This window comes from Rhodospirillum sp. A1_3_36, assembly GCF_047263945.1.
GTDB lineage: Bacteria > Pseudomonadota > Alphaproteobacteria > Rhodospirillales > Rhodospirillaceae > Rhodospirillum.
Map to the genome: position 1 here is coordinate 173,015 of NZ_JBLAVB010000001.1, position 230,686 is coordinate 403,700.

Genomic DNA, 230,686 nt, shown 5'->3' on the forward strand with positions numbered 1-230,686 from the left:
GGCGCTCCATGCAGGGGGGAGGACGGGTCATCGGGGACGAAACCAGTGTGCTGGGGCTTCCTGCCCGACTGATGACACCCCGAATCCAGGAAGCCATAAGCGCTCTCATGGCGGAACTGGATGGGCTGCGGACCCGGATCGGAGCCGGGGAGGAGCGAGTCCACGAATTGGAAGATCTGTCCGAAGGGGATGGTGTCCTTCCAGTGCTCAATCGCTGGGCCTTGTTGCGTGAACTGGAAATGCGTCTGGAGGATCCGGAGCACCGTTTGGTGGCCTGCTTTTTTTATGTAACGAATTTCGAGGAGTTGCGCCGAATCGGTGGTTTGGACGCTGCCCTATCGGCATTGTCGGGCGTTTCGGTCAGCCTGCTGGCTGCCGGTGGCCTGGGGGCTTTGGTGGGAACGCCGGGTGGTGCAGCCCTGGTTGTCGCCCGGACCGGTGCCGTTGGCGAAACCGCCGCCTTGTCCGAAACAATGGGGTCTTGGGGCCTTGGCCGCCGCCGGGCCCTTGAGGCCTCAGGCCACCACTGGGGTGGTTTGACCCTGCCTCTGAGAGTGGCGGTGTCCGTAGCCTTCTCCCGTCCGGGCGAGAGCGCCACTGCCTTTCTTGCTCGGTTGGAGCAGGGGACCCGAGACTAGAGCACCGGGCGGAAAACAGGGAACAGGACACGACAGTGTCTCGTCTTTTTTGGGCGATAGCCCAAGCCCATTTGGAGGCGATGCCCCCAAACCCCCGTTTCTCTTTTATAAATATGAGCCCGGGTTCTGGCGCCTTTCGGCCCCAGTCTCGCCAAAGAGGGGGGGGGACGGGGCAAAGCCCCGTGACGGGAAAGGACCGACTGTCGTGTACCGTGAAAACCAGGACCCGATTTGCCCCCCGGTGCCCAATCTTTTGCAGAGGGCTCTGCTCTCAAAGTGGGTTCGGTCAGGCGATGATATCGGGAATAAGGCCGTTTTCCAGTCGGGTGATCTGATCCTTCAGGTTTAGCTTGCGCTTTTTCAACCGCTGCATCTGGATCATGTCGAAGGGCGCTGCCTCCGTGATTCTGGCGATGACAGCATCCAGATCCCGGTGTTCGATCCGTAATTCCTCGAGTTTGGCCAGAAGGCCCACGCGTTCATGGTCATCCACGCCTTGGTATCCTCATCGGCGAGGGGAGGGGAAGAGCGTCCCGCCCCCTGGAAGGAAGGAGCCTCGGCCAACACAGTTTTGGTCCGAGGTCATTTTATTAACACTGGCCTGACCCCACCTGGAAGGGTTAAGGCTATGTTTATGGGGCCTGTCCATGCGCGGGGCAAGGCCTCAACCCTTCTTATAACTTCCATGTTTATACCATTTTCGGCGCGCGAAACGAATGGTGGCGAGGGGACATTTTTCATGGCCGAAATACGACGCATCGGAGTCTTGACCAGCGGTGGTGATTGCGCCGGATTGAACGCGGTAATTCGCGCGGTGACACATCGGGCCCGGGGGGCCTACGGCTGGAAGGTTCTGGGCATTCTCGATGGAACCATGGGGCTGATGGACCGGCCCTTGCGGTATCTGGAGTTGGACCTGGACATGTTTGCCGGGCATGACATTCTGCGGGCGGGTGGAACCTTCCTGGGGACGGTGAACAAGGGCGATCCCTTCGCCTTTCCCATGCCCGATGGGACCAAGCTCGACCGCTCCCTAGACTTTGTTGATGGGTTCCATCGGATGGAACTGGATGCGTTGATTGTGGTGGGCGGTGATGGCTCCATGAGGATCCTCAAGCAGCTTTGCGACAAAGGGTCTATCGGCATGGTGGGTGTGCCCAAGACCATTGACAATGACGTCCATGAAACAGAATACGCCGTTGGCTTTTCCACGGCTGTCAATGTGGTAACCGAGGCGCTGGACCGTCTGCAGGCCACTGCGGCGAGTCACCACCGGGTGATGATCTTGGAAGTCATGGGTCGGGACGCCGGGCATATCGCCATCAGTGCGGGCATTGCTGGGGGCGCGGACATCATTCTGATTCCCGAGGTTCCCTACAGCATGGAAGGGATTGCCAGGCGAATCCGCGAAGTGCAGAAACAAGGCCGCAGTCATGCTCTGGTTGTCGTCGCTGAGGGGTGCAGGACCCCCGATGGCACCGTGCCCTGTGTGGAATATGCCGGGGGTGAGAAGCGCTATGGCGGCATCGGACAATATTTGAGTGACAAAATTGCTGAGGAAATCGGCACGGAAACCCGGGTGACCATTCTGGGTCATGTGCAGCGGGGGGGGATCCCGTCCATGCGGGATCGCCTTTTGGCCTCGGCCTTTGGCGTGCATGCCGTTGATCTGGTCGCCCAGGGGAAGTTCGGGCGCATGGTTGCTTGGCAGGATCGGGGTGTCGTTGATGTCTCCCTTGATGCCGTTTGCATCGGTCCCCGCAGTCTGAACCCCGATGGAACTTTGGTGCATTCGGCCCGGGGCCTGGGTATCTATGTGGGCGATTGATTTCTTAGAGTGCTCCGAGATCAAGTTGGGCTAAGTCTTGGCCCAACTTGATCTCGAAGGCACTCTAAAATCTATATATACTCTGTGTCCTTGAAAATCCGGAAACCCTGCTTCGCAGGTGCTGGGCTCTGCCCAGACCCGCAAAGGGTCACGGACCCTTTGATCCCATTAGTAAAAAACGAATGGGGGTCCGGGGCCTCAGGCCCCGGTGGGGGGCGGGGCAAAGCCCCGCGTTTTTCGGTTTTTCAAAGAAACGGGATCAGCTTCAGTCAAGCTGGCCCCGTTTCACTCTCGTTATATTGAGTTTGGAGCGCCTTTGACAGGACGCTTTATTTAACAGTTTTCGAACCCTGCTAGACATCTGGCGCGCTGTCCCCTCATGTACCGAGTGTTCCGTGATTGATCCCACATCTTCCGATTTTCTGGTTTTTATTGTGACTCTCATTGGTTCGGGGGCCATTGCTGGCGTTCTGGCTGGCCTGTTTGGCATTGGGGGCGGTGCGGTGCTTGTACCCGTGCTCTTCCAGTTTCAAAGTCTGGTGGGGGTAGACGAAGCCGTGCGTATGCATATGGCCGTTGGCACCTCCCTTGGAGTCATCGTGCCCACCTCGCTGCGGTCGGTGTTTGCCCATTATAAGCGGGGTGCAGTCGATATGGAGCTATTGCGGAGCCTCGCGGGTCCCGTGGTTATTGGCGTGATTCTGGGCTCTTTGGTGGCCGCTTGGGTGCCTGCAGATGGATTAAAGGGGATTTTTTCCGGAATTGCTTTCCTTGTCGCCCTGAAGCTGTTGTTTGGCCGCAAAGAGTGGCGGTTGGGTGCAGAGTTGCCCGGCCCGGTGGGGCGGGGTGCCATCGGAGTGATTATCGGCTTTCTCTCGGTTCTGATGGGGATCGGGGGTGGCGTCATGAACAACACCTTCATGACCCTTTATGGGCGCCCCTTGCGTCAGGCGGTGGCGACCTCTGCGGGGGTTGGAGTGCTGATCTCCATCCCTGGCATGTTGGGCTTTGTGTGGGCCGGCTGGGGGGCTGCCGATTTGCCTCCCCTGTCCCTGGGCTTTGTCAATCTTCTGGCCGTTGCCATGATTATCCCGTTGACCCTGCTTTGCGCTCCCCTGGGGGTTCGGCTCGCCCATGTTCTGCCTCCCCGGATGCTGGAGGTCAGCTTCGGCTTGTTTATGATGATCGTCGCCGTTCGTTTCGCCATCGGTTTGTTGTGAGAAACGCAGAGCTTTGTCCCGCCCCCCAACCGGGGCCTGAGGCCCCGGACTCCCATTTGGGATCAAAGGGTCCGCGACTCCTTGCGGGTGTCTGGGCAGAGCCCAGAAACTGCGAAGCGCATTTTCCGGATTTTCGAGGAAACGGTGTATCGAATGAAATTGGGTCAGCTTGACTCAAGTGAGGCGCCCTTGGGGGGGAAGTCTGTTGGGTCAATCGGATCGTCACTCCATGTGGGCATGGCGGAGCGGGGAATGATTGCTCCCCTGTGGCCGATGACGCAGGCCGCAAGATGGCTTGCCACGTTCGCTGCGGCCACGGGGCCGAGTGTCGCGCGCCGGGACAGGTAGCCCGCAGCGAAGCTGTCTCCGGCGGCGGTGGTATCGATGACCGTGACATCCGCCAGGGCAGGGACGGGGACCGTTTGGCCACCGGAGATCACCAGACATCCCGGGGTTTCCTGTTTCAGGATGACCTCGCGGGCCCCATAGGCCGTCATCCGGGCGAGTACGGCAGACTGATCGGCATCCCCGTGGAGCTGGCGGATATCCTCCACCCCCGGCAGCAGAATGTCGGATCGGGCATAGATGGCCTCATAGGCTGCCTGTGCCGTGTCGAGGTCCGGCCAAAGGCGGGGACGCCAGTTGGTATCGAAGGCCACAAGTCCCCCCTCCGCCCGGAAGCGGTCAAGGAAGGGCAGCAGCACAGCCCGGCCCGTCTTGCCCCAGATGGCGAGGCTGATCCCGGACAGGTAGAGCATGCCGAACCCCATCAGCCGCTCCATCATGTCCTTGGCGGTGGGGAGGGTGAACAACTCCCGGGCGGGGGCTTGATCCCGCCAGTAAAGGAAGCGCCGCTCGCCCTTGTCATCCGTTTCAATCATGTAAAGCCCAGGGACCCGGCCGGCAATCCGCGCCACGAGGTCGCATCCCACGCCTTCGTCTTTCCAGGCGGAAACCATGCGGTCGCTATGGGGATCGTCGCCCAAGGCCGTTACATAGTCCACAGAGCTGCCCAGGCGGGCCATGTAGACGGCGGTGTTCAGAGTGTCGCCGCCAAACCCCATGGTGAACGCCCGGTCGATGCCTTCGTTGGAGGTGTCGTGGACGAGTTCGAGCATGCATTCGCCCAGCAGGGCGACGCGGTCCGGTGACCGGTTCATAGACAGCTCTCCCCGATCATGCCACTGGGGCCGCAGCCGCAACGGCGGCTTGGGCCAGGGCTTCGATCTCGTTCCAACGGCCCTCTTTGACCGCCGCCGCAGGGGTCAGCCAGCTTCCGCCGAGGGCGAAGACATTGGGCAGGGCCAGGACTTCGGGAACGGAGGCCGCCGTCAAACCCCCGGTGGGGCAGAAACGCACATCCTGGAGCAGGGGCGCCATGCCCTTCAGCGCCGGGACACCCCCGTTCAGGACGGCGGGAAAGAACTTCAGCTCGTGGAAACCGAATTCGCGGGCGGCCATGGCCTCGCTCACCGTGGCGATGGCGGGCAGGTAGGGCAGACCGCAGTCGAGCGCCGCCTCTGCCACCCGGGGGGTGAGGCCGGGGCTGACCAGGAAGCGGGCTCCCACATCCCGCGCCCGGGCGAAATCCTCGGGCCGGGTCAGGGTGCCGAGGCCGACCAGGGCATCCGGATAGCGCTTGGCGATGGCCTCGGCGCAGGCCAGCGCGGCCGGGGTGCGCAGGGTGATCTCCAGCACGCTCAATCCTCCGGCCAGCAGGGCTCCGGCTACGGAAACGGCCGTGTCGGGGTCTTCAAGGACCAGAACGGGGATCACCCGGGTAGCGGGAAGGAGGGGTTCGATCAGGGGAAGGGACATGACAGTATATTCCTTGTGGGCGCTACGAGCGGTGTGTGGACAGCAGGTTGCCGGTTTTCCAGCCTGTCCGATGCTCAATATAAAAACGTTAGATCAAAGTCTTGGCGGGAAAGCGATGCCAATTTGCACGGTACACAACAGTCGGTGCTCTCCCGTCACGGGGCTTTGCCCCGTCCCCCACCGGGGCCGTAAGGCCCCAGATCCCAGGCAGTTTCTGGCCGTAAGGCCCCAGACCCCAGACCCAAAAAAGACGAGACATTGTCGTGTAGCTTGGCCGATTTGAGGGCAAGACCTTGATCTAGAGGGTGACTCCTGTCTTGAAGAGGACCACATCGTGAACGCCGTTGCGTTCATTGCGGGCTTGGGCTCCTCCGGCGACCGCCAGGATGGCGTCGATGAATGGTGGCAGCAGTTCTTCCACTCCGGCCTCTCCTGTGGCGATGGGGCCCGCGTTGAAATCCATCCAATGGGGTTTTTTCTCGTACAAAGGGGTATTCGTCGAGATTTTCATGGTCGGCACGATTCCACCCAAGGGGGTGCCGCGCCCTGTGGTGAACAGTTCCAGGTGGCACCCGGCCGCAGCCAAAGCGGTCACGGCGACTCCGTCGTTCCCGGGAGCCTCCAACAGGGTCAGGCCCGGTTTGCGGATACGCTCGGCGTAGCGGATGACGTCCCGTACGGGAGAGCGTCCGGCCTTCTGGGTGCAGCCCAAGGATTTCTCTTCCAGGGTGGTGATGCCGCCTGCCTTGTTGCCTGGCGAGGGGTTTTCGTAGATGGGTTGATTATGGCGCTGGTAGTAGGCCTTGAAGTCATTGATGAGGCCAACTGTCGCTTCAAAGACCTCCCGGCTTTCCGCCCGAGCCATCAGCAGGCGTTCGGCTCCGAACATCTCTGGCACTTCGGTTAGGACCGTCGCCCCCCCGCGGGCGCAAAGCCAGTCAGAGAAGGCGCCGAGCAGGGGGTTGGCGGTGAGTCCCGAAAAGCCATCGGATCCGCCGCACTTCAGACCCACGCGCAGGCGATCGACGCCGACGGCCTCGCGGACATCACCGCGCATGACCTGGGCCAGGGCGGCCATCTCGTCCAGGGCTGCCTTGGTCTCGTCGGACACATCCTGGGTGACCAAATAGCGCAATCGGCTTGGGTCGGGGTGGTGGAATCCGGCCTCGAACAGGGCACGGCTGTTGTTCTCGCACCCCAAGCCCATGACGAGGACGCCCCCGGCGTTGGGATGGACGGCCAGCGCACGCAGGATGGCCCGGGTCTGGTTCAGGTCGTCGCCCAATTGCGAGCACCCGTAGGGGTGTTCCAACACCAGGACCCGGCTTCCCTCGGGAAGGTGGCCCATGGCCTCGAATTGGCGGGCGGTATTGCGGGCTAAACCGTTGACACATCCGACCAGGGGGATGATCCACAGGTCGTTCCGGATACCGATTTCTCCCCCGATACGGACGAATGCCGGGAAGGTTGGCCCGGTTGGCCCGTTTGGTCTGGGGTCAGGGGGGGTGGGGGAGGCGGGTGCAGCAGGGGCGGTGTAGGTGTAGTCCTCCACTCCCCCCAAGGCGGTGGTGAGATTGTGGACATGGACATGGTCACCCGGGGCAAGGGGGGCTGTGGCCCGGCCAATTACGGCGCCGTATTTGATCACCCTGTCCCCAACCGCATGGCTCCGTAGGGCGACCTTATGCCCCCGGGGGATCTCGCTGGTCGTTTCAGGCCCATCTTCACCCAGGACTGTCCCTTCGGGCAGGGTCTCCAGGGCGACGACCACAGTATCGTCGGGATGGATCTGTACGAAACGAGCCATGATTTCGCTCCAAAGGAAAAGGGGGCGCGCGACATGTTGAGGCCAAGTTGGTCTGCGAATGCGGCCCAACGTGATGCTTTCGCCATATGATTTTAGATCAAATTAACCGCCCTAAATCGATTCCGATTTAGGGCGGTTTGATCTAGTCCTCGTCGTCGAAGTACTCCGTATTTTCGGCCCGAATACGGGGGAAATGCTCCAGGATGGTCGATAAATGCCGCCGCATCTGTTCTACGGCCTCTTCGCCGTTGCGATTTTTAAGCGCCTCGAACAAATGCCGATGGTCGTCATAGGCGCGCTGACTGGCAAAGGAAAGCGACAGGAAGCGCACCCGGTCCATATGCGCCTTGTGCTCCTGAATCAGACGCCAGACGTAACCGACCCCGGCACGCTCGCAAATTTGCCGGTGGAACAAGTCATCCAGATCATGGAATCCCATCTTATCCCCCTGGAGCACCGCGCGGTCCTGCTGTGCGAGAATGTCTTCCAGGGCGCCCAGGTCGTCGTCCGTCAACTGTTGGCAGGCGACCCGAGTCGTTTCCACTTCCAGGGCCGTGCGGATAAACCGAGCCTGCCGGACAGCGGTCTCGGAAATCTTACTGACCGTGGTCGCTCGCTGGGGGCGAATGACCAGGAAACCGGCCTTTGAGAGACGATAAAAGGCGTCCCGCACCGGTTGCCGTGACACGCCAAGGACTGTCGCCACCTCGGTCTCGGAGGTTTTGGCACCCGGCGGCATCTCCAGCGAGACCACGCGATGGTAAAGCTCTTCGAACACTTGATCGGTGACCGAAGAGGGACGCTCGATGAGACCGGGGCTCAATTGCCCCCTGTTTCGATCCATGGACACGCTGCCTCCTTGACTTCCGAACCCAATGCCTACTAGCATACTAGTTGACTAGGGGCGACTGGCAAAGCCGCTTTCATAATAAAACCGAAAATACATCGGCTTCCTAGGCCGAGGGGAGTGATTATGGACCTGCGACCGGACCGTTTGCTGCCTTTGAGTGACCCTGCCCGATCCCTCGGCCTGTCGTTGTACGATACCGTCAAGGATCTGCCCATCATTAGTCCGCACGGCCATACTGACCCCCGCTGGTTCGCTGAGAACGAGGCCTTCCCGGATCCTGCCCGTCTGTTCGTTACGCCGGATCACTATGTGTTCCGCATGCTGTACTCCCAAGGCGTTCCCCTGGAAGGTCTGGGCGTGCCGCGCGCCGATGGCGGGCCGGTTGAAACGGACGGTCGGACCATCTGGCGGCTTTTCGCCAAGAACGTTCATTTGCTGCGGGGGACGCCCTCGCGCCTGTGGCTGGACCATTCTTTTCATCATGTTTTCGGCCTGACCGAGCGGCTTTCCGAAGCCACCGCTGACGCGGCCTATGACCAGATCGCCGATTGCCTGGCCCGCCCCGAATTCCGCCCCCGGGCCCTGTTCGAGCGCTTCGGGATCGAGGTGCTGGCCACCACCGAAAGCCCGCTGGATGATCTGCGGTGGCATCGCGTGATCCGGGAAAGCGGTTGGACCGGTCGGGTTATCACCGCCTACCGCCCCGATCCCGTGGTCGATCCGGAATTCGAGGGGTTCGCCGCCAATGTGGTCCGCCTGGGCGAATTGACCGGCGAGGATACGGCGACCTGGGACGGATATCTGGCCGCCCACCGGGTCCGCCGGGCCTATTTCAAGGAATTCGGGGCCACCTCCACCGACCATGGGCATCCTTCGGCCCGCACGGAAAATCTGCCCAAGGAGGAGGCCGCCCGTCTGTTCGCCAAGGCTTTGGCGGGGAGCTGCTCAGCGGAGGAAGCCGATGCCTTCCGGGGTCAGATGCTCACGGAAATGGCGCGGATGAGCATTGAGGACGGGATGGTCCTGCAAATCCATCCGGGCAGTCTGCGCAATCACTCCGGTGACATCTTCGCCCGATTTGGTCGGGACAAGGGGTTCGATATTCCCACAAGGACCGATTACGTGCGCGCCCTGCGGCCCCTGTTGGAGGCCCATGGCACGGACCCACGCCTGACCGTTATTGTGTTCACGTTGGACGAAACCACGGTATCGCGGGAGCTGGCCCCCTTGGCGGGCGCCTATCCGGTGCTGCGGCTCGGTCCAGCCTGGTGGTTCTTTGATAGTCCGGAAGGCATGCGCCGGTTCCGGGAAGCGGCCACCGAAACGGCGGGGTTCTATAATACCGTCGGCTTCAACGACGACACCCGCGCCTTCTGCTCAATCCCCGCCCGCCATGATGTGGCGCGCCGCGTGGATTGTGCATTTCTCGCCACGCTTGTCGCTTCCGGGCGTCTGGCGGAGGACGAGGCCTTTGAGGTCATCCAAGACCTCAGCTATGGGCTGGTCAAACGGGCCTACCGCCTCTGACCACCCAAAAAAACAATGGGAGGAACTAAAAACATGTCCGTCTACAAGACCCTGTCCCTTGCCCTCCTTGCTGGCGCCGCGATGGTGACCGCCGCGCAGGCCTGCGAAACCACCCTTCGATCGTCCGACACCCACCCTGAAGGCTATCCCACCGTTGCCGCCGTTGAGGCGATGGGCAAGATGCTTGAGGAGCGTACCAACGGTCGCCTTTGCATCGAAGTGTTCCACTCCGCCCAGTTGGGGGAGGAAAAGGATAGCATCGAGCAGACCCAGTTCGGGGTGATCGATATGGACCGTGTCAGTCTCGGTCCCTTCAACAACATCATCGAGGAAACCAAGATTCCCTCGCTGCCCTATATCTTCCGGTCCGTTGACCATATGCACCATGTCATGGATGGTCCCATCGGCGATGAGATCCTCGCCGCTTTCGAGCCCCATGACCTGATTGGTCTCGCGTTCTACGATGGGGGATCGCGCAGTTTCTACAACAGCGACCACCCGATCAAGTCCATGGCCGACCTCAAGGGCATGAAGTTCCGGGTCATGCAGTCGGATGTATTCGTCGACATGGTCTCCGCCGTTGGCGCCAATGCCACGCCCATGCCCTATGGCGAGGTCTATTCCTCGATCCAGACCGGTGTCATCGACGGCGCCGAGAACAATTGGCCCTCCTATGAAAGCTCCGGTCACTATGAAGTGGCCAAGTACTATACCCTCGATCAGCATTTGATCGTGCCCGAGGTCCTGGTCATGTCAAAAATGACCTGGGACAAGCTGAGCCCCGAGGATCAGGCTGCGGTCAGAAAGGCCGCCAAGGATTCCGTGCCTGTGATGCGCAAGCTTTGGGAAGAGCGTGAGGCGGCTTCGGAGGCCAAGGTTCGCGCTGCGGGTGCCCAGGTGATCACGGACATCGACAAGACCCCCTTCATTGAAGCCATGAAGCCGGTCTATGCGAAGTATGTGACCTCCGACAAGCTTAAGGACATGGTCGCTCGGATCCAAGCAACCCAATAGGGACCCTGTCGATGGCGCGGGGATCTGGCTGATGCCCGGTCCCGCGCCATTCTTGCTCGTGGAGGGTTCCAATGCGGGACATTATGGTGAAGGTGGCGCGGATCATGAAAATGCTCTCTCGCGTTGCTCTGTGGATATCAGTTGGCGGGCTTTTTTTCATGACCGCCGCCATCGCCGCCCAGGTTTTTTTCCGATACGTCCTGAACGACAGCTTGGTTTGGTCTGAACCGGCCGCAGTCATGACCATGGGCTGGTTCATCTTCCTGGGAGCTGCCGTGGGCATTCGCGAGGGCTACCACTTGTCCTTCGATGTCCTGCTTTACTTCCTGAACGACAGATACAAGCCGGTTCTCTACACCATATCGGATGCTGTGGTCGTTTTCTTCGGCGGATGCATGATGTGGTTTGGCTGGTCCCTTGCGGCCAAGACTGCGGGAAACAAGCTGCCGTCCCTGGGCATTTCCGGGGCCTTTGACTTCATTCCCCTGATTGGCGGTGGCGCTTTGCTTGCCGTCTTCGCCATCGAACGGATTGCCCGACGCGCCGCAGGCCTGCCCACGGCCCGGTTTGGCGAAACGGAACTGGAGGACTAAAGCCATGGAACTCTGGATCCTTTTCGGGACGTTCTCGTTCCTGCTGCTCATCGGCACACCCGTTGCCTTCTGCTTGGGGATGTCCAGCCTCGCGACGGTTCTTTATCTGGGGCTGCCGCCGGTGATCGTGTTTCAGCGGCTGAATTCCGGCGTATCGGTCTTTGCCCTGATGGCGATCCCCTTTTTCATCTTCGCAGGTGAATTGATGGTCCGCGGCGATATCGCCCGCCGTCTGGTGGCGCTGGCCGGATCTTTGGTCGGGCACTTCCGGGGCGGTTTGGGGCAGGTGAATATCACTGCCTCTCTGTTGTTCGGCGGCATTTCCGGATCCGCTGCGGCCGATGCCTCGGCCATTGGCGGGTTGATGATCCCGCAAATGAAGGAGCGGGGGTATGATGTCGACTATGGGGTGAACATTACCGTGATCTCGGCCATCATCGCCCTGATGATTCCGCCCTCCCACAACATGATCATCTATTCCATCGCGGCGGGCGGGAAGATCTCCATCGCAGATCTGTTCACGGCGGGAATCCTGCCGGGAATCATCCTGGCGATTGCCCTGATGTCGGCTGCCTGGTACGTGGCCAAAAAGCGGAATTATCCCATTGAGACTTTCAAGGGATGGGGGAACGTCCGTCGTCTGGCGATCGGCGCCATTCCCGGGATCATGTTGATCGGGATCATTTTCGGTGGTGTCCGGTCCGGTGTGTTTACCGCCTCGGAAAGCTCCTGTATCGCGGCTGTCTATGCCCTGCTGGTGACGACGCTGGCCTACAAGACGTTGAATTTGGACGGCTTCATTGCTGCGGGGATGGCTGCGGTGCGGACCACGGCCATGGTGTTGATGGTCATCGGCTGCGCGGCGTCCTTCGGTTGGCTCCTGGCGTTCCTGAAGGTGCCTGCGGAACTGGTCGCCTTCATGCGGCATATTTCTGACAACCCCTATGTGATCCTGATCCTGATCAACGTTGTTCTGTTGATCCTGGGTACTTTTATGGACATGTCGCCCCTGATCGTGATCACGACACCGATCTTCCTGCCTGTAGCCGAGGCCTTTGGCATCGATCCAGTGCATTTCGGGGTGATTCTGATCCTGAATCTGGGCATTGGCCTGTGCACACCGCCGGTGGGAGCAGTTCTGTTTGTCGGTTGCGCGGTGGGCAAAATCACCGTTTGGCAGACCGTTCGGACCATCGGTCCCTTCTATCTGGCGGCTTTCGCCACCTTGATGCTGGTGACCTATATCCCGGCCCTGTCCCTTGCTGTCCCAGCCTTGTTCCACTGACCTTGTTCCACCGACCCTGGCCCAATGGAAATGGCCCAATGGAAATGGAGTGCCCAATGCCCTCATCTTACCCTGTCGTTTCGACCGATCCCGGTGTCACCCGTCAGGTCCTCAGCCAAAGGGAGGAACTGATGGTCGTCGCCTTCGACTTCCAGAAAGACGCCGTGGGGGCATTGCACCGGCACCCACACGTCCAATCCACCTTTGTCCAGTCCGGGCGGTTCCTGTTCACGGTCGATGGGGAAACCCTGGAGCTCGGCCCCGGTGACAGTCTCGTTATGCCCCCCAGTGGAGAACATGGCTGTACCTGCCTGGAGGCCGGGACTCTGATCGATACCTTCACGCCCAGGCGTGACGATTTCCTTTGAAAGGGGATGACATGTTGAACGTCCAAACCCGCTATGCCGTTCACGCTGACCACGCCCGTGGCATGGATACCGAGGCCCTCCGGGAGAATTTCCTGGCCACGGACCTGTTCATCGAAGGGCAGATCAATCTGCTCTACACCCACTATGAGCGGTTTGTTTTGGGCGGCGCTGTCCCCGCCGGTGGTCGTCTGGTTCTGGACCATGTGGAGCAGGCGGGAACGCCTTGCTTCCTGGATCGCCGGGAAATGGGCATCGTCAATATCGGTGACACGGGAACCGTGGCTGCGGGCGGTGAAACATGGACCCTGGAGAAAGGCGATGTCTTGTACCTGGGCAAGGGCGCCGGTGCGGTGACCCTGGGTGGGCAGGGGCGATTTTACATCACTTCCTGTCCGGCCCATGCCACCTTCCCCAACCGTCTGCTGCGCAAGGCCGATTGCAAGGAAGTCAAGTTGGGCTCGGTGGAGACATCCAACAAGCGGACCATCTATCAGGCCATCCATCCCCAGGTGATGGAAAGCTGTCAGTTGGTTCTGGGGTACACTTCGCTGGAGGACGGATCCGTCTGGAACACCATGCCGGCCCATACCCACGACCGGCGGATCGAGATGTACCTCTATTTCAACCTGTCCCCCGAGGGGCGCGTGGTCCATTTGATGGGCGAACCCAAGCAAACCCGTCACCTGATGGTTGCCAATGAGGAGGCCACCCTGTCGCCGCCCTGGTCCCTGCACAGCGGTGCAGGAACAGAGAGCTACACTTTCGTCTGGGCCATGGCTGGCGACAATGTTGACTACACGGATATGGACTTTGTGCAGCCGGGCGATTTGCGATGAGCGGCTTGTTTGATCTGAGTGGTCGGCTGGCCTTGGTCACTGGTGCCAATACGGGCATCGGCCAAGCCTGCGCTGTCTCCCTGGCGAGCCAGGGGGCCGAGGTGGTCTGCGCCGGTCGTCGGAGCTGTGAGGAAACCGTGGCGCAGATCCAGGCCACTGGCGGTAAGGCCCGCTCGCTGACCCTGGACTTCGCCGACCCCATGGCGGCCAACGACCTCTTCAAGGATGCGGGTTATACGATCCTGGTGAACAATGCGGGCATTATCCGCCGCAATGAGAGCGTGGACTTTACCGAAGAGGATTGGGACGCGGTCCTGAATGTCAATCTGAAGGCGGTTTTCTTCACCACCCAGGCCTTTGCCCGGGAGGTGATGGCCTGCGGGAGCCAGGGCGCGGTGGTCAATATCGCCTCGCTCCTGAGCTTCCAAGGGGGGATTCGGGTGCCGTCTTACACCGCCTCCAAACATGGGGTGGCGGGCATCACCAAGACGCTGGCCAACGAATGGGCCGCCAAGGGTGTCAACGTCAACGCCATCGCACCCGGCTATATCGTGACCAACAATACCGAGGCCCTCCGCGCCGATGCCAAACGCCATGACGCCATTCTGAGCCGGATCCCCGCGGGCAGATGGGGCGAGGCGGAGGATATCGGTGGGGCCGTGGCCTTCCTGTGTTCACCCGCAGCCCGCTACGTGCATGGAGCGGTGCTCAACGTCGATGGGGGCTGGCTTGCCAACTGATTTGAACCCGAACATGAAACCGGTCCCGCCCCGCCTGACCCGCTCTCCGGGCCAGCGACCGGGCGTGGCTATCGTCCATTTGGGGTTGGGGGCCTTTTTCCGGGCCCATGGCGCCCTGTACATCGCCGAGGCCATGACCGCCTCCGGCGGGGATTGGGGGATCGTTGGGGTCTCCCTGAAGTCCCCCTCGACCCGGGACAAACTGGCTCCCCAAGATTTCGCCTATACGGCCTTGGAGTTGGCCCCTGAGGGGGCCCATGTCCAAACCGTCGAGGTTATTCAGGACGTCCTGGTGGCTCCGGAGGATCCCCATCGGGTGCTTGCGCGCATGGCCGATCCGGAGACGCGGATTGTGACACTGACGGTGACAGAGAAAGGGTATTGCCACGAACCGGCCACCGGTCGCTTGAACATGGCGCACCCGGACATCGTTCATGACCTGGCCGATGTCCCGCCGATGTCCGCTCCGGGCTTCCTTGTTCGCGCGCTTCAGGCCCGGCGGGCCGCCGGGTTGCGCCCCTTCACCGTGCTGACTTGCGATAATCTGCCCGAAAACGGGCGCTTGGTACGCGGACTGGTCCTGGACATGGCCCGGGCCATCGACCCGGCCCTGGCCGAGTGGATCGCTGTGGAAGGTCGCTTCCCCAGCACCATGGTGGACCGTATTGTTCCGGCCACCAAGCCCGAAGACATCGAGACCGTCACCCGGTTGACCGGCAGGCTGGACGCCGCACCGGTGGTGCACGAGCCCTTCCGGCAATGGGTGGTGGAAGATGATTTCGTCGACGGAATCCGACCGGACCTGGAGGCCTCTGGTGCCACCCTGGTGGGACATGTCCTCCCCTATGAACATATGAAGCTGCGGTGCCTGAACGGGACCCATTCCTCATTGGCCTATTTGGGCTATCTGGCAGGCTACGAAACCATCGCTGATACCGTGGCCGATCCGCTCCTTGCCCGTTATGTCAAACGGCTCTGGGCGGAGGAGATCCTGCCGGTCCTGACACCACCACCCGGGGAGGATTTGGCGGCTTATGTCGATGCCCTGTTCCTTCGCTACGCCAACCCCGGGATCCGCCACCGCACCTGGCAGATCGCCATGGATGGCAGCCAGAAACTGCCCCAGCGGATCCTTGGCACCCTGCGCGAGAACCTTGCGGCTGGGCGGGCCACGCCGGGTTTGAACCTGGCCGTGGCGGGGTGGATGCGGTACGTCGGCGGTGTGGACGAGAAAGGCCAGGAGATTGATGTCAAGGATCCCTTGGCCAGCCAATTACGCGAGCTGTCCGATGGTGCAGAGGGAACCGATAAGGCCAAGGCCCTGCTTGGTGTCCGGACCATCTTCCCCGCAGATTTGGCCGATGCCATGGAGGCCGGTGTTGTGGCTGCCTATGAGCGCCTTTTGACCCTGGGAGTCAGAGGTGCCTTGGAAGAATTAGAGGGGTCCTGAGCCCTGTAACACGTTAAGACGCGTCCCGCGTTGTGGAGACTATACCATGAAAGAAAGCTGGCGCTGGTACGGCGACCTTGACCGCATTACCCTGCCGGAAGTGGCCCAGACCGGGGCGTCCGGCATCGTCACAGCCCTTCACGAAATCCCCTATGGTGAGGTGTGGGAACGGTCGGTTATTGCCGAGCGAAACCAGCGGATCAAAGGGGCCGGATTCGACTGGGTGATGGTGGAAAGCCTGCCTGTTCACGAAAACATCAAACGGGGTGAAGGCGATCTGGAACGCCTTTACGCCAACTACCGTCAATCCATGGCCAATCTGGCCGCCGAGGGCGTGAAAACCATCTGCTATAATTTCATGCCGCTGATCGATTGGACCCGCACGGATTTGACCGCCCCTGTGGCCCGAGGCGGCGCCTGTCTGCGGTTTGACGCACCGCGCATGGCTGCCTTTGAAATCCACATGCTGGACCGCAAAGCGGCCCTTGATGACTATCCCGAGGCCGTCATTGAACAGGCCGGGGCGTGGTATAAGGCCTCCACGGAACAAGATCGGGCGGATCTGCTGCACGCCATCATGTCGGGATTACCCGGGGCCTATGACCGCTATGACGTGGAGGGGTTAAAGACTGCCCTGAAGACCTATGAGGGTATCGATCGGGCCGAGATCCGGGCGAACTTCAAGCGCTTCCTAGAAGCCATCGTTCCCACGGCCGAGGAATTGGGGATGCGGCTTTGCGTCCATCCGGACGATCCTCCCCGGGATATCCTGGGGCTGCCCCGGGTGGTGTCGTCTGAGGAGGATATCGCCTGGGTCATGGATGCGGTGGAGGCACGGTCCAATGGGCTGACGCTTTGTGCAGGATCCCTGGGCGCGGGCATCCATAACGACATCCCCCATATCGCCGAGCGCTTTTCCGATCGGATCCACTTCGCCCATCTGCGCAACGTGCGGCACGATCCGGACCAGTCTGGCAGCTTCGAAGAAGCCGATCACCTGGGCGGCGGGACAGATATGGTTGCGCTGATCTCCGTCCTGTTGGGTGAGGAAGCCCGCCGCCGCGAGGAAGGCCGAGAGGACGCGGAAATACCCTTCCGCCCTGACCATGGCCACGACCTGCTCAGTGACCGGGAGCGGGGCGCCCATCCCGGCTATGCCCTCATCGGTCGCATGAAGGGCCTTGCCGAGCTCCGCGGTGTCATTGCCGGTCTGAGTTGGCGGGCGGCGAAAGCATAGGTGCTCCGCAATCAGGTTGGGCCAGGTCTTGGCCCAACTTGGCCTCGAAGACAGGCTCGGGAGCGCTCGCTCTCTTTTTGGTTGTGCCGATAGGGGGCAGATCGAAACGGGTTATGCCTCCCGGTGCAGCGTATCGATCCGTTCGTGAATCATGGTCAGCAGGGTTTGGGCTGCCGGCGTGGGTTTGATGTCCCGGGAGTGGATCAGGGAATAGGGCGTGACCCGCATGTCCTCGGCCAAGGGGAGGGTAACGATACCCATCCCCATGCCCATTCCCTCACGGTCGGCGTAGAACCGGGCTGCGGCTCGGGCCAGGGCGCCAATCCCGTTCGAACTGGCGATCAGGGCCAGGGTCAGCAGAATCGAGGAGGTGCCGAGGACCCGGTCGGGCAGACTGTGCCCCTTGCCTAACAGGTAGGATTCCACGGTGGTCCGCAACAGGCCACCCTGGGGTTGCAGAATCCAGTCATAGCCGACACAGTCCTCCACCGTGGGATTGGCCTTTCGCGTGAGCGGATGGCTTTCCCGGACCACCAGACTCAAGGGCTCCTCGCCAATGGTATGGGTGATGAAGGGGCGGGGATCCATATCTGCCGGCAGGCGACCGATGTAGAAGTCCACGTCCCCCGCCAGAAGGTTCGTAACCAGTTTGTCCGATAGGTCAACGGTCACATTGACGCGGATGTTGGGGTGGGTCACGCGGGCCTGTCGGATCACCGGCAGGACGATTTCCAAGGCCGGACCCGTCACCGAGCCGATATTCACGGTCCCCCGCGTCCCCTGATCCAGTTCCGAGATCTCCCGGTCGGTTTGATCCAGATCCCTCAGAAGGCGTCGGGCCCGCTCCGCCAGGGTCTGTCCCATGATCGTGAAGCGGATCCCTCGGGGATGACGCTCGTAGAGGGGAACGCCCACGATGGTTTCGGCCTCCGCAAGAAGGCGAGAGGCCGTGGGCTGGGTCATGTTCAACCGGGCCGCCGCCGCGCTGACCTGATGGGTTTCCAGAAGTTCCGCCAGGATCCGCAAGTGGCGAAACTTCATGCCGCGTCCGATCAAACGATCCTTTCGCGCCCCCCGATCCAGGTCGATGTCCATGGTGTCTCTCCCTTTGTGTGCCGATAATGATATTTCAAAAATGGTATATCAAAAATGATTTTGTCGATTTGACTGGAATATCCAATCCTCATACCAATGGTCCCACAGGCCGTTGTCCGGTTGGCTGTTCCACCGGACGGAACGGGAACAAATGAAATGGTCGTTCCACTGGAGTCCGAACAACCGGGACCAGCGCCAAAGAACGGACCGATGGGAGGAAAACATGACGGGATTGAAGAGGGTCGCCCTGGCGGCTGGAGTGTCCGTGCTCGCCTTGGGGGCAGCTGGTTTGGCCCAGGCCGGTGAGGGGTATGTGGGGATCTCCATGCCCACCAAATCCTCCGCCCGGTGGATTTCGGACGGCAACTCGATGGTCAAGCAGTTTGAGGAAGCCGGGTACAAGACCGACCTGCAGTACGCCGAAGACGATATCCCCAACCAGCTCGCCCAAATCGAGAACATGGTGACCAAGGGCGTCAATGTGCTGGTGATCGCCGCCATTGACGGAACCACCCTCTCCAATGCCCTGGCCAATGCCGATGCGGCGGGCATCAAGGTGATTGCCTATGACCGTTTGATCCGCGACACCGAGCATGTGAACTATTACGCCACCTTTGATAACTTCAAGGTGGGTGTCCAGCAGGCCACCAATCTGGTCAATGGGCTGAAGGAACGGTTTCCCGACCAGAAGCCCTGGAACGTGGAGCTGTTTGGCGGCTCTCCCGACGACAACAACGCCTATTTCTTCTACAACGGCGCAATGTCCGTCCTCGATCCACTGATCAAGGACGGCTCGGTGGTGATCCCCTCGGGTCAGATGGGCATGGATACGGTCGGGACCCTGCGCTGGGACGGTGCCGTGGCCCAGGCCCGCATGGACAACCTGCTGTCCGCCAACTACACCGATAAGAAGATCAACGGGGTTCTGTCTCCCTATGACGGCCTGTCCATCGGGATCATCTCCTCGTTGAAGGGGATCGGCTATGGCTCCGGCGACATGGCCATGCCCATTGTCACCGGCCAGGACGCGGAAATTCCCTCGGTCAAGGCGATCCTGCGGGGCGACCAGTATTCCACTATCTTCAAGGATACCCGGGAGTTGGCCCGCGTGACCGTGGGTATGGTTGATGCCGTCATGGGCGGTGGTGAGCCCGAGATCAACGACACCTCCACCTACAACAACGGCAAGAAGGTTGTTCCCTCCTACCTTCTGGAGCCCGTTCCCGTGACCATAGGCAATTGGGAATCCGTCCTGATCGATAGCGGCTACTACAAGAAGTCGGACATCGAATAAACGGATTGGGGCCTCCGGTGTCGGGCAGGGTTCGTCCTGTCCGGCACGCAGGAGACTCCTGTAAGGAGAAACGGATGGACGCCATCCTGGAGATGCGCGGCATCACCAAGGAATTTCCTGGTGTGAAGGCGCTCGACGACGTCAACATCGCTGTGCTGCGTGGAGAAATTCGAGCGCTGGTGGGCGAGAACGGGGCGGGCAAGTCGACCCTGATGAAGGTGCTCAGCGGGGTCTATCCCGCAGGCTCCTATGAGGGGGAGATCCTCTATGAGGGTCGGCCCATGGCCTTCAAGGGGATCGCCGACAGCGAGGCTTTGGGCATCATCATCATTCACCAGGAATTGGCGCTGGTGCCCGAATTGTCCATCGCCGAGAACATTTTCCTGGGCAACGAGATCGCCCGGCGGGGTGTCATCGACTGGCCGGAAACCAAACGCCGGACGGTGAGCCTGCTGGAAAAAGTAGGGCTGTGTGAAAACCCGGACACCAAGGTCGACGATTTGGGGTTGGGCAAGCAGCAATTGGTGGAAATCGCCAAGGCCCTGTCCAAGGAGGTCAAGCTCCTGATCCTGGACGAGCCGACTTCTTCCCTCAACGAACGGGACAGCGACGCCCTTCTGGATTTGTTGATCGACCTGCGGGACCGCGAGGGCCTGACGGCCATCATGATCTCCCACAAGCTGAATGAAGTCTCCAAGGTTGCCGATAGCCTCACCGTCTTGCGCGACGGCATGACCGTGGCCAGCCGCGATATGTCCGATACCTCCTATGGGGAGGGGGAGATCATCCGCGACATGGTGGGGCGATCCATGTCCGACCGCTATCCGCCCCGGACTCCGCGTATCGGAGAAACGGTGATGGAGGTCCGCAATTGGCAGGTCCACCATCCCGCCCACGTGGGACGGTTGATGGTAAAGGACGTGAATTTTCACCTGCACCGGGGCGAGGTCCTGGGGATCGCCGGTCTGATGGGAGCGGGACGGACGGAACTGGCCATGAGCCTGTTCGGTCGCAGCTACGGGCAGGGTATTTCCGGCGAGGTCCGGATCCACGGACGCCATGCGGACCTGACGACCATCCCCCGGGCCATCAAGGCCGGGCTGGCCTATGTCACCGAGGACCGCAAGGGACTGGGGCTGGTGTTGGACGAGACCATCCGTCGGAACGTTCCCTTGGCCAATTTGAAGGCGGTGGCCAATGGTGGGGTCGTGGACGACCGCCGGGAAGCCGCCGTGGCGGAGGACTATCGGACGCGGGTCAACATCAAATGCTCCTCCATCGAGCAGGAGGCCGTCAATCTGTCCGGTGGCAACCAGCAGAAAGTCGTCCTGTCCAAATGGCTCTTTGCCGATCCGGAAATCCTGATCCTGGACGAACCCACCCGCGGCATCGACGTGGGCGCCAAATTCGAGATTTACACCATCATCGCCGAGCTGGCCGCCCAGGGGAAATCGATCATCGTGATTTCCTCAGAAATGCCCGAGCTGCTTGGCATCACCGACCGTCTGTACGTCATGAACGAAGGGCGCTTCGTGGGGGAACTCCCCACCGCCGAAGCCACCCAAGAAAAGATCATGGCCATGATCGTTAATTCCGGAGAGTAAGTTATGGACCTGTCGGAAACCTCGCGACGCGGCCCCGACCCGGCCCCCAAAAGCACCACGACGGCCTATTTGCGCAAGCACATGCGGGAATACGGGATCCTGCTGGCGCTGATTGTTATCATGGTGTTTTTCCAGGTCGCAACAGACGGCATTCTGTTGAAGCCGGTGAACCTGACCAATCTGATTTTGCAGAACAGCTATATCGTCATCATGGCGGTGGGCATGTTGCTGGTGATTGTGTCGGGGAATATCGACCTGTCGGTGGGCTCGGTTCTGGGCTTCGTCGGCGCCCTCGCTGCCGTGATGATCGTCCATTGGCATGTGCCCTACCTTTTGGCGGGGGTCATTTGTCTGGCTGTCGGCGCGGTGATCGGGATGGCTCAAGGGTTCTGGGTGGCCTTCTACAAAATCCCGTCTTTCATCGTGACCCTGGCGGGGATGCTGGTCTTCAAGGGGCTGACCCTGTGGTTGCTGGAAGGCCAGTCCGTCGGCCCCTTTCCGGCGAACTTCCAGCTCATCGCCTCGGGCTTTGTTCCGGATCTCTTTGGGTCGGGGCGTTTCAATGTTCTCTCCCTGGTGGTCGGTGTGGTCGTGGCTGCGGGGATTCTGGCCCTGGCCGCAAGAAGCCGTCTGGACCAAGCCCGGACCGGTTTGGTGGAAGAGCCGTTTCCCTTTTTCGTGGGTAAATACGCCCTGATCTCCATCGCCCTCGTCTATATGAGCTACCTGCTGGCCACCTTCCGTGGCTTGCCCAATGTGTTCATCGTCATGGCCCTGCTGATCGCGATCTATTCCTTCATCGCCAATCGCACGACCATCGGGCGGCGCATCTACGCCATCGGCGGCAATGAAAAGGCCGCCAAGCTGTCGGGCATTCCCGCAGAGAAGTTGGTTTTTCTGACCTTCGCCAATATGGGCATGCTTGCCGCGCTGGCGGGGCTGGTCTTTGCCGCCCGCCTTAATACGGCCACCCCCAAGGCGGGCGTCTCCTTCGAATTGGATGTCATCGCCGCAGTGTTCATCGGCGGGGCCTCCATGTCCGGTGGCGTGGGGACCGTCGTTGGGGCGATCGTTGGCGCCTTCATCATGGGGGTAATGAACAACGGGATGTCTATCCTCGGTATCGGGATCGACTGGCAGCAGGTCATCAAGGGGTTGGTGCTGTTGGCTGCGGTGGTCTTCGACGTCTACAACAAAAAGAAAGGCTGAGGCCATGTTGCTTTCCCAGATCCTGCGCGCCGATGGCACCCAAGCGGTGGTGGTGCGCGATGGTACCGAGGCCCATGAGGTCGCCGGCTTCGACAGCACCTATGCCTTGGCCATGCATTGCCTCGAGCAAGGCCGGACCCTGGCCGAGACCCTGGGGCAGACCACGCCTGGACGGGCGGTCGACCTGGAGCTGGCCTACCGCGAGGGCCGGATTCTGCCGCCGCTCACCCATCCTGATCCGGCCCATCTGTTCGTAACCGGTACCGGCCTGACCCACCTGGGCTCGGCGTCGACCCGGAACAGCATGCATGGTGGGACCGAGGACGAGTCCACCATGACGGACTCCATGAAGATGTTCCGGATGGGGTTGGAGGGGGGCAAACCCGCCGACGGGGCGGTGGGCGTCCAGCCGGAGTGGTTTTACAAGGGCAACGGTGACATCGTGACCGCTCCAGGGGCGGATTTGCTGTCCCCCTCCTTCGCGCTTGATGGGGGCGAGGAACCGGAGATCGCGGGCCTATACGTGATTGGTCCTGACGGAACCCCCTGGCGTCTGGGCTTCGCTGTGGCCAACGAGTTTTCCGATCATGTGACGGAGCGGATGAACTACCTGTTCCTGGCCCATTCCAAGCTGCGGCGTTGCGCCTTCGGGCCGGAACTGCGGGTGGGGCCGCTGCCGGAGGATATCGAGGGGCGCTCTCGCGTGCTGCGGGGGGAGGAGGTGCTGTTCGACGCGCCCTTCCTGTCGGGCGAGGCGAATATGTCCCATACCTTCGCCAATCTGGAGCACCACCACTTCAAATATGACCTCTTTCGCAAGCCGGGGGATGTGCATGTGCATATGTTCGGCACCGCCACCCTGTCCTTCGCCAAAGGCGTGAAGGCCCAGGAAGGGGATGTCTTCGAACTGGAGCTGCCTGGTTTTGGCTTGCCCCTGCGCAACCGACTGTCCATCGCGCCCGACGCGGTGGCCGGTGGTGGTGCGGTGCGCGTGAACACCCTCTGATCGGGAAAGGAAACGGACTCATGGCTTTCAAAAAAGCACCGTGGCCGCGCCGCTTGCGCTCCCAGGAGTGGTACGGCGGGACCAGCCGGGACAACATCTACCATCGGGGATGGATGCGGAATCAGGGCTTACCTTACGATCTTTTCGATGGGCGGCCGGTGATCGGCATCTGTAATACCTGGTCGGAACTGACCCCCTGCAACGCCCATCTGCGGGACTTGGCCGAGCGGGTCAAGCGCGGGGTCTACGAGGCCGGTGGTTTGCCCGTGGAGTTCCCGGTTTTCTCTGCGGCAGAAAGCAGCCTGCGGCCCACGGCCATGCTCTATCGCAATTTGGCGGCCATGGATGTGGAGGAGGCCCTACGCGCCCAACCCATCGACGGCGTGGTGCTGATGGTGGGCTGTGACAAGACGACCCCCTCCCTGCTTATGGGTGCTTGCAGCGTCGATCTTCCGGCGATCATGGTCAGCGGCGGACCCATGCTGAACGGTTGGTTCCGGGGGGAACGCGTGGGCTCGGGAACGGCGCTTTGGCAGATGTCCGAGGATGTGAAGGCGGGCAAGCTGACCCAGGAGGACTTTCTGGAGGCCGAACAGGCCATGTCCCGCAGTGCCGGATCCTGCAACACCATGGGCACGGCCAGTTCCATGGCCAGCATGGTTGAGGCCCTGGGCATGGCGCTGTCGGGCAATGCCGCCATTCCTGCGGTGGACGCCCGCCGCCGGGTGATGGCCCATCTGACCGGGCGGCGCATCGTCGATATGGTCAAGGACGACCTCAAGCCTTCGGATATCCTGACCCGCGAAGCCTTTGAAAACGCCATCCGTGTCAACGGAGCCATCGGCGGCTCCACCAATGCGGTGGTGCATTTGCTGGCCATCGCCGGGCGGGTCGGCATTGATCTGACCTTGGACGATTGGGATCGCCTGGGCCGGGACATCCCCACCATCGTGAACCTGATGCCCTCGGGCAAGTATTTGATGGAGGAGTTCTTCTACGCCGGGGGACTGCCCGTGGTAATCAAGCACCTCTGCGAGACTGGAAAGCTCCACAAGGACGCCCTGACGGTCTCCGGCCAGGGTGTTTGGGACGAGGTCAAGGAGGCCCGGAACTGGAACGAGGATGTGATCCTGCCGGTGGAAAAGGCCCTGACCTCCCAAGGCGGCATTGCTGTGTTGCGCGGCAATCTGGCGCCCAAAGGGGCGGTGCTCAAGCCCTCTGCGGCGAGCCCGCATTTGATGAAACACCGGGGGCGGGCCGTGGTCTTCGAGGACATCGACGACTACAAGGCCAAGATCAATGACGAGTCCCTGGACATCGACGAGAGCTGCGTCATGGTCCTGAAAAACTGCGGTCCCCGCGGCTATCCGGGCATGTCGGAGGTGGGCAATATGGGCCTGCCGCCCAAGGTCCTGCGCAAGGGGATCACGGATATGGTGCGCATCTCCGACGCGCGCATGTCGGGGACCGCCTATGGCACGGTGGTCTTGCATACCTCGCCGGAAGCGGCGGTTGGCGGCCCGTTGGCCATTGTCCGGGACGGGGACATGATCGAGCTCGACGTGGAGGCCCGGCGGATCCATCTGGATGTGCCCGAGGACGAAATCGCCCAGCGTCTCGCCGCCTGGACCTGCCCCATCACCCCCCCCAAAGGGGGCTATGCTCAGCTGTTCCACGACCATGTGATGGGCGCGGATACGGGTGTGGATTTTGATTTTCTCCGCGGATGTCGCGGAAAGGAGGTGCCCCGTGACAGTCATTAATATCGCCCTGGTGGGCTTCGGCAAGATCGCCAAGGACCAGCATGTGCCTTCCATCGGGAAGTCAGAGGCTTTCCACCTGGCCGCGACGGTCAGTCGCCATGGCACCATGGAGGGGGTTCCGGCCCATAGGGATTTGGCATCGCTGATTGCTGATCAGCCTGAGGTTACAGCGGTAGCCCTGTGCACACCGCCCCAGGTGCGCTACGCCCTGGCGCGGGAGGCCCTGGAGGCCGGGCTGGATGTGTTGCTGGAGAAGCCGCCCGGAGCCACCCTGGCGGAGGTGGAAGACCTGATCGCCCTGGCCCGGGACCGGGGACGGGTGCTCTTCGCCACTTGGCATTCGCGTTTTGCTGCGGGCGTGCCCGCCACCAAGGCCTGGCTTGCCGAACGGGAGATCCAGCGCGGCTCCATTACCTGGCGGGAGGATGTGCGCCGGTGGCATCCGGGGCAGACCTGGATTTGGCAGGCGGGGGGACTGGGTGTTTTTGATCCGGGGATCAATGCCCTCTCCATTCTGACGGAAATCCTGCCCCAGTCGGCCCATTTGACCGGGGCGGATTTGGAGTTTCCCTCGAATCAGGAGACGCCCATCGCCGCCCGTCTGTCCTTCCTCTCGGGTGGTGCGCCGATTGAGGTTGATTTCGATTTCCGCCAGGAAGGACCGCAAACCTGGGCCATGAACTTCGAAACCAACGATGGGGTGTTGACCCTGGCCGACGGTGGGGCCACGGTCTCGGCGGCTGGGCAGTCCCTTTCCGAAGGGGATGCCCTTGCTTCCGAATATGATGGGATCTATGCCCGCTTTGCCCGTCTGCTGGCGGGCAGGGAAAGTGAGGTTGACCTCTCTCCGCTGATCCATGTGGCCGATGCCTTCATGTTGGGCCGCCGCCTGATCACGGATCCCTTCGTCGAATGAACTGCAGACCCCAGATAAAGGACCGATCACCGTGACTCAATCCGCGTTCAAGCCCCAGGGAAAACATCTGATCGACGGCCAATGGGTGGCCAGCGACCGGACGTTCACGTCGGAGCCAACGGAGGGCGAGGCCCATTCCGTCTTCATCGGTGGCGCGATCGAGGTCGATCAGGCTGCCGCCGCTGCAGAACGGGCCTTTGAAACCTATGGCGCCACCAGCCGGGAGGCACGAGCCCTCTTCCTGGAAGCCATTGCCGACGCCATCGAGGCCCGGGGCCCGGCCATCACTGCCATTGGCACCCGGGAAACGGGCCTCCCCGCTGCTCGGCTGGAGGGAGAGCGGGGTCGGACCACGGGCCAGCTTCGCCTGTTCGCCAAGCATATCCGCGCCGGGGACTATTTGGATCGTCGCCATGACGCGGCCTTGCCGGATCGGGCGCCCCTGCCGCGTCCCGAACTGATCATGGTTCAGCGTCCCCTGGGGCCTGTGGCCGTCTTCGGCGCCTCGAACTTCCCCCTGGCCTTTTCTACGGCGGGCGGGGACACGGCCTCGGCCCTTGCCGCAGGTTGCCCGGTTATCGTCAAGGGGCATCCGGCCCATCCCGGCACCGGGGAGATCATCGCCGAGGCCATCCTGGATGCCATTCACATCCGTGAACTGGATCCCGGTGTCTTCTCTCTGATCCAAGGCAATACCAATGCCCTGGGAACGGAGCTGGTCACCCATTCGACCATCCGGGCCGTTGGCTTCACGGGGTCTTTGGGTGGAGGACGGGCGTTGTTCGACCTCTGCGCCACCCGGGCCGAACCGATTCCGTTCTTCGGGGAGTTGGGAGCCATCAATCCGGTGTTCCTGCTTCCCAAGGCGCTGGCTGCCCGGGGAGAGGCGATCGCCAAGGGATGGGCCGCCTCACTGACCATGGGCGCGGGCCAGTTCTGTACCAATCCGGGCGTGGTCGTGGCCCTTGACGGCCCGGATGCAGACGCCTTTGTCGCCACTGCGAAGGAGGCCCTGTCCGCCGTGGGCGGGCAAACCACCCTGACCAGTGGTATCTGCGCTGCCTTTGACCGGGGACGGGATCGCATCGCCGCGACCCCGGGTGTGACGACCCATGTGCTTGGCGAAGGGGCAGACCGACTGGCCGCGCCCGCCTTCTTCGAAGTGACCGGCGACGTTTGGTTCGCCCATGCGGATCTGGCCGAGGAGGTCTTTGGTCCCTCGGGCATTCTGGTGCGGGTGAAGACCGAAGCAGAAATGCTGCGTCTGGCCCGCTCCCTGGCGGGGCAACTGACCTGCACCCTGCAGATGGAGGAGGGGGACGCCGCCCAGGCAGCAACCCTGATGCCCATTCTGGAGCGCAAGGCAGGGCGGGTTCTCGCCAATGGCTTCCCCACGGGCGTGGAAGTGGCCGACGCCATGGTTCACGGTGGTCCCTATCCGGCCAGCACAAACTTTGGCGCCACTTCTGTGGGCACTTTGGCCATCCGGCGCTTCCTGCGGCCTGTCTGCTATCAGAACCTGCCGCTGGATCTCTTGCCTCCGGATGCGCGGGCATAAGTTTAGGGAGACGATCATGGTCATGGCCGCTCAGGTATACGATCTGCGGGCCTGCCAGTTGGGGGAGGGTCCCCTCTGGCACCCCATTCGCAGTGAGTTGTTTTGGTTCGACATTCTGGGCGGCCAGCTCCTCTCCCGTAGCGTTGAGGGGAGCCTCCTCTCCTGGACCTTCCCGGAGACGGTTTCCGCTGCGGGATGGGTGGACGAAGACCACCTTCTCATCGCTTCGGAGGTGGGCCTGTTCACCTTCGACCTTCGGGATGGGACGCAGACCGCCCTGGTGGGGTTGGAGGAAGCCAACCCCAAGACCCGCTCGAACGATGGACGGGCCGATCCCTGGGGCGGGTTCTGGATCGGCACCATGGGCAAGAAGGCCGAGCCGGAGGCGGGCGCCCTTTACCGGTGGTACAAAGGCCGCCTGGTCCGTCTACGGGATCGCATGGGCATCCCCAATGCCCTCTGTTTCGCTCCGGACCGGTCCGTGGCCTATTACGCCGATACCCAAGAAGACAGGATCTACCGTCAACCCCTGGACGGGGAGGGCTGGCCCATGGGCGCACCTGATGTCTTTTTGGACCTGGGCGCCGAAGGGGTCCATCCGGACGGTGCCGTGGTGGATGCCGAGGGCTGTCTGTGGAACGCCCAATGGGGGGCGGGTCGGGTGGCCCGCTATTCTCCGGAGGGCCAGTTCCTCGAGGCGCTGTCCCTTCCTGCTCTGTTGACCACCTGTCCGGCCTTCGGTGGGCCAGATTTGCAGACTCTCTATGTGACCAGTGCCGCTAAGGGGGATGCCAAAAAAGGCGCGGGATGCACGTGGGTTGTGGAGGGGGTCTCCGTGCCGGGTTTGGCCGAGCCCCCTGTCCGTCTGGGTGAGGGGGAATGATGAACCGCTTTGGAACGCTTCCCACCGGCGAATTTGTGGAACGGGTCGAGATCTGCGCCCATGGCTTGACCGCCCGCTTTCTGACTCTGGGGGCCATTCTGCAGGATTTGCGCCTGGAGGGAGTCTCCCATCCTCTGACCCTGGGGTTTGAGCGGCTGGAGGATTATCTGCTCCATCCGGACCTGTATTTCGGGGCCATGGTGGGGCGGTATGCCAATCGCATCGGCGGGGCGCGGGCTGCTGTCGGAGGGCAGGTGGTTGCTCTCGACGCTAATTTTCGCGGGCGCCACCTGCTGCATGGCGGGGCCGAGGGATCGTCCCGCAGGATGTGGCGTATTCTGTCCCTGGCGGAGGACAGGGTCACCTTCGGTGACCGCCTTCCCGATGGTCACATGGGCTTTCCGGGCAACCTGGATGTTCAGGTGACCTTTCAGATCACCTCTGATTCCATCATGGGGGAGGCAATCCCACCAAGCCCAAGGCTTCATATCCATGTTCGGGCTGAGACCGACGGGGAGACCCTCTGCAACTTCGCCCATCACTCCTATTTCAATCTGTCGGGGCGGCCGTCGATTGCCGGGCATCGTCTGCGGATTGCGGCAGACAGCTACCTTCCGGTGGACAGGGACCTGATCCCGACGGGGGAGCGGCGGGCGGTGGAGGGGACACCCTTCGATTTGCGCGGAGGCTTGACCTTGACTTCGGAGGGGCGGGCCCAGGGGTTTGACCACAATTTTTGCTTGTCGGGTGGTCGCTGCCCCATTCGGCCCGTGGCTTGGCTTGAGGCGCCGGACGATGATCCCGCGATGGTCGTCGAAACGACGGAACCGGGCCTGCAATTCTATGACGGGGCCATGATCGCGGCGACGGCCTTAGGGTTGGAGGGACGGTCTCTCGGTGCCCATGCGGGATTGGCGCTGGAGCCTCAGCTTTGGCCAGACGCGCCCAATCACCCAGCCTTTCCCTCGGCCCTTCTGCGGCCCGGTGAGGTCTATGAACAGCATACGGCCCTGGTTCTGTCTCGCCGGGGTCCGACTGAGGGGCCTCTGTGAGAGCCCCTGGAGTGCTCCAAGATCCACCCTAATAAAGACCGAGCCCGGAGTTTGGAGCGTCATCCTTAAACAAAGCACTCGTGCACTATTCGCTTAAAAATACTGCCCCAAAAGAATGGGCGGTTCCACAGGGAGATCATGACCATGACGTTTAAAAAACTGTTGTTGGCGACCGTGTTGGCCTCGGGTGTGGCGATGCCCGCCCTGGCTGCGGATATGACCGTCGGCTTTTCGCAGATCGGGTCGGAATCCGGTTGGCGCGCCGCTGAGACGTCCGTGTCCAAGGCGGAGGCGGAGAAGCGCGGCATCACCTTGAAGATCGCCGATGCCCAGCAGAAGCAGGAAAACCAGATCAAGGCGATCCGGTCTTTCATTGCCCAGGGGGTGGACGCCATTTTCCTGGCCCCGGTGGTGGCCACGGGTTGGGAGGCGGTGCTGGAAGAGGCAAAGGACGCCGAGATTCCTGTGATCCTTCTTGACCGGGATATCGAAACCAAAGATCCCTCTCTTTACCTGACGGCGGTGACTTCGGACAGTGTCCATGAAGGGGAAGTCGCTGGGAAATGGCTGGTCGACACCGTCGCGGGCAAGAGCTGCGATGTTGTCGAGCTTCAAGGGACCGTCGGTGCGTCTGTGGCCACCAACCGGAAGGAGGGCTTCGAGAAGGGCATCGCCGGGGCGGACAACGTGAAGATCATCCGCAGCCAGACCGGTGAGTTCACCCGGGCCAAAGGCAAGGAAGTGATGGAAAGCTTCATCAAGGCCGAAAACGGGGGCAAGGGGATTTGCGCGCTCTATGCCCATAATGATGACATGGCCCTGGGCGCCATTCAGGCTATCAAGGAGGCAGGCCTGAAGCCGGGCCAGGATATCCTTGTGGTTTCCATCGATTCCGTTCCCGACATCTTCAAGGCCATCGCCGATGGCGAAGCCAATGCCACGGTGGAATTGACCCCGAACATGGCTGGTCCGGCCTTCGATGCTCTGGTGGCCTATAAGGATGGGACCGAACCGCCCAAGTGGATCCAGACGGAATCCAAGCTGTATACCAAGGACAGCAACCCAATGGCCGAGTACGAAGCGCGCAAATCTCTCGGATATTAATCTGGGGAAGCCGGGAGCGGGGGGACTCTCCCCCCTTCCGGTGCCTTCGTGATGGGATCGCGGGAAGGAGGCGACCATGAACCACGCGTCAGCGCGCGGGCCGGAGCTGTTGCGCATTTGCGGGCTGTCCAAGACGTTTCCCGGAGGTTTCCGGGCTCTGAAATCCGTGGACGTGACCCTGCGCGCCGGGGAAGTTCACGCCCTGCTGGGGGAGAACGGCGCTGGAAAGTCCACCCTGATCAAAACGGTGACCGGCATCACGCCCCGGGACGAGGGCGAGGTTCGGTTGGAAGGCGAGGATATCCATCCCCGGTCCGGTAGCGAGGCTTTGGCCGTCGGCATCGCCACCGTTTATCAGGAAGTCGCTCTGCTGCCCAATCTGACGGTGGCAGAGAATCTCTTCCTTGGCCGCCAACCCACTCGCTTTGGTCTGGTGCGTGACGGCGAGATGCGCCGCCGCTCCCGCGATCTGCTGGAGGGGTTTGGCCTGTCGATCGATGTTGGCGCCCCCCTGGGCGACTATTCTGTGGCGGTTCAACATATCATTGCCATTGCCCGGGCCGTCGACATGTCGGCCAAGGTCCTGATCCTCGACGAGCCCACTGCCAGCCTGGACACCCGGGAGGTGGAGGTGCTGTTCGGCGTGATGCGCCAATTGAGGGACAAGGGCATGGCGATCCTGTTCGTCACCCATTTCCTTGATCAGGTTTACGAGATCTGTGATCGCCTGACCGTCCTGCGGAACGGGCGTCTGGTTGGCGAGCGGATTGTGGCGGGGCTGCCCCGCATGGAACTGGTCGGCATGATGCTGGGCCGGGAGCTGGAAACCGTGGAAACCGACCGGGTGCGCGGACTGCAGGGAGAGGAGGAACAAGATGCCTCCGAACCCCTGGTGCGGGCCCTTGGCCTGGGAAAGACAGGGTCGGTGGAGCCCTTCGACCTGACCCTGCGGCGGGGGGAGGTGCTTGGCCTGTCGGGGCTCTTGGGGTCGGGACGAACGGAGACGGCGCGGCTGATCTTCGGCGTGGACCGGCCCGATACGGGGGCGTTGCAGGTTGAGGGCAAGCCCACGCGGATCCAGGGGCCCCGGGATGCCCTGCGTCTGGGCTTCGGCTTCTGCCCGGAGGAACGCAAGACCGAAGGCATCGTTGCCGACCTGTCAGTGCGGGAGAACATCATCCTTGCCTTGCAGGCCCGGGCCGGGTGGTTGCGCCCCCTGTCCCGGAAACGCCAGGAGGAGATCGCCGATCATTTCATAAAGACCCTCGATATCCGGCCCGCCGATCCGGACAAGCCCATCGGCCTGCTGTCCGGCGGCAATCAGCAAAAGGCCATCCTGGCCCGCTGGCTGGCCACGGAACCCCGAGTGCTGATCCTGGACGAACCGACCCGGGGCATCGATGTGGGCGCCCACGCGGAGATCATTCGCGTGATCCGCAAGCTCTGCGAGGATGGTTTGGCCTTGCTGGTCATTTCTTCGGAAGTGGAGGAAATCGTCTCCTATTCCGACCGGGTGACCGTCCTGCGCGAGCGTCGGCATGTGGACCATTTGACCGGTGATGCGGTTACCGAGCAACGGGTGCTGGCCTCTATCGCATCGAACTGACGGCCCGGTTTTTTAGAACAATGAATTCCAAGGACGGGGGAGGAAAGCGTGTCCATCGCCTTACCAAGGAAAGGGAGTGCCCAAATCGGTGCGCTCGTCCTCATCCTAATAATCAACTGGATTGTCTCGCCCCAGTTTTTCGACATGCGCCTTCAGGATGGCCGTCTTTTCGGCAGCCTCGTGGATGTCTTCAATCGGGGGGCGCCGGTGATGTTGCTGGCTACGGGCATGGTGCTGGTGATTGCCACCCGGGGCATTGACCTGTCCGTGGGGGCGGTCATGGCCATATCCGGTGCGGTCGCCGCCAGTCTGGCCGATAGCCATTCGGTGTTCGTTTGCTTGGCTGCGGCGCTTGGAGCCGGTTTGCTCTGCGGCTTGTGGAACGGGCTGTTGGTGGCATTTCTCCGCATCCAGCCGATCATTGCTACCCTGATTCTGATGGTCGCCGGACGTGGGATCGCCCAGTTGATCACCGAGGGACGGATCGTGACCTTCACCTCACCCGAGCTGGCCTGGTTGGGGAGCGGCGCCCTTTTCGGTATTCCGGCGCCGGTGGTTTTGGCGGGGGGGACGCTGGTGTTGGCCATCCTTCTGGTACGGGGCACAGCCCTTGGGCTGATGATCGAGGCCACGGGGGCCAATGCGAAGGCAAGTCGTTTGGCCGGGATCGATACGCGCTTGATGACGCTCGCAGTTTACATGTGGTGTGGCCTCTGCGCCGCCTTGGCAGGGGTGATTGTCGCTGCGGATATTCTGGGCGCCGATGCCAACAACGCGGGCCTTTGGCTGGAGTTGGATGCAATTTTGGCGGTGGTGATCGGGGGAACCTCCCTGTTCGGCGGGCGCTTCAGTCTGGTTTTGGCGGTGGTGGGTGGGTTGATCATCCAGGCCATGAACACGGGGATCCTGCTGAGTGGCTATCCGCCGGAATTGAACTTGGTGATCAAGGCCACGGTGGTGCTTGCCGTTCTGCTGCTGCAGACGCCTCGTCTTATCGCCTTTAAGGACCGTTTGCTTCGGGGGACCCATTGATGCGCCGCCACCTGCCTGTCCTCGTCACCACAGTCGTGTTCTTGCTCGGTTTTCTGTTTTGCGCCATCCAGTATCCCAATATTGCCTCCACCCGGGTGGTGATGAATCTGTTCACCGATAATGCCTTCCTCGGCATTCTGGCCGTAGGCATGACCTTCGTCATTATTTCGGGGGGCATCGATCTGTCGGTCGGATCGGTGATTGCCTTTACCACTGTCTTTTTAGCGATCGCCATCGGGGACTGGGGAGTGTCTCCGGGGGTAGCCTTCGTCCTTGTCCTGGGGATATCGGCCCTGTTCGGCGCGGCCATGGGCGCGATCATCCACCATTTCGACGTACCGCCCTTCATCGTCACCCTGGCCGGGATGTTCCTGGCCCGGGGGGTGGCTTTCCTGATGTCCACGGAATCCCTGCCTATTGATAACGAGTTGTATCATCAGGTGGCGTCTTTTTCCATCCACCTTCCCGGGGGCGGACGGTTGCGGATCATCGGCATGATGATGATGGTGGTTTTCGTTCTTGGGGGGATCGTTCTGCACTACACCCGCTTCGGAACCAATGTCTTCGCCCTGGGGGGCGGTCGCGATACCACGGCCTTGATGGGGGTTCGGGTCGGGCGGACGACCGTCGCGATTTACACCCTGTCCAGCCTGTTGGCCGGCCTTGCGGGGATCGTCTTCTCCTTTTACACGGCATCGGGTTATTCCCTGGCCGGTGTCGGGGTGGAGTTGGATACGATCGCGGCGGTGGTGATCGGCGGGACCCTGTTGTCCGGGGGGGCCGGAACCATCTTCGGCACCTTCATCGGTATCCTGATCCAGGGATTGATCCAAACCTACATCACCTTTGACGGCACCTTGTCGAGTTGGTGGATCAAGATCGTCACAGGCATATTGCTGTTTCTGTTCATCGGCTTGCAACAATTGCTGACCCACTTGGCGCGACGGGCTGCAAGCCGGTCGGGTACATGAGCCGTTCCGCTCCGCGTTCTCTTCGGCTCCCACTTTTCCACTCGATGCTCCAATCAAGGTGCGGAAATGCTGTTTTTGTCGTCTTTTTTGGGCGATAGCCCAAGCCCATTTGGGGGCAATGCCCCCAAACCCCCCTTTTTCTTTTAAAAATAAGATCCCGGGGTCTGGGGCCTTACGGGGCCCCAGTGGGGGACGGGGCAATACTCCCTGTCGTGTACGGTGGACTGGCCGCTCAATTGGCCTCGAATTTATTCTAAAGTCTATATGCTTATACCAAACGGCGCGGGTTGAAACCCACGCCGCTTTTCTTGCGTTCAAACGCCAGGCGGGCTTTTACGCGCTATAAGGCGCGGCGGCCACTTGACCGCTTCCAAGGTGCGGTGAGTCAAACTCACCGCACCTTGGTATTAGAGTGAAGTATGGCCGAAATGATCAGAAGGGCCGCATATGTTGACGCTCACGTAGAGGGGAAAAGGGTGTCTCCGTCCGGCTCGCTTCGCCACAGGTCGCCCGTGTCCAGATCAAACCACCATCCGTGCAGGCTCAGGGTCTTGTTCTCCACCCGGCTTTTCACCCAAGGATAGGTCATCAGGTTGCGCAGAGAGCCCTTGATGGCTGCCCGTTCCACTAGGCCGGCGTTTTCCACCAGGAAGTCCAAGGGCACAGCCTTTTCCTTCGTCGGATTGCTGGGGTCTGAGACGAAATGGCGGGACGCATCCAGGGCGAGTGAAACCCATTGATTGATGAAATCCCGTTCCAGGGGCTTGCCCGCCGCATTGGACAGCATGGCCTGGATTCCCCCGCAATGGGCGTGGCCCAGGATGATGATGTGGTCCACCTTCAGGTCACGCACGGCGTATTCAAGGGCTGCGCTGGTGCCGTGGAGATGGTCGTCGGGTTCGTAGGGGGGAACCAGATTGGCCACGTTGCGCACGGTGAACAGCTCCCCGGGCTCGGCACCCGTGATCAAACCCGGGTCGACCCGGGAGTCGGAACAGGAAATGATGAAGGTGGCCGGAGATTGCCCCTTTTCCACCAGATCCCGCATCAGATCGGGCTTGTCCCGGTAGAAACGGTCCTGAAATTGGCTCAAACCGTCCAGCAGGTGGGAGATGGAGCGGCTTTGGGACTCATTCTGATCGCTCACAATTCGGCCTTTCGCCCTGAAGTTGAATCCATTGTTCGCTGACAGACGGACATAAGATGTCAGGATTACCCTTTGGGAAAGGGATATATGGAGGCCGAACCGTTCAAATGACAGGGGCCGTCTGTGCGTTTAATACCAAGCGGCGCGGGTTGAAACCCACGCCGCTTTTCTTGCGTTCAAACGCCAGGCGGGCTTTTACGCGCCATAAGGCGCGGCGGCCACTTGGCCGCTTCCAAGGTGCAGTGAGGCAAACTCACCGCACCTAGGTATAAGACGGCGGACCTGAATTCGTTTGGGACATACTTGGGTATCGATTGAATGAGACAGAAAGGAGCCTTCGATCATCAGCCTCAGGGTTAACCAATCGGGAAATAACGGGCAAGCAGATGGTCCGCCCTATCCTCCACCGCTTGCGTCTCCAAGCCTTCCAGATCGTGCCGGATCTGGGGCAGGACTGCGAAGGCGGCGTCAAGGACCCTTCCGTCGAAATGGCTGTCCCGCCCCTCTTCAAGGATGGACAAGGTTCGGTCCAAGGGGAAGGGGGGCTTGTAAGGGCGTTCGCTGGACAGGGCGTCGAAGACATCGGCGATGGCAAAGATCCGAGCCGCCAGAGGAATCTCCTCGCCCTTCAATCCCAGGGGATAGCCAGAGCCATCCACCTTTTCATGGTGGCCGCCGACCACACTGACTGCCCCCGCCAACCAGGACCCTTGGGCGATGATGTCCAGACCGTGGACCACATGGGTCTTCATGGTCTCGAATTCGGCGTTGTCCAGCTTGCCGGGCTTGAGCAGGATCGCATCCGGGATAGCGATCTTACCCAGGTCGTGGAGGAAGGACCCCTTGATCAGTTCGCGAATTTCACCGTCGTTACACCCCAGCTTTTGGGCAATCGCTGCGGCATAGAGGGTCACCCGGTAGTTATGGACATTGGTGTCGCTATCCCGTTTGGCGATGGCGTCACCCAGAACTTTGAGGGTGCCCAGATTGGCGTCCAAGAGGTCCCGGGCCTTGTCCACGATATGCCGTTGCAGGCTCATCATCAGGGGGTAGAGGATCAGGGCCGTCATCAGGACGGAGAGAACCACCAGCGCGGTGACTCCCAATGTGGTTTCGCGGATGCCAGCCACTGTGGCCGGGGAAATCCGGTAGATCCCCTCGAACCAACCGGCAGGGGCATTCCCCGCGACTTCGGCTTTTCCCAACCAAAGGGGCACCATCACCTGAAGATAGAGGTCTCCATCGATCAGACTCTTGCGGTACCAAGTCTCGCCCAAGTTGGGAAAATCGTGGCTACTTCTGTCATAATTGCTTTCGGGTAGTTTGACCTCAGCGACGGAGGTTCGCTGGGCATCGTAGATCTCGGCCAGGACGAAAAAATCCTCGCCAGCCGAGGATCGTTCGGTGATCAGTCTGCGCAGTTGGGCTTCCACCCCGTCGACCCCGATCCGTGCCAGACCGTCCAGGCGTTCGGCTTCCCGTTGGGCGCGGGACACCAGGGCCTCGTCCAGGGTCTCGGTCTCCACCAGGAAGGCGATCCCCCCTGCCAGGGCCGCCAGCAGGATCGCGGCTAGAAACAACCGGGTGGCCAACCGCCGCCGGAAGTGAACGATGACATCCAGATTTTCCGCGCCCATGGCGCTTCCCCCGCCTTTGTGTTTGTCCCGCGCGAGTATGCGCGGGATGTCTAATATTACTCTGCGCGACTATGCGCGGGATGTCTGACGGCAAGCTGACGGAAAAAAATGAAGACCGTCAGGGAGGCGTCAGGCGGCGGGGCTAGGGTATCCCTCATCCGATCCGCCGACCTGCGGATCCGGGAAACCCAAAGGGAAGACGAGAGACATGAAGAACCTGATCACGAGCACCGCCCTGGTGGCGGCTTTCGGAGCCACCCTGGGCCTCGCTGCGACCTCCGCCATGGCCGAAGAGCAGTGGTGCGGCCCGGCCAAAGACGGCGCCATGAGCGAAGACAAGGCCGCCGAGATGTATACCGCCAAGGGGTATGACGTGAAGAACACCGACATGGAGCATGGCTGCATCGAGCTGAAGGCCATCGACCCCAGCGGCAAGCGGGTAGAGATGTACGTCGATGCCAACACCGGTGAAATCGTCAAAGTGAAGGACTAAACAGGATGTCGGATGCCCCCTCTAGGACCGTCGTGGTCTGGGACCCCCTGGTCCGTATCTTCCACTGGACGCTCGTGACTGCGGTTCTTATCGACCTGGTCCTTGAGGCGGGCTCCAAGATCCATATCTGGGCAGGATATACCGTCGCCGGGCTTGTGGTCTTCCGGCTTGTCTGGGGAGTGATCGGGTCACGACATGCCCGATTCAGTGATTTCGTGCGCTCTCCCGGAGCGGTCTTGGGCTATCTCAAGGACCTGCGTCGGGGGAAGGCCCGCCACTACCTGGGCCATAACCCAGCCGGTGGCGCCATGATCCTGCTGCTTTTGGCTGCACTTGTTATCACCGCTGGAACCGGTGTTCTGATGAATACGGACCGGTTCTGGGGAAATGACCTGATCGAAGGGATCCACGAGACGGCTGCGAATGCCTTCTATATCCTGGTTCCCATCCATTTGGCGGGAGTGGTCCTCTCCAGCCTGTTGCACAAGGAAAACTTGGTGCGGGCCATGATCACGGGACGCAAGCCCCTGTAACGCTCAGCCCACTTGTTTTCTTGGGGAATGAACCAGCGTTCCAGAATCGGGCGGAATCCCGGTTTGGAACGCTGGCGGTTTTGGGAAAGGGGATGGACCCATGCGGTTATTATTGGTGGAGGATGAACCGGCCTTGGGTCCCTTGATCCGGGATCATCTGGCGGACGCCCGCTTCACCGTGGATCTGGTGACCACGGTGGAAGACGCCGAAGCAGCCCTTTCCACCACCTCCTATGATCTGATCATCCTTGACCTTTCTCTGCCCGATGGCGATGGGTTGGAGCTGGTGCGGCGTCTTCGGGTGAACCGGATGACCGTTCCGGTGCTGGCCGCGACCGCCCGCGACCGGGTGGATCAGCGTATTTCCGGTCTGGATCTGGGGGTGGACGATTATCTGGTCAAACCCTACGACCTGGGGGAGCTGACCGCCCGGGTGCGGGCCTTGCTCCGCCGCCCCGGTGCGGCCCATGGGGTGGCCCTGTCCCGGGGGGATATCCGCCTGGATACGGTGACCATGGCCGTCACCGTGGCGGGGCGCCCTCTGGTCCTGGGCAAGCGTCGGGTGGTCCTGTTGGAAGCCCTGATGCGGGCGTCGGGGCGGGTTGTCTCCCGTCAGGCCTTGGAAGACAGCCTCTATGGCATGGACGATGTGGTTGCGGGCAACGCCCTGGAGGCCGCCATTTCGCGCCTGCGCCGGGCTTTGGCCGATGCGGGAAGTTCCGTGGCCCTGCACACGGTGCGGGGTGTCGGCTATATGCTGGGAGACGCCGATGACTAAACGGAGAGGCTTGGCCGAGCGGGGGCCGGGGTCCCTGAAAGGTCGCCTGATCCTCGGGTTGATCGCGGTCAATACTCTGGTCTTGCTTGGTGTCTCCTTCGCCTTTGTCTGGCGAGGCTACGCGGGCAGTGAGGCCGAGGTTCTGGAGCAATTGGACGATCGGGCATCGGATCTGGCCCTGACCGCGACCCGCGACGCCGGGGGGCGGCCCATTCTGCCCGACCAGGGTCCTGGACAGGCCCTCTATGACCCGGTGACGGGGGAGAGTGCCCCGGGGTCGGATCGGACCCTTGTGGAGCGCCTTGCGGTGCTGGGGGATTCGGACCTGCGGGAGGGAATAAACCACTATTGGCACGAGGAAACCGGACAGATCTACCAACTCGCCTATCACAGGGTGGATCGGCCAGACGGCGCGCTCATCGGTATCGTCTCCCACGATGGCGAGCCGGGGGTGGAACTGTGGGATTGGGTGGGACATGAGGTGGAGACCGATCTGGTCCCCCTGTTCGTACCCCTGCTTCTGCTGTCGACCCTGGTGACGATGGTGACGGTAAGCGTCGGCCTGGGGCCGGTGCGCGCCCTGTCCCGGGATGCCTTGAAGCTGGGGCCGGATCGCTTGGATCTGCGCCTGTTTCGCCCGGGGATCCCGACCGAGATTCAGCCTTTGGTGCGGGCCATCGATGACAGCTTGGACCGGGTTCAGGCCGGGTTCGAAATTCAACGACGGTTCACGGCCGATGCCGCCCATGAACTGCGCACGCCCCTGTCCGTGCTCAAAGCCCGCTGCGGGCTGGTGGCCGATCCGGCCCTGAAGGGGTCGTTGGAGCGGGACATCGACCGGATGGCCGGAGTGGTCAACCAGCTTCTTTCCGTTGCGCGGCTCGAAGGGCGGGGCTTGACGCTGGAGGACAGGGTGGACCTGGGCGCCCTCGCGCGCGGGCTGGTGGCAGACCTCTTTCCCCATGCCCACCGTCTGGGCCGGACCCTGGCGGTGGAGGAGGAGCAAGCGGTGGTCGTCGATCCAGGGAATGCCGATGCCCTGCGCGATGCCCTGCGCAACCTGCTGGAAAACGCCCTTCGGGTGTCACCGCAGGGGGAGGAAGTGGTGGTCCGTGTCGGCCCGGGCCGTGCCCTGCATGTTTTGGATCGTGGCCCCGGCGTGCCAGAAGACGAGCGGGAGGTCATTTTCCAACCCTTCCATCGGGGGGATGGCGAGCAGGATGGGAAGGGAGGAGCCGGTCTGGGGTTGGCCATCACCCGGGATATCATGACGCGCCATGGCGGGCGGGTGTCTGTCGCTGACCGACCGGGTGGTGGCGCGGTCTTCTCCCTCGACTTCCCGCTATCCCTCCGGCCCTGAGAGTGCGAACCGAACTGACTCTCATTATGACAAGTGCGTTTGAGCGCCGACCCCGAGAATACTCCCTGTCGTATACCGCACTGCTGGCCGACTGATTCCCATGAACCAACTCGCAAGAGTAGCAATTTAAAGAATTATATTGCGAATCTATGATGCAGCACTCTAGAGGGGCATCAGGGCCTCGTTGCGGAGGAGGGCTGTGACCCCATCGAACATCACGCCATCATAACCCATCTCGACGATGGCCGCGAAGGTTTTGCCGATGATGTCCAGCCACTGGGGATGGGTGTAGTCGACCCAGTAGACGCCGGAGACGCCGGGGACAAAGCCAACAAGCCAGGGCGGATTGCCAACGCCCCATTCGGGTTTCCAATAGAACCGGGTGTCATCGGCAAGGCCGATGGTCTGCCGGGCCAGGACCAGTCTGGTGGAACCCAGGGCCTTGAACTTCAGGGAGTGGACCTGTTGCTTGGTCAGGGGTTCATTCCCGTTGAACAGCGGGTCGACGATCAGGATGTCATAGTTGGTCTGGCGCAGGGCATCCACCATTTCGCCGGGGCTTTGGAATTTCCGCGTACTCAGCAGGGCCAGGACATTGTGGGCGTCGCCCAATTCCATGATATTTTCAGCGTTTTCCCCCATGGGAGCCGCTTTGGGAACCGTGTCGAAGGCCTTGTCCCCGTCTACGGCAGTGGCCACGAAGATCTGCTTGGACAGCCCTTCGACGACGGCTTTTCTGGCCTCTCCCTCGTCCTTACAGCGTTCCAGGGACAAAAACTTGAATCCGTCCTTGAGAAGACTGGCGATCTCTTCATCCGTGGTGCTGGATGTCCGTGGGTCGCAGAAATGTTGGTCCATGGCGAAGCCATCGATGGACCGGGCGAAGCGGCGGTGCAGGCTGCCCAGTGGAAGCAGAACCTCTTGGCTGAGGGGTTCCCCAGGGGGGATCTTCAAGAGGGCCAGATCCCGTTCCCGCTTGCTCTGGGTTGCCAGGAAGGCCCCTCCGCGCACGACAACTCGGAAGGCTGGATTCCTTTGGCGGGCAAAGTCAGACATCTTGGCGATCATATCGCGCATGGTGGCCCGGTAGTTGGGAATCTTTTCCGGCTGGATGTCGACGGGTGGCTCCTCGTAGACATCCTCGGTCAGGTCCCGACCGTCCAGGACGACGCGGGGCCGATGGGTGTCCTGGGCCTGTGCGCGCGAAAGCGGACCCGCAGCCAGGAGTACCAGGGTGAGCAGGGCGAAAGTCGATGTGGAAACCAGATCAAGACGCGGCACGGACACCCTCCGCCACAAGATTGGCGATGGCCAGACTGGAGGTCAGGCCCGGTGATTCTATGCCATAGAGGGCGAAATAACCGTTAACGCCGGTTTCCTTGTCGGTCTGAAAGCAAAAGTCTTTGGCCGTCTCGCCGGGGGCCTGGATTTTGGGTCGCATACCCGAATAGTCAGGGCTCAGCCGATCCGCCGTCAGGTCAGGCCAGTAGCGCTGGATGGCCTCGACGAAGCCCAGGGCGCCCTCGGGATTGACGGTGTAGTCGAAATGGGGCGGCTTGGCGGTATCATTGGCGATCCACTCCGCATCTGGGCCAAAGCGGCCCCGTCCCCCGAGGTCCCGGGTGTAGTGCAGACCCAGGGAAGCCTCTCCCGGAGTGGGGTAGATCAGGCGCTCGAAGGGAGGGCGACCGGAAAGGGAAAAATAGGAGCCCTTGCAGAAATACTGGGGTGGGATGGTCGCGGCATCCAACCCGGCAAGGGCCCGGGCCAGGGGCTGGGCGCCGTGTCCGGCGGCATTGACAACGGTTTTGGCCCTTAGGGTCATGGGGTCCGCGCCGCCAGTAACGACCTCGAGGCCGCCATCCACGGCACGGCCCCCGACGACGGGTGTGTTGAGCGCCAGGGCTGCCCCATGGGCTTCTGCGTCGCCCAACAGGGCAAGCATGTAGCCGTGGCTGTCGATGATCCCCGTAAGGGGGGAATAGAGGGCTGCGACACAACGCAGGCTCGGCTCCATGGCCAGCGCCTCGGGTCCATCCAGCCATGCCAAGTCGACACCTGCTGCCTTAGCCCGAGCCTGGACGGCCTTCAGCCGGGAGATTTCTGCCTCGCCACCTTCCTCGGTGGCGACAATCAGTTTACCGCAAGCCATATGGGTGACCCCGTGAGACCGACAAAAACCGTAGAGTTTGTCACGGCCTTCGACGCAAAGGCGGGCCTTCAGGCTACCCTCGGCGTAGTAGACGCCAGCGTGGATCACCTCGCTGTTGCGCGCCGAGGTGATGGTGCCGAAGGCCTCCTCGGCCTCGAGGATCAGCACCTCTCGCCCTTCCAGGGCCAGGGCGCGTGCGATGGCCAATCCAACCACACCTGCGCCGATCACGACAGCATCGACCGTTTCGACGGGTGCGACGGCTTCCGGGGAGGAGGCGACAGAGACGAAGGAGGCGTCGGTCATGGGGCAGGTCCGTGGGTGGTTGGGTTCCGGTTGGCGGCAATGCGGCTCTCGCATGGGAATGCCCCTTGCCGAGAGGGGTGTGTGCATGCCTTATTGGCCGCAAGCTTCCATCTATTGCAAGCCGAAAGGTTGGTTCATGCGTTTCTACCGCCCGTCGTTGGCTCGAATTCTCGGGGTCTTCTGCGCCTTGTCAGTATTTCAGGTCCAAACCCTGATTCCAACGCTGACCCCAACGTCGGCCCAAGCTCAGACCGCAGCTGCTGTGAAGGATCCCAGTGGGAGCAAATCCCGACCGGATGTGCCCTACGCCTGGACCCAGGAGTTCCCGAAGACCGATTGGTTTAAGCTGGACATGGATCCGAAGGACATTCTCGACGGTGGCCCCACCCGGGATGGTATTCCTTCCATCGATCATCCCGAGTTTCGGCCCGCGATGCAAATCCGCAAGGGCCAGATTGGTGACCAGGAGCCTGTGATTGGTGTGACCGTCGGCAAGGAGAGCCGAGCCTATCCCCTGTCGGTTTTGATTTGGCATGAAGTCGTCAACGATACTCTTGGGGGCGAGCCCGTCGCCGTAACCTACAGCCCCCTTTGCAATCTGACCGCAGTCTTCGACCGGAGGATAGGCGGGCGGGCCTTGGAATTCGGCGTGACTGGTCGCCTGATCCATTCCTGCCAGATCCTGTATGACCGGGAAACGGAATCCTGGTGGGAGCAGATGACAGGAGAAGCCATCGCCGGGGCTCACACCGGACAGATGCTAAGGGAATTACCCTCGCGCCTGGAAAGCTTTGGGGACTTCAAGGAGCGGGCGGGTCCCGATGCTCTGGTACTGATTCCCTCCGATCCGGGCAAGCGGCAATACGGCACCAACCCCTATTGGGGCTACGACCGATCCGCCCAACCCATGCTCTACAAGGGCGAACTGCCCAAGGGGATTGAGCCCCTCAAGCGGGTGGTTTTTGTCGGCGAAAAGGCTTGGTCCCTGGATCTCGTGAAGGAAAAAGGCAAGATCGTTGAGGGCAACCTGGAGATCACCTTCGTTCCTGGTCAGGTCAGTGTCGTCGATGCCCCCGACATCTCCCGCAGCCGACCCGTAGGTGGGGCGATTGTCCAGCGGCGGAAAGAAGACGGGAGTCTGGTGGATACCCACTACGGTGTGGTCTTTGCCTTCGTCTTCCACGCCTTCTTCCCCGAAGGGCAGATTGTCACCGAGTAGCCGGGGATGGCGTGGCGGTCGTCATCAGAGACACCAGGGCGCGGAACGGCGCGACGAGCACAAGGCCCATGGCCAGCTTGACGCCCAAATCGCCGAGCGCCCAGGTCATCCAGGGCAGATTCTGTCCGGCAAAGGCCAGGGAGAAGAACAGGCCCGTATCGAGCACGGATCCCAGGATCGTTGAAATGAAGGGGGGCAACCACCAGACCCGGTTGCGCAGGCGATTGAAGACGAAGACGTCCATAAGCTGGGCGCAAAGGAAGGCTGAACCCGAGGCAAGGGCGATGCGCGGGCTGGCCAGCAGGATGCTGAGAACCACAGCGCAGGCGAACCCTGCATAGACGACCTTGCGGGCCATGGCCGGACCATGGACCCGGTTGGTCACATCGGTGACGAGGAAGGCGACCGGATAGGTGAGGGCCCCCCAGGTCAGCCAGTCGTTGATGGGCCACTGGACGAGGTAGTTGGAGGCAGCGACGACAACGGTCATGGCCGTGACAGCCGCAAGAAGGGGCGCCGAAAGCAGGGCGAACATGGGCGTGATCCTGAAACAGAGAAGTTGCCTCATTACTGCAGCTTGGTCGGCGGACGCAAGAAAAAGCCTGCTCGGAAGGGGCCTGGGTGGTGGTTTAACAGGGTGCGGAAAACAATTTTAGCCGTCTTCCCCGTGCACGCGGGGATCCATATTTTATGCTTTTATACTCTGTCTCCTTGAAAAAACGAAGAACGCGGGGCTTTGCCCCGCCCCTCAACCGGGGCCTGAGGCCCCGGACCCCCATTTGGGATCAAAGGGTCTGCAGACCCTTTGCGGGTCTGGGCAGAGCCCAGAAACTGCGAAGCACAGTTTCCGGATGTTCGAGGAAACGGTGTATATTCCTCCAATGACACTGGATCTGGATTCGCGCGTTCGCGGGAAGGACGATCTTTGAGAATGATCGGACTTGTTCCGCATCCACGCGATGCTCTAACCATATGACTCTCGATCAAACCGCCCTAAATCGATGCCGATTTAGGGCGGTTTGATCGAGAGTGTGTTGACCCAATCCTTTGCCCAAGCCCCGAGCGGTTCGATCAGGTCAAAAAGGGCGCAACCCTCCAGAGTCAAGGCATACCCCTCCGGGGTTCGCTCCACCAGATGGGCGGCGCGCAATTCCTTCAGCCGGGTGTTGAGAACACTGGGCGAGATGGAGTCGCAGCGGTCTTGAAGATCTCGGAAGGTACAGGCTCCGTCATGCAGTTGCCAAAGGATCCCGAGAGCCCAGCGACGTCCCAGCAGGTCGAGCAAGACCATAATGGGCTGGCCTGTCCGGGAACCTCGGACGGGTTGTCCCGGGCGGGGAATGCGAGCGTCTGAGTCCGTGGCCATGGGGGACGGTGTCTCCTCCTGGGGAGTGTCGAACATTGCCCATTGCGGGGGCGCTACGAATAGTGTAGCGATACGTTGCTACTGTTTTCGTAGCTAACATGATCTCCTTTTGAATGCAATCGGACTTTGGAAAGCAATGAACATGTGTCTTTGGGTCTGTTTGGCCCTGATGTGGAGTTCGGCCTTTTTGGCCATCAAGGTTGCGGTGCCGACCGTCGCCCCTTTGGTGATCGTGGCCTGTCGCATGGGGATCGGCACGGGAATAGTCTTGATGGTCTTCGCGTTCGCGCGGAAATCCGTCCCCCGGGATGGACGGAGCTGGCTTGTGATGGGCATAGCGGGCCTGTTGGGAAACATCATTCCCTTCACCCTGATCGGTTATGGGGAACAGCATGTGGACAGTGGGTTGGCGGCTCTTTTGATGGGCATCGCCCCCGTTGTGACCGTCCTTTTCGCACCGCTGTTCGATCGGGGCGAGCATCTGACGGGGCGGGTATTATTGGGGGTGGTCTTGGGGCTGGCGGGGTTGGTTGTTCTCTTTGGTCCGGCCGTCCTGCGGGATCTGGGGCGGGACCTTCTGGGGCAGGGGGCCATATTGGGCGCAGCCTTGTGCTACGCCTTCACATCCCTGTTCCTGCGGCGTTTCAATCGCTTGGATCCCCTGACCACAACGGCGGGGTCCATGACGGTGGGGACTCTATGCGTAGGAGGGCTTGTTTTGGTGCTCCAGGGGGGCGCTGGGTTCTCCCCCGATGGGTCCGCCGTCTGGGCTATCGTCTACCTTGGCGTGGTTCCCACGGCCCTGGCCATGTTGATCTATTTTCACTTGCTGCCCCGCATTGGTGCTCCCCGGCTGACCCAAATCAACTTCGTGGTGCCCGTTGTCGGGCCGCTCTTGGGAATGCTGATTCTGGGGGAGAGGCCGGATCCCGCGGTTCTTTTGGCTCTGCCGTTGATTGTTGCAGCGGTGGGATTGGTGGTCTTCCGTCCCGCAGCGAAAGGGAAACCTTAGGATTGTTAGAGCATCGAGCGGAAGAGTGGACCCGGTTTTCCGGTCCACTCGATGCTCTAACAATTTGATCTAAGGCTTTGGCCAAATTCTCCGAGGGTGGTCATCGGCAAGACGGATGGGTATCCTTCGAACCCAGGCTTCTCCTCCGATAGAAAAGGCCCATCCAACCATGCGCGCGGAACGTCCCCTGTCCACCTGTCCCCATGATTGTTTCAGTGTCTGCGGTGTGGAGGCCGAAATCTCCGACGAGGGCAAGATCACACGCCTGCGGGGATCCCGCGCCAACACCTATACGGAGGGGGTGATCTGCGCCAAGGTTGCCCGCTATGACCAGCGCATCAATCATCCTGACCGCCTGACCGAACCCTTGCTCCGGACCGGCCCCAAGGGGTCTGGTCAGTTTACGCCTATCTCCTGGGACGAGGCCCTGGACCGGACGGTGGAGGGCTTTCAGCGCGCCGCCCAGGCCCATGGGCCGGAGACGGTCTGGCCCTATAACTACGCGGGCACCATGGGGCTGGTGCAGCGCGATGGCTTGATCCGTCTGACCAACACCATGGGGTATTCCAAGCAGCTCGGGACCATTTGCATGGGATTTGGCTCGCCGGGCTGGGCCGCAGGCGTGGGCCACGGTGTGGGCGTCGACCCCCGGGAAATCGCCAAATCAGAGCTGTTGGTCTTCTGGGGGCTGAACGCCGTCCATACCCAGGTCCAACTGATGAACTGGGCCAAGAAAGCCAAGAAGAACCAGGGCGCTCCCCTGGTGGTGATTGATCCCTATCGCAACGCCACGGCGGAGAAGGCCGATATCCACCTGATGCTTCGACCGGGAACAGATGGGGCGCTGGCCTGTGCGGTCCAGCATGTGCTGTTCAAGGAAGGTTTCGCCGATCGCGATTACATGGCCGAACACACGGACAACCCCGCCGAGCTGGAGGCCCATCTGGAAAGCCGCACACCCGCTTGGGCTGCGGCGATCACGGGGTTGACCGAGGCGGAGATCATCGATTTTGCCCGACTCTATGGCCGGACCAAGCGGTCTTTCATTCGATTCGGGGTCGGATTCACCCGCCAACGCAACGGTTCTGCGGCTATGCATGCGGCCAGTTGCTTGCCAGCCGTCAGCGGTGCTTGGGCCCATGAGGGTGGCGGTGCGCTGTTTTCCCACAGTGGTCTTTTCAAGATCGATTCGACCCTGATCCAGGGCTCGGATGTGGTCGATCCCGAGGTCCGAACCCTGAATATGGTGGACTTGCCCGCCGTGCTGGAGGGCGGCGCCAAGGCCCTGAAGGGCGGGCCGCCGGTCACCGCCATGTTCATCCAGAACACCAACCCCATGGTGGTCAATCCCGACAGCGCCCGAGTCCACGCTGGATTCGCCCGGGAGGACCTGTTTACCGTGGTGCATGAGCAATTTATGACCGAGACGGCAGCCATGGCCGATATTGTTTTACCGGCCACCATGTTCCTGGAACATCCGGATATCTACAAGGCCGGAGGGCATTCCTATTTGCAGGTGGCCAAGGCCCTGGTGGAGCCGCCCGGGCAATGCCGCTCCAACCATGACGTTGTTTCCGCTTTGGCCAAAAGGTTAGGGGCCGCGCATCGGGGCTTTACTCTGTCCGCTTGGGACATCATCGAAGAGACGCTCGCGACGTCCGGCCTGCCGGAGGCGGAGGAGATCTACCGGCGTGGCGGTTTGGATGGCACACCAGAAGCCTTTGAAGACGCTCACTTTCTCTCGGGTTTTCCGACCAGTGACGGGAAATTCCACTTCCGGCCCGATTGGAAGGGTGATCTGGCCGAGGTGATGCCGAGACTGCCCGATCACCTGGCGGTCATTGAGGAGGCGGACTCGGTTTATCCCTTTCGTCTGGTGACCGCGCCGGCGCGGAATTACCTGAATACCAGCTTCACCGAGACCCCCGAGTCCATCCGCAACGAAAAGCGTCCGGAATTGATGGTCCATCCTGAGGATGCGGCGGCCCTGGGTTTGAGTGACGGAGACCTCGGCAGAGTGACGAGCCGAAGAGGCTATATTGACATCCATCTCCGCTTGTTCGAGGGATTGTCCCGGGGCGTGATGGTTACGGAGACCCTTTGGCCGAACAAGGCGTTTGTCGGTGGCAAGGGAGTCAACCATTTGACCAGTGCGGACCCCGGGCCTCCCCTGGGTGGGGCGGCTCTTCACGATACCGCCGCGCGGCTGGAAAAGAGTCCCCTCAACCCGGACTTCTGACCCGTCGACGGCGGAGAGGGGCACGAGACGGAATGGATGAAGTGACCGGCGGAACGGGCAAAGCCCGTGTAATTGTCATCGGCAACCAGAAAGGGGGCTCGGGCAAGTCGACGGTGGCCATGCACTTGGTGGTGGGGTTGGCCCGGGCGGGTTTTCGTGTGGGCTCCATCGACTTGGACGCCGGACAGGCTACCCTGACCCGCTATATCGAGAACCGCAGGGCCTTTGGCGAGAAGCGGGAGTTGGACCTCCCCGGGCCGGAGCACATGCCGCTCGCCCCGGGCACCAGCATCGAGGCTGACGAACGCCGCCTGGAGCAGGCCATGTTGGCCTTTGACGAGCAGGTGGACGTGGTGGTGATCGATACACCGGGGTCGGATACACCGCTGAACCGGGCGGCCCATGGTTTGGCGGATATTCTGGTCACCCCCCTGAACGACAGCTTCGTGGATTTGGACGTGCTCGCCCGGGTGGACGGGGAGACCTTGAACATCACCGGCCCCAGCCCCTATGCCCAAACGGTTTGGGAAGCCAAAATGGCCCGGGCCCGGCGCGATGGCACGACTATGCGCTGGATCGTGTTGCGCAATCGCCTGTCGCACCTGGACGCGCGCAACAAGCGGGAAATGGAAGAGGCCCTGACTGACCTTGCCAAGCGCATCGGCTTCACGATTATCCCGGGCCTTGGTGAGCGGGTTATCTACCGCGAAATGTTCCTGAACGGTCTGACCCTTCTGGACCTGAAGGACAAGAGTGCGGGTGTGGACATGAAAATGTCCCATGTTGCCGCCCGTAATGAGTTGCGGGGTGTGCTTCAGGCCTTGGGCGTGGACGTGGGGTAATCTTTACTCCACCGCGCCTGCAAGGCACTCTAAACTCACTACAATGAGAGTGAAATGGGACGAGTTTGTTCCAAGCTGATCCCATTTCACTTTAGCTCCCCCTCAAAATAGGCAATCGTTTTCTTCAACCCTTCCATCACTGGAACCTTGGGCTCCCAGCCGAGCAGGGCTCGGGCCTTGGTGATGTCCGGCTGGCGCTGGCGCGGGTCGTCCTCGGGAAGGGGCTTGTGAATCAGAGTGGATTTGGAGCCTGTCAGCTCGATGATCGCTTCCGCCAATTCCCGGATGGTGATCTCATGGGGGTTGCCCAAGTTCATCGGGCCCGTTTCTGACGCATCCGTTCCCATGAAGGCGATCATACCTGCCAACAGGTCATCCACATAGCAGAAGGACCGGGTCTGATCGCCCTCGCCGTACAGGGTGATGGGGTCGTTCTTCAGTGCTTGGATGATGAAATTCGAGACCACCCGCCCGTCGTTGGGGTGCATGCGTGGCCCATAGGTGTTGAAGATCCGGATCACCTTGATCTCGACCCCGAATTGCCGGTTGTAGTCGAAGAACAGGGTTTCAGCGCAGCGCTTGCCCTCGTCATAGCAGGCCCGGGGGCCGATGGGATTCACGTTGCCCCGGTAATCTTCCGTTTGCGGGTGTACCGTGGGATCGCCGTAAACTTCGCTGGTCGAGGCTTGGAGGATCCGAGCCTTGGTCCGCTTGGCCAGCCCCAGGACGTTGATCGCCCCGTGCACGCTGGTCTTGGTCGTCTGCACCGGGTCGAATTGGTAATGGACCGGGCTGGCGGGACAAGCCAAGTTATAGATCTCGTCGACCTCGACATAGAGGGGGAACGTTACGTCGTGGCGCATCAACTCGAAATAGGGGCTACCCATCAGGTGGGCCACATTGGCCCGTTGGCCGGTGAAGAAGTTGTCCACGCAGAGGACGTCGCAATCCTGTGATAGCAATAGTTCGCACAGGTGGGACCCCAGGAAACCGGCGCCGCCGGTAACCAATACCTTCTTCCGCGTCTTCATCACGTCAACCCTTTCCAGATCCCGAGCCCAGCCGTCCAGGGACGGGGGAGTGGCAAACCATAAGCCGTTAAAGGTTTATCAAACGTTGAAGCGGCTTCGGTCCGACCAATAAATCTTGCTCTGGTCCGGTGGCGCAACCATCTTGAAGGGAGGACACATCACCGAGATGTCAGGGATTTCATGACGGATCGTTCTCATCAGACTGGGCTCCAAAAACCCGCAACCGGGGCCTCAGTGACGGCGTTTCTGGATCAAGTGGCCCAGTTGCCCGCCAAAGGGGGTGGGGATCGCCTGCGGGGGCGGCTGCTTTTCGCCATGGATGCCACCAAGAGCCGGGAACCCACCTGGGACATGGCCTGTTCCCTGCAAGCCGACATGTTCACGGAGACGGCGGATCTTGGCGGCCTGGACGTGAGTCTGGCCTTTTACCGGGGCTTCGGTGAATGCAAGGCTGGCCCCTGGGTCTCTGACCCCCGTGCCCTGCTTGGACTGATGGGGAAGGTGCGCTGTGCGGCAGGGCGGACTCAGATTGGACGGATCCTCGACCATGCCCAGTCGGAAACCCGGAAGATGCGGGTCAACGCTCTGGTGTTCGTCGGCGATCGTATGGAGGAGGATGCAGACCTGCTCGCAGAGCAGGCCGGGCAGTTGGGTTTGTTGGGGTTGCCCGTTTTTCCCTTCCTTGAGGGCGCCGATGCCCAGGCCGAGCGGAGTTTTCGCGACATCGCCAAGCTGTCCGGTGGCGTCTTCTGCCGCTTTGACGTCGGTGCGGCGGCCAAATTGCGGAGTCTCTTGGGTGCCGTCGCCGTTTATGCTGCGGGGGGGCGGAAGGCCCTGGAACACTATGGTGCCAAAGCGGGCGGGGAGGGCGCCCGTCTGTTGTTGCCCGCTCTGTCCAAGCGCTAACTAATACCAAGGTGCGGTGAGTTTGGCTCACCGCACCTTGGAAGCGGCCAAGTGGCCGCCGCGCCTTATGGCGCGTAAAAGCCCGCCTGGCGTTTGAACGCAAGAAAAGCGGCGTGGGTTTCAACCCGCGCCGCTTGGTATAAAGTGAAGCGGGATCAGCTTGACTCAAGCAGATCCCGCTTCACTCTCATTCTATAAGTTTTAGAGTCTCTTCGAGATCAAGCTTGGTCGCGAAGAGACCAAACTTGATCTCGGAATACTCTAAGGGCGAGCCATGTTTCCCCTATTCATTCTCGGTTTGTTGTTGCTGGTGGGGCTGATCCTGCTTGCCAAATGGTTCGTCAATACCGAGCCGCGTCACGTTCTGCGGTCCTTGTATTGGGTCGCGGGCCTTTCGATTGTTGGCTCTGGCCTGTTCCTGGTTCTGACCGGACGGTTGGGATGGGCCGCCGCCACCCTGGCCGCTGCCCTGCCTTGGGGGCTGAGACTCCTCAGGATTTTGGGAGGGATCGGACTCCTGAAAGGGGCGTTCGGTGGTGGCTCTCGGGGCGGTGCAGGGTCCTCCGGCAGGGACCGGATATCCGAGGTGATGTCGGTTTATCTGCGAATGAAGTTGGACCATAACACAGGTGGAATGACAGGGGAGGTGGTGGCCGGTCCCCTGGCGGGGCGATCCTTGGCGAGCCTGGACGAGGAAGAGCTTAAGGGCTTGATACAATTGGTGTCTGCGGATCCGGATAGTCAGGCTCTGCTGGAGAGTTGGCTCGACCGGGAACGACCCGGGTGGCGTGCGAGTGACGCGGAGAGCGGAGAGTCTGTCGGACCCGGTGCCCGAGGACAGGGGGGAGACGGCCCCATGACCCGGGCGGAGGCCCTACTCATTCTTGGTCTGGAGGAGCCCGTGGATGCGGAGGTGATCGCTGCCACCTATCGCCGCCTGATGCGCCAGGCCCATCCCGATCACGGGGGAAGCGCCTGGTTGGCGGCCAAGATCAACCAAGCTCGGGATGTCTTGTTAAATCGCTGACGCCTCGCCTCTCCCTCTCAATACCCTGCTTTGTTATGAACCAATGGTGGGCTTCGGCGTTTCCTTTTTGCCATACCTTGGATTCTGTTCCCAAAAGTGAAATCGGATAAGCTTGAGTCAAGTTGGCTTAGTTTCACTCTGATCTTCATAAATTTGAGAGAGTCTTAGAGGCTAAGCTGGGCCTCGGAGCACTCGAATGCTCGGAGGTTTTCAAAAGAGTCATCGGACGGTGCACAAGGTTTTTTGTGTCTCCATCACTTTTCCAAAGTCCGACTGACGCCTTCGTTTGGGGCGATGGACGAGTTTCCTATCCCGTAACCCTTTCGTAACATGGGCAAAGGGTCGTGCCCGATGGGAAACCTCGCTTGCGGTTCCTCGGTTGGCATGGCATTAACGGCAATGCCGATCGCATGGTGCGAACCCAATCCCACGGGTTCCCTATGCGCTCTCGGCTCGAACAGAGAGAGGTACCATTATGTCCCGACGCGTGCGCAAGGCCGTCTTCCCCGTAGCGGGAATGGGAACACGTTTCCTGCCAGCCACCAAGACCATGCCCAAGGAAATGCTGCCCGTCGTTGATAAGCCCCTGATCCAATATGCCGTCGAGGAAGCTGCGGCGGCGGGAATCGACCATTTCATCTTTATTACCGGTCGGGGCAAACATGTCCTGATGAGCCATTTCGACCACATGCCCGAGCTGGAAGCCATGCTGGAGGAAAAAGGCAAGACCGACATCCTCGATTCTTTGTTGGGCTCCATGCCACCGCCGGGCAAGGTCTTCGCTACCCGCCAGCAACAACCTCTGGGCTTGGGTCACGCTGTCTGGTGTGCCCGCGCCTTCGTGGGGGATGAGCCCTTCGCCGTGCTCTTGCCCGATGACTTGGTCTTGTCTGACAAGCCCTGCATCGGTCAGTTGATTGACGCTTACGAAGCCACCGGTGGGAATGTGGTTGCGGTGGAAGACGTACCCCGGGATCGCACCAACAAATATGGCATCTTGGATGTGGTCACGGACGATGGACGACTGGCTCGAGCCAAGGGGTTGGTGGAAAAGCCCGAGCCTGCGGTGGCGCCGTCGACCATGGCGATTATTGGTCGATATGTCCTGGATCCAGGTATTTTCGACCTCCTGGAGAACCTGCCCCGGGGTGCGGGTGGCGAGATTCAGTTGACTGACGCCATGAACGCCCAGATCGCTGACGTTCCCTTCCACGGCCTGCGCTACGAGGGAACCCGCTACGATTGCGGGGACAAGGTGGGATTCCAACAGGCGAACATTGCTTACGCTCTGGCCCGGCCAGACATGCGTGAGGCGATGAAACAGGTTTTGCGGGACTTCACCAAGGACTTATAGGATCACGACTGGAGCGGCACCCAGTACTGCCGCTTCCTTTTCACGGAAGGCGTGTCCCGGCGATGGGGCGCGCGCCATTGCGGAGTTGCGACGATGCGTATTGCCATGATCGGAACCGGTTACGTTGGACTGGTTTCCGGGGCCTGTTTTTCCGAGTTCGGCGTTGAAGTTGTTTGCGTCGATAAGGATGCCTCCAAGATCGAGGGCCTGCGTGAGCGCGGCGAGATTCCTATTTTCGAGCCGGGTCTCGAAAAGCTGGTGGAAACCAACAGCCAGGGGGGGCGCCTGTCTTTCACGACGGATCTGAAAGAAGCGATGGCCGGCGCCGATGCGGTTTTTATCGCTGTGGGGACTCCTTCGCGCCGGGGCGATGGTCACGCGGATCTGTCCTATGTCTACGCTGCGGCCAAGGAAATTGCCGAGACCATGGACCGTTACACGGTGGTCGTGACCAAGTCGACTGTGCCGGTGGGCACGGGCCGCGAGGTGGCACGGATTATCAAGGAAACCCGGCCAGACGCCGAATTCGATGTCGTCTCCAACCCGGAATTCCTGCGGGAAGGCTCGGCCATCAACGACTTCATGCGCCCCGACCGGGTCGTCATCGGTGCCGAGACTGAACGGGCCCAGGAGGTCATGCGTCAGCTCTACCGTGTTCTGTATTTGATCGAAACGCCGATCCTGTTCACCAGCTTGGAAACCTCCGAGTTGATCAAATACGCAGCCAATACCTTCCTGGCGGCCAAGATTACCTTCATTAACGAAATCGCCGATCTGTGCGAAAAGGTGGGCGCAGATGTGCATGATGTGTCCCGGGGTATTGGCCTGGACGGGCGCATCGGCAAGAAGTTCCTACATCCCGGTCCGGGCTATGGCGGGTCCTGCTTTCCCAAGGATACTTTGGCTTTGGTCAAGACAGCACAGGACTACGGCTCGCCCCTGCGCATCATCGAAACGGTCGTTGATATCAATGACAAACGTAAAAAGGCGATGGCCCAAAAGATTATTTCCTTCATGGGAGGGGATGTGAAGGGCAAGACCGTCGCTGTACTGGGGCTGACCTTCAAGCCCAATACGGATGACATGCGCGATAGTCCCAGCCTGGATATCGTTCCGGCTTTGGTGGAGGCCGGCGCGATCGTGCGGGCCTACGATCCAGAAGGCATGAGTGAGGCAGAGAAACACTTCGGCGATACCATCACCTACGGTCAGGGCGCCTATGCATGCATGCAAGGGGCTGACGCGCTGGTCATCCTGACCGAATGGAACGAGTTTCGGGCCTTGGACCTTGATAAGGTCAAGGAATTGCTTAATACGCCGGTGATGATCGACCTGCGCAATATCTATAATCCCGATGATATGGAAGCCGAAGGTTTCCGATACAGCCCGATCGGTCGCCGCGCCGTCGACTGATCGGGGGGGTGTTTTGTTTCTGGGCGGACAACGAGGAGTGGGATCGTGGCGGGGACGGGGAACCAGATCGTTGAGGTGTCGACCAAGCCGTTCGTGGGACAAAAGCCCGGTACGTCAGGGCTGCGCAAGAAGGTTGCTGTTTTCCAACAACCTCACTACCTGGAGAATTTCGTCCAGTCTGTCCTGGATGTTCTGATCGACCGGGGGGAAGGGGGGCCGGGCAAGACCTTGGTGGTCGGTGGCGATGGCCGCTTTTTTAACCGGCAGGCCATCCAGACTATTCTCCGTCTGGCGGCAGCCAATGGCTATGCCAAGGCTATTGTGGGACGGGACGGGATTCTGTCCACTCCGGCGGCTTCCTGCGTCATCCGGGGGCGAAAGGCCGACGGGGGGCTGATTCTGTCGGCCAGCCATAACCCCGGGGGGCCAGAGGGTGATTTCGGTATCAAATACAACGTTGCGGCAGGCGGACCCGCCACGGAATCCCTGACCAATGCGTTTCATGCCCGCAGCGAAACAATTGAACGCTATCGGACCCTGGACGGCAAGCCCGAGGTCGACTTGGGGCGGGAGGGACTCACGACCATGGGGGCGATGGCTGTGGATGTCATCGATCCCGTGGCCGATTACGCGGCCCTGATGGAAACGCTGTTCGATATGGAGGGCATCGCCGGTTTGTTCCGGGAGGGGTTCACCATGCGCTTTGATGCCATGCATGCCGTCACCGGCCCCTATGCCGTGAAAATCCTGGAGGGGCGCTTGGGAGCGGCCCCAGGGACGGTGGTTAACGGTATGCCCCTGGAAGACTTCGGCGGTGGCCACCCCGATCCCAATTTGACCTACGCCAAGGAATTGGCTGACCTGATGATGTCCGAGTCCGCACCGGACTTCGGGGCGGCCAGCGACGGGGATGGCGACCGGAATATGGTCTTGGGGCGCGGCGTTTTCGTGAACCCCTCGGATAGTCTGGCGGTGCTGGCGGCCAACGCGGAGTTAATCCCGGGCTATCGCGGGCGGATGACAGGGGTCGCCCGCTCCATGCCTACCAGCCGTGCGGTGGATCGCGTGGCGGCCAAGCGGGGCTGGGAATGTCACGAAACACCGACGGGCTGGAAATACTTTGGCACCCTGCTCGACGCCGGACGGGTGACTCTGTGCGGTGAGGAAAGTTTCGGAACGGGATCGGATCATGTGCGGGAGAAAGACGGGCTTTGGGCCGTTCTGGCTTGGTTGAACGTGATTGCGGCCCGGGCTCAGACCGTGGAGCAGATCCTCTTCGACCATTGGGCAAACTACGGGCGCACGTTTTATTCCCGCCACGACTATGAAGGATTGGACGCGGAAAAGGCCGGGGCGCTGATGGATCATGTGCGGAGCCTGGATCTGAAAGGGCGGGCTCTGGCGGGCGTTCCCGTGGTGTTGCACGACGATTTCTCCTATGTGGACCCGGTGGATGGCTCCAGGGCCTCGGGCCAAGGGATCCGAATCGAGCGTGAGGATGGGGCGCGTCTGGTCGTTCGTCTGTCCGGAACCGGAACGGAAGGAGCAACTTTGCGCCTGTACCTGGAACGGTACGAGCCCGATTCAACCAAGCACGGGCAGGGCGCCCAGGAGGCATTGGCCGACCTGATCCGCGCTACCCGCGACCTCTTATCTCTTGAAGAGCGTTTTGGCTCCGAAACTCCGACGGTGATCACCTGATGATCAGGCATGACTTCCACTCCACGATCCTCCGCGCCTATGACATCCGCGGGATCGTCGGAGAAACACTGTTCGAGGCGGATGCCCGGGCCATCGGTGCGGCCTATGGGACGCTGGTCAAACGGGGCGGAGGCTCCATTGTCTGTGTGGGTTACGATGGGCGGGTCAGTTCGCCAGCACTGGAAGCCGCCGTCGTCGAAGGGCTGATGAGCACGGGGATGACCGTCCGCCGGGTGGGGCGGGGACCCACGCCCCTGTTGTATTTCGCCGTAAAGGACAGGGGCGCCGATGCGGGGATCATGATTACCGGATCCCACAACCCGCCCGACCACAACGGCTTCAAGATGCTGCTGAAGGCGCGTCCTTTTTACGGCGACGACATTGTGCAAATCGGTTCGCTGGCCGCCAAGGGAGATTACGAGACAGGCGAGGGGCGTGTCGAGGATCTGGACTTGATGGACAGGTACATCGACCGCTTGCTTCAGGATTTCAAGGGTGGGGTGAACGCGGATATTTCTGTGGTCTGGGACGCGGGCAACGGGGCTGCGGGCGAGGCTATGGCCAAGTTGACTGCGAAGCTGCCGGGCAAGCACCGTCTGCTGTTTCAGGAGATCGACGGATCTTTTCCCAATCACCATCCCGATCCGACGGAACCGGAAAATCTGGAAGACCTGATCGCTGCTGTGGCCGAAGAAAAGGCGAATTTGGGTATCGCATTCGACGGAGATGGCGACCGCATTGGCATCATCGATGGTGCGGGGAAGGTGCTTTGGGGGGATCAGATCCTGATGCTTCTGGCCCGGGAGGTTTTGGCAAAGCGGCCGGGGGCACCCATTATCGCCGATGTGAAGGCCAGCCAGTCTCTGTTTGAGGAAATTGCCCGTCTGGGTGGCCAACCTCTGATGTGGAAAACGGGCCATTCTCTGGTGAAGGTCAAAATGGCCGAAACGGGGGCGCCCCTGGCCGGGGAAATGAGCGGTCATATCTTCATGGCCGACACCTATTATGGCTACGACGATGCGCTTTATGCCGCCGTGCGCATGCTGAATGTGGTCCTCGCCCTAAAGGATATGGATTTGGCCGCTGCTCATGCCGCCCTGCCAAAGGCCGTCAATACACCGGAGTTGCGCTTCGACTGCCCCGATGAGCGCAAATTCGCTGTTATGACCGAGGTTGCAGATCGGTTGAAAGCCGAAGGCGCCAGTTTCTCTGATGTGGATGGGGTTCGGGTCAATACGGACAAGGGCTGGTGGTTGCTGCGGGCCTCGAACACCCAGGCTGTCCTCGTGGCCCGCTGCGAGGCCAAGACCGAAGTGGATCTGGAGAGTCTGAAAGACACTTTGTCTGGTCACTTGAAACGTGCAGGTCTCTCGCTTCCATCGTGACGGTGGGTTCGCGCAGAGATTTTCTCGGAGCTTGCACCGGCCCTTGATTTCTTTTCTCCAGGGGTCGGAAATGGTTTCGGCCGGGTTGTCTTCTATGGCAGATGATCTTCTTTGGCCTCGACCCACAATGGTCGTTCACCCCATATGAGAGAAAGTCTCCGCACCGTGAATTTTGACGCTCTACGTAATGGATCGAGCCTGAGGGAAGGCATTGTTCTGGCATCTTTGGCAAGTTTGCCATTGATCGCTCTGTTTGCTCACACCCAAGTGATTTTACCGGTTGGTCTCATCGCTGTCATGGGGGGATGGGTATTGTTGGATGAGCGACTGGCCGCCCGAGCTAGGGGTGGCATGTTCCTGGTCTGGCCTTCCCGTCTTTCAGCCCTGTTCTTGGGCTGGATGGGTTTCTGCTTGTGGGCGCTGATGACCTTGAATTGGACGCCGGTTCCGTCTGCGGGGACCCGCGCGGCTCTGTCCTTGTTGGCCATCGGTCTGGGAAGCATCTTTTGTGTCCGGTGTCTGGGCTCCCTGGCCAATCCCCCGGGCAAGCACCGTGTGGTGACGATTCTGTCTATGGCGATGTTTGTTCAGGCGGCGGTTATTATCCTTGAGGCTCTGAGCGGTGGTTTTATTCTGCCTTTGATTAATGCGACCATCCAAAAGAAGAATATCACTTTTTCCAACCTCAATTCTGGGGTCAATCTTGGATTGCTTCTGACCTGGGTTCTGATCATGGGAGCCTTTGATCAAGGACGGCGGCGCCTCGCTGGGGCGTTGATTATTGGAATGGTCTTACTGGTTGGCTTATCCAATTCGGAAAGTGCCAAGGTGGCTCTGATTCTGGCTGTGGCCGCCAGCGGCGCGACCCTTTTACTGGGACGTTGGGCGTTGCGTCTGGTGATATGGGGGTACGCGCTTTTTCTGACCGTCACCCCATTTGTTTTCAGCCGCATCCTGACGGATTCCCTTTTCCGGGAAATTGCGCCACATCTTCCCTTCTCCTTCCAGCACCGCTTTATCATTTGGCGGCATGTGAGTGATTGGATCATGGAACACCCCTTCTTGGGGTGGGGGGTGAGCGCCAGTCGATCTTTTCAAGATGAAAGGAAGATGTTGGATATCTTCCAGCAGGAGGAGGGCTGGGTTCAGAAGTCCATTCAGATCATGCCTATTCATCCCCACAATGCGTCCCTGCAAATCTGGCTGGATTTGGGAGTGGTTGGGCTTGTTCTCGCCGTTCTGGTCCTGTTCCTCTTTCTGGCTGTCCTCGAACGGCGCCAGCGGACGCGGTGGCACCAGGCGGGAGTCACTGGGCTGATTACAGGGGGATTACTGTTGACGGTGGGAGCTTACAGCATCTGGCAAGGGTGGTTGCTGACATGTGGGGTTTTGGTTGGATGTCTGGGCTGGATGATCTTGCGAAATGAGGGAGGCTCATCCTTGGCGCCGGAATCGGGCGGTACCACCAGGGTTATTTCCACAGCTGGCGGGTAAAAGGCGGCGCGGCATTTGAACGGACCAAAAGCGGCGTGGGTTTCAACCCGGGCCGCTTGGTATTGTCAAGGGACATGACAACAGGGGGGCTTTGCCCCGTCCCCCACTGGGGCCGAAAGGCCCCAGACCCCGGGCTAAAAAAACGGGGATCTGAGGGCGTTTTTCCCCAAAATATGGTTTACGTCAATGCGGCAGGGAGGTTTACGTTATTGTTGTCATGGTGAAGTAAACAACGCCGCAGAGTACGACAATGGTGCCTGCCGCCAATACCCAGGCGGTGAAGCCCAGGCTGTGATCTCGATCCATGGGCGCGTCCACGTCGTCGACAACGCCGGTCCAGTCGGGCGGGATATCATCCGCTGGGGCATCCGGGGTCGGTCTCGGAGTTGGAGGAACAGGGGGGGGCATGATGCGGGATGATCCGCCGGGAGTGTCCTCGCTCGCTTTGGTTGTTCCTCCGAAAATACGGGAGTGCCATCTGGCCAGCGTGTTCTCCGCGTTTAAGGTTGCCGTATCGGGGTCGGCGGTCGTTGCTGCCAAGGGACAGGGCAGGGGCAGGGCTGTTGCTTCCTCTCCTTCCGTCCCTGCGGGCATCGTGCCCGCACGGAGACGACTTAGGCGTTCGCGCAGCTCGGCTTCCCGGTAAAGGTATTCCCGGGTCGTCTCCATATAGGCTTGTGCACCGGGGGACTGGGGCGCATGGACGACGACCGGATGGTCGGCGTCCGCAGAATCCGATACGGCAGTATCTCGGGGAATAACCACAGAAAAAACGGCATCGGCGAATTCGCTGCGGATCACCTTATCCAGCTTTTTGCTTGTTGCGTCCGTACCCATCATGGTGACGAGTACTCCATGGATGGCGAGCGACGGATTGAAGGTGGTCCGGATCCGTTTGAGGCTAAAAAAGGCGTTGACCATGCCATCATGGGCGAAGGTCTCGCTTTGCACCGGGATGAGGACGGAATGGGCGGCCACAAGGGCGTTTACTGGCAATAACCCCAAGGCAGGCGGACTGTCGATGATGATGTGGTCGACGGCGGGCAAGTCGGCCAAAAGACGTTCCCGGAAGATGAACTGGGGGTGGTCCTGTTCGGACAACTCCAATTCCAGACCGGCCAGCATGCGCGAGGCGGCCAGCAGTTTCAGGCCCGGGTAAGTCGTTTCCCGCGCGAGTTCTGCCATGGGGGCGTCGCCGGAGAAGAATTCATAGGCTCCGGCTCCCTGGTTGTAGAGGCCACCGACTGAGGTGGTGGCGTTGCCTTGGGAGTCCAGGTCGACCAGGATCACCGACTGGCCGCAGGCGGCCAGGGTCGTGGCCAAGTTCGCCGCTGTTGTGGTCTTTCCCACGCCGCCCTTTTGATTGTAAACGGCAGTGATCCAGGGAATCGTCCGTTCGTCTGGCGAAGTGGGCGCGGGGGAGAGCGCTGCAGAAGCAGTCTGGTCTGCGGTTAGGCTTGGGGCGTCGCTCATCGGTCCGGTCCATGATGGGGAAGGGGAAGATGTCCCAGGGCTGTTTCACCCAGGAAACCTATCGGATCCGGAAGGATTATGCCAGTCCGGCGCCAGATTATCGGCTTGGATGGGGTGTTTTTCCTTTCTTCCCCCCCCGGCGATCAAGTCTGTATCCCTGCTCATCGATGTTTCTCTTGGAAGAGGCAGATGACCGGTTTTCCTGGGCTTTTCGATTGGGTGGTCCGCTCTTTCCACGGCGCCGTGGGGTCGAGGTCGATGTCTGGGGCGGGTCTGGAACGGTGATCTCCCGCCAAGCTCCGGTGGGGAGGCCTTCCAGGTCATGGGGGCCGATGGCGGCGCGAATAAGGCGCAGGGTCGGTAGACCGACCGCCGCCGTCATCCGTCGGATCATGCGGTTCCGCCCCTCCTTTACGGTGATCTCCAGCCAAGTCGTGGGAATGGCGGCCCGCCAGCGGATCGGCGGCGTCCTTGGCCAGAGGTCCGGTGGCTCTTCAATTACCCGAGCCATGGCGGCCCGTGCGGGGCCATCCTTCAGCATCACGCCCTGGTGCAGGGCATCGAGAGCTTTTGGGGCCACGGTTCCTTCCACCTGGACCCAATAGGTTTTGGGCAGTTTGTACTTTGGGTGGCTAATCCGGTGCTGCAGGGCGCCGTTGTCCGTCAGCAGCAAAAGTCCCTCGCTGTCCCGATCCAGGCGGCCGCAGACATATACGCCTGGTATGGACAAGTGATCGGCCAAGGTCGCACGCCCTTCCCCATCCGTAAATTGACTGAGAACGTCGAAGGGCTTGTTCAGGAGGATAAGGCGGGCCAAGGCGAGTTTTCCGTGGATGGATAGGGGCAATATGGAGAAAGATCTTATGTTGAAATGATCTCGCTGGCGCTCAGGCTTCGGGCGGAACCGTCCACCGGGCTTTCCAGGAGGTCAACTCTTGATCTACCCGGGCCAGGACGGTCGCCCAGTCCTGGGGGGTCGGTTGACGGAAGAGGCGGGCGGTCGGGTACCAGGGGCTGTCTTGCCGATGCCACATCCACCGCCAGTCCGGGGTGTAGGGGAGCAACAGCCAGAGTGGGCGGCCTAAGGCGCCGGCCAGATGGGCCACGCCGGTATCGACGGAAATCACCAGGTCCAGCTCCGACAGAAGCGCCGCTGTATCGGCGAAGTCTTTGATTTTTTTTCCAAATTCGCGAATTTTCAAAGCACTTCCAGCGGCGTTCAAGTCAGCCTGGGAGTAGCGGACGGGCGAGATGTTGATGAAGGCGCCATGGGCTGCCAAGCGGTCGAAGGCCAGCAGAGGCATGGAGCGCCGGTGATTGCGGGGGTGGGTCGGGCGCCCCTGCCAAGCCAGACCGATGCGGGGACGGGGCAGGGGGGCCAAGCGCTCCCGCCAGATCGCCCGGTTGGCAGGATCCACAGTGATATAGGACGTCTCCATCTTTAAGCTGTCTGGCGTGATATTCAGAAGGCGGGGGAGGCTCGACAGCGGGGTATGCAGATCATAGGCATCGCTGGGGGGAACGTTCTGGGTCAGGACATCGTACCCTTCCACCCCTTGGAACAGACGCGTCAGCTCCGGACTGGTGCCGAGGATGATCTGGCGGGGCTCTAGGGCGCGAAGCTGTTTGATGTGGCGGCAGAACTGGATGCTGTCCCCGAACCCCTGCTCACCGTAGACCAGAAGGCGTTTACCCCGGATGGGCTCCCCATTCCAGCGCCGGTTGGCGTCGAAATGGCAGAGAATCTTCTTCCCTTCCTCGGTGGCGTACCGCCATTCCAGTTCCTCCCAACCCCTGGGCCAGTTTCCCCCCATGAGCAGGATATCAGCCAGCCCCATGTGGGGTTCGGGCCGGTCTGGGAGGAGACGGGTTGCCCGTTCAAAAGCCTTCTCAGCCTCATCAAGGAAACCCAGGTCGTGGGCAGCCATGGCGTACTGAAACTGGACCTGACCATTGTTTGGGTAGCGGGGGGCTGCGGCGCGGAGGGCGTCCAGGGCAGCGACATGACAATTGGCTTCCCTCAGGCAGGCCCCTTGCACGGCGATGGCATCCCCTTTCCGGTCTCCTTCGAGCAGAAGGGACCGGGCGATTAAGGCCAGAGCCTGGGGGCCGTCATGTCGGGCCAAGGTCTGCCGGGCGGCATCGAACAGCGACATCCGTTGTCGGGGGGCAGCTTTGGGAGCCGTGGGCGTCATTGACCCGCCTTCCTTTCTTCTGTGAGCCAAAACCATCGGTCTTCGCCCTTACCTTGCTCAGCAAGGCTTTGCCGCAACCAGGGCATCAACTCGGGCAGGGCTTGGATCAGCCCATGGGGTGGGTTAAAGACCACCAAACCCGTGCCGTTTAGCCGAAGGGGGGGGAAGCGGGGCCGGACCCACAATTCGGCAGCGATGGCTGGAACGGGGGTCGGCAGGCTTTCTGGCAGGCCCCTCAGGTCTGCGTGAAACGCTTCGACAGCCGCAGTGTCCTTGATGGGGTACCAAATCATATAAATACCTTGGGACCAGCGGCGAAGGGCGGCCCGCATGGTGCGAACCAGGATCCGGAATTCGTCGGTGCGCTCAAAAGGCGGGTCGATCAGGACCAAGCCCCGACGCTCCGGTGGTGGAACGTGGGCAATGAGGGTTTCATAGCCGTCTTTGGTCTCCACATGGACCCGAGGTTGTCTGCTCAGGGTCGCACGCAGGCTTTCGTTGTAGGCCGGATGTAATTCGGAAATCACCATGCGGTCTTGGGGGCGAATCAGGTGGTGAGTCAGGAGAGGGCTTCCCGGATACCGCTTCAAAGAAAACCCCGTTCCAGGGTCCTCGCTTCCATTCCTCATTGCGCCCCCACCGAGGATCTTGATGGCATCTAGATAGGCATGGGCGGATTCGGGTGCCACTCCGGGTGCCGCCTCGGCCTGGTTGAGCAACCGGAGGATTCCCTCCCGGGCTTCTCCTGTCCGCTCAACGCGGGGGTCGGACAGATCAAAAACGCCTTGCCCCCCATGGGTATCGATGACGACGAACGACTTGTCCTTGCGTTTCAAGTGGTTCAAGGCGATTGTAAGGCAACAGTGTTTCAGAACGTCAGCGAAATTACCTGCGTGATAGGCATGATCGTAATTCATACAAAACCCTTGGAAGACGGATTCGGCTGTAGCGCAGCGCGGTATGGTGGGTTCGCTGTCGTGGCGGACAAAGCCATGAACTTTACCATGCTCCAACGCAAGCGGGGAGGCTGCGGGAAGACGTTATGATAAATGATCCTAGGACAATGGCACCAGATTTCGCGTCTGCTGCTGGCAGACACATGGCCGATGTCTTGGCTGCGGGGGAGGATTTGGATGGGGCTGTGCAATCCGATCACCGGGAAACGGGTTTGACACCCGCCGAGCTGTGCGAACGGGCTGAGCGGGTCATCGCCCATCAGAGCCCGGTATATTTCGCCGCCCGACAGGGGCATGGGGACCCAAGTCGCTTACCCATTTTCCTGGTGGGTATGGCCAACCCAACGGCGAAACGTCTCCGGGCCATCCTGTCGGCCCATTCGCGCGTCCATGGAGCGCGGTCGCTGAATCTGTTTCCCGTTCTGTTGGATAGCCTGGAGGCCTTTGATCGTCAGGCCGGGCGCGACCGGACCTTCCCCGAAAGCCTGGACGTGGTTTCGGCCGGAGATTCCCTGAAGGTCGCCGGGTGGTTGTTGGGCCATTTGCAGAAGGAGGACCCGGGTGCCGACCATATCCTGGATGGCCGAGGACTGGACGCTGCCATGGTGGGATTGGTGCATCTGGTCTTTCCCAAGGCGGGCATGATCTTCTGTCGCGACGATACGGGTGTCGACAATCTGCCACCCGAATCGCGGCGTCTATGGGACAGCCAGAACACCCTGATGGACCATTGGAGGGCTGTGTTACCCGGTCGGGTGATTGAGGTAGACCGTGATTCCCTGCTCAAGGACCCTAAAAATGTGATTTTGGGTGTCCTCAATGCCCTCGGATTACAGCCGGAGGAGCGGGTGGCCCAGGCCATCACTGCAGCACCTGGCGATCCCTCTATCTTATCCCCCGGTGCGGCTGTGGGGACGGCTACGGCCCATATCCGGGCCGGTCGCCTGGATCAGGCTGCGACGGTTATGCGGGCGCTGCTGCGGCGTGTGCCCGAGCACCCTGCCGCACTCCACCTGCTGGGGGTGGTGGCGTTCCGGCAGGGGCATCCGGATCAGGCTGTGACTTTGATGCGCCAATCCCTTCATCTGTTAGGGGCCCCAATGCCCGATTGGGAGCACAATCTCGCCGTTGTGGAAAAGGCGCTGAGTGCGCGTGCCAAGGCCCCTGATCCGGCTGCTTCCTCTCCGGCGGTAAAGGCTTCCGACTCGGTTGCTCTCCCATCGGAAGATGGTGAGGCACTCTAAAATTTATAAGATTGGGAGTGAAATTGAGGCGGCTTGACTCAAGCGGATCCAGTTTCACTCCAGTCACCAGATGGTGACCAACGGAGAGAAGAGGGCCTTGCTGAGTTCGGGACAGTCTCCCCGAGTTGGCTGGCTGAGCCATATGAGGCTCGAAATCCTGCGAAAGATGGATGGAGAAGTGAGGTGAGGTGCTCAAATGCCTTTATACCCCGTTCTCACATTCAGACCAACGCGTCGGTCGATGCGAAAGATTTTCCCTGCTTTCTCTTGGATGACCTAGACTCTTGTCGCTCATGAACCAATTCTTATTGGGAGGGGGTGTGCCAGTCGGGCGCGCGATCTAAGGGGGCGGGGAACGGTCGTTTGGTGTCGTGCGTTGACGCATGGGACGGCAAGTTGGGGACGAGGGATATGAATGTTGTCGGATGGATAAAAGGGAGTATCATCCCGGATCGTGCGTCTTTTGACGCAGAGGTCAAACCATCATTGCGGATGGCGAAGCCGGAAAACGATTCTGTTTGTCTGTTTGCTGCCTCCGCTGCTGCCTCCGCTGTTGCCTCCATTGTGGCCTTTGGAGCTGCGAGCGTTGTCCTTGCCGGGCTGCTGCGGACACCGGACGCTTGGGCAATGCCCGCTGTCGACCAGACGCAGGGCGGGGAAGAAAGTCATCTTCGGGCCACCCCGACCGCGGTTCAAAATCCGGATCGCCTGCACGATGATCCAGTTCCTGCAACAGGCGTCGCGTCTCCTCGGGGGCCTTCTCTGGAGGGAGACACCTCGGCCATTCAACCCAGGCCTGTGGTTGAAGCCGATCCCACGGCCGACGCTGCTCCCAAAGCTCTGGCGGGTGCGGATGAGCTGTCGAACCTGTCAAAGGCAAAGCTGTCAGACCTCCTGTCCGAGCAGTTCTCCGACACACAGGAGGGGCGGTTCCTAAGGGCCTTTTATGCGGCTCGTCACTGGGTGCCCCAATGGGTCGCCAATGATGTCGTGGGGGGAGCGAATGGGTCTGTTGGCCTGACTCCTCGAGGTCATCGTCTGCTCGAGGCTTTGGATGGGGTCGCTGCCCAGGGTTTGGATAGTCAAGCCTATCGTCTTGGGGAAATTAGACGCCTTGTCGCGAAGGGAGACCTGACCTCGCTGGCTCAGGCGGAAATTCGATCCAGTGCAGCGGCGATGACACATCTGTTCGATCTGTTGCTGGGGCAGACCCGACGCTTCATGTCTTTCGACAAACGGTTGGCCCTTCTCGAAACAGAGGAGAGGCTGGACGGTGTGAATCTGTTGGCCAACGCGGGCGCCGCACCGGATGCTGCCGTGTTTTTTGCCGGTTTGGCGCCGGACACCGACCAATATGGTCGGTTGATTGCCGGGCTCGCGAATACTCGGGCGCAGATCGAAAAGGGAGCCGCCTGGGGGGACCCCATTCCGGTGGAAGGGCGCCCCTCGATCAAGCCGGGTGAGCGGGATGACCGTCTGCCGGCCCTCAGGAAACGGCTGCTGGCCACCGGGGATCTGGTGGGACCTGAGGTGGACTTCTTGGGCTATGACGCTCCCTTGATATTGGACCCTGTCACTGAGGGGGCCGTTCGGCAGTTCCAGGCCCGCCACGGTTTGGCGACGGATGGCGTTCCCGGAGCCAAGACCATTGCCCGCATGAATGTTTCTCCGCAAGAGTTGCGGTCTGCGGTCGAGGTTGCCCTAGAGCGGTGGCGCCTGCTGCCGAGAGATCTGGGAGGAGCCTATGTCTTGGTCAACGTGCCCCAATTCGAGCTGTTCGTTATGGAAGGACGGAGGGTGGCGCTGACCATGCCCGTGGCCGTTGGGCGGGAAGGTTTTGAGACTCCCCTGTTCAGCGACTCCATCAAATATATGGAATTCAACCCCTATTGGAATGTTCCCATTTCCATCGCCCAGAATGAGGTGATTCCAAAACAGGTAAATGATCCGGATTACCTTGCGAAGACGGGGTTTACGGTTGTGACCCGAACAGCCCAAAGGGACCCCGTTATTGACCATGCGACTGTGGATTGGAGCAAAATCGGCTCGGCGGCTCAAGGATATCGGTTGCGTCAAGAACCGGGGCCGAAGAATCCTTTGGGGACTGTGAAGTTCATGTTCCCCAACAAATATGCCGTCTATTTGCACGACACCAATAGTCGGTATGTTTTCAGTCGCTCCGACAGAGCCGTGAGCCATGGGTGCATTCGCGTGGGCGATCCGAAAGGCTTGGCGGATTACCTTTTGGCCAATAACGCGGGTTTGCCCTCAAAGGTGGCCGATGATTTTAAGGGAGCTTCTCCGCAGATTGTGCGCCTGAAGCGTTCGCTGTCCGTGCATCTGGCCTATATCACGGCATGGGGGCTGGAGGATGGATCGATTCGGTTCAGTCAGGACGTCTACGGCAAGGATCCGGTTTTGCGTCAGGCATTGCTCGACAGTGCCGTGATACCCCATGCCGATGCTGTCATGGCCGCTCGATAAAGGGATCCCCTTGAAATATCAAATTGGTTGAGCTTTTGTGTGGTGTTCCACCTATCCGAATTGGCATGACCCTGCCTTTTGCCATAATATCTTGTTGTTGCCTTCGCTTCTTCACCGGAGCAGAATCGTTTTGTCTGGTTGGTGGAACCAATGAAAGGACGTCAATCTTAGTGACGCGCCATACTTCAGACGGGGAGAGGGAGGGGATATGAGCAAGGAGGTTGCTATAGAAATCGCGCAATGCGCATTCCTGAGTCGGTTGGCTGCTTGCAGTAATGTGTCGGACTGTTGGGATGTGATGCGGGGGGAGTTCGAGGGACGAGGTATCCCCCATGTGTCCTATGGCGGGCTTTTTGCGCCCCATCATCGATCCGATGTCTCCAAGGAATCGGTCTATATGACCCATTTCAATGATGACTTCATTGGTCATTATGGAGCGGAGGATCATCTTCGCCATGATGTGGCGGTCCAATGGGCCTTTCGGTTCTCCACTCCCGTTTCGTGGCGGTCTTCTCGTTTGCTGAGTGCGCTGAATGAACGGCAGGCGCGGGTATTGCGTGATGGTGCTGAATTCGGCGTTCGCAATGGATTGAGTGTTCCCGTTCGTTTTGGGAGAGAATTGAGCCCAGGTGGTGTTTTTCTGGGGGCCACGGGTCTCAGTGACGGGGAATGGGAAGGCATTATTCGGGAACAGCAGGACTTACTGGTGGCCCTTTCCTTGACCTTCCATGAGGCGATGAGCCGTTTCCCTCTGTTTGCTGACCATATCAATCCCCACGATAAGGTCGTTCGCTTGACCCTGAGAGAGAGGGAGTGTCTGACTTGGGCCGCTCGCGGGTGCCAAGTGGGGGAGGTAGCCGACCGCCTTGGTGTGGCTGATCGGACGGCAGAGCATCATTTGGCTTCGGCCCGATCGAAGTTGCGGGCGCGGACGACGGCACAAGCCGTGGCCAGGGCACTCGCCATGGGGTTGCTTTATGACGGGGTTGACGGCTTCACTCCGGTGGACAGCATGTGGGAATCCGCAATTCCAACATTCTCCTGACCCCTATATGCTTCTTTCCATGATGCGGATCGCGATGCGAGCTCATCAAGACTGTACTCTCAGTCGTCCCATGATGACTCTAGAGGTCGCTTCGGCGGCCTCTTTTTTTTGGTCCTCCTCAGATTGGAATCCGGTTATTATGATTTCTTGCGCCACTTTGGCGCTATCCGTCTGGCGGTCGGTGAGCGAAGCTAGGCTGATATGCCGGTCAGAGCGATAAACGGCTAAGCGTTCTGGTGAATTCAGCGCGGAAGGGGCATTTTCCGTGAAGAGACGTTCATCGTCGCATCTGTTGAAAGGATAGGACGTGACCTTGGGTTGGAACGACGAGAAGGTGGAGCAGCTCAAGAAGCTGTGGGCGGAGGGCCTGACCACCGGTGAAATCGGCAAGGAACTGGGAGTCAGCAAGAATGCGGTGGTGGGCAAGGCCCATCGCCTGGGCTTGAAAGGGCGTCCCTCGCCCATTAAGCGAACGAAGAAGGAAGTGAAACCCGAGCCAAAAATCCGTTCCGTTGTTGACCTGTCGGCCCATACCTGCCGTTGGCCCATCGGAGACCCGCGGGAGCCGGGGTTTCATTTCTGTGGCAAGCCCTCCATTCCAGGTAAGCCCTATTGTTCCGAACATGCCTCCATCGCCTACGTCAGCTCCAACCGGTCGAGCAAGGATGAGGACGCGGCGTAGACGATGTTTTAACGGGGACACATGAAAACGGCGCCCCATTCAGAGGCGCCGTTTTCGTAAGGGGATTTGCTCTAAAGGTTGAAACCAAGGGGCGTTGGTTGAAACCCACGCCCCTTCTCTTGGGTTCAAACGCCAAGCGGGGTTTTCCGTGCCATAAGGCACTCTGGCCACTTGGCCGCTTCCAAGGAACGGTGAATCGAACCCATCGCTCCTTGGTATATGAGAGGCTATCCCTTTGTGGTTTCCTCGCAGGAGGCGATGATGGCCTCCATGTCCTCAATGCAGACCCCGCAACCGACACCCTGAAAATGATCGTAGATCTCGTCGGGAGTCCGCAGGTGTCGGGTGCGAACGGCTTCTTCTACCTTTTTTCTGGTCAATCCCCAACACTCGCAAATCTGTGACATCGGTGCATCCTTTTCCGTGGCTGATCGTCACGCCAGACTGTGAGGCGAAACAAAGGTCATGGGGGAGGTGAAAAACGCTATTGCAACTCACTATCATATGCAACTATAAACCATATGAAAAATGCGGAATAAGATTCCGTTTTCGAAAATCAGATTCTCAACGCAAAGGAGGGTCCGCATGTCAAGGCCAACAATTCAATCCACTCCCACGCCGTTCGACTCCGCAGATCGCCTGGTTGTTTCCCTGATTCGCCGTCGAGCTGCCGGGTGTGGCCTTTCGACCCTTGCCGCCTTAGTGGCAAAGGATGTCCCTCCGGGCACGGAAGAGGGGGTGGCAAAAGCGGTCTTCCCTTTGGTTGCCGCATTGGACGATGAACGGGGGCCTGAGGTTCAACTGCGGCCTGTTCCCTGTCGTCATATCGGTCCCGATGAACGGATCATTCTCCGGTTGCTATCGGTGCTACAGGCGGGAGATTTGGCCTCTGCCCACCCCTTTGCCGAGATATTGGTGCAGACTACGCGACGAGAGGCGCTGCTCTGCGCCGCAGAGCGTTTGGTCCAAGGCCTCACTCAGGCGGGCTTGCGCCTGATTCCCTCGGCACCCCCGCCGTCACCGATGGCGTGGTTTCCGACGGGAGTGAACGGCAGGATATAGGCAACAGCATGCCGGAAAAGAGAGTTTGAACAAAAGTTTGATGAAAACAAGAAAATAGAATCTTGATCTAGATCCTCATTCTAATCGTTTTGGTGTGATGGGAGAGTGAAATGCCGGCCCTTGGGATCTCGGGCATTTTCCCGCAAGATTCAGGACACATCCCTGACCCTTTGATCCCATCGGGTTGAAAGGAAGGAAGAACCGGGGCCTCAGGCCCCGGTGGGGTGCGGGGAAAAGCTCCGACGGGTTCCGTTTTTCAGGAGGGGAGAAGGGCAGGGCATCTATGGATCAATACAACCGAAGCAATCCGACCAGACGGCCTTGAATGCCCACCCGGTCCGGCCCGTAGATTTGAGTTTTGTAGCGGGTATTGGCCGGTTCCAGAGCGATGGAATCCTTCTTCCGACGTAAGCGCTTCAAAGTGGCCTCTTCGTTGTCGACCAGGGCGACGACGATGGTGCCGTTTTCCGCATTATCACAGCGCCGAATGATTGCCGTATCTCCGTCGAGAATTCCGGCTTCAACCATTGAATCCCCTTCGACGGTGAGGGCGAAATGATCACCGCCTGACACCAGTCCGGCAGGGACTTCCACGAAATTGGAGGGGTCTGTCAGGGCATTGATTGGCGTACCTGCAGCGATCTTTCCAAGAAGAGGGAGGGAAATGGCCTGTGCGGTCATGGCCTCGCTCACATGGGCAGCCGGCAAGCTGGGGACAAAGTTTCCGGTGATCACCTGCAGGTTCGGCTCCCGCTCCTTGCCCGCGAGCTCGGGGCGGGGGATGGGAGCAGGCATCCCGTCTTCATTGGCGACATCAAGGCCGGGTTCAGTCCCGTCGGTGGTCAAGTTTTCCGGTAGACGGATGACTTCCAGCGCCCGGGCCCGGTGGGGCAGGCGCCGCAGGAATCCCCGTTCCTCAAGCCCTTTGATCAACCGGTGAATGCCTGACTTGGATTTGAGCTCCAGAGCATCCTTCATTTCGTCGAAGGAGGGGGAGACGCCGTTTTCCCGAAGGCTTTTATCGATAAAGGTCAGCAGAAGAAATTGCTTACGCGTTAACATGGCCCAACACCCCCGCGCGCCACACCCAGTGCCGGGGCGCGCTCCAAAGTTCATCCACGGGACCGAAGGGGGATCCGACGAATCCAGGATTCATCCCAAAGCAACGGGAGAACCAAACGTGAATATCCGTTAAAGGTTCTACTTTAGTTCTTTTGGAGAATCAAGGCAGGAAGGGGGCGGGCTGTCATTTTGGCCAGGGTACACGACAGTGTCTCGTCCTTTTTAGGCGATTGCCCAAGCCCATTTTGGGGAAAATGCCCCGAAACCCTCCATTTCTTTTAAAAACAAGAACCGGGGTCTGGGGCCTCTCGGCCCCAGTGGGGGAGGGCCCGTCACTGTCGCATACACAGTGCGTTTTGGCCTAAAATGGCGCGCCGATCAGGGCGCGTGTAGCCATTCCTACGTCTGGTTGACGCATTAAATGCTCACCGATCAGGAAGCGCTGGGCGCCGACCCTGGCCATGCGGTTCAGATCGTTCCGGGTCCGCAGTCCGCTCTCGCTGACCAGGACGCGCCCTTTGGGCAGCCTACCGGCAAGACGTTCGGTGGTCGAGATATCGGTCACCAGGGTCTTGAGGTTTCGGTTGTTCACACCGATCAAAGGGGTTTTCAGGCAGGCGAGCGCCCGTTCCAGTTCCGTCTCGTCGTGGACCTCTGCAAGGACATCCATGCCCAATTCGATGGCCTTGGCTTCCATTTCGGCGGCCAGAGAGTCCTCCAGACAAGCAAGGATCAACAGAATACAATCTGCCCCCATGGCCCGGGCCTCGGTGATCTGCCAGGGGTCGATCATGAAATCCTTGCGCAGGATGGGCAGGGAGACGGCGGCCCTGGCTTGGGCCAGGAAGTCGGCGTGGCCCTGGAAATAGGGACCGTCTGTCAAGACGGAGAGGCAGCTGGCGCCCGCAGCCGCGTAGGCTTGGGCGAGGGTGGCTGGATCGAAATTGGGCCGGATCACACCCGCCGAAGGGCTGGCTTTTTTGATTTCGGCAATGAGCCCATAGCGTCCAGCGGCTACGGTGGTGGACAAGGCCTTGGCGAAGCCGCGGGGCGGCTCAGCGGTCTTGGCGTGGTCCAGTAGGGCGTTTTCCGGCTCGATGGCCTTGCGGCGGGCCACCTCCTCGGCGGTGGTGGCGCAGATCTTCTTGAGGATATCGTTCACGTTAGGGGTTCGCATTTTCATTGGTGATGGCCACCAGTTTGGCCAGGGTGGCCTTGGCGGCACCGGAATCGATGGCTTCCTGGGCAAGGGTCGCACCGCCTTCGAGGGTCGTGGCCTTGCTGGCGACGACCAGGGCAGCGGCGGTGTTGAGAACAACGATATCCCGGTAGGCTCCGGGTGCGCCGTCAAGCATGGCCCGGATGGCTTGGGCGTTTTCTTCAGGTGTGCCGCCCTTGAGGTCGTCGGGTTTGGCGCGGGGGAGGCCCGCGTCTTCCGGCGTGATGGTGAACTCATGAACCACGCCGCCCCGGAATTCCGCCACCATGGTTGGGCCCGTTGTCGTGATCTCATCCAGCCCGTCGGAGCCATGCACCACCCAAGCCCGTTCCGCACCCAGGCGGCCTAGAACCTCGGCCAAAGGCTCCACCCATTGGGCGGAGAATACACCCATCAGTTCCAGTTTGGCATTCGCTGGATTGGCCAGGGGACCAAGCAGGTTGAAGATCGTCCGGGTGGCCAATTCTCCTCGAACCGGGGCCACATACTTCATGGCACTATGGTGGCGTTGGGCGAACATGAAGCCGATTCCGGCTTCGGAGATGGCCTTCTCCACCTGGGCGAGGGGGGCGTCCAGATTCAGGCCCAGGGAGGCGAGTACATCGGCCGATCCACTTTTGGACGAAGCCGCGCGGTTGCCATGTTTGGCCACAGGCAACCCGCAGGCAGCGGTGACGATGGAGGCGCCGGTTGAAATGTTGAAGGTACCCGAGGCGTCTCCCCCCGTGCCGACGATGTCGATGGCCCCCTCCGGTGCCCGAATGCGGGCGGCTTTGGCGCGCATGATGCGGGCCGCAGCGGTGATCTCCTCCACCGTTTCCCCCCGTACCCGCAAGGCCATGAGGAAACCGCCGATCTGGGCGGGGGTGGCGTCGCCGGACATGATGGCCTCGAAGGCCCGGGTGGCGTCGGCTTCGGACAGGGGCCGCCCGGTGGCGGCCATGCCGATGAGCATCTTCATGTCGATCGCATCGGGCGAGGCGGTCATGGGGTGGTGGCTCCCTTGGTGAGGGTGAGGAAATTGCGCAACAGATCGTGGCCGCCCTGGGTCTCGATGCTTTCCGGATGGAACTGCACCCCCTGAATGGGCAGGGTCTTATGGCCGAGGCCCATGATCAGGCCATCGTCGGTCCAAGCAGTGACCTCGAGACAGTCGGGCAGATCGTCGCGTCGGACGATCAGCGAGTGGTAGCGGGTAGCCAGAAAGGGGGAGGGGAGACCTGCGAACACGCCTTTGCCCTCGTGGATCATCGGGCTGACCTTGCCGTGCATGGGAGCGGGACCCCGGGTCACGGTGCCGCCGAAGGATTGACCGATGGTCTGGTGGCCCAGGCAGACACCGAACAGGGGCAGGCGGGCGGTGGCGGCCTTGGCAACCAACTCCAGGCAGATACCCGCCTGATCGGGATCGCAGGGGCCAGGGGACAGGATGATCCCCTCAGGCTTCAGGGCCAGGGCATCGTCTGCGGTCAAGGCATCGTTGCGCCGCACCTCGACCTCGGCGCCCAGTTCTCCCAGGTAGTGCCATAGATTGTAGGTGAAGCTGTCGTAGTTATCGATCAGCAAGAACATTTACGTTACCCGGGTCTGGACAGTAAGGTGAGGTCACCGGCGACGGCGGTGGGCCGCAAGAGTGCCGGGCCGGGCGGATCGGGTCAAGCACGGCTTACGAACTCTCGCAAGGGAGGGTCCCCATTTTGGGGGTTCTCTTCTCAACCCGAGATTACTTATATGGGGTGCAAGATACAGATTTTTCTCACAAATAGGGAACCCTGGCCATGACTGCCCTTGGCAAGACAGGGCCGACTGTAGAGGCTCCGAAGGCCCAAAGTGCCACAGACGAAGTTGAACTGGCGATCACCGGTATGACCTGCGCATCCTGTTCCACGAGGTTGGAGCGGGTGTTGGGCAGGGTCTCCGGCGTCGAGACGTCCAGTGTCAATCTGGCGACAGAGAAGGCGCGGGTGAGGATCTCCGGCGGCTTGGGCCGGGCCGACGATCTGATTGCCGCAGTCAACAAGGCTGGATTTGGCGCGGAGCCCGTCACAGCAGACCGCCCGGCCCTTCAGGGCCACGATGCCCGGGGCGACCGGGCGGAAATGCTGCTTTTTACCCTCGCCGCTGTCCTGACCCTGCCCCTGATCTGGGACATGGTGGCCCATATGACCGGCCTGCCGGGGAGAATTTCCCCCCTATGGCAATTGGTGCTGGCTACGCCGGTCCAGTTCGTTGCCGGTGCCCGATTCTATCGGGGCGCCTGGGTGACTCTGAAGGCCGGGGCCGGCAACATGGATAGCTTGGTGGCGCTCGGTTCTTCGGCGGCTTACGGATTGTCGCTTTGGCGGGTGGCTCTGGGGGATCCGGCTGATGGCCTCTATTTCGAGGGGGCGGCTGTGGTTATCACTTTGGTAATGCTCGGCAAATGGCTGGAAGCCCGGGCCAAGGGGTCGGCGGCTTCGGCCATTCGTGCGCTCATGCGCCTGCGTCCCGACATTGCCCACCGCGAGGTCGAGGGAGTGGTCGAGGATGTGGCCGTGGACCGCCTCTCCCTTGGGGATGTGGTTCTGGTGCGTCCCGGCGAGAGTCTGCCCGTGGACGGCGATGTGGTCGAGGGCCGCACAGAGGTGGACGAAAGTTTGGTAACCGGCGAAAGCCTGCCCGTGACCCGGGAACCGGGAGACCGGGTGATCGGCGGCTCGGTCAACGCCGATGGCCTGATCCGGGTCCAGGTGACGGCGCTTGGCAAGGACGCCACCCTGTCCCGCATTATCCGCATGGTGGAGACCGCCCAAGCCAGCAAGGCGCCGGTCCAGTTGATGGTGGACAAAGTCGCTGCGGTTTTTGTGCCCGCCGTTGTGTTCTTGGCGGTGCTGGCCTTCCTCGGCTGGTGGTTGATCGGGGGAGAGATGGAAACAGCCATCGTTGCGGGGATATCCGTTCTGGTGGTGGCTTGCCCTTGCGCGCTCGGTCTGGCGACCCCGACGGCCATCATGGTGGGAACCGGTGTGGCCGCGCGTCTTGGCATCTTGGTGAAGGATGCCGCTGCCCTGGAGCAAGCCCACCATTGCACGACGATTGCCTTCGATAAAACCGGCACCCTGACCCAGGGGCGTCCTGCCGTCACGGGCGTTGTCCCGGCGGAAGGCGCACCAGGCGAGGACGGATTGCTTGCCCTGGCCGCTGCGGCGCAGGGGGGCAGTGGTCATCCCCTGGCCCATGCCCTGCGCTTCGCCGCAGAGGAACGGGAGTTGACGCTTCCGGCGTTCACCGACTTTCAATCCATTGCGGGCAAGGGCATCACCGCGCGTGTCGAGGGGCGATCCCTGGTGATTGGCAGTCGCCGCCTTTTGGACGAAGCCGGGATCGCTCTTGAGAGCCTGGAGGACGAGGCTGCGCGGATCGAGGGAGAGGGGGCCTCTGTGGTGTGGATGGGAGACGCCGGAACCAAAACGCTCCTCGGCCTCTTCGCCATCGCCGACCCCGTCCGTGCGTCTGCCAAGGCGGCTGTGGCCTCCCTGAAGGCCATGGGCGTGACGCCCGTGATGCTCACCGGTGATGCGGAGCGCGTTGCCAGAGCCGTGGCGGCCAAGGTCGGCATTGAGGATATCCGGGCCGAGGTCCTGCCCGACCACAAGGCCGATGCGGTTGCCACCCTGCGGAGTGAGGGGAAGGTCGTTGCCATGGTGGGCGATGGCGTGAACGATGCCCCCGCCTTGGCTGCTGCAGATGTGGGGATCGCCATGGGGACGGGAACGGATGTGGCCATGGAGACGGCGGGCATTACGTTGATGCGTGGCGATCCGGCCTTGCTTCCCTGGGCGCTGGGCCTGTCCAAGGCCACCCATGCGAAGATCCGTCAGAACCTCTTCTGGGCCTTCGTCTATAACACCATCGCTTTGCCGCTCGCGGCGCTCGGTCTGCTTAACCCAATGATCGCAGGGGCTGCCATGGCCATGTCCAGCGTCTCCGTGGTGGGCAGTTCCCTGCTGCTGCGCCGGTGGCGTCCCACCATGGATCCCTTGGGAGCGTCTGCAGGTGCTGAATAGGGGCCAAAATGCGGGACTTCTCGACCGCTTCGCTCTGTTCGTCTCCCGCCTTTCGCCCCGGGCGCTGCTCTTGCTCGCGGTGGGAACCCTGGTGGTGGGGGTGGTCCTGGGGGTGGTCCTGGGTCTTCAATTCGGTGGGACCGCGAGTCCTCCCACGGTGGTGGGCGACGATGGCCGGGATGCCGGTCCGATCGATCCCGGTTCGACGGTGGACTTGAAAGGTTACCCTGGACGCCCGGAGAATCCGAACCAGTACAGGCCGCCGCCCCTGCCGCGCCCGGGCCTGCCGCCGCCCCTCGACCCCATGCCGAAATCTCTGGCCCAGGACGATCCGCAGCAGGGGCATCCTCCCGATCTGGCCTCCGATCCTCTCTCTCCCCAAGCCATTACAGACGATGGGCCACCCGCCATCCGGGAGGACTCCGCTGTAGTTCAGGCCGCGGCCCTGCCCAAGGAGTTTCAGGATCTGTTACGCGGCGATGGCCCGGGCTACGTGATGGAAGAGAAGCTGCCGGAAGACACCTATATCCACGAACCGGAGAAAGCTGCTCCCGTTGCCCTACCCGAAGATCTGACCTTCCCTGAACCGGATCAGACCGTTGATGGCCCCCCCTGGAAGCGCTATGCCCTGGTCGTGCCGCCAACCAGTGGGCCGGTGGTCGCCGTGGTCATCGATGACATGGGGCTGGACCGCAAACGTACGGAGAAGGCCCGGGATTTACCGGGACCGCTGACCTTGGCTTACCTTGCTTATGCCCCGGATCTGGTCGATCAGATGCGGTCTGGGCGCCGCTCAGGGCACGAAATCTTGATGCATATGCCCATGGAGCCCTTGAACGGCAAGATCAACCCGGGACCGGACGCCCTGCGGGTGGGACTGAGCGACGCGGAGATCCTGGCCCGCCTACGCCGCAATTTGGATAAAGGCGCGGAGTTCGTTGGCATCAACAACCATATGGGCAGCCGATTCACCGCAGACACCCGGGGCATGTCCCTGGTTATGGGGGAGTTGAAGAAGCGGGGATTGCTCTGGCTGGATTCCATGACCGCAGCCAACTCCGTGGGGCTGCCGGTCGCCGCCATGGCGCAGGTACCCCGGGTTGGACGGAACGTCTTTTTGGATAATGTGCCGGAAAAGGACGCGGTTTTGCGCCAATTGGCAAAGCTGGAGGAGACCGCCAAGGCCCATGGGATGGCCGTCGGCATCGGTCACCCCAAGGATGCGACCATTGCTGCCTTGCGGGTCTGGCTCCCCAGCTTGAGGCGCAAGGGCATCACCCTGGTACCCATTTCCTCGCTGGTGAAAACCGGTGGGGGAACCCTGGTCGGTGGACTGTGAAGGGACCGACCCACTGCACTCTACAAAAGGGGAATCACTGATATGGCGAAGGTTTACAAGGTCGGTGGAATGACGTGCGGCGGCTGCGCCAGTTCCGTGGAAAAGGCTATCAAGGCCGTTCAGGCTGATGCGACGGTGTCCGTGGATCTCGCTACGGGAAACGTTACCGTAGACGGTCTGGATGATGATATCGCAGTCGAAAAGGCTGTCGACGACGCTGGGTTCGACTTTAACGGGGTGGCAGCCTAGGGTATTCCGAGGCCAAGTTGGGTCGCTTTGCGACCCAACTTGGCCTCGAAGATACTCAAAAACTTATCGAAGGAGAGGGAAACGGAGCCAGCTTGACTCAAGCTGATCCCGTTTCACACCTAGCCTCGCAGGATGCTCTTCCCGGCGTACACGGCGCAGGGACCCAGTTCTTCCTCGATGCGGATGAGCTGGTTGTACTTGGCCATGCGGTCGGAGCGGGACAGGGAGCCTGTCTTGATCTGGCCGCAGTTGGTCGCTACCGCGATGTCGGCGATGGTGGCATCCTCGGTCTCACCGGAGCGGTGAGACAGGACGGAGGTGTAGCCCGCGCGGTGGGCCATTTCAACGGCTTCCAGGGTCTCGGACAGGGATCCGATCTGGTTCACCTTGACCAGGATGGAATTGCAAATCCCGGCTTCGATGCCCCGGGACAGACGCTCGGGGTTGGTCACGAACAGGTCGTCGCCCACCAATTGGATCTTGCCGCCCAGTTCGTCGGTCAGAAGCTTCCAGCCGTCCCAATCGTCCTCGGCGCAGCCATCCTCGATAGAGAAAATGGGGTACTTGCCGCACAAATCGGCGTAGTACTTCACGATTCCCTCGGCGTCGAAAACTTTTCCTTCGCCCTTCAGGTTGTACTTGCCGTCCTTGAAGAACTCGGAAGACGCGGCGTCGAGGGCCAGCATGACGTCGTCGCCGGGCTTGTATCCGGCGACTTCGATGGCCTTCGTGATGAAGGACAGAGCTTCGTCGGCACTGCCCAAGTTCGGGGCAAAACCGCCCTCATCCCCGACATTGGTGTTGTGGCCCGCGTCCTTCAGTTGCTTCTTCAGGGCATGGAACACTTCGGAGCCCATGCGAATGCCATCGGCCACGGATCCGGCAGACACCGGAACGATCATGAATTCCTGAACGTCGATGGGGTTGTCGGCATGTTCACCGCCGTTGATGATGTTCATCATCGGCACCGGCAGGATGTGGGCGCGGGCGCCACCGATGTAGCGGTAAAGCGGCAGCTCGCATTCCTCGGCAGCGGCCTTGGCGCAGGCCAGGGAGACCCCGAGGATGGCGTTGGCCCCCAGGCGGGATTTGTTCGGGGTGCCGTCCAGGTCGATCATCACCTGGTCAAGGGTCATCTGATCGGTGGCATCCAGGCCGGACAGGGCGTTGTAGATCTCGCCATTGACGGCTTCAACGGCCTTCAGGACGCCCTTGCCCAGGAAGCGGCTTTTGTCGCCATCGCGCAGTTCGTGGGCTTCGTGAACGCCGGTCGATGCGCCCGAGGGCACGGCGGCGCGGCCAAAGGCGCCGCTGTCCAGCAGCACGTCCACTTCAACGGTGGGGTTGCCGCGTGAGTCCAGAATTTCGCGAGCGTGGATATCAATAATCTCGGCCACGATGGTCTCTCCTAGGTTAGATATAGAGAGGATGCTTCTTGGCGAAGGCATCCAGATCACGCATCAGCGCGATCAAGTCAGGCATGTCCCTCAGCGGGATCATGTTCGGACCATCGGACGGTGCGTTGTCCGGGTCCTCATGGGTTTCCATAAAAACGCCCGCCACGCCAACAGCCAGGGCGGCTCGGGCGATCACCGGGGCGAATTCCCGCTGCCCGCCGGAGGATCCCCCCTGGCCGCCGGGCTGCTGGACGGAATGGGTGGCATCAATGACGACGGGGCAACCGGTGTCCCGGGCCATGATGGGCAGGCCGCGCATGTCGGTCACCAGGGTGTTGTACCCGAAGGAGGATCCGCGCTCGGTCAGGACCACTCGGTCATTGCCACTTTCCAGCACCTTGGAGGCCACGTTCTTCATGTCCCAGGGGGCGAGGAACTGACCTTTTTTGATGTTGATCACCGCACCGGTCTCTGCGGCGGCGATCAACAGATCCGTTTGGCGGCAGAGGAATGCGGGAATCTGTAACACGTCCACAACCTTGGCCACGGGAAGGCATTGCTCCCGCTCATGGATGTCTGTGAGCACGGGGCAGCCCAGGCTGTCCTTGATCTCGGCGAAGACCGGCAGAGCCTTGTCCAGGCCCAGTCCGCGCCGACCGCCAAGACTGGTGCGGTTGGCCTTGTCGAAGGAGGTTTTGTAGATCAGCGGAACACCTGCCTCCCGGCACATCTCGACCAGGGCAGAGGCGGTTTCCAGGGCGTGGTCCCGGCTTTCCATCTGGCAGGGGCCGGCGATGAGGACGAAGGGCAGGTCCTGACCAAAGGTGACCTCGCCGACGGTGACATGGCGAGAAACGGGAGAGGGGGCCATGGATGGGGGTCCTCGTGATTGGGCGGCCCGGCGCCCGAGGACTCCCGCCCCCAGGCCGGGCCGGATGTCCTTAGACCAGACGGGATTGCGCGATGGCGGCCTGGATGAAGGAGGTGAACAGGGGGTGGGGGTTGAAGGGTTTGGATTTCAGCTCCGGATGGAACTGAACGCCAATGAACCAGGGATGGTCCGGAATTTCGACGATCTCCGGCAACACGCCATCCGGAGACAGGCCGGAGAACGCCAGCCCCGCTTCTTCCAACTGGTCCTTGTAGGCTACGTTGACTTCGTAGCGGTGCCGATGGCGCTCATGGATCACATCGGATCCGTAAATGTCGCGAACCTTGCTTAGGGCCTTCAGGTGGCATTCATAGGCGCCCAGGCGCATGGTTCCCCCCATGTCGTCATCAGCACTGCGGGAAACCCGCTGATTGCCCTTGACCCATTCGGTCATGACCCCGACCAACGGCACATCCGGCTTGCCGAATTCGCTGGAGCCGGCGCCGGGTAGGCCGCCCACATGGCGGGCATATTCGATCACGGCCATTTGCATGCCGAAGCAGATGCCGAAAAAGGGCACCTTGCGTTCCCGCGCAAAGCGAGCGGCTTTGATCTTGCCCTCGGATCCGCGCTCGCCGAACCCACCAGGTACGAGAATGCCGTTGACACCATCCAGGTAGTGAACCGCATCCTCGCGCTCGAAGATCTCGCTGTCGAGCCAAGTCAATTTGACTCGGACCGAATTGGCGATACCGCCGTGGACGAGGGCCTCGGCCAGGGATTTGTAACTGTCGATCAGGCTGGTGTACTTACCCACAACGGCGATCGTCACCTCGCCCTCCGGGTTGCGCACCCGGTTGACGATGTTGTGCCAGCGGCTGAGGTCCGGTTCTTGGGTCGACTCGAGATCGAAATACTTGCAGACCTGAACGTCCAGCCCCTGGGCATGGTAGCTGACAGGAACCTGATAGATGGTGTCCACGTCCAAAGCGGGGATGACCGCTTCCCGCCGCACATTACAGAACAGGGCGATCTTGTTGCGCTCGGCTTCGGGAATCGGACGGTCAGAGCGGCACATCAACAGGTCGGCCTGAATGCCGACGCTGAGCAATTCCTTCACCGAATGTTGGGTCGGCTTGGTTTTCAGCTCACCGGCGCTGGGGATATAGGGCAGCAGGGTCAGATGGATGATCATCGACTGCTCGGCGCCCATTTCGTTGCGCAACTGGCGAATGGCTTCCAGAAAAGGCAAGCTTTCGATGTCGCCCACGGTGCCACCGATCTCGCAGAGGATGAAGTCTTCTCCGTCCAGATCCTTGGTGGCGAATTCCTTGATGGCATCTGTCACATGGGGAATGACCTGGACGGTCTTGCCCAGATAATCGCCGCGCCGCTCCTTGGCGATGACGTCCGAATAGATTCGACCCGTGGTCACATTGTCGCTTCGGGTGGCGTGCACGCCTGTGAACCGTTCGTAGTGGCCCAGATCCAGGTCGGTCTCTGCCCCATCGTCGGTGACGAAGACCTCGCCGTGCTGAGTCGGGCTCATGGTGCCCGGATCCACATTGAGATAGGGATCGAGTTTGCGCAAACGAACCTTGAAGCCGCGCGCTTGCAAGCAGGCGCCCAAGGCCGCAGAGGCGAGGCCCTTGCCCAGAGAGGACACGACGCCGCCGGTGATGAAAATGAAACGAGTCATGGCCGTTTCGTGCCCACTTCTTAGAAGGAACAAATTAAAGGCGACCGCCGTTCCCTTTCCGGGATCGGCGGTCGGTACGCTAGAGGTGATCGCGTCCGTCCGACGCCCAAGCAAAACCTATTGCGAGACGGGGGCGCTTGGTTCCGCAGGTGGGGCGGGCTCAGCGTTCGGCGCGGCGGCGGGCTCGGAGCCCTCCGTCGGCGTGGCGGGAGCGGTGGCTCCGGGGATCGACGGATCGTCAAGGATAGTCGTCGTATCGCCCCGATCATGGGACGCAATAATGGCCAGAACCAGACTGGTTGTGAAGAAGGCTGCGGCCAGGATGCCCGTGGACTTGGTCAGCACGTTGCCGGCTTGGCGACCGGTCATGAAGCCTCCGCCTCCGCCGCCGCCACCGATTCCCAGGGCGCCGCCCTCGGACCGCTGAAGAAGGATCAGCGTGACCATCGCGATGGCGATGAGCAGATGGATGACGAGCAATACGGTAATCATGCTGTTCCAATGTCCCTAGGGACGTCCCCACGAAGCTGGGGAAACGCCCGTTCAAAGATGTCGATATGGACCGGGGCCTGGTGGAGAGTGACTCCGCCTCCCAATCCCTGGCGCCCTTTTAACGCTCCCCGATCCACTTGACCAGAGGGCAAGGCGAAAAAGGCGCGTTCGGGAATCAGTAAATGGGTTACGCCGAGGCTTCGGCGATGGCCCAGAAGTCTTCCGCCTTGAGGCTGGCGCCTCCGACCAGAGCTCCGTCCACATGGTCCAGGCCAAGCAGGTCCTTGGCATTGGAGGGCTTCACAGACCCGCCATAGAGGATGCGCATGGCCGCAGCCACATCGTTGCCCAAGGCCTTGGCGATTTCGTCGCGAATGGCGGCGTGAACCTTGGCGACATCGTCAACGGTGGGGGTTCGGCCCGTGCCAATGGCCCAAACCGGCTCATAGGCGACGACCACCTTGGCCGCGTCCGCGCCCTCGGGCATGGATCCAGCGATCTGCGACGCCACCACGTCAATGGTTTGGCCTGCGTCTTTCTGGGATTCGGTTTCCCCCACGCAGACCACTGCGACCAGATCAGCCGCCAGGGCGGCCTCGGCCTTGGCTTTGACGACGGCGTCTGTTTCGCCATGGTCGGCCCGGCGCTCGGAATGGCCGAGGATGACGAATTGACACCCTTGGTCGGCCAGCATGACCGGAGAAATGTCCCCTGTATGGGCTCCCTTCTCGGCCACATGGCAATCCTGGCCTCCTACGGCGACTCCCGACCCGGCCACCGCGCCAACGACGGTGGAGATCACCGTGAAGGGCGGGCAGATCAACATGTCAAAGCCGATTCCTCCGGCCTTGTTCACCCGTTGGGCGAGGTCCCGGGACAGGGCCTGGGCATCGGCTTTCAGGCCATTCATCTTCCAGTTTCCGGCGATCAGCGGGCGGCGGGTGGTCATGGAGCGATCTTCCCCTTCCTATGGGCGAACCATCCGGCCGCATGGGGCGGAGGACGCAGCGGGATATGGTCAAAAGAAACTGGCGCAGACACGTGAGGGTGACGGCACCAGGATAAGGAGGAGGGGAGGCCGCTCAACGGCAGGCTCCCCTGGAATGCCCGTAGTGGTACCACACCCCATTGGGGCCTGTCACGACCTGGGACATTAAGGCCTCATCATCCCCCAGGGGTTTGTGACCGGAAAGGGAAGGTCTTGAGCCGCCATCTGTTGCGCACTTGAGATTTCCGGTCGCCGATCCTTCATGTAGGTTGCGACCCTGGGCTGCCCTACTTATGATGCCCGCCCAATCAAAAACTGGTTCAGGAAAACGGGTTCCACATGCTCGACGCCCTCCGCAGAGGCTCCAAGTCCTGGCTCGCCAAGAGCCTTCTCATCCTTCTGGTTCTCAGCTTTGGTGTCTGGGGCGTGGCCGATTACCTTGTCACTGGTGGCGGCGCGCCCCCGGCTATCAAAGTCGGCGACCAGGAATTCGGCCAAGCCTATGTCCGCGAGCAGTTCAACCAAGACATGACTCGGTTGCGCCGCCAGGGCATGGACCTGAGCACCGAGCAGGCCATTTCCTTTGGCCTGTTGAGCCAGACGGTTCAAACTGTGGTGCAAGGGGCAGTCCTGGATGAAACCGGTAAGGCCCTGGGCCTGACCGTCACCGACGCCGGTCTGAAGGCCGAGATCCACAGTGACCCCTTGTTTCAGGGCGAAAACGGTGCGTTTGACAAAGACCGCTTGAGCCGGTTGCTCGCGGCAAATCAGCTGAGCGAATCGGCTTACATTGCCCTACGCCGTCGAGACATGGTGCGTCAGGCCCTGATCGGTCCCCTGTCCGAAGGCGCACAGGCGCCCGACGTGGCTGTCGATACCCTGGCCAAGTATGCTTCGGAACGACGGGTGGCTGACGTCCTGACCCTGGCAGCAGCAGCCTTGCCTGAGCCCACCGCCGTGCCCGAGGACAGTGCCCTCGAACAGATTTACAAAGACAACATCGGCACCTTTACCGCTCCGGAATACCGGACGTCCACGGCCTTGGTTCTGACCAAGGAGGGGGTGGCCAAGGGGTTGAAAATCGACCCTGCGGACATCAAGGAGTACTATGATACCCACCAGGAGGAGTTTACGACCGATCCGACTCGCACCGTAACCCAGGCTCTGTTCAAGGATGAAGCCACAGCAAATGCGGCCCTTGCTTTGGTTCGAGATGAAGGGTTGACCCTGGATGCTGCGGCCAAGGCCATGGGAACCAGTGGGGCCATCGAGATGGGGTCCATTGGCAAGTCCGACCTTCCGGCGCCCTTGCCTGATACCATCTTTGCCCAGGAGGTCGGTAAGCTCGGTGAGCCGGTCAATGGTCCTTTCGGTTGGCATCTGTTCCTGGTGACCGCCTCCTCTGAGGGGGGCGTCAAGCCGCTGAAGGAGGTTTCCGAACAGATCCGGGACAGGTTGGCGCAAGATAAGGCTCTCGATTCTCTCTATGCCCTGTCCGCTGAGGTGGAGGATAGTCTGGCCGGTGGGGCAAGCCTTGAGGAAGCCGCCCAACAGGTCGGCGTGGTGCCGCTGATCGTCACGGTCGACCAATCGGGCAAGGATCAGAGCGGCGTCGCCGTGAGCAATCTGCCCGATACACCGGAGTTCCTGACAGACCTGTTTGATCTGGCCGATGGCGAAATGGGGTTCATGACCGAATACGACTCCGGCTTTTTCATCCAGCGCCTGGACGCGGTGACCCCCAGTGCTCCCAAGCCCTTGGACGAGGTCAGGGACCAGGTCGTCGACCTGTGGAAGGAGGGCCAACGGGCCCAAGCTGCAAAGGAAAAGGTGGCGGCTTTGTTCCAGCGCGCCAAGGATGGGGAAAGCTTTGCCCTCCTGGATGAGGAAGAGCCGGCAGCCACCCTTCTGACGACGCCTCCCTTGACGCGCAGCGGTCAGGCCGACGGCAGCACGGCTTCTTCCGTTCCTGCCGATGTGGTGAAGGCCATGTTTGATGCGAAGAAGGGCGAACTGGTCCAGGTGGACTTGGGGGATGGGGCGTCCATCCTACGGGTGACGGATATTCACCAGCCCGCGCCGGAGGTTGCCGCAAGGGAGCGGGAGCAAGTCGCCCAGCGTCTGACCCAATCCTATGCCCAGGACCTGTACACCGACTATCTGGACACACTGGGGAAGAAAGTAGGCGTGACCGTGAACGAAGGCGTCGTGCTGGGTGCCGTGTCTAATGAAACCCAGCCCAAATAGAACCCCAGAGTGCACCGAGATTAAGTCGGGCCATTTCTTGGCCCGGAGGTACTCTGAAATTTATAACATCAGAATGAAACTGGGCCAGCTTGACTCAAGCTGATCCAGTTTCATTCTAAGCAAGCGGTCCTTTCCCATGCCGGACTTCAAACCCGCCTTCAACCAGGATTTCTCCGCAGCTTATGACGCGGGGAAGCCACAGGTGCTCCATATCCGTCTTGTGGCGGACCTGGAAACCCCCGTTTCAGCCATGCTCAAGCTGGCCGACGGGAAGGCCTATTCTTTCCTCCTCGATTCCGTGGAGGGAGGAAAGACCCGGGGGCGTTATTCCCTCATCGGCATCAAGCCAGACATTCTTTGGCGGGCGCGGGGCACCAGGGCGGAGATCAACCGCTCTATCGCGACGGGGGCGGATGCCTTCGTCGCGGACGGCGAAACCCTGGACTCCCTGCGCCGTCTGGTGGATGAGAGCAAAATCGACCTGCCACCGGAATTGAAACCCATGTCGGCCATGGTGGCGGGTTATCTGGGATATGACGCAGTGCGTTTGGCCGAGCCGAGGGTGCCAGATACCAATCCGGATCCCATTGACGTTCCCGATGGCATTTTCATGCGGCCGACGATTATGGTGATTTTCGACAATGTGGAACACCAGGCGACTGTGGTGACTCCCGTGCGGCCGGTGCAGGGGCAGGACGCCAAGGGCGCCTACGAGGCTGCGCAGCGCCGCCTCGCCGACGTCATGGCCGACTTCCAGCGGACACTGCCCTATCGCTGGGAAGCGAGCCGGGTCACCCAGGCCGATCCCACGCCCCAGGCCTTGATGACCCAGGACGAATACGGGGCCATGGTCTCGAAGGCCAAGGAGTACATCCTGGCTGGGGATATCTTTCAAGTGGTGCTGTCCCAGCGTTTTTCCGTGCCCTTCAAGCTACCACCCTTTGCGCTCTATCGGTCCCTGCGACGCACCAATCCGTCCCCTTTCATGTTCTACCTGAATCTCGGAGACTTTCAGTTGGTTGGCGCAAGCCCTGAGATCCTGGTGCGGCTGCGCGATGGAGAGGTCACCATCCGCCCCATCGCCGGAACCCGCCGCCGGGGGGCGACGACGGAAGAGGATAAGCTCCTGTCTGAGGATCTTCTGTCCGACCCCAAGGAATTGGCCGAACATCTGATGTTGTTGGACCTGGGCCGCAACGATGTGGGACGAGTGTCGAAGGTAGGAACGGTGACCGTCACCGAAGGGCAGAAGATGTTCGTGGAGCTTTACAGCCACGTCATGCATATCGTTTCCAATGTGACGGGCGAGCTGGACCCGAAATGCGATGCCATTGATGCCCTGCTGGCAGGTTTTCCGGCCGGTACCGTCTCTGGTGCGCCCAAGGTTCGGGCCATGGAGGTCATCGACGAGTTGGAGAACATCCGCAGGGGATTCTATGCGGGGACGGTTGGTTATTTCGCTGCAGACGGCTCTATGGACACCTGTATTTCCCTCCGCACTTGTCTCGTGAAGGACGGGGTGATGCATGTGCAGGCGGGTGCGGGCATTGTCGCCGACAGCGACCCCGTGAAAGAGCACGAAGAGTGCATCAACAAGGCCAAGGCCCTGATGCGCGCCGCCGAGGAAGCCGTGCGCTACGCAGGGGGGTGAGGAAACTGACGGGGTTCAGGTTCCTGAAGTATCTTCGAGGCCAACTTGGCCGCGAAGATACTCTAAAATTTATTGAATGAAAGGGAAACGGTTTTCGTCATTGATGAATTGCCGATGTCAGCGAAGCCAGTGCTTCCTGGAACATCACATCGGTCAGCCGCCCTGTATTTTGATTATAGCGGGAACAGTGATAGCTCTCCCCCAGTATCAGTCCGTTCGGCAGGCGATGCAGAGCGCCATGGGCAAAGGGATAATCCTTCAGCTTCAGCCCAAGGGTGCGCAGGATCGCCTCGTGGGAGATGCGGCCCAGCGCCAGAAGCCCCTTGAGGTTTGGCATGGCGGCCATTTCGTCCACCAGGAAGGGTCGACAGGTCTTCTGTTCCTGCGGTGTGGGCTTGTTTTGGGGGGGGACGCAGCGAACGGCATTTGTGATCCGCACGTCAAGCAGCTCCAATCCGTCATCCGGGCGTTTGTCGAAGGCGCCACGAGACAGACCCAGGTCGGATAACGTTGCGTAGAGCAAATCTCCCGCAAAATCTCCAGTGAAGGGGCGGCCCGTGCGATTGGCTCCCCGGACACCAGGTGCCAAGCCGACGACTAGTAGACGGGCCGTGAGCGGGCCGAAGGGCGGAACCGGCGCGTTATGCCAATCGGGATGTTCGGAGCGTAGGCCCAGCAGGTACTCGCGCAGGCGAGGACACAGGGCGCAATCGCGCCCTGGTCCTTCGAAGGTCTTTGTGGTCATGGATATGGTCTTCCGCCGTCTTTATGGCCAGCTTTACGGGAGGTAATCCTCGGGGTTGGACCCATCGTCTTCCTCGTCGTCTTCCTGCTGCCGGTTGGCAGGGGGGGCATCCCGATGCATCGGCGCCCGGGCGATGGAGGCCTCCAGGTCCAGAAGCTCAATGAAGCTGTCTGCTTGGCGACGCAGCTCGTCGGCAACCATTGGGGGTTGTGATTTTACCGTGCTGACTACGGTCACTCGCAAACCCTTGCGTTGAACGGCTTCCACAAGCCGACGGAAATCGCCGTCGCCAGAGAAGAGAACGATATGGTCAAGACAGGGGGCCATTTCCATCACATCAATGGCCAGTTCAATGTCCATATTGCCCTTGATTTTGCGGCGGCCTGTCGCATCGGTGAATTCCTTGGTCGGTTTGGTGACCATGGTGTAGCCGTTGTAATCGAGCCAGTCGACAAGGGGGCGGATCGGTGAGTATTCTTGGTCTTCGACCAGCGCCGTGTAATAGAACGCCCGAATGAGGCGGCCCTTCGCGGCAAAAAGTTCCAGTAGCCGTTTATAGTCAATATCAAAACCGAGAGACCGGGCGGCGGCGTACAAATTCGACCCATCGATGAATAGGCCGATTCGCTCCTGTGGGTAAAAGATCATAGGATCCTCGCGTGAATACGATGTGGAATTATCGATTTTGGAAAGTAGACCGACCGAAAATGCTCAGCGACCATTCCATGCATGTAAGTAGGCCTTTCAAAACCCGTTCGCAAGACGTTCCCGGAATAGGAGTCAAAAAGTGATCTTCATTGCCTTGGGGGCAAACCTTCCCGGTCCAGCAGGAACCCCGCAGGAGACCTTGAGTCTTGCGTTGTCCGAATTGGACAGAGAGGGGGTGTCCATTCTATCTCTGTCTCGCTGGTATCGATCCACACCCGTACCGAAGTCGGATCAACCGGACTTCATCAACGGGGTTGCCCAAGTGAAAACGGAGCTTGCTCCAGATGGTTTGCTGGCAACCCTGCATCGAGTGGAACGTCGCCTCGGTCGAGTGCGCTCCGTTCCCAATGCCGCCCGTTGCGTTGATTTGGATTTGATTGATTACGGTGGGTTGGTCATGGAGGGGCCGCCCATTCTGCCCCATCCCCGGGCTGCGGAACGTCTGTTCGTGCTCGAGCCCCTGCGGGACCTTGCCCCGAATTGGCGGCATCCGGTGATGGGATTGTCTGTAACCGATCTGGTCGCAGGGCTTGCGCCGGATCCGGGATTGATCGCTCTTGAGGGGGAGGAAGGCAAGGGGGGCGACGTCGTCCCAGGTCAGGGAGATCTGTGATATCGGCCGCATGATTGTCCGGTTGCATCCCTATGAACAAGTCTATATATATGCCGGTCCCTGGACAGTTTATGCTGCCCGGCGGGTTTGTGGTGATCCGATGTATCTGTTTGGCCCAGCCACACTGTCTGGAGTGGCCGAAGCAATGCCCGGTCGGACGCCGTACCAACGTTCTGACGCGACGCGTTCGCGCCGAACATCCCGAACTAAATCGACCGCCCGTTCTTTTGGAGGCTGCTCATGGCCCGCGTTACCGTCGAGGATTGCGTCCTCAAAATCCCCAACCGCTTTGACTTGGTTCTGGTGGCTGGCCAGCGGGCCAGGGACGTGGCTTCGGGCGCGGTTCTCAGCGTAGACCGAGACAATGACAAGAACCCTGTTGTTGCTCTGCGTGAGATCGCCGATGAAACCGTCGACCTGGATGAGCTGCGGGAAGCTCTCGTCCAGGGACTACAGAAACATGTGGAGATCGACGAGCCAGAGGAAGACGAGTTCGATGCCCTTGGCTTGGATAGAGAGTTGAGCCGCGGTGTTTCGGGTGGCAACGAAGCCGAGGAAGTTCGTGCTGACGCTCTGACCGTTCACCATCAGGACGTGTCCGACGAAGACCTGGACGCGGCCATGGCCGCTCTCGGCCTGAGTGTGCTTGAAGGGGATCGGGACGAGTCCAAAGAAGACGACTCTATCAACGGGGAAGGCAATGAGCCCTTCGCTGGGGAAAGTGACGAGTCCTCTGAAGAGGATTGAGGCGTTGGTTTCACTGGATGGGGGAGGGCGTTTTCTACCGATCCCCCCCATCCGAATCCTGGGGCTGCGCGAGGGAAACCCTCCGTCCGTAGGGGGCATTGGTCAATGCAGGGGCGATCGCGCGCCTTTATAACTTTCCGCGTTAACGCTGGTTTCGCATCTCCGTCCCGTTTTCCTGGCGGAGTCGTTCTGGTCTGGTGTTCGGGAGAGATCTGCCTGATTCCCCACATTGGTCGGGGTCTTCGTCCATGATGCGGCAGTTCGAGTTGGTCGAACGGGTCAAGGCCTATGATCCGAACGCGGATGAAGAGCAGCTGAATCGGGCCTATGTCTATGCCATGAAAATGCACGGCTCGCAGTTGCGGGCCTCTGGCGACCCGTATTTTTCCCATCCCATTGACGTTGCTGGAATTCTGACGCGATACAAGCTTGATTGCGCGTCCATCGTGACCGCCCTGTTACACGATACCATTGAAGATACGGACGCCACGCTTGACGAGGTGCGCAGGTTGTTCGGGACGGAGGTGGCGCGACTGGTGGACGGGGTGACCAAACTCACCCGCATTCAGATCTCCTCTGACAATGCCAAACAGGCGGAGAACTTCCGCAAGTTGCTGCTCGCCATGAGCGAGGATATCCGCGTTCTCTTGGTCAAACTGGCAGATCGCCTGCACAACATGCGCACGCTCCACTTCATCAAGAAGGAAGAGAAGCGCAAGCGTATCGCCCAAGAGACCATGGATATTTACGCGCCTCTGGCTGAACGCATCGGCATGGCGGAGATCAAGACAGAACTGGAAGACTTGGCCTTCCGCGAGCTGCATGGGGATGCCAAGGAAAGTATAGAAGCGCGGTTGACCTTCCTGCGGGAGCAGGGTGGGTCGCTGGTGCCGAAGATTATTGAGGAATTGCGCGATACGCTGAAGGCCAATGGCCTGGACGCCGAGGTGACGGGGCGGGAAAAAAGCCCCTATTCCATCTGGTGTAAGATGCAACGCAAGAATGTCTCCTTCGAGCAGTTGTCCGACATCATGGCGTTTCGCGTGACCGTGGGGACTCTGGAACGCTGTTACCAGGCATTGGGGATTATCCACGGGGCCTATCCCATGGTGCCCGACCGCTTCAAGGATTACATCTCCACACCGAAGCGCAATGGCTATCAGTCCATTCATACGGCAGTGATCGGTCCGCAGCGCTTGCGGATTGAGATTCAGATACGCACGGCTGAAATGCATTCCGTCGCGGAACTGGGGGTCGCGGCCCATTGGTCCTACAAGCAGGGCACGCCTTCGATGGAGGGGCGGCAATACCGGTGGATTCGTGAACTTCTGGAGATCCTTGAACATACCGCTTCGCCCGAGGAGTTCCTGGAGCACACCAAGCTGGAAATGTTCGCCGATCAGGTGTTCTGTTTTACCCCAAAGGGTGATTTGATTGGCTTGCCCAGTGGGGCGACTCCCGTCGACTTTGCCTACAACGTCCATACGGAGGTGGGAGATCGGTGCGTTTCGGCCAAGGTGAACGGTCGTCTGGTGCCCCTGCGAACGGTGTTGCGCAACGGGGATCAGGTGGAGATCGCCACCTCCAAGGCCCAGACCCCGTCGCCGGAGTGGGAGCGATTCGTCGTCACGGGCAAGGCCCGGGCTCAGATCCGCAAGTTCGTTCGCTCCCAGCATCGTGACCAATACCTGAGCCTGGGACGCCAGCTTCTGGAGCGGACCTTCAAGGAGCAGGGGTACCAACTCACGGACAAGGGGTTGGAAGGAGTCCTGAAGAAGTACCGTCTGAATGCGGTCGAGGATCTGATCGTCGAGGTGGGCGCCACGCATTTGACCGCCAAAGAGGTGATGCAGGCGGTCTATCCGGGTATTAAAATGCTGCCCAAGCTGGCCAATGCCCTGAGCTTTGGCCGCAACCGGAAGAAAACCAAGGCCGAGGCCGAACCCCATTTGCGTATTCGGGGGATGATTCCGGGCATGGCGATGCATTTCGCCAAATGTTGCCACCCCCTGCCCGGGGACCGTATCGTTGGCATTGTGACCACCGGAAAGGGGATCACGATCCACACCATTGATTGCGACCAATTGGAAACCTTTTCCAACGAGCCGGAGCGATGGTTGGATCTGGGGTGGGATCACGAGACTGTGGGGACGGCTCATGTCGGGCGGATCACGGTCGTGGTTTCCAATGAACCGGGAAGTTTGGGGGCTTTGACCACGGTCATTGCTCAAAATCTAGGAAATATCACCAATCTGAAGATTACAAACCGGCAGCAGGACTTCTTCGATATGCTGGTCGATGTCGAAGTCCAAGATGTCCGTCATTTGACGAACATCATCGCCGCCTTACGGGCCAATGCGGCCATCAACTACGTGGAGCGGGCGAAGCACTAAGCTGATGTTGTTTGATCGACGCGAAAAGCCCTCTTTTCTTGCTAGGGTTCGGGGCTTCGTTCTGCCTCGCGCCGGATGGCGCCGTTCTGCCCAGTATATTGGGCACCGCGTGGCTCGCCTGCCGGGAACACCGGCTTCTATCGCCATGGGATTTGCCTGCGGGGCTGCGGCATCCATCACACCCTTGGTGGGGTTTCACTTCCTTTTGGCGGCATTTCTGGCGTGGGTTATGCGGGGAAACCTCATCGCCTCTGCTATTGGCACGGTGGTGGGAAATCCCTGGACTTTTCCTTTTATCTGGGTGGCGACCTTTGAGGTTGGCGCCCGATTGATGGGGCATGACGTGAATAGCGATGCAGTGAATTTTTCGCTGTTCTTCCATGCCTTATGGACATCTGTTACCCATCTAAAGCTACGGCTCTTCACCGAACAGGTGCTGCCAGTTTGGTTGCCCATGATGGTTGGATCTTTACCCTTGGGGGTTCTGGTTTGGGTGATCAGCTATTGGCCCGTCAAACGGGCCGTGGCAGGCTATCAGCATGCCCGGGTCGTTCGGCGCCACCGTAAGGCAGTGAAAGCCGAGCTTGGTCGGCACCATCAGGGGGAGAAGGCAGGCGAAGATCAGCCAGGGCCTGAGGCTTCGTCCACCGCTGATGGGGGGAGTCCCTTGCCTCCGGCTCCGCCGACAGCCATGAGGATGTCTGCTGAAGAAGAGACGCACGGAGGGGGGGCGTCTTCCTTGGGATCCGCCTTGGCTGAGCCACCCCCCATTCATCGGTCCTGATGGGGTTTCTTTCCACGGTTTTGCCGTAATTTCCTTCTACCCCCCTTAGGGCGGAATGAGGAAAACTGTATCGCGGTTTTCTGTCTCATTCCCTCCTAACCATATAATTTAGATCACGTTTATGAAATTCGGTCGATCAGACCTAAGGTCGTCGGGATCTAGAGTGTTCAAACTTAAAGGACTTGGCCATGAGCGGCGACCTTCGGCTTGGCGTGAACATTGATCATGTGGCAACCATTCGCAATGCGCGGGGGGGGCTCCACCCCGATCCCCTGCGCGCCGCCCAGGTTGCCGCCGCTGCCGGAGCCGACGGCATCACGGCCCATCTTCGGGAGGATCGGCGCCATATCGATGACCGGGACATTGCACGGCTGCGGGCTGAAATCGACCTGCCCCTGAATCTGGAAATGGCCGCAACGGAGGAGATGTTGGCCATTGCCCTGCGCCACAAGCCCCATGCCGCCTGCATTGTCCCGGAAAAGCGCGAAGAACGCACTACCGAGGGGGGGCTGGACGCGAAGGGTGGTTTCGATAAATTGCTTCCCTTCGTGACACGGTTGGGTGAGGCGGGGATCCGGGTTTCCCTGTTTATAGAACCCGATTTGACTCAGCTTGATGCGGCGAAAGCCTTGGGCGCGCCGGTGGTTGAACTGCATACCGGAGCTTATTGCGACACTCCGGCCGGTCCCGGGCGGCTGGCTCAGTTGGAGCACGTCCGGACCGCTGCTGCCCATGCCGAGACCCTCGGCCTCGAATGCCACGCGGGTCACGGTCTCACTTTTGACACTGTGGAACCGGTGGCGGCGATCCTCACGATCAAGGAATTGAACATCGGTCATTTCCTGATTGGAGAAGCCATTTTCAGTGGTCTCGAGGCGGCGATCTTGCGGATGCGCTTGCTGATGGGCGAAGCGCGGGCAGCGTCCAAGCGGTAGCGAACCTTGGGTTGGATGTCCGAAGCTGTCGGGTGAAACCTTGACAAAGGGTGACCCGGCGGGCTTCATCTCTGGCGCCCTGGAAAGCCGCTCTGGCTTGGGCAACTGATCTCAATTGATAATGCGAAAGATGAGTTCATGATGAAGAAAAAGAACACCACCGGCGGTTTCGGAGATACGGTCCGTACGGTCGTTTTCGCCATTCTTATCGCCATTGTGATCCGAACTTTCGCCTATGAGCCCTTTCGTATCCCCTCTGGCTCCATGATTCCGACCCTGTTGATCGGCGATTATCTTTTTGTTTCAAAATTCTCCTATGGATATTCCCGTTATTCTTTTCCCTTCGGCGTGGTTCCCGTTGAGGGGCGCATCCTTGGGGATGCGCCCCAGCGAGGAGATGTGGTGGTCTTCAAAAAGCCCGGGGATACGTCGCTGGATTTTATCAAGCGCGTGGTAGGTCTACCGGGTGATCGTATCCAGATGATCAATGGTCGGCTCCACATTAACGGCAAAGTGCTCGATCGGGAGCGTGTGGAAGACTACGTCAGCCGTGAGGAAAATGGGGGGGTCAAGCGCGTGACCCAATATATCGAGACCCTGCCCAATGGCGTGAAGCACCCCATCCTGGAAGGGCAGGGGGACCAGGATATATTGGACAACACGCGAGAGTTCCATGTGCCCGAAGGTCACTATTTCATGATGGGGGACAACCGGGATAATAGCGATGACAGCCGGGCATCTGTAGGCTTCGTGCCGTTTGAAAACATGGTTGGCCGGGCCGAATTCATCTTCTTCTCCCACGATGGATCCGCCGCTATTTGGGAGGTCTGGAAGTGGCCCTCCGCCATCCGATGGGACCGCTTCTTCCATCCGATCGATTAAAAGAGGTCATCCCCATGGTCGATGACCACACCCAAGTGTTGGAGCGAATCCTGAACCACCGCTTCTCCGACCGGACTCTGCCCGGTCGGGCTTTGACCCACCGGTCCGTTGAGGGGGCGCCCAGTTATGAGCGCCTGGAGTTCCTGGGCGACCGGGTGCTTGGCCTTGCTGTGGCCGAGATGCTCTACACTCAATTTCCGGACGAGGATGAGGGTGCCATGGCCCGACGCCATGCCCATTTGGTGCGTCAGGATACGGTGGCACGGGTGGCTTTGTCGGTGGGGTTAGGCGCCCTGATGGAGCTGTCAAAGGGGGAAGAGGACCTGGGCGGCCAATCCAATCCCAGCTTGTTGTGCGACGTTTGCGAATCCGTTCTGGGTGCGCTCTATCTGGATGCGGGGCACGATAAGGCCCAGGCTTTTGTCCGGAGCCATTGGGCTGCGCTGATCGATGAGGATCCCACCCCACCCAAGGACGCGAAGACCGCCCTGCAGGAATGGGCCCAAGGCCGTGGGTTGCCCCTTCCCAGCTACGAGATTACGGGGCGCGAGGGACCCGCCCACAAACCCCTGTTCACGGTGACCGTCACTGTGAAGGGGGAAGAGCCGGAGTCCGCCTGTGGGGCCTCTAAACGCGTTGCCGAGCAAGCCGCAGCAGAAACGCTTCTGGCACGGCTTAAAGCGGAATGAGGAAACCTGGGTATCGATTTTCACTGTAAACGACAGGGGGTATTTTCCCGTCACGGAGCTTTGCCCCGTCCCCCACTGGGGCCGAAAGGCCCCAGACCCCGGACGTTGATTGGCCGAGAGGTCAGACCCTAAGTTCTTATTTTTAAAAGGAAAATGGGGGTTTGGGCAATCGCCCAAAAAATATAAGACACAGTCGTGTACCGTGACCGGTTTTCCTCATTCCGCTCTAACCCTATGATCTAGGAGCAAGAAATAATGGCTCCTTGGTTTCGGTCGGAACTGTCCCAGTCGGGTGTTACCTGGATTTCGGGTCCCATGGACTCCTCTTCCGGTGCTCTCTTCTCCCCGTGGTTGGGTGGCGGATCTCCTCGCTTTATGTGGCTCGTCTCGATGTTCTCTCCGATTTCCGTGAGGAAACACTTGTCCATTTGCCCGGCATAGATCAAAAACGGGTTATGACCGATACCCATGACGATGACGGGCAGACCGTCCCCCATTCCGATCCCAATGATATCGCTTCGACCTGCGGGTTCGTCGCTGTCATTGGCGCCCCCAACGCTGGCAAAAGCACCCTGGTGAACCAGCTGGTGGGAGCCAAGGTGACCATTGTGTCCCACAAGGTGCAGACCACACGGACCAGGGTCCGGGGCATCGCCATGGTCGGACAGGCCCAGGTGGTCTTCATCGACACCCCAGGTATCTTCGAGCCGCGCAAGCGCTTTGATCGGGCCATGGTTGCCGCCGCCTGGGAAGGTGCCCTGGAGGCCGATTTGGTTCTGCTGGTCGTTGATGCGCAGAAGGGCATGACGGGCGACGTAACCCGGATCGTCGACAAGTTGAAGGACAGCGGGCGCAAGGCGATTTTGGCGCTGAACAAGGTGGATGCCATTGAGCGCCCGACCCTGCTTGCCCTTGCTGCCCAGTTTAACGAGGCCATGGAGTTTCAGCGAATCTTCATGATTTCCGCCCTGAAGGGGCACGGCTGCGACGATATCCTCTCCTACCTTGGGGAGGTGGCGCCCAAGGGGCCCTGGATGTTCCCCGAAGACGAGATCTCCGACCTGCCCCAACGCCTGCTGGCCTCGGAGATTACCCGGGAGAAGATTTTCATCCAGCTCCACGAGGAGCTGCCCTATTCGGTGGCGGTGGTGACTGATTCGTGGACGGAACGCGCCGACGGGTCGGTGCGGGTGGACCAGACGATCCTGGTACAAAGGGAAAGCCAGCGGCCCATCGTCCTGGGTAAGGGTGGATCCCGGGTGAAGGCTTTGGGGCGTGCGGCCCGCGAGGATCTGTCCGAGATTCTTGAGCGCCCCGTTCACCTGTTCCTCCATGTGAAGGTCAATGATCGGCTATGGGATGACCGGGACCAGTACACGGAATGGGGTCTTGACTTCGATGCCTAAGGGAAGGCTCTATCCATGACGGGGAGCAACGGGCATGGCCTGGGCGTTTGGGGAATGCTACTGCTGTGGGCGGGCGTGGCCCAGGTGGGGCTGATCTCCAGTCGCTATCGGGCGCGTTTGCCTGAATGGGCCGTGGCCCTGGCCGTTTTCGGCGGGATTCTCTGCACGGTCCTGGGGTTGGCCCTTCTCCTGTTTTAAGCGCCCTTTATCCCTCCCTGGGAGAGTGTCGTGATCGAATGGAACGACCGCGCCATCGTGCTCTCGGCCCGCCCCCAAGGGGAGGATGCGGTGGTGGCCTCCCTGCTGACGACGGACCATGGCCGCCATGGAGGTGTGGTGCGGGGCGGGCAGGGGCGTAGGCTGCGTGCCACCCTGGAGCCGGGCACCCTGGTTCAGGCCCATTGGAAAGCCCGGCTGGAGGATCATTTGGGCACCCTGACCTTGGAGCCCTTGGCCGGGGTGGCGGGATTGGTTCTGTCAGACCGGGATCGGTTGGCGGCGCTTGCGTCCTCCTGCGCCCTGGCCGAGGTCGTTCTGCCCGACCGGGCTCCCCATCCGGAGGTCTTCGATGGCCTTCTTCTTCTGCTGGACAGTTTGGCCCATGGGGATGATCACCTGGACTGGGCCGGAGCCCTGGCCCGATGGGAACTGGCGTTGCTCGCCGCCGTTGGGTTCGGTCTGGACCTGACCCAATGCGCTGTCACGGGGGTGACGGAGGGCCTGACTCATGTCTCGCCCCGCAGCGGACGGGCGGTCTGTCGCGAGGCTGCCGGTCCCTGGTTGTCCCGGTTGCTTCCCATGCCTGCCTTCTTGCTGGAGCCTGAGGGTCGTCCCCAGACCGGGGAAGAGGTGACACAGGCGCTGGCGCTGACGGGGCACTTCCTGGAGGTCAGTCCCCTACTACCACCGGGCAAGAGGCTCCCCTTGGCCCGGAGAAGGCTGGTTGATCGCTTGGCCCGCTGGGCTCTCGGGTCTTGAACCGGAATATTTTTAATACGCTGAACCGGTTCCCACTTCGGCTGAAAGTGCGCTATATCTCGCGATGGGCAGGGCTTTGTCCCCGCCCATTTTGTGTGACGACTGGCCCCCCTACTGACCTCCAAGGACCCGACCCGCATGAGCAAGAAAGGCGCCGCACCCGAGCCGAGGGAGATTCTTGAGGCTCCCCTGACGGAAGCCCTCTCCGAGCGCTATTTGGCCTATGCCCTGTCGACCATCGTGTCCCGCTCCCTGCCGGATGTGCGCGACGGCTTGAAGCCGGTACACCGTCGCGTGCTCTATGCCATGCGGTTGCTCAAGCTGGATCCGGGCTCGGGCTTCAAGAAATGTGCCCGGGTCGTCGGCGATGTTATCGGTAAGTACCACCCCCATGGGGATTCCTCCGTCTACGACGCCATGGTTCGCTTGGCCCAGGAATTCGCCGTGCGCTATCCGCTGGTGGAGGGCCAAGGCAACTTCGGTAATATCGACGGCGATAACGCCGCCGCTATGCGGTACACGGAAGCCCGGTTGACCGAGGTGGCCGCCGCCCTGATGGAAGGGTTGGATGAGGACGCCGTTGACTTCCGAGAGACCTACGATGGGGAGGAAAACGAACCCATCGTCATGCCTTCTGCCTTTCCAAACTTGCTGGCCAACGGCTCATCGGGCATTGCCGTGGGCATGGCCACCAATATTCCGCCCCACAATGTGGCCGAGCTTTGCGACGCCCTGCTGCATATGATCAAAAAGCCAGAATGCGAGCCCGATTCCCTGATGGAATTCGTGAAGGGCCCAGACTTCCCCACCGGTGGCCTGCTCGCTGAAAGCCCGGAAACCATCCGCGAAGCCTACCGCACGGGGCGGGGGTCCATGCGGGTGCGGGCGACCTGGGAGAAGGAAAACCTCAGCCACGGCCTTTACCATATTGTGGTTACCGAGATCCCCTATCAGGTCCAGAAGGCCAAGCTGGTCGAACGGATTGCCGACCTGATCAACAGCCGCAAATTGCCCATCCTGGCCGATGTCCGGGACGAGTCCACTGAAGATATCCGTTTGGTGTTGGAGCCCCGTAACCGCTCCGTCGATCCGGAAACGCTGATGGAGCAAATGTTCCGGCTGACGGATCTGGAAAACCGATTCAGCCTGAACATGAATGTGCTGGACGGGCAGGGGATCCCGGGGGTCATGGGGTTGAAGGCGGTTTTGCAAGCCTTCCTGAACCACCGTATGGAGGTTTTAGAGCGCCGCTCCCGCCACCGTCTGGCCAAGATCGACCACCGCTTGGAAGTGCTGAGCGGCTATATCATTGCCTTTCTGAACCTGGACGAAGTGATCCGCATCATCCGCGAGGAGGACGAGCCCAAACCCTCTTTGATGGCGGCCTTCGAGCTGTCCGACGTCCAGGCCGAAGCCATCCTCAATATGCGCCTGCGATCTCTGCGCAGACTCGAAGAGATGGAGCTGCGCAAGGAACACGAGGGCCTGTCCGCAGAGAAGGCAGACCTGGAGGCTTTGCTGGAAGACGAGGGGCTCCGTTGGACGTCCATTGGGACCCAGATCAAGGGGATCCGCAAAGCCTTCGGCCCGAATACGTCGCTTGGCGCACGCCGCACCGCCCTGGGGGATGCGCCCTCGGCCATGGTGGTGCCTATCGAAGCCTTGATGGAGCGGGAGCCGATTACGGTGCTGCTTTCCCGGAAAGGGTGGATCCGGGCCGTGAAGGGGCATCAGGAAGCTGGGGAGGACACCAAGTTCAAGGACGATGATTCCCTACGTTTGGCCCTTCATGCCCAGACCACGGACAAGCTGGTGATTTTCGATACGACGGGGCGCTTCTTCACCCTGGCTGCCGATCGTCCGCCCCGGGGGAGGGGCTTCGGCGAACCCCTGCGTCTGATGATCGACATGGCACCGGACGCCGATATCGTTGAACTGATGGTGCACGATCCGGAGCGGACCCTCATTCTATCCTCCAACGTGGGGCGGGGCTTCCAGATCGAGGAAAAGGATGTGGTAGCCCAGACCAAGGTGGGCAAGCAGATCTTGACCCTTGGCGAAGGGGAAAGGGCCGCCCTGGTGCGGGTTGTGAAGGGGGATCATGTGGCTGTGGTGGGCGAGAACCGCAAGCTCTTGGTCTTCCCCTTGGAGCAGCTTCCGTCCATGAGCCGTGGTAAGGGGGTCTTTATCCAGAAGTACAAGGATGGCGGGATCGCCGACCTGAAGACCTTCAAGCTGGAAGAGGGCTTGACCTGGAAATCCGGCGAGCGCACCCGGACGGAGACCGATCTGTCACCGTGGTTGGGTGATCGGGCCGGGCAGGGGCGGTTGCCGCCCCAGGGGTTTCCCCGGACCAACAGCTTTGGGGAGTAGACCCTGGGGTCGTCCAGGGGGGGGCTACCAATCCGGCGGAAATTCCTCGAATTGGGGGACATCATCATTGATGGTGTCCCAGGCAGGTTTGGACCCAACGAAAATGTGAGCCTGCAGGGTGATCCCTTGGTCTTGGTTCAGGGTGCCGAGGGTCACGCCATGGACACGGCCATCCACAACCCCGCAAAGGGTTGAGCCGCAGACCCGGCAGAACCGTTTCCCCGAGTTTCCATCGGCCGGAAAGGTGGTCAGCAACTCTTCCCCTTGGATCCAGGAGAAGTCACCGGGGTCAACCTCGGCGTAGGCGTTTCCTTGGGCGCTGAAGGCCTTCCGGCAGCGGGAGCAATGGCAGATCCGCGGACGGTGGAGGGCGCCCTCAATTTTATATTTTACGCCGCCGCAAAAACATTCCCCAGTGTATGCCATGGATTCCCACTCTCTTTCGTTCTGCCTCGTATGACGCGGGAAGAGTAGGAGAGTAAAGCCCGGGCGTCATCCCCCTTTGGCCTCCCTTCCATTGGGTTTCCAATGTGCAATTGCGAGTCGTTATCATTTTTGGCAAGCTTCGCGATGGTCGAATGACGACCGTTGAGGGGCCGTCGGTCCCATTCCCCCAAGAAGGAGACGCAGATGGCCCGCTTGCTCAAATCCATTGGTGTCACACCCAATGCCATGACGCCCCCCCACCTCCGTGGTGTGCGACAGGGAGACGATCGATGGAAGGACCTGACACGTCGGGGGAATGCGGCCTTTGAGGCCGAGAAACTCGATCAGGCGGAAATCCTCTATCAAGAGGCCTTGGCCGAAGCAGAGGCCTTCTTCGGTGACTTTATCAGGGGCCAGGGACCTGCCGGGGTGGATGCCGCTCCCATGTTGATTGTATCCACGGGCAATCTCGCAGAGTTGGCGATACGGTCCGGCGCGCTCGAGCAGGCGGGTATCCTCGTCTTAGCCCTGTGTTGGCGCTTGGAGGGGGTTCTGGGCGATCAGACCCTTGCTAGACCGATCCGTGAGGCCTGCTTCACCCATTCCCGATACGCGCTGGTCCAAGCCATGGAGAAATTGCCCCGGGTCGGCTGGGCAGCCGACGCCGTGCAGCGGGAAGTGGAGCGCTTTCAAGCGGTTGCCCTAGGCTATTTGGGTGAAGCTGGGGCGGGGGAATGTCTCCATTGACCTTATAGAGCGGAATGAGGAAGAGGGGGCGTGGGTTTCCGTCACAGTACACGACAGGGGTGTTTTCCCGTCACGGGGCTTTGCCCCGTCCCCCACTGGGGCCGAAAGGCCCCAGACCCCAGGCTGTTATTTTTAAAAGAAAATGGGGGTTTGGGCTATCGCCCAAAAAACACGAGACACTGTCGTGTACTGTGGATCAGATCTAGTTTCATCTTGATCTACCCTCGGGAAACCGGCAATCCCTGAACGAATCTGATCTTTTTTGATGGCGACCTCTGAAGGCTGGCCGAAAACGCCATATGCGTCAGGATATTCCTGCACAACTTGACTTGTGGGGGATTGTTGCCACCTCTAAGAATTGTGTTCTTGGGTCTGGACCAGTTCAACTTACCACATCATCTCATGAGGCACGAGTTAAGCTCATATCTCTGTGATTGCGTTGAAATGAAGCAGATCTTTGTCGCAACATACCCGGCCTTATGATTGCAGGTGTTCAATCAATGTAAGGTGTGCCTAGAAGACGAGTGGTTGCTAGATTCATAAAAGTTTCCTTTGTTTGAATGTAGATTTAGTACATGATGTATTTTATTTGATTGTGAGAATAATATTTTAATATAAAAATAATTAAATTGTGGATTTTCATATTGTTTTTCATTTCTGAAATAAAAAAAATCGTTGGCGTTTTTTGTTCTTGTATTCATTTTGATGTAGGGAAGTGAGAGTAACTGTGTCTTTCATGAAGAATACAATGCAATACAACCTCTCGAAAATAGGGTATAATAGTACTCTATTATCGACTAAAAATGGCTTTCTGTCTTGAAATCTATCTCTGGGGGAGGTGACGAATGGGTCATCTTGGGGTTGTTATTCACGCTATCCAAAGGGGATTCACGGTTTCCTTGCCCCTGATCTTCATTGGTGTTGTGGCAATTTGTCTTAGAAACGTTCCATCCGCTGCTTTCCAGAATTGGGCCATGGATTGGTCGAATGGGTATTGGATTCAGGTCTGCGACTTTTTTATCCAATCGACTTACGAGATTGTCTCTCTGACCGTGCTCTGTGGGATATCCATCATGCTTGCCCTCGCGCTCAGCGAGCGCAGTAGTTCTTTTGCCGCGATGAGTACGATCATTGCCATCGCAGTCTTCATCATGGTCTCTAAAATCTTTTTTGGCGGTCTTTTTTCAGCCTTCCCTATGGAGGTCGGCCTTCCTCTGTCCATTGTTATCCCGGTCATCACAACATATGTATTTCGACTGATAGCAATGATCCCTCCCTTGCGTATAGCGCAATCTTCGGTTGGGTTTTCGCCGACATCCTTTGATCTTTTCACCTTTTTTCCTGCGGTTTGCGTCACGCTGCTTATTTTTGGTGGGGGCGTCTATGCCCTGTGGGAATTCGTTGATTTCTCGGTCTCAGATCTTATCCAAGATGCGGCGTTTCACATATTTGTGAAGGAAGATCAGCCCTTACTCGGCGCGCTGCTCCTTGTTCTCGCCTCTCAATGTCTGTGGCTTCTTGGCATTCACGGCCCCGCCGTTCTGTTTTTGGTGCGCGAAGGCTTCCTCTATCCGATGGGGGAGGAAAACGCCATGGCCGTCCAGCTGGGCGGTGAACCCCTGAATATCATCACTAACCAATTTGTGAATGCTTTTTCCCATATGGGGGGGGCGGGATCAACGCTCGCTCTGATTATCGCTATACTGTGGAAAAGCAAAGATCAGGGTACACGCAATCTGTGTTTGTTTGCTCTTGTGACTGCGATCTTCAACGTGAATGGTTTGCTTATTTTCGGAATTCCGATTGCCTATAATCCAATTTACGCCATCCCTTTTATCTTGGTGCCGATCGTTGAACTACTGATTGCCTACGGGGCAACGGCCCTGGACTTGGTTCCACGAACTGTTGTCCCCGTCCCTTGGTCTATGCCCCCATTTTTGAGTGGATACTTGGCAACGGGGTCAGTTTCTGGGACGGTGTTACAGGTGGTCAACCTTGGCATCGGACTCGCCCTTTATCTCCCCTTCTTGAGTATCTCGGAACGGGTGAACGGTAAGCGCATTCAAGCGGCCTTAAAAGCCTTGAATAGTCGGGCGGAGTGCGTTGTGCCTCCGGAAGAATGGAAGAAATGCCTCCATAGTCCGGGTATGGAGGGTCATGTGGCTCGTATTCTGGCCGATGAACTGAGTATACCACCAAAGGGTATCAACCCACTGGGTCTGGTCTATCAGCCCCAAGTGGATATCCGTACCAACACTGTCATGGGAGTGGAGGCCCTTCTCCGCTGGAAGAGTCTGGTTTTTGGCGTGATCCCCCCGCCGACGATCATTGCTCTGTCGGAGGACACCGGTATGGTTAGCGATCTGGGGTACCGGATCTTCGATCAGGCCTGTTCCGACTTTGCCATATGGATCCGTGCAGGGGTGCCCGATTGCTTCACGATGTCGATCAACATTTCCCCGAGGCAATTGACCACACCGGACCTGGCCGAGCGGATCCTTGATGTCCTGCGAACCCATGGGATTCCACCAAATCGCATTGAAGTGGAAATTACGGAGTCCGTGGTCATTGCATCAACGGAAATCGAATATAGAAACATCCAGGTCCTTCACAGTAGCGGAATTCACCTCGTCATCGATGACTTTGGTATGGGCTATACCTCACTGCGGTACCTCAATGAGCTTCCGATCAATAAAATAAAGATCGATAAATCCTTGACGCAAAATATGGAGGCTTCGGCCAACCGCCATATCGTAACCAGTATTGTGTCTTTGTCTTCCTCCATTGGCACAAATGTTGTGGTGGAAGGTATAGAGGACGCCGATCAGTTGTCGGTTATGACAGACCTGGGATGCCACACGTTCCAAGGATATTATTTCAGCAGACCACTGGCGAGTGAAGATGCCCTGTCCTTCATTCTCCATTTTAAGGAAGAAGTCGTGGCGTTTGAGGGTCGGTGAGAGATGACCGGGTTGCCGTAAAAAAAACGCCCCGGCGTGGGGATTGCCGGGGCGTTTTATTGCATTAGAGTACCCTGAGATGAAATTGGGCCACTTCTTGGCCCAATTTGGCCTCGAAGGCACTCTAGCTGAAGATCACACTCGGTAGCCATGTGGCAATTTCAGGGAACAGGGCCACAAGACCCAGTCCCAGAAGTTGGATGAGGATGAAGGGGAAGACACCCTTGTAGATATGCATGGTCTTCACCTCCGGCGGGGCAACGCCACGGAGGTAGAACAGGGCGAAACCAAAGGGTGGAGTCAGGAAGGAGGTCTGTAGGTTCATGGCAATCATCACACCCAGCCAGACCGGGTCCAAGTCCATCTTCAACAGGATCGGTCCGACAATGGGCACGACAACATAAACGATTTCAATGAAGTCCAGGAAGAAGCCCAGGAAGAACATCACTCCCATGACCACGAGCATGGCGCCTAAGGCTCCACCAGGCAGGTTGGTCAGGAACTCGTGGACCATTTCCTCGCCACCCAATCCCCGGAAGACCAGGGAGAAGAGGCCTGCGCCAACGATGATCACAAAGACCATGGAGGAAATGTTCATGGTCGATCGGCTGACCTCCGTCAGAACGCCCGAGATATAGACTCGCTTTAGGGCGACCACCAGCCCATAGAACACCGCCAGCAAGGCAAGGGTTGCCACGATGATGGCAACCATGTCGCCTGTTCCAATCTCGTCCCGGGCGACGCGCAGGTCGAAGGTCCGCACCATGATCAAGGCGACGAGCAAGCCCAGGCCTGCCACATAAATAGGCTTGGGAGACGTCCCTTCCTGCCGCATGCCTGCGAGCAGAAGGGCGCCAACGGCTCCCACTGCGGCCGCTTCTGTGGGGGTGGCGACGCCAGTCAGGATCGAGCCGAGGACGGCAACGATCAGTACCACCGGCGGGATCAGGGCATGGGCGATGCGTGACCACATTTCCCCCTTGGACTCGACCTCTTCCATCTCGATGGCCGGTGAGGTGTGGGGGCGCAGCCAAGCGGTCAAGGCCAGATAGGCCATATAGAGCACGACCAGCATCAGGCCAGGGATCAGGGCGCCTGCGAAGAGGTCGCCGACACTGACCGGATCCGGCGACCAGTTGCCAAGTGCCCGTTGGGCATCGGAATAGGCGTTGGAGATCTGGTCACCCAGAAGAACCAGCACGATGGAAGGGGGAATGATCTGCCCCAGGGTGCCCGAGGCGCAGATGGCGCCACAGGAAACGGCAGGGTCATAGCCCCGACGCAACATGGTTGGCAGGGACAGCAGCCCCATGGTCACCACGGTGGCGCCGACGATGCCGGTTGAGGCCGCAAGCAGGGCGCCCACCAGACAGACCGAAAGGCCCAGGCCGCCTCGGAGAGAGCCGAACATGCGGCCCATACTGTCCAACAGTTCCTCGGCCACCTTCGAGCGCTCCAGCATCACGCCCATGAAGACGAACAGGGGGACGGCGATCAGCACCTCGTTGGTCATGGTGCCGAAGATGCGTTGGGGCATGGCGCTGAGGAATGCGATGTCGAAGATGCCGACGCCATATCCAACCAAGCCAAACAGCAGGGCCGATCCACCCAGGGTGAAGGCGACGGGGAAGCCCGCGAGCAAAAAGCCGCAGGTGGCAGCGAACATGGCCAGGGCGTAGGCTTCCTTGGCGAACATGCTCATGGGGCCTGCTCCTTGTGGGTCTCAAACAGGTCGCCGCGTCCGCTCAGGACCAGCAGGGATCGGGCGATGATGGATAGGGCCTGCAGGATCAACAGGACCGCGAAAAGCGGGATGACAGATTTCAACAGGAAGATGGCTTGGATTCCACTGGTCTCCTTTGAGCCCTCGTGGACCGCCCAGGAGTTGACCACATAGCCCCAAGATACGTCGATGATCAGGATGGAAAAGGGGATGAGGAAGAAAATCGCCCCCAGTAGGTCGATCCGCGCCTGCTTCCGTTGGCCCGCCTCCCGGTAGAAGACGTCGACTCGCACATGGCCATCCATCAGCAAGGTATAGCCAGCGCCCACCATGAACAGCAAGGCGTGCATGTAGGTGATGGATTCCTGCATCCAGATGAAGCTGATGCCATAGACATAACGCATCATCACAACGGCGAACTGGACCAGAACCATGGCAATGGCCAGCCAGGCGATGGCTTTGCCGGTCACCATACTGAACCCGTCGATCAGACGGGAAAGGCGATAGAGAAAGGTCACTTTATCCTCCCGACGCGGCCCCCAATTGGGCCGGGCCTTTTCCACGAAGGGGCCGGACGCTCGATCAACCCACCTTAAATCGGACTCGATTTAAGGTGGGTAATTTGATCTAGATTCAACAGGTTGAGCATCGAGTGGGCCGGAAAACCGGCTCCCACTTTTCCGCTCGATGCTCTGTCCCTGTCCGGGGAGCACGCGGAAAGGGAAAACGGCACGTTCCCAACAGAGAACGCGCCGCTTTGAGCGGTTTAGTACTTGAACGGTAGGGTGCGCGCGTTCAGGTAGGCCTGATCGGCGATCTTGCCCCAACCAACGGCCTTGTCACGGAAGGCGATGAAGTTCTCCAAGATCTTGCCGGTAGCGGCGTTCTCGGTTCCCACTTCCCGGACCACCTCACCGGAGATCTTGCCGATCTCGGCCATGATGTCATTTGAGAACTTGCGGAGCTGCACGCCATGGTCGTCGATCAGGGTTTTGAGGGCGTCGCCGTTATGGGCGTTGAACTCGGCCAAGCCGTAGTCGTTCTCGGCTGTGCAGGCCGCTTCGACGATGGCCTTATCCTCGTCGGACAGACTATTCCATAAGTCCATGTTCACGCCGCAGGACAGGCTGGTGCCGGGCTCATGGAAGCCGGGATAATAGTAGTACTTTGCGACCTTGTAGAAACCGAAAGCCAAGTCGTTCCAGGGGCCAACCCATTCTGTGGCGTCAATGGCGCCGGACTGCAAGGCCGGGAAGATCTCGCCACCGGGGAGGGACACTGCAGCGGCGCCCATACGGCGCAAGACTTCGCCGCCCAGGCCAGGCATGCGGATCTTGAGGCCCTTGTAGTCTTCCAGGCTGTTGATTTCCTTGTTGAACCACCCACCCATCTGAACGCCGGTGTTGCTGACCAGGAAGGGTTTGATCTTGAAGCCCGCAGACAACTCGTCCCACAACTGCTGGCCACCGGCATGGTGGATCCAGGCACTCATCTCGGTGGAGGTCAGGCCGAAGGGCACCGCAGCGAAAAAATTGAAGGCCTTGGACTTGCCCTGCCAGTAGTATTCGGCCCCGTGGTACATCTCGGCGGTGCCACTGGAGACGGCGTCGAAGGCCTCGAAGGCGGGAACCAGTTCACCGGCGGCGAAGACCTTCACGGTCAGGCGGCCGTTGGTCATCTTGGTGATGCGTTGGGCGACGCGCTCGGCGGAGGTGCCCAGGCCCGGGAAGTTTTTCGGCCAAGTGGTCACCATCTTCAGTTCCCGGACGTCCTGGGCGATGGCGGGCGTGGGGAAGCTGGATGCGGTGGCCGCGGCCGCAACGGCTCCGGTCGCCGCAGCGCCGGTCAGGAAATCTCTACGTTTCATGATTTATTCGTCTCCCTGGACTTGGACGGTTTCACCCGGTTTGCCCCGCCCCCTTTTTTGCAAAGATTTGGCGGACGCGGTTTAGTGCGGAGAGCGACAACGAGGGATCGTTCCGCTCTTTTCACTCAAACAAAATAGCGTTCGACAGGTGGCGAGTGAATGGAATTCAACGCAGGATGAACGCATGACCGACTATATAGAGCCTTTCCGCCCGGTGACAATGCGATAAGCCAATGAATTCAGATCAAAAGATGAGTGTGAACGGCAAGATCGCATTGCCGCACCGCACCCTAAGGGTTTGGAAAAGACGCTGTCTCTTCTAAGTCCGAAAGATCAAGGGGGGCCCAGCCTTGTTTGCCAAAGATGTCCAGGGGGCGGTACCGAGATTTATAGGCCATCTTTGGGCTTTCTGGGATCCAATAACCCAGATAGACGTGGTCCTGCTCTCGACGCAAAACTTCCTCTACCATCCAAAGGATCATCCAGGACCCTAGGCCCCGGTTTCCGGACAAGGTTGTGTCGAAGAAAGAATAGACGGCAGACAGGCCATCGGCGAGATGGTCCAAGAGGCAGGCGGCTACCAGCGTTCCCCTCGGATCGCGAAATTCAACAATCGAGGTGGTGATCGGGCTGTCTTCGACCATCGAGCGGTAGTCGAAGAAGCCCATGAGGGCCATGTCACTGTCCCCGTGGCGGGCCTGCTGGTACTGGGAGAACAAGTGAAACTGTTCGACTGTGGCCCGGGCTTGGACGAAGGTGGCGGTCAGATCTCTATTGGCCTTGCTTTGGCGGCGAAAGCTTTTCGTCCAATTGAATTCCCGGGCACGGATCCGCACGGGGATACAGGCGTTGCAGCCGGGGCAAACAGGGGCGTAAGCGATGGTGTGACTGCGTCGAAAACCGGCCCGGGACAGGGTTTCGTGCAAGGCTTCTGCTTCGGCGCCCGCCAGATCTGTCACCACTTTTCGTTCCAGCCGCCCCTCTAAATAGGGGCAAGGCATGGGAGCCGTGGTGAAAAAGAAGTTGGGACGATGTATCGGTCCCTGGTCCATCAGCATCTATCCATAAGTCTGCGGAGATCCGAGTTTGACGGCTAAGTCTCGCACAACAAGCGTTGGCATATACAGTCGGGTGAAGGCCGCGCGCGACCGAAACCTGTCATCTATCCGCCTAATTATTTATGCACCTGCCCACAGTTTAGCCTGGGCCTCCGTCTGTCGAAAGGGGATTGAGCGGTGGGTGGCATTCGTTTGTCTCTTTTTTGTTGTCTAAGGCATCTCAAAGGTCAGGCTAAGCGGTTGACAACGACTGTTCCAGCCAGGAAATCGTGGACACATCGCCGCTGATCGTTGAACAGGGCGACCAATACGACCAGCCAACCGGTTGCTCCGCCTAGGATGTAAAATGCCATGGCGTTCACGAGGGCCTGCCAGAAAGTGGGGGGTGAACCGTTTTCGGACAAGACACGCATACCCATTACGCGTTGACCGATGGTGGCTGAGGCAGGTCCCGAGACGGTCAAGGTGTGGTAGGCTATTGGCAGGATTCCCAGGGCAGGGCCGATCAGAAACCAAAGCAAGCCGAGGCTAAGGGCGGTCATCATGAACAGAATGATCAGAGCTGGAATGAACAGCCCACCGACGCAGATGATGTCGATGCCGAAGGCGACAACCCGTTTGAAAAGGAGTCCATCGTAAAAGGCCGGCTCCGTCAAGGGGTCAGGAACCCTTGCCCCGCGGGGAGGGGAGGGAGGTGGTGCGTCTGGGGTGACCATGGAGTTGCCTTTTTTACAGTTGGTCCGTGCGCGGGACATCCAGGATGGACGGCATCCGACCTCCTGCTCCGCCGGGAGCTGTTCCTTCGCTGGTTCCGCCATTCGCCCCGGGAGTGCCATTTTCTCCACTTGCAGGGAAGAGGTTCCGGTCGCGCAGCAGTGTTATGGTGATACGTCGATTCTCCTCATTGGTCGGATCTTTGGGCAGGAGGGGGTCGGTCGAGGCCTTACCTTCCACCCGGTCGATTCGATTGTCGCCAATTCCCATGGTGCTCAGGACGCGACGGCTGGCCAGAGCGCGATCTGCGGAAAGCTCCCAGTTGCCGTAGCCGCTGGGGTCGACAAAGGGGGTGGCGTCCGTATGTCCGGCGATGGAAATTTTATTGGGCAGATCGGCGATGGCCTTAGCCACCAGGGACAGGATTTGGCGGGTATGCTTAAGGACCCGGCTGGACCCGGAAGGGAACATGGACAAACCGTCCTGATCGACCAGCTGGATTCGCAGACCTTCCGGTGTGTTGTCGATGAGAAGGCTGTCGGCCATCGCCTTAAGGGAAGGAACCGCCTGGATTGCCTGACGAATTTCCGCTGCGGTTTTGTTGAATTCCTCCTGCTGCTTCTGTTCTTGTGCGGCGGCCAAGGCTGCCTCAGAGGCGCTTTTCCCTTTCCCATCGCCAGAGTCCATACCGATCTTGCCCAGGCCATCAAGCGATGTGTCGTCCGGATAGGCGTTGGGGTCACCCTTCATGGGGATGTCGGCGCTTTCTGTCGTTGGGTCCAGGCCCTCGTTGGCATCGGTGAAGTCCTGACCTCCGGCGCCAATGGTTGGCGGGGGCAGGGTGAGTTGGACGGAAGGGGAGCTGGAATTGGACTGGCTGGCCCCTTCGCCAAGGACTTGTCCACCGAGGACGCCACCGGCCCCACTGGGACTCATGGACACCGCTGTTGGGGCAAAATAGTTGGAAATGCCTTCCAGTTGTTCCTCGGTCACTGAGTTCAACAGCCAGAGCAGCAGAAAGAAGGCCATCATCGCTGTCACGAAGTCGGCGTAGGCGACCTTCCATGCGCCACCATGGGCGGCGTGGCCTCCCTTTTTTATGCGTTTGATGATCAGTGGTTGGTCGGCCAAGGGTAATTACCTATCCATACGATTGCTATCCAGACCGCATCATCCCCTAGCGAGGTGGCGAAATCATGGACCTTCCCATTCTCTTATTCTGAGCTCAGATTGCTGACCGTGTCTTCCACTTCTGCAAAAGTTGGCCTTACGCTGGGGGGGAGGGTTTTGCGGGCGAATTCAATGGAAACCTGCGGAGCGTAGCCCTGCATATGGGCCAGAATTCCCGATTTCATACAATGGAGGTATTGGGTATCACTGTTATACGCGGCTTCAATGGCTCTGGAGAAGGGGGCGAAGAAACCGTAAGACAGGAGCACGCCGCAGAACGTGCCGACCAAGGCTGCGCCAATCAGATGCCCCAGAACTTCCGGCGGCTCAGTGATCGATCCCATGGTGTGAATAACACCCAACACCGCAGCCACAATACCCAGGGCGGGCATGGCGTCGGCCATGTCATTGATGGCCTTTGAAACATTGTGATGTTCCGCGTGGTGACTTTCGATTTCGGCCTCAATGATTGTTTCCACTTCATGGGCGTTGTTGGTGCCCAAGGTGAGTAGGCGCAGGTAGTCGCAGAGGAACTCCACATTGTGATGATCGTGGGAGAAATTGGGGAATTTTTGGAAAATCGGGCTTTCTTCAGGCTTCTCGATATGGCTTTCAAGTGCCAGGTCACCCTTGGTTTTGGCCAGTCTGAAGAGGGTGTACAACAACGATAACAGCTCGAGATAGCTGGTCTTGCCGTGTTTTGGACCCTTCATCATGGGGCCCATGGCTTTTATCGAACCGAGCAGTACCGTCTTGGTATTGCCAATAACAAAGCTGCCGATGGCGGCGCCAAGAATAATAATGAATTCAAACGGTTGCCACAGAACGTCAAGATGGCCGCCGGGGGCAGCATAGCCGCCGATCACGCTGGCGAGAACGATAATGCTGCCGATGATGATAAGCATGGGCGCTCCCTGGGAGACTGCGCACGTGGGACTGGTAGGCGCGAATGAACCTTGACTTGGTTACGCATTGGTACCGTGGACGGATCCCTTTCTCTAGTACAAAAAAAGCGTTAGGAAGTCGTTGACATCTGTCCTAATCGATTAGGAACTTTTTGACGTCGGTCACAATCGATACCGGGGTCGACAAGGTTCCATCTTTCCCGAGACAGGGAAAGGGCGAGGTTCCATCTTTCCTGAGGCCGGGAAAGATTGTAGAAAACCCCCTGCTGGTTCAAAATGTAGCGCGCCATGGGAGCCGCCAATGTCCGTTGATGATCGTACCTACCGCAAGGCCCTTGGGTCTTTTCCCACGGGTGTCACCGTTGTGACCACGGTGGATGGGACTGGGGCGCCTGCGGGGGTAACAGTCAGCGCGTTTTCTTCCCTCTCCCTGGATCCGCCTAAGGTGCTTTTCTGCTTGGGGACCCATACCTCCAGCCTGGAAGCCTTCCGTTCTGGTCCAGTCAGCATTTCCATTCTGGCTGAAGAACAGCAAGATCTGTCGATTCGATTCGCCAGCCGGGGTGTTGATAAGTTCGCCGACCTCGAAATGGACCGCTCCGCCGATGGTGTGCCCGTGCCGAAGGATACACTCGCCCGCCTGGATTGCGACGTCGAGCAGGTCGTCGAGTCCGGGGATCACCTGATTGTCATTTGTCTGGTGAAGGCGCTGTCTTTCCAGACCGGTGGGCAGCCTCTCGTTTATTTCCGTGGAACGTACAATATGATTGGCCGTTGCCTGCCTTGATGGGCTTGGCATGGGGGCGGCTTCCTGTCGGAAGGCGGTTTTGTCCTCAGTCCTGTTTCGGTGTGAGATGCAGGATTCCGCCGCTGTTGTCGCGCCCATCCAATGCAATGAGATGGCCATCCCGCCAAGGGGTCAACATGTCCCGATAATGGGGCGAGAGCGGGTGGCCAGACTGACCTGTGGGCAAGATGAACCCAGAGCGGTTCGGGTCATCCAGATCCATGACCGCCCGCAGAGTGGCCCCGTGGATGTGGGTGTAGGGGGCGCTCCCAGTGGCTGACCAACTGCCCTTGGACAGGGTTGCGAGGCTACCGCCTGTGGGGATGGATAGATCGGCAACGGCCCTGAGGATCGGGAAGCGGTGGAAGAGTGCGTGGTCGAAATGGGCCACGTGGAGCCGACCCCAAGGTGTGGTGAATGGGTCTGCCCCCTCGGTCTGAGCGCGGATATCCTGAAGTGCACTGTCCAAGGCACGGGCCTTAAGGGTCCCGCAATCCTCTATCTTGTCTTTTGTTTGAATATTGTCGCACCAATTGCTGGTCTCCCCCTTCAGCACCCGGACCAGCAGTTCTGGGCTGATTCGGTTCCATAGGGGAAAGGCCGCGCCCATTTCGTCGGCGAATATCTCGGGCACCAGGGCGCGAATCCAAGCTGCCGTGATCATGGGTTCGACCCGGGGGGCGGTCATGTCGTAGAGCCAGCCCTTGGCTGACAGCAACGCATGGGCGCGGGCCCGTTCCGATTCAGGAGGGCGTGCCGCTGAGGGGAAATCAAGCATGAGGGGGAGAAGGTCGGCCATGGCCTCCGACACCGTGTCCATTTGGTAGTCGGCCTGATCGGAGATGGTTTGACCCATTTTGTGGGTCAAGAGCTTGCGTAAACGTGTTGCCCGATACTCCCCTGGCCAATCGGGGGCGATGTAATAGGGGTAGTCGTCCCCGGATATGCGGCTGTTTGTGTTCAGAACCATATTATCATGGGGCGCCAGATTGGCGGGCAGATCTTCAAAAGGTATATAGCCCGTCCAGGCACTGTCTACCGCCCATCCGGGTTGGGGAAGCAGCCCAGGCCCGTGGGTCCTCAATGGCACCAAACCGGGAGAAAGGCGGCCAATATACCCGTCCCGTGTGGCATGGATCAGGTTCTGTTGGGGCGCCTGGAACAGGCGGGCAGCAGCCCGGATATCACTGGCGTTCTCTGCCTGGTTGAGGCGATGCATAGCAAGTGCAGTGGTGTCATTGGAGCGCAGTGCCGTTGACGCCAGGGCGATCACCTGATCGGACTTTAGCAAACTTTGTGTTGCTCGGCTTGATCCACCGAGTAGGGCGTCGGAAATCACGACGCCATTGCGTGTGGCGCGAATGGTCAGGTTTTCCGACTCGCCAAAGCGCACGTCGATCCGTTCCTGGCGGAGTCGCCAGGGGGTGGGGCCATCGGGTCCGAGGTAGTGCTCCCGGTCCACGACTTTTTCGATGAACAGGTCGGACGTGTCCGAGTGGGTCGTGGTGAAGCCCCAAGCGACCCGCCCGTTTTGGCCAATGGGCAGGTAGGGGGTGCCGGGGGCGGAGGCACCCATCAGGGTCAGTTCGGGTGTTTCCAGGCGGACCAAATACCATTGGGTGGGCGCCTGGAAACCTAGGTGAGGGTCGTTCGCGAGCAGGGGCTTTCCCGATGTCGTGCGATTGCCGGTTAAAGCCCAGGCGTTGGATGCGAGAAAGGGTTGGGCCGCCCTGGGAAGGGCTTCTGCCAGGGCGAGGGCTGCGTCTTGTGGCAAGGTGGCGTTTGGTTCACCCGACGGATCAAGCGCCGCAGAGGGGCCGATGTGAGCGAGAGCGGGCCACAGGTCGCGCATTTGGTTCGCGGTCAGGGTCTTGAAGAGGGCCGCCCGGATTAATTCTTCATTCCAGTCGCCGGTCAGCCACATCCCCATCAGTCGGCCCCAAACCAGGGAATCTGCCGGGGTCCAGGCTTCTGGACGGTGCGCCAGGGCCAGGAATTCCGGCGGCAAGGGGCCAATATCGTTTTTCAGGAAGTGATTGACTCCGGCGGCGTAGGCCTCCAGGAGGCGTCGGGCTTCGTTGGGAAGCTGGCGATAGGTCTCCTGTGCGAGGCTGTGGAGACCCAGGGTCCGGAAGTAGCGGTCCAGTGGCAGCGTTGATTGCCCCATGACTTCTGACAGGCGGCCCGCGCCCAGACGGCGCATGGTCTCCATTTGCCAAAGTCGGTCCTGGGCATGGACAAAACCCAGGCCAAAGGCCGCATCGTTCATTGAGGATGCATGGATGGTGGGCACACCATAGCGATTCCGGGAAATGGTCAATGGTCCCCCCGGGGTGGTCGCACGGCTCTTCTCGTCGAGCTTAGGCAAGGTGCCGCCAATGGGAACTTCGATCCGGCCCGACGTCTTGGGAAAGGATGCGGTCAACGCAAGCCAGAGCGCGACGACGATCCCAAAGACCAGGGCGAGCAGAACGGCCAGTATGGTAAGGACCCGACGCACTTTGCTTCGGCGTGGTTTCGATGGATGGGACGGGCTGTTGGTGAATGAGGAGGGGATGGGTAAGCTCCAGTCCTGACCGCAAGAAGGGAAGGGTGGTTCGTATTGGGGTGCGGACGGCGTCCAATTTCAAGGGAGAATTCTTTGGCATTTAACGGGAAACCCCCTGGGAACCAAGCTGATAGATGCTGATAGATATGGTGGTTCGCTCTCCATGACCTTCTGGTATGGTGGGGGGCGCTCTCCTTTTCGGCGTCTGGCCGTCAACGACCAAAGGCATCATCCTTCCCATGATCTGGTTTCCTGTTCCGTTTCTCTGTCGAGGCTCCCTACGTCGAACCGTGCGTTTGCTCGGGCTTCTTGTTGCGGTTGTCGCCGCCATTGGCCTTCTTGCCGGGCAGGGATGGGCCTTGACCCTGAAGGCAGCCCATTCCCATGGGGAAGGGCAAAGAGAACTACGCCATCGGGTGTTGGAGGTTCTCGCCGACCAGGTGGCGCAACGCACGGGCAGTCTGCAGATCAAAATCTATCCGCGCGGAATTTTGTTCCGGGAAGGGGAGTTATGGACGGGGTTGACCAACGGAACCCTGGAGATCGCGGCGCTGCCGCTGGTTCGGTTGCGTGGCTTGAATCCGATGTTTGCAGCGCCCTCCTTGCCCGGTCTTGCGGCGACGGAAGATCGAATCCATGCCTTTTCCCGGGAGGCGGCGATGGAAAAGGTCCGTGTCGCTTTGGAAGCCCGGGGCGTCCGTGTTCTTGCTGATATGTGGGTGCCCGGCGTCTTCATCGCCGAGGGAAGCACTTGTGTGGGAGAACCCGATCTCCTGAAGGGGGAGCGAGTCGCCGCCGGAGGCCGAATGGCCGGTGACCTGGCCGAAGGACAGGGAGCGGATCTGGCACCCTCGGAGCTTGGGAATGCTCCCCGGTTGCTTGATGGTCGGGAGGGGATTTCGGTGGTCGTCGCGCCCGAATTGGACCTGATCGACGGTGGTGCTCCGAAGGGGCGGGCCTGTGTCACTCTGTCCAATGGCATCGTGCCCTGGTTTGATTACGAACCCATTTTGATCAGTCAAAAAGCCTGGAATCTCCTGACTCCCAGCCAATCCCAGGCGTTGACCGAGGCTGCGGCTTTTGCGGAATCCTATGGACGGCAGATGATGGACAAGTCCCTGGAGACGAAGATTCAGGGGATCAAAGGGGATCATCTAACCTGGGTCGCCTTTACGGAAGCGGACTATCGGGCTTGGCGCCGCTTGTCCCTTCCTGTTTTGGCGCAATTGGTGGGTCTGCCAATGTCGAAGGTGGCGCCGAAAGAGGACCGAATCACCGTTGCCCGTCCTTCTAAACCCACCTCCACCTCCACAGCCCCATCGGCAGCCAAAGGGGCGCCCGAAATGGCCGCACCCAAAGTGGCCGCACCTGAAATGGATGGTTTTAAGGTGGGCGGTGAGGAGAATGCCGGACCGACCAATAGTGGGACGACCAATACTGGGCCGACTGGGAATGTCGTCCAATCGGATCGCCCGGAAAAGTCCGTTGACGTACGCTATGTAATCAAGCGCAAGGGCGAAAAGAACAGCGGCGCACTCCCTAAGGAGAGCGTGCCAGCGGACAAGTCTTCGCAGGAACCGCAGTCCCCCTCTCCGAAGGTGGGCGCGACGGCGCCTCCGGTTGCTCCGGGGAAAACCGCCGCTCCGGCACCCAAGGCTGAGCCAACAGACACAACAGGGGATGCTCAGGGGGACACGGACACTACGGCCCTGACCGGGGAGCCTGCCGCTGCAGCGCGTGATGGAAACGGCAAGGTTAAAGCGGTCGGTCTTGAAAGCAATCCTCCACCCGGTTTAGGACCTTGAATCCATGACATTAAAAAAGACAGAGTCCGTTGTTTCCGTTCTGCGCCTTGAGGGGTTTCGCCGGATGGCGCATGTGTTGTGGGAGCGGGATCCGGATGTGCCTTCGGCCATCTGCGTTCATGGTTTGACGCGCAATGGCCGCGATTTCGATCTCCTCGCCGAAAGCCTGTCCCACCATCGTCGGGTCTATTGCCCTGATGTGCTGGGACGGGGGCGGAGCGATAAGCTGGCCGATCCCATGGGCTATAACAACCCGGCCTATGCTGCTGATATGGTCCCTCTGATCGCCCGGACCGGCGCGGAGCAGGTGGATTGGGTGGGCACCTCCATGGGGGGATTGATTGGCCTGGGTCTGGCCGCCCTGCCCAATAGTCCGATCCGGCGCCTGGTGCTGAATGACGTGGGTCCGTTCATCCCCAAAGCGGCGATGGCACGGATCCGCGACTATGTGGGTTATGACCCGACATATCCGGATCTCGCGGCCCTGGAAACCCATCTGCGCAAGGTTCATGCGCCCTTTGGCCCGCTGACGGATGCCCAATGGGCGGCCATGGCCGAACAGGGGCATTGGAAAGTGGAGGGGGGCTACAAGCTGGCTTGTGATCCGGCCATCTCCACCTTCATCAAGCTCGGAGAGGCCGCAGATGTGGCTGTGTGGGAGCTTTGGGACAAGATCACCTGTCCGGTTCTTGTGATCCGCGGGGCGGAGTCCGACCTTCTGCTTCCGGAAACCCTGAAGGAGATGAAGGGCCGGGGGCCGGGCTGCGAAGTCCTGGAGATCCCGGGTGTGGGCCATGCACCCGCGCTGATGGATCCCGCTCAGATTGATCCGGTAGTGGCTTTCCTGACAGCTTGAGTCGCGGGGTCCGGGGAGGCCGTGCCTCCCCGGCGGGGTCTCGGGGCGGAGCCCCGGAAAATGGACTTGGGCGGAGCCCCGGAAAATGGACTTGGGCGGAGCCCCGGAAAATGGGCTTGGGCGGAGCCCCGGTCAAGATGAAGGGGCGCCTACCGTTTGGCGAGCAGTCGAGCGACCTCGACGGCGGAATAGGTGAGGACGGCGTCGGCGCCCGCGCGCTTAAAGCCCATGAGGGTCTCCACCAGGACGGCGTCGTTGTCGAGCCACCCCCGAAGGGCCGCGCCCTTGAGCATGGCATATTCCCCACTGACCTGATAGGCGAGGGTGGGAACCCCAAAGACATCCTTCACCCGCCGGACGATGTCTAGATAGGGCTGTCCGGGCTTAACCATGACCATGTCGGCGCCCTCTTGGATATCCAGGGCGACCTCACGAATGGCCTCGTCGGTGTTGGCCGGGTTCATCTGGTAGGTCTTCTTGTCCCCCTTGAGGGTCCCGTCGGTGCCCAGGGCGTCACGGAAGGGCCCGTAATAGGCACTGGCGTATTTGGCGGCATAGGAACAGATCTGGGTGTGTTCCAGCCCTTTGGCGTCCAAGGCGTCGCGGATGGCGGCAATGCGCCCGTCCATCATATCGGAAGGGGCAACAATATCGCAGCCCGCTTCGGCCTGGGCCAGCGCTTGCCTCACAAGCATGTCCACGGATTCGTCATTGACGATAGTGCCGTTGCGCAAAATACCGTCGTGGCCGGTGGAGGTGAAGGGGTCCAGCGCCACGTCGCAGACCACGCCGATACCATCCACCTGGGCCTTGATCGCACGAACCGCCCGGCAAACCAAGTTGTCGGGGTTGGCCGCTTCGGCCCCTTCCAGAGTTTTCAGGGAGGCCTCGATGCAAGGAAACAGGGCAATGGCGGGAATGCCCAGATCCCGGGCTTCCTTGGCGGCCTCGACCAGGAGATCAATGGAAAGCCGTTCGACCCCGGGCATGGAATTGATGGTTTCCCGGGTGTTCTGGCCCTCGATCACGAAAACGGGCCAGAGCATATCCGAAGGGGTCAGGACATTTTCGGCGACGATGCGCCGGGACCAGTCTTCCCGGCGCGGGCGCCGCATGCGGGTGCGGGGAAAGCTCCCCAAGGGCGTGATGTCAGTGCTCACGGGCGCTCCAAAATAAGTGTTGGGACCCGTGGCACGGAGGAGTCTTACAGCGCGTCCAGGGCCTGTTTCAGGTCGGCAAGGATATCATCGATATGCTCGATGCCGATCGACAACCGGACATACCCCTGGGAGACGCCGGATGCAAGCTGGTCTTCCTCGGACAACTGGGAATGGGTGGTGGTTGCCGGGTGGATGGCCAGGCTGCGGGCGTCACCGATGTTGGCGACATGGTGGAACAGCTCCAGGGAGTCGATGAATTTCCGGCCGGCCTCCAGACCGCCCTTCACCTCGAAGCCCATGAGCGCGCCATTGCCGCCGGTCAACGCGGCGTCGCGGCGCCGGGCGTCCTCGCCGGTTTGCAGGCTGGGGTGGATAACCTTGGTCACCTGGGGGTGGTCCTTGAGGAAGGCGGCAACCTTATCGGCATTCTCGCAATGGGCGCGCATGCGCAGGGGCAGGGTTTCCATGCCTTGGATGAGTTGGAAGGCATTCATGGGAGAGAGCGCCGCGCCCATGTCGCGCAGCAGAGTACAGCGCATGCGCAGGATATAGGCAATGGGGCCCAGGGGTTTCACGGCCTCGGTCCAGACCATGCCATGGTAATTGGCGTCGGGCTTGTTCAGGGTGGCGAAGCGGTCGCCTTGGGCTTCCCAATCGAAAGTACCGCCGTCAACGACGACTCCGCCAATGCTCGTGCCGTGGCCACCCAGGTATTTGGTGGCCGAGTAGACGACGATGGCCGCGCCCAGGGCCAGCGGCTTGCAGAGGATCGGGGCTGCGGTGTTGTCGATGATCAGGGGCACGCCCAGTTCGCGACCGATGGTGGCCACCTCGGCGATGGGGAAGATGCGCAGCTTGGGGTTCGGCAGGGTTTCGGCATAATAACAGCGGGTGCGGTCGTCAGTGGCCTTGCGGAAGGCGTCCGGATCGGCGGGGTCGACGAAACGGGCTTCGATGCCCATCTGTTTGAAGGTATTGGCGAACAGGTTCCAGGTTCCGCCGTAGAGGTCCGTGGAGGTGACGAAGTTGTCTCCGGCCTCGCATAGGTTCAAAATCGCGTAGGTGCTTGCCGCCTGTCCGGAGGCCACACCGAGGCCCGCCACGCCCCCTTCCAGGGCGGCGACGCGTTGCTCCAGCACGTCGGTGGTGGGGTTCATCAGGCGGGTGTAAATGTTGCCCAGTTCCTTCAGCCCGAACAGATTCGCCGCATGTTCGGCACTGTTAAACTCGTAAGACGTCGTTTGATAGATGGGCACCGCGACCGAATTGGTGGCGCTGTCGTGGTGGTAACCCGCGTGCAGGACCAGGGTTTCCGGATGCTTGCTTTCGATCGCCATTCTTGGACGTCCTTTTTTTGGGATGTAAGGGGAGGGCGAGGCCTTCATGGATAGCCGATGAGGGGCGGGAATCAAGGGGAAAGTTATGAGTTGTGTGAAATTAAATTTAATAACGTAATTTTAGTGTATTGGTATTTTGCCACAGGGGGTGTCTTGACGTAAACGTCAGTAAGGGCCTTCCGCCAAAGGGGGGGCGAGGCTATAGTCCTTGCAATCATCGGCCAAAGGTCGGCTAACCAAGAAAGAATGGAATAAGGGAGAACGGTGGTGGACTTCCAACTCACCGAGGAACAGGTCCAATTCCAGGATATGGCGCGGGATTTCGCCACCAATGAGATGGCGCCCCATGCGGGGGAATGGGACGAAAAGAAGATCTTTCCCGAAGACACCCTGCGTGCTGCGGCGGCTTTGGGGTTGGCCGGCATTTACGTGGGGGACGATGTGGGCGGCTCCGGCCTGACCCGCTTGGACGCGGCCCTGATCTTCGAGGAACTGGCGGCGGCATGCCCCTCGACGGCGGCCTATCTCTCCATCCACAACATGGCCTCCTGGATGATCGACCGATTCGGATCCCAGGCGACCAGAGAGACCTTCCTTCCCCGTCTTTGTTCCATGGAATATTTCGCCAGTTACTGCCTGACCGAGCCAGGGGCGGGGTCCGACGCGGCCTCCCTGCGCACTCGGGCGGACCGGGACGGGGACCACTATGTTCTGAATGGTCAGAAGGCCTTCATTTCCGGCGGCGGGCGCTCTGACATCTATGTGGTGATGGCCCGCACTGGCGAGGATGGCCCCAAGGGGATTTCGACTTTCGTGATCGAGAAGGACCGGGAGGGGCTGTCCTTCGGCAAGCAGGAGGTCAAGATGGGTTGGAACAGTCAACCCACCTGTTCGGTCATGTTCGACAACCTGCGCCTACCCGTCGAAAACCGTCTGGGCGAGGAGGGCGAAGGGTTCAAGATTGCCATGATGGGGTTGGATGGGGGGCGGCTGAACATTGGGGCCTGCTCGCTGGGTGGTGCCCGGGGGGCCATGGACGCGGCGGTGTCCCATGTGCGGGAGCGCAAGCAGTTCGGCAAGGCCATTGCTGAGTTCCAGGCCACCCAGTTCAAGCTCGCCGATATGGCCACTGAGTTGGAGAGCGCCCGCTTGCTGTTGCATAAGGCGGCCTCTCTGCTCGACGCGAAGGACCCCCGGGCGACCCCGTATTGCGCCATGGCCAAGCGTCTGGCCACCGACGTGGGGTTCCGGGTCTGCGACGAGGCCCTCCAGCTCCACGGCGGCTATGGCTACATCCGGGAGTATCCGGTGGAGCGGATCCTGCGGGACCTGCGGGTCCACCGTATTTTAGAGGGCTCCAACGAGATCATGCGCGTGATCGTTGGTCGCCGTATCGTTTCCGGCTGAACACCGGTATTCATAGATTAAAGGGAAGGACCCCCATGGCCGAGGAAGAGATCCTGTTCGACGCCACCAATGGCGTTGGCCTCATCACCCTGAACCGCCCCAAGGCCTTGAACGCCCTGAACCTGGCCAAGATCCGCGCCATGGATCCAACCATGCGGGCCTGGGCCAAGAACCCGACCGTGCGTATGGTGGTCATCGAGGGCGCAGGCGAAAAGGCCTTCTGCGCTGGGGGCGATGTGCGCAAGGTCTACGATGCCTCCCTGGCCGATGACCAGCCGACCATTGATGCCTTCTTCCGGGAAGAATATCGCCTCAACCGACTGATCAAGACCTACCCCAAGCCCTATGTCGCCCTGCTGGACGGCATCACCATGGGCGGCGGTGTGGGTCTGTCCGTCCATGGCACCCTGCGGGTGGCGACCGAACGGATCCTGTTCGCCATGCCCGAAACGGGGATCGGCATGATCCCGGACGTGGGGGGGACCTACTTCCTCCCCCGTTGCGAAGGAGGGCTCGGCCTGTATCTGGCGCTGACAGGGGCACGGTTGAAAGCGGCAGATAGCCTGTATGTGGGGGTCTGCCAATACTACGTCCCCTCAGAAAAGCTTGAGGCCTTGAAGGTCGCCTTGCGGGAGAGCGATGCGACGGATGCAGCGGGTGTTGAGGCCGTGGTGCGGGGGTTCCACGAGGATCCCGGTCCGGCTCCCCTGGCGGAGGTGCGGGCAGATATTGATCGGGTTTTTGGAGAGGCAGACAGCGTCACCCAAATTCTGGACCGTTTGGAGGCCGAAGGGACCGAGTGGGCGGCCAAGACAAAGGCCTTGCTGCTCACCAAGTCCCCCTTCGCCTGTCTGGTGACGTTCCAACAGATGATGGCGGGGGCAGCCCTGGATTTCGACGCCTGTATGGAACTGGAGTTCCGGGTGGCCCCCCGCATCACCCGTCAGCCCGATTTCATCGAGGGGATCCGGGCGGTTCTGGTGGACAAGGACAATGCGCCCAAATGGTCCAACAGCTCTCTCGCCGAAGTGGACATGGCGGTTGTCGAGGGGCTGTTCGCACCCCGCCTGGGTGATGAGATTACCTTCGATGACATCTAAGTGAGTAGAAACAACATCTTATAAACGCGGAAAAATCCGAGGAGGAAACGATGGCGAAGGTGGCATTTATCGGTCTGGGCAACATGGGCGGCCCCATGATGTTGAACCTGTTGAAGGCCGGGCATGACTGCGCAGTCTTCGACCTGTCGTCCGATGCCATGAAGGCTGCCGGAGAGGCCGGGGCAACCCTGGCAGGCGGTCCGGGCGAAGCCACCCGGGGTGTCGATGTGGTTGTGACCATGCTGCCCGCAGGCAAGCACGTGCGTGGTGTCTATGAAGGCGAGGGCGGCGTGATCGAGAATGCCTCGGCTGGCACTTTGCTGATTGATTGCTCGACCATTGATGTGGCCAGTGCCCGCGCCGTGGGGGAAGCGGCCAAGGCCGCCGGCCTGCCTATGGTTGATGCTCCGGTGTCCGGCGGCACTGCCGGTGCCGCAGCGGGGACCCTGACCTTCATGGTTGGCGGTCCCGAGGAGGCCTTCGTCGCGGCTAAACCCTTTCTGGACATCATGGGTGGCACCATCGTCCACGCCGGTGAGTCCGGAAACGGTCAAGCGGCGAAAATCTGCAACAACATGCTGCTGGGCATTACCATGCTGGGCACCTGCGAGGCTTTCATGCTGGCCAAGCGTCTGGGTCTGGACGCCCAGAAGCTTTTCGATATCAGCTCCAAAGCGTCGGGGCAAAGTTGGTCCATGACGAGCTACTGCCCCGTTCCAGGTCCGGTGCCGACCACTCCAGCCAACCGCGATTACCAGCCCGGCTTTGCCGCTGCGATGATGCTGAAGGATTTGAAGTTGGCCCAGGAAGCCGCCGCCCAGGTCGATGCCGCCACACCCCTGGGGTCCGCTGCGGAGTCCCTTTACAGCCTGTTCTGCAACGCGGGCAATGGAGGGTTGGATTTCTCCGGCATCATCAAAATGATCGACGGAGACGCCTGACATTCTCTGTTTTTCATGGCAAATAGAAAGGGGAGCATCAATGGGCTCCCCTTTTTCGTGTTTCAGGACTGCGCCATGGCCAACCCTCCCCTTCCTCCCATGCCTCGGCAGATCCTTTACGAGATCAAACGCAATGGGGCCTATGTGCGAGTCTGTGCCATCTGCGCCGACACAGGCATAGAGGCCGTCATGGTGGGTCCTGCCACAGTCGGTCTGTTCAGCTTGAAGCAGAATGCCGCCCGGAAGCTGGCCTATGTGATCGAGAAGCAGAGGCAGGAGCGTCGGCGGTAACATTTTTTGGGGTATGGCGAGACCTTGTTCCCCTAGGGGCGGTCATGTCTATGGATTTAGGAGATCCAGGACAGGAGCCGGTGGCGGAAGCGGTTGACGAAATCCGGGCGGGTCCTAACAGAGACATCGCAATCAACTCTTTATTCTCTCGTGCAGTGTTTTAGTAAATAAAAACGTTTCCAAAATAAAAATCTGTAGCGGGCTTCCGATCTCCCTTAGATCAGAGGCGAGAATTATTGACCTGCTTGAGCCCGCTTTCTGGCGCCGAATAGATAGGCATTCGTCACGGGACACGACAGGGGATCCTTTCCCATGACGCGGCTTTGCCCTGTCCCCCACTGGGGCCGAAAGGCCCCAGACTCGGGGCTCTTATTTGTAAAAGAAAAATGGGGTTTGGGGACATGTGTCCCCAAATGGGCTTGGGCCATCGCCCATAAAAGGACGAGACACTGTCGTATACCGTGGGCGTTGGCGTAGCGTTGAGCGGCGGGAACCCGAGGGCGCGTACTGCTTCGTGCCCAAATCCGGGCGCGGCTATTCTTCTGTCCAAAGGGGAGTAGAGTGCCTGACGGGGCAGGGCCTTGAACATCAGCACCGAGTCTCAGGAGGGCGTCTTCCCTTCGAACCATCGGACGGCTTCAACGCCTTGTTCAGCCGAGTGCGGAATGGCTCGAAGTCAGCCGTCCCGGCCAGGTTCTCCAGCGGATCCTCCGACTTGCTCAATTGCGCCTAGCGATCCTCAAGATCGGAAAAGCCAAGCTGACCTTTCATGCTCACCTTCCTTCACAAGCCTCCCTGCAGGGAACCACAGGACGAGCGGCGCGCTGTAGGGAATTTTTTTGATGTATCTATCTTTAAAGATACCTCCATTAAGGTGTATACTTAGCGCTTGCCTAAAAGGGTAAAACCCTTATAGGTTTTGCGTCCCTGCTCGAATAGTGGGATTAGCTTCACAGCCGGGACTTGGTTGACAACAAAGAAGTCGGAGGGCGACTGAAATGAAGATGTTACTGAATCGTGGCTTTGAAGTGGTGAATGTCCTGTTGGGCGTTGCTATTTTGTTGATTTTCTCTTCTATTTTTTTAGAAGGGAACGTCTATATATTATCTGCTTCAATGGCTTCTCTATTGTTGGCGATGTATTGCACGTTCTATATTGCCCGCAGTGTTAAGGAGAAATACCATTGGTACGATTCTCTCTTGGATGCGGTACCCTTGCCTATGTCCATAACGGATTCGAATATGAAATGGACTTTTGTTAATAAAGTCGTGGAAGATTTGCTCGGTAAAAAAAGACCTGAAATTATGGGGCAACATTGCAGCAATTGGGGCGCAAAAATTTGCAATACGGAAGATTGCGGCGTTGCTTGCTTGCGAAAAGGAAAGACTGAAACATTTTTCGATCAATGGTCCCGTAATTTTTCGGTGACGTCTTCTCACCTACATAATCTGGCAGGTGAAAAAATTGGTCACGTAGAGGTTGTGACCGATATTACGGAAAGAACAGAACTCCAAAAACTGATTAAGCAAATCACATCCCATGCGTCCTCTCTGGAGAGTGAGTCCACGACTCTTTCCAGTGATGTCGGGGCAATTGCTTCGGAGATCGAAGAAACCTCGACTCAGGTCACGGGACTTGCCGCTGGTATGGAAGAAACCTCCCAAATGTTCGCGGGCGTGGCGGGAGCGGCGGAGGAAATATCGGTCAACTTAAGAAGTGTGTCGGATGCCATGGAGGGAAGCCGGACCTCCATCGATACCATCACCCAAAACTCCTTGGACGGGAGCAACCTCGCCATGGAGGCCAGGGAGATCGTCAACCGGGCGACCGAGATCATGGATCAGCTGGGCACCCATGCCGTGGAAACCAGTGAAGTGACGAATTTGATCAAGGATGTCGCGGAGCAGACCAACCTCTTGGCCTTGAACGCGACCATCGAGGCCGCCCGCGCCGGCGAAATGGGCAAGGGCTTCGCGGTTGTGGCGGGCGAGGTCAAGGTTCTGGCCAATCAAAGCGCAAAGGCGGCCGAGGAAATCAGTACGCGAATCCTGTCGATGCAGGAAATCTCGGGTCGGGCGGTCGAGGCGATTCAAAAAGTGAATGACGTCATCACGTCCGTGTCCGGAAAGGTTGGCGAAATCAATGACTCCATCGTTCTCCAGAATGGGGTCACGGAAGAAGTGACGGGCAATTTGAGCCAAGCCAGTTTGGGCAGTGACGAAACGGCGGGCAATATCAGCCAAGCCTCAGCCACCGTGAAGGAGATGTCCGTGAATGTGCAACGGATCAACGATGCCGCCAGCGCCAATGCGGAGACCATCAAGGGGGTGGCTGAATCCTTGAAAAGGGTCAACCAAGTGGCCATGGAACTGAACGATATCGTCATGAAGAACAAGGTGTTGTAATGTCTCAAACGCCATCAACGCTAAAGTGTTCCGAGATCAAGTTGGGCCATGTCTTTGTCCAACTTGATCTCGAAGGCACTCTAAAATCTATATAACGAGAGTGAAGCTGGGCCAGCTTGAATCAAGCTGATCTTGGTTTCACTCTAGCGCCAGACACAGTTGTCTCTCCATCCTTGCTCTTCAGGCTATACCGCATGAAAAAGGCGCTTCAAACACCAATCTGAAGCGCCATCCCGTACCCTTTTCCCCGATCGACTAGATCAACAGGTTGAGCATTGAGTGGATCGGAAAACCGGTGCCCACTTTTCCGCTCGATGCTCTAAATAACACTCTGATTCGACAAGGCTGTTAGGGTTTCGCTATCCAGGTCGAGAACCTCGCCCAGGACTTCCCATGTGTGCTGACCCAGGGTGGGTGGGGCTTGGGGCGCGGGGGCTTCGTCGCCTTCCATTCGTAGGGGGCTTCGCACGGTCGGGGCCATGCCCGCAACCGGATGGGGCGCGTCTTGGCGCAGGCCCCGGGCGATCACCTGGGGATCTTCGAAGACCCGGTCCAAGGTGTTGATGGGGCCGCAGGGCACGCCCTCTTTCTCCAGGACCGAGATCCATTCATCCGTGGTTTTCTCGGCCATCATGGGAAGCAGAGCGGCGAGCACCTCTGACCGATTGGCCACCCGATCCCGGTTGCGGGTGAAGCGGGGATCCTGGGGCAGTTCGGGGCGCCCTCCGACCGTACAGAGGCGGGCAAACTGGCCGTCGTTGCCCACCGCTAGCATCAAGTGGCCGTCTTTGGTCGGGACGGCCTGATAGGGCACGATATTGGGGTGGGCCGTGCCCAGGCGTCCAGGGACCACGCCGCCGCCCAGCCAGTTCATGGCCTGATTGGCCATGCAGGCTACGGCGGTATCCATCAATGCTAGATCAATATGGCGCCCTTTGCCGGTCTTTTCGGACTCGCGCACCGCCGCCACGACGCCAAGGGCTGCGTAGAGCCCCGTCAGGATATCCGTTACCGCAAGCCCCACCTTCATGGGGCCACCACCCGGCGCGCCGTCGGGTTCTCCGGTGACGCTCATCAGGCCGCTCATGGCCTGGATCATGGCGTCATAACCCGCCCGCTCCGCATAGGGGCCGGTTTGGCCAAAACCGGTGATGGAGCAATACACCAAAGCCGGGTTGAGGGCCGACAGGCTGGCGTAGTCCAGGCCGTATTTGGCGAGGCCGCCCACCTTGAAATTCTCCAGGACGATATGGGAGCGTTTGGCGAGCTCGCGGATCAGCTCCTGACCCTTGGGTTGGGCCATGTCGATGGTCACGGACTTCTTGCCCCGGTTCGCTGCCAGATAATAGACGGCGTCGGTGGTCTCCTGCCCGTTGGCATCCTTGAGGAAGGGAGGCCCCCAGGACCGGGTGTCATCGCCTACCTTCGGTCGCTCCACCTTGATCACTTCTGCTCCCAGATCGGCCAAGGCTTGACCCGCCCAGGGGCCAGCCAGGATACGGGAGAGGTCGAGGACGCGGATACCGGTGAGGGGACCAGTGGGGGGGGCTATCATGGGAAACTCCGTAGTGGCCTGCGGCCAGTGGGCTACCGCCCACACCCGTTTGGAGGCGATGCCTCCAAACCTCTATTTTTCTTTTGAGAAACGACCGCTTTTCCATGAATTCCCGCGCATGCGGGAATGACCAAGTAGAAATTTTCCCATGAAAAAACAGATGGGTTTGGGGGCGGGAGCCCCCAAAGGCCTCTTACAGAAACGCCTGCAACCCGGTCTGTGCCCGCCCCAGGATCAAGGCATGGATATCGTGGGTTCCTTCATAGGTGTTCACGGCTTCCAGGTTCATGGCGTGGCGGATCACATGGAACTCGTCGGCCACGCCGTTCCCGCCGTGCATGTCCCGGGACATGCGGGCGATATCGAGGGCCTTGCCCGCATTGTTGCGCTTCACCAGCGAAATCGCTTCGGGTTTGGCCTGTCCGGCGTCGAGCAGGCGGCCGACCTGGAGGGAGCCCTGGAGGCCGAGCGTGATCTCGGTCATCATGTCGGCGAGCTTTTTCTGGATCAACTGGGTCTGGGCCAGGGGACGGCCAAACTGCTGGCGGTCCAGGGTGTATTGGCGGGCGGCATGCCAACAGAACTCCGCCGCGCCGAGGGCACCCCAGGAGATGCCGTACCGGGCCTTGTTGAGGCAACCGAAGGGACCACCCAGGCCTGAGGCACCGGGCAGCAGGTTGGCCTCGGGCACCTCGCAGCCGTCCAGAACAATCTCGCCGGTGATGGAGGCGCGGAGCGAGAACTTGCCTTCGATCTTCGGCGTCTCGAAGCCCTTCATGCCGCGCTCGACCAGGAAGCCCTTGATCTTGCCGTCATGGGCGGAGGACTTGGCCCAGACCACGGCGACATCGGCGATGGGGCTGTTGGTGATCCACATCTTGTTGCCGGTCAGCTTGTAGCCCCCGGCGGTCTTTTCCGCCCGGGTCTTCATGCCGCCGGGGTCGGAGCCGTGGTCCGGTTCGGTCAGGCCGAAACAGCCGACCTTTTCACCGCTGGCAAGGACCGGCAGCCAGGTCTTTTTCTGCTCGTCGGAGCCATAGGCGTAAATGGGGTGCATCACCAACGAGGACTGGACGCTCATGGCCGAGCGATAACCACTGTCGACCCGCTCGACTTCCCGGGCGATCAGACCATAGGCGACGTGGTTGACGCCAGGGCCGCCGAATTCCTCGGGGATGGTCGGGCCGAGCAGACCCATCTCGCCCATTTCCGTCATGATCTCCCGGTGGAAGATCTCGTGGCGGTTGGCCTCCAGGATCCGGGGCATCAGCTTGTCCTGGCAATAGGATCGGGCGCTGTCGCGGATCATACGCTCTTCCTCGGTCAGTTGGCCGTCGAGGTCGAGGATGTCGTCCCAGTTGGAAATCGGGGCGGAGGACATGGGCGAATGCTCCCTGCGTTTCTTGAAGGTTCGATGTGGCGCGCAGTTTGGTGCCTCTCCACCCATAAGTCCAAAACAGTTTTCTTATGAGATCCATCAATTCTTGATATGCTTTCCCGATGGACATCAAACAAATGCGGTACTTTCTGGCGGTGGTGGACGCAGGCTCCTTCTCGGAGGCGGCGCGGCGTTTGCGTGTGGCCCAACCGGCGCTCTCCCAGAGCCTGAGGCGGATGGAGGAGGATCTGGGGGCGGCGCTGTTGCACCGCCTGCCCCGGGGCGTGGCGGTGACGGAGGAGGGGAGCACGCTGGCGCGGGAGGGGCGGCGCATGGTCGCCGAGTGGGAGGGTCTTGCGGAGCGGATCCGTGCCCTTGGGGATGACCCCTCCGGCGAATTATCCATCGGCGTTCCGACCTCCCTGAGCCGGGTGGTGAGTCTGCCCCTGGTTGAATTGCTGTGCGAGCGTCTGCCCCGGGTCCGGCCCCGCATCGTCGAGGGGTTGTCCGGCCATATCCTCGCATGGCTGCGGGAAGGGACCATCGATCTGGGGCTGGTCTTCAATGGCGAGGATGGAGCCGATCTGGCCGTGGAGCCACTGGCGACGGAAAGTCTGGCCCTGGTGGTTCCCCGGGGCGACCCGGCGCCGGATCAGGTGACGCTTGCGGAGGCCGCAATCCGGCCCCTGATCCTGCCCGGCGCTCCCCATGGCTTGCGGGCGGAGGTGGAACGCGCCTTTGCCGCGTCTGGACTGGTGCCCCGGGTGCCCCTGGAGATTGATGCCCTGGATCACATTGTCGCCCTGGTGGCCCGGGGGCGAGGCTGTTCCATTATCTCGCCCCGGGTGGCCCGACAGGCGCCGGAGGGGAAGGGGGTGCGTGTGCTGTCCATTACCGATCCGCCCATCACCCGCTCCATCGGACTGGCCCATGCCCGAACCCGCCCTCCGTCCATCGCCCTGCGTCATGGTCTGGTGCTTGTTCGCCCCCTGGTGACCGCGTTGGTCCTGGGGGCTGTGGATCCGCCGTGAAATCGGCTTCCTTGCCCGGTGGCGAAGGGTGTAAAACCATAGGGGTATGGGTTTAAAAAATTTGCGGAGGACGTGTTTCATGGGGTTTGCATCGCGTGATCGTATTCAAGACATCATTGCGTTGTTTCTTGTGTCGGATGAGGATGGCCTCGGTGCCAATCTGGCAGAGATTCGGGAGATGTCGGACATTCTGGAGGATTGGGCTGGGATTTCCTTGAAGACGCAGATCGATCCGGATCCGGAAACGAAGACCTGCGGCGGGAAGGCTGTCACGCCAGTGACGGCCGGTCGGTGTGCCTGGGAATTGATGCGGACCCAGCGGTTTTTGCGAGGAGTCCATGGGGCGATCCTGGATGGCCTCGCCCGGCGAAATGTCGCAGGGAAGGACGGTCCCCTGGAAATCCTTTATGCCGGAAGTGGCCCCTTCGGTACGCTTGTCCTGCCCTTACTCCATTATTTTTCCGCCCGGGACGTTCAGGTGACTTTGTTGGACATCCATCAAGTCTCTGTCGAGGCGGTTGAAAAGGTTATCGCCAAGTTGGGGGTGCAGGATCGGATCCGGGCCGTCGACTGCGTGGATATCTTGCAGTGGACCCCACCCGAACCCGGGCATTACGACATCATCGTTTCCGAAACCATGACAAGGGCGCTGAAGGGAGAGGCCCAGGTGGCGATCTTCGCCCACTTAGCCCCCAGCCTGAAGCCAGAAGGGACCCTGATTCCCCAGGAAATTCGACTGGATGGCTGGACTGAAGGTCCAGGAGACAGCCGGGCAGACAGGGTTCCCTTGGGTCGGCTTTTCACCTTGAACCACCAAACGGCTCTGGCTATCGGTCGGGGAGAGGACGCACCTCTGGTCGTCTCCCTCGCCGCAGAGGGTATTCCGGAGACCCATGATGTCCTGGGGGTGTCGACGGAAATTCAGGTCTGGGGACAGCATGTCCTGCGAGAAGGGGAATGCTCGCTGACGGGATTTCATCGCATGAAGACCGGCGCCTTGAAGGACTGTGGCTTGGTGAAGGGGAGATATGTCCTGGGAAGAGAGCCCTATCTCGATATTGACTACGCGGATCTGCTACAGCGCTATGTGGTCGAACCTGCGGAGCCAGAGGATCGGTCGCTGCTGGGGGTACCGGGCTTGATGCGCCAATGGAGCAAAATCCAGCTGGAGAAGTTGGGGCGCCTGGATCGGGATCTGCGCATCCGGGAGTCCGAAGGGGACTGGCGGCGTCTTTCGATCCTCAACCTGGATCCGGTCCAGTCCCTTTCTGTCCTCTATTCCCTGGCCCGCCCCTCGCAACTGGAAGACTTGATCCTGAAGGCAAATGGTGGGGCCTTGACGGAGGATCAACTGCGGGCCCTGGGCGTCGAAGAGGTGGCCTCAAAGGCACTCTAAAATCCATATAACTTATACCAAGCGGCGCGGGTTGAAACCCACGCCGCTTTTCTTGTGTTCAAACGCCAGGCGGGCTTTTACGCGCCATAAGGCGCGGCGGCCAGTTGGCCGCTTCCAAGGTGCGGTGAGTCAAACTCACCACACCTTGGTATTAGAGTGCCTGCTGGACCGTTTGATGGGGTGAGGCGCGGTCCAGCAGCAGGGACAGCAGCCAGAGGACCAAACCGGCAATCGCCAGGCCACATCCCACCCAGCCCGTGGAGGTCCAGCCATATCCGGCGGCGATGGCCAAGCCAGCCAGCCAGGGTCCCAGGGCATTGGCGGTGTTGAAGGCGCTGTGGTTCAGGGCTGCGGCGAGGGTTTGGGCCTCTCCGGCCACATCCATCAGACGGGTTTGCAACATGGGTCCCAGGGCGCCACTACAGCCAATCATGAACACCACGATCATGATGGACCAAAGGTGTCCTGCGGCGAAGGGATAGAGAGCCAAGGAGCCGATCGTCCACAGGATAGTGCCGCCCGTTGCAGGCCCGAGGGCCTTGTCGGCCGCCCAGGATCCGACCGTCAACCCGAAGGTCATGCCCAAGCCAAAGACCGCAAGGACTACGGGGATCATCTCGCCACCCACGCCGGTGACTTCCAGCAGGGTGGAGGCGAGGTAGCTGTAGACGGAGAACATGCCGCCAAAGCCGATGGCGCCGATGGCCAGCATCATCCAGACCCGGCGGTTGCGCAGGGCGTCCAGTTCCTTCAGCGGCGTGGCATAGGGATTACCCCCATCCCGGGGGGCGTGGAGGGCGACAAGAAGGACCGTTGTCATGGCCAGCAGCGCGACGATGGCAAAACCCCAGCGCCAGCCGATCCATTGTCCGATGGCATTGGCCATGGGTACGCCAATGATGGTGGCCACCGTCAGTCCCAGCATGACCCGGGAGACAGCCTGGACCCGCTTACCCGGCGGCGAGACGGAAACGGCCATCAGCGAGGCCACGCCGAAATAGGCCCCATGGGGAACACCGCTCAGGAAGCGGAAAACCAGCATCCATTCATAGGTGGGGGCCAGAGCAGACAGGCCGTTGGCGAGGGCGAACAGGCCCATAAGGACCACCAGGACCTGCCATCGGGGGTGGCGGGCGGCCATCACCGCAAGAATCGGTGCGCCAACGACGACACCGAGAGCATAGGCGCTGATCACATGGCCTGCGGTTGGGGCGTCGATGCCCAACCCAACGGAGAAATAGGGGAGGAGGCTCATGGTTGCGAATTCGGTGGTGCCGATGGCGAAGCCGCCCACGGCAAGCGCGAAGAGGACGAGGCCCGGTTGGGTCCGCTTGGACCGGGAAAAGGACATGGACTGGGGCTCCGGGGCGCGCGGTGATGGGGGTGTTGCGCTGCATATATTGGGTTGGCGGACAGCTTTCAATGGGCATTCGCGCGGGGAGGCCATGCGGAGGGGTGCCCCTGGAGATTTTCAGGGATCAAAGGCCCTTAAAATTCATGCCGTGAATTCAAAGGTTTCCGTTGTGCCCGTGAAAACGGGCATCCAGGGCTGACTTCGATGTCGGCTCTCAAACGCCTTGGCGTCGCGGGAGTTGCCTCCGCTGCCTGTTCGCACCCTGGCGTCCCGTCTGCGCCGGAAGGACGACGAAGCTATTGAAATCCGGACGTCTATGTCAGTCTGCGGAAGGGAAGGCCCTGAAATGCATAGGGTTGGCGTATCCCTGGAAAATAGACTACATATCCTTCATCGGACGGCTGCCAAGGGCGCCGCGAAACCGACTCCCCCTGCCCCCCGTGATGAAGGATTCCCGGCGATGGACGCCGCGAAGGATATTTTTTCCCATAAGCAATACTGGGCCCACCGCTTTGGTCCGGCTCCCTTTCTGCCCATGTCGCGGGCGGAAATGGATCTGCTTGGTTGGGACAGCTGCGATGTGATCCTGGTCACCGGGGATGCCTATGTGGACCACCCCAGCTTCGGCATGGCAGTGATCGGTCGTGTATTGGAGAGCCAGGGATTCCGCGTTGGCATTATCTCCCAACCCGATTGGACCAGCGCCGAGCCCTTTAAGGTGCTGGGCAAGCCCAACCTGTACTTCGGGGTGACGGCGGGGAACATGGATTCCATGGTCAACCGCTATACCTCTGACCGCAAGATCCGCAAGGATGACGCCTATACCCCCGATGCGGCGGGCGGACGCCGCCCGGATCGGGCCACAGTCGTCTATTCCCAACGCTGTCAGGAGGCCTACAAGGGCGTGCCGATCGTGCTTGGGGGGATTGAGGCTTCGTTGCGCCGGGTGGCCCATTACGACTACTGGTCGGAGAAGGTCCGCCGCTCCGTCCTGTTCGACGCCAAGGCCGATATCCTGCTGTACGGCAATGCAGAGCGGGCCCTGGTGGAGATGACCCACCGGATCGCTAAGGGCGAACCCCTTTCCGAGATGCGCGACATTCGCGGCACGGCCTTCGCCCTGTCCCGGGCGCCCGAGGGCTGGCGGGAGATCGACGCCAGCGACGTGGACACGACGGGCTCCGTCCCCGCGCGATCCGAGCCGGAGACGGTCATTCGCCTCCCAGCCTACGAGACCGTGAAGGACGACCCGGTCCAATACACCCATGCCAGCCGGGTCATGCACCTGGAAAGCAACCCGGGCCACGCCCGCCCGCTGATCCAGCGCCATGGGGACCGGGAGCTGTGGATCACCCCGCCGCCAATCCCCCTGACCACGCCGGAGATGGACCGGGTCTTTGACCTGCCCTATGCCCGCGCGCCGCACCCCTCCTATGGCGGCGCCCGCATTCCTGCCTGGGAGATGATCCGCTTCTCCGTGAACATCATGCGCGGCTGTTTCGGTGGCTGCTCCTTCTGCTCAATCACCGAGCACGAGGGCAAGGTGATCCAAAGCCGCTCCAAGGACAGCATCCTCAAGGAGATCGAGGCCATCCGCGACAAGACGGAGGGGTTCACCGGCGTCGTCTCCGACCTGGGCGGCCCCACGGCCAATATGTGGCGCTTGAACTGCAAGGACGAGGAGACACAATCCGTTTGTCGTCGCTGGTCCTGCGTCTATCCGGATATCTGTAAGAACCTGATCACCGATCAAACCCCCCTGGTGGACCTCTACCGGGACGCCCGCGCACTCAAGGGGATCAAGAAGATCACCATCGCTTCAGGCTTGCGCTACGACATCGCCGTGAAGACCCCTGCCTATGTGAAGGAATTGGTGACCCACCATGTGGGCGGCTACCTGAAGATTGCTCCGGAACATACGGAGGACGGGCCGCTCTCGAAGATGATGAAGCCGGGCATGGGCACCTATGACCGCTTCCGCGAGATGTTCCTGCGCTTCTCCAAACAGGCGGGCAAGGAACAGTACCTGATCCCCTATTTCATCGCTGCCCATCCGGGAACCACGGACGAGGACATGATGAATCTGGCCCTTTGGCTGAAGCGCAATGGCTTCCGCGCGGATCAGGTGCAGACTTTCCTGCCCTCACCCATGTCCCTGGCGACAGCCATGTACCATGGGGAGCGGGATCCCTTGAAACCCGTGCGCCGCCATGGAAGCGAAGTGGTCGCTACTGCCAAGGGGTTGCGTCAACGACGGCTCCACAAGGCCTTCCTGCGGTACCACGATGCGGAAAACTGGCCTCTTTTGCGCGATGCCTTGAAGCGCATGGGACGCACCGACCTGATTGGTCCATCAAAGAAGCATTTGGTCCCCGCCACCCAGCCTTGGGGAACGGGTCTTGGGGGAGGGGAGGGCCTGCGTGCGGGCCGCAAGAAGGGAGAGCAAACCTTCCTTACCCAGCAAACTCGGGAAGGTCAGGGGCCGTACCAGCCGAAGGACAAACCACCCCGGAGACGGGGAGGCCCGCGCCGGTCCGCCGGGGGCGGGGGCGCGACCGGCGGCCAAGTCGGGGGCTCTGGTGGGCGGGGCCGAACGGGGCGTGGTTGAGTGAAGGTTTTTGGGAAGGGGACGGTCGATGAGAGGATTGGTATCCCAGAGCATGTCGCGTGAAATGTGATTCACGCGACATGCTCTAAACCTCTGACATTGAAGAAAATCGTCACGCCTACGGCGTGCGTTCCGCCCGTCGCAATCTGTTACAGATTGCTCGGAGCACTCTAAAGTCTATACAATGGGAGTGAATTCGCCTCCACCCAAGCCTGGGGGAGGCAGTTTTATTCGGACCGGGTACAGCTCCAGATTCCATCAAGAAGCGCGGGCTTTCCCGCACGAGAATGTGCGGTGAGTCAAACTCACCGCACCTTGATATCAGTCTTCAATGTTCTCGTAGATCTCATCCGAGGCAATCAAGATATCCACTGGCGGATCAAAGCCGATGATTTCAGCCTCCTTCAGGTTCAAGGCGATCTTCGGCGGGGCGCTCCAGCGTTGGTCGATGTCCCTGGGCTTGGCGCCGTTCAGGATCTTGGCGATCACCTCGGCCTGGAACTGGCCCACGTAGGAAAAATCGGCCTGGGCCACGCTCATCAGGACGCCCCGGCGGACCTCGCTAGAGCCGAGCATGGAGAAACTCGGCAGTTTGGCGGCATTGATCACCTCCATGATCTTGGGAAGGGAGCCTTCCGTCACGCCCCGGTGGACGGTGATGTAAATGGCGTCCGCCTCCTTGGAGATCTTGGTGTAGCAATCAAGGACACCCTGTTCCACCTGCTCCTGTGTCAGGTCCGTATAAGGGGCCACACAGCTGACGACATCGAAGCCCCGTTCTTTGGCGACCTCCTCGACGGCGTCCACGCCACCATAGGTACGGCCTTCCGCCGTGTCGGAGTAGACGATTCCCAGTTTGGAGAAGGGAATGATGTCGTTGAAGATCCCCACTTGGCGTTGGTAGCGTTTGGGCTCGACTTTGGCGTGGATGTTGTCCTGGCCACTGTCCTCGGCGCTTTTGATGATTCCGGCGCCGATGGGATCCGAGGTGGAGCCGATAACCACGGGAACGGTGGTGTTCCCGGGACCGGACAGGTCTTGGCCCGCCCAGGTGCCCATGGCGATCATCAGATCAATGTCTTTGGTCTTGTTCAGGCGCTCGAGGACTGCAGCTTTGACTTTGGGACGGAGATCTTTGTCGAAATTACCCGGTGCGTAGTAGGCATCGGCCACGAAATCCAGATACTGGCTCTTCGCGTTCTGGGCGACATAGCGCCAGAAGGCGCCGGGTTCCTTGGGCAGGTCCGCCGGTAGCTCGATGGGCTCCATCCAGCCCAGATCTGCAAGGCCCTTCAGGGTGGCCATGGTGATGGTTTGGTAGTCGATGTATTGGCCCCCTTCCATATAGCCGATGCGCCATTTGGCGCCATCGTGCAGGACCGGAGCCGTGGGCAGATCCGCCCCCTTTTGCTCCGCCTCGGCAAGGGATGCAAAGGAGAGGGCGCCAAGGGTGATCCCGCAGAGCGCGGCGAGGGCAATCGCCGATTTCCCGAGGGCCAAAGATAGGTGTTTCAGGGCTGCGTGCATTTGGGGTTAGTCTCCAGACTACTCTCGTCGTTCATAAAGAAAGTGTTCTCTCGCCCCGGTTTAGGCGTTCGCCTGATCGGGGGTCTTTTTTGGTTCGAGCGGACCGTTCCACCGCAAACACAACATAGTAATATCGTCGGATTGATTCGCACCATCGGCATGGACTTGGACGGCAGCCATGACGGCTTTCACGGTTTCCATGGTGGGTTTGCTTTCCAGGTCCCGGGCGATCTGCAGAAGATGATTGTCGCCGAAGACGGCATTGTCCGGGCTCATGGCTTCGGTGACACCGTCGGTATAGACCAGGACCGCGTCTCCGGGTTTCAGGGTTGTGGACAGGGGTTTGTAGGGGATGCCGTCCATGACACCGCAGGCCGGGCCGCTTGCCCCCTCTATCCAGGCCGTCTCGTCCTGGCGAATCAGGATGGGCTTGTTATGCCCCCCATTGGCGTAGGCGAGTTCGCCGGTTTGGACGTCCAGTATGCCGATGAACAGGGTCACGAACATGGCGTTGGGATTGTCCACGGACAGGTCATCGTTGACCCGCTCCAGGATCGCGGCGGGCTCTGGGGTCTTTTCTGCGGCGACCTTGAGCAGGGTCTTGGTGATGGCCATAAACAAGGCCGCAGGCACACCTTTGTCAGCCACATCGCCGACAGCGAAGACCAGTTGGCGATCGTCCAGGAAAAAGTAATCAAACAGATCGCCACCCACTTCCTTGGCCGAAACCAGGGTCGCATGCAGGTCCATTTCCCTACGGTCGGGGAAGGGGGGGAAGATCTTGGGGAGCAGACCAATCTGGATATCCCGGGCGATGGTCAGTTCCGATTGGATCCGCTCCTTAGCGGCGGTGGTTTCCATCAGGTCGTGGATATTCTCCCGCAGGGAATCATCCATGAAGGTGAAGGCCTCTGCCAGTCGCCCCACTTCATCCCTATAGCGCCGAGGCATGTCGTCAATGGGGGTGCTGTCCGGTGCGGGCTGGGTGAAGTCCTGCTTGGGCAGGTCCTTGGCGTAGGCGGTCAGGCGGGCCAGGGGGCGGGCAATGGCCGTGGCGTAGGTCCAAGCCAGAATCAGACAGACCGCAAGGACCGCCGCGAAGATCAGGGCCAGATGGTGGATCAGCTGTTCTGCCGGTTGGCTGATTTCCTGCACCGGTGCGGTGCTGACCATGAACCAGTCCAGGGGCTTGAAGTAAGCCACGTAGGTTTCCATGAGACCCTGGTCATCCCCGGGCAATCGAACGCGGATGGAGGAGGCGTCGCCATTGTCGGCCGCTGCCTTGAGGGTCGTCAGAAGTTGGGGATCGACATCGGCAATCGAAGTGGCCTTTGACAGGGGACCCGCATGGGCGGGTGGCGGAACGATCAACTCCCCGGAGCCCTTGAACACGAAGACAAAGCCGGTTTTGACGACTTGGATGTCTGGAAGGGTTTGGGCCAAGGCCTTGACGATATCGCGCATGGCCATGTCGACTTGGCGCTGGACGTCGATGATCTCCGCCTGGACGGCCACCATCCACCCCCAATTGGGAAGGGGGGAGACAAGGGCGAAGCGGTCAGGGGCTCCCCCCGCGCCCTGAGCTGAATAGGTGAAATTGGCCGAGCCGTAGGGACCCGCCTCCGCAAAGGAAGCGGTGACCAAATTTCGGCCCTTTATGTCCGTTATTCCGTTGATGTCCTCGCCGATGCGTTCGGGGTCGGTCGAGGCGAGGATGGTGCCGCCCTTATTAAACACGAAGATGGTATGCGTTTTGTCCTGCTCCAGGTCTCCCAACCATTCAGTCGCGCGGAACTTGGCTTCTCCATCGGCCATCATCCCCTGATCTTCCATGGATTTGAAGTAGCCGAAGGTGGAAAAAGCGAGGTTGGAGAGGGTTTCCAGCGAGGCTTTCCGTTCCCGGACCACGCGGATCTTGTCAGTCAGCAGGGTGCGGTAGCGTCCCTCCACATTGACTTCAAGCAGATGCAGAACGTTGCTCGCTGAGCGGTTTTCCGCTGCCACCAGGGCCTGTTCCACATCCCGATTGGTGAAAAACATCACCACCCCCGTCACGACGGCGAGGATCAACACGACGGCGAGGAAGACTTTCGTCCGAAGGGAATTGAACATGAATGATTGGCCACCAATGGTCGGAAGGGGGCCAACTGTACCGTACTTGGGTGAGGGGCGAAAGGCGTGCCCTGCGGAAAACCCCTAGGGGTCCCTTTGTCTGGATTGAAGGAAGCGGCTCAATGCTTCCGTCAGACGCGGTTTTTCAAGGATTTTTGTCAATCCAACCAGCACTCCAGCATGTCCAGCTCCAGGTAGAGTTATTTCCGTAACCCGACCCGGATCCCCCGTGCTATCTCGGATGGATTCGGCCAGAATATGCGTGTGTCTTGGAAGAACGGTCTCATCGCCATCTCCGGTAACCAGTAGGGAAGACGGACTATCGGGACCCAGGTGGGGCATGGGTTCGACGCGCTCGGGATCCGTTTCATGGCCGAAAAGACGTTTCGTGAGGGGTACATCGTAGGGGTGGATATCATAGGGACCGGCCAAGCCGACAAAACCCGTCACGGCGGTCGGGTCGCCTCCGGCTTGCCGCAGCCAACGGGGATTGTAGGCCACCATGGCCGCGTTGTAGGCGCCTGCGGAATGGCCCATGAGCACCCGGCTTTTTCGGATGGGACCCATCGCCTGCTCCATGGCCCTGCGTCCTTCCCTGGATTGGGTCCAGGCAACGGCCAAGGCGGTGTCCTCGACGAAGGCGGGAAAGCGCACTTCCGGCGCGACCCTGTAGTCGGGAATGACGGTTGCCCAACCCAGTTTGGCGAGGGTCTGGGCGACGAAACGGTATTGCCATTTGTCTCCGGATTCCCAGGATCCTCCGTAAATCCAAACGGCAACGGGCCACCCCTCCGCCGGTGGAGGGCCTTTGGGCCAATGGACGTCCAGGGTTTGCCTGGGGTGGGGGCCATAGGGCAGGTTCCGGATCGACTGATAGGCCCCGTCAGGTACGATCCGGTTCAGGTTTTCGAGGGTACAGGCGGAGGACAGGAGCGCGCCCAGCCCTGCGGCCAGGGCCAATAGGGGACGGAAGGGGGAGGAAAAGCGGGATTTCGTTTGCTTGGTCATGCCCTGTTCTACGGCCCTTTCCCCTCGGTGGTTCACTCTCATTCTATAAGTTTTAGAGCCTCTTCGAGGCCAAGTTTGGTCGCGAAGCGATCCAACTGGATCTCGACTCCGGCTGCAGCCTTCGTTTGGGTCGATGCATAATACCAAGCGGCGCGGGTTGAAACCCACGCCGCTTTTCTTGCGTTCAAACGCCAGGCGGGCTTTTACGCGCCATAAGGCGCGGCGGCCACTTGGCCGCTTCCCAGGTGCGGTGAGGCAAACTCACCGCACCTTGGTGTTAGATGTCGTTCCGGCGGCGGGTCAGGCGTGCGCACCGGTGAATGAGCCATTGGGCCCGTTCGAACTGGGCTGTGGTGGCGAACAAAAGTTCCTGGGCCGATTGGTCGAGTTGGCGGGAGCTTTGGATTAAGGATCGGCGGGTCCGCTCCATCATGTCGGACCGGTCCCCTGTCAGGGCTACCAGGGTGTCCAAACTCATGGGATCTCCGCTCACAGTTTCTTCTGCCAACATTTCCAGGGTCAGATGGAGGCTTTCCATCAAGGCGTGGGCCAGAGGCGCGACTTCGGGCGCGATCTGGTCCTCTTCTTCCACAGCCTTGATCATCTCTCCGATGGTGTCCCGCAGGTCAAGCAGCAGGGAGACCCGGTTTTGGGCGACCACGGCGGCTTCCAAGATATGGCGGGATTGCTCCTGATCCGTCAACTCGGCCAGGAACCCTTGGATCTCCTCGCCCAGAGCCTGTGTGGCGGTCAGGAGCAGGCCATGGTGGGGCAGATCCTCCAGGTGGGCCATGTCCGGGCGGAGGTTGTTCAGGGCGGCCACCATATGGGAGACCATGCGGGCCTGTTCCCGGTCGACAAGGTCAATCGCCGTTTCCGGGGAATCGAGGGCGCTTTCCTCAAGGTATTGGGGACGGGAGAGGGTTTCCTCCTCGCCGGGAGGCTGTAGTCGTTCGATCAAGGCTGCCAGGGGGCGCGAAAGCAGGGTGACCGTGACCGTCGCAGCGATCTGATAAATCAGGTAAATCCAGGCCGCTTGGCGAGCGGGTTCCGCCGTCAGACCCGCCACCCACTCCAGAACAAGGGGAGTCCCCCAGGTCTTCTCCACAAGGAAAAGGGGGATCAAAACGACCGCACCGGCCATCTTGGTCACCATTTGCAGGTTTACCAACCGCTTGGGTGTCCCCGACAGGTTGGACGCGAGAAACCAGACGGACAGGCCCGATCCGACGCCCGCGCCGTAGATGATCATCACGGTCTGATCCATCCCCAGGATCCCGGTCGACACCAGGGTGACCGCGATAACAGACACCGTTGCCGAGGACTGGGCCACCAGGGTCAGCAGAGCACCAATGAGGAAGGCGATGAACAGGGAGGTGGAGGAGAAGGTGACGAAGTCCCGGACGATGGCGATGGTGCGCAGGGGTTCCGTCCCGGATTTCATCAGATCCAGCCCCAGGAACAGCAGGCCCAGCCCCAGCATGGCGCCAAGAAGGGCGCGCCATTGCGTGGCCTTGTGCAGGTCCATGAAATAGCACAGCCCTGTCGCCGCAAGCAGAGACAGGATAAAGGCATGGATGTTCAGGGTCGCTGCCATGACCAGGGCGGCGGTGCCCAGGTTGGACCAGATCACCAGGGGCATGGCCTTGCGGGGCTCAACAAGGCCCGCGGTTACAAGGCCCGTAGCAATGAAGGTGACCGCACTGGTGCTTTGGGTCAAAGCGCCGGACAGGGTACCCAGGCCGGCTGCCAGAATGGGGGAGTTGGTGGTCTTCCGGGCCAGTGCGCGGAAGCGCTTGCCGGTCATGCGCTTCAGGTTGTCGCCGATCAGCTTGACGCCAATGAAGAACAGGCCAAGACCGCCCAGAATCGTTGCTACGGGGTCCATGGATCAGCGCTTGGTCCGATCTCCGCGCACCGCGAGGGCGAGGAACAGCCCGACTAAGAGGATGCATCCTCCCAGACCCCAAGTGGCGGTGGCGCGGAGAGTCTCGTACCGGGCTTGGCCCGCTACGATCATGTCCTGCTGGCGGTCTTTGGCATTGGCAAAGACCTTGAGGGCCAGATTGTCCAGCTCTCCGTCCAGGGTGCGGTCCATGCCTCGCACTCGGGCATCCGCAACCTGGGCGTCAAATCCCCCTCCAGAGGTGGCACGCGCCTTTTCTCCTTCGGCCAGGGCGGCGCGATACGCTTTGCCCAAGGCCGCATGATGCTCCAGGATCGTCCGGATGGCGGCGGGATCGCCACCCCGGGCCTGAATACGCTCGGCCATGGCTTCCAGGGTCCGGCGGGTCTCGGATTCCCGGGCTCGAAAGCCATCCCAATAGCGCTCCAGCCCGCCGGGTTCGTTATGGCGGAGAAGGATATTTTTCCACTCTTGGACCTGGACCTTGAAATCCCCCCTGGCCCGCCGGGCTGCGTCCAGGTCCACCATGAGAGAATTCATTTCGGCGAAATTGGCCACCGTGCCCTGGTGGGCATAGTAAAGACCAAACAGGCCGATCAGCGCATTGGTGATCAGCACGACCCCCAGAAGCCCTGCGAGGGGCGTTAAAGATCGCGCTTTCCGTGAAGGGCGACGGGTGAACAGGGACGGGCCGTCCGTTGGGGATGGGGGCATCAGAGCGTCCCGAGTTCAGGTCTTGCGTGTTAGTAAAGTCTTGGTGCCGTGGCCCAAAGCAGAGGCTTCAACCAATCTGCGGAACGGAGAAGAACAGAGATCACTTGGGTCAAGTCTTTGGCGTATCGGCGGAGATCCCGCTCAAAGATCCGGCTTACCCCTCATACGGTTAGGCAACCGCAGTCAAAGCGTCTGCCCGGGTTTCAACGACGGTCAAAATAGACAGAAAGCCACTGATCTCGAACACTTCTCGGATATGGGACTGCATGCCACAAAGGACCAACTTGCCGCCAACTTGTTTGACTTGCTTGGCCATGACCAGAATAAGGCGAAGGCCCGCGCTGGAAATATAGTCTAGCTTGGCCATGTCCACCACAATCCGGTTTAGATCGGCGGTCACCAATCCGTTCAGCTGTCCTTCGACCGAAGACGCGTTCATGCTGTCCAGGCGGCCTTCCAAGGCCACGACTTGAATTCCATCCGCGTTCTCGACGGTGACTGTCATCGACACGTACCCCTTTTGGAACGATTTGAAAATGTCTCTTTCCACTGTGAAGGGTTTACCCAAACCGAGAAGACCTGTCTATAGCGTCGGGCGGAAAAGTAGCGATTGGTCATTTGGTCCATCGGGAACCTCAATGCACTGGATATAAAGCTAAAAGTGCCGTCTATGTCATGAGTCGCGGGTTGGCTGATACAGCGGCTGTCATTCAAAATACATTCTTGTCTGATCACGTTGTTCAGTTTTTTCGCCCTTGGCTTGTCCGCTGTCATGCTGCGCAATCTGGCCAACACTGTCCCTGCGGAGAAGAGGGAGGATCGGGTATCCGTAACAAAAGCAGAGAGCGTTTTTTATTCAGAACTTGTAGGACAAACTAACCGACCCGAAAATGTCTGGGTCTTTCTGCCCGACGAATTCCGGGCTGCGGATGACCTGGGTGTAGGTCAGGCGTGCGTTGCCTAACGTGAGGGCCAAACCGGCCTGAAGGTCTCCCACCAGGATCTCTTTTTCCACGTCGGGACTGTCGCGAAAAGTGTTGCCGTCCAGGAAGATATTGTGGGCCACGGCCCGGCCTTCGATCCCTGCGAAAAGGTATCCGCCCAAGGAGCCGGTGGGTTCAAAGTGGCTGGAACCGGGCAGGCTGGGGCGAATGCGTGGCGGGCCGTAGTCGTCGGGCAGGTTGAACCCCACCCGCGCTGTCGCACCCGCTGCGCCGTAGACGTAGACGTTGCCCAATGCGCCGCCCACATGGGGTGCCAGGTCGAAGCCCACCCCTCCCGCCTTGAACGACGCGAATTGGCGCCACATGCGCTCATAGTACAGAACCACGCCCGGTTCGTTATGGATTTGATGCCCCCATCCCTTGGAGGTGTCTACACCAATCAGCGTGTGGAAGTTGTTTTGTATTTCTTCACCCAGGGCATAGGGCCCGACCATACCCAGGTCCAATTCCAACCGATCCAGGGTTTCGCCGGTTTCCGCGATATAGCCTAACCCCACATAGGTCCAGCCCGCATAGGGTCGGTCCGACGGATCGGGAATTTGGGCTTGGGTGTCTTCGGGGGTGAAGATGCTCTGACCAAAGGTGACGGAATAGCGTTGGATCGCATCTGAGGGGAAGAAGGGAATGGCATCCCCTACCTTTCTGGCCCAGGGCGCCATGTCTCCGACGCCGGAAACCCAGGTGGCAGAAACCCCGTTGGTGTAATGCCGATCCGTGCCGCCGATTTTGTCGTTTTCGATCTGGATGGACAGAGTTCCACCGTCCCAATCGGGAAAATTGGAAGGTGTCCCTGTTTCCGGATCGATCGCCTCACCGTTTTTATCCTCGACCGGTGTCTGGGCGAGGCTGTCCCCGGGGAAGATCACTAGGGGGGCGGCCACGAGAAGCGCTCCCAGCCCAAGGGGGGGGCTGGCTGTTGTCCGGAGGCGGCATGACATGGGCGATGTCCTTTCCAATCTTCGTTTCCGACGACTGGAGAGCCCCGTGTCGGACAGAGCTGTAACGCGCGGACGCAGGTTTGGTTGCCCGGGATCGGGGCGCTTTGGGTTTCTACCCGATCCCGCCCCCGATCCCGCCCCCGATCCCGCCCCCGATCCCGCCCCCGATCCCGCCCCCGATCCCGCCCCCGACTCTGGGACTTATGGGGTTAGGGTCGCGCCCTTGGCAGCCAGGTCGTTGAGAAAGGCCTGGGCGATGGCCGGGAAATCGGGGCCGTTGGGGATAGCAGACACCGGGCTCATCATGTCAGTGTGTAGCACCAGACGGTTTTCCGGTTCGGTTACACCCCGTTCTTTAAGGCCCGTGATGAGGTCTTCTACGGTGGCCTTGACGCAGTGGCTGGAGGCCTCTCCGGCCACATGGATGGTGTCGAAGGCGGTCAAGCTGTCCAAGTGACGGGCGCCCAGGGTCTCATGGGTGCCGTCCAGCGGGTTGGGGACCTCAGAGGCAAATCCGCTATAATGCTCGACCATGCTATCCGTACCCTTGAAGATCCAGGTGGCGGCCCGGTGGCGCTCGACTTCCCAGCCGTGGACCGCTTCTACCAGGGCTGGATGGAGGAGAGTTCCTGGCGTGCCGATGATGCAATGGGCCGGCCAGATGGTATGAATGTAACGCCCCTTGGCTTCCAAGGCCTTGAGGTAACGCAAGGTGTGGTCGAGCATGGCTGGATCGCTGGTCGTCCACGCTCCCTGTTCGACCTCGGCTGCGGTGATCAGGGTGAAGGGGCCAGGGTGGGCGCCTGTGGCATCCTTGAACCACGTGGGGTGGCCAATGTCGTGCAGATTGTGCTGATCCATGGTCAGGAACAGGGCGTCGAAGGCCAGGGGGGATTCGTGGATCAGGTCGGCCAGCCTCTCCATGTCGGCCCAGGCTCCGGGAACGGCCAACGAGCCGCTGGCTTGGCCATCCATGAAGGACAATTGGCCGTCGATGATCAGAAAGGCATTTGCCATGGGGTGTTTCTCCAGCTCGTAGTCCTGTTGTGGCGTTGCCAATAGGACCTACCCCATGGATGCGCGGGAGGGAACCGTGCAAAAGCCGGATCTCCAATTTTTGATGGGCGCTTTCGAAGAGATGCTCTGCTGGGCAAGGGGCCAACCTCAGAAAAAGAGGTCAAGGGCCTGTGCCGCAGATACGCAGGGAAAATGAAGTTTGTATTTATCTCTTCCCTTAAGCTTCAATACCTTAAGGGGGATGGCATCCCCAACGGGACTCGAACCCGTGTCTTCACCGTGAAAGGGTGATGTCCTGGACCGCTAGACGATGGGGACGCCGTGGACGGGGTATTCCCGTCTTAGATCGTCGGCAGAACCCGAGGGCCCACCTTTATTTTATGGATCCCAAAGGACCCATCTCGCTCCACTTCCCAAAGCGGCTTTGGGATGTTGAGCCATCCGACGGGACTTTTCAGTCCCGTCGGTAGCCTCTGCGACGGTGTGATGTCGCTTCGTGAGGGCCGCTTTCTATCGGACCACTGGGGACGATGCAAGCCCTCTTTTTTGCTTTTTCGTGAAAACTCTTACAGAGCCTTCAGCTGGGAAGCGGCCATCTTGCCGGAACGGCCACGCTCCAGGTCGAAGGAAACCTTCTGACCTTCGCGCAGTCCGTCCATGCCGGCTTGCTGAACGGCGGTAATGTGAACGAACACGTCGGCCGAACCGTCGTCGGGCTCGATGAAGCCGTAGCCCTTTGTACCGTTGAACCACTTCACTGTGCCAGTGGACATGCTGTCTACTCCTGGTCTGGCGTTGCCCCACGCCCTATTGCGTCCGGGGCGTCAAATCTTCGACGATGGTCAGACCATAAGCCGGCCAGTTGGCAGCCGCGGTAAGCCTAGGCGAAAATCGATGAAGCGAAAAATGGACCACTTCGACGCTTCGCGCAAGGGGGTTCCGACGGAGAAAATGCCGCTATAGGAAAATTCGTCAATGGTTTCGGGTTCCTAGCGGAGTTGCTCCAGCAGGGCCTCGAACCCTTCAAACTGGGGTGGACCCAGATAGATTTCCCGAGTCGATGCCGATCCGGCGTTGGCATGGGCCTTACGAAAAGCCTCCGATTGGGTCCATGCCTCGAAACTGGACCGGTTTTCCCATTGGGTGTGCGTTGCATAAAGAGTGTGGTCTTCCCCTTCCGGACCGCGGAGAAGGTGGAACGCGATGAAACCTGGGACTTCCTCCAAGTGACTCTCCCGCTCCCGCCAGATGGTCTCAAAGGTTTCTTCTCCGCCCTTGCGGATGCGGAATCGATTCATGGCAATAAACATGGGCATAGCTCTCCGTTGAGAATTGTGTCTGAGAGTGAAACTGGATCAGCTTGAGTCAAGCTGGGCCAGTTCATCGCATCGCGCTCTCGGAACACAGATAGGTCAGGCGCCCTTGCCGACAAAGGGGTTTGTCCGGCGTTCTTCCCCCAGGGTGGACATGGGGCCGTGGCCGGGAATGAAGGCGACCGCGTCACCCAGTGGGAACAGGCGGTCCCGGATGGAGGAGAGAAGCGTGGCGTGGTCTCCCCGGGGAAAGTCCGTACGCCCGATGGAGCCCCTGAACAGCACGTCCCCCACCTGGGCCAGGGCGGAGTCCGGATGGTAAAACACCACATGTCCCGGCGTATGGCCGGGGCAGTGGAGGACATCCAGGGTCAAATTGCCCAGGGTGACCTGATCCCCATGGTTCAGCCAGCGGCTGGGTGTGAAGGGGCGTCCTTCCGGAAAGCCGAAGGACTTGGCCTGTTTGGCCATATCATCAATCCAGAACGCATCGTCTTGATGCGGCCCCTCGACGGGAAGGGACAGGCGCTCTTGCAGGTCGGCGACGGCTCCGGCGTGGTCCAAGTGGCCGTGGGTGACAAGCAACTTGGTGAGGGTAATCTTTTGCTCGGCCACGGCGGCAAGCAGCCGGTCAGTCTCCCCGCCTGGGTCAACCAGGGCGCCTTCCATGGTCTCGTCGCACCAAATCAGGGTGCAATTCTGTTGGAAGGGGGTCACGGGAATGATCGCGGCCTTCAGGGGCATCCTTTGGTCCTCCGAATGAAAATGGGAGGATGCACATGCGGAAGCGGGAAGGCTAGACTACATTATTGAATAGCTGCTTTGTCCTTCCGGTTTTTCAGGGTGGCCGCAGCCTCGTCGCTGAACGCAGCCCCGCTGTTGAACAACGCGATGTGAGGTTGGTCGACGCGAAGGATGTGGTTGATCAGCCAATCGGTCAGAAAGCCATCCACGAAGGTTGACAGCGCGATCTCGCCAGTCTGCAATCGGGGCGTCATCTCGTCAAGGGTCTCTAGTATTTCCACATGGGCTTTGGCATGGGCGTTGTTTGCCTTCTGGTCCCCACATTGGTCTGTCCAGAGGCTTTCCTCCAGCTCGAAGTGAACGATCGCGAGGCTGCGCAGACTGTTCAATACTTGGGCGATGTCTTCCAATGGCGCATCGTCGGACATGTTGTGTAGGCGTGTCATATACTCGATCATGGCCTTGTGGTGCTCGTCGATCTGCTCGATCCCGGTTTCCATCTCGGCACCCCAGGTGGTCGGCTGCAGGGAGTCCTGCTTGGCCAGGCAAGGCCAGATATCGCTGTCTTCGACCATTTCGTGTTCGATCAGCAAATCGGAGACTCTGTCCAACACTTCCAAGGGGTGGACGCTTGGAGCGTAGGTCAAGGTCTCGACCATTTCCGTAACCCTGTCGATCAACTGGGTATGGCGACGGGCGTGGTTGTTCAATTGCGAATATCCGTTGGTCCGCAAAATGACCTCCTCCAGCCCCAGGTGGTTGCGGAGGGCATTCAAGAAGTCCGAGAAGAGGGCGATGGCCTCTGGGCGACCGTTCGGCTGACGCAGGTGACCGCCGATCTCCGCCAGAAGCACCATGAGGTGTTCATGGCCTTCATCAATCAACCCGTTGCCGCTTTGGGGGAATTGAAGGTTACCCATGGCCGAATCTCTTTCATGGCGGTCAAGATTGGGTTTCGGAGTTCTATGGTCTTTAGTTTCCGCTTGGCTCCATATACATTCTATTTGGGTGTGTTCTAAAGGATGGCAAGGGTTATGCTGTTTCGGGTGTGACTTTTCCGTGTAGCTTTTCGGTCAAGTACCGATTGTCCCCCGGGCTAGGGCACGTATCAGGAAGCGCGCCGGATGCAGGGCTTGCCGGACGTCCTCCTCCACCGGAAGAACTTTGCCGGTCAACGATGCCGCCAGGATCTCCGAGGCCAGGGTGGCCGTCTGAAAGCCCCGGGATCCCAAGGCGCCGAGCACCCACAAGTCGGGAGTGTAGGCCTCTGGAATCCGGTCTTCGGGTGGGCGGCGTCTGGGGCCATGGCGGAGGTCACCCAGGATCGAGACCGCTTGGTCCTCGGATGCGAGCAGGGGGCCGACCAGGGGGGTGCGGTCCGGTGTTCGTGCCCGGCGGGAGATGCGCACGCGCCAGGGTTTGTCCGCCAGCCGGGTCGCCAGCTCGGGCAAGTGGTCGATCAGCATGTTGAGGCAATGGGCGTGGCTTGCCGGGTCCGGTTGATCCCAACCGGGATCCTCCGGGGTGGTCATCGGCTCATGGGAAGCGCCGAGGATTTGCAGCGGGGCACCGTCTGGACCCGTGATCGGTGGGGAGATGTAGCCTCCGAAGCTCATGGGGTGCGCCGGCATGGGTTCCGGCGTGTCGAAAAGGGAGATCTGGCCCCGGGTGATCTGGGGCGGAGGGGTGCCAGACGGCTGGAGGGTGCCCGCCTGAGCTCCGGCACAAAGGATAACGGCTTCGGCTCGTTCTTCTCGACCATCGGCGGCCAGCAGTCGCCAGAGTCCCTTTTCCCGTGTCATGTCGACAACCGAGAAGCCCAGGCGCCGTGGGGTGGATCCGGCCAATGCCTGGCAGATCACTCCAGGGCGGATGCACCGGGCCGCCCCCATCCAAAGAGCCGCCGTATTGTGGAAGCCGGGCTGTCCCGTGCGTCGGGCCTGTTCTGCGGCGTCGGGGAGGGTCAGCCACTCCTCGGGCCAGTCGAAGGCGGCGGCGACCTTCCGTTGACGGGCTTCATCCCGGTCGTTGACGGGCAGGCTGAGCAATCCGGCGGGGCCAACCCAGGGATCGGCCCCCCTGTCCGCCAGATCCTGATAGACCCGGAGGGCGTGGACCCAAGCCGCCGCATGGAACCGGCCTTCGGCGGAGGGCTCGACGGCGAGGCGCGGCATAAAAATACCCAGGGGATTGCCCGAGGCTTCCGCGGCAAGGCTATCCCGGGCCTCCAAGAGGAGCGGCGTGAGACCCGCACGGCTCAAGGCATGGGCCGCAGCACATCCGGCAATGCCAGCACCGATCAAAGCCACCCGTGCCCCTTGGGCGAGAGGGCGTCCGGGCCAGAGGGCCTTGCTGCCGCTGTCCTTGCGGAGGAGAGCCCCTTTGGGTAAGGCGGGCCGGGGTTGGGCGGGCCGTGCATGTTTGGTTGGTCGAAGGGGGGGAGCCTCCAACCGGGCGGAGAGGCAATGGTGTTTTCGCCCGTAGCCGGGGCGTCGTTGGACAGAGAACCCCAGGTCTGCCAGCCCGCGTTTGACCGCACCGGCCGCTGTGAAGGTGGCCAGCCGCGCTCCGGGGGCCGACAGGGCCGCGACCCAGGCCAAAACCTGAGGCGTCCACATGTCGGGATTGGTGGAGGGGGCGAATCCGTCCAGATACCAGATATCTGCCGAAAGGCCGGAGAGGCTGGCGAGCATGGGTTCGACCGGGCCTTGTGCCAGGATCAGATCGACACCCTCCTCCAGGGAGATATGGTGGAGACCCGGTTGGCGGGGCGGCAAGCGGTCCAGCAGACCGGCCACCAAATCGGCGGGCGCGTCTGTGCTTGCGAGGATGGGCGCCAGTTCGGTCCGATCCAGGGGGAAGCCTTCCACGGCCAAATAGCGCAGGGCCGGGCGGGGGCGGGGGAGCCGCCGCAGGGCGTCCCAGGTCAAAAGCAGGTTCAGCCCCGTGCCAAAGCCCAATTCACAGACCGTGATCCGATGTCGGTGCCGCCAATCGTCGGGAAATCCCGTTCCCTCCAGAAAGACATGGTGCCCTTCGGCCCATCCCTCGCCCGGTTGAAAATAGATATCCCCATGGCGATCGTCCCGTGGTGTCCCCTGTGAATCGAGGGTGAGGTCGGGCTTGGGAAGCGTCCAGTGGGGTACAACGGGGGACATGCTGCTGCTAAACCTTCCACGCGGGGATCGGGGGAGGGGCGGGGTGGAGCTTGGGCCAGATGCGGACGCGGTGGCTGTCTGCAGGATTCTCGGCTCTTCAGGTGGTCAATTTAGTCAAAAAGACGGGGCGAGGGGAAACGATTGAGCGTCTATGGCAAGAAGGGAATATCAGTCTATGTCCTATTCAGTGTAATTCCTCAGTCTTTCCCGGGCATTTGTTAGCCTATGGTTGTTCAGTCGTGAAGCTTTTCTCTGTAAGGAAGGACCTGCGTGGTTATTCCTACCATTTGCCTAAAGGCACGGGTATGCTTGGTCTTTGGGTAAAGGATGGAAATCGTCGCATTCATGGATCCCGGGCGATGATCGACATCCAGGACTTTGGAATGATACGGGACTCCATCGGTGTGTGGTGAGCATGAGGCTTTATCTTGCCGGTCCGGATGTCTTTGATTCCGATCCCATGTCGGTTGCCCGGCGGTTGAAGGATGCCTGCAAGGCACGGGGATTCGAAGGCGTTTTTCCGCTCGATTCCAGTTTGGATCTCGCTGATATGGGGAAGTCCTGTCAGGCTGAGGCCATTTACCGTGCCAATATCGAACTGATCCAAAGTTGCGATGGGGTTGTCGCGAATATGGTTCCCTTTCGAGGGGCCTCCATGGATGTGGGGACGGCCTTCGAAATGGGATATGCCGCCGCACTTGGGCTTCCTGTCGTTGGCTATGGCGACCTGCGGACAGGGACTTACCTGGATCGGATCATGATCCACTACCGGGGGCAGATCACCCGGAGAGAGGGGCGCTGGTGGGACCCGGATGGCTTGGAGATCGAAGATTTCGGCCTAATGGATAATCTGATGATGTGCTGTGGGGCCGAAGCGATTACCCATGGGTTCGATCAGGCGCTGATTTCCATGCGCTATCTCATGAATGCCCGGAAGGAGCGGGGAGTCGGTTGATCGGGTCTCAGGCCCATTTGGCGCGCAAGTCGTTCCGGTTCAAGGCGAACCATTGTGCCGCGATCAGACAGGTTCCATTGGAGAGTTCGCCATCGCGGGCCATGGCAATGAAGCGGTCGGCGTCCAGGACCACGACCTTGATGTCCTCCCCTTCCTCCGCCAAGCCATGGAGGCCTCCGGCGCCCTCGCTGTCCACCTGCCCGCAGAAGAAGGAGATGCTTTCGGTCAGGACTCCAGGAGAGGCCAGGACCTGGGCAAAATGGATCAGGTTGTTCGGGGTAAGGCCGCATTCTTCCACGCTTTCCCGGCGGGCCACCGATTCTGCGTCCTCTCCGGGGTCGATGATTCCTGCGACGATTTCCAGCAGCCAAGGATTCTTCATGCCTTTGTCCCAGGCTGCGGGCCGGAACTGCTCGACGAGAACCACCCGGTCTCGGGGTGCATCGTAAAGCAGAATGGCTGCGGCATCGCCCCTGTTGACCACTTCCCGCTGGATTTCAGGCCCCATCCCCCCAGCGTATTGCTCATGCCGCAGGCGGATCTGGTCAACCTTGATATAGCCATTGGCGACGCGTTTCCGGTCAGTCACGGTTACCTGGGACGGGCGGAAGGTGTCCTTCGTCATGGGGAAAACCTCGGTGCTACAGTGTGACTTGGAAGGGAGGAGGAGAAGGTCTCAGGCAAGGTGGTCCATGACTTCGTCGGTTAGGGCCTGGATTTCCTCTGCCGCGCGGGACCGGCGATTGGTTTCCAGCACGCCTCGGCCATCCATCATGCTCGCTGCGAAAGCGGTGCGATTGCCAATCCGGGCTTTGGCGATGGGAAGCTCGTCGGCGCGTAATTTCGCTTCGATCAACTCCGGCAGTTTACCCCGGGGAGGCATCCGGTTCAGCACCAGCAAGGGATTCGTCTGTTCCTTGCGGGCCAGTTCCAGGGTGGCCGTGGTGGCCCAAAGGTCCATGGGACTGGGCTGAACGGGAACCAACAGGATATCGCCCGCGCGGATGGCCGCCTTGGCTTCCGTCTCCGCATGGGGGGGCGTGTCGACCACCACGATGTCATGGGTGTCCCGCAGCCGATCCAGTTCCGTTGCCAATCGCCATCCGGCCACGTCGGACAGGTGCAAACCGCATCCGGTCGCCCCGAGAGTCGTGATTCGCGCCCCATGCCAAGCCGCGAGGCTGCCCTGGGGGTCGATGTCGACCAGGGCAACGGAGTTTCCCTTGGCCTTAAAGGATACGGCCAACTGGGCCGCCAAAGTGGTTTTGCCGGCGCCCCCCTTTTGTTGGGCGATGGTAATGATGCGCGCCACCATGAATTGGATGCTCCCTTTTTGGCTCGCTCCAAAGGACACCGGACAATCCGGGCTCTCCCGGAGGGTCAGGCTAAGCAAGGGGGTCGGGGAACACAAAGGTTTTCGTGGAGCAACCCTTGGGGGGTGAACCAAGGGACACATTTTTCCAATGGTCTTCTGAGACTTGCTATCGGAAGGGGCGGGCATGCGTTGCAACGGTCGCAGCCCTGAGCTACAAAGGCCGCTCGCGCCACTGGTGCGATCTTTTCCACTCCCTGTGATTCGGAGCGATTCATGGCCGCCTATCAGTACGTCTACGTGATGAAAAACCTGAGCAAGGTTTATCCCGGGGGACGGGAAATCCTGAAGGGCCTGTCGCTGTCCTTCCTACCCGGTGCCAAAATCGGTGTGTTGGGGCCCAACGGCGCCGGAAAGTCCACGGTTCTGCGCATCATGGCAGGCCTGGACACCGAATTCGGTGGCGAGGCGTGGTCTGCGGATGGGGTCAAGGTTGGCTATCTGGCCCAGGAACCCGAGCTGGACGAAAGCAAAGACGTTATGGGGAACGTCATGGATGGCGTTGGTCCCATAAAGGCCCTCCTCGACCGGTTCGAGGAAGTCAGCATGAAGTTCGGAGAGGTATCCGACGACGACGAAATGAATGCTCTGATCACCGAACAGGGCGAACTGCAGGAGCAGATTGACGCCGCAGATGGGTGGGACCTCCAGCGTCAGGTGGAAATCGCCATGGATGCCCTAAGGTGTCCCCCGGGTGACGCTGCCGTCGACAAGCTGTCCGGTGGTGAAAAGCGCCGGGTGGCGCTGTGCCGTCTGTTGTTGTCAAAGCCGGACATGTTGCTGCTTGACGAGCCCACCAACCACCTGGACGCAGAGTCGGTGGGGTGGCTGGAGCGGTTCCTGCACGAATTTCCAGGTACGGTCGTGGCCATCACCCACGATCGGTATTTCCTGGACAATGTCGCGGGCTGGATTCTGGAAGTCGACCGCGGTCGCGGCATCCCCTACGAAGGCAATTACTCCACCTACTTGGAAAACAAGCAGAAGCGTCTGGAGCAGGAAGCCCGGGAAGAGGGCGCCAAGCAGAAGACGATCTCGCGGGAACTGGAGTGGATCCGGCAATCGCCCAAGGCCCGGCAATCCAAGAGCAAGGCCCGCATCACCGCCTATGAGAACTTGGTGGCCGAAGCCGGGGCACAGAAGGTCGACATGGCCCAGATCGTCATCCCCATCGCCGAGCGGCTGGGCGGTGTGGTGATCGAGGCTGAGCATCTCACCAAGGGCTTCGGTGATCGCCTGTTGATTGAGGATTTGAACTTCCGCCTGCCGCCCGGCGGCATTGTCGGCGTGATTGGCGCGAACGGTGCAGGTAAGTCCACCCTGTTCAAGATGATCACCGGCAACGACACCCCCGACAGCGGCGACATTCGCGTCGGTGAAACCGTCAAGCTGGGCTATGTGGATCAAAGTCGGGATTCCCTGGACCCAAACAAGACGGTCTGGCAGGAAATTTCCGATGGGCTCGACGAACTGGATTTGGGCAAGCGCAAAATTCCCAGCCGGGCTTACGTGGGGCAGTTCAATTTCAAAGGTGCCGATCAACAGAAGAAAGTCGGGATCCTCTCCGGTGGTGAGCGGAACCGCGTCCATCTGGCCAAGATGCTGAAGTCAGGCGCCAATGTGCTGATGCTTGACGAACCCACCAACGATCTCGATATCGAAACCCTTCGCGCGCTGGAAGAGGCGTTGTTGGAATTCGCCGGTTGTGCCGTGGTTATCTCGCACGATCGTTGGTTCCTGGACCGCATCGCAACCCACATTCTGGCTTTTGAGGGAGATTCCCACGTCGAATGGTTCGAGGGGAATTTTGAAGCCTATGAGGAAGACAAAAAGCGCCGTCTGGGCTCCGATGCCGATCAGCCCCACCGCATTAAATACAAACCCCTGACCCGGTAAATTGCCAGGTAGGGTTGTGAGTTCCACTCTAATATACAGCGTTTCCTCGAAAGTCCGGAAACTGTGCTTCGCAGTTTCTGGGCTCTGCCCAGACCCGCAAAGGGTCTGCGGACCCTTTGATCCCAAATGGGGGGTCGGGGCCTCAGGCCCCAGCCTCGCCAAAGAGGGGGGGCGGGGTATAATATAAATTTTACGGTACTCCGAGATCAAGTTGGACCAAGAAGTAGCCCAACTTGATCTCGGAGCACTCTAGGGCGGTTTCCTCAAGGAGGGAGCCGCCCTTTTTCGTGTTGTGAATCGAATTTTATCTTAATTTAATTGATTGTTTGCGCATTCGAGAGCCGAAATTGATCAAAAATCCGATTCGTTCAAGTGGGTATTTTCCTTTTACCTGGAAATGGGGGGCGTAGCTGAAAGGTCTCATCCGATGGGACCAATTAAAGACCGTTCTGTCGGGAAACCTGAGCATTGGTGTGGGATAACGTTTTATTAATTGTGGTTAATAATCATAAATATTCCGCAAGTGCGAAATCGTTGGTGACAAAACCGAGTGAGCTCGCCATCGTTGCAATTGTGGCGGTCCTATGACCGCGTGTTCCAGCTTCACATACAAGCATGGAGATCCAAAAAAAATGAATGCCATCAATACATTGGTCATCGATCGCGCTTTGTCGTCAGAGGCAACCCAGGAAAATGGACGCGAACAGCTGCGTCCGGAGACGATTATCGAGCTCGCGGCAGGTGTCCGCGAAACCACTGAAGAAAAGCTGACCGCTATCACCGCCGTTACGGCACGGACCAAGATCCTTGCGCTGAATGCCCTGATTGAAAGTGCCCGGGCGGGGGAGCATGGGCGGGGGTTTGCTGTCGTCGCCGACGAGGTGAAGCGGATTTCATCGGAGATCGCAGACATCGCCGGCGACTTAGGCAGTGAATTGTCGGGCAAGGTGGAGAACCTGGAACGTCTGGGGCGGTTGATCATCGAGGATCTGCGGGACCAAAGGGAATACAGCCAAAGCACCCGCCTGACCGATTTATCTCTGAACGCCGTCGAAATTATCGATCGCAATCTGTATGAGCGTACTTGCGACGTACGTTGGTGGGCGACCGATAGCGCCGTGGTGCGCTGTTTGGAAAACCCATCCGATGAGGTCTGCAGTCATGCGTCCAAGCGGCTTGGGGTGATTCTGTCGGCCTATACGGTCTATCTGGATCTATGGATTTGCGATGCTCAGGGGCGTGTGGTCGCCAACGGAAGGCCTGGTCGCTACCCCGTCAAGGGAATGGATGTCTCCGGCGCCGCGTGGTTTCGAGAGGCGATGAACACCAAGTCTGGCGACGATTACGCCGTGGCCGACATCGCTCGGGTGGGGGCATTGGAGAATATGCCCGTGGCCACCTATTCCACGGCGATTCGAGCCGATGGGGAAACCCATGGTGCTCCATTGGGGGTTCTTGGGATCCATTTTGATTGGGGTCCTCAGGCCGAGGCCATCGTCGATGGAGTCCGTTTGGACCGCGATGAAGTCGAACGGTCTCGGGTGATGCTGCTGGACGCAAAATTCCGGGTCATCGCCAGTACAGCCAACAAGGGACTGCTGAGTGAAACCTTTGCTTTGCGTACCGAGGGGAAGGACGCGGGCCACTACCGTCAGCCGGACGGGGCGCTGGTGGGATTCCACCGGACACCAGGATACGAGACCTACGGTGGCTTGGGGTGGTACGGCTGCATTGTTCAGGCGCCCGAATAGGGGGAGGGGGCGTGGTGGCCCGAATGTCCGTTTCGAACCGGTGGGACCATCACACCGGTTCGGAACCTGCTTCCTCGACCAAGCGGCGGGTACTCAGAATACGACACCATCCCCGACCGGTTTCCACCAGCCCTCGACTGGAAAAGTCCACCATGATCCGAGCGACGACCTCTCGCGTCGTTCCAATGCGTGCGGCGATATCCTGCTGGGTGCGTGGGATTCGGCCATCGGTATTCACATTGGCGAGTAGGTATCCGGCCAACCGCTGGGAGACCGTTTGAGATCTGCTGTTTTCCAATTCCCCCATGAGCCGGAAGACCAATGTGGATAGGGCGCGGAGCGTGATATCCTGAATGCAAGCTTCCTGGGCAAACAAGGTCCGGTAGACACGACCCGGCACGACGGCGACCAGGGTGTCCCGTTCGCTTTCCACCCAGGCGGGGTAGGATAGGTCATTAAACAGGCTGTTGAGGGCGATAATACAGGTTTCGCCCGGGGTGATCTGGTAGAGCGGGGCTTCCTTGCCGTTGGCCGAAAGGGTGAAGACCCGAAGGCCACCGGACATCACGAAATAGGCACCGGAGACGTCCTGTCCCCGATGGACGACCGTTTCCCCACCGGTGAAGCGGTGTAGCGTGGTGCCTGAGGACAAAAGCTTCCGCCCTTCGGTCGATAGGGCTTGGAAGATGGCGATTTTCTCCAGGGTATCCAGGGGGGTCATGGTGCGGTCTTCCTTTCCAACCGGGGCGCGGAGAGACTGCCCAGGAAGGCCACGATGGCATGGATATCCTCGTCATTCAGACTTCTGGGGTGAGGGGAGGCGAAGGTTCCGGCTTGCGTGAGCCAATGGGGGGCCGGTGTGGGGGCCGATCCGCTCAGTGTTATGCCCAGTTGGTTTTTCGCCATGAGTCGCACCGCCTCCTCAAGGGTATCCACGGATCCATTGTGCAGATACGGGGCGGTGAGCGCCACGTTTCGCAGGGAGGGAATGCGCCAAAGGGCGTTTTTGCCCTTGTCGGCGGTCAAGTGATATGTCCGATCCGCCTCCGTCCCCACCGCATGCAGGGGGGCGAACGGTCGATAGGGGCCGATCAGGCTGGCGCCGCTGAAGTTCGGTCCGGCATGGCATTGGACGCATCCCACGGTCTCGAATAGCCACATGCCCCGCTTTTCCCGCTCCGTAAGGGCCGAGGTCTTGCCTCGGATGAATTGGTCATATCGGGTGTTGGGGGTGATGAGGGTTCGCTCATAGGCGGCGATGGCCCGCGCGATGGAGTCTCCGTTGATCGGAACATTGGAGCCGAAGGCCACAGAAAAGGCCGTTCTATAGGTTGGGTCTGCGCGCAGACGATCCGCTGCGGTTTCGATTGAGGGCATGCCCATTTCAATGGGATTGAGGATAGGGCCAAGGGCCTGGTCCTCCAGGGATTTGGCCCGCCCGTCCCAGAACAATCTACTCTGGAAGGCGGCGTTCCAGACGGTGGGGGTATTGCGGCTTCCCCTCTGCTTGTCGATTCCCAGGGCTGTTCGCCGCCCGTCAGCTCCGGCTTGGGCCACGATGGCATGGCAGGACGCGCAGGTCAGCGATCCGTCCCTGGACAGGCGGGGCTCCTGGAACAGCCGCGCGCCCAAGGCGATTTTCGCTTCCGTCGGAGGATCTCCCGGGGGATAGGGCGCCTGGAGGGGCAGGGCTTTCCAACGGTGGTGGCTGGCTCTCCCGGTGGTGAAATCGGTGTTTACCGGCAAGACAGTCTCCTTCGTTAGAAGGGGAGTGATGGTGCGCTCTGGAAAGGTGGACAGGATCAGGAGAACGATCATCTTCAGGGCGAAGGCGAGGACGCCCATGCCCAGGGCGCCACCAACGATCCATCTTTCCTGGCCTAGGCGTTGTCTGAGCCGGTCAAGGCCCGTGTTCGCGGGAACGAGGTCCCCGCGAACGATCAGGAGAAGGGCCACGACCCCGGCGAGGAGAACCGCGCCGCCCGTGGCGAGGGTGATATTCAAGCCGGGAAACATGGCATCCCTCCCTTTGCTGGAGTGAATGGGATCAGCTTGGAACAAGCTGGCCCCATTTCACTCTCATTCTTTGAGTTTTAGAGTATGTTCGAGGCCAAGTTTGGTCGCGAAGCACGGTACACAACAGGGCTTTGACCCGTCGCCCACTGGGGCCGAAAGGCCCCAGACCCCGGGCGCATATTTTCAAAAGAAAAATGGGGGTTTGGGGGCATTTGCCCCCAAATGGGCTTGGGCAATCGCCCAAAAAAGACGGATCACTGTCGTGTACCGTGGTCGCGAAGCGACCCAGCTTGATCTCGGAATACTCTCGGCAGAAGCTTTGTCAGTTATTCAGCCGCAGGGCGACGAAAGAAGCTGTCCGTCGGGCTGGCTGTGGAAACTTCGGTGATGGAATCGAAGGGCAGCCCGGCCTTCTCGTGGGCCCGACGTACGGCTTCGGCGTCCGGGGCCATGTTCAAGCAAAAGGCCCGGCCTTCTGCGTACCCTACATGGGTGCGGATAATGATCACGCCTTCTTCGGCGCAAGCCTGTTCGTATCCGACGTAAAACCCCTCGAACCCCTCGGGGGTCAGGCCTTTAGGGAAGGTGCCCTTGGTTTGGTCGTGGGTGTCGATAAAAAGGCGCATGGTTCGGTCTCCCGTTCGTGTGAGGTATTGACGTGACGGGGGACAGGGTAAGGGGGACGGATTGCTCCGTCCGTATCCTGGGTTACAGAGGACGCGAAAACCCTTGGAGAGTGATCTCTTTCACCGCCGCGCCGGGCCGTGTATTCCGTTCCACAAGGGAACGACGGTCGGGTCGGATGGGAGGCAAGAAAGAACCCCGCCGAAGCGGGGTTTTGGGATCAAACGGATGGAAGAGTGCAGGGTACACGCCAGTGTTTCGTGTTTTTTGGGCGATAGCCCAAGCCCATTTGGGGGCAAATGCCCCCTAACCCCCATTTTTCCTTTATAAATAGGAACCCGGGGTCTGGGGGCTTTCGGCTCTAGGGGGGCTATGAGAAAAGGCAGATTAGCCTTGTTTGGCCCGCAATTCTTCAATCTTTTTGCGCAAAACATCATTAAGGCCGCTCATGGATCCGGTGTTCTTCAGCACAGCCTTGTATTCGCTCTGAAATGTCAGGGCCAAGCTGACACCTTCTACCTTCAGATCGATGACCCCAAGTTTGCCGTCATTCTCTCGAAGGACCCAAATCACCTGCAGGGGCTTATCGTCCTCCTTACCGATGTTTGTTGTGACTTCGTGGATCGTGCCGCCCCGGGTTTCACGGGTATTGGTGTTGGTAATAGTGATCTTTTGGCCGCCATACTCGTTGAAGCGCGACCCCCAATTGATCACGTTCAAGTCCCGAAAAAGGGATTGAAACTCCTTCTGTTCCGCGTCTGACGCTTTCTTCCAATAGCCTCCAACCACGAACCGGGAAATAAAATCCAGGTCGAAGGCGGTATTCAGGAGTTTGTCGAAGCGCTTGACTTTCTCATCGGCCGCCACGTCAGCCTTCAGAATGTCCTCAATGGCGTAGCGGCTCAATTCTTGGACGAAGGCCGAGGGGTCGCGGGGCATGTCCTCTGCAAGGGAGGGGGTGACGGCACCAAATGCCAAGCTAAGCGCCATTAGTGGCACCATGACGCGTTTCGTGAAGAACATGAACCCTCTCGTTTGGATCTTCTTGGGCGACTGGGTCTTCTTGGTCAACGTGGCCGATGCCACGGAACAAAATCAAGACCACAGTGGGTACCACGGAAACGGGCCGGGCGCCACCCTCACGGTAGGCTCCCTGTCTCGTATCGGGGGCCGGGGCCCGGTGTTTGACCGCAGAACAAGGATCTCTTTGGGGAAAGCTCTTGATATAAAGATATGTTTATATCAACATACGTTGGTGATTCGGGATGCTTGTCTGAAATGGGCGCGGATCCCGCCAGCCCATGCGTTATCAATCCGCGTACTATCAACTTATGCGTTACGAGGGGAAAGGGAATATTGGAAACGGTGCTGTCCGGCTTGCGTGCTGCGGCTGAGTCCACGAGGCTCCGGCTATTGGCGCTTTGTGCCCGGGGGGATCTGACCGTGTCCGATCTTGTCCGTATTCTTGGAATTAGCCAGCCGCGCGTGTCCCGACACCTTAAAGTGATGTGTGAAGCTGGATTGCTTGAGCGCTTTCGCGAGGGGGCCTGGGTTTTCTACCGTTTGGCTCCGCTGGGTGTGGGGGCGGGTGTGGCCCGCTCTATTGTTGGCCTTTTGCCGGAAGAGGATAAGGATCTGGTCTTGGATCGGACTCGTCTGGCGGCCATTCAGGAGGAGCGAGCGGCTAGGGCTGCGGAGTATTTCCGTGCCAATGCGGATCAGTGGGATGACCTTCGGGAGCTCCATGGAGCCGATGGCCCCGTGGAGGAGGCTCTGGTGAACCTGTTCATTGGTCGCGGAATGGGGGATGTGCTCGACCTTGGCACGGGAACAGGACGCGTCCTAGAGCTGCTCTCTCCCCATGCTGATCGGTGCGTGGGGATCGATCAATCCCGGGAGATGTTGTCCGTTGCTCGGGTTAACCTGGAACGGGAAGACATTCGGAATGCCCATGTGCGTCAGGGCGATATGTATGCCCTGCCGTTCTCCGGCGGGGCCTTCGACGGGATTGTGATCCATCAGGTTCTGCATTTTGCGGAATATCCCGGGGCCGTTGTTTCGGAGGCAGCCCGGGTGCTCCGACCCGGGGGACGGTTGGCAATCGTCGATTTGGCCCCCCATGAACGTGAAGAATTGCGCGAACAACATAACCATCGTCGCCTGGGATTTCCCGGGGGCGAGATTTCCGGATGGTGTGCAAATGCCGGTCTGCAGGTCCAGGATATCCTGGACCTGCCTGGACCAGCTTTGACCGTGCGGCTTTGGGTGGCCGACAGGCCATCAGAGCCCATCAGCACCAAGGCTAGCAACAAGACATCGGAGCGGGTGGCCATCGCCCCCCGAACCCAGACGATCGACCAAGGGAGTTCCCAACTGTGACCGCGTCCACCGAAGCTTCTCCGCTCATCGCGGCCCCCCTGGGCAAGCGTGACTTGAATGTATCCTTTGAATTCTTTCCGCCTAAGACGGACAAGATGCAGACCCAACTTTGGGAGAGCATCAAGCGGCTGGAGCCCTTGAACCCCAGCTTCGTGTCCGTGACCTACGGGGCCGGTGGCTCCACCCGGGAGCGAACCCATGATACGGTGGCTCGCATCCGCAAGGAAACCTCGCTGGCCCCTGCGGCCCATCTGACCTGCGTGGAAGCCACGCGGGAGGAGGTCAATGAGGTCGCCAAAGCCTACTGGGAGGCGGGCGTCAAGCATATTGTCGCGCTGCGTGGCGATCCGCCGGAAGTCGGGGGGACCTATTCGCCGCATCCGGGAGGCTACCCCTATGCCGTAGACTTGGTGAAAGGCCTGCGCGACGTGGCCGACTTCGAGATTAGCGTTGCGGCTTATCCCGAGGTGCATCCGGCGGCCGCAAGTCCGGAAGCGGACCTGGACAACCTGAAGCGCAAGATAGATGCCGGAGCGACCCGGGCTATCACCCAGTATGTCTTCGATGTGGACATGTATCGTCGTTTCATGGACCGGGTGCGGGCTGCGGGGATTACGGTGCCTGTGGTGCCGGGGATCCTGCCGGTGACCAACTTCGCCACCGTGGTCCGCTTCTCCGGTGCCTGTGGGACATCGGTACCCAAGTGGATGCACGAGTTGTTCGATGGGCTGGACGCCGATCCCGAGAGTCGCAAGTTGGTTGCCGCGACCCTGGCAGCCGAGCAATGCCGCGCCCTCTATGACGACGGCGTCACCGACTTCCACTTCTATACATTGAACCGGGCGGATCTGGTTTACGCCATCTGCCATATCCTCGGTGTCCGGGCCGCAAAGCCCGCATCCGATACCACCACCGAACCCAAGACCGAGGGAGCCTCCGCATGAGCAAGTTTCTCGACCACCTTCGCGAGCGTGTCCTGCTGTGCGACGGCGGCATGGGGAGCCTCGTCCAGGCCATGGACCTGTCTCTGGAAGAGGATTTCCAGGGGCAGGAAAATTGCACGGAAATCCTGAACCTGACCCGCCCGGACGTGATCCGGGAAATCCATGGTCGCTATTACGACGCGGGCGCCGACTGCGTGGAGACCAACACCTTTGGCGGCTCGACCCTGACGCTGGCCGAATTTGGCCTTCAGGACCAGGCCCATGAGATCAACAAACGGGCCGCCGAAATCGCCCGCGAGGCCGCGGAACAATACGCCGACGGCAAGGACCGTTTTGTTCTGGGCTCCGTTGGGCCGGGCACCAAGCTCCCGAGCCTGGGGCACGTCGACTACGACACCCTGAAAGAGGCCGTGCGCATCCAGTGCGAGGGGCTGATCGACGGCGGCGCCGACGCTATTCTGGTCGAGACCTGCCAGGATCCCCTGCAGTTCAAGGCGGCCATCAACGCCGCCAAGGCCGCGCGCCTCAAGTATGGAACCGATACGGCGATCATGCTGCAGGTTACCGTGGAGACCACGGGAACCATGCTGGTGGGCGCCGATATTGCCGCAGCCGCTACCGTCGCCCATTCCCTAGGCGTTGACAGCCTGGGCCTGAACTGCGCCACCGGCCCCCAGGAAATGAGTGAGCATGTGCGTTGGCTGGCGGAAAACTGGCCACACCTGATTACCTTGCAGCCAAACGCGGGTCTACCCGAACTGCTTGACGGCAAGACCCACTATCCCTTGACTCCCGCCGAGCTGGGCGATTGGCATGGCCGTTTCATCAGCGAGGATCGGGTGAACATGGTTGGCGGTTGCTGCGGCACCACGCCGGAGCATATCGCTGCCGTCAACGCCAAGCTCGATGAGCTGGGCAAGGGCAAGCGCCCGGCTCCGGTCAAGAAAACCGTCCATTGGGTGCCCGCCGCAGCCTCCCTTTATGGTGCGGTTCCCCTGCGTCAGGAGAACGCCTTCCTGTCCATCGGCGAGCGCTGCAATGCCAATGGCTCCAAGAAGTTCCGGACCCTGCAGGAGAATGAGGACTGGGATGCCATTGTTGGTATGGCCCGGGAACAGGTGAAGGAAGGCAGCCATACCCTGGATGTCTGCACCGCCTTTGTTGGCCGCAACGAAATTGCCGACATGACAGAGGTGATTACCCGTCTGCGCGGGGGCGTGAATGCGCCTCTGGTGATCGATTCCACCGAGACTCCGGTAATCGAGGCGGCGCTCAAGCTCTATGGTGGTAAGGCCATCATCAACTCCATCAACTTCGAAGATGGTGAGGAGCTGGCCGAAGAGCGGGTGAAGCTGGCCAAGGAATTCGGCGCTTCCGTCGTGGCCCTGACCATCGACGAAGAGGGCATGGCCAAGGATTGCGAGAACAAGCTGCGCATCGCCAAGCGCCTCTATGACTTCGCGGTGAACAAGCATGGCCTGCCCGCCAGTGACCTGATGTTTGACCCGCTGACTTTCACCATCTGCACGGGCAACGAGGACGACCGTAAGTTGGCCGTCGAAACCCTGCATGCCATCAAACGCATTTCCGAGGAGATGCCCGATGTGCAAATCATCCTGGGTCTCTCCAACGTCTCCTTCGGCCTGAAGCCCATTGCTCGGCATGTGCTGAACTCGGTTTTTCTGGACCATGCCGTGAAGGCGGGGATGACCGGGGCGATCGTTCATATCTCGAAAATCGCACCGCTTCATAAGATCCCCGAGGAGGAGCTGAAGGCCGCCGAGGACTTGATCTTTGACCGTCGCGAGCCGGGCAAGGATCCGCTTCACGCCTTCATCGCCCTGTTCGAGGATCGGACCGAAGCCAAGAAGGAGGTCAAGCGCGCTGAGAAAGTCGAGGACCGCCTGAAGCAACGCATCGTCGATGGGGACCGCCTGGGACTGAATGAGGACCTTGACGAGGCCATGAAGAGCTATGAGCCGCTGGAGATCATCAACACCCTGCTGCTCGCCGGCATGAAGGTGGTTGGTGAGCTGTTCGGCGCGGGCAAGATGCAACTGCCCTTCGTGCTCCAGTCCGCAGAGACCATGAAGGCCGCCGTGGCCTATCTGGAAAACTTCATGGAAAAGGTGGAGGGCCAAGAGAAGGGCATTCTCGTGCTCGCCACCGTGAAGGGGGATGTGCACGACATTGGCAAGAATCTGGTGGACATCATCCTGTCGAACAACGGCTACAAGGTGGTGAATATCGGCATCAAGCAGCCCATCGCCTCGATTATCGCTGCGGCCAAAGAGCATAAGGCCGATGCCATCGGCATGTCGGGCCTGCTGGTGAAGTCCACGGTGATCATGAAGGACAACCTGGCGGAATTGGCCCGGGAAGGCTTCAATACGCCGGTCTTTCTGGGGGGCGCGGCGCTGACCCGTGCCTTCGTGGAGGAGGACTGCGTGGCGGCCTACGCCACCGGTGGTCGGGTGGCCTATGCCCGTGACGCCTTCGATGGCCTGGATCTGATGGCCCGGGTCGTGGACGGCAAATTCGACGAGCATCTGTCCGGGATTCAGGATAAGCGGTCTGATCGGCCCTCCCGCAAGAAGGGAAAGGCCGAGGAAGGGGTCGCCGACAACGACGATGTGACCGCGGATCAGGCCAAGGAAGGCGCTACGCGCGGCTTCGCCGATCGCCCCGTGGATGTCGAGGAGGTCAAAGTGCGCCGGGCCGAGTTGGCCAAGGACCACGCCATCCCGACCCCGCCCTTCTGGGGTGCTCGGGTGCTGGAAAACATCTCCCTGAAGTCGCTTGTACCCTATATCAACGAGACCACCCTTTACCAATTTCAGTGGGGGTTCCGGAAGACAGGCAAGACCCGGGCCGAGTGGAAAACCTGGGCCGAGGAAAACGTCCGCCCGATCATGTTTGACATGCTGAAGCGGTGTGCCGAGGAGACCATCCTGGAGCCCAAGGCCGTGTACGGGTATTGGAAAGCTGCGAGCGAAGGGGACGCCATCGTTCTGTTCGACGAGAACGGTACGACGGAGGTGGGTCGCTTCGACTTGCCCCGTCAAAAGAAGGAGGGTGGCATCTGCATGGCCGACTTCATCCGCGACGTGGATAGCGGTGAGCGGGACGTGATCGGTTTACAGGCCGTCACCGTGGGGGCTAAGGCCTCCGAGGTGGCTCAGGCTTGGTTCGAGGAGAACAAGTACAAGGACTACCTCTACCTCCACGGCATTTCGGTTGAGACGGCGGAGGCCATGGCCGAATATGTCCACAAGAGGATCCGCGCTGAGCTGGGCTTCGCCACCGAGGATGCGCGCGACGTGGAGCGCCTGTTCAAGCAGGAATATCGGGGGTCCCGATATTCCTTTGGCTATCCGGCCTGTCCGAACTTGGGTGATCAGCAACTGTTGCTGGATCTGCTGGGAGCGGATCGGATCGGACTTTCCCTATCCGATGAGGATGAATTGGTGCCAGAACAGTCGACATCTGCGGTTGTGTTGTTGCATCCACAGGCGAAGTACTTCCGGGTGTAATTATCCGGGGGGGGCCTTATACCAAGCGGCGCGGGTTGAAACCCACGCCGCTTTTCTTGCGTTCAAACGCCAGGCGGGCTTTTACGCGCCATAAGGCGCGGCGGCCACTTGGCCGCTTCCAAGGTGCGGTGTGTCAAACTCACCGCACCTTGGTATTAGCCCCCCGGATTTTTTTGAAGAAAGCGGATTTGCTGAGAGCGGACCAATAAGGGATGTGCGCTGGGTTATAAAATATAATTTTCCAAATTTAATTGAAATGTTAGATGAAATTCCGGCGATATATTCTGGCGAGAATTTTGTGACGTTTATTGTCCATGATTGTCATGGAGGGCCAATAAAGTGAAGGACTACAAAATAATATGGCTCCCGATGTTTGTTGATCGGCAGTTTGATATTTTCATTTGCCGAAAATTAAGCTAACAATTTGTTTTTTCTGAATAAATAAAAAGTAGAAATTGCTTTACAATCGGAATGGTACTTGTTTGAAAGACGCCTCCATTTTACCGCGTATTGAAATAACGTTAATACGTATTATTATGGATTTCCAGCTTGGCGTGCATCGATGGTGGGGTGGACGGCCATTGCGTTCTGGAGGTGGCGATGAACGTATCCGTAATGGACAAGGCGTGGGGCTATTTCGAAAAGCTGTTTAAGGCTGATGAGCAAGACGAATTGGTTGCTTCTCTGCAAGATGTCTTGAATTTCTTCTCTGTTAAGTATTTTGCATATTTGGGTTTGAATTTTGGAACAGGGCATACTCATCCGATCCCGATTTCAACATATCCTAAGGAATGGTGTGATCGATATTTGGAGAATATGTACTACTCTTTTGATCCCGTTATCCAGGAAGCACGAGAGAATAATCTTCCGTTCGAATGGGGAAATCAACAATATCGAAGCAAGCTTTCGAAAACACAAAAGAAATTTTTCAACGAAGCGAGTGAGTTTGGTGTCGTTGGTGGTTTGACATTCCCGATGCATGGTGTTCAAAATCAACTTTCTTCTATGAGTATTGCTTGGTCTGAAAATCGAGAATTGGACCTTTATGAAAAGAACATGTTGCAATTGGCGGCTATGCATTTTCATGTCCGGCAAGTGGAAATCATTCGGCGTGATTTGGGTGCCCATGTGGGGAATGCGCGGCTATCTCCTCGGGAAACGGAGTGTTTAACCTGGGCTGCCAATGGGAAGAGTGCCTGGGAAATTGGCGCGATCCTTTCTCTCTCTGAGCATACAGTTCGTGAGTACCTGGGTAACGCTATGCGCAAATTGGAATGTGCGAACCGCGAGCAGGCCGTTGTCACTGCCGTTATGAGAGGACTCATTACCCCCTAGGGCACAACCCCTCAGAACGGGGGGATACGCATCAGTCCCCGGAACGGTTCTCATCAAGGTCTAACGAAACCTCATGGGAGCTGAACCAATGATGATTCTGGTCGAGGGGGCACGTCACCACGTCTTTCAACATGCTATTGATGAAATGCATCGTCTAAGGGCGAGGGTGTTTGATGATCGTCTTGGGTGGGAAGTGACGGTCGAAAACGGAAGAGAAATCGATAGATTCGATGCCTTGAATCCTGACTACCTTATCCGGATTGACGAGTCAGGGCTTGCCACGGCTTGTGTCCGCTTGTTGCCGACTATGGGTGGGAACATGCTGCGGGACGTGTTTCCTGAATTGGCTGGGGAAAACGGCCCCCCCGCCGCGCCGAATCTATGGGAGAGCAGTCGATTCTGTGTTGATCACACCAGCATTGGGCAACGCCAGGGTGGTTTGAAGTCGGCCACTTTCGAGTTGTTTGCCGCCCTGCTCGAGTATGGGCTCTATCGTGGCGCGGACGCCATTGTCACCGTCACTGACCTGCGCATGGAGAAAATCCTCAATCGGGCTGGCTGGCCTCTTCGTAGGCTCGCCGAACCTCGGCAAATCGGGGTGACTAAGGCGGTTGCAGGATGTGTCGACATCAGCGCGTCCGCTTTGGCGACCGTGCGGGAGCGAGGCGGCTTGGAGGCCACACCGGTTCTGGTCGCCCCAGTCTACGAGGTGGCTGCCTGATGAACACGAACAACGTTGTCAACATTCGTGCGCTCCAAACAGAACTTCAGGAGGAGGGCACCAGCCGACAGGTCGCCATGGACAGGATCGTGTCTTGCCTGGAATACCTTTCCTATCGGGCATCTGCCGTCGGTGCGGTTGAGACGTCCAATCTGATTGGTGTATCGATCTTAGCCGCTAAGCAGGAGAAAGAGCGGATTTAGAGCCTCTTATACCAAGCGGCGCGGGTTTAAACCCACGCCGCTTTTCTTGCGTTCAAACGCCACGCGGGCTTTTACGCGCCATAAGGCGCGGCGGCCACTTGGCCGCTTCCAAGGTGCGGTGAGGCAAACTCATCGCACCTTGGTATGAGCGGAAAAGTGGGGGCCGAAGGGAAGGTGGAGTGGATAACCGGTTTTCCGCTCCACCCGATGTTCTAACCACAGGAGTCTAGACCAAGTTATCCGTCCGAAATCGAGTCCGATTTAGGACGATTTGATCCAAATTTTGATCTGGATCGGACGGAGGTGGATTCACCTTTTGTCCGGTCTAAAAATACCCGCAATGGAGGATGTTTTTTACTGAAGTGAATAGGGGTTGTTTTGTTGCGTAAAATGGTTATGGACAGGTAATTGTTCTTATTCTAAGTGTTGTGCTCTAACTATTTTGACAAAAGTGGGGCCGTGGTGAAACGATATTCCTCGAAGAACCCTGATCCGATTGATGTCTCCGTGGGGCGGCGTATTCGCCTTCGCCGTAGACTTCTGAAAATTTCGCAGGAGGCGCTTGGGCAAGCGATTGGCGTCACCTTTCAGCAAATCCAGAAGTATGAAAAGGGACAGAATCGTGTGGGTTGCGGTCGTCTGTGGGATTTCGCTGACGCCTTGAGGGTCGACATTTCCTTTTTTTTCGAGGATTTGGAAGGAATCGATTCATTAAGGACTCTGGTTCCAAGGGTCCAGGCAGAGACGGAAAAAGGGGCAAGCCAGTCCCCTATACCGGGTGATCCTGTTTCACGCACTGAAACCCTGGAATTATGCCAAGCCTTTTGGCAGTTGAAGCCGGGTGCACGCGAGGCCTTCCTACATTTCCTGACTGCGGCGTCCAGAATACCTGCGAGCGAGGGTCTGGAGGGAGACCAAGACGCAGCCTGACAACAGGAGACGAGGGGCCGAGGGGCGGCGTGTTCGTTGTTTTCGTAATGGGACAGCTCACATAAGCCGCCCGAGTCCCGATGGAGCTTCGGGGGAAGGGGACCTCATAGCGAACTCTGCAGCCCACGACAGGGCGGCGTGCGTTCAGGGGCGACTTTGAGCAGGCTCAGAATATGAGCTGGAATTTTGGAGCAAAATGTATATGCTGAAATCTTAAATTAAGAAATTCATCTTTTTGATTGTTGTGTAATTTTGAGGTTATTTATTTTAATAAAGCATCAAATTTTATTATTCAATGGCTTCTTCTCTGGCTTATAGAAAGGGGAGAGAAGTTTTGTAAGAGGGAAATGTTTTTCTAATTAATATTCTGAATAAAACCTCTTTTTGGAGGTGAATACCGCATGGGGCAGTCGGGCATCGGAGAAGGGAGATAATTTTATGACCCCGGAGAGGCTTGATTGGATATGATGGGGCGCGCACTTTTTCCCCGCAAAATGCGGGTGAATGTGGGGATCGGAAGTGGATTCGGACGAATACCTATTCCTGGAAGAGGATGACTCGCCCACCGATGAATTGGTGGAGGAGGAAGGCTGGAAGGTCCTTATCGTCGACGATGATGAGGAAGTGCACCGGCTAACCCGTTTGGTTCTGCGAGACTTCCTGTACCAAAACAGGCGACTCACCTTCCTGTCGGCCCATTCCGGGGCTGAGGGGGAAGCGGTGTTGCGTGCCAATAGTGATGTGGCCGTCGCGTTTCTCGATGTGGTTATGGAGACCGAGGATGCGGGGTTGCGGTTGGCCCGGACAATCCGCGAAGAAATGGGGAATGCCAAGATACGCTTGGTTCTTCGGACCGGCCAACCTGGACAGGCGCCGGAGCAGGAAATTATCCTGCGTTATGACATCAACGACTACCGGTCTAAGACCGAACTGACCGAAGCCCGCTTGGTCAGCACCTTGGTGTCTTCCCTGCGTGCCTACCAGCAGGTGGATGCACTGGAAAGGGAATGGCGGGTTCTGGCAGAAGCCAAGGAGGCTCTGGAAGAGAGGGTCGCCGAACGGACTAGGGAATTGCGGGAGAGCGAGCATCGTTTGCGCTCAATCCTGGATGCCTCTCTGTTACCGATCCTGGTGGCCAGCGAGGGGGGAGACGCGGTTTATTTCATGAATGATCGCACGGGTGAACTCTTGGGGCTGTCCCAGGCGGAGGCTCAGAGTCAGGGGCTTAGTGCGATTTGGGTCGATCCCCGGGACGGTGATCGAGTTCTGCGCATGGCGCGGGAAAGGGGCCGCATCCCCGATTGGGAATGCCGAATGCGAGGGGCTCGGGAGCGGGAGTTCTGGGCTCTGGTTTCGGCGATTCACATGACCTATGAGGGCAAGCCCTCCGTTTTTCTGTCCTTCAACGATATTTCGGCTCGCAAGGTGATGGAAGAGGACCTCAAGCGCTTGGCCTTGACTGATCCTCTGACCGGGGCAGGGAATCGGCGCATGTTGTTGGACCGCGGGGGCGAGGAGGTTCGTCGGGCGCGTCGGGAAGGCGCGGTCCTGACGGCGATCATGGTCGACCTGGACCACTTCAAGTCGGTCAATGACACCTTGGGTCATGCCGCAGGGGACGAAATTCTAAAGGGGATCGCCTCAACAGCGTCTGGCCTTTTGCGTGACGTGGATATTTTCGCGCGCATGGGTGGCGAAGAGTTTGCCGTCCTTCTCCCCTCTACCACGCTGTCCGAAGGGGCCTCTGTCGCTGAACGAATCCGCGAGAGTTGTGCAAACAAGGTCTTCGCTGGTTTGGGGGTGGATAAGCCTTTGACTGTTACGGTGAGTTTGGGTGTGGCATCCCTCGATTTGGCCGATGGGGGCGTTGAGGATCTGTTGATTCGGGCCGATAGTGCCCTTTATCGAGCTAAGTCTGGCGGTCGGAACCGCGTGGAAGTTCAGAATAGTACGGATTGATAGGGCTTGGCTGGGGTCCCGACGTCTGGCGGCCCCTTCAACGGCAGGGGAGCGTAATACGAAGCGGCGCGGGGGGAAACCCACGCCGCTTTTATTGTGTGGCGCCTACGCTGCCGCTATGCCCCAAACGCCACGCGCGCTTTACCGCGCCGTAAGACGCGGCGGTCACTTGGCCGCTGGCAAAATGCGGTCGCTGTGGCGAACCCCATGAAACGGGTAGATAAAATTTTTTGCTGATGAGAAATGTGACAAATTGCGCACGATGTGCGTTTTTTCTTGGAGGGAGCGCACAAAGCGCGCATATTTCTACTTGGTTACAGGATGGAGGTTGGGTTCAACCGGCAACAGATCTTGTCTCTGTGGTGTTTTGCGGTATCCAGGCCCGCTTCAGAATCCGCTTCTGACAAAATAATCCCGAACGGGAAAGGAGCCCCTTTAGATGAACGCTGTTATTATTTATCCCGCTGTCTACCATGGGGAAACCCGGGTTGTTCACTCAGGGGGCGTAGGTCCGGGGAGCAAGGTCCCGCAGTCGACCTCGGGATCTGATATCCGAACGGTCGCACCGCTTCAGGACTTGCGAGAGGCAAGCCTGCACATGGAGCAGGCCTTGGAACAGGTGCGGGATGTGGTGGACCGCCTGAATGCCGATCAGGTCCGTGCCGGAGATCAGGCCGCCTGCCTTGGATATCTGAGCGGTGCTTTGAGTGAGCGCATGGGTGACCTGCGCCGGGAAACCGAAAGCTTTGTCAGTTTCCTAAGGAGCTAGAGTATTCCGAGATCAAGTATGGGTCGCTTTGTGACCAAACTTGGCCTCGAAGAGACTCTAAAACCAATAGAATGAGAGTGAAACGGCATCAGCTTGAGTCAAGCTGATGCCGTTTCACTCTAGAAGATCCGAAGGCAGAGTCCGGAAGGGGAGGTTCTATTCCCCTTCCGCGTTACCTTGTGCTTCGAAAGCCAGCGCGACACCATTGATACAATAGCGTTTTCCTGTGGGTTCGGGCCCATCATCAAAGACATGCCCCAGGTGCCCGTTACATTGGGCGCAGTGGATTTCGGTGCGTGGATAAATCAGCTTGAAATCGGTATCAGTGCCCAAGGCTTGCCCTTCGATGGGGCGGCTGAAGCTGGGCCATCCCGATCCACTGTCGTACTTATCAGCGGTCTTGAACAGGGGCGCACCACATCCGGCGCAATGGAAGACACCCGGGCGTTTTTCGTCGTTCAAGGGACTCTGCCAAGCCGGTTCCGTGCCATGCCGACGGAGGACTCGGAACTGGTCGCCAGTTAAGGCATTGCGCCAATCTTCTTCGGACATGGTCTTGGGGGAGGTGGTCTTGGGGGCACTCATCTCACTCACCGTCCTTTTCTTCTTCTTCCCGTCATGGCGGATCCATTGATCCCTCGGGAGCCATGTGGGGCTGATAAGGGGGGCTGTCCAGGGGCTGCGTGCGTTGGATGACTCACCGCTCAGGGTGAAAGGAAGGTTTCGGACGGGAAATGGACTGAAACAAAAATTTTACTGCGGCGCAGTGGGGAGGCTGGTCACCATCCCCATTTTTGATTATGAATGGAAAGTTACGTGATCGTTTCGTATCCGTCTCTCCGTTCCATTTTTTCCCTCTCCGGACATGCCTTCGTCCCACAACCCAGGCTTTGATCCCATGGCGCAAGATCGGACTGACCCCCGCCTCGTGTTGCGCGGAATCGTTAAACGATTTCCCGGTGTTCTCGCCAATGACCGAGTGGATCTGGAGATCTACCCGGGCGAGATCCATGCCCTTCTGGGTGAGAACGGTGCAGGCAAGAGTACCTTGGTGAAAATCATCCACGGCGTTCTGGCTGCGGACGAGGGCGAGATCCGGTGGGAGGGTAAATCCGTTGCCCCCCGCACCCCGGCGGAGGCCCGGGCCCTTGGCGTGGGCATGGTGTTTCAGCATTTCTCCCTGTTCGATTCCCTGACCGTCGCGGAAAATGTTCAGCTCGCCATGGACGGCGCCCGGGATTTGGCCGCCATCGCTACGCGAGTGCGGGACGTCTCGGCCCATTATGGTCTGTCCATTGATCCGGAGCGGCATGTCCACGATTTGGCCGTGGGCGAGCGGCAGCGGGTGGAAATCGTCCGCTGCCTGATGCAGAACCCGCGCCTGTTGATCATGGACGAACCCACAAGCGTGCTCACCCCCCAGGAAGCCGAGGACCTGTTCAAGGTCCTGCGCCGCTTGGCCGACGAGGGGGTCTCAGTCCTGTATATATCCCATAAACTGGAGGAAATCCGTGTCCTTTGCCACAAGGCGACGGTTCTGCGGGCGGGACGGGTGGTGGGAACCCAAGATCCCGGCAGCTGTTCGTCCCAGGATCTCGCCAGGATGATGATCGGTGATGACTTGGCTGTCCTGGAGCGTCGCGCGCCTAAGATCGCTGGCGCGATGCGGCTCAAAGTGGACAACCTGTCCATGGCATCGGATACGCCTCACGGGGTGGATCTGCGCCATGTTTCCCTCGACGTGGCCGCTGGAGAGATTCTGGGCATCGCCGGCGTGGCGGGCAACGGCCAGAACCTCCTGCTGGCGGCCCTGTCCGGCGAAACTCACGCTGCCCGGGGCGATGCCATCCGCATCGAAGGCAAGCCCGTGGGGCATCTGGGGCCCCGGGAACGTCGGGAGCTGGGCTTGGCCGTGGTCCCGGAGGAACGTCTGGGCCGGGGTACTGTGCCGGAACTCTCCCTGGCCGATAACGCTTTGCTTTCGAGCTATGGCCAAGGGGAGTTGGTCACCCGCGGTTTTGTCGACCATGGGCGTTCCCATGGCCTGGCCGAGCGCATCATCGCGTTGTTCGGTGTCCGTGCCGTGGGCGCCAAGGCTGCCGCCCGCAGCCTATCGGGTGGCAACCTCCAAAAATTCATCATTGGCCGGGAAATCCTGCAGAATCCCACTCTTTTGGTTGCCAGTCAGCCCACCTGGGGTGTGGACGCCGGCGCGGCTGCGGCCATTCATCGGGCGTTGCTCGACCTGCGGGACAAGGGGGCGGGGGTTCTGGTTATCAGCCAGGACCTGGACGAGTTGTTCGCCATTTCCGACCGTATCGCCGTCATTTGTGCGGGACGCCTGTCCGAGGCCCGTCCCGCCCACGAGGCCACCCTGGAGCAGGTGGGGCTGATGATGGGTGGTCTGTTCGACCCGCCGGATATGGGCGCAAGGGAGGTTTCATCATGAGCAGCCGATCCGTCGGATTCATCTCCCTGGAGCCCAGGGCCCATGCCTCGCGGCAATGGGTTTGGGGGGCGCCTCTGTTGGCGGTGGTTCTTACCCTCTTCGTTGGCGCGATCCTGTTCGCCGCCCTGGGCAAGGATCCTATCGCCGCTTTAATTGGTTTTTTCATCACCCCTCTGACCACGGCTTATGGATTGGCAGAGTTGGGGGTGAAAGCGGCTCCCCTGGCCATGATTGCGGTTGGTCTGGCCGTCGGCTTCCGGGCCAACGTTTGGAACATCGGCGCTGAGGGCCAATTGACCATGGGCGCGATCGTGGCCGGAGGGTTCGTCCTGTCGGTCAATCACCTGAGCGGTTTTTGGATCCTACCCCTGGCCGTGGTGTTCGGCGCCCTGGGGGGAGCGCTCTGGGCGGCCATCCCCGCTTGGTTGCGCATCCGCTTCAACGCCAACGAGATCCTGACCAGTTTGATGCTCACCTATGTGGCCGAACTGCTGCTGAACTGGCTGGTTCATGGTCCCTGGCGTGACCCCGCAGGGTTTAACTTTCCGGAAAGCGAAGTCTTTAGCGCCTCCGCCACGCTGCCACTCCTGTGGGCAGGGACGCGTCTACACCTGGGCGTGGTCATTGCCGTTGTCGCGGTTCTGGCGATCTGGCTGCTGTTGAGCCGGTCCTTTCTGGGCTTCCAGGTGAAGGTCATGGGACTCGCGCCCAAGGCCGGAGCCTATGCCGGATTTAGCCTGAGCCGGGTGGTCTGGATCGTTTTGCCCCTGTCCGGTGCCCTGGCCGGAATGGCTGGCTTCTTCGAAGTGGCCGGACCCATTGGTCAGTTGCAGCCATCGATCAGCCCTGGGTATGGTTTCACTGCGATCATTGTCGCCTTTCTTGGGCGGTTGCATCCGGTGGGGATTCTCTTCGCCGCCTGTTTCATGGCCTTGACCTACCTGGGCGGCGAAAGTGTGCAAATGTTCATGGGATTGCCCTTGGCCGTGACCGGTCTATTCCAGGGCATGATTCTGTTCTTTTTGTTGGGCGCCGATGTGCTGATCCGCTTCCGGATTCGCATCGGTTCCCCCCGTCCGGGAAAGGTCGCCTAAGATGGAGATGGATTTGGGAACAACCGTCGCCATCGCTACCGCCATGGCCCGGGCCGCCACGCCGCTCGCCCTGGCAGCCGTTGGCGAATTGGTGAGCGAGAAGTCGGGTGTCTTGAACCTGGGCGTTGAGGGCATGATGCTGGTGGGGGCGGTGTCCGCCTTCGCCGTCACCGCGACCACGGGCAATCCGGTCTTGGGCATGGCTGTGGCCATGGCTACAGGCATGCTGATGGCTCTGCTCTTTGGCTTCCTCACCCTCGGGCTGATGGCCAATCAGGTGGCCACGGGGCTGGCCCTGACTATTTTCGGTGTGGGCCTGTCGGCCTTTCTCGGCAAGGGCTTCGTCGGCACGCCCTTGCCGGGCCTGCCTAAGCTGGATATCCCCTTTCTGTCCGATATTCCCCTGATCGGTCCGGTTTTCTTCGGGCAGGATCCCCTTGTCTATGTCAGTGTGGCCATTATCGCGGCGGTGTCCTGGTTCCTGAACCATACCCGAGGCGGCCTGATTTTGCGGGCGGTGGGCGAAAACCACGATGCTGCACATGCGATTGGTCATGGTGTCATCGCCACCCGGTATCAGGCCGTGTTGTTCGGTGGTGCCATGAGTGGGTTGGCCGGTGCCTATCTGTCCCTGGTCTACACCCCCATGTGGATCGAGAACATGAGTGCCGGGCGGGGTTGGATTGCCTTGGCTCTGGTGGTGTTCGCCACCTGGAAGCCCTGGCGTGTCCTGCTGGGTGCCTATCTGTTTGGTGGGGTGACCATCGCGCAACTTCATGTACAGGGCATGGGGGTGAACATCCCGAGTCAATTGATGTCCATGTTGCCCTATCTGGCGACCATTCTGGTTTTGGTGCTGATTTCCCGGGATGCGACCCGCATTCGCTTGAACGCACCCGCTTGCCTTGGCAAGCTGTTCCATCCGGAGCGGTGACAGGTCACCGGGGGCCGGAGCGGTGACAGGTCACCGGGGGCCGGAGCGGTGACAGGTCACCGGGGGCCGGAGCGGTGACACGCCATCGGGGGCCGGAGCGGTGGAACGTCTCAGGAACAGGTCTTGCCTATTGTCATGCTTTCTTCTTCGCCGCTTTATTGACTGAAAGGATTTGCGACGTGACCATTTCGACCAAACGAGTGTTCGCTGCGGTGGCTTTGGCTGCCGGTTTGGCGACCGGCGCGGCCCAAGCCGCCGACCCCGTGAAGGTGGGTTTCATCTATGTCGGTCCCATTGGGGATCACGGATGGTCCTATCAGCACGATCAGGGTCGCTTGGCCGTTGAGGAGGCCCTGGGCGATCAGGTTGAGACATCCTACGTGGAAAGCGTGCAGGAAGGCGCCGATGCCGAACGGGTGATTCGCCAGTACGCCGCAAACGGCTATGACCTGATCTTTACCACGTCCTTCGGCTTCATGAATCCAACCCTGAAGGTGGCCCAGCAGTTTCCAGATGTGAAGTTCGAACACGCTACGGGCTACAAGCGTGCTGACAACATGTCCACCTATGCGGCCCGCTTCTACGAGGGCCGCTACGTGATCGGCACCATCGCGGGGCTGATGACCAAGTCCAATATCGTGGGCTACATCGGGTCTTTCCCCATTCCGGAAGTGGTGCGCGGCATCGACGCCTTTACCCTGGGCCTGCGGGCGGTCAATCCCAAGGCGACCGTCAAGGTCATCTGGGTGAACTCCTGGTATGATCCAGGCAAAGAAAGGGAAGCCGCTGAGACCCTGATTGCCCAGGGTGCCGACATCCTGTCCCAGCATACAGATAGCCCCGCGCCAATCCAGGTGGCTGAGGAGAAAGGGATCTATGCCTTTGGCCAAGCTTCGGATATGAGCCGCTTCGGGCCCAAGGCCCAGTTGACAGCCATCGTCGACAACTGGCGGAACTACTACATTGATCGGACGAAGGCCGTCATTGACGGGACTTGGAAGTCCGAAGATACCTGGGGCGGTCTCGCCTCCGATATGGTTCACATCGCCGACTATAACTCGGAAGTCCCCGTGGACGTGGTCGCCAAGGCCGAAGATGTTCGCGAGGCGATCATTGCCGGAACCCTGCAGCCTTTCGCTGGCCCCATCAAGAACCAAGCCGGAGAGATCGTCGTCCCCGAGGGTGAAACCCTGTCCGACGAAAAGCTCTTGTCCATGGACTGGTACGTGGACGGTGTTCAGGGCGAGCTGCCCAAATAGGACCGGTTTCCCCAGTCCTTGAATAGAGACCTGAGAACACCCCCTTTCGAATGCGGAGGGGGTGTTTTGCTTTTTAAAGCACGTAAGATTCAGTTTGCCCCTTGGAAGATTCTGAGCTTTGCCAAGACCGCAAAAGGTTGCGGATCCTTTGACCTCAAACGGGGGGCCGGGGCCTCAGGCCCCGGTTGGGGGGCGGGGTAAAGCCCTGCGTTTTTCGGTTCTTCAAGGAGACAGAGTATAAACATATGGCACAGGTAGGGGAGTGTCCTCCGCTTGGTCGAAAATCCGCATGGGTAGGAATGACCTCCATCGATGGAAAATCACATGCGAATCGATTTATGAGAAGTCCAGGCGAAAAAATTCACGCACCCGAAACAACAGGGGATTGCCTGAAAATTAAGCGTGAACTCTTTTATGGAAATTTCTTAATCACCTCATATTGAGAAATAATCATTCCATTTGAAAGTTGTGGTTATCCATTGGCAGTGGATCACGGTAACCGGAATATGTGTTCAAAAAGAGGAAAGCTGGGCGACAGGAACTCGGTACCTCTATAGCCGGTCATATAAGACCCTTTTCATGAACGCGATGACGCTCTTTTGATGGGGAAATCCATGATGCTTTCCACCGTTTTCCGCAGTCTTGCAAATCCATTTCGCACCGGCCCCCTTGCCCGCATCGGGGCCGTTTTTCGTGATCTGTCTATCGGAATCAAGATTGGACTTGGGTTCGGAGTTGTCGTTGTCTTGCTCGTCGCCCTGGGAGCGGGAGGGGCCTGGGGGCTCTTCGATGCGAAGAACAAAGTGGGGGCGGTGCGGACCATGAACAATGTGACCGCAGAACTGTCCGACGCTTATACGACCATGCTGAAGGTTGAAAGCAGTCTGGAGGACTTCCTGCTCACCAATGAGGCCAGTGCCGGCGACACGGCGCGGGGAACCTTGGGCGGCGTCCAGGTGAGGCTGACCCAGGCAATGGAAACTGCGCCCGAAGATCAAAGGGAGAGGCTGGCGGAGGTTCTGGACCGCATCGGTACCCTGAGCGACCTGATGGAACAGGTCATCAATGCCCAGAACATTGCGGAGGTGGCCTTCATTGGGGTGAATACCCAGGGACTGGAGTTGGAAGACTCGGTGAACAATCTGGCGACACTGACCTTTTCCTCGGGTTGGATGCGCGACATTTTCAAGACAGGAGAGGTTCGGCTGGCCCTGGCCAAGGCCCGCATGGGCGCGGAAGCCTATTTCGTTCGACCGGATGTCGTGCCCTTCAAGTCGGCGATGGACTCCTTGATCGAAGCGCAGAAGCTGATGGAGAGCTTGGTGAAAAGTCAGAAGGGGAAACCGGCCGGAACCCTGGCCGCGTCCATTGCCGAGAATCTGAGCTCCTACAAGGCGAGCTTGGAGGCGGCGCGGGACTCCGTTTCTGCGCGCGTGGCTCTCATCCATGACAAGCTGATCCCAGAGCAGCGCAAGGTGATACAGGGCATGCGCAGGATTAAAAAGGCGACGGATAAGCAACGGACAGCCATGGGCGAGACCATCGACGCGGGATTGGAGAGGAATGCCTTTCTGGCTGCGGGAATCGCCGGTGGTGTGATTTTCTTCTCCATCCTGCTAAGTCTGATCTTGGGCCGTTCTATTAGCCACCCGATCGGCCGTTTGATCAATGCCGTCGAACGTTTGGAGCACAAGGATACCAGTCAAGCTATATCTGACACGCACCGAGCCGACGAGGTGGGGCGACTGGCCCGGGCTTTGGATAGTTTCCGGGAGGGCATGCGCGAAGCTCAGGCCCTGGAGCGGGAGAAGGAGGAGATGAACCGCCAACGTGAGGAACGAACTGTCCTGCTTACCCAGCTTAACGCCACCTTTGAGGAGGCCAGCCGCAGCCTGTTGGGTGAAACCACCCGGGAAGTGGAGCGGTTGCGATCCATTGCCAATGATATGGATAAGCTATCTCAGGACACCGACTCGGGCGCCGGAATCGCTGCAGAAGCCGCCACTCGGGCCAGTGATGACACGGAGTCCGCCGCCGCTGCCGCCGAGGAATTATCCACGTCCATTCAAGAGATCAGCCGTCAGGTCCAGCATTCTTCCAGCGTCTCCAGTGCGGCGGCCTCCTTGGCCAGTGGCGCGGTCGCTGTGGTTGATGGGCTCTCCTCCGACGCGGATCGCATTGGCGAGGTGGTGGACCTGATCACGGCCATCGCCGCTCAAACCAATCTTCTTGCCTTGAATGCGACCATCGAGGCGGCTCGCGCGGGAGATGCTGGAAAGGGCTTCGCTGTCGTTGCCAATGAGGTCAAGAGTCTGGCGAACCAAACCGCCCGGGCCACCGAGGAAATCGGCCAAAGGGTTCACGCGGTGCAGGGCAAGACCAAGGAAACCGTCGAAGTCATCCGGAGCATTGTCGAGTCCATTGGCGATGTGATGAGAACGGCCACTGCGATCGCATCTGCGGTGGAGGAGCAAGGGGCCGCGACCCATGAAATTGCCCGCAATATCCAAGCCGTGGCGGAGGGAGCCCGCGCTGCGGCCAGCGGCGCAACCACTGTCCGCGCCACCGCCGAGGACGCCAGAGGTCAAGCGAAAGGGGTGGTGGAAGCTGTCGGGACCTTGACGGAGCGCTCGCAGGCCCTACGCCAAACCATTGACGGATTCCTGGGCAACGTGCGGGCCGCCTGACGGGGGCGCGGTGCATCACGCCCCCGATTTTAAGCGGGCCCATGCTTCCACTATGGTCGGTTCCGAGTGCTCCGAGATCAAGTTGGGTCATTTCTTGGCCCAAACTTGGCCTCGGAACATTCTGGATCAGCAGGCCCAGACCACGTAGCCTGCGGTGCTTACCCCATGTGTGGCCAAGGTCGATTGGGCTTCGGTGTAAAGGGAGGCGTGAACAATGCTGGGGATGATTTTGGCCTTGGCCTTGGCATAGCTGTTCCAAGTGACCCCATCGGTGGTGGCCCAGTCGTTGGCCGTTTCGTTCCCTCTGGTATAGAGCTGGGGCGAGAGGAAATCGATGTTGGGATCAGCGAAAAAACTCTCCATGAGGGTTGGCGCGTCATGGATCCCGTAGGGGGCCGAATGGCTGATGGTAACCAGGACGAAAAGACCCTTGGCCTTGGCCGTGGCGAAGGACGTTTGGAACGCCGCGCTTAGGCCGCTGTCCCCTTCCTCCACGTCGTAGGCGATTCCCTGGTAGGCGGACAGTTGGCCCGATTGGATCACCGAGTCGATCTTGGATAGCCAATCCTTGGTGAAGGCCCCCTTCTCGTTGCCACCGCCAAAGGTGATGTATTTGTCTCCCGTCAGTCGACCGCAGATGGCGTGGGCTTGGGGTATGGCTTCGTTCGGGTCGGTCCATCCGCTGAAGGCCAATCCCAGAGTCGTGCCCGCCGGAGCGGTCTGGTGTTCCCAGGTCTTCGCCCAATACCCGATATTGGATGCGCCCACCGCTGTGGGTGAGGGAGCCGGTGTCGGGCTTGGGCCCGGGCTCGGGGCCGGAGCGGGATGGGAGGCTGCGGCGGGAATGGAGATCACCTGACCAATCGCCAGACTCGAAGCGGGCGTATCAGGGTTTGCCTTGGCGATGTCCTCCGCTGAGACACCGACGCTGGCGACCACTCCCTGGCTGATGGACCAGTAACTGTCCCCCGGAAGGATCGTATAGCGCAATCCTGGTTGCTGGGTTCCCTTTGCCGGAACGGTGATAACCTGGTCCACCCGCAGACTGGACGCAGGTGTTTCCGGGTTGGCCGCTTCGATGTCGGTCAGCGTCACTCCCTTGCATGTTGCGAGGTTGGATGCGATGGCGGCGTAGGTGTCGCCGGAAAGAATCTTGTATTTCAAGGCAGTGGACATGATTTATACCTCTATACGAGAAACAGCGGTTAAGAGAGGGTAGCGCCTTAAAGATGCAATATATCATAATTATAACCAAAAATATCGGCATCATCCCATAATGTTGTTTTGGTTTCGAACTCAGATGACGGCGGAGGAGGCAGGGGAGTCCTCTCCTTGGGCCGCCTCGTAGAAGGATCCTGTTCCATGGCCAAACCCCGCCCCCCAGAATTCGTGCTAGAGTGAAACGGGATCAGCTTGAGTCAAGCTGGCCCCGTTTCACTCTCGTTCTATAAGTTTTAGAGTATCTTCGAGGCCAAGTTTGGTCGCGACGCGACCCAACTTGATCTCGGAATACTCTAGAGCTTCAAGACACTCTCGACCGCGCCGGTCCGACGGGAGTCAAACGGATGTTCGGGGGCTGGGCCTTCACCCATGGGGGCGAGATGTTCGCCATGGTCTTTGGTGGCCAGCTCTATTTCCGGGTTGATAACGCCCTTCGCGCCGACCTGGAGGGGGAGGGGAGCTTTCCCTTCACCTATGAAAAGGGGGGGAAGACGATCACCGTTGGCAAGTTCCTTTCTGCGCCCGATGCCTGCCTGGATGATGGCGATCTACTAGTAGATTGGGCCCGTCGGGCCATGGTGGCAAACCCGCCAAAGTTGTCCCTCGGTTGAGGGAGGCGTGGTAGGCTTCCCTGAGGCCCCGCACCCCCATTCGTTTTTCATCAATGGGATCAAAGGGTCCGTGACCCTTTGCGGGTCTGGGCAGAGCCCAGAAACTGCGAAGCAGGGTTTCCGGATTTTCAAGGACACAGTGTATATATTGAAATAATGAGAGTTTTTTCGGGTTGAGCTCCAAGAGAGAAGGAAAATCCATGCGGATTCTGGTGATAGATGATGAAGACTTGGCCCGCTTCACCCTGCGCGAGATGCTCGTGTCCCTGGGGCACGAGGTCCTGGAAGCCCGCGACGGGCGGGAAGGATTGGCACGGCTTGGGCCAGGCGGTGTTGACTTGGTGGTGACGGATATCCTGATGCCCAACATGGACGGTGTGGAATTCGTCATGACGGCTCGCAAGGACTGGCCAAACTTGAAAGTCATCGCCATTTCCGGCGGAGGGCGAACCAGGAACCTGGACTTTCTGGAGCTGGCCAAGGACTACGGCGCTGCGGCCACTCTGTCTAAGCCATTTAACAAGGCGGATTTGCTCTCGGCCCTGGAGGCGGCCTCCAGGGCCGGGTGAGCAAAGGGGCCTCTCCCTTTTTCGTGATCTTTTAGATCAAATGGTTAGAGCATCGCGTGGACCGGAAAACCGGTTCCCACTTTTCCGCTTGATGCTCTAGGGCTTTGGGCAAGGGGATGAGGAGTCCCTTGGCCCTTCGCGCGCGTGGATTTTTTAATCGGAAAAATCGAAGAATAATTGAGATAATATCAATTATCTTTTCTTTTGGGCACTGGGTACCTTGTTGAGGCGTTAAGGCATTCAACCCGCCGGGCCGGGATCCTCTCCCGTTCGGCACCCCAAGCCAAATCCAGGCAACCCAAAAGGAGTTTTTCCCCATGTCGCTTATCGGAACCGAGGTCAAGCCGTTCTCCGCCAAGGCGTTCCAGAAGGGGGCGTTCATCGACGTCACCGACGCGGATCTGAAGGGCAAGTGGTCCGTCGTGTTCTTCTACCCGGCCGATTTCACCTTCGTCTGCCCGACCGAACTGGAAGACCTGGCCAACAGCTACGCCGAGCTTCAGGCCATGGGCGTGGAAGTCTATTCCGTTTCCACCGACACCCATTTCTCCCACAAGGCTTGGCACGACACCTCCCCGGCGATCGGCAAGATCGATTACGTGATGGTCGGCGACCCGACCGGCGTGATCAGCCGCAACTTCGAGGTGATGATTGAGGAGGCCGGTCTGGCCAACCGCGGCACCTTCGTGATCGACCCGGATGGCGTGATCCAGGCCCTGGAAATCACCGCCGAGGGCATTGGCCGCAACGCCGATGACCTGATGCGCAAGGTGAAGGCCGCCCAGTACGTCGCCGCCCACCCCGGCGAGGTCTGCCCCGCCAAGTGGAAGGAAGGCGAAGCCACCCTGGCGCCCTCCCTGGATCTTGTTGGCAAGATCTAAAGCTGACGGTCTTGTTGGCAAGATCTAGAGCCGACGCTCTTGTGCTTGTCGGTGGGATCTCAGGCCTCGCCTGGATCCCACCGAAAACCGAATGGCCCGGATCCCCTTTCCCAATCCCCTTCCCCGGGATCCGGGCCATGAGGTTTCTTCTTCCGCCATGTCCCACGGGACCCCTTCAACCCGAACCAACCCCCCTCATTGACGTGATCCCTGGAGACCGCAGCCATGCTGGATGCCACCCTGAAGACCCAGTTGAAATCCTACCTCGACAATGTCACCCAACCCATTGAACTGGTTGCCTCCGTCGACGGTGGCGAGAAGTCCGGCGAGATGCAGTCCCTGCTGAACGACATCGTCTCATTGTCGGACAAGATCACCCTGCGCGAGGACGGCACGGACAGCCGCAAGCCCTCCTTCGCCATCAAGCGCGTTGGGTCCGATGTGGGTGTGACCTTCGCCGGTCTGCCCATGGGCCATGAGTTCAACTCCCTCGTGCTGGCCCTTCTGCAGGTCGGCGGCCATCCCTCCAAGGCCGCGCCGGACGTGCTGGAGCAGGTTAAGGGGTTGAGCGGTGATTTTGTCTTCGAAACCTATTTCTCCCTGTCCTGCCAGAACTGCCCGGACGTGGTGCAGGCGCTCAACCTGATGGCCGCCTTGAACCCCAACGTCAAACACACCGCCATTGATGGCGCCCTGTTCCAGGATGAGGTCGAGCGCCGCCAGATCATGGCCGTGCCCAGCATCTACTTGAACGGCCAACCCTTCGGCCAGGGCCGCATGGGTCTGGAGCAGATCCTTGCCAAGGTCGATACGGGCGCCGAAGCCCGCGTCGCCGAGGAGCTCAAGGGCAAGGAAGCCTTCGACGTTCTGGTGATCGGCGGCGGTCCCGCCGGTGCCGCAGCGGCCATCTATGCGGGCCGCAAGGGCATCCGGACCGGTGTTGCGGCGGAGCGTTTCGGTGGTCAGGTGCTCGACACCATGGGAATCGAGAACTTCATCTCCGTCTCCCACACGGAAGGCCCCAAGCTCGCCGCCGCCTTGGAAAGCCATGTCCAGGACTACGACGTGGACATCATGAACCTGCAGAAGGCCGAGGCGCTGGTTCCGGCCACCACCCCCGGCGGTTTGGTCACGGTGGAGCTGGCCAATGGGGCGAGCCTGAAGGCCAAGACCCTGGTCCTGTCGACCGGCGCCCGCTGGCGGCAGATGAATGTCCCGGGCGAGGACGAATACCGCAATAAGGGCGTGGCCTACTGCCCCCACTGCGACGGCCCCCTGTTCAAGGGCAAGCGCACCGCAGTGATCGGCGGCGGCAACTCCGGCGTGGAAGCGGCCATCGATTTGGCCGGTATCGTTGCCCATGTGACCTTGATTGAGTTCGACACCCAGATGCGGGCCGACGAGGTTTTGCAACGCAAGCTGCGGAGCCTGCCCAACGTGACGGTCATTCTCAATGCCCAGACCACGGAAGTGAAGGGCGACGGCGCCAAGGTGACCGGCCTGTTCTACAAGGACCGCGCCACCGGCGAGGTTCACGAGGTCGCGCTGGAAGGAATCTTCGTCCAGATCGGTCTGGTGCCGAACACCGAGTGGCTCAAGGGTGTGGTCGATCTGTCCCCGCGCGGTGAGGTCATCGTCGATGACAAGGGCGCGACCAGTGTGCCCGGGGTCTTTGCGGCGGGGGACTGTACCACCGTTCCTTATAAGCAGATCGTTATCGCCATGGGCGAGGGGGCGAAGGCCGCCCTGTCCGCCTTCGATCATCTCATCCGGGCCGTGCCTTCGGAAACAGCGGTGGCGGCTGAGTAGGAGATCGCCTGCGGCGAGGCGGGGGCCAGCCCCCGAAACCCCCGGTGGGGAGGCTTGGCCTCCCCACACCCCTGAGTATGCAGGTTTCTTTATTTGGCTCTAATGTTTTTTTACTTCGTCATCCCCGCGAACGCGGGGATCCAGGGTGGGAAGAACCAGCGGCGGCGATTGACGCATCCTGACGCGCAAAGCGCCAATACCAGAGAAATCAACCCTGGATGCCCGTTTTCACGGGCATGACGAAATATAAATGATCAGCCCTAAATAAAAGATATATGCATCCCTTAGCGCGTGCACGGGGATGACGGAACCGGTTGAATTCATAGTATGAATTTTGAGTGGGCCCCTTAGGCTTCTTCGATCACCTTCCGTAAGACGTTGCTATAGGTCTCGACGCCCATGGCGCCGTTGCCCAGGTATTTTCCCGCGAAGACCATCGTCGGTACGCCGGTGATGCCCTGGCTGGTCCAGGTTTGTTCCTTTTCTCGCACCCGGTCGGCGAGCACCCCTGACAGCAGGACCTCCCGCGCTTCCCTGGCGTCCAGGCCGATGGATTGCGCCACTTCGACGAGGACCGTGATATCGGACACGTCGCGGCCTTCGGTGAAATGGGCCGTCAACAGGGCCTGTTTGGCCGCATGGGCCAGTCCCTTCGGCTCCGCCCATTCGATCAGTTGATGGGCGAGGAAGGTATTGCACATGCGCATCTCGTCGGAAAAGACGAAGGGAAAGCCGACCTCGGCCCCGATTGCGGTGATCCGCTCCCGGTTCTTGTCCGATTCAGCCTTGGAGATCCCGTATTTGCGCATCAGGTGGTCCCGCAGGCCCTCGCCCTCTGGCGGCATGGTGGGGTTGAGTTCGAAGGGATGCCAATGGATGTCCAGTGCGATCCCCTCCGCCTCCGCTGCCGTGGCGAGTTGACGGTAGCCGATGGCGCACCAGGGACAGACAACATCCGAAACGATATCGACGCGGATCGGGGCGGGGGCAGGTGAGGCGGTCATGGCGCGCTCCTGTGACGGGGGGGATTGGTCGTCCATATGGGGAGGACCGAGCGCCAAAACCGGACCCGATGGGGAAAAGGAGTGTTTCCGGGCTGTGGACAGCAGGGCGGATTTCAGGCAGGGAGCCCCCAGACCGTGGGGCGATCGGCCCCATAAAATGGAGCCCACCCTCTCTTGATAGTAGATCACGCAGGGGTGTTCGCGGTACACTCCCGATTGTGTCCACCCTCAGAGATGGGCAAAGCGGCGTCGAGGATGGCTGGCACCACCCCCAACGCCTAACCGCAACCCTGCTTACACTAGGAAAGAGAGCAAGGTCATGGCTAACGCTTGTTATATCCCATTGTCCGCCGTTTCCACAAATTCGTCCTGCTTGTGGGTCGAACTTGAGGTCGTGCTGGCCGGGGGCTGAGGGAGGACGCCGGGCGGGCCGGGTTATCCGGTGCCTGAGTTGTCTGTCCCCGCGTTGACCCGGTCCGTTTCGGCGGTTCTCCCCGGCCTCCGGCCGGATTATCCGGCTATGGAAAACACTCGTCATTCCCCGAAGAGGGGAGGGGGGCGCGGTGAAGCGCCTACTCCCGTTGATATCACTGTGGGACGCCGCTTGCGCTTGCGGCGGCGGACCCTGGGCCTCTCCATACAGGACCTTGCCTTTGACGTTGGCATTTCCGATTCGCAGCTTCGCAAATACGAGTCGGGGCTCAATCGGATCAGTGCGAGTCGTCTTTACGCTTTTGCTTGCGCCCTGGAGGTGACGCCGTCCTATTTTTTCGAAGACCTGCCACCCCCCGTTCCCTCGCCCGTGCCGGAGGGGGAGGCTATGCTGACGGATCCTCTCACCTGGCAGATGGTGACGGCTTTTGAGGGGATCCGGTCTCCGTCGCATAAACGGGCGGCCTATGCGCTTTTGATCAGCATGGCAGCCAGTTCGGAGTAGATCAAAACGGCTTGACAGGGTGGGAACCGGGGACGGAAGCGTTTGACGCAACAGGAGCGCCCGTCACCGATACCACCGAAAACAACCCTGGATCCCCGCGTTCGCGGGGATGACGGAGTGAAACACCGTGTTAATTCCTTCGGAGTCGCAACCACCTACGATCCCGGGGCAGTCCCCCCGTGCCGGGCCTCCAGATCCTCCAGCAGGCGTTCGGTATCCAGGGCGTCGCTCTCCCGCTCCAATTGGCGGAACCCATCGATGGAGCGCCGCAGCACCCGCCGCCCCTCCTCGATCCGCCCGCTTTCGAACAGTCTCTGTCCGTAGTCTTGTCCGACAACGCAAATGCCATCGAGCCGCCCGGTTTTCTGGAGTATCTCATAGGCGCGTTCGACGAGGGGAGCAGCCTCTTCGGGTTTTCCTTGTCGCTTGAAAATCGAGGCAATTTCCCAATAAGTCGCGGCAATGCTATCGATGTCCCCGATGCGTTCGTATACGGGGAGTTCTTCTTCCTGTCTGATGCGCAGTGCGTCGTCGAGTTGTCCTCTTGCCATGAGGATATCGGCGATTTTTCCTAGTGTCACGGCGCGGGATCGGACGTCCCCGATGCGTTCGTATACGGGGAGTTGGTCTTCCTGTCTGATGCGCAGGGCGTCGTCGAGTTGTCCTCTTGCCATGAGGATATCGGCGATTTTTCCTAGTGTCACGGCGCGCTCTCGGACGTCCCCGATGCGTTCATATACGGGGAGTTCTTCTTCCTGTCTGATGCGCAGGGCGTCGTCGAGTTGTCCTCTTGCCATGAGGATATCGGCGATTTGTCCTAGTGTCACGGTGCGCTCTCGGACGTCCCCGATGCGTTCGTATACGGGGAGTTCTTCTTCCCGTCGGACGCGCAGGGCGTCGTCGAGTTGTCCTCTTTCCATGAGGATATCGGCGATTTTTCCTAGTGACACGGCGCGCTCTCGGACGTCCCCGAGGCGTTCGTATACGGGTATTTCTTCTTCCTGTCTGATGCGCAGGGCGTCGTCGTATTGTCCTCTTGCCGTGAGGATATCGGCGGTTACCCCCCATGACAGGGCAAGGTCCCGGTCCTCTTGGTCTCCCCCCTTGATGCCACGGGTTTCCTCGGCGGCGGAAAGGGCTCCCTCGGGATCCCCTTCGTATTGATAGAGGTCGGCAACGCGATAGAGGAACAGGCGCTTGCCGTCCGGTGTCTCCTCCGCCTCTGCTGCCCTCAAGAACAATGCCCGCCAAACGCCATAGGGACCCCGTTGGCGGGCATAGAGCTGGGCGGGCCGCAGGGCGGGGCGGGCTTCCTCCTCGGGCATGCGCGTCAGCAGTTCGAGAAGGCCCAGGTGGTCCGGGTCCAGGGTGTCGCTCCAGCTTTCGGGGGAGCCTCTCAGGTTTCCGGCGATCCAGTCCGCGATGCGCTTCCAGGGCGGAGGGCTGCCTTTGGAGCGGTTGCGCAGGTGCTCCATCAACAGAACGTGGAGCTTCCAGCGTGGTTGGCTCTGGTTGCCGATTTCGGGCAGGACGAGGGAGAGATCCTGGGCCGCCTCCAAGACCTGGGAGATGGCCAGGGGCTCCAGATCGGCCACCACCGCGCCCAGGGCGCGGGTAAAGCCGGCTTCCGGCCCGTGCCCAAGGGCGAGGAAACCCGCGAACAGGGCATCGTCGACCAGCTCCGCCTTCAGAACGGAAAGGGAGAGGTCCAGGGAATGGGCAATGACCGCCCGCGCCCGGTCCTTCCAGAGGGGATCACTTCTGTTGGGTGGGCCGACAGCGAGGTTCCGCTGCCTCAGGGTCTCCAGTTCAGTGGTGGCGGTTCCAAGGCCCTTGCGAAGGCGCGCGCCAACGATATGCAGGGCGAGGGGAAGGTGCCCCAGGGCATCGACCAAGGCCCGCGTGTCGGGGGTGTCCGCGGTCGGCCGCAAGATCCCCATTTCCTGGGCGATGAGGTCCAGGGCGTGGGTTTGGTCAAAGGGGAAGAGGGGGATATCGGCCCAATGGCCCTCGCCACCGATGGCGTCGGATCGGGCCGAAACGACCAGCGGTGGGGTGCCGAGGCGGTCCACCAGATCGACCATGGCCTGGGCCAACGCCGGGGTGTCGACGTTCTCCACATGGACCAGGGGGTGTGCTCTGCCGATCCGGTCGGCCACCAAACCGGGCAGGGCGGCTGTCCCGGCCTGGATGTTCAACATCGCGGCGAGGAGACCCAGGATGGCCTCTTCCGTGGCCTCCATCTGGTCCGTCAGGGTGACGCGGATATAGCCGCCGGGGAAATGGGCCTTGGTTTGGCTATAAAAGCGGTCGACCAGATAGGATTTCCCGACGCCGCCCATGCCGTGGACCACGCAGGGACGGGGGGCCCTGCCGTCCTTGGGGAGGAGGGCGGTTTCCAATTGGGCCAATTCTTCGTCCCGCCCAACGAACAGCCGCTCGACTCCGGGGTGGTGGGGGGGACAGGATGGGGTTGGCTTTGTGGGGTCTCCAATGGTCAGGCGGCCATTGTTGCTTCCGCTGTAAAGGGAGTCGGTCGCATGCCAATGACCCCGGGGAGACCATTGCCGGAACCACAGGGTATAAGCCGCTTGCTCTCCTTCCGCCGCCGGTGGGTGCAGGTCGATGACCTGCATGCTGTTGGGATAGGTGTCCCGTTCATAGAGGCATCCTGCGGCCCATTGACGGAGCGTCCGGTCCGGATCAAGGGTTTGGCCGATATCCGCGTCATGCACATGACCGCAGAGGAGCAGGTCCACCCGGTCGGCGAGTAGACGTTTGACGTCCATCTGATCGGCAAGCCAATCCAGCGGATGGTGGGCCAGGGCGAGGCGGAATCCGCCCAGGGGATTCCCGGCGCCATCGGAAGACAGAGTGCCGACCTGTTCGGTGGTCACGTAGAGCTTGCCGTTGTCATTGTCGTCTCCGGCCAGCCAAGCCGTATCCAGTCCGATGATATGGAGCGGCATGGGAAAACCGGGAAGGGTCAGGCTATGCCGATATCCCGGACGGGTATCCGAGCCGCCGTGCAGGCAATGGGACACGCCCCAAGCCTTGAGCCAAGCGTGATAGCCATCCCGGCGCCTGAGGACCGCCTCCAGGTCTTCTTGTGTACATCCGCGCGGTGCTCTCTCGTCGTACAGCCAACTGCCGAGTGCGTCGCTGGAGAGGGATAGATAATCCTTCGAGCGGAATTTCTTGAACGCGGCCTCTTCTTTGCTCCGATCCACATCGTGGTTTCCGGGGACGAGGAACAGTCGGTCCTTGGGTAGCTTGGTGATACCAAGGAGATGGTCCAGGAAGACGGAAGCGGTTTCGTAGTCTTTCTCCTGGCCGGACTGGGCGATATCCCCGGTGAAACAGACGAGATCCGGCGGCCCATCCTCCATGATCTGAGCCAGGTTTTTCTCCCAAGCGTCTCCCAGAACACGACGATCCCGCCAGGAGGTGGCCGCGCGGGCGTGGAGGTCGGAAATATGGAGAATCCGGATAGAGGTCATAGGATTTTCTCACCAACAGGATGTTCTAAAATGGATTGAGTCGTTCTATGGCAACGTCCATGAGTTTTTCCATAAGCGGAGGCTCTGTCAAAGAATCAATAAAGAAAAGGGAGGTTTGGAGGCATCGCCTCCAACCGGGGGTTTTGGGGGCGGGAGCCCCCAAAGTGTTTCTGGCGCCCCCCTCCAACAAATCCCGCATTGCGGCATCGAATTGACGCAACGCACAAACGAAAACGTTTGCGCAATCGTTTGCGCGGAGCAATTCTGGATCTTCGATTTCGCCCAAGCGTGGGAGGGGAATGCCATGAAAAAGTCCGGACTCCTGAACCCGGCCCTTTGCGCTGCTATTGCACGATTGGGTCATACGGACGGTCTGGTGATTTGCGATGCCGGTTTGCCCATCCCGGTGGGGCCGGAGCGCATTGACCTCTCCGTCATTCCCGGCCTGCCGCCCTTCGTCGATGTGCTGTCGGCCATCCTCGACGAGGTGCAGGTGGAGCGGGCCGTTCTGGCCAGCGAATACACCCAGGCCAGCCCCGCCCACCATGCCAAGACCATGACCCTGCTCAACCGGGCCAGCGCGGCCCAGGGGAGCGGGCTCGAAATGGACGCGGTGACTCACGAGGCCTTCAAGCGGCTGGTGGCCGATTGCAAGGCCGTCATCCGCACCGGGGAGTGCACCCCTTACGCCAATATCATCCTCTATTCCGGCGTACCGTTTTAGGGCTTCTGGACACCGAACAGGCAGGGGGAAAAGGCCATGGCGGCGGTTCTCGAGCTTTCCGATATCTCCAAGACCTTCGGGACAATCAAGGTCCTCGACCGGGTGTCGCTGACCGCCCAGGCCGGGCGGGTGCTCGCCCTGGTGGGGGAAAACGGGGCGGGGAAATCCACGCTCATGAAGATTGTCATGGGCATTTACCACCCGGATCCCGGTGGCGAGGTCCGGTTGGAGGGGAAGCCGGTTTCCTTCGCCGGTCCGCGCCAGGCCATGGATGCGGGGATCGCGATCATTCACCAGGAACTGAACCTGCTGCCCGATCTGTCCGTGGCGGAGAATATCTTCCTGGGGCGGGAGCCCGTGAACGCCATTGGCGCGATCGACTGGGCCGGGTTGAACGCCAAGTCACGGGAGTTGCTCTCGCGCCTGAAGCAGGACCATGTGGATCCCCGGTGGCCCCTGCGCCGCCTGGGGGTGGGGGCGCAACAGATGGTGGAGATCACCCGCGCCCTGTCCTTGGACGCCAAGGTCATCATCATGGATGAGCCCACGGACGCGTTGACCGACGTGGAGACGGCCATCCTGTTCGAGGCCATCGACCACCTGCGGTCCGAAGGCAAGGCCATCATCTATATTTCCCACCGCCTGAACGAGATCTTCAGCCTCTGCGATGATGTGGTGGTGTTGCGGGATGGCGGCTTTGTCCACCAGGGGCCCGTGGCTGAGTTGGATGAACCGGCCCTGATCCGCCATATGGTCGGTCGGGACATCACCGAGCAATACCCCTGGGTCGCCACCGAGCCCGGCTCGGCCCGACTGGAGGTCAAGGGGCTGTGCGCGCCGGGGATCCGGGATATCACCTTCGAGGCCCATGCCGGAGAGGTCGTCGGCTTCGCCGGGCTGATGGGTGCCGGGCGGACCGAACTGGCCCGGGCCATCTATGGCGCCAATCCGGCCACGGCGGGCACACTGCTGGTGGACGGGGCCGAGGTTGCCATCCGCTCCCCCGGGGATGGGGTCCAGCTGGGTATCGCCTATGTGACCGAGGACCGGAAGAGTGATGGCCTGATCCAACCCCATGCGATCCGGGCGAATATGGCGCTCGGCGCGCTGAAGCGCTTTTCGCCGGGCTGGATCGTCCGGTCCGGGTTGGAGAAGGGGGGGGTGGGGCGCTTCATGGAGCGCTTCGCCATCAAGGCTGCGGGGCCAGAGGCGCCGGTTTCCTCCCTTTCCGGCGGCAACCAGCAAAAGGTGTCTTTGGCCAAATGTCTGCTCGCCGATCCCCGGATCGTCATCCTCGACGAACCCACCCGGGGGGTGGACGTGGGGGCGCGGCGGGAGATCTACGGATTGATCAATGAATTGAAGACACAGGGCCTGTGTGTGTTGCTGATGTCTTCGGACATGGCGGAACTGTTGGGCCTGTCGGACCGGATCCTGGTGCTGTCCCGGGGGCGGCTCACCGGCGCCTTCGCGCGGGGTGAGGCCACCCAGGAACGCATCATGGAACGGGCCGTCGCCTGAGCCGATTGAAGAGAGGGAGGGACCAGGACCATGGTCACGTCATCATCCAATGCCACGGCCACCGTTGGCTCTCCCGGAGACCCCCCCGGCGGCGGCCCCGGCGCGGCGCCGCCCCAACCGGGCCGGTTGGCCGGTCTGGGGCGAGTCCTGTCCGCCAACAAGTCCCTGGTCGGGTTGTTGGTGTTGATGGCTCTGGTCTCTCTCTATAGTCCCAATTTCCTGACCGTGGACAATCTGCTGAATATCCTGCGGCAGACCTCCATCAATGCGATTATCGCCTTTGGCATGACCTTCGTCATCCTGACGGCGGGCATTGATCTGTCGGTGGGGTCGGTTCTGGCCTTTACCGGTGCGGTCTGCGCCAGTCTGGTGGCGGCGAATATGAGCCTTTGGGTGGCCATTCCCGCGACCCTGGTCCTGGGCGCGGCCCTGGGGGCAACCAACGGCGTGATCATCAGCGTGGGCGGTGTCCAGCCCTTCATCGCCACCCTGGTGGGCATGACGGCCTTGCGGGGGGCAACCCTGGTTTTCACCGATGGGCGCCCGATCGGCACCATCGACGGGGCCTCGGCCGATGCCTTCTGGGCCGTCGGCGGAGAGTATGTGTTCGGCCTGCCCGTACCCGTGCTCATCATGATCGGCGTGTTCCTGCTCTGCTGGTTCGTGCTGTCCCATATGCGCTTTGGTCGGCAGGTTTATGCCCTGGGGGGCAATGAACAGGTGGCCCGCCTGGCCGGGATCGCCGTGGGGCGGGCGAAGGTGGCGGTCTATGCCGTCTCGGGGCTGCTGGCCGCCCTTGCCGGGATCGTGATCACCGCGCGCCTGGAAAGTGCTCAACCCACGGCCGGGACGTCCTATGAATTGGATGCCATCGCCGCCGTGGTCCTGGGGGGCACCAGCCTGATGGGCGGGCGCGGAACCCTCTTCGGTACCCTGGTGGGTGCGCTGATCATCGGCGTGCTCAACAACGCGCTCAATCTGATGGATGTTTCTTCCTACTACCAGATGATCGCCAAGGGCGCCGTCATCCTGCTGGCCGTGCTGGTCGATAGCCGCAGCAAGGCCAGTGGGGCTTGAGTAGCCTAGAGTGAAACCAAGCCTTTCAACGAAAGAAGAGTGAGGGAGTACGGAACGTGCGCAAAATTTTGATGGCGGCCGTCGCCGCTGCGGCCTTGATGGGGGGCGTTTCCGCCGCTCAGGCCGCCGATAAATTGGCCCTGGTGGTCTCCACCCTGAACAACCCCTTCTTCGTGACCCTGAAGGATGGGGCCGAAGCCAAGGCCAAGGAGCTGGGTTACGAGCTGTTGGTTCTCGACAGCCAGAACGACCCGGCCAAGGAACTGGCCAATGTGGAAGATGTGATCAACAAGGACATCAAGGTCCTGCTGATCAACCCCACGGATTCCGACGCCGTCCGCACGGCGGCCCGCGCCGCCAACCGGGCCGATATTCCCGTGGTGACCCTGGACCGCGCCGCCAATGGCGCCAAGGTGGTCAGCCATATCGCCTCGGACAACGTGGCCGGTGGCAAGATGGCCGGCGAGTTGATCGTCTCCCTGTTGCCGAATGGCGGCAAGGTGATTGAACTCCAGGGCGTGCCCGGAACGTCTGCGGCCCGGGATCGGGGCGAGGGCTTCCACGCGGCGGTGGACGGCGTGTCCGGGATCGAGGTTGTGGCCAGTCAGCCCGCTGACTTTGACCGGACCAAGGGCTTGAACGTCATGGAGAACCTGCTCCAGAGCAATCCGGATGTGAACGCCGTTTTCGCCCATAACGACGAAATGGCCCTGGGCGCCATCAAGGCCATCGAGGCTGCGGGGAAGACGGTGCTGGTCGTGGGCTTTGATGGAACCGACGATGGAATCGCCGCAGTGCAGGCGGGGTCCATGGTGGCCACCGTTGCCCAACAGGCCGATCGCATCGGCTCCATGGGTGTGGAGACTGCGGACAAGATCGTCAAGGGTGAAACCGTTCCGGAATACACCCCTGTCCCCTTGAAGATGATCCAGAAATAGGCGACCTGATTCGTCGCGACAAAAGGGGTCTCGCCACGTCGGACAGTCCGGTGCGGCGAGGCCAACCCAAGGGGGGACCATGGTCACGATCAAGGATGTCGCCTTCGCTGCGGGGGTGTCAGGGACGACCGTTTCCCACGTGATCAACGGGACCCGATATGTGGCCCCGGAAACGGCAGAGCGGGTCAATGCCGCCATAAGCCGCCTGGGGTTCGCCCCCAATGGCTTGGCCCGCGCCCTGAAGGGCAGCCGAACGAAAGCCATCGGCATGGTGGTCACCAGTTCCACCAATCCTTTCTTTGCCGCGCTGATCCACGGGGTAGAGCGGGCCTGTTTCGCCCGGGGATACAGCCTGATTCTCTGCAATTCCGAGGATAATCTCGACAAGATGCGCGCCTATCGGGAGGTCCTGCGGTCCCGTCGCATTGATGCTCTGGTCCTGCTCACCGCCAACCAGGGGCCGGGGATGGCGGATGACCTCGCCACCGCCGCCACTGCCGTGCCAACCATCGCCCTGGATGCGGCCCCCGGAACTGCTGCCATGACTGTTGCCGACGACAGTGCCCTTGGGGGACGGCTGGCGATGGAGTACCTGGCGGACAAGGGATTCCGCTCAATTGCCCTGATCACCGGTCCCGCAGCCCATGCCCGTTCGGCGCCGCGCCTTGTCGGTGCTCTGGAGGTTCTAGCCGAAAGAAGGCTTTCCCTGGCACCGGAGCACCATGTGGAAGCCGATCTGTCCGTCGTGGGGGGGCATGCGGCCACCCTGAGGCTGCTTTCCCGACCCAGGAGCCAATGGCCCCAGGCCATCTTCTGCTTTAACGACGTCATGGCGATGGGGGCGCTGAGTGCGGCCCAGGGCCTTGGTTTGTCCCTGCCCGGAGACCTTTCGGTCCTGGGCTATGACGACATTGAGCTCGCCGCCTATACCGCGCCGCCTTTGACCACCATCCACCAGCCCGTCCCGGAGATGGGAGAGGGGGCGGTGGCCCTATTGATTGATTATTTGGAAAAGGGACATCCCCTGCCCGAGGCTCTGGTCCTTCCGCCGACTCTGGTGGAACGGGCATCGGTGGGCACGCCCCGGGAACCCTGACATGAGCCTTGTCGGTTTCGGTGTTTGCCGCAGCCTGTGGTGCCCTGGCGGGTGCTCCTAATCGGCCTCCGCTTGAGGGGATGCATCCATTTCCATCGCCCGCAGGATCAGGTCCAGGGCGGCGTTAACGGTAGCGTGGCGCACCTCGTGGCGGTCTCCGGCGAAGACCTGACGGCGAGCCTGGACGGGGCCATCGGCGATGGCGCAGGCCATGTGCACCAGCCCCACCGGTTTGTCCGCGCTTCCACCGTCCGGCCCGGCGATGCCGGTGACAGAAATGGAGATGGTTGCCAGCGAGTTGTTCAGGGCGCCTTCGGCCATGGCTTGGGCAACTTCGGCGCTGACGGCGCCATGGGTGGCCAACATTTCCTCGGGCACGCCCAGCATCTGGGTCTTGGCATCATTCGAATAGGTCACGAATCCGCGATCGACGACGGCGCTCGAGCCGGAGACCGCCGTTAGGGCCGTGGAGATCATACCGCCAGTACAGCTTTCTGCGGTGACCACCAAGTAGCCCTTTTCCTTCAACGCGGAGATGACCTCCTGGGCGTGCTGGGCCAAATCCTTTGGGAAGGGGAGGGGTTTGGACATGAGGGGCTCCTTGGGTATTCAGAAACTACATCAGAAAATGGACGTAAGCAGTCATCATCGCTGTGGAATATACGGCTGCTATCCCGTCGTCCAGCATGATTCCCACTCCTCCGTGGACTCTGCGATCCGCAAGGCAGGCCGGCCAGGGTTTGGTAATGTCACACAGGCGGAAACAGGCCAGCCCGACCAAATAGGCCAGGGGGTCGAGGGGTGCGGGGACCAGGGTTAGCCATTGGCCAGCCACTTCGTCGATGACAATGCGCTTTGGGTCACGTTCCCCCGAACGGCGCACATGGGCCGAGGACGCGAGGGTACCGATCAGGAAGGCCAGGGCCGATGCAATGGCCAGCCCGATCGGGCCAAAGGCCCAGGCCAATCCCCAGGCGAAGGGGAGGGCGGCGATAGAACCGACCGTGCCAGGGGCTACGGGACATTGACCGGAGCCGAACCAGGTTGTGATGGCCAGGATGGGCAAGGGGACCGGGATAGGGGCGCGGTCGCGGCGGTCGCTGCCCGATTCGGTCGAATTGGTGGGTAACGTCATGGTATCCAGGGGTGCAGGAATGGGGGGCTAGTCAGCGGGGCTTGGGCGTTCTCATTTTTTTGTTGTAACACGGTTCACTGAATTTTAAGAGTGAAGCTTGGGTGGGGTGACGTGGGGCATAGTCTTCCCTCTATCCGTTGTCACGGTATCCGGCTCGTTGTCACGGTATTCGGTCTATTCGGCGGCGCTGCCTTTTGATGGCAGCCAGTGTGACAGGGAGTGTGAGTTTGGATCGCCCTTTGGTGCTTTTGATATTTCATGCTATCTTTTAGCGCCCGATTGAGCACCGTTCGCCAATGTCGCCCGTCCCATTCGCTGGTTCGGTGTCCGGTAAACCGGTCCAATTGATTGTTTTGTGGAAACGAGGAGCGTTCATGTCCGAATTTGATCCCCAGGAACTGAGCTTATCCCAATTCCACCGAAAGCTGCGTCGGTATTTTCCCGAGCGCCATTTGATGCTTCGCAGCGATAGCGGCATGCGTCAGGTCACCCTGACCAGCCTTCACCAAATCGTCGTATTGACCGCAGCGGTGATTTTCTTTGGTTGGGTGACCTATTCTACCTCTGCGCTCATTTGGATGGATGACATCATCTCCGCCAAGGACGAGAGGATTGAGGATGCCCGCGAGGCATACAAGTCTCTGTTGGCCGAAGTGAGCGTTTACAAACAGAGGGTCGCGGAAGTCACCAATGCCCTTCAGTCCAATCACAGTCAATTCGCGAAGCTGGTGGACGAGGAAGGTGGATCGGCGACGGTGCCGGACGGGGCAAGCGAGGCTGAGGTCAAGGGGTTGTCGGGGGGGGAGGATGCCGACTTCCTGCAGGAGCAGCGCCGGTATGATCGGGAACAGCAGATCTTGATGACCCAATTGACGACCCTGCAACAAGGGATGGAAGACTTGTCGCAGGCTCGGGTGCTGCTTACTGATTTTGACGGGATTGAGTTGGAGATGCGCAAGGTGGTTCTTCAGCGTGATCTGGCTCTCTCGCAAAATCAGGAGTTGACTGGACGTGTGAAGGGTCTGGAAGACCAGCTCTCGGACATGGAAGAAGCACAGGTCATGCTGGTCGAGCGGTTTGGCGAGATGGCCCAGGATAAGATCGCGGCCTTGGAAACGGATTTGAGCGAGACCGGGCTGGACGTGGATAGTCTGATTAAGCGTAAGAAAAGTGAGAACTCAAGCTTCGGGCAGGGAGGTCCGTTCCTGCCTCTGGAGTTGCCCGATATAGAGAACCCAGCCTTCGATGCGAGCTTGAATGATCTGAATGATCGGCTGGATCGATGGGGTGCACTGCATAATCTGGTGTTGGATCTTCCCCTTGCTGTGCCTTTGAACGTAGCCTATCGCGTGACATCACGCTTTGGTGTGCGTAAGGATCCCGTCAACGGCCGTTTGTCTCGGCATGAGGGCTTGGACCTGGGCGCGCCGATGCTGGCGCCAATCCTTGCCACCGGGCCAGGAAAGGTAGTTTACGCCGGGTGGCGTGGGCGCTATGGTCGCGTAGTCGAGGTCGATCATGGCATGGGTTTGAGCACCCGGTATGCCCATATGCGAACGATCAAGGCCCAACTGGGCCAGCATGTGGAGCGTGGCGAAGTGATTGGAGCCGTCGGCAGTAGTGGCCGCAGCACCGGCTCCCATGTGCATTATGAAGTGCGTGTTAATGGTAAACCCCGGAACCCGGCGGTGTTCATGAAAGCGGGAAAAAATGTTTTCAAAGACTAGCAGCAAACCGGCGAAGTCCACACCTATCTCCGAGCCACAAAAGGCCGATTCGGCCTCTTCTGAGAGAAGTGTCCCTTCGATCATCAGCTCTGACCTCACGGTCACAGGTGATCTCCAGAGTGCGGGTGAAATCCAGATCGATGGTCGGGTCGAAGGGGATATTCGATGTTCCTCTTTGATTATTGGGATTTCTGGGGCCGTTACGGGTGAGATTAGAGCCGAACGGATCCGCATGCATGGATCCGTTAATGGTCAGGTGAATGCCAAGTCAGTATTCCTTGCCAGCACGGCGCGGATGACTGGCGACATCAGCCATGAAAGCTTGGCTATAGAGCCTGGTGCTTATATGGAAGGTCATTGTCGTCGTATCACTGCGCCGACGGATTTGATGCTTACTGATGGAAAAAAAGGTGGGGATATGAAGCGGCAGGACAAGGCGGAGCAGGCTCCGGTCGCGTCCTGAACCGATCACCGACGAAATCTAAAAAAGGCACCCATTTATTTGGGTGCCTTTTTTAGATGGGATCACTCGATAATCCCTGGTGAACGGTCCCCTGGACCTCGAAGGCACTCAGCTTTACGATCCGGCTATGAGCGGATGACTTGAACAAGTGCCGGAACCGATGTCAGGTCCGGTAGTTCATGGATGGGCCCATGGGATAGGTTTTCCCGGACCTTGCCAAATCGGTTGATCCACGCAGTTGCAAAGCCGAAGGAGGCAGCCCCAGCAATATCCCACCCATTGGAGGAAAGGAATAGGATCCGCTCTCTTGGAACGCGCAGGCGATCTTGGGCCAGCTGATAGACGCTCGGATGGGGTTTGTAAACGGCCACTTCCTCCACCGATAGAACGTGGTCCAGCAGGTCGCGAATGTCGGCGTGGCGGGCGGCGGTGTCAAGCATGCGCGGTGTTCCATTGGATAGAATTGCCAGGGGTACCCCCTGGGCCTTCAGCTTGCCCAGGACTTCGGCCACTTCCCCGTAGGCCTCCAGAGTCATATACAAGGTCATGAGGCGCTCTCGCAGGTCTGGTGTGATGCCCATCTCCATCGCCTTGTCAGCGTGGTCCAAGGCCTCTCCCGTTACGGTCCAGAAATCTGCGTGTCGGTCCATCAATCCTCGCAACCAAGTGTATTCCAGCTGCTTTTGGCGCCATAGGGCGGAGAAGTCCTTCCACCGCTCCCCGAGTTCGCCGCTTACCGCACGGGCCGCCGCATTTACGTCGAGCAGGGTGCCGTAAGCATCGAAGACGCAGGCTGCCGGAGCGGGGGAAGGATTCGTCATGGTTCGGTCACCCTTTCACGGCGGCACTGGGAGCGTTGACAGGAAGGGTCTCCCCCAGGCGGACCTGATAGACAAGCATTCCCTCAATAACCCGCTGTACGTAGTTGCGGGTTTCCGGGTAAGGAATCTTCTCGATCCAATCGATGGCATTCTCCAGAGACATGGAGCGGGGATCGCCATTGTCCTTCATCCATCCTATGGGACGTCCGGGGCCGGCGTTATACCCTGCGGCAGACAAAACGATGGATCCGCCGAACTGCTTCATCAGGTCCCCAAAGTAGCGAGAGCCCAAACGCACGTTATAGGCCGGATCCGAGGTCAGTTTGTCCTGGTCGAAGGGAATACCTTCTTGGCCAGACACCTTACGGGCTGTCGCTGGCATCAATTGCATCAACCCCAGAGCGCCCACCCGGGATTTGGCCTTAGGGTTGAAGTTGCTTTCCTGTCGGGCCAGTCCCAGCACTGCGGCCGGGTGGAGGTGTTGGCGGTTGGCGTGGTCGACGACCCGTTCCGTCAGGCCTGGCGGCAGGGGGTATCCCCCTTCGGTCAAGAGCGATCCGTCAAGGGAAGCACGGCGGGCCATGAAAACCCCCACGCCCAGCTGTCCGTTATCCAGAGCGATGGCGGCTATGGATGCACGAGATCCCAGGTCGGTGTATTTACCGTTGAGGGTTAGGATGAAGGACATCAATTCGTCTTCGCGTCCCAATTCAGCCAACTGTCTGGCGATCGTCACCATTGGGTCGGTCTTTAGTATGGCCAGAGCCTTGTCATCGGGGGCGGGATCGTGGCTGGGGATCAATGTTGACAATGACTTACCCAGCTTCTCTGCGGCCAATTGACCGTAGAAGGTTGCTGGGTACAGGGCCGCCTTTTCATACCAAGCCTTGGCCTCTTTGGCTTTTTTCAGAGCTTCCGCAGCCCGTCCGGACCAGTAGGCACCGCGGGACAGGCTGATTGGTGTGGAAACCCCATCATGGAGGCTTGTGAAATGGGGATAGGCCTTGGTCGGATTCTTGAGGAAGCGCAGGGCAATCCACCCGGAAAGCCATTCCCCTTCGGCAAAGGCCAGCCCTTGGTCATGTTCGTGGCTTGACGCCAATTTGTAGGCTTGGGAATAGTGGTGGTGGTCCATGGCATCGCGGATCAGAAGAGCCCGCTCCCGCCACCATTTGTCTTCCCGCCCACGCGCGGTGCCTTTCTCTTTCAGCAGCAAGTTTGCTGCAGCGGCCTCTAGGCCTGCTTTGCGGCGCCACCGGACCCGTTCGTAGACGAGGCCCGGGTCACTCCTCAGGTTCTTAGGAACCGCAGCCACTGCGGCATCGGCATTTCCTTTGCCTGACCCAAGGACTATTCGGGCACTGATCAGACTCGCATGGCCCTTGTCGAGCAATCGAAGCATACGATTTGCCGCGGCATATTGGTCGTCCCAGACCAAGCGGTCAGCCCGTGCCCAGTGGTCATCGGCAGTGAGAAGGATGCGGAAGCGAGCCAATGCATCCGTTTCATCTTTTTGCGAGAAATCTCCATTAATCCAAGCGTCTCGGGCCAGGGCACGCGCCTTGTCCATGGCTCCCTTGTCCATGAAGGCGCGGGCGAGGACCAGTTTCCCCTTACTGGAAACGGGGGGGTGGTGCTCGAAAAAAGTAATGGCCTCGTTGGCCCCCGGCTGTCGGTCTAGAAGGTCATTTTCCAATATTCTCTGGATGGTGTTGGTCAACGGCCAGTCCGGGTGGCGGTCCAGAAAGGCCACGCGTTCCTTGGTGCCCGGATCATCCTTGCCCCCGTTGACCCGCAGATGGCGCCACCAGATGACATCGGCGAGCAGTGGGTCAGAGGCTTTGCGGACCAAACTCCGCGCGCTGCTCCATTGGTCATTGTCCGCCGCTTCGAAGGCAGCCGAATAGGTGGCCAAGTCAATCGCGGACAAATCGCTTTTTGCCCAAGCCGACGGCGTGAGGGAGAGGGTGATGGCGACAAAGGCAGCGGCTATACTGGGCGAGCGCAAGGTAAACATCCCCTTAGGCAGTGGTGGGTCCCGGCTGTTCGGCGACTATCCTTATGACGATGGGGGTACTGGCGTTCCATCGCAAGAGCCTTGTTAGATTGGGGCACTTTCCTGCTATTCGGGGCACGCCGGCCTTGCTCCAAGGCCCGTCTGTGATACAAAGGCCGGTCCGCGTCCCTGCACGCGGCAAGCAAAACCATACTGATCCGGAGAACACCATGTTTCAGGGCTCCATCACGGCTCTCGTGACTCCCTTCCGCGACGGCGCGGTAGACGAGCGCGCCTTTCAGGATTTCGTGACTTGGCAGATTGACCAGGGCACGGAAGGCCTCGTTCCCATGGGGACCACGGGGGAATCCCCCACGCTGTCCCATGACGAACACAAACGGGTGGTGGAGCTATGCATCGAAGCGGCCAAAGGACAGGTTCCGGTAATCGCCGGAGCCGGGTCCAACAGCACGGCAGAGGCCATTGATTTCGCAAAGTTTGCCGCGAAGGCCGGGGCCGAGGCGGTGCTGGTTGTGACCCCCTATTACAATAAGCCCAACCAAGAAGGCCTCTACCAGCATTTCAAGGCCGTAGCCGAGGCCGTCGATGGCCTGCCGGTGATCATCTATAACATCCCAGGTCGTTCTATTATCGATATGAGTGTCGAGACCATGGCGCGGCTTGCTCAGGAGCTGCCAAACATCAAGGGGGTGAAGGACGCCACGGCAGATCTGGTCCGTCCCTTGAAGACGCGGTTGGCCATCGGGCCTGAGTTCTGCCAGCTTTCTGGCGAAGACGCGACAATCACAGCCTTTCTCGCCCAAGGGGGTGTGGGCTGCATTTCGGTAACCTCCAATGTGGCGCCCAAGCTCTGTGCGGAGATGCATGCCGCTTGGAGGGGGGGGGACTTGGAGACCTGTTTTGCCATCCGTGACAGGCTCATGCCCCTGCATGATGCAATGTTTTGTGAACCCAACCCGGGTCCGGCCAAATACGGCGCCAGCCTTCTTGGTAAAATGACCGCAGACATGCGCCTTCCCATGGTGCCCTTGTCCGAGGCCGCCAAGAAGAAGATGGAAGCCGCCATGGCCCACGCGGGGATTCTGTAAGGCGCTCCCATGTCCCGTGGAAATGATCTGATATCCCATGGACGGGTCGCGGAAAATCGCCGTGCCCGCCATGACTACGATATTGAAGAAACCCTGGAAGCGGGGATCATGCTGACTGGAACGGAGGTGAAATCCCTCCGTTCTGGCCGGGCCAATATTGCCGATTCTTATGCTGGTCCCAAAAATGGCGAGCTACACCTGTTCAATGCTTATATTGCCGAATGGCAACAGGCAATGAAGGGGATGGGCCATGAGACGCGCCGGGCCCGTAAGCTTTTGGTCCATAATCGGCAGGCGCGTGAGCTCATCAACGCGATCACCAGGGATGGCATGACCCTGGTGCCCCTCTACTTGTATTTTAATGATAGGGGGATTGCCAAGCTGACCCTGGGGCTGGCAAAGGGTCGCAAGACCCATGACAAACGCCACGCCATTAAGGAACGAGAATGGAATCGCGACAAGGCCCGCTTGTTGCGGGCAAAGGGGTGATCCGGATGGCGCGTCACGCCATATGAAGGGGTGTGATGATCCCCATTGAATAGGAGCCCCCTCCATGCGCCATCGTTTTTCCTTTTGCTTCGCTGCGTTTCTGAGCGCGGTCGGATTTTCTGGTCCGGCCCTGGCCGAGACGGCCCATGATTTCACCTTCGAAAGCATTGATGGATCCCCATTGCCACTGAAGGCTTGGGCCGGGCGCCCTGTGCTCGTGGTCAATACGGCCTCCCGTTGCGGCTTCACCCCCCAATACGAAGGACTGCAAGCCCTGTGGCAGCGCTACCGGGATCAGGGTTTGGTGGTCTTGGGGGTGCCATCCAACGACTTTGGAGGGCAGGAACCGGGAACGGAGAGCGAAATTAAGGATTTCTGCGAGACCACCTTTGATGTGGATTTTCCCCTGGCCGAAAAGACGGTCGTCAAGGGGGAGGGAGCCCATCCCTTTTATGCCTGGGCCCGGGACAGTCGGGGTGACCTGCCCACCCCGGGTTGGAATTTCCATAAATATCTGGTGGCACCGGATGGATCTCTTGCCGGGGCATTCCCGACGACAACGGATCCTCTATCGCCCCAGGTGATTCAGGCGGTTGAAGATACTTTATCGGTGGAAACAAAGCTTTAGAGCTCTTTCTTCATGGATATGCGATCCGTTAGCGAGGCGGATCGATCCGGTCTGCGGTGGAGCCATTGATTCGGAACCAGCCGGGAATGGCCAGCCGTGGCCGGTGGGTGGGGGCTACGGCGTGGGGGATTTCCTCGGATAGGAAAACGGCGACTGTTCCGGCCTTGGGCAGGATCTGGGCGACCTCTCGACCATCCTCCCCCGCGTCCCAAATAATCAATTCGCCGCCGTCTCGTTCGCTCCAATTGGGATTGAGGTATGAGACAATGCTGACCATTCGGTTCCGCGTTCCCTTCAGGGCGTCCAGGTGACGGGCATAGAAGCCCCCTGCTTCATAAAAGGAAAAGTGACTTTCAAATTCAAACAAGCCCAGGAAAAGGCGGCGGTTGAGCGCACCGCGCAACTCTTCCATGATCGACAGATAAGCGGATTCCGCCGGGTCCGCGCCATTTAGCCAATAAATGGACGTCTCCCGAATCGATTGATTGAGGTGATGCTCCTCCTCCCGGCCAATTCCCGCCTGGACGGGACTGCCCATGCTTTCCAGGACGGCGGCCCGGACTCGCAAGGCGGCCGTCAGGTCGGCTGGAAGAAAGTCCTCCAAGACGCACCATCCCGTGGTGTACAGGGCCTCGGCCACGGCATCGGAGCGCGATGGTACAACGGGGGAGGTCGGGGCCAGAGAGGGGAAACCCGTAACCAATTCAGCGGTAGCAGGAAGCAAGGGGTGCATGGCGGGTGTTCCGTCGGATTGGAGCGCCGATCGGGAACAGAAGGCACCTGGGACCAGGGCATCCGATCCGTCAGGGATCGGTGCCGGACGGTAGGCGCATATGGGGTGGCTGCCCGCCCCTTGGCAAGCGGAATGCTGGGGGTGTGCGAAAAAACAAAGACAGAATCAGACTATTTGCTGGCGTATGTGTTCCGGGGGAAGACCCGTATAACGATGCGGCGGTTGAGTTCCTGATTCAAGGGGATTGGTTGTCCCTCCGGTGTGCGGTTCGGAACTTTTGGCGCCACATCGGCGTAGGCCACGGCCAGGAGACGTTCCTTGTCGACCCCATCCTGTAGCATCAGTCGCAAGACCCGTGTGGCCCGCGCAGCGCTCAATTCCCAGTTCGAGGGAAATTCCGGAGTGCTGATGGGGGTGTCGTCGGTATGGCCCTGGACTTCAATCTGGAAGTTCTGATAGCGCGGTTCGTTCAGGGTTGCAATGATCTGCTCAAGAACCGGAATAGCTTCGGGCAGAATAGTTGCGGAGCCGGGCTTGTAGAAGGCGCTGGAGGCGAATTCGATGACCAGACCGTCCTGATCCTGGCCGAGGCCGACCACGTCCTCAACCTGGAGAGTTTTTATCACTTCACTGGCTTCTTTGCGCAGGTCTTCAATGGGTTTGGCAATCTGCCGACTGCCCATTCCCTCTTGAATGCCGGCCTTCACCTTTTCGTATAAGACCACGTCTACCTTCGACATGGATGCCAGAAGGATGAAAAAGGCGAGCAAAAGAGTCGTCATATCGGCGAAGGTGAGCATCCAGGTGTCGGTGTCATCTTCTTCTGGCGTGTTGTTCTTTTTGTTACCCAACATAATGCGATTACTCCCCGCTGCGTCCCCGCATCTTGTCAATGCTGAAGTGAATGGACGGGTCCAAGTAGCTGTTCATGCGGTCTTGGATATAGCGAGGGCTTTTCCGTTCGGCGAGAAGAGCCAAACCTTCCGCGACCAAGTAATTTCTATACCGAATAATCTCTTCCCTCTGTTTGATTTTCGAAGCTGCGGGAAGGAAGATCAATCGTGCGGCCAGCACGCCATAAAGGGTGGTCACCAGGGCCACGGCCAAGCCGGGGCCAAGCTGGCTGGGATCCGACCCCATGTTGTCGAGCATGATGATCAAACCGACAAGGGTACCGATCATACCAAAGGCTGGGGCCGTTGCGCCCATATTCTTTAGAATATCCGCTTGAACGACCTGACGCTGGAAGGTTGTCTCCACCGTATTGGCCAGAATTTCCCGGACCTCCTGACCTGTGTAACCACTGACGACAAGATCAATCCCATATCCCAGGAATCGGTCCTGCTTGCGGACCTTTTGGGCGTCACTTTCCAAGCCCGGTAGACCGTTTTTCTGAATGATATAGCCCCAGCGGATGATGCGCCCCACCTCGTGGGTCAGAATGGCCCGGGAGATCTCGCTGTTGAACAGAATCGAACTCATCACCTTCAAGGCATTGAAGACGTACCTGGGCTCGAAGGAAATGAACGTCGCCGCAAATGTACCACCGAGCACCATGATAAAACTCGGCCAATTCACGAAAAGGGCGTAGTTGTCCGTACTGAGAAGAATCGAGATGACGAAGAGGCCAAAGCCAGAAAGAACGCCAAGTATCGTCGCTAGGGACATGCTGGTCCGCCAAATCCATGTTATCTTGATCCGAAGGCCTACCCCTCGGACGCAAGGGGCGCATCTCAGACCCCTGTCGGGCTTCCGGTGGTCCCCTTCAAGGCTGTGAGTTTATACACAAATTCTTATTGGGCAAGGGAAGGGGGTGAAATCCTTGGCGTTCTTGTCCATCTTCCAAAGGCGACTGAGACGTGTGGTGGATCAAAGAGGGGGTGGTTTGTTGTCGGGCAGCGTGAAGAAATCGGCTGAGCATAAGGACGATGGAAAAAGGCCAACCTCTCATGAAGGGGGGAGGGGGCGACCTTGGCGGGGGCGATTACGCAAAGTCATGACATCGCCCCGCCTATGGGCTTTCATCCTGCTGTGTGGCGCTGTGGCCCTGCGTTTGATAGATCCGGCGCCGGTGGAGTTCATGCGCTCCAAGACCTTCGATTTCTACCAGCGAATCCACCCGCGGACTGTCGATCAACGGCTGGTCACCATCGTTGATTTGGATGATCGATCAATGGAGGAACTGGGACAATGGCCTTGGCCTCGAACGATTCTTGCTGATCTGGTGAACAAGATTTCTGCCATGCATCCCGCCGTTATCGGTTTCGATATTGTCTTTCCGGAACCGGACCGAACTTCACCCGAACGGTTGCTCGAAAGTGTCATCGGCAAGGATCCGGCGATTCGCGAGCGGTTGGAAGCCCTTCCGGACAATGACCAGATCTTTGCTCAAGCAATTGAGGGGGCTCGGGTGGTAACGGGGATGGCGCCGTCGGTGAACACCAGCCAGAGTCAGACCGTTGACAGGCCGTCGAGTTCCATCGCCATTCTGGGGCATAACGTCCTGGATTATCTGACCGACTATCCCCGCATGCTGTTCAATCTCCCTGAATTCGACAAGGCCGCAAAGGGCCATGGGGTCTTCATCGTCGAAGGGGAGCTGGATGGCATTGTGCGTCGCGTTCCAATGGCCATTCAGGCGTTGGATGCCCAGCAGGTATACCCGACCTTGTCCATAGAAATGGTCCGGGTGGCCATGAATGCTTCCACAATGTTGCTTCGGGGGAAACGGGATGGAACATTGCAGGGGGTGGAGGACATGGTTCTGAAGACGCGTCTGCCCAATGGGAAAGTTTTTCAACTGACCGTCCCCCTGGATCAGGCCGGGCGATTCCATGTCTTTTTTTCCAAGCGGGACGAAAAAAAGTACGTCAGTGCGGTTGACGTTCTTCGTGGTACGGCTTCGCCGGATATGTTCACCAATAAGTTTGTGATTCTCGGAACGTCTGCGGTGGGCATGCTCGATATCAAAGCCACGCCAACGGAAAATTTCCTTCCCGGAGTGGAAGTTCATGCCAATATTATCGAGAACATGCTGACCGGCCAAATGCTCAAGCGGTCTAGAAATGCCTTGGACCTGGAAGCCTGGGGGACTCTTGCTGTTGGATTACTGCTGATCGTTCTGGTCCCCATGATCGGTGCCCGTTGGACCCTCCTGCTGCTGCTTGTCCTGCTGGTAACAACGGGGGTTGGGTCCTTTACACTTTACAGGGAAAACTTGCAGCTTTACGATCCGGTTTTTCCTGGTTTGGTGGCGCTGTTGCTTTATATGTTCCTTACGTATATGGGGTACACCCGAGAGGAAGCCCAGCGGCGTCAAGTGCGGAACGCCTTTTCCCACTACATGTCCCCGGCTTTAGTCGAACGTCTGGCCGACGACCCTTCGCGCCTGCGGTTGGGCGGGGAAATGCGCGAAATGACGCTGATGTTCTGCGATGTCCGTGGTTTCACCACCATTTCCGAGTTGTTCGACGCAGAGGGCTTAACCCGCCTGATCAACCGCTTCCTCACCCCCATGACCGATGTGATCCTGGACCGTCGCGGGACCATCGATAAATACATGGGGGACTGCATCATGGCGTTCTGGAATGCCCCCTTGGACGATGGGGAGCATGCCCGCAATGCATGCCTGTCGGCCTTGGAAATGAAAGCGCGTCTGGCCGTGTTGAACCAGATCCTGGAAAAGGAAGCCCAGGAGGAGGGGCGTCGCCACATACCGTTGAATATCGGTATTGGCGTGAACACGGGCATTGCCTGCGTTGGTAATATGGGCTCGGATCAACGCTTCGATTATTCGGTCTTGGGAGATAACGTCAATCTCGCCTCCCGCTTGGAAGGGCAATCCAAAACCTATGGTGTGACCTCTGTCCTGGGGGAAAATACGGCCCGACTGGTTCCGGACATGGCGGTTCTGGAGCTTGATCTGATTCGCGTGAAGGGTAAGACCGTGCCCGTGCGTATTTTTGGCCTTTTGGGAGACGAGACCCTGGTCGCCATGGAGGATTTCCAGACCCTTCGACATACCCATGCCGCCATGCTAGAGGCGTATCGGGGGATGCGTTGGGCCGAGGCGCAGAGTTTGATCGAAGCCTGTCGTCTTATCTTGCCTGAGTTGAGCCTTCAGGGGCTTTATGACCTATACGACGGAAGAGTTGCGGCTTACCTGGAAGCTGCTCCGCCCGACGATTGGGACGGCGTTTATGTAGCCCTGACCAAATAACACAGGGGGAATGCAGGCTTTTTCGGCTCGGAAGGTGGCTTTCCATTTGCGCTGGATAATAGATCACGGGATATTGTCTGGGTACCGTTCTGGTCTGGCTGACTGCACTAGACCTGCGTTGGCCGTCAGTGCATTGGGCGTTTCTTGGTTTCGGGGTGCCAGGAACGCTATTTTTAAGGTTGTCTTTATCCCTTGTTCTGGCCCTCGTTGTGGTTTGGATATGCACGGTGCTTCTTTTGGTTTGCTTCCATCCCCAAGGGGGAACTAGGTGATGACGACGGCCTATCTGAATCTCTTGGGAGGGTTGGTTGCGGCAGGCGCCCTTCTGATAGCCCTTTTGACCGTTCTTTATGTGTTTAACCGCCAGCGGAGGGTGGTCGAGGCTCAGTTGCGGGAGGCCGAGCGGGAAGCAGATGAGGCGAGGGCGGAAAGCGGCCGTTACCAATCCCTGATCGAGGGGATGGCCGATGGGCTTTTGACATTGGATGGGGCGGGGCGGATTTTGTCGGCGAACGTCGCAGCGACGCGTATCTTGGGGCGATCCACTGATATGCTGATCCAGTCAAATCTGCAGACCCATATTCCCGAATTTGATCCGGCCTGGCGGTATGAGAACAGTGCGGCCAAGCGCTCCAAGGAGGGAGCGGAGCTTGTGGTGATGGCGCGTTTGCCTGACGGGCACTCTTTGCCGGTCGCCCTGGCCGTGACCCCACTGGCTATTGAGAACGGCGAAGGGGGGTTGGTTACCCTACGGGATCGGCGGGAGCAGACCCTGGGTGAGGAGATGGACGGTATATCCCGCTCCATTGATACCCATTTGCTCCTTGGAACCCAACTGGAAGGGGTGGCGGCGGAAGTCTGCGACCGAGTCGCCAAACTGTTTGAGGCTTCCGCAGTCTGGATGGCCGTTCTGGAGCCACGGGGAGGGCATCGGGTCGTTGGCTGCGGCGGTCCCCGAATGCCAGAGACGAGAGATATGGTGGAGACCGTTCAGGGAGACGGCTTCGCCAAGGTCGACCCGGCGGGCATGGCTTGGCGCCTTGGCCGTACCCAGGTTCTGGAGCACATCGATCCCATGGGGGCGGCTGTGGCCCCCTGGATCCGGGCTTGTGGATGTGAATCCGTTCTTTGTTTGCCGCTTTGGGCGGAAAACACGGTCAGCGGTATTCTTACCCTGGGTTTCAATCGGGATATTTTGCCTCCCATTGCTCGGCGGCGGTTGGAGGTTCTTGCCAATCGTCTGGGTGCGGCGCTGCGGACCATCCGCGATCAAGCCCGTTTGCGCTTGCAATCCACCGCGATGAGTGCGGCGGCCAACGCCATTTTCATCACCAACGCAGACGGCCAGATCGAATGGGTCAATGAAGCCTTCACCCGCCTGTCGGGCTTCACGGCAGAGGAAGTTCTGGATCAAACGCCCAATCTTCTGAAATCGGGCGAGCAGCAGCCGGAGGTCTATGCGGAACTGTGGGCGGCGATCAAACGGGGCCGGGTCTGGCGGGGGGAGTTGACCGAGCGACGCAAGGATGGCAGGACCTATGTGGTGGACCAAACAGTTACGCCCATCCTGAATGATAGCGGTCAAGTGACCCATTACGTGGCTGTCCATGAAGATGTGACTGCCCGCAAGAAAGCTGAGGAGCGGGTTCGCTACCTATCCAACTACGATACCCTGACGCGTTTGCCCAATCGGGTCCTCTTCAGAGATCGCCTCTATCAGGCTGTGGTCCAGGCTCGGCGAGGGCATGCGGGGATAGCGGTGATGTTCATCGATCTGGACCATTTCAGCCGGGTGAATGATACCCTGGGTCATGCCGCCGGTGATCAAATGTTGATGACCATCGCCTCGCGTATCAATGCGGCAGCGGAAGAAGCCGATACGGTTGCCCGGGTGGGCGGAGACGAATTCGCTCTGATCCAGACCGGTGTTACCAGCGCCGAGACCGCCTCGGCCCTCGCTCGCCGTTTGATTGAGGTCATCCAAACCCCAGTGGATTTGGGCTCTCAGGAGGTGCGGGTGGGGGCCAATGTGGGGATTGCGATCTACCCTCAGGATGGCACGGATCCGGACAATTTAATGAAGAACGCGGATATGGCTATGTACCGGGCCATCAAATCCGAAGATGACAATTGTTCCTTCTTTTCCACGGAAATGAATGCCGAGGCAGCCGTCCGATTGGGTCTGGAAGGGGATTTGCGTCGTGCCCTGGACAATGATGACGAACTGCATCTGCACTTTCAAATCCAATACGGCCTGGAAACGGGAGAGCCCAAGGGGGTGGAAGCCCTGGTCCGTTGGCAGCATCCCGAACTGGGTGCCATACCCCCCTACCGGTTCATTCCTGTCGCAGAGGATAGCGGTCTGATCCATGACCTTGGGGACTGGGTGCTGAACCAAGCCCTTATGGAGTATGCGCGCTGGCGTGCCGCTGGGGCAGCCCCCCTGACGATGGCGGTGAACATTTCGGCGGTGCAGTTCCGTCAAAAGGGTTTGGTGGAGCGGGTCACGGCGTTGTTGGCTGAACATGGGGTTGATCCCCATGATCTGGAGATGGAACTGACGGAAAGCATGTTGATGCAGGATGCCGAACAGGCAGTGAACCTGCTGAATGACCTGTCAAGGGCCGGGATCCGTTTGGCCATCGACGATTTCGGGACGGGGTACTCCTCACTGAGTTACCTCAAGCAGTTTCGGGTGGATAAACTGAAAGTGGACCAGTCCTTTGTCCGCCATGTGACGGATGGCGGTAACGACGCCGTGATCGCCCGTGCCATCATCAATCTGGGACACAGTCTGGGTCTGGAAGTCATCGCCGAAGGTGTGGAGGAAGAAGGCCAGCTTGCCTATATGCGCGACGAAGGCTGTGACGTGATCCAGGGCTTTTTGCTCGCCCGGCCAGAGTCGGGAGACAAGGTGCTGGAGGTGCTGCTCAACGCCCAGGGACGACGGGAGATGGCCGCTCGAATTCGGGATGGTATTCTTCAGGTGGAGGCATAGAACCGTGCTGCGATGAACTGGCTGGAGCAAGGGAACATCGCATCATCGCAAAACATTGTTTTGCTCTAAGATTTTGTTTTATCTCTGTCTCCTTGAAAAAATAAGAAACGCGGGGCTTTGCCCCGCTCCCCACCGGAGCCTGAGGCCCCGGACCCCCATTTGGGATCAAGGGGTCCGCAGACCCTTTGCGGGTCTGGGCAGAGCCCAGAAACTGCGAAGCACAGTTTCCGGATTTTCGAGGAAACGGTGTATATCGCATTTTGGGTAGGTTGCGATCAAACCAGGATATTGATGGAAGACGGTGCTGTCACAATCGCGTTCAGCCCGCCTAACCCCTTCAGGAAGGTATCGACCTTCTGCAAAGCCTGTTGACCTTGATCCACGACGTTTTGCGTTTCCGCATCATCCGTTTCTTTCAGCTTGCGCTTTGCGGTTTCCAAGATGGATTTAAGCGCGTTCTTTATCTTGTCGACGGTCGAGGCGAAATCTGCATCGGCTTTGGCGTCTCCAAAAGCCTCTTTCCTTTTCGCGATTTCCGCATTGAGCTTCTCTTGAATGGCTCTGAGGGTCGCTTGCTCTTCTGTCGAACCGGTTCCCTCGTCCGATGAGCCGTCTGGAACGCTGTTTCCACTGCCGTCGGTCGCAGAGTCTGGGTGAGACGGGGTGGCCCCATTTTTCGACTCGACAGGCGCTGGCACTGTGGAACCTGCCGCAGTCTCGATATTGCTGCTGATTCCTGTGGCGGCGACGTCGTTTTGCGTCGCGGCGGGAAGAGGCGATGGGGCAGAGGCGTCTGATGAAACCGGAGCGGAAACGCTTGAGGACATGGTCGGCTGGCTCACGTTGGCCCCACTGACAGAGAGCCCGACTCCTCCACCGGAGTATTGCTGCACGGCAGAGGAGAGTTCCTTGGCCAATTGAGCGGCTTGTCTGGCGGCCGCTTCCGGATTGATGTTCGCCAGCATGCGCAGGGCCTGCAGTTTTTGTTTTATTTCCTCGATTTTCTCGCGAGCTCTCGCTTTTCGTTGCTCGGACGGGTCGGGTGTCGATGCAATAAAGTTTTGCAGCACCCGATCCCGGGTATCCAGACGATCCTCCAACGCCTTCGCCTTTTCAGGATCCGTATCCTTAAGGGCCTTTAGAATGTTCGTTTCGGCAGCGCTCCTTGTGGATTGGCGATTATCAGAGGAAGATCGAGCGCCCAGCATCAGAAGCGAAGACGGAAATGGCGTGGGAGCGGATATGGAGGTCATGACGGAGTCCTTCCTTGGCGATTGACAGCTCCAATTCACTTTTCTAGCGAACCTTCAACGTTCCATCCTATCAGAGAAGGCTGTGCACAAGGAGAGTGTATTTTTCCACAGTACACCACAGTGTCTTGTATTTTTGGGCGATCGCCCAAGCCCCTTTGGGGGCACATGTCTCCAACCCCCCATTTCTCTTTTATAAATGAGAGCCCGGGGTCTGGGGCCTTTCCGGCCCCAGTGGGGGACAGGGCAAAGCCCCGTGATGGGAAAACACATCCTGTCGTGTAGCGTGGTGCTTTTCGCTTTGTGCCTCCCTTCCTGGGGCTATTCAGCGTCCAGCTTGACCTTTTCCAGCTCTAGGCGGAGTTCCACCACATCCTGGTCGATGATGCCGATGCGTTCGAAACCCAGGTTTTCGCAAAACTTGAGCATGCGCCGATTGTCGCGTAAGACTTGTCCCAACATGTAGCGGGTCCGACGTTCCTTGCAGTAGCGGATAATTTTGCGCATCAGGGCTTTGCCTAAGCCCGACCCCTTCAGGTCCGAGCGCACGACGACGGAAAACTCGGTGGTCTCGTTATCCGGATCGGTGACGGCGCGGACAACCCCCAGAGTCTGCTTATCTCCATCTTCGGTCAGTTCTGCAACGAAGGCCATTTCTCTCGCATAGTCGATCTGGGTCAGCCGAGCCATCTGGTCATGGGGGAGTTCCTTCACCAGTCCAAAGAAGCGGAAGCGGATATCCTCCTGAGTTAATTTAGAGACGAATTCGTAATGTTTCGGCTCATCCTCTGGCCGGATGGGGCGCATGAGGACGGACCGCCCGTCGTTCATCACGAAGTTTTCTTCCAACTGCTTGGGGTAGGGGCGGATTGCCAGCTTATGCGGCCCCTTGGTGCGCCCCGGCTCCAAGCGGACTCGCGCATCCAGGGCCAAAACACCTTTCGCATCGGCAAAAAGGGGATTGATCTCGAGTTCGACGATTTCCGGAATGTCGATCATCATTTGGGCAATCTGGATCAGGGTCACGCAAATGGACTCCAGGTCCGCAGGCGGTTTGTCGCGATAGCCCTCCAGCAACTTGTAGACTCGAGTCCGCTGGAGCATGTCCTGGGCCAGCGCCATATTCAGGGGAGGCAAGGTAACGGACCGGTCGCGGATGACCTCCACGGCGGTTCCTCCCTGTCCAAAGAGGATTACAGGCCCGAAAATCGGGTCGATCGTGGCGCCGACGATCAGTTCATGGGCGCCGGGGCGCCGGGCCATGCGCTGGACCGTGAACCCCTCCACTGTGGCATCGGGGAAGGTTTCGGCCATGCGCCCGGCCATATGGGCACAGGCGCGGTGCACGTCTTCAGGCGTTTCCAGGTCCAAAACGACGCCGCCCACGTCCGATTTATGGGTGACGGCATGGGAGAGAATCTTGACCGCCACCGGACCATTCAGGCGCCGAGCCAAATCCTCGGCTTCCTCAGGCGTGCCGGCGATGTGGGTTTCCACCGTCGGGATACCAAAGGCGGCGAAGACGGCCTTGGCCTCTGGCTCGCTCATGGTCAGGTGTCCTCGCTCGATGGCGAGGTTAATAATCAGCCGGGCGGAGGCCACGTTTGCGGTGAACTCCGTCGGCAGACTGGGGGGTGTTTCCATCAGCATCACCTGATTGCGCCGATACTCCACCATATGCATGAAGCCTTGAATGGCTTCGTCTGGCGTCCCGAAGGTGGGCAATTGAGCGTCGGCGAAAAGGCGACGGGCTTCCGCGACGCTCTCTTCTCCGGCCCAGCAGGTAAAGATGGTCGCCGAGCGCCGTTTCTGAGCCACGGAAATTACCGACTTGGCCGCTTCTGTGGCCGAAATCAGTGCGCTTGGGGCATGCATGACCAGAACGGCGTCCACTTCCTTGGCGTCCGCCAAGGTCTCCAAGACCTTTTCGTAATCCTCGGGTTTGGCGTGGGCCCCAATGTTCAGGGGATTGGACACGGACCAGGTTTTGGGCAAAATCTTGGCTAGGCTCTCCTTGGTGTCATCACAAAGGCGGACCAGATGTCCGCCTTTCTCGGTGATATCATCCACGGCCATGACGCCGATTCCGCCCCCATTCGTCACGATGGCCAGTCGTTCCCCCCGGGTGGCGATACGCTTGGAATGGGCGATCGTCTCCACGGCAGAGAACATTTCTTGAAGGCTGTAGACCCGCAGCATGCCCGCTCGTTTGAAGGCAATATCGTGGATTTCGTCGGATCCGGCCAGATTGCCGGTATGGGAGGCTGCAGCCCGGGCTCCGGCCTTGTTCCGACCGGATTTGATGACAATCACGGGTTTGTTTCGGGCCGCAGACCGGGCCGCGGACATAAATTTTCGGGCATCCGTGAGCGTCTCGATATACAGCAGAACGGCTCGTACATCCGGTTGGGCGCCCAGGTAGTCCACGGCATCGCCGAAATCCACATCAGCCTTGTCCCCAAGGGAAACAAAATGGGAAAAGCCGATGTCATGGCCCCGGGCCCAGTCGAGGACGGCGGTGCAGATCGCGCCGGACTGGCTGATGAAGGCCACTTTGCCGGGCAGGGCAGGCTGGTGGGAGAAGCTGGCGTTCAATCCCAGTCCCGGAACCATCAAGCCAATACAGTTGGGGCCGAGGAGGCGCATCCGGTGGGGGCGGGCCGCATCGAGCATGGCCTGTTGAAGAGACCGTCCCCCGGCTTCCTTGGCCCGGGAGAGACCTTCTGTCATGACGATGGCGGCTTTGCAGCCCAGCGCACCCAATTCATCGACCAGTTTTGGGACCGTTTCGGGCGGTGTGCAGATCACGGCCATGTCTGGCACGGCGGGTAGGGAGGCCACATCCGGATAGGCCAGAACACCCGCAACCGCATGGTATTTGTTGTTGACCGGCATGATTGGCCCGTCGAATCCACCGCTCAACAGGTTGCGCATGATCAACTGGCCGACGGTGTTGTCCTGGTTGGACGCGCCAATAACGGCAATGCTGGTCGGGGCGAATAGCGCAGAGAGATTGCGGACGCTCATCAAGGACTCCAACGGGCGGGGCGCAGGGCGAGGAAAGTGCTGTTAAGAAGCTGTCTCAAAAAGACTTTTCACTTCGACCTGCTAGGTTCGAGGTAGCCTGACCCGTTTTTTCTCCGGGTGCAACCCTCAAGCCAGACCCGCGCTAAGGGGTCTGCCGTTGTCTTTTCTCCTCCAATGATTGGGGGGTCACTCTGGAATGAACAATTCGCCGCGAAGCAAGGCCAGCGTCGTCCTAAGGAAAACCACTGTGATCAGACCTGTGGCCAGAATCAGCAGAAACCCTCCCACCAAAGTCAGGCCTCCATGGCCAATTCGGGCGCAGACATCCAGGCAGGCGATAGTGACTGCAGCTGTGGGAAACGTGTAGGCCCACCAGGACACGAAGAAGGGCACCTTCAGGAATTGGCGGGTCAGGGACAGGTTTAACAAGGTGAGGAATAGGGCACCGTATACGAGGATGCGAGCGAATCCATCAACCTGCCCACCGTTCAGGGCCACATAAGCCAGATACCCCACCGCAGGGGGCGCGATCAAAATGAAGAGGGTTGGCAGGAATTTTGTCGCCAAGGGGTGATGGAAGACGATTCGATGGAACACAATGGTGAACAGCACGATCCAATAGATCAATCCTATGGAAAAGAAGAACCAGGAGGCCTCGCTGTGTCCTAAGGGGACCCCGGCAATCGGAACGAGAATATTGCCCACCACGGGGATGAACCAAGCGGGGTTAATCATGGAAATCTCGTGGGACTGGGTGAACCAGCGGCCCATGAGATAGATCGTTCCCAGGAGGTGCAGGGCGGCCCCGGTAATCCAAAGGTTTTGGGCCAAGGACGGAGCGTTGGGCAGAGCAGCCACGGCCAAAAGGAGGAGGCTGATGGAGAAGGCGGGAAAGAAATTCACGCGGATTGGATGGGTGAATTCCCTGCGGACTTCCCCGGGATGCCGGAGCAGTTTGAGGCCATAAAGGGCCGAGATGCATAGAAAAAGGAGTGCGGAGAACATCAGGATTCCGTCCCCGACTTCTTCGGGGATGCCCAGAACATGACTCGCTTTACGCCAAGCTAACCCCAACCCCGATACTCCCATAACCACGGCGAACAAGGGGATCGGGACATGAGAGAGCCAATGAGTTTGTAATCCATCTCCGACGGAATGAGTTCGCAATCCATCTCCGACGGAATGAGTTCGTAATCCATCTCCGGCAGATGCTGAGGTGCATGGGGCGTCGACGTCGGCCGACGGTATGGGAGCTGTGGAAAGAGGAGAAGGGGGGGCTGACATGACAGGGACCTCGGTTGGTTTCGATTAATATTAGTAAGTTCTTATGTATCAAGCAAGCCGGGGTCGTGCATTGATGAAACGCAACGGATCGGAGTCTGGGAGATGGTAGGCGGAAGGCGGAAGGCGGCAGCAGAAAAAAAAGGCGATCCCATGGGGGACCGCCTTTTCCTCTATGGCTCCGGAGGAGGGATTCGAACCCCCGACCAATCGATTAACAGTCGATTGCTCTACCGCTGAGCTACTCCGGATCATTGAGCTTCCGAGGGGACCGCAGAGCGAGTCCCTGAGGCTCTATGGTCTGCTTACTCTATCGGGCCAAATCAAAAGCCCTTTGGTATTGTAAAGTCGGCAGCTGATGCAAACCAACCATCGTCGTTTTGCCGTTCGCCGCAGAACCTTCCCGCAGTATAGAAAAAGGCGATCCAATGGCGGACCGCCTTTATCCCAAATGGCTCCGGAGGAGGGATTCGAACCCCCGGCCAATCGATTAACAGTCGATTGCTCTACCGCTGAGCTACTCCGGATCAATATACCCTTTGATCGTCTTGTATGCCTACTCTATTGTTCACCCACTTTAATGAGCAAGACGAAATCGCCCAGTCATTTGGAGGCCGGAGCCGGACTCGAACCGACGTACGCGGATTTGCAGTCCGCTGCATAACCCCTCTGCCATCCGGCCCTCTCGTTGAGCACTTATGCCGAATTTTCCATTTTATTACAAGAGGAAAGAGGCGGGTTCTCAACTTTTCTCTTCGGTTCAAAACCCTGGGGCTCGGCTCCGAAGAGGGCGGCTTTATACGCTTGGGCTTTTGATCGGTCAAGCGTCAAAAATCAGAAAAATTCATCTCGCCTCGGCAGGAGAGAAAAAGGCAGCCGCTCCCGCTCTCAAGACTCCAGACTTATTGTCATGGCTGCGGGCGGGGGCTATAAACCGGAGCCGCCTTGAAACCTGGTCATCGGGAGCAGGGCATCCGCGTCTTCCTTCTTCCACGCGAGAGGCCATCATGGACTACAGCGTCGCGCGCATCAATATGATCCACAATCAGATCCGTACCAACCGGGTGACGGATCCCCTGGTCATCGAAGCCATGGGCGAGGTACCGCGCGAGGTCTTCGTGCCGAAGGCCTTTAAAGGTGTCGCCTATGTGGACGAAGACTTGGCCATTGGTGGTGGCCGCTTTCTGGTGGAGCCCATGACCATGGGCCGCTTGCTTCAAGCCGCATCGATTCAGCCCTCGGACGTGGTCTTGGATATTGGTTGCGCCACAGGTTATTCCGCCGCAGTGTTGGCGCGTATGGTCAATACGGTTGTGGCCCTGGAATCCAATGAGGAAATGGTGGAGAAGGCCTCTGCCAATCTGGCTGATCTGGGTCTGGACAACGCCGTGGTGGTTTCAGGCCCTCTGGCCGAGGGCTACGCCAAGCAGGCCCCCTATGATGTGATTGTCGTCAATGGCGCCATTCCATCCATTCCGGACGGACTGCGGGATCAATTGGCCGATGGTGGCCGTTTGGTCGCTGTGGTCATGGAAAAAGGATCCGGTCGCGTTGTCGTGGTCGAGCGTCGAGGTGACACCTTCGGGCGCCGTGTTGAGCTTGATGCCAACAGCCCCCTTCTGAACGGTTTCGAGTCCGTTCCCGCATTCGTTTTCTGATCGATATCCCCCTCCCTTGGGGAAGGGGCCAAGATGACAAAAATGCCCGGATTCGTCCGGGCATTTCCATGATTGGACAGGGGTGACTTTGGGTTTTCCTTTGAATTGGAGCGGTGTGTCACCCAGTTCACGGCACACGACAGGGGGCCGGCACGGGGCTTTGCCCCGGTCCCCCACCGGGGCCGAAAGGCCCCAGGCCTCGGACATTTATTGGCCGAAAGGCCCCAGGCCCCGGACAAAAAAAGGGGGTTTGGGGGTATTTCCCCCAAATGGGCTTGGGCAATCGCCCAAAAAAGACGAGACACTGTCCTGTAGCGTGCTGCGACCTTTATCCCGTTCGGTAGAGATGTCCTTGGGAAAACAAACCAAGGGTTCAGCGGGTTTTGCGTTGCATGTTGGCAACGCCGGTGCATTCTTACCCAGTGTTTGTGATGTTGCGCTTGGGTTTTATGGGGCCAAACCGTATTGTATTGTTCAGTATGGGGGTTAGGCTCCCCTCCTTGCCAACGGGATCAAACCCTGTTCGGGATTGACCTCGTGTCGGTTTGGCCTGACCAAAGAAGATGGTCAATCCTGAAAACACCATTGGTTGATAGGCGCTCCGAGAGAAAAATGATGAAACCCTTTTCCACCGCTCCCGTCTCGAAAGTCGTGGCCGCCCTTATGTTCGCCAGTGTTGGGCTGGGTGCGGCGCCAAGTTTCGCGGAAACTTTTGAAGAGGCTCTGGTCTCTGCCTATCAGAGCAATCCCACAATCGCCGCCCGCCGCGCCGTGTTGCGTGCCGTGGACGAGCAGGTCCCTCAAGCCCTCTCCAACTGGCGTCCCCAGGTGTCCATCCAGGGGTCCTCTTTCTATCGGAGGCTGGACCGCTATCCTGGACAAAAGAACGTCCATACGGTTCCTGCGTCGGTGGGGATCGTTCTGGACCAGAACATCTTTCGCGGCTTTCGGACCGAGGCTCAAACCGATGTTGCCGAGGCAACGGTGAAGGCAGAGCGGGCCACTCTGCATTCTGCGGAACAGACTGTCCTGCTGAATGCCGCCCGGGCCTATTTCAATGTCATGCAGAATCAGGCCGTCCTGGAACTGAACATCAACAATGAAGACGTTTTGAATCGGCAGCTACAGGCGGCCCGGGACCGCTTCCGGGTAGGAGAAATCACCCGAACGGATGTCGCCCAAGCCGAGTCCCGTCGGGCGGGCGCAGTTTCCGATCGGATTGGGTCAGAGGGTGATTTGAAAACGGCCATGGCGACCTATGAGCAAGTTGTTGGGCATCCGCCGGAAAATTTGGTGGCTCCCGCGCTCTATGCGAAGTTGCCCCTCACCCTGGCTGATGCGGTTGCCGAGGCGCTGTCCCGCAATCCTGACATCGTGAATGCCTTATACAATTGGGATGCTGCCCAGGCCACAGTTCGAGACGAAAAGGGAAAGCTGCTGCCGACCGTGACGGCCACCAGCTCGTATACTTGGGCCCATGAACCGTCCTCGACCGCGAATCTGGACACCACCACCTTTGAGGTTGGACTGAATCTGAACATTCCCCTGTACCAAAGCGGCGCGATTTATTCGCAGATCAGGGATGCCAAACACCGCTCCGGTCAGCGTCGACTACAGGTGGATGAACAGCGCGATACGGTTGTGGAGAATGTCGCCACGGCTTGGCAGAATCTGCAAAGTGCCAATGCCCGTGTTGAGTCCTATAACAGTCAGATCGACGCCGCATCCATCGCCCTTCAGGGCGTGCAGCGGGAGGCCCAGGTGGGATCTCGTACAACATTGGATGTCCTGGATGCCGAGCAGGAGTTGCTGACCTCTCGCGTGAACTTGGTTCGCGCACAACGGGACGCTGCCATCAATACCTACGAGTTGCTGACGGCCATGGGCCGTATGACGGCTCAGGATCTGGAACTCGATACCCCGATCTATGATCCGGTCAAGCATTACGAAGAGGTGCGTGGCCAATGGATTGGTGGCAACGATTGGGCGGATAAGGATGCGGCCATGTCTCCGGAAAAGCCACTTTCCCAGGACGCCGTTTTGAACGAAACAGATGACAAGGCCATTCAGACCCTCCCCAAGGTGCGATATGTCATCGCGCCGGGTGAGACAAAGGGGGGGGCTTCCCCATCTCAGTAGGCCCGAATAATTCCGACTCGATGGTGGGGGGCGGCTTGTTTTGGCCGCCCTTTTCCGTTTTATCCGTGATTCTCGGGGAATGGGAGCGCTGTGTTTATCCCGTTTTTGAACTGCGGCGGGTAAGAATTTGTTTACATGGATGCTTTTATGGTAATCCCGAGACTTGAAACTTAATTTAGGCCGGGCGAGCCGAGCACCATGAGCGACGAAAACGCGCAACAGGAACCCTCGATGGAGGACATTCTGGCCTCCATCCGGAAGATTCTTTCGGAAGATGAGGAAAAGGCCGAGGAACCCGAGCCGGAAGTCGAACCGGAACCGGAGCCGGAACCGATCTTGGATGATTGGGGTCTGGAGGACGAGCCGGAACCGGAGCCGGAACCGGTGTTCGAGTTGGAGGATGAGGAAGAGGAGGAGGATGAAGTCCTCGTTCTTGAAGATCTCGTTCCCGAGCCGGAGCCGGAGCCGGAAGAAGAAGATGTTCTGGAACTGACCGATGTGATGGGCATGGAGGACGATTTTCCGCCGGAGCCAGATCCCGAGCCGGAACCACCTCCTCCACCACCTCCGCCACCGCCTCCTCCTCCCCCTCCCCCACGAGTGACCGAGGACCAGGGCCTTGATCGTATCATGTCCTCTCAAACTGAGGCTCTGGCGGGGGGGCTTTTGGCTGGATTGGCGTCTGCCGTGTCCCGGGAGCGGAATATCGGTCTGGGTCATGGTGGTCTGACGCTGGAGGAGATCGTTCGCGAAATCCTACGCCAACTTCTTAAGGAGTGGCTGGATCAACATCTGCCTCAGATGACCGAACGTCTGGTTCAAAAGGAAATCGAGCGTCTGGTTCACGGGATCGACAAGAACTAGATCAAACCGCCCTAAATCGGAATCGATTTAGGGCGGGTAATTTGATCCAGACTCATATGGTTAGAGCATCGGGTGGAGCGGAAAGCCGGTGTTCACTTTTCCGCTTGATGCTCTAGATTTTAGAGGCGCTTCGAGATCAAGTTGGTCCGCGAATGCGGCCCAACTTGATCTCGGACGATTCTAAGGGAAGGGTGGAAAACCGAAGCCGGTTTTCCACCCTCTCAGTCCCGCAGAGAAAGGGTTTGATTCCCGCCAGACGAGTCCTATGATTGCCGACCTTTCGGGGTCGGTTTTTTTATGGGCCGGTCCCATGGAGGGGATCCTCCCTCCCATTTCCATTGAAACTATGAATCGAAGGACAGTCCCGCCATGCTGGACAAGACCTACAGCGCCGCCGAGGTCGAAGAGCGTCTGTACGCGCGTTGGGAACAATCGGGCGGATTTGCCGCCGATCCCGAAAGCAACGCCCAGCCCTATACCATCATGATGCCGCCACCCAACGTAACGGGTAGCCTGCACATGGGACATGCTCTGACGTTCACCCTTCAGGACACCCTGATCCGCTTTCGCCGCATGGCAGCCCATGATGCCCTGTGGCAGCCGGGGACCGACCATGCCGGTATTGCCACCCAGATGGTGGTGGAGCGGAAGTTGGCCGAACAGGGGATCACCCGCCACGACCTTGGCCGAGAGGCCTTCATCGAAAAGGTCTGGGAGTGGAAGGCGGAATCCGGCGGCGCTATCCAGCGCCAATTGCGTCGTCTAGGGGCTTCGCCCGACTGGGAGCGAGAACGCTTCACCATGGATGAAGGCCTGTCCAAGGCCGTCCGTAAGGTTTTCGTGACCCTCCATAAGGCAGGGCTGATTTACCGGGACAAGCGCTTGGTGAACTGGGATCCCAAACTCCATACGGCCATCTCCGACCTGGAAGTGGAACAGCGGGAGGTCAAGGGCAAGCTCTGGCACCTGCGTTACCCCGTGGAGGGGCAGCCGGGCCGGTTCCTGACCGTGGCCACGACCCGACCGGAAACCATGTTGGGTGATACCGCCGTGGCCGTCCATCCGGAGGACGAACGTTTCAAGGACCTGATTGGCCAGCAGGTGCGCCTGCCCATCGCCGACCGCCTGATTCCCATCGTCGGCGACGAGCACGCCGATCCGGAAAAGGGCTCTGGCGCGGTGAAGATCACCCCCGCCCATGACTTCAATGACTTCGAGGTCGGGCGCCGCCACGACCTGCCCATGATCAATATCCTCGATATGAATGCCCGGTTGAACGAGAACACGCCCCCCGAGTACCAGGGCATGGACCGCTTCGACGCCCGCGAGAAGATTGTCGCAGCCTTCGAGGAGATGGGGCTGCTCGAGAAGATCGAGGACAACCCCATGACCCAGCCTTATGGGGACCGCTCCGGTGTGGTGATAGAGCCCTGGCTGACCGACCAATGGTTCGTCGACGCCAAAACCCTGGCCCAGGAGCCCATCAAGGCTGTCGAAGAGGGCAGGACGGAATTCGTGCCCAAGCAGTGGGAGAAGACCTTTTTTGAATGGATGCGCAACATCCAACCCTGGTGCGTCAGTCGCCAGATTTGGTGGGGTCACCAGATCCCGGCCTGGTACGGTCCCGATGGCAGGTTCTTCGTCGAGGAGACGGAAGACGAAGCAAAAATCGCCGCCCGCGCCCATTACGGCGAAGATGTTGTGCTCACCCAGGACACAGATGTCTTGGATACTTGGTTTTCCTCGGCGCTCTGGCCTTTTTCCACCCTGGGCTGGCCCGATGAGACACCGGAGCTGAAGCGCTATTACCCCGGGGATGTGCTGGTCACGGGCTTTGACATCATTTTCTTCTGGGTCGCCCGGATGATGATGATGGGCCACTACTTCATGGGGGATGTCCCCTTCCGCCATGTTTATATCCACGCCCTGGTCCGGGACGAGAAGGGCCAGAAGATGTCCAAGTCCAAGGGCAATGTCATCGACCCTCTGGATCTCGCGGGCCAGTATGGCACCGATGCCGTGCGCTTCACCTTGATCGCCATGGCCGCCCAGGGCCGGGACATCAAGATGAGCGAGCAGCGGGTCGCCGGATATCGGAACTTCTGCACCAAACTGTGGAATGCGGCCCGCTTCTGTCAAATGAACGAATGCGCTCCCCTGGACGGCTTCGATCCGGGCTCGGTCCATCTGACCCTCAACAGGTGGATCGCGGGCAAGGTCGAGGAATGCGCCAAGGCCGTAGGCGAGGCCATCGTGGCCTATCGCTTCAACGACGCTGCCCAGGCCGCCTATGGGTTCGTCTGGAACACCTTCTGTGACTTGTACCTGGAAATGGCCAAGCCGATCTTCCAGGGCCAGGACGAGGCCGCCAAAGCCGAGACGCGCGCCATGGCCGCTTGGACGCTGGATGCTATCCTCCATATCCTCCACCCGATGATGCCCTATATCACCGAGGAGCTGTGGGAGAAGATCGCCCCGCGCGAGCGGATGCTGGTCGAGGAAGATTGGATCGAGGGCAAGGGCCTGTCGACGCCGGAGATCGCGGCCGAGATGGATTGGGTGGTCAGCTTGATCTCTGCGGTGCGCAGCGTGCGGGCGGAAATGAACGTGCCGCCGGGGGCCAAGATTCCCCTGACGCTGAAAGGCGCCAATGCCGAGACCCTGGCTCGCCTGAAGACTCATGAGCCGCTGATCCTGACCATGGCCCGGCTTGAGAGCGTCGAACCCAGCGAAGAGGTTCCCGGCAGGGGCGCGGCTCAGATCATCCTGGGCGAAGCGACCTTGGTTCTGCCCCTGGCGGGTGTCATCGACCTGGACCAGGAGCGCCAGCGCCTGGAGAAGGAGTTGAAGCGCCTGGATGGGGAGGTGGCCCGCATCGACAAGAAGCTGTCCAACCAGAGCTTTCTGGCCAAGGCCCCTGAAGAGGTGGTTGAGGAGCAGAAGGAGCGCCGCGCCGACTACGAAGGCCAGCGGGAAAAGGTCCGTGAAGCCTTGACGCGGGTCGGATAGGCAGGCGAGGGGGCGAGCCGTGTTATTCCTCGACTTCGACGAAGCCTGGCGGGTTTACCTTGGGGCAGGGCGGCGTCTGCCGCCCGTGCCTCCGCCCCCTGAGAAAGGGACGCGGAGGGTGTCCGGCCTCCTAGAGGTGGCCGACGACTTCGATCTGATCGTTCTGGATGCCTATGGGGTGCTTCATGAAGGGGCAGGGGCCCATGACTTTGCCTTGGAGGCCTTCTCGGCCCTGCGGGAGCGAGGGCAGAAAGTCTGCGTGCTCACCAATTCGGTGACCCACGCGCCCGAGGAGGTGGCCAAGCGTCTGACTGCCATGGGTTTCCCCATAGGCGAGCGGGAGGTGATCTCCGGGCGCTCGCTGTTGCCTTGGTTCCTGCGATTCCACAAGGGTGGGCAGGGATATGCCGTTCTTGGCTATCATCCGGACGCGGTGGTTGAGGCTTTCCCCGGAACCCGCGTGGGATCCTTCGACCCTGCCGATCTGGACTCCGCGACCGGATTTATCCTGGTGGATACGAATATGTGGGCGGACGGCACGCCGGAAGAGCTGCTGTTCGAGTCCCTTACGGCCAATCCCCGCCCACTGATTGTTTGTAACCCCGATGTCACCTGTCCTTATCAGGGGGCGCTCAGCTACGAGCCGGGGTTCTTTGCCTTCCGCTTGGCGGAGGCCCTGCCCAAACTGGACATCACTTTCCTGGGCAAGCCCTATCCCGCCATCTATGACTTGGTTACCAAACGCTTCAAGGGCATTCCCCGGGATCGGATTTTGGCGGTCGGTGACAGCCCCCATACGGATGTCCTCGGCGCCCAAGGTGCAGGCATGAAGGCGCTTTTGGTGGAAAGCGGGTTGTTGCGCACCCAGGTCAGCGGTCAGCGGTTGACGGAATGCGGAATTGAACCGGATTTCATCGCCGAAACGATCTAAAGCGTTCTGCCTGATCTGCGACTCCACAGTACACGATAGGGGGTATTGGCCCCTAAATGGGCTTGGGCAATCGCCCAAAAAATATGAAACAGTGTCGTGTACCGTGTTGCGACTCACACAAGATGCTTTAGAGCGCAACTGGATCAGCTTGAGTCAAGCTGATCCAGTTTCACTCTCATTCTATAAGTTTTAGAGTATTCTCCAAAGTCGTCATTCCCGCGTTCGCGCTAAGGGACGCACATATCTTTTATTTAGGGCTGATCATTTTTATTTCGTCATGCCCGTGAAAACGGGCATCCAGGGTTGATTTCTCTGGTATTGGCGCTTAGCGCGTCAGGATGCGTCAATCGCCGCCGCTGGTTCTTCCCACCCTGGATTCCCGCGGACGCGGGAATGACGACTTAAACTGTTTTTCCGCACCTTGTTAGAGGGATTTGATAGGAGGCGACTCTAAGGATTCTGGTCGGAAGCGGGGGCGCTGTCGGCTTCGGGGGCGCCGAAAGCGGCCACGATGGTTGTGGCACCGTGCTCCACCACGCGGTCCATGTCCTCAGCCGAAATGGGGCGTCCAGACAAGACCGAGGGCCAGAATGTTGTGGCCTTGATCAGGGCAATGAACTGGCTGGACACCATTTCCGAATCGTCGGTGATCAAGGCGCCAGAAGCCTTGGCTGCGGCGAAGAAAGCATTGAAAATGCTTAGATGGTCCGAGCAGCGGTTCAGCTCTGCGGCGAGGGTCGCGTCGCGCAGAACCTCGCCCATGGCCATGCGCATCATCCGCATGAAGGATGCCGAACGGATCAATCGTCCCTCGGCCTGACCCAGTTCCACCAATTGGGGGCGGAGAGGCCGACTGGGATCATAGGTCACATTCAAGGTCGTCCGGGCTTCCTCGCCAGCCATGCCCACGATGGTTCGGAACAGATCTTCCTTGCTTTGGAAGTGGTTATAGACTGTTCGCTTGGACACCATCGCGCGGGTGGCGATGCGGTCCATACTGGCGCCGCCGAACCCATTCTCGAGGAACTCGGAAATGGCAGCATCAACGATCTGGCGTCTTTTCGATTCTCGGAGGGCCATGGGCTCGAATTTCCCCTTTCTTTCCGTAGTGGTATAGGGCCTCGGTTTTGAAAAGTAAACTTTTGGGTTTACAGAGCGTTGGGGAAATGTAAACTGTACCGTACAGTTTAATATATTGAACCGGTCCTAAAGCGGGACCCGCGTTCCCCATGAATGAGGCGCTCCATGGCGATAGATTTCGTGCTGAATGGCCAACCGGTATCGGTTGACCTCCCCGGAGACACCCCCCTTCTTTGGGCCATTCGAGAAGGGATTGGTTTGACCGGAACCAAATTTGGATGCGGTGTTGCGGCCTGTGGAGCCTGCACCGTTCATTTGGCAGGCGAGCCCGTTCGGTCCTGTCAAACCCCGCTCGACTCCGTGGCCGGGCAATCCGTGACAACGATCGAGGGGGTGTCGGGCCAAGCTGCCCAGGCGGTCCAGACCGCTTGGCGGGAATTGGACGTGGTCCAATGTGGCTACTGCCAATCGGGTCAAATCATGTCCGCTGTGGGCTTGCTGAGCACGACGCCACGACCGACGGATGCGGAAATCGACGATAAAATGGCAGGCAACGCCTGCCGCTGCGCCACCTATCCCCGCATCCGCGCCGCGATCCACCGCGCTGCCGACCTGATGGAGGGCTAAGCCATGACCGTTCAAACCTCCCGTCGTGGATTCCTCAAGGGGATTGCCGCCTTGTCTGGTGTCGCCTTGGTCGTTGGCTTCGATGCCAAGGGCGCGCTGGCCGCCGCACCGCTTGGGACCGTCGACCTCAACCCCTTCGTCAAGGTTGACGGAGACGGCGTTGTGACCGTTGTCCTTAAGCATTTCGAGATGGGGCAGGGGACCTCCACGGGCCTCGCGACCCTGGTGGCCGAGGAGTTGGACGCCGATTGGACCACCCTGCGCACGGAGTTCGCACCCGCTGACGGAGAGAAGTACCAAATCGTCGGATTCGGCGTGCAGATGACCGGCGGATCCATGTCCATCTGGAACTCCTATATGCAATATCGCAAGGCGGGGGCTGCGGCCCGGGCCTTGCTTGTGCAGGCCGCAGCCGCCGAATGGGGCGTGGCGCCCGAAGCGGTCACCGTTGAGAAGGGACTTCTCAAGGCCGGAGATAAAT

At 59.8% G+C, this 230,686-nt stretch carries 191 protein-coding genes, 4 tRNA genes and 1 pseudogene (2 of these 196 cut by a window edge); 115 read left to right on the plus strand and 81 right to left on the minus strand.

All coding sequences use genetic code 11. The features are described 5' to 3' along the window. Positions 1 to 638 carry the 3' portion of a hypothetical protein gene (locus ACLIRY_RS00720; RefSeq protein WP_413203423.1) on the plus strand. It extends 265 nt beyond the left edge of the window, so the window shows 638 of its 903 coding nt (coding positions 266-903); the start codon falls outside the window, past its left edge; it ends in the stop codon at positions 636 to 638. Positions 639 to 924: 286 nt separating this feature from the next. Here ACLIRY_RS00720 and ACLIRY_RS00725 read toward each other — a convergent pair whose 3' ends face one another. Beyond that, positions 925 to 1,131: a YdcH family protein gene (locus ACLIRY_RS00725; protein ID WP_413203424.1), complete on the minus strand. Its 207-nt coding sequence runs from the start codon at positions 1,129 to 1,131 to the stop codon at positions 925 to 927. Positions 1,132 to 1,377: 246 nt separating this feature from the next. On the opposite strand from ACLIRY_RS00725, the gene ACLIRY_RS00730 reads away from it, so the two are divergent. Together ACLIRY_RS00730 and ACLIRY_RS00735 are read left to right on the plus strand one after the other, a co-directional pair. Next, positions 1,378 to 2,466 (plus strand): ATP-dependent 6-phosphofructokinase, encoded by a 1,089-nt coding sequence (locus ACLIRY_RS00730; RefSeq protein ID WP_413203425.1) that lies wholly within the window; start codon positions 1,378 to 1,380, stop codon positions 2,464 to 2,466. A gap of 434 nt (positions 2,467 to 2,900) precedes the next feature. Next, positions 2,901 to 3,686 (plus strand): sulfite exporter TauE/SafE family protein, encoded by a 786-nt coding sequence (locus tag ACLIRY_RS00735; RefSeq protein ID WP_413203426.1) that lies wholly within the window; start codon positions 2,901 to 2,903, stop codon positions 3,684 to 3,686. 164 nt (positions 3,687 to 3,850) lie between these two features. On the opposite strand, the gene ACLIRY_RS00740 is transcribed toward ACLIRY_RS00735, so the two are convergent. The 4 genes from ACLIRY_RS00740 to ACLIRY_RS00755 all read right to left on the minus strand — a co-directional run bounded on the left by ACLIRY_RS00740 (position 3,851) and on the right by ACLIRY_RS00755 (position 8,155). Further along, positions 3,851 to 4,846: a sugar kinase gene (locus tag ACLIRY_RS00740; RefSeq protein ID WP_413203427.1), complete on the minus strand. Its 996-nt coding sequence runs from the start codon at positions 4,844 to 4,846 to the stop codon at positions 3,851 to 3,853. 16 nt (positions 4,847 to 4,862) lie between these two features. Further along, the gene (gene eda / locus ACLIRY_RS00745) at positions 4,863 to 5,504 is read right to left on the minus strand and encodes a bifunctional 4-hydroxy-2-oxoglutarate aldolase/2-dehydro-3-deoxy-phosphogluconate aldolase (protein ID WP_413203428.1); all 642 of its coding nucleotides are present in this window, start codon (positions 5,502 to 5,504) and stop codon (positions 4,863 to 4,865) included. A gap of 298 nt (positions 5,505 to 5,802) precedes the next feature. Continuing rightward, positions 5,803 to 7,311, minus strand: coding sequence for a UxaA family hydrolase (locus ACLIRY_RS00750; protein WP_413203429.1), 1,509 nt, complete (start codon positions 7,309 to 7,311; stop codon positions 5,803 to 5,805). Positions 7,312 to 7,453: 142 nt separating this feature from the next. Next, positions 7,454 to 8,155, minus strand: coding sequence for a GntR family transcriptional regulator (locus ACLIRY_RS00755; protein WP_413204171.1), 702 nt, complete (start codon positions 8,153 to 8,155; stop codon positions 7,454 to 7,456). 129 nt (positions 8,156 to 8,284) lie between these two features. Here ACLIRY_RS00755 and uxaC point away from each other — a divergent pair, with 129 nt between their 5' ends. The 9 genes from uxaC to uxuA all read left to right on the plus strand — a co-directional run bounded on the left by uxaC (position 8,285) and on the right by uxuA (position 17,211). After that, positions 8,285 to 9,688 carry a glucuronate isomerase gene (uxaC, locus tag ACLIRY_RS00760; protein ID WP_413203430.1) on the plus strand — a complete coding sequence of 468 codons (1,404 nt, stop codon included), beginning with the start codon at positions 8,285 to 8,287 and terminating at the stop codon, positions 9,686 to 9,688. Positions 9,689 to 9,721: 33 nt separating this feature from the next. Beyond that, positions 9,722 to 10,702, plus strand: a complete 981-nt coding sequence (locus ACLIRY_RS00765) for a TRAP transporter substrate-binding protein (protein ID WP_413203431.1) — start codon at positions 9,722 to 9,724, stop codon at positions 10,700 to 10,702. A gap of 71 nt (positions 10,703 to 10,773) precedes the next feature. Next, the gene (locus tag ACLIRY_RS00770) at positions 10,774 to 11,295 is read left to right on the plus strand and encodes a TRAP transporter small permease (RefSeq protein WP_413203432.1); all 522 of its coding nucleotides are present in this window, start codon (positions 10,774 to 10,776) and stop codon (positions 11,293 to 11,295) included. A 4-nt stretch (positions 11,296 to 11,299) separates the two neighbouring features. Then, a complete protein-coding gene (locus tag ACLIRY_RS00775) occupies positions 11,300 to 12,580 on the plus strand; it encodes a TRAP transporter large permease (protein ID WP_413203433.1) in 1,281 nt (426 codons plus the stop codon). 56 nt (positions 12,581 to 12,636) lie between these two features. Beyond that, entirely contained in the window at positions 12,637 to 12,948 is a 312-nt protein-coding gene (locus ACLIRY_RS00780) for a cupin domain-containing protein (RefSeq protein WP_413203434.1), read from the plus strand. An 11-nt stretch (positions 12,949 to 12,959) separates the two neighbouring features. Continuing rightward, positions 12,960 to 13,784: a 5-dehydro-4-deoxy-D-glucuronate isomerase gene (gene kduI, locus ACLIRY_RS00785; protein WP_413203435.1), complete on the plus strand. Its 825-nt coding sequence runs from the start codon at positions 12,960 to 12,962 to the stop codon at positions 13,782 to 13,784. Continuing rightward, positions 13,781 to 14,524, plus strand: coding sequence for a 2-dehydro-3-deoxy-D-gluconate 5-dehydrogenase KduD (gene kduD / locus ACLIRY_RS00790; RefSeq protein WP_413203436.1), 744 nt, complete (start codon positions 13,781 to 13,783; stop codon positions 14,522 to 14,524). Before kduI ends, kduD begins: the two co-directional genes overlap by 4 nt. Before the next feature lie 13 nt (positions 14,525 to 14,537). Next, entirely contained in the window at positions 14,538 to 15,974 is a 1,437-nt protein-coding gene (locus tag ACLIRY_RS00795) for a mannitol dehydrogenase family protein (protein WP_413203437.1), read from the plus strand. A 46-nt stretch (positions 15,975 to 16,020) separates the two neighbouring features. Next, entirely contained in the window at positions 16,021 to 17,211 is a 1,191-nt protein-coding gene (uxuA, locus tag ACLIRY_RS00800; protein WP_413203438.1) for a mannonate dehydratase, read from the plus strand. A gap of 111 nt (positions 17,212 to 17,322) precedes the next feature. Here uxuA and ACLIRY_RS00805 read toward each other — a convergent pair whose 3' ends face one another. Next, positions 17,323 to 18,306 (minus strand): LysR family transcriptional regulator, encoded by a 984-nt coding sequence (locus tag ACLIRY_RS00805; protein ID WP_413203439.1) that lies wholly within the window; start codon positions 18,304 to 18,306, stop codon positions 17,323 to 17,325. Positions 18,307 to 18,529: 223 nt separating this feature from the next. Between ACLIRY_RS00805 and chvE the strand changes: the two genes are divergently transcribed. The 13 genes from chvE (at position 18,530) to yjfF (ending at position 34,304) form a co-directional block, all read left to right on the plus strand. Continuing rightward, on the plus strand, positions 18,530 to 19,600 hold the full coding sequence (gene chvE / locus ACLIRY_RS00810) for a multiple monosaccharide ABC transporter substrate-binding protein (RefSeq protein ID WP_413203440.1): 1,071 nt from the start codon (positions 18,530 to 18,532) through the stop codon (positions 19,598 to 19,600). A gap of 74 nt (positions 19,601 to 19,674) precedes the next feature. Continuing rightward, on the plus strand, positions 19,675 to 21,204 hold the full coding sequence (mmsA, locus tag ACLIRY_RS00815; protein WP_413203441.1) for a multiple monosaccharide ABC transporter ATP-binding protein: 1,530 nt from the start codon (positions 19,675 to 19,677) through the stop codon (positions 21,202 to 21,204). Positions 21,205 to 21,207: 3 nt separating this feature from the next. Beyond that, a complete protein-coding gene (gene mmsB, locus ACLIRY_RS00820) occupies positions 21,208 to 22,413 on the plus strand; it encodes a multiple monosaccharide ABC transporter permease (protein WP_413203442.1) in 1,206 nt (401 codons plus the stop codon). Between the two features lie 4 nt (positions 22,414 to 22,417). Continuing rightward, positions 22,418 to 23,419 (plus strand): AraD1 family protein, encoded by a 1,002-nt coding sequence (gene araD1 / locus ACLIRY_RS00825; protein WP_413203443.1) that lies wholly within the window; start codon positions 22,418 to 22,420, stop codon positions 23,417 to 23,419. Between the two features lie 20 nt (positions 23,420 to 23,439). Continuing rightward, complete coding sequence (araD, locus tag ACLIRY_RS00830; RefSeq protein WP_413203444.1) at positions 23,440 to 25,182, plus strand: L-arabinonate dehydratase; 1,743 nt, start codon at positions 23,440 to 23,442, stop codon at positions 25,180 to 25,182. After that, positions 25,169 to 26,098 (plus strand): Gfo/Idh/MocA family protein, encoded by a 930-nt coding sequence (locus ACLIRY_RS00835; protein ID WP_413203445.1) that lies wholly within the window; start codon positions 25,169 to 25,171, stop codon positions 26,096 to 26,098. Before araD ends, ACLIRY_RS00835 begins: the two co-directional genes overlap by 14 nt. 31 nt (positions 26,099 to 26,129) lie before the next feature. Further along, positions 26,130 to 27,656: an aldehyde dehydrogenase (NADP(+)) gene (locus tag ACLIRY_RS00840; protein ID WP_413203446.1), complete on the plus strand. Its 1,527-nt coding sequence runs from the start codon at positions 26,130 to 26,132 to the stop codon at positions 27,654 to 27,656. Between the two features lie 16 nt (positions 27,657 to 27,672). Beyond that, positions 27,673 to 28,539 (plus strand): SMP-30/gluconolactonase/LRE family protein, encoded by an 867-nt coding sequence (locus tag ACLIRY_RS00845; RefSeq protein ID WP_413203447.1) that lies wholly within the window; start codon positions 27,673 to 27,675, stop codon positions 28,537 to 28,539. Beyond that, on the plus strand, positions 28,536 to 29,591 hold the full coding sequence (locus ACLIRY_RS00850; protein WP_413203448.1) for an aldose epimerase family protein: 1,056 nt from the start codon (positions 28,536 to 28,538) through the stop codon (positions 29,589 to 29,591). Before ACLIRY_RS00845 ends, ACLIRY_RS00850 begins: the two co-directional genes overlap by 4 nt. 144 nt (positions 29,592 to 29,735) lie before the next feature. Beyond that, positions 29,736 to 30,695: a galactofuranose ABC transporter, galactofuranose-binding protein YtfQ gene (gene ytfQ / locus ACLIRY_RS00855; RefSeq protein WP_413203449.1), complete on the plus strand. Its 960-nt coding sequence runs from the start codon at positions 29,736 to 29,738 to the stop codon at positions 30,693 to 30,695. Between the two features lie 76 nt (positions 30,696 to 30,771). After that, positions 30,772 to 32,301 (plus strand): sugar ABC transporter ATP-binding protein, encoded by a 1,530-nt coding sequence (locus tag ACLIRY_RS00860; protein ID WP_413203450.1) that lies wholly within the window; start codon positions 30,772 to 30,774, stop codon positions 32,299 to 32,301. A 144-nt stretch (positions 32,302 to 32,445) separates the two neighbouring features. Beyond that, positions 32,446 to 33,333 carry an ABC transporter permease gene (locus tag ACLIRY_RS00865; protein WP_413203451.1) on the plus strand — a complete coding sequence of 296 codons (888 nt, stop codon included), beginning with the start codon at positions 32,446 to 32,448 and terminating at the stop codon, positions 33,331 to 33,333. Beyond that, entirely contained in the window at positions 33,333 to 34,304 is a 972-nt protein-coding gene (yjfF, locus tag ACLIRY_RS00870; RefSeq protein ID WP_413203452.1) for a galactofuranose ABC transporter, permease protein YjfF, read from the plus strand. Before ACLIRY_RS00865 ends, yjfF begins: the two co-directional genes overlap by 1 nt. A gap of 457 nt (positions 34,305 to 34,761) precedes the next feature. Here yjfF and ACLIRY_RS00875 read toward each other — a convergent pair whose 3' ends face one another. Then, a complete protein-coding gene (locus ACLIRY_RS00875; RefSeq protein WP_413203453.1) occupies positions 34,762 to 35,451 on the minus strand; it encodes a carbonic anhydrase in 690 nt (229 codons plus the stop codon). Positions 35,452 to 35,807: 356 nt separating this feature from the next. Beyond that, a complete protein-coding gene (locus tag ACLIRY_RS00880) occupies positions 35,808 to 37,088 on the minus strand; it encodes an HD-GYP domain-containing protein (protein WP_413203454.1) in 1,281 nt (426 codons plus the stop codon). Between the two features lie 208 nt (positions 37,089 to 37,296). Here ACLIRY_RS00880 and ACLIRY_RS00885 point away from each other — a divergent pair, with 208 nt between their 5' ends. From ACLIRY_RS00885 to ACLIRY_RS00900, 4 genes are all read left to right on the plus strand, one after another. Beyond that, positions 37,297 to 37,581 carry a PepSY domain-containing protein gene (locus ACLIRY_RS00885; protein WP_413203455.1) on the plus strand — a complete coding sequence of 95 codons (285 nt, stop codon included), beginning with the start codon at positions 37,297 to 37,299 and terminating at the stop codon, positions 37,579 to 37,581. 5 nt (positions 37,582 to 37,586) lie between these two features. Continuing rightward, positions 37,587 to 38,114: a cytochrome b/b6 domain-containing protein gene (locus tag ACLIRY_RS00890; protein ID WP_413203456.1), complete on the plus strand. Its 528-nt coding sequence runs from the start codon at positions 37,587 to 37,589 to the stop codon at positions 38,112 to 38,114. A gap of 100 nt (positions 38,115 to 38,214) precedes the next feature. Next, positions 38,215 to 38,892 (plus strand): response regulator transcription factor, encoded by a 678-nt coding sequence (locus ACLIRY_RS00895; protein WP_413203457.1) that lies wholly within the window; start codon positions 38,215 to 38,217, stop codon positions 38,890 to 38,892. After that, the gene (locus ACLIRY_RS00900) at positions 38,885 to 40,252 is read left to right on the plus strand and encodes a sensor histidine kinase (protein ID WP_413203458.1); all 1,368 of its coding nucleotides are present in this window, start codon (positions 38,885 to 38,887) and stop codon (positions 40,250 to 40,252) included. Before ACLIRY_RS00895 ends, ACLIRY_RS00900 begins: the two co-directional genes overlap by 8 nt. Before the next feature lie 162 nt (positions 40,253 to 40,414). Here the strand turns inward: ACLIRY_RS00900 and ACLIRY_RS00905 are convergent, their stop codons facing one another. Both ACLIRY_RS00905 and ACLIRY_RS00910 read right to left on the minus strand, forming a co-directional pair. Next, positions 40,415 to 41,533: an alpha-1,4-polygalactosaminidase gene (locus ACLIRY_RS00905; RefSeq protein ID WP_413203459.1), complete on the minus strand. Its 1,119-nt coding sequence runs from the start codon at positions 41,531 to 41,533 to the stop codon at positions 40,415 to 40,417. Then, complete coding sequence (locus ACLIRY_RS00910; RefSeq protein WP_413203460.1) at positions 41,520 to 42,710, minus strand: NAD(P)/FAD-dependent oxidoreductase; 1,191 nt, start codon at positions 42,708 to 42,710, stop codon at positions 41,520 to 41,522. Before ACLIRY_RS00910 ends, ACLIRY_RS00905 begins: the two co-directional genes overlap by 14 nt. A 136-nt stretch (positions 42,711 to 42,846) precedes the next feature. On the opposite strand from ACLIRY_RS00910, the gene ACLIRY_RS00915 reads away from it, so the two are divergent. Continuing rightward, positions 42,847 to 43,929 carry a DUF3179 domain-containing protein gene (locus tag ACLIRY_RS00915; RefSeq protein WP_413203461.1) on the plus strand — a complete coding sequence of 361 codons (1,083 nt, stop codon included), beginning with the start codon at positions 42,847 to 42,849 and terminating at the stop codon, positions 43,927 to 43,929. Here the strand turns inward: ACLIRY_RS00915 and ACLIRY_RS00920 are convergent. Further along, positions 43,919 to 44,464, minus strand: coding sequence for a queuosine precursor transporter (locus tag ACLIRY_RS00920; protein ID WP_413203462.1), 546 nt, complete (start codon positions 44,462 to 44,464; stop codon positions 43,919 to 43,921). The two genes, ACLIRY_RS00915 and ACLIRY_RS00920, sit on opposite strands and share 11 nt — an antisense overlap. Before the next feature lie 474 nt (positions 44,465 to 44,938). After that, positions 44,939 to 45,295 carry a winged helix-turn-helix transcriptional regulator gene (locus tag ACLIRY_RS00925; RefSeq protein ID WP_413203463.1) on the minus strand — a complete coding sequence of 119 codons (357 nt, stop codon included), beginning with the start codon at positions 45,293 to 45,295 and terminating at the stop codon, positions 44,939 to 44,941. 136 nt (positions 45,296 to 45,431) lie between these two features. Here ACLIRY_RS00925 and ACLIRY_RS00930 point away from each other — a divergent pair, with 136 nt between their 5' ends. The 3 genes from ACLIRY_RS00930 to ACLIRY_RS00940 all read left to right on the plus strand — a co-directional run bounded on the left by ACLIRY_RS00930 (position 45,432) and on the right by ACLIRY_RS00940 (position 49,388). Further along, positions 45,432 to 46,307 (plus strand): DMT family transporter, encoded by an 876-nt coding sequence (locus ACLIRY_RS00930; RefSeq protein ID WP_413203464.1) that lies wholly within the window; start codon positions 45,432 to 45,434, stop codon positions 46,305 to 46,307. A gap of 169 nt (positions 46,308 to 46,476) precedes the next feature. Further along, positions 46,477 to 48,546, plus strand: coding sequence for a molybdopterin oxidoreductase family protein (locus ACLIRY_RS00935; RefSeq protein ID WP_413203465.1), 2,070 nt, complete (start codon positions 46,477 to 46,479; stop codon positions 48,544 to 48,546). Between the two features lie 32 nt (positions 48,547 to 48,578). After that, positions 48,579 to 49,388, plus strand: coding sequence for a division plane positioning ATPase MipZ (locus ACLIRY_RS00940; RefSeq protein ID WP_413203466.1), 810 nt, complete (start codon positions 48,579 to 48,581; stop codon positions 49,386 to 49,388). Between the two features lie 86 nt (positions 49,389 to 49,474). On the opposite strand, the gene ACLIRY_RS00945 is transcribed toward ACLIRY_RS00940, so the two are convergent. Then, positions 49,475 to 50,419, minus strand: coding sequence for a UDP-glucuronic acid decarboxylase family protein (locus ACLIRY_RS00945; RefSeq protein WP_413203467.1), 945 nt, complete (start codon positions 50,417 to 50,419; stop codon positions 49,475 to 49,477). 180 nt (positions 50,420 to 50,599) lie between these two features. Between ACLIRY_RS00945 and ACLIRY_RS00950 the strand changes: the two genes are divergently transcribed. The 7 genes from ACLIRY_RS00950 (at position 50,600) to ACLIRY_RS00980 (ending at position 59,699) form a co-directional block, all read left to right on the plus strand. Next, a complete protein-coding gene (locus tag ACLIRY_RS00950; RefSeq protein WP_413203468.1) occupies positions 50,600 to 51,325 on the plus strand; it encodes a VWA domain-containing protein in 726 nt (241 codons plus the stop codon). A gap of 274 nt (positions 51,326 to 51,599) precedes the next feature. Continuing rightward, entirely contained in the window at positions 51,600 to 52,352 is a 753-nt protein-coding gene (locus ACLIRY_RS00955) for a hypothetical protein (RefSeq protein WP_413203469.1), read from the plus strand. Positions 52,353 to 52,827: 475 nt separating this feature from the next. Then, positions 52,828 to 53,706, plus strand: a complete 879-nt coding sequence (gene galU / locus ACLIRY_RS00960) for a UTP--glucose-1-phosphate uridylyltransferase GalU (RefSeq protein WP_413203470.1) — start codon at positions 52,828 to 52,830, stop codon at positions 53,704 to 53,706. 93 nt (positions 53,707 to 53,799) lie between these two features. After that, positions 53,800 to 55,119 carry a UDP-glucose dehydrogenase family protein gene (locus tag ACLIRY_RS00965; protein ID WP_413203471.1) on the plus strand — a complete coding sequence of 440 codons (1,320 nt, stop codon included), beginning with the start codon at positions 53,800 to 53,802 and terminating at the stop codon, positions 55,117 to 55,119. A gap of 45 nt (positions 55,120 to 55,164) precedes the next feature. Continuing rightward, positions 55,165 to 56,820: an alpha-D-glucose phosphate-specific phosphoglucomutase gene (locus ACLIRY_RS00970; protein ID WP_413203472.1), complete on the plus strand. Its 1,656-nt coding sequence runs from the start codon at positions 55,165 to 55,167 to the stop codon at positions 56,818 to 56,820. Further along, positions 56,820 to 58,205, plus strand: a complete 1,386-nt coding sequence (gene pgmG, locus ACLIRY_RS00975; RefSeq protein ID WP_413203473.1) for a phosphoglucomutase/phosphomannomutase PgmG — start codon at positions 56,820 to 56,822, stop codon at positions 58,203 to 58,205. Before ACLIRY_RS00970 ends, pgmG begins: the two co-directional genes overlap by 1 nt. 351 nt (positions 58,206 to 58,556) lie before the next feature. Further along, positions 58,557 to 59,699: an O-antigen ligase family protein gene (locus ACLIRY_RS00980; RefSeq protein WP_413203474.1), complete on the plus strand. Its 1,143-nt coding sequence runs from the start codon at positions 58,557 to 58,559 to the stop codon at positions 59,697 to 59,699. 201 nt (positions 59,700 to 59,900) lie between these two features. Here the strand turns inward: ACLIRY_RS00980 and ACLIRY_RS00985 are convergent, their stop codons facing one another. From ACLIRY_RS00985 to ACLIRY_RS01000, 4 genes are all read right to left on the minus strand, one after another. Beyond that, positions 59,901 to 61,172: a ParA family protein gene (locus ACLIRY_RS00985; RefSeq protein ID WP_413203475.1), complete on the minus strand. Its 1,272-nt coding sequence runs from the start codon at positions 61,170 to 61,172 to the stop codon at positions 59,901 to 59,903. A gap of 97 nt (positions 61,173 to 61,269) precedes the next feature. After that, positions 61,270 to 61,989 carry a pseudouridine synthase gene (locus tag ACLIRY_RS00990; protein ID WP_413203476.1) on the minus strand — a complete coding sequence of 240 codons (720 nt, stop codon included), beginning with the start codon at positions 61,987 to 61,989 and terminating at the stop codon, positions 61,270 to 61,272. Positions 61,990 to 62,059: 70 nt separating this feature from the next. Next, positions 62,060 to 63,367, minus strand: coding sequence for a glycosyltransferase family 9 protein (locus ACLIRY_RS00995; RefSeq protein ID WP_413203477.1), 1,308 nt, complete (start codon positions 63,365 to 63,367; stop codon positions 62,060 to 62,062). Then, positions 63,364 to 64,284, minus strand: a complete 921-nt coding sequence (locus tag ACLIRY_RS01000) for a 23S rRNA (adenine(2030)-N(6))-methyltransferase RlmJ (protein ID WP_413203478.1) — start codon at positions 64,282 to 64,284, stop codon at positions 63,364 to 63,366. The genes ACLIRY_RS00995 and ACLIRY_RS01000 overlap by 4 nt, the downstream gene beginning before the upstream one ends. 182 nt (positions 64,285 to 64,466) lie before the next feature. Here ACLIRY_RS01000 and ACLIRY_RS01005 point away from each other — a divergent pair, with 182 nt between their 5' ends. The 4 genes from ACLIRY_RS01005 to ACLIRY_RS01020 all read left to right on the plus strand — a co-directional run bounded on the left by ACLIRY_RS01005 (position 64,467) and on the right by ACLIRY_RS01020 (position 69,778). Next, complete coding sequence (locus ACLIRY_RS01005) at positions 64,467 to 65,567, plus strand: sulfotransferase (protein ID WP_413203479.1); 1,101 nt, start codon at positions 64,467 to 64,469, stop codon at positions 65,565 to 65,567. Positions 65,568 to 66,059: 492 nt separating this feature from the next. Further along, complete coding sequence (locus ACLIRY_RS01010; RefSeq protein ID WP_413203480.1) at positions 66,060 to 68,051, plus strand: L,D-transpeptidase family protein; 1,992 nt, start codon at positions 66,060 to 66,062, stop codon at positions 68,049 to 68,051. A 208-nt stretch (positions 68,052 to 68,259) separates the two neighbouring features. Continuing rightward, entirely contained in the window at positions 68,260 to 69,096 is an 837-nt protein-coding gene (locus tag ACLIRY_RS01015; RefSeq protein WP_413203481.1) for a helix-turn-helix transcriptional regulator, read from the plus strand. A 313-nt stretch (positions 69,097 to 69,409) separates the two neighbouring features. Beyond that, a complete protein-coding gene (locus tag ACLIRY_RS01020; protein WP_413204172.1) occupies positions 69,410 to 69,778 on the plus strand; it encodes a GcrA family cell cycle regulator in 369 nt (122 codons plus the stop codon). Positions 69,779 to 70,005: 227 nt separating this feature from the next. Here the strand turns inward: ACLIRY_RS01020 and ACLIRY_RS01025 are convergent, their stop codons facing one another. After that, the gene (locus tag ACLIRY_RS01025) at positions 70,006 to 70,185 is read right to left on the minus strand and encodes a (2Fe-2S)-binding protein (protein WP_413203482.1); all 180 of its coding nucleotides are present in this window, start codon (positions 70,183 to 70,185) and stop codon (positions 70,006 to 70,008) included. A 178-nt stretch (positions 70,186 to 70,363) separates the two neighbouring features. Between ACLIRY_RS01025 and ACLIRY_RS01030 the strand changes: the two genes are divergently transcribed. Beyond that, positions 70,364 to 70,840 (plus strand): hypothetical protein, encoded by a 477-nt coding sequence (locus ACLIRY_RS01030; RefSeq protein ID WP_413203483.1) that lies wholly within the window; start codon positions 70,364 to 70,366, stop codon positions 70,838 to 70,840. A 288-nt stretch (positions 70,841 to 71,128) separates the two neighbouring features. Here ACLIRY_RS01030 and ACLIRY_RS01035 read toward each other — a convergent pair whose 3' ends face one another. The 4 genes from ACLIRY_RS01035 to ACLIRY_RS01050 all read right to left on the minus strand — a co-directional run bounded on the left by ACLIRY_RS01035 (position 71,129) and on the right by ACLIRY_RS01050 (position 74,693). Then, positions 71,129 to 71,902, minus strand: coding sequence for a LexA family protein (locus ACLIRY_RS01035; protein ID WP_413203484.1), 774 nt, complete (start codon positions 71,900 to 71,902; stop codon positions 71,129 to 71,131). Positions 71,903 to 72,263: 361 nt separating this feature from the next. Further along, the gene (gene trpC / locus ACLIRY_RS01040) at positions 72,264 to 73,064 is read right to left on the minus strand and encodes an indole-3-glycerol phosphate synthase TrpC (protein WP_413203485.1); all 801 of its coding nucleotides are present in this window, start codon (positions 73,062 to 73,064) and stop codon (positions 72,264 to 72,266) included. 1 nt (position 73,065) lies between these two features. Then, the gene (gene trpD, locus ACLIRY_RS01045) at positions 73,066 to 74,109 is read right to left on the minus strand and encodes an anthranilate phosphoribosyltransferase (RefSeq protein WP_413203486.1); all 1,044 of its coding nucleotides are present in this window, start codon (positions 74,107 to 74,109) and stop codon (positions 73,066 to 73,068) included. Then, positions 74,106 to 74,693 carry an anthranilate synthase component II gene (locus ACLIRY_RS01050; RefSeq protein WP_413203487.1) on the minus strand — a complete coding sequence of 196 codons (588 nt, stop codon included), beginning with the start codon at positions 74,691 to 74,693 and terminating at the stop codon, positions 74,106 to 74,108. Before ACLIRY_RS01050 ends, trpD begins: the two co-directional genes overlap by 4 nt. A gap of 206 nt (positions 74,694 to 74,899) precedes the next feature. On the opposite strand from ACLIRY_RS01050, the gene ACLIRY_RS01055 reads away from it, so the two are divergent. The 3 genes from ACLIRY_RS01055 to ACLIRY_RS01065 are packed head-to-tail and all read left to right on the plus strand — an operon-like array spanning position 74,900 to position 78,755. Then, the gene (locus tag ACLIRY_RS01055; RefSeq protein WP_413203488.1) at positions 74,900 to 77,167 is read left to right on the plus strand and encodes a heavy metal translocating P-type ATPase; all 2,268 of its coding nucleotides are present in this window, start codon (positions 74,900 to 74,902) and stop codon (positions 77,165 to 77,167) included. Next, positions 77,157 to 78,506, plus strand: a complete 1,350-nt coding sequence (locus ACLIRY_RS01060) for a divergent polysaccharide deacetylase family protein (protein WP_413203489.1) — start codon at positions 77,157 to 77,159, stop codon at positions 78,504 to 78,506. Before ACLIRY_RS01055 ends, ACLIRY_RS01060 begins: the two co-directional genes overlap by 11 nt. Positions 78,507 to 78,548: 42 nt before the next feature. Then, the gene (locus ACLIRY_RS01065) at positions 78,549 to 78,755 is read left to right on the plus strand and encodes a heavy-metal-associated domain-containing protein (RefSeq protein WP_413203490.1); all 207 of its coding nucleotides are present in this window, start codon (positions 78,549 to 78,551) and stop codon (positions 78,753 to 78,755) included. Between the two features lie 119 nt (positions 78,756 to 78,874). On the opposite strand, the gene eno is transcribed toward ACLIRY_RS01065, so the two are convergent. From eno to tpiA, 5 genes are all read right to left on the minus strand, one after another. Continuing rightward, positions 78,875 to 80,152, minus strand: a complete 1,278-nt coding sequence (eno, locus tag ACLIRY_RS01070; protein ID WP_413203491.1) for a phosphopyruvate hydratase — start codon at positions 80,150 to 80,152, stop codon at positions 78,875 to 78,877. 16 nt (positions 80,153 to 80,168) lie between these two features. Further along, on the minus strand, positions 80,169 to 81,023 hold the full coding sequence (gene kdsA / locus ACLIRY_RS01075; protein ID WP_413203492.1) for a 3-deoxy-8-phosphooctulonate synthase: 855 nt from the start codon (positions 81,021 to 81,023) through the stop codon (positions 80,169 to 80,171). Positions 81,024 to 81,093: 70 nt separating this feature from the next. Beyond that, positions 81,094 to 82,722 carry a CTP synthase gene (locus tag ACLIRY_RS01080; RefSeq protein WP_413203493.1) on the minus strand — a complete coding sequence of 543 codons (1,629 nt, stop codon included), beginning with the start codon at positions 82,720 to 82,722 and terminating at the stop codon, positions 81,094 to 81,096. 117 nt (positions 82,723 to 82,839) lie between these two features. Beyond that, positions 82,840 to 83,214, minus strand: a complete 375-nt coding sequence (gene secG, locus ACLIRY_RS01085) for a preprotein translocase subunit SecG (protein WP_413203494.1) — start codon at positions 83,212 to 83,214, stop codon at positions 82,840 to 82,842. Positions 83,215 to 83,401: 187 nt separating this feature from the next. After that, on the minus strand, positions 83,402 to 84,163 hold the full coding sequence (tpiA, locus tag ACLIRY_RS01090; RefSeq protein ID WP_413203495.1) for a triose-phosphate isomerase: 762 nt from the start codon (positions 84,161 to 84,163) through the stop codon (positions 83,402 to 83,404). 378 nt (positions 84,164 to 84,541) lie between these two features. Here tpiA and ACLIRY_RS01095 point away from each other — a divergent pair, with 378 nt between their 5' ends. Further along, positions 84,542 to 86,449, plus strand: coding sequence for a peptidyl-prolyl cis-trans isomerase (locus tag ACLIRY_RS01095; RefSeq protein WP_413203496.1), 1,908 nt, complete (start codon positions 84,542 to 84,544; stop codon positions 86,447 to 86,449). A gap of 136 nt (positions 86,450 to 86,585) precedes the next feature. Continuing rightward, entirely contained in the window at positions 86,586 to 88,100 is a 1,515-nt protein-coding gene (trpE, locus tag ACLIRY_RS01100; RefSeq protein WP_413203497.1) for an anthranilate synthase component I, read from the plus strand. Between the two features lie 97 nt (positions 88,101 to 88,197). On the opposite strand, the gene ACLIRY_RS01105 is transcribed toward trpE, so the two are convergent. Further along, the gene (locus ACLIRY_RS01105; RefSeq protein ID WP_413203498.1) at positions 88,198 to 88,845 is read right to left on the minus strand and encodes a uracil-DNA glycosylase; all 648 of its coding nucleotides are present in this window, start codon (positions 88,843 to 88,845) and stop codon (positions 88,198 to 88,200) included. A gap of 33 nt (positions 88,846 to 88,878) precedes the next feature. Next, the gene (locus ACLIRY_RS01110; RefSeq protein ID WP_413203499.1) at positions 88,879 to 89,493 is read right to left on the minus strand and encodes an NYN domain-containing protein; all 615 of its coding nucleotides are present in this window, start codon (positions 89,491 to 89,493) and stop codon (positions 88,879 to 88,881) included. 139 nt (positions 89,494 to 89,632) lie between these two features. Here ACLIRY_RS01110 and folK point away from each other — a divergent pair, with 139 nt between their 5' ends. From folK to parC, 11 genes are all read left to right on the plus strand, one after another. Continuing rightward, positions 89,633 to 90,166 carry a 2-amino-4-hydroxy-6-hydroxymethyldihydropteridine diphosphokinase gene (gene folK / locus ACLIRY_RS01115; RefSeq protein ID WP_413203500.1) on the plus strand — a complete coding sequence of 178 codons (534 nt, stop codon included), beginning with the start codon at positions 89,633 to 89,635 and terminating at the stop codon, positions 90,164 to 90,166. Positions 90,167 to 90,406: 240 nt separating this feature from the next. Beyond that, entirely contained in the window at positions 90,407 to 90,913 is a 507-nt protein-coding gene (gene rpoZ / locus ACLIRY_RS01120) for a DNA-directed RNA polymerase subunit omega (protein WP_413203501.1), read from the plus strand. 248 nt (positions 90,914 to 91,161) lie between these two features. Continuing rightward, positions 91,162 to 93,306 carry a RelA/SpoT family protein gene (locus ACLIRY_RS01125; protein ID WP_413203502.1) on the plus strand — a complete coding sequence of 715 codons (2,145 nt, stop codon included), beginning with the start codon at positions 91,162 to 91,164 and terminating at the stop codon, positions 93,304 to 93,306. Between the two features lie 4 nt (positions 93,307 to 93,310). Beyond that, positions 93,311 to 94,090: a DUF2062 domain-containing protein gene (locus ACLIRY_RS01130; protein ID WP_413203503.1), complete on the plus strand. Its 780-nt coding sequence runs from the start codon at positions 93,311 to 93,313 to the stop codon at positions 94,088 to 94,090. Between the two features lie 188 nt (positions 94,091 to 94,278). Beyond that, entirely contained in the window at positions 94,279 to 95,025 is a 747-nt protein-coding gene (locus ACLIRY_RS01135) for a pyridoxine 5'-phosphate synthase (protein ID WP_413203504.1), read from the plus strand. A 138-nt stretch (positions 95,026 to 95,163) separates the two neighbouring features. Then, the gene (gene lepB / locus ACLIRY_RS01140) at positions 95,164 to 95,907 is read left to right on the plus strand and encodes a signal peptidase I (protein WP_413203505.1); all 744 of its coding nucleotides are present in this window, start codon (positions 95,164 to 95,166) and stop codon (positions 95,905 to 95,907) included. A gap of 14 nt (positions 95,908 to 95,921) precedes the next feature. Continuing rightward, entirely contained in the window at positions 95,922 to 96,596 is a 675-nt protein-coding gene (rnc, locus tag ACLIRY_RS01145; RefSeq protein WP_413203506.1) for a ribonuclease III, read from the plus strand. Between the two features lie 455 nt (positions 96,597 to 97,051). Beyond that, complete coding sequence (gene era, locus ACLIRY_RS01150; protein ID WP_413203507.1) at positions 97,052 to 98,002, plus strand: GTPase Era; 951 nt, start codon at positions 97,052 to 97,054, stop codon at positions 98,000 to 98,002. A gap of 15 nt (positions 98,003 to 98,017) precedes the next feature. Further along, on the plus strand, positions 98,018 to 98,200 hold the full coding sequence (locus ACLIRY_RS01155; protein ID WP_413203508.1) for a hypothetical protein: 183 nt from the start codon (positions 98,018 to 98,020) through the stop codon (positions 98,198 to 98,200). Between the two features lie 30 nt (positions 98,201 to 98,230). Continuing rightward, positions 98,231 to 98,980: a DNA repair protein RecO gene (recO, locus tag ACLIRY_RS01160; RefSeq protein WP_413203509.1), complete on the plus strand. Its 750-nt coding sequence runs from the start codon at positions 98,231 to 98,233 to the stop codon at positions 98,978 to 98,980. A 138-nt stretch (positions 98,981 to 99,118) separates the two neighbouring features. Then, entirely contained in the window at positions 99,119 to 101,353 is a 2,235-nt protein-coding gene (parC, locus tag ACLIRY_RS01165; protein ID WP_413203510.1) for a DNA topoisomerase IV subunit A, read from the plus strand. A 24-nt stretch (positions 101,354 to 101,377) separates the two neighbouring features. Here the strand turns inward: parC and ACLIRY_RS01170 are convergent, their stop codons facing one another. Continuing rightward, the gene (locus ACLIRY_RS01170) at positions 101,378 to 101,779 is read right to left on the minus strand and encodes a GFA family protein (protein ID WP_413203511.1); all 402 of its coding nucleotides are present in this window, start codon (positions 101,777 to 101,779) and stop codon (positions 101,378 to 101,380) included. A 204-nt stretch (positions 101,780 to 101,983) separates the two neighbouring features. Between ACLIRY_RS01170 and ACLIRY_RS01175 the strand changes: the two genes are divergently transcribed. Both ACLIRY_RS01175 and ACLIRY_RS01180 read left to right on the plus strand, forming a co-directional pair. Continuing rightward, entirely contained in the window at positions 101,984 to 102,526 is a 543-nt protein-coding gene (locus tag ACLIRY_RS01175) for a hypothetical protein (RefSeq protein ID WP_413203512.1), read from the plus strand. A gap of 845 nt (positions 102,527 to 103,371) precedes the next feature. Beyond that, positions 103,372 to 105,486 (plus strand): EAL domain-containing protein, encoded by a 2,115-nt coding sequence (locus ACLIRY_RS01180; protein ID WP_413203513.1) that lies wholly within the window; start codon positions 103,372 to 103,374, stop codon positions 105,484 to 105,486. Positions 105,487 to 105,610: 124 nt separating this feature from the next. On the opposite strand, the gene ACLIRY_RS01185 is transcribed toward ACLIRY_RS01180, so the two are convergent. The 7 genes from ACLIRY_RS01185 to motA all read right to left on the minus strand — a co-directional run bounded on the left by ACLIRY_RS01185 (position 105,611) and on the right by motA (position 112,923). After that, complete coding sequence (locus ACLIRY_RS01185) at positions 105,611 to 107,188, minus strand: TRAP transporter large permease (protein WP_413203514.1); 1,578 nt, start codon at positions 107,186 to 107,188, stop codon at positions 105,611 to 105,613. Further along, positions 107,185 to 107,727 (minus strand): TRAP transporter small permease subunit, encoded by a 543-nt coding sequence (locus tag ACLIRY_RS01190; protein ID WP_413203515.1) that lies wholly within the window; start codon positions 107,725 to 107,727, stop codon positions 107,185 to 107,187. Before ACLIRY_RS01190 ends, ACLIRY_RS01185 begins: the two co-directional genes overlap by 4 nt. Positions 107,728 to 107,975: 248 nt before the next feature. Continuing rightward, positions 107,976 to 109,076 carry a TRAP transporter substrate-binding protein gene (locus ACLIRY_RS01195; protein ID WP_413203516.1) on the minus strand — a complete coding sequence of 367 codons (1,101 nt, stop codon included), beginning with the start codon at positions 109,074 to 109,076 and terminating at the stop codon, positions 107,976 to 107,978. Between the two features lie 290 nt (positions 109,077 to 109,366). Continuing rightward, the gene (locus ACLIRY_RS01200) at positions 109,367 to 110,128 is read right to left on the minus strand and encodes an arginyltransferase (protein ID WP_413203517.1); all 762 of its coding nucleotides are present in this window, start codon (positions 110,126 to 110,128) and stop codon (positions 109,367 to 109,369) included. A gap of 233 nt (positions 110,129 to 110,361) precedes the next feature. Then, on the minus strand, positions 110,362 to 110,790 hold the full coding sequence (locus tag ACLIRY_RS01205) for an RDD family protein (RefSeq protein WP_413203518.1): 429 nt from the start codon (positions 110,788 to 110,790) through the stop codon (positions 110,362 to 110,364). Between the two features lie 73 nt (positions 110,791 to 110,863). Then, the gene (locus tag ACLIRY_RS01210) at positions 110,864 to 111,979 is read right to left on the minus strand and encodes a flagellar motor protein MotB (protein ID WP_413203519.1); all 1,116 of its coding nucleotides are present in this window, start codon (positions 111,977 to 111,979) and stop codon (positions 110,864 to 110,866) included. Between the two features lie 83 nt (positions 111,980 to 112,062). After that, complete coding sequence (gene motA / locus ACLIRY_RS01215) at positions 112,063 to 112,923, minus strand: flagellar motor stator protein MotA (protein ID WP_413203520.1); 861 nt, start codon at positions 112,921 to 112,923, stop codon at positions 112,063 to 112,065. 301 nt (positions 112,924 to 113,224) lie between these two features. Here motA and ACLIRY_RS01220 point away from each other — a divergent pair, with 301 nt between their 5' ends. Then, complete coding sequence (locus ACLIRY_RS01220) at positions 113,225 to 113,710, plus strand: flavin reductase family protein (protein ID WP_413203521.1); 486 nt, start codon at positions 113,225 to 113,227, stop codon at positions 113,708 to 113,710. A gap of 46 nt (positions 113,711 to 113,756) precedes the next feature. Here ACLIRY_RS01220 and ACLIRY_RS01225 read toward each other — a convergent pair whose 3' ends face one another. Next, a complete protein-coding gene (locus ACLIRY_RS01225) occupies positions 113,757 to 116,210 on the minus strand; it encodes a penicillin acylase family protein (protein ID WP_413203522.1) in 2,454 nt (817 codons plus the stop codon). A 287-nt stretch (positions 116,211 to 116,497) separates the two neighbouring features. Between ACLIRY_RS01225 and dctP the strand changes: the two genes are divergently transcribed. Together dctP and ACLIRY_RS01235 are read left to right on the plus strand one after the other, a co-directional pair. Continuing rightward, complete coding sequence (gene dctP / locus ACLIRY_RS01230) at positions 116,498 to 118,063, plus strand: TRAP transporter substrate-binding protein DctP (RefSeq protein ID WP_413203523.1); 1,566 nt, start codon at positions 116,498 to 116,500, stop codon at positions 118,061 to 118,063. A 4-nt stretch (positions 118,064 to 118,067) separates the two neighbouring features. Beyond that, positions 118,068 to 118,919, plus strand: a complete 852-nt coding sequence (locus ACLIRY_RS01235; protein WP_413203524.1) for an alpha/beta fold hydrolase — start codon at positions 118,068 to 118,070, stop codon at positions 118,917 to 118,919. A gap of 149 nt (positions 118,920 to 119,068) precedes the next feature. Here the strand turns inward: ACLIRY_RS01235 and hemB are convergent, their stop codons facing one another. Further along, positions 119,069 to 120,079, minus strand: a complete 1,011-nt coding sequence (gene hemB, locus ACLIRY_RS01240; protein ID WP_413203525.1) for a porphobilinogen synthase — start codon at positions 120,077 to 120,079, stop codon at positions 119,069 to 119,071. A gap of 44 nt (positions 120,080 to 120,123) precedes the next feature. Beyond that, complete coding sequence (locus ACLIRY_RS01245) at positions 120,124 to 121,416, minus strand: O-acetylhomoserine aminocarboxypropyltransferase/cysteine synthase family protein (protein ID WP_413203526.1); 1,293 nt, start codon at positions 121,414 to 121,416, stop codon at positions 120,124 to 120,126. A gap of 267 nt (positions 121,417 to 121,683) precedes the next feature. Here ACLIRY_RS01245 and ACLIRY_RS01250 point away from each other — a divergent pair, with 267 nt between their 5' ends. The 5 genes from ACLIRY_RS01250 to ACLIRY_RS01270 all read left to right on the plus strand — a co-directional run bounded on the left by ACLIRY_RS01250 (position 121,684) and on the right by ACLIRY_RS01270 (position 127,560). Then, a complete protein-coding gene (locus tag ACLIRY_RS01250) occupies positions 121,684 to 122,823 on the plus strand; it encodes an acyl-CoA dehydrogenase family protein (protein ID WP_413203527.1) in 1,140 nt (379 codons plus the stop codon). A gap of 35 nt (positions 122,824 to 122,858) precedes the next feature. After that, a complete protein-coding gene (locus ACLIRY_RS01255; RefSeq protein ID WP_413203528.1) occupies positions 122,859 to 123,923 on the plus strand; it encodes an enoyl-CoA hydratase/isomerase family protein in 1,065 nt (354 codons plus the stop codon). 50 nt (positions 123,924 to 123,973) lie between these two features. After that, positions 123,974 to 124,864, plus strand: coding sequence for a 3-hydroxyisobutyrate dehydrogenase (gene mmsB / locus ACLIRY_RS01260; RefSeq protein ID WP_413203529.1), 891 nt, complete (start codon positions 123,974 to 123,976; stop codon positions 124,862 to 124,864). A 75-nt stretch (positions 124,865 to 124,939) separates the two neighbouring features. Further along, on the plus strand, positions 124,940 to 125,155 hold the full coding sequence (locus tag ACLIRY_RS01265; RefSeq protein ID WP_413203530.1) for a DUF6898 family protein: 216 nt from the start codon (positions 124,940 to 124,942) through the stop codon (positions 125,153 to 125,155). Positions 125,156 to 126,153: 998 nt separating this feature from the next. Continuing rightward, positions 126,154 to 127,560, plus strand: coding sequence for a methyl-accepting chemotaxis protein (locus ACLIRY_RS01270; RefSeq protein WP_413203531.1), 1,407 nt, complete (start codon positions 126,154 to 126,156; stop codon positions 127,558 to 127,560). Between the two features lie 319 nt (positions 127,561 to 127,879). Here the strand turns inward: ACLIRY_RS01270 and ACLIRY_RS01275 are convergent, their stop codons facing one another. Together ACLIRY_RS01275 and ACLIRY_RS01280 are read right to left on the minus strand one after the other, a co-directional pair. Next, on the minus strand, positions 127,880 to 129,115 hold the full coding sequence (locus ACLIRY_RS01275; protein WP_413203532.1) for a CaiB/BaiF CoA transferase family protein: 1,236 nt from the start codon (positions 129,113 to 129,115) through the stop codon (positions 127,880 to 127,882). Between the two features lie 193 nt (positions 129,116 to 129,308). After that, positions 129,309 to 130,496, minus strand: coding sequence for an acyl-CoA dehydrogenase (locus tag ACLIRY_RS01280; protein WP_413203533.1), 1,188 nt, complete (start codon positions 130,494 to 130,496; stop codon positions 129,309 to 129,311). Between the two features lie 134 nt (positions 130,497 to 130,630). Here ACLIRY_RS01280 and ACLIRY_RS01285 point away from each other — a divergent pair, with 134 nt between their 5' ends. Next, on the plus strand, positions 130,631 to 131,524 hold the full coding sequence (locus ACLIRY_RS01285) for a LysR family transcriptional regulator (protein WP_413203534.1): 894 nt from the start codon (positions 130,631 to 130,633) through the stop codon (positions 131,522 to 131,524). 79 nt (positions 131,525 to 131,603) lie between these two features. Further along, a complete protein-coding gene (locus ACLIRY_RS01290) occupies positions 131,604 to 132,920 on the plus strand; it encodes a hypothetical protein (protein ID WP_413203535.1) in 1,317 nt (438 codons plus the stop codon). 151 nt (positions 132,921 to 133,071) lie between these two features. Here ACLIRY_RS01290 and ACLIRY_RS01295 read toward each other — a convergent pair whose 3' ends face one another. Next, complete coding sequence (locus ACLIRY_RS01295) at positions 133,072 to 134,271, minus strand: MFS transporter (RefSeq protein ID WP_413203536.1); 1,200 nt, start codon at positions 134,269 to 134,271, stop codon at positions 133,072 to 133,074. Between the two features lie 463 nt (positions 134,272 to 134,734). On the opposite strand from ACLIRY_RS01295, the gene ACLIRY_RS01300 reads away from it, so the two are divergent. Continuing rightward, positions 134,735 to 136,882, plus strand: a complete 2,148-nt coding sequence (locus ACLIRY_RS01300; protein WP_413203537.1) for a YgiQ family radical SAM protein — start codon at positions 134,735 to 134,737, stop codon at positions 136,880 to 136,882. Between the two features lie 321 nt (positions 136,883 to 137,203). Here the strand turns inward: ACLIRY_RS01300 and ACLIRY_RS01305 are convergent, their stop codons facing one another. The 14 genes from ACLIRY_RS01305 to mnmC all read right to left on the minus strand — a co-directional run bounded on the left by ACLIRY_RS01305 (position 137,204) and on the right by mnmC (position 152,323). Next, complete coding sequence (locus ACLIRY_RS01305) at positions 137,204 to 138,409, minus strand: ABC transporter substrate-binding protein (protein ID WP_413203538.1); 1,206 nt, start codon at positions 138,407 to 138,409, stop codon at positions 137,204 to 137,206. 60 nt (positions 138,410 to 138,469) lie between these two features. Continuing rightward, positions 138,470 to 140,521: a SpoIIE family protein phosphatase gene (locus ACLIRY_RS01310; RefSeq protein ID WP_413203539.1), complete on the minus strand. Its 2,052-nt coding sequence runs from the start codon at positions 140,519 to 140,521 to the stop codon at positions 138,470 to 138,472. Between the two features lie 84 nt (positions 140,522 to 140,605). Beyond that, a complete protein-coding gene (locus tag ACLIRY_RS01315; protein WP_413203540.1) occupies positions 140,606 to 141,529 on the minus strand; it encodes an alpha/beta hydrolase in 924 nt (307 codons plus the stop codon). A 277-nt stretch (positions 141,530 to 141,806) separates the two neighbouring features. After that, the gene (locus tag ACLIRY_RS01320; protein ID WP_413203541.1) at positions 141,807 to 143,417 is read right to left on the minus strand and encodes a Na/Pi cotransporter family protein; all 1,611 of its coding nucleotides are present in this window, start codon (positions 143,415 to 143,417) and stop codon (positions 141,807 to 141,809) included. Positions 143,418 to 143,420: 3 nt separating this feature from the next. After that, complete coding sequence (locus ACLIRY_RS01325) at positions 143,421 to 144,149, minus strand: hypothetical protein (RefSeq protein WP_413203542.1); 729 nt, start codon at positions 144,147 to 144,149, stop codon at positions 143,421 to 143,423. Positions 144,150 to 144,318: 169 nt separating this feature from the next. Further along, positions 144,319 to 144,654 (minus strand): STAS domain-containing protein, encoded by a 336-nt coding sequence (locus ACLIRY_RS01330; RefSeq protein WP_413203543.1) that lies wholly within the window; start codon positions 144,652 to 144,654, stop codon positions 144,319 to 144,321. A 351-nt stretch (positions 144,655 to 145,005) separates the two neighbouring features. Then, the gene (locus ACLIRY_RS01335; RefSeq protein WP_413203544.1) at positions 145,006 to 146,034 is read right to left on the minus strand and encodes a lipid A deacylase LpxR family protein; all 1,029 of its coding nucleotides are present in this window, start codon (positions 146,032 to 146,034) and stop codon (positions 145,006 to 145,008) included. A gap of 258 nt (positions 146,035 to 146,292) precedes the next feature. Then, the gene (locus tag ACLIRY_RS01340; protein WP_413203545.1) at positions 146,293 to 147,108 is read right to left on the minus strand and encodes a hypothetical protein; all 816 of its coding nucleotides are present in this window, start codon (positions 147,106 to 147,108) and stop codon (positions 146,293 to 146,295) included. A 242-nt stretch (positions 147,109 to 147,350) separates the two neighbouring features. Next, positions 147,351 to 147,426 (minus strand) — tRNA-Glu (locus ACLIRY_RS01345). 248 nt (positions 147,427 to 147,674) lie between these two features. Further along, positions 147,675 to 147,881, minus strand: coding sequence for a cold-shock protein (locus ACLIRY_RS01350; RefSeq protein ID WP_413203546.1), 207 nt, complete (start codon positions 147,879 to 147,881; stop codon positions 147,675 to 147,677). A gap of 216 nt (positions 147,882 to 148,097) precedes the next feature. Continuing rightward, the gene (locus tag ACLIRY_RS01355; RefSeq protein ID WP_413203547.1) at positions 148,098 to 148,424 is read right to left on the minus strand and encodes an antibiotic biosynthesis monooxygenase family protein; all 327 of its coding nucleotides are present in this window, start codon (positions 148,422 to 148,424) and stop codon (positions 148,098 to 148,100) included. A gap of 96 nt (positions 148,425 to 148,520) precedes the next feature. Continuing rightward, a complete protein-coding gene (locus ACLIRY_RS01360) occupies positions 148,521 to 149,165 on the minus strand; it encodes an MBL fold metallo-hydrolase (protein WP_413203548.1) in 645 nt (214 codons plus the stop codon). Positions 149,166 to 149,227: 62 nt separating this feature from the next. Beyond that, entirely contained in the window at positions 149,228 to 150,085 is an 858-nt protein-coding gene (locus ACLIRY_RS01365; protein WP_413203549.1) for a hemerythrin domain-containing protein, read from the minus strand. 153 nt (positions 150,086 to 150,238) lie between these two features. Continuing rightward, complete coding sequence (gene mnmC / locus ACLIRY_RS01370; protein WP_413203550.1) at positions 150,239 to 152,323, minus strand: FAD-dependent 5-carboxymethylaminomethyl-2-thiouridine(34) oxidoreductase MnmC; 2,085 nt, start codon at positions 152,321 to 152,323, stop codon at positions 150,239 to 150,241. Positions 152,324 to 152,738: 415 nt separating this feature from the next. On the opposite strand from mnmC, the gene ACLIRY_RS01375 reads away from it, so the two are divergent. After that, the gene (locus tag ACLIRY_RS01375) at positions 152,739 to 153,278 is read left to right on the plus strand and encodes a nucleoside 2-deoxyribosyltransferase (protein WP_413204173.1); all 540 of its coding nucleotides are present in this window, start codon (positions 152,739 to 152,741) and stop codon (positions 153,276 to 153,278) included. 7 nt (positions 153,279 to 153,285) lie between these two features. On the opposite strand, the gene ACLIRY_RS01380 is transcribed toward ACLIRY_RS01375, so the two are convergent. Both ACLIRY_RS01380 and parA read right to left on the minus strand, forming a co-directional pair. Further along, positions 153,286 to 153,903 (minus strand): NUDIX domain-containing protein, encoded by a 618-nt coding sequence (locus ACLIRY_RS01380; protein WP_413203551.1) that lies wholly within the window; start codon positions 153,901 to 153,903, stop codon positions 153,286 to 153,288. Between the two features lie 51 nt (positions 153,904 to 153,954). Beyond that, positions 153,955 to 154,593 (minus strand): ParA family partition ATPase, encoded by a 639-nt coding sequence (parA, locus tag ACLIRY_RS01385; RefSeq protein WP_413203552.1) that lies wholly within the window; start codon positions 154,591 to 154,593, stop codon positions 153,955 to 153,957. Between the two features lie 273 nt (positions 154,594 to 154,866). On the opposite strand from parA, the gene ettA reads away from it, so the two are divergent. Both ettA and ACLIRY_RS01395 read left to right on the plus strand, forming a co-directional pair. Beyond that, positions 154,867 to 156,546 (plus strand): energy-dependent translational throttle protein EttA, encoded by a 1,680-nt coding sequence (ettA, locus tag ACLIRY_RS01390; RefSeq protein WP_413203553.1) that lies wholly within the window; start codon positions 154,867 to 154,869, stop codon positions 156,544 to 156,546. Between the two features lie 632 nt (positions 156,547 to 157,178). Then, on the plus strand, positions 157,179 to 158,297 hold the full coding sequence (locus ACLIRY_RS01395; protein ID WP_413203554.1) for a methyl-accepting chemotaxis protein: 1,119 nt from the start codon (positions 157,179 to 157,181) through the stop codon (positions 158,295 to 158,297). Positions 158,298 to 158,346: 49 nt separating this feature from the next. Here ACLIRY_RS01395 and ACLIRY_RS01400 read toward each other — a convergent pair whose 3' ends face one another. From ACLIRY_RS01400 to ACLIRY_RS01415, 4 genes are all read right to left on the minus strand, one after another. Beyond that, on the minus strand, positions 158,347 to 159,018 hold the full coding sequence (locus ACLIRY_RS01400) for a Crp/Fnr family transcriptional regulator (RefSeq protein ID WP_413203555.1): 672 nt from the start codon (positions 159,016 to 159,018) through the stop codon (positions 158,347 to 158,349). Beyond that, positions 159,015 to 160,313, minus strand: coding sequence for a cytochrome-c peroxidase (locus tag ACLIRY_RS01405; protein ID WP_413203556.1), 1,299 nt, complete (start codon positions 160,311 to 160,313; stop codon positions 159,015 to 159,017). Before ACLIRY_RS01405 ends, ACLIRY_RS01400 begins: the two co-directional genes overlap by 4 nt. 326 nt (positions 160,314 to 160,639) lie before the next feature. After that, positions 160,640 to 160,939: a DUF4242 domain-containing protein gene (locus ACLIRY_RS01410; RefSeq protein ID WP_413203557.1), complete on the minus strand. Its 300-nt coding sequence runs from the start codon at positions 160,937 to 160,939 to the stop codon at positions 160,640 to 160,642. A 385-nt stretch (positions 160,940 to 161,324) separates the two neighbouring features. Next, positions 161,325 to 161,927 (minus strand): phospholipid-binding protein MlaC, encoded by a 603-nt coding sequence (locus tag ACLIRY_RS01415; RefSeq protein ID WP_413203558.1) that lies wholly within the window; start codon positions 161,925 to 161,927, stop codon positions 161,325 to 161,327. 366 nt (positions 161,928 to 162,293) lie between these two features. Here ACLIRY_RS01415 and ACLIRY_RS01420 point away from each other — a divergent pair, with 366 nt between their 5' ends. From ACLIRY_RS01420 to ACLIRY_RS01460, 9 genes are all read left to right on the plus strand, one after another. Then, positions 162,294 to 163,316, plus strand: coding sequence for an ArsR/SmtB family transcription factor (locus tag ACLIRY_RS01420; RefSeq protein WP_413203559.1), 1,023 nt, complete (start codon positions 162,294 to 162,296; stop codon positions 163,314 to 163,316). Next, complete coding sequence (gene metF, locus ACLIRY_RS01425; RefSeq protein ID WP_413203560.1) at positions 163,313 to 164,260, plus strand: methylenetetrahydrofolate reductase; 948 nt, start codon at positions 163,313 to 163,315, stop codon at positions 164,258 to 164,260. The genes ACLIRY_RS01420 and metF overlap by 4 nt, the downstream gene beginning before the upstream one ends. Continuing rightward, entirely contained in the window at positions 164,257 to 167,793 is a 3,537-nt protein-coding gene (gene metH, locus ACLIRY_RS01430; RefSeq protein ID WP_413203561.1) for a methionine synthase, read from the plus strand. The genes metF and metH overlap by 4 nt, the downstream gene beginning before the upstream one ends. Positions 167,794 to 168,342: 549 nt before the next feature. Beyond that, the gene (locus tag ACLIRY_RS01435) at positions 168,343 to 169,128 is read left to right on the plus strand and encodes an autoinducer binding domain-containing protein (protein ID WP_413203562.1); all 786 of its coding nucleotides are present in this window, start codon (positions 168,343 to 168,345) and stop codon (positions 169,126 to 169,128) included. Between the two features lie 91 nt (positions 169,129 to 169,219). Next, entirely contained in the window at positions 169,220 to 169,849 is a 630-nt protein-coding gene (locus ACLIRY_RS01440; protein ID WP_413204174.1) for an acyl-homoserine-lactone synthase, read from the plus strand. After that, a complete protein-coding gene (locus tag ACLIRY_RS01445) occupies positions 169,849 to 170,052 on the plus strand; it encodes a hypothetical protein (RefSeq protein ID WP_413203563.1) in 204 nt (67 codons plus the stop codon). Before ACLIRY_RS01440 ends, ACLIRY_RS01445 begins: the two co-directional genes overlap by 1 nt. 507 nt (positions 170,053 to 170,559) lie before the next feature. Beyond that, a complete protein-coding gene (locus ACLIRY_RS01450) occupies positions 170,560 to 170,982 on the plus strand; it encodes a helix-turn-helix domain-containing protein (protein WP_413204175.1) in 423 nt (140 codons plus the stop codon). 519 nt (positions 170,983 to 171,501) lie between these two features. Then, on the plus strand, positions 171,502 to 172,941 hold the full coding sequence (locus tag ACLIRY_RS01455) for a diguanylate cyclase (RefSeq protein WP_413203564.1): 1,440 nt from the start codon (positions 171,502 to 171,504) through the stop codon (positions 172,939 to 172,941). Between the two features lie 439 nt (positions 172,942 to 173,380). Further along, positions 173,381 to 173,710: a hypothetical protein gene (locus ACLIRY_RS01460; protein WP_413203565.1), complete on the plus strand. Its 330-nt coding sequence runs from the start codon at positions 173,381 to 173,383 to the stop codon at positions 173,708 to 173,710. A 156-nt stretch (positions 173,711 to 173,866) separates the two neighbouring features. On the opposite strand, the gene msrB is transcribed toward ACLIRY_RS01460, so the two are convergent. Further along, positions 173,867 to 174,295 carry a peptide-methionine (R)-S-oxide reductase MsrB gene (gene msrB, locus ACLIRY_RS01465; RefSeq protein ID WP_413203566.1) on the minus strand — a complete coding sequence of 143 codons (429 nt, stop codon included), beginning with the start codon at positions 174,293 to 174,295 and terminating at the stop codon, positions 173,867 to 173,869. Positions 174,296 to 174,608: 313 nt separating this feature from the next. On the opposite strand from msrB, the gene ACLIRY_RS01470 reads away from it, so the two are divergent. The 5 genes from ACLIRY_RS01470 (at position 174,609) to ACLIRY_RS01490 (ending at position 182,133) form a co-directional block, all read left to right on the plus strand. Next, positions 174,609 to 176,159, plus strand: a complete 1,551-nt coding sequence (locus ACLIRY_RS01470; RefSeq protein WP_413203567.1) for an ABC transporter ATP-binding protein — start codon at positions 174,609 to 174,611, stop codon at positions 176,157 to 176,159. Continuing rightward, complete coding sequence (locus ACLIRY_RS01475) at positions 176,156 to 177,253, plus strand: ABC transporter permease (protein WP_413203568.1); 1,098 nt, start codon at positions 176,156 to 176,158, stop codon at positions 177,251 to 177,253. The genes ACLIRY_RS01470 and ACLIRY_RS01475 overlap by 4 nt, the downstream gene beginning before the upstream one ends. Before the next feature lie 7 nt (positions 177,254 to 177,260). Then, positions 177,261 to 178,187 (plus strand): ABC transporter permease, encoded by a 927-nt coding sequence (locus ACLIRY_RS01480; RefSeq protein WP_413204176.1) that lies wholly within the window; start codon positions 177,261 to 177,263, stop codon positions 178,185 to 178,187. Positions 178,188 to 178,366: 179 nt separating this feature from the next. After that, on the plus strand, positions 178,367 to 179,446 hold the full coding sequence (locus ACLIRY_RS01485; protein WP_413203569.1) for a BMP family ABC transporter substrate-binding protein: 1,080 nt from the start codon (positions 178,367 to 178,369) through the stop codon (positions 179,444 to 179,446). 614 nt (positions 179,447 to 180,060) lie between these two features. Continuing rightward, positions 180,061 to 182,133 (plus strand): methyl-accepting chemotaxis protein, encoded by a 2,073-nt coding sequence (locus ACLIRY_RS01490; RefSeq protein ID WP_413203570.1) that lies wholly within the window; start codon positions 180,061 to 180,063, stop codon positions 182,131 to 182,133. A gap of 126 nt (positions 182,134 to 182,259) precedes the next feature. Here ACLIRY_RS01490 and ACLIRY_RS01495 read toward each other — a convergent pair whose 3' ends face one another. Beyond that, entirely contained in the window at positions 182,260 to 183,309 is a 1,050-nt protein-coding gene (locus ACLIRY_RS01495) for a LysM peptidoglycan-binding domain-containing protein (RefSeq protein ID WP_413203571.1), read from the minus strand. A 365-nt stretch (positions 183,310 to 183,674) separates the two neighbouring features. Between ACLIRY_RS01495 and ACLIRY_RS01500 the strand changes: the two are divergent. From ACLIRY_RS01500 to ahpF, 4 genes and pseudogenes are all read left to right on the plus strand, one after another. Continuing rightward, positions 183,675 to 183,965, plus strand: a pseudogene (locus tag ACLIRY_RS01500) (TfoX/Sxy family protein); the annotation flags it as partial. 200 nt (positions 183,966 to 184,165) lie between these two features. Further along, complete coding sequence (locus ACLIRY_RS01505) at positions 184,166 to 184,534, plus strand: response regulator (protein WP_413203572.1); 369 nt, start codon at positions 184,166 to 184,168, stop codon at positions 184,532 to 184,534. Positions 184,535 to 184,851: 317 nt separating this feature from the next. Then, entirely contained in the window at positions 184,852 to 185,415 is a 564-nt protein-coding gene (gene ahpC, locus ACLIRY_RS01510) for an alkyl hydroperoxide reductase subunit C (protein WP_413203573.1), read from the plus strand. A 225-nt stretch (positions 185,416 to 185,640) separates the two neighbouring features. Then, a complete protein-coding gene (gene ahpF / locus ACLIRY_RS01515) occupies positions 185,641 to 187,224 on the plus strand; it encodes an alkyl hydroperoxide reductase subunit F (RefSeq protein ID WP_413203574.1) in 1,584 nt (527 codons plus the stop codon). 347 nt (positions 187,225 to 187,571) lie between these two features. Here the strand turns inward: ahpF and ACLIRY_RS01520 are convergent, their stop codons facing one another. Further along, positions 187,572 to 188,228 (minus strand): DsbA family oxidoreductase, encoded by a 657-nt coding sequence (locus tag ACLIRY_RS01520; protein ID WP_413203575.1) that lies wholly within the window; start codon positions 188,226 to 188,228, stop codon positions 187,572 to 187,574. Positions 188,229 to 188,748: 520 nt separating this feature from the next. On the opposite strand from ACLIRY_RS01520, the gene ACLIRY_RS01525 reads away from it, so the two are divergent. After that, the gene (locus ACLIRY_RS01525) at positions 188,749 to 189,165 is read left to right on the plus strand and encodes a helix-turn-helix domain-containing protein (RefSeq protein WP_413203576.1); all 417 of its coding nucleotides are present in this window, start codon (positions 188,749 to 188,751) and stop codon (positions 189,163 to 189,165) included. Positions 189,166 to 189,320: 155 nt separating this feature from the next. Here the strand turns inward: ACLIRY_RS01525 and ACLIRY_RS01530 are convergent, their stop codons facing one another. Next, a complete protein-coding gene (locus ACLIRY_RS01530; protein WP_413203577.1) occupies positions 189,321 to 192,665 on the minus strand; it encodes a tetratricopeptide repeat protein in 3,345 nt (1,114 codons plus the stop codon). Between the two features lie 304 nt (positions 192,666 to 192,969). Here ACLIRY_RS01530 and rbsD point away from each other — a divergent pair, with 304 nt between their 5' ends. From rbsD to ACLIRY_RS01555, 5 genes are all read left to right on the plus strand, one after another. Next, positions 192,970 to 193,389 (plus strand): D-ribose pyranase, encoded by a 420-nt coding sequence (gene rbsD / locus ACLIRY_RS01535; RefSeq protein ID WP_413203578.1) that lies wholly within the window; start codon positions 192,970 to 192,972, stop codon positions 193,387 to 193,389. Positions 193,390 to 193,425: 36 nt separating this feature from the next. Further along, positions 193,426 to 194,910: a sugar ABC transporter ATP-binding protein gene (locus ACLIRY_RS01540; RefSeq protein WP_413203579.1), complete on the plus strand. Its 1,485-nt coding sequence runs from the start codon at positions 193,426 to 193,428 to the stop codon at positions 194,908 to 194,910. A gap of 30 nt (positions 194,911 to 194,940) precedes the next feature. Next, complete coding sequence (rbsC, locus tag ACLIRY_RS01545; RefSeq protein ID WP_413203580.1) at positions 194,941 to 195,987, plus strand: ribose ABC transporter permease; 1,047 nt, start codon at positions 194,941 to 194,943, stop codon at positions 195,985 to 195,987. A 56-nt stretch (positions 195,988 to 196,043) separates the two neighbouring features. Further along, the gene (gene rbsB / locus ACLIRY_RS01550) at positions 196,044 to 196,925 is read left to right on the plus strand and encodes a ribose ABC transporter substrate-binding protein RbsB (protein ID WP_413203581.1); all 882 of its coding nucleotides are present in this window, start codon (positions 196,044 to 196,046) and stop codon (positions 196,923 to 196,925) included. A gap of 79 nt (positions 196,926 to 197,004) precedes the next feature. Beyond that, positions 197,005 to 198,021: a LacI family DNA-binding transcriptional regulator gene (locus ACLIRY_RS01555; protein WP_413203582.1), complete on the plus strand. Its 1,017-nt coding sequence runs from the start codon at positions 197,005 to 197,007 to the stop codon at positions 198,019 to 198,021. A 57-nt stretch (positions 198,022 to 198,078) separates the two neighbouring features. Here ACLIRY_RS01555 and ACLIRY_RS01560 read toward each other — a convergent pair whose 3' ends face one another. Both ACLIRY_RS01560 and ACLIRY_RS01565 read right to left on the minus strand, forming a co-directional pair. Further along, positions 198,079 to 198,612, minus strand: coding sequence for a CinA family protein (locus tag ACLIRY_RS01560; RefSeq protein ID WP_413203583.1), 534 nt, complete (start codon positions 198,610 to 198,612; stop codon positions 198,079 to 198,081). Between the two features lie 25 nt (positions 198,613 to 198,637). Continuing rightward, positions 198,638 to 199,156, minus strand: coding sequence for a phosphatidylglycerophosphatase A (locus ACLIRY_RS01565; protein ID WP_413203584.1), 519 nt, complete (start codon positions 199,154 to 199,156; stop codon positions 198,638 to 198,640). Positions 199,157 to 199,530: 374 nt separating this feature from the next. Here ACLIRY_RS01565 and ACLIRY_RS01570 point away from each other — a divergent pair, with 374 nt between their 5' ends. Together ACLIRY_RS01570 and ACLIRY_RS01575 are read left to right on the plus strand one after the other, a co-directional pair. Then, a complete protein-coding gene (locus tag ACLIRY_RS01570) occupies positions 199,531 to 200,883 on the plus strand; it encodes a peptidoglycan DD-metalloendopeptidase family protein (protein WP_413203585.1) in 1,353 nt (450 codons plus the stop codon). Beyond that, positions 200,867 to 201,346 carry a bactofilin family protein gene (locus ACLIRY_RS01575; RefSeq protein ID WP_413203586.1) on the plus strand — a complete coding sequence of 160 codons (480 nt, stop codon included), beginning with the start codon at positions 200,867 to 200,869 and terminating at the stop codon, positions 201,344 to 201,346. Before ACLIRY_RS01570 ends, ACLIRY_RS01575 begins: the two co-directional genes overlap by 17 nt. A gap of 125 nt (positions 201,347 to 201,471) precedes the next feature. Here ACLIRY_RS01575 and ACLIRY_RS01580 read toward each other — a convergent pair whose 3' ends face one another. Continuing rightward, positions 201,472 to 202,167 (minus strand): haloacid dehalogenase type II, encoded by a 696-nt coding sequence (locus ACLIRY_RS01580; protein WP_413203587.1) that lies wholly within the window; start codon positions 202,165 to 202,167, stop codon positions 201,472 to 201,474. Between the two features lie 7 nt (positions 202,168 to 202,174). Continuing rightward, positions 202,175 to 204,184 (minus strand): lytic transglycosylase domain-containing protein, encoded by a 2,010-nt coding sequence (locus ACLIRY_RS01585; RefSeq protein ID WP_413203588.1) that lies wholly within the window; start codon positions 204,182 to 204,184, stop codon positions 202,175 to 202,177. Between the two features lie 209 nt (positions 204,185 to 204,393). Here ACLIRY_RS01585 and dapA point away from each other — a divergent pair, with 209 nt between their 5' ends. From dapA to ACLIRY_RS01600, 3 genes are all read left to right on the plus strand, one after another. Then, positions 204,394 to 205,272, plus strand: coding sequence for a 4-hydroxy-tetrahydrodipicolinate synthase (gene dapA, locus ACLIRY_RS01590; RefSeq protein ID WP_413203589.1), 879 nt, complete (start codon positions 204,394 to 204,396; stop codon positions 205,270 to 205,272). Positions 205,273 to 205,281: 9 nt separating this feature from the next. Then, positions 205,282 to 205,761, plus strand: coding sequence for an SsrA-binding protein SmpB (gene smpB / locus ACLIRY_RS01595; protein ID WP_413203590.1), 480 nt, complete (start codon positions 205,282 to 205,284; stop codon positions 205,759 to 205,761). Between the two features lie 64 nt (positions 205,762 to 205,825). Then, positions 205,826 to 206,389 carry a glutathione peroxidase gene (locus ACLIRY_RS01600; RefSeq protein WP_413203591.1) on the plus strand — a complete coding sequence of 188 codons (564 nt, stop codon included), beginning with the start codon at positions 205,826 to 205,828 and terminating at the stop codon, positions 206,387 to 206,389. Between the two features lie 28 nt (positions 206,390 to 206,417). Here ACLIRY_RS01600 and ACLIRY_RS01605 read toward each other — a convergent pair whose 3' ends face one another. The 3 genes from ACLIRY_RS01605 to ACLIRY_RS01615 all read right to left on the minus strand — a co-directional run bounded on the left by ACLIRY_RS01605 (position 206,418) and on the right by ACLIRY_RS01615 (position 208,790). Beyond that, a complete protein-coding gene (locus tag ACLIRY_RS01605; RefSeq protein WP_413203592.1) occupies positions 206,418 to 207,122 on the minus strand; it encodes a 2OG-Fe(II) oxygenase in 705 nt (234 codons plus the stop codon). 170 nt (positions 207,123 to 207,292) lie between these two features. Then, positions 207,293 to 207,976: a flagellar motor protein MotB gene (locus ACLIRY_RS01610; protein WP_413203593.1), complete on the minus strand. Its 684-nt coding sequence runs from the start codon at positions 207,974 to 207,976 to the stop codon at positions 207,293 to 207,295. 7 nt (positions 207,977 to 207,983) lie between these two features. Further along, positions 207,984 to 208,790, minus strand: coding sequence for a motility protein A (locus ACLIRY_RS01615; protein ID WP_413203594.1), 807 nt, complete (start codon positions 208,788 to 208,790; stop codon positions 207,984 to 207,986). Between the two features lie 328 nt (positions 208,791 to 209,118). Here ACLIRY_RS01615 and ACLIRY_RS01620 point away from each other — a divergent pair, with 328 nt between their 5' ends. Then, positions 209,119 to 211,341, plus strand: a complete 2,223-nt coding sequence (locus ACLIRY_RS01620) for a CHASE2 domain-containing protein (RefSeq protein ID WP_413203595.1) — start codon at positions 209,119 to 209,121, stop codon at positions 211,339 to 211,341. 271 nt (positions 211,342 to 211,612) lie between these two features. Beyond that, entirely contained in the window at positions 211,613 to 214,339 is a 2,727-nt protein-coding gene (locus tag ACLIRY_RS01625) for an EAL domain-containing protein (protein WP_413203596.1), read from the plus strand. Between the two features lie 275 nt (positions 214,340 to 214,614). On the opposite strand, the gene ACLIRY_RS01630 is transcribed toward ACLIRY_RS01625, so the two are convergent. The 6 genes from ACLIRY_RS01630 to ACLIRY_RS01655 all read right to left on the minus strand — a co-directional run bounded on the left by ACLIRY_RS01630 (position 214,615) and on the right by ACLIRY_RS01655 (position 220,579). Next, positions 214,615 to 215,592 (minus strand): hypothetical protein, encoded by a 978-nt coding sequence (locus tag ACLIRY_RS01630; protein WP_413203597.1) that lies wholly within the window; start codon positions 215,590 to 215,592, stop codon positions 214,615 to 214,617. Positions 215,593 to 215,910: 318 nt separating this feature from the next. Beyond that, positions 215,911 to 218,616 (minus strand): GNAT family N-acetyltransferase, encoded by a 2,706-nt coding sequence (locus ACLIRY_RS01635; RefSeq protein ID WP_413203598.1) that lies wholly within the window; start codon positions 218,614 to 218,616, stop codon positions 215,911 to 215,913. A gap of 186 nt (positions 218,617 to 218,802) precedes the next feature. After that, positions 218,803 to 219,783, minus strand: coding sequence for an SLAC1 anion channel family protein (locus ACLIRY_RS01640; RefSeq protein WP_413203599.1), 981 nt, complete (start codon positions 219,781 to 219,783; stop codon positions 218,803 to 218,805). A gap of 290 nt (positions 219,784 to 220,073) precedes the next feature. Beyond that, positions 220,074 to 220,148, minus strand: a tRNA-Asn gene (locus tag ACLIRY_RS01645). A gap of 201 nt (positions 220,149 to 220,349) precedes the next feature. Then, a tRNA-Asn gene (locus ACLIRY_RS01650) sits at positions 220,350 to 220,424 on the minus strand. A gap of 81 nt (positions 220,425 to 220,505) precedes the next feature. Then, positions 220,506 to 220,579 (minus strand) — tRNA-Cys (locus ACLIRY_RS01655). A 325-nt stretch (positions 220,580 to 220,904) separates the two neighbouring features. On the opposite strand from ACLIRY_RS01655, the gene ACLIRY_RS01660 reads away from it, so the two are divergent. The 5 genes from ACLIRY_RS01660 to ACLIRY_RS01680 all read left to right on the plus strand — a co-directional run bounded on the left by ACLIRY_RS01660 (position 220,905) and on the right by ACLIRY_RS01680 (position 228,498). Further along, positions 220,905 to 221,555 carry a protein-L-isoaspartate O-methyltransferase family protein gene (locus ACLIRY_RS01660; protein WP_413203600.1) on the plus strand — a complete coding sequence of 217 codons (651 nt, stop codon included), beginning with the start codon at positions 220,905 to 220,907 and terminating at the stop codon, positions 221,553 to 221,555. A 612-nt stretch (positions 221,556 to 222,167) separates the two neighbouring features. Further along, entirely contained in the window at positions 222,168 to 223,694 is a 1,527-nt protein-coding gene (locus ACLIRY_RS01665) for a TolC family outer membrane protein (RefSeq protein ID WP_413203601.1), read from the plus strand. A 198-nt stretch (positions 223,695 to 223,892) separates the two neighbouring features. Then, positions 223,893 to 224,558, plus strand: coding sequence for a DUF2497 domain-containing protein (locus ACLIRY_RS01670; RefSeq protein ID WP_413203602.1), 666 nt, complete (start codon positions 223,893 to 223,895; stop codon positions 224,556 to 224,558). Between the two features lie 369 nt (positions 224,559 to 224,927). Then, a complete protein-coding gene (locus ACLIRY_RS01675) occupies positions 224,928 to 227,567 on the plus strand; it encodes a valine--tRNA ligase (RefSeq protein ID WP_413203603.1) in 2,640 nt (879 codons plus the stop codon). Between the two features lie 19 nt (positions 227,568 to 227,586). After that, positions 227,587 to 228,498, plus strand: a complete 912-nt coding sequence (locus ACLIRY_RS01680) for an HAD-IIA family hydrolase (protein ID WP_413203604.1) — start codon at positions 227,587 to 227,589, stop codon at positions 228,496 to 228,498. A 450-nt stretch (positions 228,499 to 228,948) separates the two neighbouring features. Here ACLIRY_RS01680 and ACLIRY_RS01685 read toward each other — a convergent pair whose 3' ends face one another. Further along, positions 228,949 to 229,578, minus strand: a complete 630-nt coding sequence (locus tag ACLIRY_RS01685) for a TetR/AcrR family transcriptional regulator (protein WP_413203605.1) — start codon at positions 229,576 to 229,578, stop codon at positions 228,949 to 228,951. Between the two features lie 165 nt (positions 229,579 to 229,743). Here ACLIRY_RS01685 and ACLIRY_RS01690 point away from each other — a divergent pair, with 165 nt between their 5' ends. Together ACLIRY_RS01690 and ACLIRY_RS01695 are read left to right on the plus strand one after the other, a co-directional pair. Next, positions 229,744 to 230,205: a (2Fe-2S)-binding protein gene (locus tag ACLIRY_RS01690; protein ID WP_413203606.1), complete on the plus strand. Its 462-nt coding sequence runs from the start codon at positions 229,744 to 229,746 to the stop codon at positions 230,203 to 230,205. Between the two features lie 3 nt (positions 230,206 to 230,208). Beyond that, a protein-coding gene (locus ACLIRY_RS01695) for a molybdopterin cofactor-binding domain-containing protein (protein ID WP_413203607.1) crosses the window boundary here: on the plus strand, positions 230,209 to 230,686 show its start. It continues 1,715 nt past the right edge of the window; 478 of the gene's 2,193 nt are visible here — the first part of the coding sequence; it begins with the start codon at positions 230,209 to 230,211; its stop codon lies off the right edge, out of view.

What these genes read in the sequence shown, in the direction of transcription:
- ettA (WP_413203553.1), top strand. Translation starts at nt 154,867, where the DNA reads ATGGCCGCCTATCAGTACGTCTACGTGATGAAAAACCTGAGCAAGGTT.
- ACLIRY_RS01290 (WP_413203535.1), top strand. Translation starts at nt 131,604, where the DNA reads ATGGGGTTTGCATCGCGTGATCGTATTCAAGACATCATTGCGTTGTTT.
- ACLIRY_RS01440 (WP_413204174.1), top strand. Translation starts at nt 169,220, where the DNA reads ATGATTCTGGTCGAGGGGGCACGTCACCACGTCTTTCAACATGCTATT.
- rnc (WP_413203506.1), top strand. Translation starts at nt 95,922, where the DNA reads ATGGTCGATGACCACACCCAAGTGTTGGAGCGAATCCTGAACCACCGC.
- ACLIRY_RS01555 (WP_413203582.1), top strand. Translation starts at nt 197,005, where the DNA reads ATGGTCACGATCAAGGATGTCGCCTTCGCTGCGGGGGTGTCAGGGACG.
- ACLIRY_RS01155 (WP_413203508.1), top strand. Translation starts at nt 98,018, where the DNA reads ATGACGGGGAGCAACGGGCATGGCCTGGGCGTTTGGGGAATGCTACTG.
- ACLIRY_RS00950 (WP_413203468.1), top strand. Translation starts at nt 50,600, where the DNA reads ATGACGGATCGTTCTCATCAGACTGGGCTCCAAAAACCCGCAACCGGG.
- ACLIRY_RS01475 (WP_413203568.1), top strand. Translation starts at nt 176,156, where the DNA reads ATGAGCAGCCGATCCGTCGGATTCATCTCCCTGGAGCCCAGGGCCCAT.
- ACLIRY_RS01415 (WP_413203558.1), bottom strand. Translation starts at nt 161,927, where the DNA reads ATGGCGCTTAGCTTGGCATTTGGTGCCGTCACCCCCTCCCTTGCAGAG.
- ACLIRY_RS00980 (WP_413203474.1), top strand. Translation starts at nt 58,557, where the DNA reads ATGTTCCTGGTCTGGCCTTCCCGTCTTTCAGCCCTGTTCTTGGGCTGG.
- parC (WP_413203510.1), top strand. Translation starts at nt 99,119, where the DNA reads ATGAGCAAGAAAGGCGCCGCACCCGAGCCGAGGGAGATTCTTGAGGCT.
- ACLIRY_RS00955 (WP_413203469.1), top strand. Translation starts at nt 51,600, where the DNA reads ATGTTTCCCCTATTCATTCTCGGTTTGTTGTTGCTGGTGGGGCTGATC.
- dapA (WP_413203589.1), top strand. Translation starts at nt 204,394, where the DNA reads ATGTTTCAGGGCTCCATCACGGCTCTCGTGACTCCCTTCCGCGACGGC.
- trpE (WP_413203497.1), top strand. Translation starts at nt 86,586, where the DNA reads ATGCCGGACTTCAAACCCGCCTTCAACCAGGATTTCTCCGCAGCTTAT.
- kdsA (WP_413203492.1), bottom strand. Translation starts at nt 81,023, where the DNA reads ATGGCCCCCTCTCCCGTTTCTCGCCATGTCACCGTCGGCGAGGTCACC.
- ytfQ (WP_413203449.1), top strand. Translation starts at nt 29,736, where the DNA reads ATGACGTTTAAAAAACTGTTGTTGGCGACCGTGTTGGCCTCGGGTGTG.
- ACLIRY_RS01000 (WP_413203478.1), bottom strand. Translation starts at nt 64,284, where the DNA reads ATGAATTACGATCATGCCTATCACGCAGGTAATTTCGCTGACGTTCTG.
- ACLIRY_RS00940 (WP_413203466.1), top strand. Translation starts at nt 48,579, where the DNA reads ATGGATGAAGTGACCGGCGGAACGGGCAAAGCCCGTGTAATTGTCATC.
- rbsC (WP_413203580.1), top strand. Translation starts at nt 194,941, where the DNA reads ATGGTCACGTCATCATCCAATGCCACGGCCACCGTTGGCTCTCCCGGA.
- ACLIRY_RS01630 (WP_413203597.1), bottom strand. Translation starts at nt 215,592, where the DNA reads ATGACCTCCATATCCGCTCCCACGCCATTTCCGTCTTCGCTTCTGATG.
- tpiA (WP_413203495.1), bottom strand. Translation starts at nt 84,163, where the DNA reads ATGACCACCCGCCGCCCGCTGATCGCCGGAAACTGGAAGATGAATGGC.
- ACLIRY_RS00885 (WP_413203455.1), top strand. Translation starts at nt 37,297, where the DNA reads ATGAAGAACCTGATCACGAGCACCGCCCTGGTGGCGGCTTTCGGAGCC.
- ACLIRY_RS01170 (WP_413203511.1), bottom strand. Translation starts at nt 101,779, where the DNA reads ATGGCATACACTGGGGAATGTTTTTGCGGCGGCGTAAAATATAAAATT.
- ACLIRY_RS01685 (WP_413203605.1), bottom strand. Translation starts at nt 229,578, where the DNA reads ATGGCCCTCCGAGAATCGAAAAGACGCCAGATCGTTGATGCTGCCATT.
- ACLIRY_RS01525 (WP_413203576.1), top strand. Translation starts at nt 188,749, where the DNA reads ATGGAAAACACTCGTCATTCCCCGAAGAGGGGAGGGGGGCGCGGTGAA.
- ACLIRY_RS00845 (WP_413203447.1), top strand. Translation starts at nt 27,673, where the DNA reads ATGGTCATGGCCGCTCAGGTATACGATCTGCGGGCCTGCCAGTTGGGG.
- ACLIRY_RS01400 (WP_413203555.1), bottom strand. Translation starts at nt 159,018, where the DNA reads ATGACCCCCCTGGATACCCTGGAGAAAATCGCCATCTTCCAAGCCCTA.
- ACLIRY_RS01010 (WP_413203480.1), top strand. Translation starts at nt 66,060, where the DNA reads ATGGCGAAGCCGGAAAACGATTCTGTTTGTCTGTTTGCTGCCTCCGCT.
- ACLIRY_RS01380 (WP_413203551.1), bottom strand. Translation starts at nt 153,903, where the DNA reads ATGACGAAGGACACCTTCCGCCCGTCCCAGGTAACCGTGACTGACCGG.
- galU (WP_413203470.1), top strand. Translation starts at nt 52,828, where the DNA reads ATGTCCCGACGCGTGCGCAAGGCCGTCTTCCCCGTAGCGGGAATGGGA.
- ACLIRY_RS01615 (WP_413203594.1), bottom strand. Translation starts at nt 208,790, where the DNA reads ATGTCCCTAGCGACGATACTTGGCGTTCTTTCTGGCTTTGGCCTCTTC.
- ACLIRY_RS00915 (WP_413203461.1), top strand. Translation starts at nt 42,847, where the DNA reads ATGCGTTTCTACCGCCCGTCGTTGGCTCGAATTCTCGGGGTCTTCTGC.
- yjfF (WP_413203452.1), top strand. Translation starts at nt 33,333, where the DNA reads ATGCGCCGCCACCTGCCTGTCCTCGTCACCACAGTCGTGTTCTTGCTC.
- ACLIRY_RS01265 (WP_413203530.1), top strand. Translation starts at nt 124,940, where the DNA reads ATGGCCAACCCTCCCCTTCCTCCCATGCCTCGGCAGATCCTTTACGAG.
- ACLIRY_RS01490 (WP_413203570.1), top strand. Translation starts at nt 180,061, where the DNA reads ATGATGCTTTCCACCGTTTTCCGCAGTCTTGCAAATCCATTTCGCACC.
- ACLIRY_RS01325 (WP_413203542.1), bottom strand. Translation starts at nt 144,149, where the DNA reads ATGCCCCCATCCCCAACGGACGGCCCGTCCCTGTTCACCCGTCGCCCT.
- mnmC (WP_413203550.1), bottom strand. Translation starts at nt 152,323, where the DNA reads ATGTCCCCCGTTGTACCCCACTGGACGCTTCCCAAGCCCGACCTCACC.
- ACLIRY_RS01610 (WP_413203593.1), bottom strand. Translation starts at nt 207,976, where the DNA reads ATGTTGGGTAACAAAAAGAACAACACGCCAGAAGAAGATGACACCGAC.
- ACLIRY_RS00890 (WP_413203456.1), top strand. Translation starts at nt 37,587, where the DNA reads ATGTCGGATGCCCCCTCTAGGACCGTCGTGGTCTGGGACCCCCTGGTC.
- pgmG (WP_413203473.1), top strand. Translation starts at nt 56,820, where the DNA reads ATGATCAGGCATGACTTCCACTCCACGATCCTCCGCGCCTATGACATC.
- ACLIRY_RS00910 (WP_413203460.1), bottom strand. Translation starts at nt 42,710, where the DNA reads ATGACCGACGCCTCCTTCGTCTCTGTCGCCTCCTCCCCGGAAGCCGTC.
- ACLIRY_RS01220 (WP_413203521.1), top strand. Translation starts at nt 113,225, where the DNA reads ATGTCCGTTGATGATCGTACCTACCGCAAGGCCCTTGGGTCTTTTCCC.
- ACLIRY_RS01125 (WP_413203502.1), top strand. Translation starts at nt 91,162, where the DNA reads ATGATGCGGCAGTTCGAGTTGGTCGAACGGGTCAAGGCCTATGATCCG.
- dctP (WP_413203523.1), top strand. Translation starts at nt 116,498, where the DNA reads ATGATCTGGTTTCCTGTTCCGTTTCTCTGTCGAGGCTCCCTACGTCGA.
- ACLIRY_RS01295 (WP_413203536.1), bottom strand. Translation starts at nt 134,271, where the DNA reads ATGTCCTTTTCCCGGTCCAAGCGGACCCAACCGGGCCTCGTCCTCTTC.
- ACLIRY_RS01340 (WP_413203545.1), bottom strand. Translation starts at nt 147,108, where the DNA reads ATGGCAAATGCCTTTCTGATCATCGACGGCCAATTGTCCTTCATGGAT.
- ACLIRY_RS01330 (WP_413203543.1), bottom strand. Translation starts at nt 144,654, where the DNA reads ATGACAGTCACCGTCGAGAACGCGGATGGAATTCAAGTCGTGGCCTTG.
- ACLIRY_RS01285 (WP_413203534.1), top strand. Translation starts at nt 130,631, where the DNA reads ATGCGGTACTTTCTGGCGGTGGTGGACGCAGGCTCCTTCTCGGAGGCG.
- ACLIRY_RS00750 (WP_413203429.1), bottom strand. Translation starts at nt 7,311, where the DNA reads ATGGCTCGTTTCGTACAGATCCATCCCGACGATACTGTGGTCGTCGCC.
- ACLIRY_RS01255 (WP_413203528.1), top strand. Translation starts at nt 122,859, where the DNA reads ATGGCCGAGGAAGAGATCCTGTTCGACGCCACCAATGGCGTTGGCCTC.
- ACLIRY_RS01300 (WP_413203537.1), top strand. Translation starts at nt 134,735, where the DNA reads ATGGACGCCGCGAAGGATATTTTTTCCCATAAGCAATACTGGGCCCAC.
- ACLIRY_RS00795 (WP_413203437.1), top strand. Translation starts at nt 14,538, where the DNA reads ATGAAACCGGTCCCGCCCCGCCTGACCCGCTCTCCGGGCCAGCGACCG.
- araD1 (WP_413203443.1), top strand. Translation starts at nt 22,418, where the DNA reads ATGTTGCTTTCCCAGATCCTGCGCGCCGATGGCACCCAAGCGGTGGTG.
- uxaC (WP_413203430.1), top strand. Translation starts at nt 8,285, where the DNA reads ATGGACCTGCGACCGGACCGTTTGCTGCCTTTGAGTGACCCTGCCCGA.
- ACLIRY_RS01245 (WP_413203526.1), bottom strand. Translation starts at nt 121,416, where the DNA reads ATGGCGATCGAAAGCAAGCATCCGGAAACCCTGGTCCTGCACGCGGGT.
- ACLIRY_RS01690 (WP_413203606.1), top strand. Translation starts at nt 229,744, where the DNA reads ATGGCGATAGATTTCGTGCTGAATGGCCAACCGGTATCGGTTGACCTC.
- ACLIRY_RS01565 (WP_413203584.1), bottom strand. Translation starts at nt 199,156, where the DNA reads ATGACGTTACCCACCAATTCGACCGAATCGGGCAGCGACCGCCGCGAC.
- lepB (WP_413203505.1), top strand. Translation starts at nt 95,164, where the DNA reads ATGATGAAGAAAAAGAACACCACCGGCGGTTTCGGAGATACGGTCCGT.
- araD (WP_413203444.1), top strand. Translation starts at nt 23,440, where the DNA reads ATGGCTTTCAAAAAAGCACCGTGGCCGCGCCGCTTGCGCTCCCAGGAG.
- ACLIRY_RS01570 (WP_413203585.1), top strand. Translation starts at nt 199,531, where the DNA reads ATGTCCGAATTTGATCCCCAGGAACTGAGCTTATCCCAATTCCACCGA.
- ACLIRY_RS01625 (WP_413203596.1), top strand. Translation starts at nt 211,613, where the DNA reads ATGACGACGGCCTATCTGAATCTCTTGGGAGGGTTGGTTGCGGCAGGC.
- ahpF (WP_413203574.1), top strand. Translation starts at nt 185,641, where the DNA reads ATGCTGGATGCCACCCTGAAGACCCAGTTGAAATCCTACCTCGACAAT.
- ACLIRY_RS01310 (WP_413203539.1), bottom strand. Translation starts at nt 140,521, where the DNA reads ATGTTCAATTCCCTTCGGACGAAAGTCTTCCTCGCCGTCGTGTTGATC.
- ACLIRY_RS00920 (WP_413203462.1), bottom strand. Translation starts at nt 44,464, where the DNA reads ATGTTCGCCCTGCTTTCGGCGCCCCTTCTTGCGGCTGTCACGGCCATG.
- ACLIRY_RS00765 (WP_413203431.1), top strand. Translation starts at nt 9,722, where the DNA reads ATGTCCGTCTACAAGACCCTGTCCCTTGCCCTCCTTGCTGGCGCCGCG.
- ACLIRY_RS00850 (WP_413203448.1), top strand. Translation starts at nt 28,536, where the DNA reads ATGATGAACCGCTTTGGAACGCTTCCCACCGGCGAATTTGTGGAACGG.
- ACLIRY_RS00860 (WP_413203450.1), top strand. Translation starts at nt 30,772, where the DNA reads ATGAACCACGCGTCAGCGCGCGGGCCGGAGCTGTTGCGCATTTGCGGG.
- ACLIRY_RS00965 (WP_413203471.1), top strand. Translation starts at nt 53,800, where the DNA reads ATGCGTATTGCCATGATCGGAACCGGTTACGTTGGACTGGTTTCCGGG.
- ACLIRY_RS00755 (WP_413204171.1), bottom strand. Translation starts at nt 8,155, where the DNA reads ATGGATCGAAACAGGGGGCAATTGAGCCCCGGTCTCATCGAGCGTCCC.
- ACLIRY_RS00900 (WP_413203458.1), top strand. Translation starts at nt 38,885, where the DNA reads ATGACTAAACGGAGAGGCTTGGCCGAGCGGGGGCCGGGGTCCCTGAAA.
- chvE (WP_413203440.1), top strand. Translation starts at nt 18,530, where the DNA reads ATGACGGGATTGAAGAGGGTCGCCCTGGCGGCTGGAGTGTCCGTGCTC.
- ACLIRY_RS01315 (WP_413203540.1), bottom strand. Translation starts at nt 141,529, where the DNA reads ATGACCAAGCAAACGAAATCCCGCTTTTCCTCCCCCTTCCGTCCCCTA.
- ACLIRY_RS01080 (WP_413203493.1), bottom strand. Translation starts at nt 82,722, where the DNA reads ATGACTCGTTTCATTTTCATCACCGGCGGCGTCGTGTCCTCTCTGGGC.
- ACLIRY_RS00740 (WP_413203427.1), bottom strand. Translation starts at nt 4,846, where the DNA reads ATGAACCGGTCACCGGACCGCGTCGCCCTGCTGGGCGAATGCATGCTC.
- ACLIRY_RS01130 (WP_413203503.1), top strand. Translation starts at nt 93,311, where the DNA reads ATGTTGTTTGATCGACGCGAAAAGCCCTCTTTTCTTGCTAGGGTTCGG.
- metH (WP_413203561.1), top strand. Translation starts at nt 164,257, where the DNA reads ATGAGCAAGTTTCTCGACCACCTTCGCGAGCGTGTCCTGCTGTGCGAC.
- era (WP_413203507.1), top strand. Translation starts at nt 97,052, where the DNA reads ATGACCGATACCCATGACGATGACGGGCAGACCGTCCCCCATTCCGAT.
- ACLIRY_RS01395 (WP_413203554.1), top strand. Translation starts at nt 157,179, where the DNA reads ATGAATGCCATCAATACATTGGTCATCGATCGCGCTTTGTCGTCAGAG.
- ACLIRY_RS00775 (WP_413203433.1), top strand. Translation starts at nt 11,300, where the DNA reads ATGGAACTCTGGATCCTTTTCGGGACGTTCTCGTTCCTGCTGCTCATC.
- ACLIRY_RS01600 (WP_413203591.1), top strand. Translation starts at nt 205,826, where the DNA reads ATGCGCCATCGTTTTTCCTTTTGCTTCGCTGCGTTTCTGAGCGCGGTC.
- ACLIRY_RS01270 (WP_413203531.1), top strand. Translation starts at nt 126,154, where the DNA reads ATGAAGATGTTACTGAATCGTGGCTTTGAAGTGGTGAATGTCCTGTTG.
- eda (WP_413203428.1), bottom strand. Translation starts at nt 5,504, where the DNA reads ATGTCCCTTCCCCTGATCGAACCCCTCCTTCCCGCTACCCGGGTGATC.
- secG (WP_413203494.1), bottom strand. Translation starts at nt 83,214, where the DNA reads ATGATTACCGTATTGCTCGTCATCCATCTGCTCATCGCCATCGCGATG.
- ACLIRY_RS01530 (WP_413203577.1), bottom strand. Translation starts at nt 192,665, where the DNA reads ATGACCTCTATCCGGATTCTCCATATTTCCGACCTCCACGCCCGCGCG.
- ACLIRY_RS01350 (WP_413203546.1), bottom strand. Translation starts at nt 147,881, where the DNA reads ATGTCCACTGGCACAGTGAAGTGGTTCAACGGTACAAAGGGCTACGGC.
- ACLIRY_RS01005 (WP_413203479.1), top strand. Translation starts at nt 64,467, where the DNA reads ATGGCCGATGTCTTGGCTGCGGGGGAGGATTTGGATGGGGCTGTGCAA.
- motA (WP_413203520.1), bottom strand. Translation starts at nt 112,923, where the DNA reads ATGCTTATCATCATCGGCAGCATTATCGTTCTCGCCAGCGTGATCGGC.
- ACLIRY_RS00770 (WP_413203432.1), top strand. Translation starts at nt 10,774, where the DNA reads ATGCGGGACATTATGGTGAAGGTGGCGCGGATCATGAAAATGCTCTCT.
- ACLIRY_RS01360 (WP_413203548.1), bottom strand. Translation starts at nt 149,165, where the DNA reads ATGCCCCTGAAGGCCGCGATCATTCCCGTGACCCCCTTCCAACAGAAT.
- ACLIRY_RS01065 (WP_413203490.1), top strand. Translation starts at nt 78,549, where the DNA reads ATGGCGAAGGTTTACAAGGTCGGTGGAATGACGTGCGGCGGCTGCGCC.
- ACLIRY_RS01365 (WP_413203549.1), bottom strand. Translation starts at nt 150,085, where the DNA reads ATGGGTAACCTTCAATTCCCCCAAAGCGGCAACGGGTTGATTGATGAA.
- ACLIRY_RS01460 (WP_413203565.1), top strand. Translation starts at nt 173,381, where the DNA reads ATGAACGCTGTTATTATTTATCCCGCTGTCTACCATGGGGAAACCCGG.
- ACLIRY_RS01195 (WP_413203516.1), bottom strand. Translation starts at nt 109,076, where the DNA reads ATGAAACGTAGAGATTTCCTGACCGGCGCTGCGGCGACCGGAGCCGTT.
- ACLIRY_RS01665 (WP_413203601.1), top strand. Translation starts at nt 222,168, where the DNA reads ATGATGAAACCCTTTTCCACCGCTCCCGTCTCGAAAGTCGTGGCCGCC.
- ACLIRY_RS01015 (WP_413203481.1), top strand. Translation starts at nt 68,260, where the DNA reads ATGAGCAAGGAGGTTGCTATAGAAATCGCGCAATGCGCATTCCTGAGT.
- ACLIRY_RS01135 (WP_413203504.1), top strand. Translation starts at nt 94,279, where the DNA reads ATGAGCGGCGACCTTCGGCTTGGCGTGAACATTGATCATGTGGCAACC.
- ACLIRY_RS01280 (WP_413203533.1), bottom strand. Translation starts at nt 130,496, where the DNA reads ATGTCCTCCGCCCCGATTTCCAACTGGGACGACATCCTCGACCTCGAC.
- rbsD (WP_413203578.1), top strand. Translation starts at nt 192,970, where the DNA reads ATGAAAAAGTCCGGACTCCTGAACCCGGCCCTTTGCGCTGCTATTGCA.
- ACLIRY_RS01575 (WP_413203586.1), top strand. Translation starts at nt 200,867, where the DNA reads ATGTTTTCAAAGACTAGCAGCAAACCGGCGAAGTCCACACCTATCTCC.
- ACLIRY_RS00880 (WP_413203454.1), bottom strand. Translation starts at nt 37,088, where the DNA reads ATGGGCGCGGAAAATCTGGATGTCATCGTTCACTTCCGGCGGCGGTTG.
- ACLIRY_RS01675 (WP_413203603.1), top strand. Translation starts at nt 224,928, where the DNA reads ATGCTGGACAAGACCTACAGCGCCGCCGAGGTCGAAGAGCGTCTGTAC.
- ACLIRY_RS01185 (WP_413203514.1), bottom strand. Translation starts at nt 107,188, where the DNA reads ATGAGCATGTTCGCCAAGGAAGCCTACGCCCTGGCCATGTTCGCTGCC.
- ACLIRY_RS01505 (WP_413203572.1), top strand. Translation starts at nt 184,166, where the DNA reads ATGCGGATTCTGGTGATAGATGATGAAGACTTGGCCCGCTTCACCCTG.
- rpoZ (WP_413203501.1), top strand. Translation starts at nt 90,407, where the DNA reads ATGGCCCGCGTTACCGTCGAGGATTGCGTCCTCAAAATCCCCAACCGC.
- ACLIRY_RS00865 (WP_413203451.1), top strand. Translation starts at nt 32,446, where the DNA reads ATGCGCCTTCAGGATGGCCGTCTTTTCGGCAGCCTCGTGGATGTCTTC.
- ACLIRY_RS00995 (WP_413203477.1), bottom strand. Translation starts at nt 63,367, where the DNA reads ATGACGCCCACGGCTCCCAAAGCTGCCCCCCGACAACGGATGTCGCTG.
- ACLIRY_RS01375 (WP_413204173.1), top strand. Translation starts at nt 152,739, where the DNA reads ATGAGGCTTTATCTTGCCGGTCCGGATGTCTTTGATTCCGATCCCATG.
- ACLIRY_RS01055 (WP_413203488.1), top strand. Translation starts at nt 74,900, where the DNA reads ATGACTGCCCTTGGCAAGACAGGGCCGACTGTAGAGGCTCCGAAGGCC.
- ACLIRY_RS01095 (WP_413203496.1), top strand. Translation starts at nt 84,542, where the DNA reads ATGCTCGACGCCCTCCGCAGAGGCTCCAAGTCCTGGCTCGCCAAGAGC.
- ACLIRY_RS01305 (WP_413203538.1), bottom strand. Translation starts at nt 138,409, where the DNA reads ATGCACGCAGCCCTGAAACACCTATCTTTGGCCCTCGGGAAATCGGCG.
- ACLIRY_RS01050 (WP_413203487.1), bottom strand. Translation starts at nt 74,693, where the DNA reads ATGTTCTTGCTGATCGATAACTACGACAGCTTCACCTACAATCTATGG.
- ACLIRY_RS01585 (WP_413203588.1), bottom strand. Translation starts at nt 204,184, where the DNA reads ATGTTTACCTTGCGCTCGCCCAGTATAGCCGCTGCCTTTGTCGCCATC.
- ACLIRY_RS00730 (WP_413203425.1), top strand. Translation starts at nt 1,378, where the DNA reads ATGGCCGAAATACGACGCATCGGAGTCTTGACCAGCGGTGGTGATTGC.
- smpB (WP_413203590.1), top strand. Translation starts at nt 205,282, where the DNA reads ATGTCCCGTGGAAATGATCTGATATCCCATGGACGGGTCGCGGAAAAT.
- ACLIRY_RS01605 (WP_413203592.1), bottom strand. Translation starts at nt 207,122, where the DNA reads ATGCACCCCTTGCTTCCTGCTACCGCTGAATTGGTTACGGGTTTCCCC.
- mmsA (WP_413203441.1), top strand. Translation starts at nt 19,675, where the DNA reads ATGGACGCCATCCTGGAGATGCGCGGCATCACCAAGGAATTTCCTGGT.
- ACLIRY_RS00985 (WP_413203475.1), bottom strand. Translation starts at nt 61,172, where the DNA reads ATGAGCGACGCCCCAAGCCTAACCGCAGACCAGACTGCTTCTGCAGCG.
- ACLIRY_RS01025 (WP_413203482.1), bottom strand. Translation starts at nt 70,185, where the DNA reads ATGTCACAGATTTGCGAGTGTTGGGGATTGACCAGAAAAAAGGTAGAA.
- ACLIRY_RS00930 (WP_413203464.1), top strand. Translation starts at nt 45,432, where the DNA reads ATGAACATGTGTCTTTGGGTCTGTTTGGCCCTGATGTGGAGTTCGGCC.
- ACLIRY_RS00895 (WP_413203457.1), top strand. Translation starts at nt 38,215, where the DNA reads ATGCGGTTATTATTGGTGGAGGATGAACCGGCCTTGGGTCCCTTGATC.
- kduI (WP_413203435.1), top strand. Translation starts at nt 12,960, where the DNA reads ATGTTGAACGTCCAAACCCGCTATGCCGTTCACGCTGACCACGCCCGT.
- ACLIRY_RS01470 (WP_413203567.1), top strand. Translation starts at nt 174,609, where the DNA reads ATGGCGCAAGATCGGACTGACCCCCGCCTCGTGTTGCGCGGAATCGTT.
- ACLIRY_RS00925 (WP_413203463.1), bottom strand. Translation starts at nt 45,295, where the DNA reads ATGGCCACGGACTCAGACGCTCGCATTCCCCGCCCGGGACAACCCGTC.
- uxuA (WP_413203438.1), top strand. Translation starts at nt 16,021, where the DNA reads ATGAAAGAAAGCTGGCGCTGGTACGGCGACCTTGACCGCATTACCCTG.
- ACLIRY_RS01355 (WP_413203547.1), bottom strand. Translation starts at nt 148,424, where the DNA reads ATGCCCATGTTTATTGCCATGAATCGATTCCGCATCCGCAAGGGCGGA.
- ACLIRY_RS01520 (WP_413203575.1), bottom strand. Translation starts at nt 188,228, where the DNA reads ATGACCGCCTCACCTGCCCCCGCCCCGATCCGCGTCGATATCGTTTCG.
- kduD (WP_413203436.1), top strand. Translation starts at nt 13,781, where the DNA reads ATGAGCGGCTTGTTTGATCTGAGTGGTCGGCTGGCCTTGGTCACTGGT.
- ACLIRY_RS01110 (WP_413203499.1), bottom strand. Translation starts at nt 89,493, where the DNA reads ATGATCTTTTACCCACAGGAGCGAATCGGCCTATTCATCGATGGGTCG.
- ACLIRY_RS00805 (WP_413203439.1), bottom strand. Translation starts at nt 18,306, where the DNA reads ATGGACATCGACCTGGATCGGGGGGCGCGAAAGGATCGTTTGATCGGA.
- ACLIRY_RS01670 (WP_413203602.1), top strand. Translation starts at nt 223,893, where the DNA reads ATGAGCGACGAAAACGCGCAACAGGAACCCTCGATGGAGGACATTCTG.
- ACLIRY_RS00935 (WP_413203465.1), top strand. Translation starts at nt 46,477, where the DNA reads ATGCGCGCGGAACGTCCCCTGTCCACCTGTCCCCATGATTGTTTCAGT.
- mmsB (WP_413203529.1), top strand. Translation starts at nt 123,974, where the DNA reads ATGGCGAAGGTGGCATTTATCGGTCTGGGCAACATGGGCGGCCCCATG.
- ACLIRY_RS01035 (WP_413203484.1), bottom strand. Translation starts at nt 71,902, where the DNA reads ATGTTAACGCGTAAGCAATTTCTTCTGCTGACCTTTATCGATAAAAGC.
- parA (WP_413203552.1), bottom strand. Translation starts at nt 154,593, where the DNA reads ATGGTGGCGCGCATCATTACCATCGCCCAACAAAAGGGGGGCGCCGGC.
- ACLIRY_RS01405 (WP_413203556.1), bottom strand. Translation starts at nt 160,313, where the DNA reads ATGTTTCCCGGCTTGAATATCACCCTCGCCACGGGCGGCGCGGTTCTC.
- msrB (WP_413203566.1), bottom strand. Translation starts at nt 174,295, where the DNA reads ATGAGTGCCCCCAAGACCACCTCCCCCAAGACCATGTCCGAAGAAGAT.
- ACLIRY_RS01030 (WP_413203483.1), top strand. Translation starts at nt 70,364, where the DNA reads ATGTCAAGGCCAACAATTCAATCCACTCCCACGCCGTTCGACTCCGCA.
- ACLIRY_RS01410 (WP_413203557.1), bottom strand. Translation starts at nt 160,939, where the DNA reads ATGCGCCTTTTTATCGACACCCACGACCAAACCAAGGGCACCTTCCCT.
- ACLIRY_RS01480 (WP_413204176.1), top strand. Translation starts at nt 177,261, where the DNA reads ATGGATTTGGGAACAACCGTCGCCATCGCTACCGCCATGGCCCGGGCC.
- ACLIRY_RS01235 (WP_413203524.1), top strand. Translation starts at nt 118,068, where the DNA reads ATGACATTAAAAAAGACAGAGTCCGTTGTTTCCGTTCTGCGCCTTGAG.
- ACLIRY_RS01105 (WP_413203498.1), bottom strand. Translation starts at nt 88,845, where the DNA reads ATGACCACAAAGACCTTCGAAGGACCAGGGCGCGATTGCGCCCTGTGT.
- ACLIRY_RS01320 (WP_413203541.1), bottom strand. Translation starts at nt 143,417, where the DNA reads ATGGACCCCGTAGCAACGATTCTGGGCGGTCTTGGCCTGTTCTTCATT.
- ACLIRY_RS01175 (WP_413203512.1), top strand. Translation starts at nt 101,984, where the DNA reads ATGGCCCGCTTGCTCAAATCCATTGGTGTCACACCCAATGCCATGACG.
- ACLIRY_RS01660 (WP_413203600.1), top strand. Translation starts at nt 220,905, where the DNA reads ATGGACTACAGCGTCGCGCGCATCAATATGATCCACAATCAGATCCGT.
- ACLIRY_RS01635 (WP_413203598.1), bottom strand. Translation starts at nt 218,616, where the DNA reads ATGAGCGTCCGCAATCTCTCTGCGCTATTCGCCCCGACCAGCATTGCC.
- ACLIRY_RS01620 (WP_413203595.1), top strand. Translation starts at nt 209,119, where the DNA reads ATGACATCGCCCCGCCTATGGGCTTTCATCCTGCTGTGTGGCGCTGTG.
- ACLIRY_RS01275 (WP_413203532.1), bottom strand. Translation starts at nt 129,115, where the DNA reads ATGATAGCCCCCCCCACTGGTCCCCTCACCGGTATCCGCGTCCTCGAC.
- ACLIRY_RS00780 (WP_413203434.1), top strand. Translation starts at nt 12,637, where the DNA reads ATGCCCTCATCTTACCCTGTCGTTTCGACCGATCCCGGTGTCACCCGT.
- ACLIRY_RS01560 (WP_413203583.1), bottom strand. Translation starts at nt 198,612, where the DNA reads ATGTCCAAACCCCTCCCCTTCCCAAAGGATTTGGCCCAGCACGCCCAG.
- trpD (WP_413203486.1), bottom strand. Translation starts at nt 74,109, where the DNA reads ATGACCGCCTCGCCCGATGCGATCGACATGAAGATGCTCATCGGCATG.
- ACLIRY_RS01540 (WP_413203579.1), top strand. Translation starts at nt 193,426, where the DNA reads ATGGCGGCGGTTCTCGAGCTTTCCGATATCTCCAAGACCTTCGGGACA.
- ACLIRY_RS01580 (WP_413203587.1), bottom strand. Translation starts at nt 202,167, where the DNA reads ATGACGAATCCTTCCCCCGCTCCGGCAGCCTGCGTCTTCGATGCTTAC.
- ahpC (WP_413203573.1), top strand. Translation starts at nt 184,852, where the DNA reads ATGTCGCTTATCGGAACCGAGGTCAAGCCGTTCTCCGCCAAGGCGTTC.
- mmsB (WP_413203442.1), top strand. Translation starts at nt 21,208, where the DNA reads ATGGACCTGTCGGAAACCTCGCGACGCGGCCCCGACCCGGCCCCCAAA.
- ACLIRY_RS00945 (WP_413203467.1), bottom strand. Translation starts at nt 50,419, where the DNA reads ATGAAGACGCGGAAGAAGGTATTGGTTACCGGCGGCGCCGGTTTCCTG.
- ACLIRY_RS01180 (WP_413203513.1), top strand. Translation starts at nt 103,372, where the DNA reads ATGGGTCATCTTGGGGTTGTTATTCACGCTATCCAAAGGGGATTCACG.
- ACLIRY_RS01200 (WP_413203517.1), bottom strand. Translation starts at nt 110,128, where the DNA reads ATGGACCAGGGACCGATACATCGTCCCAACTTCTTTTTCACCACGGCT.
- ACLIRY_RS01495 (WP_413203571.1), bottom strand. Translation starts at nt 183,309, where the DNA reads ATGTCCACTGCCTTGAAATACAAGATTCTTTCCGGCGACACCTACGCC.
- ACLIRY_RS01445 (WP_413203563.1), top strand. Translation starts at nt 169,849, where the DNA reads ATGAACACGAACAACGTTGTCAACATTCGTGCGCTCCAAACAGAACTT.